197 protein-coding genes, 1 tRNA gene and 3 CRISPR repeat arrays (1 of these 201 running past the window's edge) are annotated in these 230,686 nt (G+C 58.0%); of the genes, 133 read left to right on the plus strand and 65 right to left on the minus strand.

Annotation, left to right across the window (positions count from 1 at the left end; all coding sequences use genetic code 11):
- Positions 1-242 precede the first annotated feature (242 nt).
- A CRISPR array of direct repeats spans positions 243-1,530; the repeat unit is 28 nt; unit sequence CTTCACTGCCGTATAGGCAGCTCAGAAA.
- A 119-nt stretch (positions 1,531-1,649) separates the two neighbouring features.
- From cas6f to cas1f, 6 genes are all read right to left on the minus strand, one after another.
- Positions 1,650-2,213, minus strand: coding sequence for a type I-F CRISPR-associated endoribonuclease Cas6/Csy4 (cas6f, locus tag KQP88_RS05285; protein WP_216705030.1), 564 nt, complete (start codon positions 2,211-2,213; stop codon positions 1,650-1,652).
- A 3-nt stretch (positions 2,214-2,216) separates the two neighbouring features.
- The gene (csy3, locus tag KQP88_RS05290) at positions 2,217-3,239 is read right to left on the minus strand and encodes a type I-F CRISPR-associated protein Csy3 (protein WP_200995124.1); all 1,023 of its coding nucleotides are present in this window, start codon (positions 3,237-3,239) and stop codon (positions 2,217-2,219) included.
- A 32-nt stretch (positions 3,240-3,271) separates the two neighbouring features.
- Positions 3,272-4,252 carry a type I-F CRISPR-associated protein Csy2 gene (csy2, locus tag KQP88_RS05295; RefSeq protein WP_216705031.1) on the minus strand — a complete coding sequence of 327 codons (981 nt, stop codon included), beginning with the start codon at positions 4,250-4,252 and terminating at the stop codon, positions 3,272-3,274.
- A complete protein-coding gene (gene csy1, locus KQP88_RS05300) occupies positions 4,245-5,591 on the minus strand; it encodes a type I-F CRISPR-associated protein Csy1 (RefSeq protein WP_216705032.1) in 1,347 nt (448 codons plus the stop codon). The genes csy2 and csy1 overlap by 8 nt, the downstream gene beginning before the upstream one ends.
- 103 nt (positions 5,592-5,694) lie before the next feature.
- Positions 5,695-9,057, minus strand: a complete 3,363-nt coding sequence (gene cas3f / locus KQP88_RS05305; protein WP_216705033.1) for a type I-F CRISPR-associated helicase Cas3f — start codon at positions 9,055-9,057, stop codon at positions 5,695-5,697.
- Positions 9,054-10,031, minus strand: a complete 978-nt coding sequence (gene cas1f / locus KQP88_RS05310; RefSeq protein WP_095067105.1) for a type I-F CRISPR-associated endonuclease Cas1f — start codon at positions 10,029-10,031, stop codon at positions 9,054-9,056. The genes cas3f and cas1f overlap by 4 nt, the downstream gene beginning before the upstream one ends.
- Before the next feature lie 297 nt (positions 10,032-10,328).
- A CRISPR array of direct repeats spans positions 10,329-11,257; the repeat unit is 28 nt; unit sequence ATTCTGAGCTGCCTACACGGCAGTGAAG.
- 1,115 nt (positions 11,258-12,372) lie between these two features.
- Between cas1f and KQP88_RS05315 the strand changes: the two genes are divergently transcribed.
- Together KQP88_RS05315 and KQP88_RS05320 are read left to right on the plus strand one after the other, a co-directional pair.
- Positions 12,373-13,215, plus strand: coding sequence for an AraC family transcriptional regulator (locus KQP88_RS05315; RefSeq protein ID WP_095067103.1), 843 nt, complete (start codon positions 12,373-12,375; stop codon positions 13,213-13,215).
- A gap of 50 nt (positions 13,216-13,265) precedes the next feature.
- The gene (locus tag KQP88_RS05320; RefSeq protein WP_216705034.1) at positions 13,266-13,832 is read left to right on the plus strand and encodes a LysE family translocator; all 567 of its coding nucleotides are present in this window, start codon (positions 13,266-13,268) and stop codon (positions 13,830-13,832) included.
- Positions 13,833-13,834: 2 nt separating this feature from the next.
- On the opposite strand, the gene KQP88_RS05325 is transcribed toward KQP88_RS05320, so the two are convergent.
- Positions 13,835-14,230 carry a RidA family protein gene (locus KQP88_RS05325; protein WP_216705035.1) on the minus strand — a complete coding sequence of 132 codons (396 nt, stop codon included), beginning with the start codon at positions 14,228-14,230 and terminating at the stop codon, positions 13,835-13,837.
- Entirely contained in the window at positions 14,220-15,353 is a 1,134-nt protein-coding gene (locus KQP88_RS05330) for a DSD1 family PLP-dependent enzyme (protein ID WP_216705036.1), read from the minus strand. Before KQP88_RS05330 ends, KQP88_RS05325 begins: the two co-directional genes overlap by 11 nt.
- A 96-nt stretch (positions 15,354-15,449) precedes the next feature.
- Between KQP88_RS05330 and KQP88_RS05335 the strand changes: the two genes are divergently transcribed.
- Positions 15,450-16,331, plus strand: a complete 882-nt coding sequence (locus KQP88_RS05335) for a LysR family transcriptional regulator (protein ID WP_216705037.1) — start codon at positions 15,450-15,452, stop codon at positions 16,329-16,331.
- A gap of 109 nt (positions 16,332-16,440) precedes the next feature.
- Entirely contained in the window at positions 16,441-17,196 is a 756-nt protein-coding gene (locus KQP88_RS05340; protein WP_216705038.1) for a hypothetical protein, read from the plus strand.
- 64 nt (positions 17,197-17,260) lie between these two features.
- Here KQP88_RS05340 and KQP88_RS05345 read toward each other — a convergent pair whose 3' ends face one another.
- Complete coding sequence (locus KQP88_RS05345; RefSeq protein WP_025258813.1) at positions 17,261-17,491, minus strand: hypothetical protein; 231 nt, start codon at positions 17,489-17,491, stop codon at positions 17,261-17,263.
- A 174-nt stretch (positions 17,492-17,665) separates the two neighbouring features.
- Here KQP88_RS05345 and KQP88_RS05350 point away from each other — a divergent pair, with 174 nt between their 5' ends.
- Positions 17,666-21,196 (plus strand): AAA domain-containing protein, encoded by a 3,531-nt coding sequence (locus tag KQP88_RS05350; RefSeq protein WP_216705039.1) that lies wholly within the window; start codon positions 17,666-17,668, stop codon positions 21,194-21,196.
- 51 nt (positions 21,197-21,247) lie between these two features.
- Here KQP88_RS05350 and KQP88_RS05355 read toward each other — a convergent pair whose 3' ends face one another.
- The 4 genes from KQP88_RS05355 to KQP88_RS05370 all read right to left on the minus strand — a co-directional run bounded on the left by KQP88_RS05355 (position 21,248) and on the right by KQP88_RS05370 (position 26,237).
- The gene (locus KQP88_RS05355; RefSeq protein WP_253950551.1) at positions 21,248-22,099 is read right to left on the minus strand and encodes an alpha/beta hydrolase; all 852 of its coding nucleotides are present in this window, start codon (positions 22,097-22,099) and stop codon (positions 21,248-21,250) included.
- Positions 22,100-22,143: 44 nt separating this feature from the next.
- Positions 22,144-22,935: a TSUP family transporter gene (locus KQP88_RS05360; RefSeq protein WP_200995116.1), complete on the minus strand. Its 792-nt coding sequence runs from the start codon at positions 22,933-22,935 to the stop codon at positions 22,144-22,146.
- Between the two features lie 82 nt (positions 22,936-23,017).
- Positions 23,018-24,097, minus strand: coding sequence for a hypothetical protein (locus tag KQP88_RS05365; protein WP_216705041.1), 1,080 nt, complete (start codon positions 24,095-24,097; stop codon positions 23,018-23,020).
- 538 nt (positions 24,098-24,635) lie between these two features.
- Positions 24,636-26,237 carry a hybrid sensor histidine kinase/response regulator gene (locus KQP88_RS05370; protein ID WP_216705042.1) on the minus strand — a complete coding sequence of 534 codons (1,602 nt, stop codon included), beginning with the start codon at positions 26,235-26,237 and terminating at the stop codon, positions 24,636-24,638.
- Between the two features lie 338 nt (positions 26,238-26,575).
- Between KQP88_RS05370 and KQP88_RS05375 the strand changes: the two genes are divergently transcribed.
- The 5 genes from KQP88_RS05375 to KQP88_RS05390 are packed head-to-tail and all read left to right on the plus strand — an operon-like array spanning position 26,576 to position 32,511.
- Positions 26,576-28,867 (plus strand): type VI secretion system Vgr family protein, encoded by a 2,292-nt coding sequence (locus tag KQP88_RS05375; protein ID WP_216705043.1) that lies wholly within the window; start codon positions 26,576-26,578, stop codon positions 28,865-28,867.
- Positions 28,864-30,468, plus strand: a complete 1,605-nt coding sequence (locus KQP88_RS05380; RefSeq protein WP_216705044.1) for a hypothetical protein — start codon at positions 28,864-28,866, stop codon at positions 30,466-30,468. Before KQP88_RS05375 ends, KQP88_RS05380 begins: the two co-directional genes overlap by 4 nt.
- Entirely contained in the window at positions 30,465-31,418 is a 954-nt protein-coding gene (locus tag KQP88_RS05385; RefSeq protein WP_216705045.1) for a PoNe immunity protein domain-containing protein, read from the plus strand. The genes KQP88_RS05380 and KQP88_RS05385 overlap by 4 nt, the downstream gene beginning before the upstream one ends.
- Positions 31,419-31,426: 8 nt before the next feature.
- Positions 31,427-31,558: a hypothetical protein gene (locus tag KQP88_RS25375; RefSeq protein WP_260406495.1), complete on the plus strand. Its 132-nt coding sequence runs from the start codon at positions 31,427-31,429 to the stop codon at positions 31,556-31,558.
- Positions 31,559-31,569: 11 nt separating this feature from the next.
- Positions 31,570-32,511, plus strand: coding sequence for a PoNe immunity protein domain-containing protein (locus KQP88_RS05390; protein ID WP_216705046.1), 942 nt, complete (start codon positions 31,570-31,572; stop codon positions 32,509-32,511).
- 67 nt (positions 32,512-32,578) lie between these two features.
- Here KQP88_RS05390 and KQP88_RS05395 read toward each other — a convergent pair whose 3' ends face one another.
- From KQP88_RS05395 to KQP88_RS05420, 6 genes are all read right to left on the minus strand, one after another.
- Positions 32,579-33,841 (minus strand): DUF1835 domain-containing protein, encoded by a 1,263-nt coding sequence (locus KQP88_RS05395; RefSeq protein ID WP_216705047.1) that lies wholly within the window; start codon positions 33,839-33,841, stop codon positions 32,579-32,581.
- Between the two features lie 255 nt (positions 33,842-34,096).
- Positions 34,097-35,449 (minus strand): MFS transporter, encoded by a 1,353-nt coding sequence (locus tag KQP88_RS05400; protein ID WP_253950552.1) that lies wholly within the window; start codon positions 35,447-35,449, stop codon positions 34,097-34,099.
- Between the two features lie 8 nt (positions 35,450-35,457).
- Positions 35,458-35,874, minus strand: a complete 417-nt coding sequence (locus KQP88_RS05405; protein WP_095067095.1) for a carboxymuconolactone decarboxylase family protein — start codon at positions 35,872-35,874, stop codon at positions 35,458-35,460.
- A 284-nt stretch (positions 35,875-36,158) separates the two neighbouring features.
- Positions 36,159-36,680 (minus strand): BRO-N domain-containing protein, encoded by a 522-nt coding sequence (locus KQP88_RS05410; RefSeq protein WP_216705048.1) that lies wholly within the window; start codon positions 36,678-36,680, stop codon positions 36,159-36,161.
- A gap of 473 nt (positions 36,681-37,153) precedes the next feature.
- Positions 37,154-37,675, minus strand: coding sequence for a BRO-N domain-containing protein (locus KQP88_RS05415; RefSeq protein WP_216705049.1), 522 nt, complete (start codon positions 37,673-37,675; stop codon positions 37,154-37,156).
- Positions 37,676-38,091: 416 nt separating this feature from the next.
- Positions 38,092-38,960: a CRISPR direct-repeat array (repeat unit 28 nt; unit sequence TTTCTAAGCTGCCTACACGGCAGTGAAG).
- 358 nt (positions 38,961-39,318) lie between these two features.
- Positions 39,319-39,403, minus strand: a tRNA-Leu gene (locus KQP88_RS05420).
- Positions 39,404-39,520: 117 nt separating this feature from the next.
- Between KQP88_RS05420 and queA the strand changes: the two genes are divergently transcribed.
- From queA to KQP88_RS05450, 6 genes are all read left to right on the plus strand, one after another.
- Complete coding sequence (gene queA / locus KQP88_RS05425; protein ID WP_216705050.1) at positions 39,521-40,585, plus strand: tRNA preQ1(34) S-adenosylmethionine ribosyltransferase-isomerase QueA; 1,065 nt, start codon at positions 39,521-39,523, stop codon at positions 40,583-40,585.
- A gap of 14 nt (positions 40,586-40,599) precedes the next feature.
- A complete protein-coding gene (tgt, locus tag KQP88_RS05430; RefSeq protein WP_198726944.1) occupies positions 40,600-41,715 on the plus strand; it encodes a tRNA guanosine(34) transglycosylase Tgt in 1,116 nt (371 codons plus the stop codon).
- A 53-nt stretch (positions 41,716-41,768) separates the two neighbouring features.
- A complete protein-coding gene (yajC, locus tag KQP88_RS05435; RefSeq protein ID WP_025258825.1) occupies positions 41,769-42,104 on the plus strand; it encodes a preprotein translocase subunit YajC in 336 nt (111 codons plus the stop codon).
- A 62-nt stretch (positions 42,105-42,166) separates the two neighbouring features.
- Positions 42,167-44,035 carry a protein translocase subunit SecD gene (gene secD, locus KQP88_RS05440; protein ID WP_122320922.1) on the plus strand — a complete coding sequence of 623 codons (1,869 nt, stop codon included), beginning with the start codon at positions 42,167-42,169 and terminating at the stop codon, positions 44,033-44,035.
- A 9-nt stretch (positions 44,036-44,044) separates the two neighbouring features.
- Positions 44,045-44,956 carry a protein translocase subunit SecF gene (gene secF / locus KQP88_RS05445; protein WP_025258827.1) on the plus strand — a complete coding sequence of 304 codons (912 nt, stop codon included), beginning with the start codon at positions 44,045-44,047 and terminating at the stop codon, positions 44,954-44,956.
- Between the two features lie 165 nt (positions 44,957-45,121).
- A complete protein-coding gene (locus tag KQP88_RS05450; RefSeq protein WP_117164476.1) occupies positions 45,122-45,664 on the plus strand; it encodes a glycine zipper 2TM domain-containing protein in 543 nt (180 codons plus the stop codon).
- 122 nt (positions 45,665-45,786) lie between these two features.
- On the opposite strand, the gene suhB is transcribed toward KQP88_RS05450, so the two are convergent.
- Complete coding sequence (suhB, locus tag KQP88_RS05455) at positions 45,787-46,602, minus strand: type III secretion system regulator SuhB (protein ID WP_198726893.1); 816 nt, start codon at positions 46,600-46,602, stop codon at positions 45,787-45,789.
- A 192-nt stretch (positions 46,603-46,794) separates the two neighbouring features.
- Between suhB and trmJ the strand changes: the two genes are divergently transcribed.
- From trmJ to KQP88_RS05565, 22 genes are all read left to right on the plus strand, one after another.
- On the plus strand, positions 46,795-47,556 hold the full coding sequence (gene trmJ / locus KQP88_RS05460; protein WP_200993396.1) for a tRNA (cytosine(32)/uridine(32)-2'-O)-methyltransferase TrmJ: 762 nt from the start codon (positions 46,795-46,797) through the stop codon (positions 47,554-47,556).
- Positions 47,556-48,332 carry a serine O-acetyltransferase gene (cysE, locus tag KQP88_RS05465; protein ID WP_198726897.1) on the plus strand — a complete coding sequence of 259 codons (777 nt, stop codon included), beginning with the start codon at positions 47,556-47,558 and terminating at the stop codon, positions 48,330-48,332. Before trmJ ends, cysE begins: the two co-directional genes overlap by 1 nt.
- Positions 48,333-48,490: 158 nt before the next feature.
- Positions 48,491-48,982, plus strand: coding sequence for a Fe-S cluster assembly transcriptional regulator IscR (iscR, locus tag KQP88_RS05470; protein WP_025258832.1), 492 nt, complete (start codon positions 48,491-48,493; stop codon positions 48,980-48,982).
- Positions 48,983-49,026: 44 nt separating this feature from the next.
- A complete protein-coding gene (locus KQP88_RS05475; RefSeq protein ID WP_095067084.1) occupies positions 49,027-50,241 on the plus strand; it encodes an IscS subfamily cysteine desulfurase in 1,215 nt (404 codons plus the stop codon).
- Positions 50,242-50,324: 83 nt separating this feature from the next.
- The gene (iscU, locus tag KQP88_RS05480; RefSeq protein WP_002552476.1) at positions 50,325-50,711 is read left to right on the plus strand and encodes a Fe-S cluster assembly scaffold IscU; all 387 of its coding nucleotides are present in this window, start codon (positions 50,325-50,327) and stop codon (positions 50,709-50,711) included.
- Positions 50,712-50,756: 45 nt separating this feature from the next.
- A complete protein-coding gene (gene iscA, locus KQP88_RS05485; RefSeq protein WP_200993397.1) occupies positions 50,757-51,080 on the plus strand; it encodes an iron-sulfur cluster assembly protein IscA in 324 nt (107 codons plus the stop codon).
- Between the two features lie 11 nt (positions 51,081-51,091).
- The gene (hscB, locus tag KQP88_RS05490; RefSeq protein ID WP_025258835.1) at positions 51,092-51,613 is read left to right on the plus strand and encodes a co-chaperone HscB; all 522 of its coding nucleotides are present in this window, start codon (positions 51,092-51,094) and stop codon (positions 51,611-51,613) included.
- A gap of 44 nt (positions 51,614-51,657) precedes the next feature.
- Positions 51,658-53,520 carry a Fe-S protein assembly chaperone HscA gene (gene hscA / locus KQP88_RS05495; RefSeq protein ID WP_216705051.1) on the plus strand — a complete coding sequence of 621 codons (1,863 nt, stop codon included), beginning with the start codon at positions 51,658-51,660 and terminating at the stop codon, positions 53,518-53,520.
- A gap of 3 nt (positions 53,521-53,523) precedes the next feature.
- Positions 53,524-53,865 carry an ISC system 2Fe-2S type ferredoxin gene (gene fdx, locus KQP88_RS05500; protein ID WP_025258837.1) on the plus strand — a complete coding sequence of 114 codons (342 nt, stop codon included), beginning with the start codon at positions 53,524-53,526 and terminating at the stop codon, positions 53,863-53,865.
- A 14-nt stretch (positions 53,866-53,879) separates the two neighbouring features.
- Positions 53,880-54,080 carry a Fe-S cluster assembly protein IscX gene (gene iscX, locus KQP88_RS05505; RefSeq protein ID WP_216705052.1) on the plus strand — a complete coding sequence of 67 codons (201 nt, stop codon included), beginning with the start codon at positions 53,880-53,882 and terminating at the stop codon, positions 54,078-54,080.
- Between the two features lie 93 nt (positions 54,081-54,173).
- Complete coding sequence (ndk, locus tag KQP88_RS05510; protein WP_025258839.1) at positions 54,174-54,599, plus strand: nucleoside-diphosphate kinase; 426 nt, start codon at positions 54,174-54,176, stop codon at positions 54,597-54,599.
- A gap of 32 nt (positions 54,600-54,631) precedes the next feature.
- Positions 54,632-55,780 (plus strand): 23S rRNA (adenine(2503)-C(2))-methyltransferase RlmN, encoded by a 1,149-nt coding sequence (gene rlmN, locus KQP88_RS05515; protein WP_198726909.1) that lies wholly within the window; start codon positions 54,632-54,634, stop codon positions 55,778-55,780.
- A 14-nt stretch (positions 55,781-55,794) separates the two neighbouring features.
- Positions 55,795-56,553: a type IV pilus biogenesis/stability protein PilW gene (pilW, locus tag KQP88_RS05520; protein WP_198726910.1), complete on the plus strand. Its 759-nt coding sequence runs from the start codon at positions 55,795-55,797 to the stop codon at positions 56,551-56,553.
- The gene (locus KQP88_RS05525; RefSeq protein WP_216705053.1) at positions 56,553-57,572 is read left to right on the plus strand and encodes a RodZ domain-containing protein; all 1,020 of its coding nucleotides are present in this window, start codon (positions 56,553-56,555) and stop codon (positions 57,570-57,572) included. The genes pilW and KQP88_RS05525 overlap by 1 nt, the downstream gene beginning before the upstream one ends.
- Before the next feature lie 3 nt (positions 57,573-57,575).
- Positions 57,576-58,685, plus strand: coding sequence for a flavodoxin-dependent (E)-4-hydroxy-3-methylbut-2-enyl-diphosphate synthase (ispG, locus tag KQP88_RS05530; protein ID WP_025258843.1), 1,110 nt, complete (start codon positions 57,576-57,578; stop codon positions 58,683-58,685).
- A gap of 22 nt (positions 58,686-58,707) precedes the next feature.
- A complete protein-coding gene (gene hisS / locus KQP88_RS05535) occupies positions 58,708-59,997 on the plus strand; it encodes a histidine--tRNA ligase (RefSeq protein WP_117164489.1) in 1,290 nt (429 codons plus the stop codon).
- A 39-nt stretch (positions 59,998-60,036) separates the two neighbouring features.
- The gene (locus KQP88_RS05540) at positions 60,037-60,678 is read left to right on the plus strand and encodes a YfgM family protein (RefSeq protein ID WP_200993402.1); all 642 of its coding nucleotides are present in this window, start codon (positions 60,037-60,039) and stop codon (positions 60,676-60,678) included.
- A complete protein-coding gene (bamB, locus tag KQP88_RS05545) occupies positions 60,671-61,822 on the plus strand; it encodes an outer membrane protein assembly factor BamB (RefSeq protein WP_025258846.1) in 1,152 nt (383 codons plus the stop codon). Before KQP88_RS05540 ends, bamB begins: the two co-directional genes overlap by 8 nt.
- A 139-nt stretch (positions 61,823-61,961) precedes the next feature.
- Complete coding sequence (gene der / locus KQP88_RS05550; protein ID WP_122320918.1) at positions 61,962-63,431, plus strand: ribosome biogenesis GTPase Der; 1,470 nt, start codon at positions 61,962-61,964, stop codon at positions 63,429-63,431.
- Positions 63,432-63,552: 121 nt separating this feature from the next.
- Complete coding sequence (locus tag KQP88_RS05555; RefSeq protein WP_216705054.1) at positions 63,553-64,701, plus strand: pyridoxal phosphate-dependent aminotransferase; 1,149 nt, start codon at positions 63,553-63,555, stop codon at positions 64,699-64,701.
- Positions 64,689-65,480, plus strand: a complete 792-nt coding sequence (locus KQP88_RS05560) for an amidohydrolase (RefSeq protein ID WP_200993405.1) — start codon at positions 64,689-64,691, stop codon at positions 65,478-65,480. The genes KQP88_RS05555 and KQP88_RS05560 overlap by 13 nt, the downstream gene beginning before the upstream one ends.
- 58 nt (positions 65,481-65,538) lie before the next feature.
- Positions 65,539-65,976, plus strand: coding sequence for a hypothetical protein (locus KQP88_RS05565; protein ID WP_216705055.1), 438 nt, complete (start codon positions 65,539-65,541; stop codon positions 65,974-65,976).
- 230 nt (positions 65,977-66,206) lie between these two features.
- On the opposite strand, the gene KQP88_RS05570 is transcribed toward KQP88_RS05565, so the two are convergent.
- From KQP88_RS05570 to xseA, 4 genes are all read right to left on the minus strand, one after another.
- Positions 66,207-67,076 (minus strand): isocitrate lyase/PEP mutase family protein, encoded by an 870-nt coding sequence (locus KQP88_RS05570; RefSeq protein WP_200993407.1) that lies wholly within the window; start codon positions 67,074-67,076, stop codon positions 66,207-66,209.
- A 360-nt stretch (positions 67,077-67,436) separates the two neighbouring features.
- On the minus strand, positions 67,437-69,107 hold the full coding sequence (gene leuA / locus KQP88_RS05575; RefSeq protein ID WP_200993408.1) for a 2-isopropylmalate synthase: 1,671 nt from the start codon (positions 69,105-69,107) through the stop codon (positions 67,437-67,439).
- A 357-nt stretch (positions 69,108-69,464) separates the two neighbouring features.
- Complete coding sequence (locus KQP88_RS05580) at positions 69,465-70,289, minus strand: M23 family metallopeptidase (protein ID WP_025258853.1); 825 nt, start codon at positions 70,287-70,289, stop codon at positions 69,465-69,467.
- Positions 70,290-70,296: 7 nt separating this feature from the next.
- Complete coding sequence (xseA, locus tag KQP88_RS05585; RefSeq protein ID WP_200993409.1) at positions 70,297-71,676, minus strand: exodeoxyribonuclease VII large subunit; 1,380 nt, start codon at positions 71,674-71,676, stop codon at positions 70,297-70,299.
- Positions 71,677-71,773: 97 nt separating this feature from the next.
- Between xseA and KQP88_RS05590 the strand changes: the two genes are divergently transcribed.
- The 9 genes from KQP88_RS05590 to KQP88_RS05630 all read left to right on the plus strand — a co-directional run bounded on the left by KQP88_RS05590 (position 71,774) and on the right by KQP88_RS05630 (position 83,113).
- On the plus strand, positions 71,774-72,541 hold the full coding sequence (locus KQP88_RS05590) for a sulfite exporter TauE/SafE family protein (protein WP_216705056.1): 768 nt from the start codon (positions 71,774-71,776) through the stop codon (positions 72,539-72,541).
- Positions 72,542-72,618: 77 nt separating this feature from the next.
- Positions 72,619-73,167, plus strand: a complete 549-nt coding sequence (locus KQP88_RS05595; RefSeq protein ID WP_198726933.1) for a sugar ABC transporter ATPase — start codon at positions 72,619-72,621, stop codon at positions 73,165-73,167.
- 95 nt (positions 73,168-73,262) lie between these two features.
- The gene (guaB, locus tag KQP88_RS05600; RefSeq protein ID WP_216705057.1) at positions 73,263-74,732 is read left to right on the plus strand and encodes an IMP dehydrogenase; all 1,470 of its coding nucleotides are present in this window, start codon (positions 73,263-73,265) and stop codon (positions 74,730-74,732) included.
- A 120-nt stretch (positions 74,733-74,852) separates the two neighbouring features.
- Positions 74,853-76,430 (plus strand): glutamine-hydrolyzing GMP synthase, encoded by a 1,578-nt coding sequence (gene guaA, locus KQP88_RS05605; RefSeq protein ID WP_216705058.1) that lies wholly within the window; start codon positions 74,853-74,855, stop codon positions 76,428-76,430.
- 378 nt (positions 76,431-76,808) lie between these two features.
- Complete coding sequence (locus KQP88_RS05610; protein WP_253950553.1) at positions 76,809-78,887, plus strand: ATP-dependent nuclease; 2,079 nt, start codon at positions 76,809-76,811, stop codon at positions 78,885-78,887.
- Entirely contained in the window at positions 78,880-80,634 is a 1,755-nt protein-coding gene (locus tag KQP88_RS05615; protein ID WP_216705060.1) for a UvrD-helicase domain-containing protein, read from the plus strand. Before KQP88_RS05610 ends, KQP88_RS05615 begins: the two co-directional genes overlap by 8 nt.
- A gap of 345 nt (positions 80,635-80,979) precedes the next feature.
- Complete coding sequence (locus tag KQP88_RS05620) at positions 80,980-81,156, plus strand: hypothetical protein (RefSeq protein ID WP_216705061.1); 177 nt, start codon at positions 80,980-80,982, stop codon at positions 81,154-81,156.
- A gap of 113 nt (positions 81,157-81,269) precedes the next feature.
- Positions 81,270-81,599 carry a hypothetical protein gene (locus tag KQP88_RS05625; protein WP_122576269.1) on the plus strand — a complete coding sequence of 110 codons (330 nt, stop codon included), beginning with the start codon at positions 81,270-81,272 and terminating at the stop codon, positions 81,597-81,599.
- Entirely contained in the window at positions 81,599-83,113 is a 1,515-nt protein-coding gene (locus KQP88_RS05630; RefSeq protein ID WP_216705062.1) for a hypothetical protein, read from the plus strand. The genes KQP88_RS05625 and KQP88_RS05630 overlap by 1 nt, the downstream gene beginning before the upstream one ends.
- Positions 83,114-83,598: 485 nt before the next feature.
- Here KQP88_RS05630 and KQP88_RS05635 read toward each other — a convergent pair whose 3' ends face one another.
- Both KQP88_RS05635 and KQP88_RS05640 read right to left on the minus strand, forming a co-directional pair.
- Positions 83,599-85,545: a putative bifunctional diguanylate cyclase/phosphodiesterase gene (locus KQP88_RS05635; RefSeq protein ID WP_216705063.1), complete on the minus strand. Its 1,947-nt coding sequence runs from the start codon at positions 85,543-85,545 to the stop codon at positions 83,599-83,601.
- Between the two features lie 352 nt (positions 85,546-85,897).
- A complete protein-coding gene (locus KQP88_RS05640; RefSeq protein WP_216705064.1) occupies positions 85,898-86,275 on the minus strand; it encodes a winged helix-turn-helix transcriptional regulator in 378 nt (125 codons plus the stop codon).
- A 101-nt stretch (positions 86,276-86,376) separates the two neighbouring features.
- On the opposite strand from KQP88_RS05640, the gene KQP88_RS05645 reads away from it, so the two are divergent.
- Positions 86,377-87,501, plus strand: coding sequence for an NADH:flavin oxidoreductase (locus KQP88_RS05645; RefSeq protein WP_216705065.1), 1,125 nt, complete (start codon positions 86,377-86,379; stop codon positions 87,499-87,501).
- Between the two features lie 122 nt (positions 87,502-87,623).
- On the opposite strand, the gene KQP88_RS05650 is transcribed toward KQP88_RS05645, so the two are convergent.
- The 4 genes from KQP88_RS05650 to KQP88_RS05665 form a co-directional block, all read right to left on the minus strand.
- Positions 87,624-89,870 carry a TonB-dependent siderophore receptor gene (locus KQP88_RS05650; RefSeq protein WP_260413759.1) on the minus strand — a complete coding sequence of 749 codons (2,247 nt, stop codon included), beginning with the start codon at positions 89,868-89,870 and terminating at the stop codon, positions 87,624-87,626.
- A 285-nt stretch (positions 89,871-90,155) separates the two neighbouring features.
- On the minus strand, positions 90,156-91,121 hold the full coding sequence (locus KQP88_RS05655) for a FecR family protein (protein WP_216705066.1): 966 nt from the start codon (positions 91,119-91,121) through the stop codon (positions 90,156-90,158).
- A gap of 47 nt (positions 91,122-91,168) precedes the next feature.
- A complete protein-coding gene (locus tag KQP88_RS05660) occupies positions 91,169-91,666 on the minus strand; it encodes an RNA polymerase sigma factor (RefSeq protein ID WP_216705067.1) in 498 nt (165 codons plus the stop codon).
- 200 nt (positions 91,667-91,866) lie between these two features.
- Complete coding sequence (locus KQP88_RS05665) at positions 91,867-94,758, minus strand: membrane-targeted effector domain-containing toxin (protein WP_216705068.1); 2,892 nt, start codon at positions 94,756-94,758, stop codon at positions 91,867-91,869.
- Positions 94,759-94,935: 177 nt separating this feature from the next.
- Between KQP88_RS05665 and KQP88_RS05670 the strand changes: the two genes are divergently transcribed.
- Together KQP88_RS05670 and tadA are read left to right on the plus strand one after the other, a co-directional pair.
- Positions 94,936-96,309, plus strand: a complete 1,374-nt coding sequence (locus tag KQP88_RS05670) for a multicopper oxidase family protein (RefSeq protein WP_025258868.1) — start codon at positions 94,936-94,938, stop codon at positions 96,307-96,309.
- Positions 96,309-96,797 carry a tRNA adenosine(34) deaminase TadA gene (tadA, locus tag KQP88_RS05675; RefSeq protein ID WP_216705069.1) on the plus strand — a complete coding sequence of 163 codons (489 nt, stop codon included), beginning with the start codon at positions 96,309-96,311 and terminating at the stop codon, positions 96,795-96,797. The genes KQP88_RS05670 and tadA overlap by 1 nt, the downstream gene beginning before the upstream one ends.
- A gap of 6 nt (positions 96,798-96,803) precedes the next feature.
- Here tadA and mltF read toward each other — a convergent pair whose 3' ends face one another.
- Positions 96,804-98,288: a membrane-bound lytic murein transglycosylase MltF gene (gene mltF, locus KQP88_RS05680; RefSeq protein WP_074569039.1), complete on the minus strand. Its 1,485-nt coding sequence runs from the start codon at positions 98,286-98,288 to the stop codon at positions 96,804-96,806.
- Positions 98,289-98,501: 213 nt separating this feature from the next.
- Between mltF and purL the strand changes: the two genes are divergently transcribed.
- On the plus strand, positions 98,502-102,398 hold the full coding sequence (purL, locus tag KQP88_RS05685; RefSeq protein ID WP_216705070.1) for a phosphoribosylformylglycinamidine synthase: 3,897 nt from the start codon (positions 98,502-98,504) through the stop codon (positions 102,396-102,398).
- A gap of 6 nt (positions 102,399-102,404) precedes the next feature.
- Positions 102,405-102,716: a Nif3-like dinuclear metal center hexameric protein gene (locus tag KQP88_RS05690; RefSeq protein WP_216705071.1), complete on the plus strand. Its 312-nt coding sequence runs from the start codon at positions 102,405-102,407 to the stop codon at positions 102,714-102,716.
- A gap of 116 nt (positions 102,717-102,832) precedes the next feature.
- Here KQP88_RS05690 and KQP88_RS05695 read toward each other — a convergent pair whose 3' ends face one another.
- A complete protein-coding gene (locus KQP88_RS05695; protein WP_025258873.1) occupies positions 102,833-103,396 on the minus strand; it encodes a L,D-transpeptidase family protein in 564 nt (187 codons plus the stop codon).
- Between the two features lie 36 nt (positions 103,397-103,432).
- The gene (locus tag KQP88_RS05700) at positions 103,433-103,984 is read right to left on the minus strand and encodes an NUDIX hydrolase (protein ID WP_025258874.1); all 552 of its coding nucleotides are present in this window, start codon (positions 103,982-103,984) and stop codon (positions 103,433-103,435) included.
- A gap of 150 nt (positions 103,985-104,134) precedes the next feature.
- On the opposite strand from KQP88_RS05700, the gene KQP88_RS05705 reads away from it, so the two are divergent.
- From KQP88_RS05705 to purT, 5 genes are all read left to right on the plus strand, one after another.
- Positions 104,135-104,731, plus strand: a complete 597-nt coding sequence (locus KQP88_RS05705; protein WP_025258875.1) for a CoA pyrophosphatase — start codon at positions 104,135-104,137, stop codon at positions 104,729-104,731.
- Between the two features lie 57 nt (positions 104,732-104,788).
- Positions 104,789-105,313 carry a gamma carbonic anhydrase family protein gene (locus KQP88_RS05710; RefSeq protein ID WP_200993421.1) on the plus strand — a complete coding sequence of 175 codons (525 nt, stop codon included), beginning with the start codon at positions 104,789-104,791 and terminating at the stop codon, positions 105,311-105,313.
- Entirely contained in the window at positions 105,313-105,522 is a 210-nt protein-coding gene (locus KQP88_RS05715; protein WP_216705072.1) for a DUF1289 domain-containing protein, read from the plus strand. The genes KQP88_RS05710 and KQP88_RS05715 overlap by 1 nt, the downstream gene beginning before the upstream one ends.
- A gap of 161 nt (positions 105,523-105,683) precedes the next feature.
- Positions 105,684-106,151 carry a VUT family protein gene (locus KQP88_RS05720; RefSeq protein ID WP_216705073.1) on the plus strand — a complete coding sequence of 156 codons (468 nt, stop codon included), beginning with the start codon at positions 105,684-105,686 and terminating at the stop codon, positions 106,149-106,151.
- A 102-nt stretch (positions 106,152-106,253) separates the two neighbouring features.
- Complete coding sequence (gene purT, locus KQP88_RS05725; protein ID WP_216705074.1) at positions 106,254-107,435, plus strand: formate-dependent phosphoribosylglycinamide formyltransferase; 1,182 nt, start codon at positions 106,254-106,256, stop codon at positions 107,433-107,435.
- A 69-nt stretch (positions 107,436-107,504) separates the two neighbouring features.
- On the opposite strand, the gene KQP88_RS05730 is transcribed toward purT, so the two are convergent.
- The 3 genes from KQP88_RS05730 to KQP88_RS05740 form a co-directional block, all read right to left on the minus strand.
- Positions 107,505-108,815, minus strand: coding sequence for an MFS transporter (locus tag KQP88_RS05730; RefSeq protein WP_216705075.1), 1,311 nt, complete (start codon positions 108,813-108,815; stop codon positions 107,505-107,507).
- 286 nt (positions 108,816-109,101) lie between these two features.
- The gene (locus KQP88_RS05735) at positions 109,102-110,346 is read right to left on the minus strand and encodes a transporter associated domain-containing protein (protein ID WP_216705076.1); all 1,245 of its coding nucleotides are present in this window, start codon (positions 110,344-110,346) and stop codon (positions 109,102-109,104) included.
- Between the two features lie 12 nt (positions 110,347-110,358).
- Positions 110,359-111,171 (minus strand): cytochrome C assembly family protein, encoded by an 813-nt coding sequence (locus KQP88_RS05740; protein ID WP_216705077.1) that lies wholly within the window; start codon positions 111,169-111,171, stop codon positions 110,359-110,361.
- 209 nt (positions 111,172-111,380) lie between these two features.
- On the opposite strand from KQP88_RS05740, the gene ffh reads away from it, so the two are divergent.
- The 11 genes from ffh to KQP88_RS05795 all read left to right on the plus strand — a co-directional run bounded on the left by ffh (position 111,381) and on the right by KQP88_RS05795 (position 124,891).
- Positions 111,381-112,757 carry a signal recognition particle protein gene (gene ffh, locus KQP88_RS05745; protein ID WP_200993426.1) on the plus strand — a complete coding sequence of 459 codons (1,377 nt, stop codon included), beginning with the start codon at positions 111,381-111,383 and terminating at the stop codon, positions 112,755-112,757.
- Positions 112,758-113,005: 248 nt separating this feature from the next.
- Complete coding sequence (gene rpsP / locus KQP88_RS05750) at positions 113,006-113,263, plus strand: 30S ribosomal protein S16 (protein WP_025258884.1); 258 nt, start codon at positions 113,006-113,008, stop codon at positions 113,261-113,263.
- Between the two features lie 5 nt (positions 113,264-113,268).
- The gene (rimM, locus tag KQP88_RS05755; RefSeq protein WP_025258885.1) at positions 113,269-113,808 is read left to right on the plus strand and encodes a ribosome maturation factor RimM; all 540 of its coding nucleotides are present in this window, start codon (positions 113,269-113,271) and stop codon (positions 113,806-113,808) included.
- 5 nt (positions 113,809-113,813) lie between these two features.
- Complete coding sequence (trmD, locus tag KQP88_RS05760) at positions 113,814-114,566, plus strand: tRNA (guanosine(37)-N1)-methyltransferase TrmD (RefSeq protein ID WP_198729008.1); 753 nt, start codon at positions 113,814-113,816, stop codon at positions 114,564-114,566.
- A 44-nt stretch (positions 114,567-114,610) separates the two neighbouring features.
- The gene (gene rplS / locus KQP88_RS05765) at positions 114,611-114,961 is read left to right on the plus strand and encodes a 50S ribosomal protein L19 (RefSeq protein WP_025258887.1); all 351 of its coding nucleotides are present in this window, start codon (positions 114,611-114,613) and stop codon (positions 114,959-114,961) included.
- A 103-nt stretch (positions 114,962-115,064) separates the two neighbouring features.
- Entirely contained in the window at positions 115,065-115,961 is an 897-nt protein-coding gene (gene xerD, locus KQP88_RS05770; RefSeq protein ID WP_216705078.1) for a site-specific tyrosine recombinase XerD, read from the plus strand.
- Between the two features lie 132 nt (positions 115,962-116,093).
- Positions 116,094-116,834, plus strand: coding sequence for a bifunctional protein-disulfide isomerase/oxidoreductase DsbC (gene dsbC / locus KQP88_RS05775; protein WP_200993428.1), 741 nt, complete (start codon positions 116,094-116,096; stop codon positions 116,832-116,834).
- 138 nt (positions 116,835-116,972) lie between these two features.
- The gene (locus KQP88_RS05780; protein ID WP_025258890.1) at positions 116,973-118,277 is read left to right on the plus strand and encodes a homoserine dehydrogenase; all 1,305 of its coding nucleotides are present in this window, start codon (positions 116,973-116,975) and stop codon (positions 118,275-118,277) included.
- A gap of 106 nt (positions 118,278-118,383) precedes the next feature.
- Positions 118,384-119,793: a threonine synthase gene (gene thrC, locus KQP88_RS05785; protein WP_200993429.1), complete on the plus strand. Its 1,410-nt coding sequence runs from the start codon at positions 118,384-118,386 to the stop codon at positions 119,791-119,793.
- A 210-nt stretch (positions 119,794-120,003) separates the two neighbouring features.
- Positions 120,004-123,528, plus strand: coding sequence for an ATP-binding protein (locus KQP88_RS05790; RefSeq protein ID WP_253950594.1), 3,525 nt, complete (start codon positions 120,004-120,006; stop codon positions 123,526-123,528).
- 85 nt (positions 123,529-123,613) lie between these two features.
- Entirely contained in the window at positions 123,614-124,891 is a 1,278-nt protein-coding gene (locus KQP88_RS05795; RefSeq protein ID WP_216705079.1) for an EAL domain-containing response regulator, read from the plus strand.
- Here KQP88_RS05795 and KQP88_RS05800 read toward each other — a convergent pair.
- Positions 124,864-125,526, minus strand: coding sequence for a response regulator (locus tag KQP88_RS05800; protein WP_200993431.1), 663 nt, complete (start codon positions 125,524-125,526; stop codon positions 124,864-124,866). The genes KQP88_RS05795 and KQP88_RS05800 overlap by 28 nt on opposite strands.
- A gap of 283 nt (positions 125,527-125,809) precedes the next feature.
- Between KQP88_RS05800 and KQP88_RS05805 the strand changes: the two genes are divergently transcribed.
- On the plus strand, positions 125,810-126,088 hold the full coding sequence (locus KQP88_RS05805; protein ID WP_200993432.1) for a DUF3509 domain-containing protein: 279 nt from the start codon (positions 125,810-125,812) through the stop codon (positions 126,086-126,088).
- A 186-nt stretch (positions 126,089-126,274) separates the two neighbouring features.
- On the opposite strand, the gene KQP88_RS05810 is transcribed toward KQP88_RS05805, so the two are convergent.
- Positions 126,275-127,111 (minus strand): TIGR02285 family protein, encoded by an 837-nt coding sequence (locus tag KQP88_RS05810; RefSeq protein ID WP_374011487.1) that lies wholly within the window; start codon positions 127,109-127,111, stop codon positions 126,275-126,277.
- A 296-nt stretch (positions 127,112-127,407) separates the two neighbouring features.
- On the opposite strand from KQP88_RS05810, the gene KQP88_RS05815 reads away from it, so the two are divergent.
- The 3 genes from KQP88_RS05815 (at position 127,408) to KQP88_RS05825 (ending at position 130,924) form a co-directional block, all read left to right on the plus strand.
- Complete coding sequence (locus KQP88_RS05815) at positions 127,408-127,950, plus strand: YaeQ family protein (RefSeq protein WP_025258897.1); 543 nt, start codon at positions 127,408-127,410, stop codon at positions 127,948-127,950.
- Between the two features lie 60 nt (positions 127,951-128,010).
- Positions 128,011-129,726 carry a single-stranded-DNA-specific exonuclease RecJ gene (gene recJ / locus KQP88_RS05820; RefSeq protein WP_200993434.1) on the plus strand — a complete coding sequence of 572 codons (1,716 nt, stop codon included), beginning with the start codon at positions 128,011-128,013 and terminating at the stop codon, positions 129,724-129,726.
- Positions 129,727-129,817: 91 nt separating this feature from the next.
- On the plus strand, positions 129,818-130,924 hold the full coding sequence (locus KQP88_RS05825; RefSeq protein ID WP_216705081.1) for an NADH:flavin oxidoreductase/NADH oxidase: 1,107 nt from the start codon (positions 129,818-129,820) through the stop codon (positions 130,922-130,924).
- An 18-nt stretch (positions 130,925-130,942) separates the two neighbouring features.
- Here the strand turns inward: KQP88_RS05825 and KQP88_RS05830 are convergent, their stop codons facing one another.
- Positions 130,943-133,042 (minus strand): hybrid sensor histidine kinase/response regulator, encoded by a 2,100-nt coding sequence (locus tag KQP88_RS05830; protein WP_216705082.1) that lies wholly within the window; start codon positions 133,040-133,042, stop codon positions 130,943-130,945.
- Positions 133,043-133,325: 283 nt separating this feature from the next.
- Between KQP88_RS05830 and KQP88_RS05835 the strand changes: the two genes are divergently transcribed.
- From KQP88_RS05835 to KQP88_RS05905, 15 genes are all read left to right on the plus strand, one after another.
- Complete coding sequence (locus tag KQP88_RS05835; RefSeq protein ID WP_216705083.1) at positions 133,326-134,066, plus strand: tellurite resistance TerB family protein; 741 nt, start codon at positions 133,326-133,328, stop codon at positions 134,064-134,066.
- Between the two features lie 260 nt (positions 134,067-134,326).
- A complete protein-coding gene (locus KQP88_RS05840) occupies positions 134,327-135,949 on the plus strand; it encodes a methyl-accepting chemotaxis protein (protein WP_095067053.1) in 1,623 nt (540 codons plus the stop codon).
- Between the two features lie 9 nt (positions 135,950-135,958).
- Positions 135,959-136,495: a chemotaxis protein CheW gene (locus tag KQP88_RS05845; protein WP_216705084.1), complete on the plus strand. Its 537-nt coding sequence runs from the start codon at positions 135,959-135,961 to the stop codon at positions 136,493-136,495.
- Positions 136,492-137,778 (plus strand): CheR family methyltransferase, encoded by a 1,287-nt coding sequence (locus KQP88_RS05850; RefSeq protein ID WP_216705085.1) that lies wholly within the window; start codon positions 136,492-136,494, stop codon positions 137,776-137,778. Before KQP88_RS05845 ends, KQP88_RS05850 begins: the two co-directional genes overlap by 4 nt.
- Entirely contained in the window at positions 137,775-138,464 is a 690-nt protein-coding gene (locus KQP88_RS05855; RefSeq protein ID WP_216705086.1) for a chemotaxis protein CheW, read from the plus strand. The genes KQP88_RS05850 and KQP88_RS05855 overlap by 4 nt, the downstream gene beginning before the upstream one ends.
- Positions 138,461-140,869 carry a hybrid sensor histidine kinase/response regulator gene (locus tag KQP88_RS05860; RefSeq protein WP_216705087.1) on the plus strand — a complete coding sequence of 803 codons (2,409 nt, stop codon included), beginning with the start codon at positions 138,461-138,463 and terminating at the stop codon, positions 140,867-140,869. The genes KQP88_RS05855 and KQP88_RS05860 overlap by 4 nt, the downstream gene beginning before the upstream one ends.
- Positions 140,866-141,876: a chemotaxis response regulator protein-glutamate methylesterase gene (gene cheB, locus KQP88_RS05865; RefSeq protein WP_200993439.1), complete on the plus strand. Its 1,011-nt coding sequence runs from the start codon at positions 140,866-140,868 to the stop codon at positions 141,874-141,876. Before KQP88_RS05860 ends, cheB begins: the two co-directional genes overlap by 4 nt.
- A 45-nt stretch (positions 141,877-141,921) precedes the next feature.
- Positions 141,922-142,929 (plus strand): response regulator, encoded by a 1,008-nt coding sequence (locus KQP88_RS05870; RefSeq protein WP_200993440.1) that lies wholly within the window; start codon positions 141,922-141,924, stop codon positions 142,927-142,929.
- A gap of 112 nt (positions 142,930-143,041) precedes the next feature.
- A protein-coding gene (gene prfB / locus KQP88_RS05875) for a peptide chain release factor 2 (protein WP_200993441.1) occupies positions 143,042-144,137 on the plus strand; the annotation gives its coding sequence in 2 pieces (ribosomal slippage) (positions 143,042-143,113 and positions 143,115-144,137; 1,095 coding nt in all).
- A gap of 94 nt (positions 144,138-144,231) precedes the next feature.
- Positions 144,232-145,734 (plus strand): lysine--tRNA ligase, encoded by a 1,503-nt coding sequence (gene lysS / locus KQP88_RS05880; RefSeq protein ID WP_200993442.1) that lies wholly within the window; start codon positions 144,232-144,234, stop codon positions 145,732-145,734.
- 286 nt (positions 145,735-146,020) lie between these two features.
- The gene (locus KQP88_RS05885; protein WP_200993443.1) at positions 146,021-146,746 is read left to right on the plus strand and encodes a TetR/AcrR family transcriptional regulator; all 726 of its coding nucleotides are present in this window, start codon (positions 146,021-146,023) and stop codon (positions 146,744-146,746) included.
- Between the two features lie 25 nt (positions 146,747-146,771).
- The gene (locus tag KQP88_RS05890; RefSeq protein ID WP_216705088.1) at positions 146,772-147,317 is read left to right on the plus strand and encodes a hypothetical protein; all 546 of its coding nucleotides are present in this window, start codon (positions 146,772-146,774) and stop codon (positions 147,315-147,317) included.
- A 33-nt stretch (positions 147,318-147,350) separates the two neighbouring features.
- Positions 147,351-148,628 carry a flavohemoglobin expression-modulating QEGLA motif protein gene (locus KQP88_RS05895; protein WP_198724871.1) on the plus strand — a complete coding sequence of 426 codons (1,278 nt, stop codon included), beginning with the start codon at positions 147,351-147,353 and terminating at the stop codon, positions 148,626-148,628.
- 135 nt (positions 148,629-148,763) lie between these two features.
- Positions 148,764-149,672 carry an alpha/beta hydrolase gene (locus KQP88_RS05900; RefSeq protein ID WP_216705089.1) on the plus strand — a complete coding sequence of 303 codons (909 nt, stop codon included), beginning with the start codon at positions 148,764-148,766 and terminating at the stop codon, positions 149,670-149,672.
- Positions 149,669-149,998, plus strand: coding sequence for a hypothetical protein (locus KQP88_RS05905; protein WP_198724874.1), 330 nt, complete (start codon positions 149,669-149,671; stop codon positions 149,996-149,998). The genes KQP88_RS05900 and KQP88_RS05905 overlap by 4 nt, the downstream gene beginning before the upstream one ends.
- Positions 149,999-150,052: 54 nt before the next feature.
- Here the strand turns inward: KQP88_RS05905 and KQP88_RS05910 are convergent, their stop codons facing one another.
- Complete coding sequence (locus tag KQP88_RS05910; RefSeq protein ID WP_200993446.1) at positions 150,053-150,835, minus strand: OmpA family protein; 783 nt, start codon at positions 150,833-150,835, stop codon at positions 150,053-150,055.
- Between the two features lie 59 nt (positions 150,836-150,894).
- Positions 150,895-151,308, minus strand: a complete 414-nt coding sequence (locus tag KQP88_RS05915) for a DUF4398 domain-containing protein (RefSeq protein WP_095067045.1) — start codon at positions 151,306-151,308, stop codon at positions 150,895-150,897.
- A gap of 413 nt (positions 151,309-151,721) precedes the next feature.
- Here KQP88_RS05915 and ppc point away from each other — a divergent pair, with 413 nt between their 5' ends.
- The 6 genes from ppc (at position 151,722) to KQP88_RS05945 (ending at position 158,275) form a co-directional block, all read left to right on the plus strand.
- Positions 151,722-154,358, plus strand: coding sequence for a phosphoenolpyruvate carboxylase (gene ppc / locus KQP88_RS05920; RefSeq protein ID WP_200993447.1), 2,637 nt, complete (start codon positions 151,722-151,724; stop codon positions 154,356-154,358).
- A gap of 258 nt (positions 154,359-154,616) precedes the next feature.
- Positions 154,617-155,264, plus strand: coding sequence for an adenylate kinase (adk, locus tag KQP88_RS05925; protein ID WP_200993448.1), 648 nt, complete (start codon positions 154,617-154,619; stop codon positions 155,262-155,264).
- A gap of 90 nt (positions 155,265-155,354) precedes the next feature.
- Positions 155,355-156,038: a tRNA (adenosine(37)-N6)-threonylcarbamoyltransferase complex dimerization subunit type 1 TsaB gene (tsaB, locus tag KQP88_RS05930; RefSeq protein ID WP_216705090.1), complete on the plus strand. Its 684-nt coding sequence runs from the start codon at positions 155,355-155,357 to the stop codon at positions 156,036-156,038.
- Positions 156,039-156,245: 207 nt separating this feature from the next.
- Positions 156,246-156,569 (plus strand): hypothetical protein, encoded by a 324-nt coding sequence (locus KQP88_RS05935; RefSeq protein ID WP_200993450.1) that lies wholly within the window; start codon positions 156,246-156,248, stop codon positions 156,567-156,569.
- Between the two features lie 2 nt (positions 156,570-156,571).
- Positions 156,572-157,435 carry a DUF72 domain-containing protein gene (locus KQP88_RS05940; RefSeq protein ID WP_216705091.1) on the plus strand — a complete coding sequence of 288 codons (864 nt, stop codon included), beginning with the start codon at positions 156,572-156,574 and terminating at the stop codon, positions 157,433-157,435.
- Between the two features lie 150 nt (positions 157,436-157,585).
- Positions 157,586-158,275 carry an extensin-like domain-containing protein gene (locus tag KQP88_RS05945; protein ID WP_200993452.1) on the plus strand — a complete coding sequence of 230 codons (690 nt, stop codon included), beginning with the start codon at positions 157,586-157,588 and terminating at the stop codon, positions 158,273-158,275.
- Here KQP88_RS05945 and KQP88_RS05950 read toward each other — a convergent pair.
- Positions 158,272-158,895, minus strand: a complete 624-nt coding sequence (locus tag KQP88_RS05950; protein WP_200993453.1) for an energy transducer TonB — start codon at positions 158,893-158,895, stop codon at positions 158,272-158,274. The genes KQP88_RS05945 and KQP88_RS05950 overlap by 4 nt on opposite strands.
- A gap of 96 nt (positions 158,896-158,991) precedes the next feature.
- On the opposite strand from KQP88_RS05950, the gene KQP88_RS05955 reads away from it, so the two are divergent.
- Complete coding sequence (locus KQP88_RS05955; protein WP_216705092.1) at positions 158,992-159,774, plus strand: class I SAM-dependent methyltransferase; 783 nt, start codon at positions 158,992-158,994, stop codon at positions 159,772-159,774.
- Here KQP88_RS05955 and KQP88_RS05960 read toward each other — a convergent pair.
- Positions 159,771-160,403, minus strand: coding sequence for a TetR/AcrR family transcriptional regulator (locus KQP88_RS05960; protein WP_216705093.1), 633 nt, complete (start codon positions 160,401-160,403; stop codon positions 159,771-159,773). The genes KQP88_RS05955 and KQP88_RS05960 overlap by 4 nt on opposite strands.
- A 91-nt stretch (positions 160,404-160,494) precedes the next feature.
- Between KQP88_RS05960 and KQP88_RS05965 the strand changes: the two genes are divergently transcribed.
- On the plus strand, positions 160,495-161,595 hold the full coding sequence (locus KQP88_RS05965) for an efflux RND transporter periplasmic adaptor subunit (RefSeq protein WP_200993456.1): 1,101 nt from the start codon (positions 160,495-160,497) through the stop codon (positions 161,593-161,595).
- 6 nt (positions 161,596-161,601) lie between these two features.
- Complete coding sequence (locus tag KQP88_RS05970) at positions 161,602-164,676, plus strand: efflux RND transporter permease subunit (RefSeq protein ID WP_216705094.1); 3,075 nt, start codon at positions 161,602-161,604, stop codon at positions 164,674-164,676.
- Positions 164,677-164,840: 164 nt separating this feature from the next.
- Here the strand turns inward: KQP88_RS05970 and KQP88_RS05975 are convergent, their stop codons facing one another.
- The 6 genes from KQP88_RS05975 to KQP88_RS06000 form a co-directional block, all read right to left on the minus strand.
- Positions 164,841-165,530: a DUF4197 domain-containing protein gene (locus KQP88_RS05975; protein ID WP_117164743.1), complete on the minus strand. Its 690-nt coding sequence runs from the start codon at positions 165,528-165,530 to the stop codon at positions 164,841-164,843.
- 97 nt (positions 165,531-165,627) lie between these two features.
- Complete coding sequence (gene plsB / locus KQP88_RS05980) at positions 165,628-168,114, minus strand: glycerol-3-phosphate 1-O-acyltransferase PlsB (protein WP_216705095.1); 2,487 nt, start codon at positions 168,112-168,114, stop codon at positions 165,628-165,630.
- Between the two features lie 125 nt (positions 168,115-168,239).
- Positions 168,240-168,617 (minus strand): hypothetical protein, encoded by a 378-nt coding sequence (locus KQP88_RS05985; protein ID WP_025258931.1) that lies wholly within the window; start codon positions 168,615-168,617, stop codon positions 168,240-168,242.
- A gap of 18 nt (positions 168,618-168,635) precedes the next feature.
- On the minus strand, positions 168,636-169,445 hold the full coding sequence (locus KQP88_RS05990; RefSeq protein WP_216705096.1) for a putative RNA methyltransferase: 810 nt from the start codon (positions 169,443-169,445) through the stop codon (positions 168,636-168,638).
- Positions 169,445-170,596 (minus strand): succinyl-diaminopimelate desuccinylase, encoded by a 1,152-nt coding sequence (gene dapE / locus KQP88_RS05995; protein ID WP_216705097.1) that lies wholly within the window; start codon positions 170,594-170,596, stop codon positions 169,445-169,447. The genes KQP88_RS05990 and dapE overlap by 1 nt, the downstream gene beginning before the upstream one ends.
- A gap of 114 nt (positions 170,597-170,710) precedes the next feature.
- Complete coding sequence (locus tag KQP88_RS06000) at positions 170,711-172,174, minus strand: DHA2 family efflux MFS transporter permease subunit (RefSeq protein WP_253950554.1); 1,464 nt, start codon at positions 172,172-172,174, stop codon at positions 170,711-170,713.
- Between the two features lie 262 nt (positions 172,175-172,436).
- Between KQP88_RS06000 and tcdA the strand changes: the two genes are divergently transcribed.
- On the plus strand, positions 172,437-173,267 hold the full coding sequence (gene tcdA, locus KQP88_RS06005) for a tRNA cyclic N6-threonylcarbamoyladenosine(37) synthase TcdA (RefSeq protein ID WP_216705098.1): 831 nt from the start codon (positions 172,437-172,439) through the stop codon (positions 173,265-173,267).
- Here tcdA and KQP88_RS06010 read toward each other — a convergent pair.
- From KQP88_RS06010 to KQP88_RS06045, 8 genes are all read right to left on the minus strand, one after another.
- Positions 173,258-173,665 carry a SufE family protein gene (locus KQP88_RS06010; protein WP_216705099.1) on the minus strand — a complete coding sequence of 136 codons (408 nt, stop codon included), beginning with the start codon at positions 173,663-173,665 and terminating at the stop codon, positions 173,258-173,260. The two genes, tcdA and KQP88_RS06010, sit on opposite strands and share 10 nt — an antisense overlap.
- Positions 173,662-174,867 carry an aminotransferase class V-fold PLP-dependent enzyme gene (locus KQP88_RS06015; protein ID WP_216705100.1) on the minus strand — a complete coding sequence of 402 codons (1,206 nt, stop codon included), beginning with the start codon at positions 174,865-174,867 and terminating at the stop codon, positions 173,662-173,664. Before KQP88_RS06015 ends, KQP88_RS06010 begins: the two co-directional genes overlap by 4 nt.
- 59 nt (positions 174,868-174,926) lie before the next feature.
- Positions 174,927-175,961, minus strand: a complete 1,035-nt coding sequence (gene dapD / locus KQP88_RS06020) for a 2,3,4,5-tetrahydropyridine-2,6-dicarboxylate N-succinyltransferase (protein WP_216705101.1) — start codon at positions 175,959-175,961, stop codon at positions 174,927-174,929.
- 35 nt (positions 175,962-175,996) lie between these two features.
- Positions 175,997-176,344, minus strand: coding sequence for an ArsC family reductase (locus KQP88_RS06025; protein ID WP_216705102.1), 348 nt, complete (start codon positions 176,342-176,344; stop codon positions 175,997-175,999).
- Positions 176,341-176,664 carry a hypothetical protein gene (locus tag KQP88_RS25230; RefSeq protein WP_253950555.1) on the minus strand — a complete coding sequence of 108 codons (324 nt, stop codon included), beginning with the start codon at positions 176,662-176,664 and terminating at the stop codon, positions 176,341-176,343. Before KQP88_RS25230 ends, KQP88_RS06025 begins: the two co-directional genes overlap by 4 nt.
- A gap of 472 nt (positions 176,665-177,136) precedes the next feature.
- Positions 177,137-179,668 carry a DEAD/DEAH box helicase gene (locus KQP88_RS06035; RefSeq protein WP_216705103.1) on the minus strand — a complete coding sequence of 844 codons (2,532 nt, stop codon included), beginning with the start codon at positions 179,666-179,668 and terminating at the stop codon, positions 177,137-177,139.
- A gap of 1 nt (position 179,669) precedes the next feature.
- Positions 179,670-180,560 (minus strand): HamA C-terminal domain-containing protein, encoded by an 891-nt coding sequence (locus KQP88_RS06040; protein ID WP_216705104.1) that lies wholly within the window; start codon positions 180,558-180,560, stop codon positions 179,670-179,672.
- Positions 180,561-181,175: 615 nt separating this feature from the next.
- The gene (locus tag KQP88_RS06045) at positions 181,176-181,547 is read right to left on the minus strand and encodes a histone-like nucleoid-structuring protein, MvaT/MvaU family (RefSeq protein WP_216705105.1); all 372 of its coding nucleotides are present in this window, start codon (positions 181,545-181,547) and stop codon (positions 181,176-181,178) included.
- Positions 181,548-182,293: 746 nt separating this feature from the next.
- Between KQP88_RS06045 and KQP88_RS06050 the strand changes: the two genes are divergently transcribed.
- Positions 182,294-182,566, plus strand: coding sequence for a hypothetical protein (locus KQP88_RS06050; RefSeq protein ID WP_216705106.1), 273 nt, complete (start codon positions 182,294-182,296; stop codon positions 182,564-182,566).
- Positions 182,567-183,033: 467 nt separating this feature from the next.
- Here KQP88_RS06050 and KQP88_RS06055 read toward each other — a convergent pair whose 3' ends face one another.
- From KQP88_RS06055 to map, 4 genes are all read right to left on the minus strand, one after another.
- Positions 183,034-183,903, minus strand: a complete 870-nt coding sequence (locus KQP88_RS06055) for a hypothetical protein (protein WP_216705107.1) — start codon at positions 183,901-183,903, stop codon at positions 183,034-183,036.
- A 110-nt stretch (positions 183,904-184,013) separates the two neighbouring features.
- Positions 184,014-185,207 (minus strand): succinyldiaminopimelate transaminase, encoded by a 1,194-nt coding sequence (gene dapC / locus KQP88_RS06060; protein WP_025258941.1) that lies wholly within the window; start codon positions 185,205-185,207, stop codon positions 184,014-184,016.
- 39 nt (positions 185,208-185,246) lie between these two features.
- A complete protein-coding gene (locus KQP88_RS06065; protein WP_200993469.1) occupies positions 185,247-187,946 on the minus strand; it encodes a [protein-PII] uridylyltransferase in 2,700 nt (899 codons plus the stop codon).
- A gap of 64 nt (positions 187,947-188,010) precedes the next feature.
- A complete protein-coding gene (gene map, locus KQP88_RS06070; RefSeq protein ID WP_200993470.1) occupies positions 188,011-188,793 on the minus strand; it encodes a type I methionyl aminopeptidase in 783 nt (260 codons plus the stop codon).
- A gap of 321 nt (positions 188,794-189,114) precedes the next feature.
- Here map and rpsB point away from each other — a divergent pair, with 321 nt between their 5' ends.
- The 23 genes from rpsB (at position 189,115) to ispD (ending at position 215,490) form a co-directional block, all read left to right on the plus strand.
- A complete protein-coding gene (rpsB, locus tag KQP88_RS06075; RefSeq protein ID WP_025258944.1) occupies positions 189,115-189,858 on the plus strand; it encodes a 30S ribosomal protein S2 in 744 nt (247 codons plus the stop codon).
- A 190-nt stretch (positions 189,859-190,048) separates the two neighbouring features.
- Positions 190,049-190,918, plus strand: a complete 870-nt coding sequence (gene tsf / locus KQP88_RS06080) for a translation elongation factor Ts (RefSeq protein ID WP_025258945.1) — start codon at positions 190,049-190,051, stop codon at positions 190,916-190,918.
- Between the two features lie 203 nt (positions 190,919-191,121).
- Positions 191,122-191,865 (plus strand): UMP kinase, encoded by a 744-nt coding sequence (gene pyrH, locus KQP88_RS06085; protein WP_025258946.1) that lies wholly within the window; start codon positions 191,122-191,124, stop codon positions 191,863-191,865.
- Positions 191,862-192,419: a ribosome recycling factor gene (frr, locus tag KQP88_RS06090; protein WP_025258947.1), complete on the plus strand. Its 558-nt coding sequence runs from the start codon at positions 191,862-191,864 to the stop codon at positions 192,417-192,419. The genes pyrH and frr overlap by 4 nt, the downstream gene beginning before the upstream one ends.
- 16 nt (positions 192,420-192,435) lie before the next feature.
- A complete protein-coding gene (uppS, locus tag KQP88_RS06095) occupies positions 192,436-193,191 on the plus strand; it encodes a polyprenyl diphosphate synthase (RefSeq protein ID WP_198724924.1) in 756 nt (251 codons plus the stop codon).
- Positions 193,191-194,006: a phosphatidate cytidylyltransferase gene (locus tag KQP88_RS06100; protein WP_216705108.1), complete on the plus strand. Its 816-nt coding sequence runs from the start codon at positions 193,191-193,193 to the stop codon at positions 194,004-194,006. The genes uppS and KQP88_RS06100 overlap by 1 nt, the downstream gene beginning before the upstream one ends.
- On the plus strand, positions 194,003-195,190 hold the full coding sequence (gene ispC, locus KQP88_RS06105; RefSeq protein ID WP_216705109.1) for a 1-deoxy-D-xylulose-5-phosphate reductoisomerase: 1,188 nt from the start codon (positions 194,003-194,005) through the stop codon (positions 195,188-195,190). The genes KQP88_RS06100 and ispC overlap by 4 nt, the downstream gene beginning before the upstream one ends.
- Positions 195,191-195,291: 101 nt before the next feature.
- Entirely contained in the window at positions 195,292-196,644 is a 1,353-nt protein-coding gene (gene rseP, locus KQP88_RS06110) for a sigma E protease regulator RseP (protein WP_216705110.1), read from the plus strand.
- A gap of 75 nt (positions 196,645-196,719) precedes the next feature.
- Positions 196,720-199,092 (plus strand): outer membrane protein assembly factor BamA, encoded by a 2,373-nt coding sequence (gene bamA, locus KQP88_RS06115; RefSeq protein ID WP_200993474.1) that lies wholly within the window; start codon positions 196,720-196,722, stop codon positions 199,090-199,092.
- Between the two features lie 44 nt (positions 199,093-199,136).
- A complete protein-coding gene (locus tag KQP88_RS06120) occupies positions 199,137-199,640 on the plus strand; it encodes an OmpH family outer membrane protein (protein ID WP_025258953.1) in 504 nt (167 codons plus the stop codon).
- 3 nt (positions 199,641-199,643) lie between these two features.
- On the plus strand, positions 199,644-200,699 hold the full coding sequence (lpxD, locus tag KQP88_RS06125; RefSeq protein WP_198724932.1) for a UDP-3-O-(3-hydroxymyristoyl)glucosamine N-acyltransferase: 1,056 nt from the start codon (positions 199,644-199,646) through the stop codon (positions 200,697-200,699).
- Positions 200,700-200,809: 110 nt separating this feature from the next.
- Positions 200,810-201,250: a 3-hydroxyacyl-ACP dehydratase FabZ gene (gene fabZ, locus KQP88_RS06130; protein ID WP_025258955.1), complete on the plus strand. Its 441-nt coding sequence runs from the start codon at positions 200,810-200,812 to the stop codon at positions 201,248-201,250.
- Positions 201,247-202,023: an acyl-ACP--UDP-N-acetylglucosamine O-acyltransferase gene (lpxA, locus tag KQP88_RS06135; RefSeq protein WP_200993475.1), complete on the plus strand. Its 777-nt coding sequence runs from the start codon at positions 201,247-201,249 to the stop codon at positions 202,021-202,023. The genes fabZ and lpxA overlap by 4 nt, the downstream gene beginning before the upstream one ends.
- A 2-nt stretch (positions 202,024-202,025) precedes the next feature.
- Complete coding sequence (gene lpxB, locus KQP88_RS06140; RefSeq protein ID WP_216705111.1) at positions 202,026-203,165, plus strand: lipid-A-disaccharide synthase; 1,140 nt, start codon at positions 202,026-202,028, stop codon at positions 203,163-203,165.
- An 11-nt stretch (positions 203,166-203,176) separates the two neighbouring features.
- Entirely contained in the window at positions 203,177-203,827 is a 651-nt protein-coding gene (rnhB, locus tag KQP88_RS06145; protein WP_216705112.1) for a ribonuclease HII, read from the plus strand.
- A 66-nt stretch (positions 203,828-203,893) separates the two neighbouring features.
- Entirely contained in the window at positions 203,894-207,415 is a 3,522-nt protein-coding gene (dnaE, locus tag KQP88_RS06150) for a DNA polymerase III subunit alpha (protein ID WP_216705113.1), read from the plus strand.
- Between the two features lie 115 nt (positions 207,416-207,530).
- On the plus strand, positions 207,531-208,478 hold the full coding sequence (locus KQP88_RS06155) for an acetyl-CoA carboxylase carboxyltransferase subunit alpha (protein ID WP_200993479.1): 948 nt from the start codon (positions 207,531-207,533) through the stop codon (positions 208,476-208,478).
- A 324-nt stretch (positions 208,479-208,802) separates the two neighbouring features.
- Positions 208,803-210,134 (plus strand): tRNA lysidine(34) synthetase TilS, encoded by a 1,332-nt coding sequence (tilS, locus tag KQP88_RS06160; protein WP_216705114.1) that lies wholly within the window; start codon positions 208,803-208,805, stop codon positions 210,132-210,134.
- Between the two features lie 263 nt (positions 210,135-210,397).
- The gene (locus KQP88_RS06165; RefSeq protein WP_216705115.1) at positions 210,398-212,029 is read left to right on the plus strand and encodes a CTP synthase; all 1,632 of its coding nucleotides are present in this window, start codon (positions 210,398-210,400) and stop codon (positions 212,027-212,029) included.
- A 15-nt stretch (positions 212,030-212,044) separates the two neighbouring features.
- Entirely contained in the window at positions 212,045-212,890 is an 846-nt protein-coding gene (kdsA, locus tag KQP88_RS06170; RefSeq protein WP_025258962.1) for a 3-deoxy-8-phosphooctulonate synthase, read from the plus strand.
- A gap of 142 nt (positions 212,891-213,032) precedes the next feature.
- Positions 213,033-214,322 carry a phosphopyruvate hydratase gene (gene eno / locus KQP88_RS06175; RefSeq protein WP_216705116.1) on the plus strand — a complete coding sequence of 430 codons (1,290 nt, stop codon included), beginning with the start codon at positions 213,033-213,035 and terminating at the stop codon, positions 214,320-214,322.
- A gap of 185 nt (positions 214,323-214,507) precedes the next feature.
- Positions 214,508-214,786 (plus strand): cell division protein FtsB, encoded by a 279-nt coding sequence (gene ftsB / locus KQP88_RS06180; RefSeq protein ID WP_025258964.1) that lies wholly within the window; start codon positions 214,508-214,510, stop codon positions 214,784-214,786.
- Complete coding sequence (gene ispD / locus KQP88_RS06185) at positions 214,783-215,490, plus strand: 2-C-methyl-D-erythritol 4-phosphate cytidylyltransferase (RefSeq protein ID WP_025258965.1); 708 nt, start codon at positions 214,783-214,785, stop codon at positions 215,488-215,490. The genes ftsB and ispD overlap by 4 nt, the downstream gene beginning before the upstream one ends.
- On the opposite strand, the gene KQP88_RS06190 is transcribed toward ispD, so the two are convergent.
- The gene (locus tag KQP88_RS06190; protein ID WP_198724949.1) at positions 215,487-216,383 is read right to left on the minus strand and encodes a LysR substrate-binding domain-containing protein; all 897 of its coding nucleotides are present in this window, start codon (positions 216,381-216,383) and stop codon (positions 215,487-215,489) included. The two genes, ispD and KQP88_RS06190, sit on opposite strands and share 4 nt — an antisense overlap.
- Positions 216,384-216,488: 105 nt before the next feature.
- Between KQP88_RS06190 and KQP88_RS06195 the strand changes: the two genes are divergently transcribed.
- The 8 genes from KQP88_RS06195 (at position 216,489) to rpoS (ending at position 223,745) form a co-directional block, all read left to right on the plus strand.
- A complete protein-coding gene (locus KQP88_RS06195) occupies positions 216,489-217,601 on the plus strand; it encodes an S-(hydroxymethyl)glutathione dehydrogenase/class III alcohol dehydrogenase (protein ID WP_117164619.1) in 1,113 nt (370 codons plus the stop codon).
- A 98-nt stretch (positions 217,602-217,699) separates the two neighbouring features.
- Positions 217,700-218,545 (plus strand): S-formylglutathione hydrolase, encoded by an 846-nt coding sequence (gene fghA, locus KQP88_RS06200; RefSeq protein ID WP_122321353.1) that lies wholly within the window; start codon positions 217,700-217,702, stop codon positions 218,543-218,545.
- 73 nt (positions 218,546-218,618) lie between these two features.
- On the plus strand, positions 218,619-219,092 hold the full coding sequence (gene ispF, locus KQP88_RS06205) for a 2-C-methyl-D-erythritol 2,4-cyclodiphosphate synthase (protein WP_025258969.1): 474 nt from the start codon (positions 218,619-218,621) through the stop codon (positions 219,090-219,092).
- Positions 219,089-220,147, plus strand: coding sequence for a tRNA pseudouridine(13) synthase TruD (gene truD / locus KQP88_RS06210; protein WP_216705117.1), 1,059 nt, complete (start codon positions 219,089-219,091; stop codon positions 220,145-220,147). Before ispF ends, truD begins: the two co-directional genes overlap by 4 nt.
- Positions 220,135-220,884, plus strand: a complete 750-nt coding sequence (gene surE, locus KQP88_RS06215; protein ID WP_025258971.1) for a 5'/3'-nucleotidase SurE — start codon at positions 220,135-220,137, stop codon at positions 220,882-220,884. The genes truD and surE overlap by 13 nt, the downstream gene beginning before the upstream one ends.
- A gap of 41 nt (positions 220,885-220,925) precedes the next feature.
- A complete protein-coding gene (locus KQP88_RS06220) occupies positions 220,926-221,561 on the plus strand; it encodes a protein-L-isoaspartate(D-aspartate) O-methyltransferase (RefSeq protein WP_176767549.1) in 636 nt (211 codons plus the stop codon).
- A 192-nt stretch (positions 221,562-221,753) separates the two neighbouring features.
- Complete coding sequence (locus tag KQP88_RS06225; RefSeq protein WP_200993482.1) at positions 221,754-222,632, plus strand: peptidoglycan DD-metalloendopeptidase family protein; 879 nt, start codon at positions 221,754-221,756, stop codon at positions 222,630-222,632.
- Positions 222,633-222,734: 102 nt separating this feature from the next.
- Positions 222,735-223,745 carry an RNA polymerase sigma factor RpoS gene (gene rpoS, locus KQP88_RS06230; protein ID WP_025258973.1) on the plus strand — a complete coding sequence of 337 codons (1,011 nt, stop codon included), beginning with the start codon at positions 222,735-222,737 and terminating at the stop codon, positions 223,743-223,745.
- Between the two features lie 557 nt (positions 223,746-224,302).
- Here rpoS and fdxA read toward each other — a convergent pair.
- Complete coding sequence (gene fdxA, locus KQP88_RS06235) at positions 224,303-224,626, minus strand: ferredoxin FdxA (RefSeq protein WP_152957243.1); 324 nt, start codon at positions 224,624-224,626, stop codon at positions 224,303-224,305.
- A gap of 238 nt (positions 224,627-224,864) precedes the next feature.
- Positions 224,865-227,432 carry a DNA mismatch repair protein MutS gene (gene mutS, locus KQP88_RS06240; RefSeq protein WP_216705900.1) on the minus strand — a complete coding sequence of 856 codons (2,568 nt, stop codon included), beginning with the start codon at positions 227,430-227,432 and terminating at the stop codon, positions 224,865-224,867.
- Between the two features lie 64 nt (positions 227,433-227,496).
- Between mutS and KQP88_RS06245 the strand changes: the two genes are divergently transcribed.
- From KQP88_RS06245 to recX, 4 genes are all read left to right on the plus strand, one after another.
- Positions 227,497-227,832 carry a competence protein CinA gene (locus KQP88_RS06245; RefSeq protein WP_216706047.1) on the plus strand — a complete coding sequence of 112 codons (336 nt, stop codon included), beginning with the start codon at positions 227,497-227,499 and terminating at the stop codon, positions 227,830-227,832.
- A 72-nt stretch (positions 227,833-227,904) separates the two neighbouring features.
- Entirely contained in the window at positions 227,905-228,405 is a 501-nt protein-coding gene (locus KQP88_RS06250; RefSeq protein WP_216705901.1) for a CinA family protein, read from the plus strand.
- Positions 228,406-228,499: 94 nt separating this feature from the next.
- The gene (gene recA, locus KQP88_RS06255) at positions 228,500-229,564 is read left to right on the plus strand and encodes a recombinase RecA (RefSeq protein ID WP_200993484.1); all 1,065 of its coding nucleotides are present in this window, start codon (positions 228,500-228,502) and stop codon (positions 229,562-229,564) included.
- A gap of 8 nt (positions 229,565-229,572) precedes the next feature.
- Positions 229,573-230,040, plus strand: a complete 468-nt coding sequence (recX, locus tag KQP88_RS06260) for a recombination regulator RecX (protein WP_216705118.1) — start codon at positions 229,573-229,575, stop codon at positions 230,038-230,040.
- Positions 230,041-230,060: 20 nt separating this feature from the next.
- Here recX and KQP88_RS06265 read toward each other — a convergent pair whose 3' ends face one another.
- On the minus strand, positions 230,061-230,686 hold the 3' portion of the coding sequence (locus tag KQP88_RS06265; protein WP_216705119.1) for an LOG family protein. 451 nt of this gene lie beyond the right edge of the window; the window shows 626 of its 1,077 coding nt (coding positions 452-1,077); its start codon lies beyond the right edge, outside the window — the gene reads right to left on this strand; the stop codon is at positions 230,061-230,063.

Raw genomic sequence — 230,686 nt, forward strand, 5'->3', positions numbered from 1 at the left:
CTAGCGACATGTTATGAGGTCATGTCGCTGGCGACGACATATCAAAAAGTACGGCGCTGTCTTGCTGCGGGTGAGCACCTGTATACGGCGGACAGGAATGAACCCTTTCTTGACCCTCTTTTTTCGCCTCAGATTCGTCCTTTAAAAATCAATGACTTACAAAGCTCGATAAAAAAAGGGTTAAAACGGCTGTTGGCGCATATTTTTCTTTGAAAACGGAGGGTTATCGAGCAGAGTGTCTACTTCACTGCCGTATAGGCAGCTCAGAAAACCACCCCACGTGATGTCTCAAAAGCCTTTGCCTTCACTGCCGTATAGGCAGCTCAGAAATGCGACAACCCCTGCCCCGAGCAATGTCGTTTCTTCACTGCCGTATAGGCAGCTCAGAAAGAACAGGTCCACGTTCACGAGCTGAAGTATCTCTTCACTGCCGTATAGGCAGCTCAGAAAAGATTGTCTACGCTCTGCGCCTGAACTTCTGTCTTCACTGCCGTATAGGCAGCTCAGAAAAAATCCAATTGGTCGATTCCACGATATGCAGGCTTCACTGCCGTATAGGCAGCTCAGAAAGATCGATCGGCAAAGCCCCGCGATGATGAGCACTTCACTGCCGTATAGGCAGCTCAGAAATAGCGTGTATGCGTTATGCCCGCTCACAGAGCCTTCACTGCCGTATAGGCAGCTCAGAAACAGGTAAGCACAATGCATCAGTTAGCAAGACGCTTCACTGCCGTATAGGCAGCTCAGAAACCTATGAACCCGACGAATTGCGCATTAGGATCCTTCACTGCCGTATAGGCAGCTCAGAAACCTATGAACCCGACGAATTGCGCATTAGGATCCTTCACTGCCGTATAGGCAGCTCAGAAATAAGTGATGCGCAATTATTACCGCTCGGTAAACTTCACTGCCGTATAGGCAGCTCAGAAAAGCATCCATTCGGTGCGGGAAGTGGCCCAGTCCTTCACTGCCGTATAGGCAGCTCAGAAAAGGACGTACGCTTTTCCTCGCCTACCATGTACCTTCACTGCCGTATAGGCAGCTCAGAAATGAAACGCCGCCGTTCGCGCCAGCAAATTCTGCTTCACTGCCGTATAGGCAGCTCAGAAAAAGAACATCATCCGGGGCTTAGTCGAGTAGGCCTTCACTGCCGTATAGGCAGCTCAGAAAACCGCGAGCCATGGGCAACACCAGATCAGGTACTTCACTGCCGTATAGGCAGCTCAGAAAGATCTGAATGCGCTTGCCCAGGGCAACATCCACCTTCACTGCCGTATAGGCAGCTCAGAAAATTGCCCGCGAACGAGAATTTCGCCGCATCCACTTCACTGCCGTATAGGCAGCTCAGAAATCGGGCCGCTGGCCGCGCCGGTCGTAGAGCCGCTTCACTGCCGTATAGGCAGCTCAGAAACTTGCGAGGACAGGTTTTTGCGCTCCTGATGCCTTCACTGCCGTGTAGGCAGCTCAGAAACTACGGGCGTTAAGACCCGGATAAATCGCACCTTCACTGCCGCACAGGCAGCCCAGACAAGATCACTTGAGCATTGAGCAAAGCACTGAGCCTTCACTGTCGTAATAAGCAGCTCAAAAAAACAAAGCCCTTGTAGCTAGCTCACCTACAAGGGCTTCAATCCATTGCCAAAAGAACATCAAAACCAGGGAACAGTAGCCGTAGCACTCAACCCATAGCTATTGAAGGTCCCATCCTGGGCGCTGCTCTGTATCGGCTCATGCCGGATGAACAGCAGGAACGTCTGACCATTGGTACGGCTGCGCATCTGGACGAAGGGCAGGTTGCAGCGTTTTGCGGCGCTGTCGGGGATACGTTCGCGGGCTTGTTCTTCCGTGAGGCCGTGGCGTTTGATCAGGCGTCGTCTTGTGCGCTCCGGGTTGCTGTCCACCTGCACGCGGCTGACGCGCCGATGCTGTGCGTCAGTGGGGATCGGGCTCAGTTCGCCTACTCGCACATGGTCACGCATGCCCGTCAGCCAGCTCTGGGCCATCAGGGCATCCAGCGCTTGCGCACTGCCGTGCAAGCGCAGGCGGTCGCCCAGGCCGGTAGCCCTGCCGCTGATAGCGGGGAAGCTGATGCCGATGTCATCGCGACGCAGGTCATGCAAGCCGCGATGCAACTTGGACATCAGTGCGCTCATCAGTTGCGTGGCTGCAAACTCCGGATCGGGCAGTAATTGCAGGTCGAGGTAATGATCCATGGCTTAGCCCGCCTCACCGAATACGCCGCCACGAATCAGAGTCGCGATGACGAAATGCTGCTGATCCAGCTCCGGCACCTTGTCCTTGAGCACCCAGCTATCGAGCAGGGTGTAGAAGTCATCCTTGGTGCTGCGTGGCTGACGATACGCTTTGCCTTGAGTGGTGACCGAACCATAGGGTTCCACGGCAATCGGGCCATTGATATCGGCTTCCTGATACCAGGTGTCGATGCTGCGAATGGCGTTGCCGATCTTTTGCGAGTGGATGCCCGCGACATCGCCGACCTTGTAGAGCGTCTTGCTTTTGCTGCCGCTGGCGCGTTCCAGAATCAGTTCTTGTGAGGGGAAGACTTCCTGCCCCGCACCCATTCGTACATAAGCTTTCACCTCCAGCAGCACATGCTGTTGACCTGCCAGACCACTGGCGATCAATTGCGTCAGCTCGCCCAGTGCCTTGGCATTTTCAGGGCTGGTATTGAACTCCCGCAGAGACAGCGCCAGAGAATCGAAAGCCCATTTCGACGCAGCCTTGCCATCCACCAGATGGGCGACTTCCACTTCCACCTGTTCGGCACCGATACGATTGCGCCACAGAAAGCGGCCGTTGGCCAGGTTGTGGGCATAGCGGCGTGCCAGCTCATCGAAGCCATTGCCATCTACATAGCTTTTTACAGTGGCGAGCAGCTTGTTCCGGTACTCAGTGTCGTTACAGGCCGATGGCTGGCCGGTGCCGCCCAGGATGCGCAGGGTAAAGCTGACCCGCAGGGTGTCGGCATCATGGGGCAGGGCGGCGACATCTACGGTTTGCAGGTTGGGCTTCTCGATCTGGGCATCCAGCTTGGCCGGGTCCAGGTCCTTGGTTTTCAATCGGTTGGAAATAGTGCCGCGCACCGATTTCTCACGAACTTCCAGCGGTGTCCATTTATCGCGAGACTGCCAGTCGCCGGAATGAAACAGCGCATCGGAAGGATCAAGCTTGCGCTCGAAAGCCAGAACGGAAGCGGTCTTGAGGGTGTCGTTAGCCATGTTCAAATACCTTTTAGGAAGATGGTCAGCAGTCAGTCGAAGTCGTGCAGAACAGCAGGGCGATAGTCGTTGGCGCAGCGATAGAGGCCGTCATCGGGTTGCGAGTCGGCGTACCAGAGCAGGTGTTCGGGAGTGTGCAGGCGATGTGGGCTGATCCACTCACCGATGCCATACAGGCTTTCGACGAAACGGAAATCGGTTTGCCCGTCACGGGCATTAGCTACCGAGCCTGCAGGCAGCACGTCACTCAGCGCGCCATAGCCCACAGGAATGGGCACTATCCAGCCGCTGTCTTTTTTGTCGTTGACCCACTTGGGCTTTTTGGTCGGGTCTTCGTTGGCAACGCTGTGCCAGTTGAGCCTCGACAACGACAGCCAGGCGTCGAGCCGTGAGGCATCGGGGTTCTGCTCTTTTAAGGCGTCGTGCCGTTGCTCAAGCAGGTCCTGACGATCAACCAGCGCAAAGCCCGGCAGCAGGCGCAAACGGATTTTGGTGAAGAGCTCTTGCCTGTCGTTTTCTTCAGGCATGAATACCATGAAAGGCTGTCGCTTGTAGGGCGGCGCACTGGACGGAACCACGCTGCCGCCAGCAATACGCATTTGCGAAAGCTGATCTCGTACCTGCCGGGCGATCAACTGCGTGGCTTCGCTATCGGTCGGCAACGTATCGCCTTGCACCCCGAACACAAGGCTGATCTCCATATGCATCCGGCCTTCTTCAACAATCGCGGCAGTACTGCCGTCCTTGTTGATGGGGTTGCGAGTCAGGCGCAAGGTGCTCACGTACTTGCTGTCGGTGATTTGCTCTTCGTGATGGTGCACAACGACGCCGACAGCCTTGAACTTCAGGTCCAGCCCAGCCTCGTGGGTTTTGCGCCCCAGTGCCCACATCAGGCCCAGGAATGCCGTCATCGACGGGAAGCCATGAGTCAGCGGGCTGGAAATGGAGTTGGCGTTCTGTACGCGAATGCGTGGAATGACCAGCAGATGAGTGAACGAAGGGCAGTCAGCCATTGGAGATCTCCCGGCCAGTGATTGGCATGAAAGAGTCGGCTTCGATGATTGCCTGTCTGGTCCAGTGTCTCAGCTCCACATCGCCGACGGGCAAGCCTATATTGCGAAGGATTGCATTCAGCCATTGCCCAAAGCGCTTGGCGACTTCATCGGGCCAGTCATTGCGTTCAAAGGCCGCGATAAATGCCTGGTCTTCATCGAGATAATCATCGCGCAAAGGCAGGCCGATACGGCCCGGGTCGAGCCAGAGTTGTTCACATAATGGCAGGTCGCAGTCAGGGTGACGGCTCCAGCCTGGTTCGAGCTGCTCGCGGTTGGTGAGGCCAAACGTGACCAGTGACAGGCCCAACGCTTTTTCGATGCTTTTTCGTGCATCACGAGTAGGCAGAGTTCTGGGCGGGTCTTTTTTCAGCAGCGTACACAAGGCTTCGATCTGCTCGGGCACACCTTCAAAATATCGAAAGCGATCAAACGCCGTTTCGATATTGAGAAAGCCAGGTTGCCTGTACCGCTTCCAGGTCGGCGGTATCGAAGCCAGCAGATAATTCACCCCACCGCGCTCGCTGTTGAGCTGGCTGATGTTCTGCGGCTTGGTACCACCCAGCTTGCGGGTGACCAGATTGCGATAATCGCGGTATTGCCCGTCGTAAAGCTTTTCCTCTCGTCTGGCCTGTCGGGCTTCTTTGCTGGCTTCTCCGAAGCGGGCATCGTTGATGTGCTGATGCACCGCATGGGCAAGGCTGCTGGCGACCAGGGGCTGCAAGAGATGAAAGCCCGAGTTGTCAGTCGGCTCACCGGAAACACTCCAGTACACCTGCTTGGCCATGGTGTGAGAGGCCAGGGTAGAGACAGGCCGTATCAGTCCCTTGAAGGCCGATGCCCATTCATGGGCAGTGGCTTCGTCATCGCTCAATGCACTCAACAAGTCAGCATCATTGGCCTGCAACCAGTCCAGCAAACGACGGCCTTCGACTTCTACCTTGAGAAATTTGTACACGTCGAGAGCAGCGGCATTACCCACGATATCGTCGGCATAAACCTCGCCCAATACGTGAGTGCCTACTTCGGCATGCTGATGCAGTGATTGCGGTACGACATGCAGGCTGCTGCCCCGAGCATCGGGATGCGTGGCCTTGAGCACATGAGTCACCGCCTGAATCTGCGCTACCCGACGCGCAGCATCGGCCAGCCAGGTGGCGTAATCATATTTGCCAGCGGCCTGACCACCGTCGCCCTCGTCATTGCCCTTGAGCTTGGCTTCTTTACGCTCATTGATAAAGGCAGTGATGGCAGTACGGAAAATGGTGGAGCGGGGCGTAGGCCTAGATCCTTCATCCATGTTCGGAACCTTTAATAATCGACTGAGCGGATGCCAGTCCCATTAGTGCTTTGGGGTAATTCACTCTCTGCATATGCCTTCCTTGTATTGATGTTGATTCATTTCAGGCTTTCCCAAATCCCAAAACCGGGTGATACCTCCACCCAAACCAGCTCTCATGCACGCTGACCGACGTGAATCTCTCGGCGCATTTCCTCAGTGACAGGTCCTGTGCCTCCGCCTGTTCAACAAGCAGCTCCATCAAATCGTGTCGACCCCAAGGTGTTATCCGTGGGCCAAGCAGGCTGTCGAGGTCGATCTCGGTGAGTTGGTCTTGTGCGAGGGTATAAATCTCGGGCTTGCCGCGTTTGGCCTCTTCATGAATGCGATGCAGCACAAGCTGTTCTTCGTCTTCGTCAGGCAGAAACACCAGTTCGGTTTGCGGCGTGGTCTGTTCGCGGAAGGGCTGATGTTGCGGCAGGATCCAGGTCAGCGAAGCCTGTGAATATTGCCAGGCGCAGGCCGCATCCAGGTTGAATGTCGATTTCGATGCCGGGTTGTGATCCTTGGGCAGCATCTGTGCGGCAAGCCGTTTATGTTCGAGGTCCACCAGACTTTTCTTGGCTTGCCACTCCTGAGCCGGGCGCGGCTGGATACGTGGGCGGGCTGTCAGGGTCTTGTATTCATCCTCTTTCAGCAGCTTGCCGAGCCGATGGGTCATCAGCCTGAACGGATCATCAAGCGTGCCATTTTTGTTCTCGAAACCCGGTTGCACAAAAGCGGCTGCCTGCGGCTTCTCGAAGTGCCGCAAATTGGCATCGAAAATAAGCACATTGGGCGTCTTGCACGGTTCGTTGCGATGCCGCTGTATGCGCCCGGCCAGTTGAATGAGCGAGCGCATGGACGAAGGCTCGACGATGGCCCAGTCATAATCGTGATCGCGACCGACTTCAGTCACGGGTGAACCCAGCACCACAAACAGATGGTTCTGCTCGGGAGACTGATCGATGGCTTGCCGAATTCCTGGTAGCGCATAAACCGCTTCACGCTTGCGCCGGTTCAGGCAGGTGTCCAGTTGCGCTTCGATGGCTGAGCGCAGCACTTGCGGAAAACGCGAGTGGTAGACGCATAAATGAATGCGGTAATCCTCAGGCGCGCCAGCCTCAAATAACGCCAGCGCCACATCGAACAAGGGTTCGATATTGGCCATGCGCACCAGACCGAAGCTAACCCGCTTGCCGCTGTGGGGGCAGGTTTCGGCGTGTCGGGCATGGGCTTCAAGCATGGCGCTGCGCACATGGCTGGCGAACTCGACACGAATGGCGTCCGGTTTTTTGGCTTTGATCGTCAGTGGTATCAGCTCACCGCATCTTCGCGGTTCGGCTTTGCCCAGTTCTTCAACGCGACGTTGTACGAACGCTTCATGCTCGGTAATAAAGCGTTGGGGATCACTGCAGGTCATGCCGTGGGCGCTGAATTCATCCACCCACAGGCAAGCCACCTCGGATGGCGGATAAGCCTGCTGGTCATGGGCGCCGCGGTTGCGTCGGTAATGCATACGGCCTGCACGATAGGCCTGGAACATTCCGTCAACCAGGGCGGGTGGCAACGTTGCCGAAGAGAGTAAAACTCTCGTTCCGAGCATGCCGGCCCAATGCATCAGACGGGTCAGGGCGGGCAAATCAGGCAAGTCGAAGTCGTCCAGCTCATCAAGCACCAGATCGCTGCTCATCATGCGCAGCATCGGCGCAATCTGACGTCCCGAGCGCTGAGCCTCGGTGGCGGGCATCAGGTGATCGATGGTGCAGACCAGCATGGGGGCGCTGAGCAGCGAACGTATGTCCTGATTAGCCATGGCTTTGGATAAGAGGCCGTGATTGCTCGACTGTCCCTCGTACAAGACGTGGCTGTCTTCTTCGAGCAACGCCTGCACCGAGCCCGAGCCGGTTTGCTCCGCCAGCTTCTGGTGAAACTTGAACAAGGCTTTGCTGGCCGAGCCGCCGACATGCACGGCCAGTTCGTCTTCCTTGAGGTGCAGATCCTGACGATAACTGGCTCCGGTCTGCAGCGTCAGCGTGCGCAGCCCCAGGGCGAAGGTGCAGCGAAACCCCAGTTGCGGATCGGCCAGGGCATTCATGATACGAACGTTGGCCAGGGTCTTGCCGCAACCAGTCGAAGCCATATTGACGATGAACGCCCCATGCTCGAATGACTTGTCCCGCAGGCTGGTGGCGGCATCGCTGGCTTTGTCCTGCCACTCGAAGCGACCCGAGCCACTGCGTTTGCGCAGCCCTTTGTGCTTGGCAAGGCGCGGCAGATAACGTTCGAAACCCGGCAGCCCATGAACGATGGTGCCCGCCAGACGCGCCACGCCCAGCAAGTGCTCATCCAGTTTCTGTTTGGGTTTGCCGTCTTCGGTATTGGCGTAGAGCAGGCATTGCGCATCGCCTTTGACGCGCTGTTCTGATTTGACCGTTAGCCCGGAGTAATGGTGGTCAGCCAGCATCAGACTCAGGCGTGCCACATGCATGACATAAGGGTTATTCAGCCAGTCGCCTTTGCCTGCCTTGGCTTGTAGCGTCAGCAGCCGGTTTGCAACTTTTGCTGCCTGGGTGCGCCATTTGGGCAGTGTGACCGGTAAACCATGCTCGAATTGCCAATAAGGCTTTATCTCAACCGGTTCGGCAGGGCTTTTCAGCTCGTTCCACTCATGGGTGACGCCCTCCAGCACATTGGCCAGAGAGGTCGGGGACACATAACGCGAAGGCTTGCCGAACCAGAGTTTTTCGTCGCCCAAGTCCCCCTTGAAAGGCTTTGTCGGCAAGCGATGGTGAGTCACGACCAGCCAGGCAATCGCTGCCGCCAAAGGAGGCAAGTCGAGAAAAGGAGGTGGTGTGTCGGGGTCAAGGCCATCGCGTAGATAACGGCCTTCAGCCAGCCAGCTTTCGTCGTCCAGTGAGTCGGGTTCGGCCAGACGTTTAAGCCAGGTTTCGTCGGAGTCGCGCCCGACGAATGCCAGAAAAAGCCGCAGCGAAACCCACTCGTGGCGATAAAGGTTTTTCTCACGGCTCTGTTTTTGCAGGCGTTGCTGAAACGCGATGCTGGATTTGCCAAGGTCATGCAGCAACGCCGCCATCTGCGCCAGCAAGGTGATGTCTTCGGCGGTGTGCCAATCGTTTTCATCTTCCTTGCGCAGCACATTGCGTCGCGTAATGTTGGTCGGTACAGCGCCCTGTTCATTGAAGCGACTGGCATCGCCAACGATCCACAGCAACTCGCTATGGTCCAGCCCTCTGATCCAGTGACAGGCCACCGCCGTGTTGCGGCGTGCGCTTTTCCTCAGCAGGCGACGCAAGGTGTCGAGGCCGTCTTGAGTGATCGGCGTTTGCCAGGTCCGCTCGCCGCGACGTTCGGCGAACTGATCCAGAATACGCCGGGTTTCCACCAGCGCTCGCTTGTCGCACTGGCAGATAAGCAGGATATTCACGCGGCGCTGCCTCCAAGTTGCTCGGCAACGTCCTTGAGACTATCGATCATGAAGTCCAGTGCTTCACTGCGGGTCAGGTTCTCGATGCAGGCCTGACGAAACGCCTGTTCATCGTCGCCGCGCATGGCTGAGATAAAAGCCTGCGGCAGAATCAGCCCGTCCTTGACCAGGTCTGCGGCATCGAACACCAGCCCGCCACGTCGGGTCTTGCCGTGCAGCACTGCCAGACCATGGGGCAGGCCCAGCACCCAGGTGGCGGTTGCAGCCAGGCCATAAGCGAGGTAATTGCCATGATCGAGAAAACGGTTGGCCGGATCACCGCCTGAGCCACGTTTGGCGCGCACGAAGTCGCCATACTTCATGGCTGTGGCAGCCAGCTTGAAAAGGCGCTTGGTCAGCCTTGCTTCTTCGGTCAGCAGAAAGGTGTGGTCCGGGGCGTTATTGAGGGCTGTAAGAGATTGCGCCAAAGCGTTGTCGAGTTCGACCGGATCGACCTTGAACCCGGCCTTGGCAAAGGCCTTGTGCTCGATCCACTGGAGTCGGATATGTTCCAGCCGCAAGCGCTGAAAAGCCTTCGCGGCTTCCAGACGCAGATCGTCCCTGAACCAGAACGTCACCCAGCGTTGCAGGTATTCAGTAGGCCGATATTCGCTTTGCGGCGAGAACCAGGCGACCTCGATATCGATCTCGTTGGCACTGAACAACGGCGTACCGCCACCGCCGCAAAAGCCCACCAGCACACCCGCCTTGGCCAACTCACGCATCGCCGCCTGAGTGACCGAAGTCCCCGTGCCCAGCAGCACGGTCGTGGTATTGGCGATGGGGATATTCCAGTACAGCGACTGCTTGCCCGCATCGGTCACATACTCGACCCGACCGCCATTCACCAATACCCGGCAATGCTGCAGATAATAAATATTCGCGCGTTTTGAATGCAGGATCGTCTTGAGATCCGAAGAACTGATGTCATCCATGATCGAACCAGTAATGGCACTTGGCCGGGGAGAGGGAATGTATATAGCCGAAAGCGTAAGGCGGTGCTTTAGGTTTTTTGAGGTTGGGGATGGTCGTGAGTCAGAAAGATGAGTCTGCGGTTCTTGTAGGGAGTGGATTACAGAAGGGTTGTTGTGGGCAGGCGTGCTTCTGCAGGTTTGGATTTAAATTTATGTAGATCAGTTGGTTATGGGTTTTTTGGGTGGTTGATTTGAGTGTTTGTGAGCTGCCTGTTCGGCAGTTAATGAGAGCAGATGACCATTAATGACCGGGTCGTATTTCTGAGCTGCTTATGCGGCAGTGAAGGTGGATTTCTATTACTGGGAAGATGGCGATATTTTCTAAGCTGCCTAGACGGCAGTGAAGAGCATACAGGCAATGCCCGGCTGGATCGCCACTTTTCTAAGCTGCCTACACGGCAGTGAAGGGCGGCGTATCTCGGCCAGCCAAGTTTTGTAATTTCTGAGCTGCCTACACGGCAGTGAAGTATGAACGCAGCCACCGCTTGGATCTGCCAGCATTTCTGAGCTGCCTACACGGCAGTGAAGTCTGCTGTGCTCATGTGCTGCTCCAGTTTTTATTTCTGAGCTGCCTACACGGCAGTGAAGAAGGAGGTGATGCAGACAGTGGTACGGGAAATTTTCTGAGCTGCCTACACGGCAGTGAAGTCTTCGACGAAAGGGCTTGAGCAAGCGTTGCATTCTGAGCTGCCTACACGGCAGTGAAGTGAGTACCCTACAGGCTTGAAGCCCCCGCTCAATTCTGAGCTGCCTACACGGCAGTGAAGGAAAGCAGTCGGCCTCATGCCTAGTGACACTGATTCTGAGCTGCCTACACGGCAGTGAAGGCCGGTGGCGGCGGTTATGCCTTCAAGTTTGTATTCTGAGCTGCCTACACGGCAGTGAAGCGTTCGGCATATGGCATTGGCGGGCGAATGGAATTCTGAGCTGCCTACACGGCAGTGAAGGGGCTCAAGCACTAGGTTCAGATCGGTATGCTATTCTGAGCTGCCTACACGGCAGTGAAGCGTATTCGTCTGCTTGTTCCAAAGCCATCATCATTCTGAGCTGCCTACACGGCAGTGAAGCTGCCAAGCGTCCTCGAAAGCGAAGAGCTGAAATTCTGAGCTGCCTACACGGCAGTGAAGCAGCGACTCAAGGAGAAGTGGTCATCGTTCATATTCTGAGCTGCCTACACGGCAGTGAAGTAGACACTCTCCTCGATAACCCTCCGTTTTCAAAGAAAAATATGCACCAGCAGCCGTTTTACCCCTTTTTTTCATCAGATATGTAAGTGATTGATTTTAAAGGGGCGCATATTGGGTGAAAAAATAGGGTCAGAATCAGCATTCCGGAAAATGTTTTTGTGCGTCTATTGCTCGCTGTAGATACGGGCACGCATCGGTAGATATTGTCCCTTGCATTGTCGCGGGCAAGCCCCCTCCCACTGGTGGTACATCCGAGTCGGTTGAGCACCGTCTTCGTTACTGAAGTCGCTACGGAGTAATGCCGATCAGTTAAGGCATACACAACACTTGTGGGAGGCAGCTTGCTGGCGAAAAATCTGAAAAGCGGCAGATATTCTGCGGCTGTATATTGAAGTCGCCAGCAAGCTGCCCTGCACAAAGTGATTTATCAAAAAATACGGCGCTGTCGCACTCCCCGGGAATATCTGTCTACGGTGGCCAAGAATGAACCCTTTCTTGACCCTCTTTTTTTCACTATCGGTTCGTCTTTTAAAAATCAATGATTTACAGATATCGATAAAAAAAGGGGTAAACGGCTGCTGGTGCATATTTTTCTTTGAGAACGGAGGGTTATCGAGGAGAGTGTCTACTTCACTGCCGTGTAGGCAGCTCAGAGACGCCCAAGCCCAGCATCGCGCTGGGCCGAGGCCTTCACTGCCGTGTAGGCAGCTCAGAGAATCATGCCCAATCGAGCGAACTCGATGCCCCGCTTCACTGCCGTGTAGGCAGCTCAGAGACATGAGTGGCGAGATCACAGCCCAGTACTCACCTTCACTGCCGTGTAGGCAGCTCAGAGATACGGCCGAGATCGTTCGCACCGTCATGGGCACTTCACTGCCGTGTAGGCAGCTCAGAGAAGCTTCACCGCCATAGTCGCGGGCAAGCCCCCTCCCACGGGAGTACATCCGATAGAGTTACATCGCTTGAAGCACTGCTTTCGCGACTGAAGTCGCTCCCACACAAGCCAACTCATTCGCGAAAGGCCTTGAAGGCATCCTGCACAAACCTTCTAGACTTCCCATCCCCCATGCGCGATAACACGCTTCTCTATCCCCTTGTTTGCCCATAAGCCTGCCATGACTCAGAGCAACTGGATCAATCTTGCTCAGGACCGCGATACCGGTATCGAGACGCTGCATGCGCATTTCGAGGGGAATGCTCATGCCTATGATCCTCACTGGCATGACAGTTATCTGGTGGGTGTGACGGAGCAGGGGGTTCAGCAGTTTCATTGTCGGCAGCAACGTTATGCCAGCACGCCGGGTCAGGTGTTCATGCTGGAGCCGGGTGAGATTCATGATGGGGATGCGCCCAGCGCCGAGGGTTTCACGTATCGGACGCTGTACCTCGACCCGCACTGGATCGCCCGCGAACTGCCCTCGCTGTTTGAAGAGGCGCCGGATGGCTATCAACTGGGGTTCTCCGATACGTTGGCAAGCGACCCTCGACTGACCAATGCCACCCTCTTTGCATTTGCCGCGTTGCACGGGCAGGAAACGCGGTTGTTCCGGCAAAGTGCCCTCGATGGATTGCTGGAGCGGCTGACCAGCAATCTGCGCTGGCGGCTTCGGCAGAATCAGGACCCGCGTCTGCCTCAGGTGGCCTTGCGCGCCCGTGACTACCTGCATGCCCACTTTCGACGCGACCTGGGGCTGGATGAACTGGCCAAGGTCTGTGGCGTGGATCGCTTTCGTCTGAGTCGTGCCTTCAAGTCGGCGTTTGGCCTGCCGCCCCATGCTTATCTGGTGCAACTGCGTCTGGCTCAGGCCAGAAGAATGCTGGCCGCAGGCGCATTACCCGTTCAGGTCGCCAGCGACCTGGGTTTTGCTGACCAGAGTCACCTGGGCCGCTGGTTTCTGCGGGCCAACGGCATGACCCCTTCGGCCTACCGAAACCGCTGCACGGATCTTCCAGACTAAAGCCCTTTGCCGGGCGAGCATGAGTGCATCCCGCTTCTGGAGTTGTGCGCATGCTGTCCTTCATGTTGTTTGCCTTTGTTGCCTCGATTACGCCTGGCCCGACCAATATTCTGGTGCTGAGCAACAGTGCCCGTTATGGCTTTCGCGCCAGCCTGCCGATCATTTTCGGGGGCTGCATGGGGGCCGCTGTTCTGGTGTGGCTGGTGGGAACAGGAGTGGGGCGTTCTCTGATGCAGATACCGGGAGCGCATCAGGTGATGGCCACCGTCGGCGTGCTCTGGCTGACCTGGCTGGCGTGGAAGATTTTCAACAGCGCCAGCACCATCGAACAGGACGACAAGCAGAACCGGCTCGGTTTTATCGGCGCGGCAGGTCTGCAAGTGGTCAATCCCAAGACATGGATGATGGCGCTGGCGGTGGTCAGTGTGTTCAGCAAGGGGACGGTGGTCGATCTGGCGCTGGTGTTCTTTCTGGTATCGGTACCGTGCTTGGTGTGCTGGGCATTGCTGGGCCGGGGATCGGCACGACTGCTCAAATCGGAGCAGGCCATGCAGCGGTTGAACCGTGGCATGGCGCTGCTATTGCTGGTGTCGGCGTGGGCAGGCTTCTTGCGTTGAAGTCAGCTTTCACACCTCGCAACCGCCTCGATTTCGATCAGATACCCATGATGCAGAACCGGCACGGGGACCACGGCACGGGCCGGGCGATGCTGACCCAGGCAGCGGGCGTAGAGCTGATCGAACGCGGGCCAGTGTTCGATGCCGACGATATAGACGGTCACCTTCAACAGATCATCAGCACCGCTGCCCGCCTGTTCAAGAATCGCCATCAGGTTATTCAGGGCAATGGTGGCCTGCACCTCGAACGGCTCGTCGACACTTTGGCTGCCATCGGCGCGCACCGGTAACTGGCCGGACACCCACAACAGACCTTGGTGGCGCACGGCTTGTGAATAATGCCCGCCCGGTGCGGCGGCGTTTGGGGTATGGATCAGGTCTATCGGTTTACCAGCCATGCAGGCGACTCCAGGTTTGTGCTTCGCCATCGGCATCAAGGGCGTGGTAATGGGGGAATTGCGCACCTGTTGCGCAGGCATGGTTCGGCAGGATGCGCAGGCGGCTGCCAATCGGGAAGAGGGCGGTCAGGTCGTCTGCCGGTGTTTGCAAGGTGACGATGCCGTGTTCCTGATTGGCGCTTTGCAATAGAGCGCCGTCGACCCATTGGCCGTCTTCAGTGCATACCTGGCCATAGGCGAAATCCTGTTGCTGGCGTTGGGTGCCGCGGTCGCGGCTCATGGCCATCCAGCCCGAGTCGGTAATGATCCAGCCCTTGTCCAGTTGATGGCCGATGACTGTGGTCAACACGCTCAAGGCCAGCTCATCGGCCTGGCACACACCCACGTTATGCATCACCAGATCAAAGAACACATACACCCCGGCGCGCACTTCGGTGACGCCTTGCAGATCGTCAGCCGACAACGCCGTGGGCGTCGAGCCGATACTCACTTGAGGGCACCGCAGGCCAGCCGCCCGAATCCGCTCGGCAGCGCCGACGCACTGATCGCGTTCCTGTTCGGCCAGCCGCTGCAGGGCTTCGGCGGTGTTCAGTTCATAACTGGAGCCTGCATGGGTCATGACCCCGACGAGGCGCATCCCGCCCTCATGCAGCACCTGCGCGACTTCGATCAGCACCTCATCGTCGTACTTGATGCCCGAGCGATGGCCATCACAGTCGACCTCGATCCAGACGTCCAGCACTTCACCTTGCTCCTGAGCAAAAGTGACGATGGCCCGGGCACCGGCAACGCTGTCGGTGATGATGCTCAGTGCGCAGCCCTGACGTTTGAGCGCCAGCGCCTGAGGTAACTTGCCGGGCACCATGGCGACGGCGTAGAGAATGTCGCTGATGCCAGCCGCAAAGCAGTGCCCGGCTTCTTTCAGGGTCGACACCGTGACGCCTCTTGCACCCGCAGCTATCTGCGCCTCGATCACCGGCAGGCACTTGCTGGTTTTGACATGCGGGCGCAGGCGAACACCCAGGCCGTCCATGCGTTGCTGCATGCGCTGGATATTGCGCTGCATTCTGGCCACATCAATGATCGCGGCAGGTGTTTCCAGGTTGGAGAGGACGTTGGGCATGATCGATTCTTGAAGGAAGGCTGACGGTTCTCACTCTACTGATTGATCGTGAATCCATGGTTAAATCAGGCGTCACTTATGATTAAGTAAAATTGAATGATCACCATCGAAGACCTGCGCCTTGCCGTGACTCTGGCCCGCTCCGAATCCCTGAGCGCAGCCGCCAGAACCCTCAATGTTTCTCCGCCTGCGCTGTCCATGCGTTTGCGCAAGCTGGAGGCTTTGCTGGGTTCCAGCCTGGCCAGTCGGGATGCCCGGCGCCTGAGCCTGACGGCAGAAGGTGAACGTTTTGCCAGAGAAAGCGCGATATTGCTGGAGCGTCTGGAAGCGCTGCCCGAGTCTTTCAAACAGCCTGACGATCAACTGACCGGCACCCTGCGGCTCGCCGCGCCCTTCGGCTACGGTCGCCAACGCATCGCGCCCCTGCTGGCCCGTTTTGCGAAGCTCCATCCGGGATTGCGTCTGCACCTGGACCTGCGCGAAACACCCTGGCCGGATCGTCATGACAGCGATGCCGTGATCCATATCGGCAGTATCAATGACAGCTCATGGGTGGCCCGTACCCTGGTGCAAAACGAACGTTGGCTGTGTGCCAGCCCGCAATACCTGAAAACCCATGGCGTGCCCCAGAGCCCGGCCGAACTGGCGAACCATCGCTGCATCTGCATCCGTGAGAATGAAGAAGACGTCACGCTCTGGCACCTGCGCAAACAGACCGCCCGGCATACCGTGCGCATCGAGCCCGCCATGCTCTGCAACGACGGCAGCGTTGCCCGGCGCTGGGCCGAGCAGGATCAAGGGCTTGTTCTGCGTTCCGAGTGGGACGTGAGCGACGCCGTCCAGACCGGCGCTCTGGTCAGGGTACTGGCCGACTGGTCCTTCGAGAGCGCCCCCATTCTGCTGCTGGTGCCGTCACGCAAACACCGCAGTGCGCGGATGCAGGCGCTGATGGGATTTCTTGAGGCGTCGTTGAAGTGAGCGATTGCTCTTAAAGATGACTGATGTCACGCCGATATCGCTGTAACCTCAGTCACCGCTCAGCCAACTTCCGCAGGATGCGCAGAGCTTCCATCATGGACGAACATCAATGAATCAAAGTGGATACCTGTGCCTGGCCTTCATGATCATCGTGGGCTGCCTGAGCTTTTTTCTGCAACCCGAGGCCGCTGGCGTTTCATTTGCCCTGATTGGCCTGTTTTCCTGCAGCTACTTTGTCTATTTCCTGATCAAGAACAACCTGCACCACGGCATCATTCGTGGCCTGCTGCTCTCGGTGCTGGTCATGGCGCTGGCGGTCATCCCGGTTCTGGGCTGGATCGTGGTCATCGGTTTTGTGATCTACAACATATCCAAAGCTGTGGATGGTCTTAAAAGCCTTATCCCTGACGTGCTCACCAGCGTGGTCATTTATGGCCTGCTGTTTTCCCGGCTGGCTTTCGATATTCGCGACCCGGTGGCGATTGCCGCTCTGGCAGCCGCTTACCTGATCGCTTCGATTGTTTACTGCCGAAGCCTCAGCGAGCTGCCCACCCCAAGCGCTCTGTTCAAGATGAGCATCATGTGGCTGTCGATCCCTTTTGCGGCGCTGACGGTAATCTCCATCGTTTCGGCTCTGGGCAACCTGTTCCGCACCATCAGTTCTACCATCACTTACACGGTCATGCGGCCGCAAGTGGTTTCAGCCCACATGCGCGGCGGCATGCCGATTGATTCCTATACCCGCAACATCAGCACCACCGTCAACGCAACCGTGACGCGAGTCGTGCCGGGTGTGGGGGGCGTGGTGACGACGTCCATGGCCGGCGAAGTGGCGCAGAAGGTCAAAGAGGAAAAGCCAGAGTAATTCGGGGGGAATGGTTCTGGTCGCAGGTTTTGCTGACGACCAGACTCCGGATATTCGTTCCAGGCTAGAGGTCTTTCTTCACTTCCTTGTCCACATGCTTGTCGGCCTTGTGGCGTTCTTCATCATCGTGCTTGAGGCCTTTTTCGGCTTCCTTGGCGTCATGCTCGACACCCTTGTCCACTTCACGATTGTCGTGCCTTACGCCTTTCTCCAGCTCGCTTTCAGCAAGGGCCGGACTTGCGAAGCTGCCCAACAACAGCGTTGCAGCGAATGTCGCCATCACTAGCTTCTTCATAGACTTCTCCATTTCCTGAACGGCCGTCCCTTCATGGGGCGATCAGGTTCAACGATAGACGAGTCAGGAACAGGCATGGGGTTTTGTACCTGGATGCTGGTTAAAGGCTATATGGCATCATTTGCTTGTCTGTTAAGGTTCTGCCCCACCAATGGATCAATATGAATCAGGACGATGAACGAAGACGCTCTCAAATTCGCCAAATACTGGCGCAACTCTCTGGTCGATGCCGAAAATGGTAGCGGTGGTCTCAAACCTGATGGTCTGACCGATCATATTCGCCTTCCGTTCGAGGCTTTGCAGTCAGGGTATCTAGGGAGCGAAACCGTCGAATCCCTGTTCAAGGATGAGCCTGAGCGATCCCAGAGTATTGAGGTCACTATTCGGCCCTGGGTTTTCAGGGCGCGACTTGAGCACGGCAAAGTCCGCAGCGGCATGCATGCGATAGTGACGCCACTGATCGGGCATGTGCGGGTCAATCGCCACGGGCAACTTTTCCCGACCGCCAACACCGTCATACCGCGTGACATTCTCGACCCATTGGAGTCGGGCAGTTTCTCGCTGGGTGATGTCGCCGATGTGGATACCTTTCTGGCAGTCAATACGCTACCGGCCTTTGAGCCGCCGGAAGACGGCCAGGTGGCAGATGCCGATGAGTATGCCCGGCAATGGGCTGCCTACCTGCAGTTCTGTGAACACTTTCTAGAGGAGGTCAGCCCTGGCTGGCTGCAAGGCGACAACGGTTATGAGCGCTCGAATGAGTGGTGTCTGTTCAAGGAGGAAAAGATATCCGGGGCCAGCCAGCATATTGTTCGTCTGTACGATCACATACGTGATACGAAACCCGGCAGTGCGCTCTTTGAACGTTATGCCAGTCAAGTCACTCTTGCTCCCGAACCCTGTCTGCTGAAAAGCGCAGGTTTTGCAGCGCGTCTTGGGCATGCCAGCGATCAATACGCTCTGGCCGATGAGCAACGCGATGCGCTGGCGCATTTTCTGGCATCCCGCCACGGCGATATTCTGGGTGTGAACGGGCCGCCCGGCACCGGCAAGACAACGCTGCTGTTATCCGTGGTTGCATCTCTGTGGGCCGAGGCGGCGCTTGCTCAGGCCGAGCCTCCGGTGATTGTGGCCAGCTCCACCAATAACCAGGCCGTGACCAATATTCTCGATGCCTTCGGTTCGGATTTCGCCAAGGGTGATGGCCCTTTTGCCGGACGCTGGTTGCCGGATATCGACAGTTTCGGGGCCTATTTTGCAAGCGCATCTGCCAACCCTGAAACAGTACGCAAGTATCAGAGCCAGAGTTTCTTTGCCAAGACCGAATCCTCGGCCTATCTGACGCGTGCACAAGGCGAATGGTTGAGCAACGCGGCGTTGGCCTTTGCGGGCACTGCGCCGCTCACGGTCGATGTAGCCGTCAAACAGTTGCATCAGGCACTTGAGGCCCGCGCCAACGAGCTGAGGGTGATCGAGCAGTCATGGGATGCGCTTGTCAAGGCTCGTGAGGCACTTCGAGCCGAATGGGGCGATGACCCCGATGCCGGTATCGAACGTGCGCGGACGGCGGTACAGACGCTCAAGGCCCAGAGCGCTCGATTCAAAGCCCTTGAAACCTCATTGCGTCAGTATCTGGCCGATGAACCTCTGTGGTACGTGCTGTTTGCCTGGATCGCGCCCGTACAGCAAAAACGTCGGCTGCGGGCTTGCCTGCATATCGAGCGCAGCCACCTCGATCCGCAGACTTCAGAGCCTCTGCTCAGTGAAGAGCAACTGGAGCAGTTGTCATCGCTGAACAAGGTGTCGGCAATCAGTGATGCCCTGGTGGCCTGGCATAAGGCTGTTAAAGAGCAGGTCGTCACGCAGGAAGCCAGAATCGTCAGTGCTCAAGCCCTGCTGCAGGCACGGCAGCAATGCCTGACAAACTGGCAGAGAGCATTGCTGCCTCTGGAACTGCCTGCCGATGCGGTCACCGACGACATGACGCTCAGCGAGTGCGATGCACTGGCCGACACCCGCATACGCTTCCCGATTTTCCTGTTGAGTACCCATTATTGGGAAGGGCGATGGCTGCTTGAGCTTGAGCAGACCTTGCCGGATATCCTGAAAAACCCCAAAGCCAATGGCCGCAAAGCTCTGGAGAAACGCTGGCATCGCTGGATGAAGCTGACCCCCTGTGTGGTGTCGACCTTCTTCATGTTGCCCAGCTATCTGAAAGGCAGCAAATATAACGGCAGTGGCTACGACGATGACTACATGTACGAGCTGATCGACCTGTTGATCGTCGACGAGGCCGGTCAGGTCCTGCCGGAAGTGGCGGGGGCCTCCTTCGCCCTGGCCAAAAAAGCGCTGGTCATTGGCGATACGCTGCAAATCGAGCCTATCTGGTCGATTCCCGATTCGGTGGATATCGGCAACCTGATGAGCGCCGGGCTGTTGCCACGGGTTGGCGTGGACCAGGCTTATGAAACACTCTGCGCCACCGGTGTCAGTGCGGCCTCGGGCAGCGTGATGCGCATTGCCCAGAATGCCAGTCGCTATCATTACGACCTCGACATGGACCGCGGGATGTTCCTCTACGAACATCGTCGTTGCTACAACTCGATCGTCGATTACTGCAATGCCCTCTGCTATCAGGGCAAGCTGGTGCCCAGACGTGGTGAAAAACCTCAAGGCGGATTACCGGCACTGGGTTATCTGCATGTGGATGGTATTTGCCAGCAGCAGAACGGCCGGAGCCGGATGAACCGTCTGGAGGCAGAAACCATCGCGCAATGGCTTGTCGCCCATCGCTCGCAGCTTGAGGAACGTTATGGCCAAAAAGAGCTGTGGGAGATCGTCGGGATCATCACCCCCTTTGGCGCTCAGTCCCAGGCTATCGCCGAGGCATGCGATGCCAGCGGTATCAAGACCGGCAAGGGCGATGGCGAGCTGACCGTGGGCACCGTGCATTCCTTCCAGGGCGCGGCGCGCCCCGTGGTGATCTTTTCGGCGGTGTATTCCAAGCACGCCAATGGCGGTTTCATCGACCGCCGCTCAAGCATGCTGAACGTCGCAGTCTCCCGCGCCAAAGACAGTTTTCTGGTCTTCGGCGACATGGACCTGTTCGGCATGGTGCCTGAAACCAAGCCGCGAGGCCTGCTGGCTGAATACCTGCTGCGCGACCCTGCCAGCGAACTGGTATTTCAATACCAGCCGCGCAAGGACCTGCAGACTTCTCGCTCAACCTTTAGCCATCTGACCAATGCACCGGCCCACGATCAGTTCCTGCTCAAGACCCTGGCGACTGCAACACGCGAAGTGCACATCGTTTCACCGTGGATCATTTTGCAGCGCATCCATGACATCGGTGCCTGGCAAGCCATGACTGACGCCGTGGCACGTGGCATCAAGGTGAAGGTTTATACGGATCGGGATTTCAATCTTCGTGCAGGCTGGGAAAAGAATCCGAGTGAGGCGCTCAGGCAGGCCCTGCAATCATTGCGAGGTCAGCAGATCGAATCCCATGTCGTGCGCAAGGTGCATAGCAAAATCGTCATGGCCGATGATCAGTTACTGTGCATGGGGTCATTCAACTGGTTCAGCGCAAATCGCGGCAGCGGGGCCAATTATGAAACCTCCATGGTGTATCAAGGACCTGATGTGGCGAGCGAGATAGGCACCCATCGGCAGAGTCTCGCTGCACGTATCGACCCTGTGCATTGAGGCCCGTGCTTGCGGCTGTCCGGAATCCGCTTTCTGGCTGCCGCCGTCCGGTTAGTGGGGCGGGTGTCGAACGCACCGGTTATTCAGAAAACCTGAAATCTCCTGCGCCAGTTCCCGCGCATGTTCCGGGTTACTACGAAACCAGGCCGAAACAGCATGATCGCATCCGGGCAGCACATGCTTTTTGAAAGCGTGAGGGCGCAGGTGTTTCTCGATAGCCTCGATCACTTCATAAGGAATCGGGCTATTGATAATGCGCTCGTGCGGTGTGCCCTGATCTATTGTCACTGTTCCGGCCGATGTACCCGCCACGTTGCCGAAGGCCGTGGATTCAAGGCCATCAAACTCTCCGATCACCAGCATCAGTTCTCCCTCGAACTCATTCAGGAATTCAAGGGACGATGAATCAAGAAAGCTATACGGAACTGAAATGACGCTTTTGAACGGCTCGCCAAATGGCTGTTGATAAGCGGCATCCGAATACAGAGCCGGGCAGAAAAGGATGATTTTCCTGACACTGGCCTTGTGGGCTTCAGCCACTTTCAGGGCCAGTGCTCCGCCCAGACTGTGGCCGATCACCGTGTCGAAACCTGTGCCCAGGCAACTGGCAAACCGCAGGGCTTCTTGCAGGTTATTGCCCAGTGAAGTGTCTGGCAGCTGGATATCGGTTGTCGTGTTATGCCCAGAAAGATTGAAACTCAGACTGGCAACGCCCGACGCCTGCAAAGGATAAAGAATGCCATTCAGTTTGCTGTAGTCCGAGCGGGCACCATGAATGGCCAGCACCTTTGGCAGTGCATCTGGCGATGCGGCATTTGCGAGGATTCGGCCTTCAAGTTCATAACCCTCGAAGGCCTGTGAAAAATAACGGGCAGGGCCTGTCGGCGTTTCATCGAACTGCAACCGGGATCGAATTCGAGAGCGGTGAGATAACGCCGACAGATTGATCATAACGAAGCCAGTGTGTGAATGAAGGCAACTCGCAACGGGTTGGTTTCCACGCTCAAGAGTTTAATGGCCAGCGCGCAGCACACCACCACCAACATGGGCTTGATCAACCGTGGCCCGACCCGCACTGCGGCCCGCGCACCCAGTTGTGCGCCAGCAAAAGCCGCCAATGCCATGGCAATCGCTATCGGCCAGACAATCACGCCTTTGGTGATAAAGACCGACAAGGAACCCAGGTTGCAGGACGCATTCGCCAGTTTGGTAAAACTCATGGCCCGCATCATGCCCAGGCCGCAGAGCAACACGAAACCGACAATAAAGAACGAACCGACACCTGGGCCAAATATACCGTCGTAAAAACCCAGGGCAGGTGCCACGGTAAAAGAGAACAGCAGAATGCCGATTCGTTTACGGCGATCTTCATTGCCGATCTTTGGCGAGAACGCAAAATAAAGCGCAACCAGAATCAGCATTACCGGCACGCAGACTTCCAGATAGCGTTTGTCGATAGAACTGACCAGCAAGGCACCACTGGCCCCGCCGATAAATCCACAGAGCACCAGAAAGCGACCTTCCCGCCATTCGATCATGCCTTTACGGGCAAAAGTGATCGTTGCCGAAACGGTGGCCGAAGCAGCCTGAAACTTGTTCGTGGCAATTGCACTGATAGGGTCGACGCCCGCCAGAAACAGCGCCGGCAAAGTGATCAGCCCGCCACCTCCGGCAATTGCATCAAAAAAACCGGCGCAAAAAGCCACAAGCGCCAACATGCCAATCAAATCCCAGGCCATTACATTTCCTCATTACCCATACAGGCCAGCCATCTGCATGGCTGGCCGTTCAAGACACCCGACAAGACCGGGTGCAACGCAATCAACCACGCAACAACAGCGGGTCCTCTGAAATAATCAGAGGGGCAGAGAATTTGGACAGGCCAAATATGCGCACCAATACTCGCCGGTTGTCCTTGATGACATCCCGACAATGCAAAGCCCGAATGTTATTGATGACCATTGCCGATTCCTGGGTCAGTACATATTCACAAGGCGTGGCTTCTTTAATGCCTTCGCAAAGCGCGGAGTAAGCCTTTTTCACAAAGGGCGAAGCGTTTTCATTGACTGAAAAACGATACGAGTTGAAGCGGGCTGCGAAGCCGACTTTATTGTCGAACTCCAGAATCGACACCCCGCGACCGTCTTCGCCTTTGCCGCTGACAAAAGAGTCACTGCGGGTGAACTGGAAACTGCCGGTGGTCAGCGCCAGGCAGTTCGTGACGCCGATCTTGTCCAGCACAGGCGGGAGTGGAATGACGGTGGTCGGCTCCAGACTCGGGTTCCACAGGGCCGAAAGGATCAGCGAAGACGGCGAGGGTGAATGTCCGTCCCGGGCGTTCACGGCACACCAGTAAGGGGCTTCGGTATGAGGCCCGAGCGCCAGGCCCGAATGGGAACTCAGCTCCTTGACCTCTGGCTCGTCGGTGATTCTGGTCAAGCCTCCGCCTTTGAAGTTGGCGACCAGACGAACCAGTTTCCCTTCGTTGTCCATGTCATAGGCAAAGGAGCTGTTATCCACCAGCTTCAGCAGGATCTGGTTGCGGGCGGCCATGCACAGCACGTCGTGCCGATCTTCCAGCGCTGCCAGCTCCGGCAACTCATCGGGTGGGCTGTCACTGCTGATCCTTTGCAGGCCTTCGAATATCAGCAGCGAGATAAGACCATCGGAGTAGGCAAGCAGAAGTTCTGATTGCTCTTTCGACATCGAGAACTTCAACTCAGTGGCCGCGACAGACGCCTTGGCCCTGGCACCCGCTGCCTGCGGCCCTCCAATGGCCGCCAACTCTTCGCAGAACGTATGCAGCAGTGTTGACTGCTGAACATCAAAGCTGAACGTTCTGACTTCCTGATGGGCGAGAGAGATAACGGATTCGGTACTTTGTTTTATAGCGGTGGTCATGTGTGACATCCCTGTGGTGCTTTGCACCTTTTTTATTGTTTATAGGCACTGCTTGAACAACAACGCACAAGGCCCTGCATATCAAACGATGCATGGCTTCAGGTTGATGCAAATCCATGAAGTTTTTAAAGGCACAGATATGCCGCTGACACGTTCAAAAGCGAAGTGCCTATCAATGCCTGTGTTACGCGCAATACGTAACGTGCATGGATTTTTTCTAGCGTAATCGGAGTGCTCGCAGGGAATGGCAGAGCAAGAGTGACGGGTGCGGCAGTGCTGTGTGTGCTTGAGGGCGCATATAGGAAAACCTGGCAGATTGTTTTTATTTTGATTTTCTGTAGCGAGTCTTTCAAAGTGGGTCGGGAATATTGAAACTTCCCGGGGCAGTTAATGACCCACTGAAAAACGCGCCGAGATTAACATCAAAATAATGGCCAGCAAATTATTTTGATAAGGCTGTCCTTTTGGCCGTGACAGGCGAACGTCATGGAAGGGATATTCGGTGCCTGTTGCACACAGCCGCAACAGGCACTGTCACTCAGGCTACGCCGTTGGGACCGTCGAGCACCTGACGTACTTTTCTGGCGAGATCGTGAGGCATGCAGGGCTTGGACACCACTTCAAACTCGGTCCCGCCCAGGTCCGTCCGCTCGATAGAGCTTTCGGCATAACCTGTGGTCAGCAGCACCTTGATTTTCGGGTAGCGCCGTTTCACCTCCCTGGCCAGCATCACCCCGTTCATGCCGCCCGGCATGATCAGGTCGGTGAAGAGCAGGTCATACGTCTCGCCGCTTTCAAAACGCTTCAGCGCTTCCCGGGCATTGAGCACCATGTCGGTGACGTAGCCGTAATCTTCCAGCACCATCTTGGCCAGTTCCGCGACGTCGGGGCGATCCTCGACGATCAGAATGCGCTCGCTGCCGGATTTGCTGGTAATCGGCTTGGCGTGGTCATGAACACTGATGCTGGCATCATCCACAGGGAAGTAGAGACGCAGGGTGGTCCCGACATCCTCCTCGGAGTAGATTCGCGCGGCTCCGCCCGATTGCTTGGCGAAGCCATAGACCATCGACAGCCCAAGACCGGTGCCCTGGCCTTCTTCCTTGGTCGTGAAGAACGGGTCCATGACCCGGTCGCGAATGTTGGGAGGCATGCCGATGCCATTGTCGGTGATCGAAATGCTCACGTAGCTGCCCGGCAACAGGCCGTCATAAGAGACGCTGGCCAGATCCTTCACGATGATATTGCGCGTTTCGATGAACACCCGACGGTCCTGCCTGCCAATCAGCGCATCCCGTGCGTTGATCAGGATGTTCAGCAGAGCAACTTCGGCCTGGCTCGGGTCGAGGCGGCAGTTGAAAAGGGCGGGCTCAAGGCTGTACTCAACCGGCACTTCTGCGCCGAAAGTACGCTCGATCAAAGCCTCCATGCCCGTGACCACCTGATTGAGGTTCAGCACCCGGCCTTGCAGCTTCTGCTTGCGGGCAAAGGCCAGGAGTTGCTTGGTCAGGGTGCTGGCACGGTCAACGGCCGACTTGGCGTGCTCGACGCTTCGCTTGATGCGAGGGACATCGATGTTGGACTTGTCGGTGGCTGAGTCGATCAGGCCGATATAACCCCCCATGACCTGCAACAGGTTATTGAAGTCATGGGCAATCCCGCCGGTGAGTTGACCCAGGGCTTCCATTTTCTGCGCCTGACGCAAGGCATCCTCAGCGTCACGGCGACGGCTGACATCCAGTTGGGAGGCGAAAAAGTAAACAAGATCACCGTTGTCATTGAAGACTGGCGACATGAACAGGGCGTTCCAGAACGACGAGCCGTCTTTCTTGTAGTTCAGGATTTCCGTCGCGATGTCTTGCTTGTCTGCAATGGCCTGGCGCAAGGCGGCGACAACTTCGCGATCCGTTTCCGGTCCCTGCAGAAAGCGACAGTTACGGCCTACGATCTCTTCGGCTGAATAGCCCGTCATCTCGAGAAAAGCCTGATTGGCAAAGATGATCGGATTGTCCGGGCGATGAGGGTCGGTAAATATCATCGGCATCCGGGTGGTTTCGACGGCTGCAAAAAAGATATCTTTTTGTGGATGAGAGATATCACCCGTTACCAGGTTATTCACCCGGACTTTACTATCGCTCACACACCCACCCTCAACGCTCGGCCACACCAGTGAATCATAAGAGCGTTATCTTACCTGTTCGGTTCCGGAGGGTTATATACGGTAGGGCAAAAGAGTGGGGTAAGTGATCAGTCAAGGTCAATAAATCACTTTGTGGGAGGCAGCTTGCTGGCGACTTCAGCGTACGACGCAGAATATCTGCCAGTTTCAGGACTTTTTCGCCAGCAAGCTGCCTCCCACAAGTTTTGTTTGATGAGTGCGCGCAGGGGCATGGCAGGCAAGTGGTGGCCCTCTTGAAGGCTTGGCAGTCTTCCTGCACCATCCTGCACTCTGTTATTTCACTGGATGAAATTCACGGCATGCTGGACGCAAACGCTACCCATATATCCTTGGCGCTCGAAGGCGTTTCCACCGATCTGCAAGTCCTCAGCTTCATCGGTCGCGAAGCCCTGAATCAGCCCTACCGTTTCGATATCGAACTGGTCAGCAGCCGTCCTGATCTGAAGCTCGAAGAACTGCTGCACAAGCGCGGCAGCCTGACCTTCGGTGCCACGGGAAAAGGCCTCATTCATGGTCTGGTCTACCGCATCGAACAAGGCGACTCCGGCAAGAAGCTGACCCGCTACAGCATCAGCCTTGTCCCGCAACTCGCCTACCTGCAGCACAACCATGATCAGCAGATCTTCCAGCACCTGACGGTGCCAGAGATCATCGCTCAGGTTCTGGAGGCGCGAGGCATTCTGGCCGATGCCTACCGCTTTCAACTCGGTGCGACCTATCCCGAGCGCGATTACTGTGTTCAGTACGACGAGTCCGACCTGCATTTCATCCAGCGTCTGTGCGAAGAAGAGGGCATTCACTTCCACTTCCAGCACTCCGCCAGCGGCCACACGCTGGTGTTTGGCGACGACCAGACGGTGTTCCGCAAACTCGCCCCCGTGAGCTATCAGCAGGATTCCGGCATGGCGGCCGAAAAACCGGTCATCAAGCGCTTCAACCTGCGCCTGGAAACCCGCACCACCCGCGTCAGCCGTCGCGACTACGACTTTGAGAAACCGAGCCTCCTGCCCGAAAGCAGCGCCAAGAGCGGCTTTTCACCCGACCTTGAAGACTACGACTATCCCGGCCGCTTCACCGACCGTGCCCGTGGCAAGCAACTGGCGACCCGCGCCCTGGAGCGCCATCGCAGCGACTACCAGCTCGCCGAGGGCAAAGGCGACGAGCCGACGCTGGTCACGGGCCACTTTCTGGCCTTGAGTGAACACCCGCGAACCGAGTGGAACGACCTCTGGCTGCTGCAGGAAGTCATCCACGAAGGCAAGCAGCCGCAAGTGCTGGGCGAAAACATCACCAGCGACGTCACCGACAACAAGGACGACTTCCACCAGGGCTACCGCAACCGCTTTCTGGTCAGCCCGTGGGACGCCCATTACCGACCGCCACTGGCCCATCCCAAACCCCTGACCATCGGCAGCCAGAGCGCCATCGTCACCGGACCAAAAGGCGAAGAGATTCACTGCGACCCGTACGGTCGGGTCAAGGTGCAGTTCCATTGGGATCGTGAAGGGCAGGCCGACGACAAGACCAGTTGCTGGCTGCGGGTCGCCACCGGCTGGGCTGGCAGCGCCTATGGCGGCATCGCCATCCCGCGAGTCGGCATGGAAGTGCTGGTCACCTTCCTTGAAAACGACCCCGACCAACCGCTGATCACCGGCTGCCTATTCCACAAGGAAAACGTCGTCCCCTACGACCTGCCAGCCCACAAGACCCGCAGCACCTTCAAGACCCTCAGCTCACCGGGCGGCAAGGGCTACAACGAGTTTCGCATCGAAGACAAGAAAGGCGCGGAACAGATCTACCTGCACGCCCAGCGCGACTGGGATGAAAACATCGAACACGACCAGAAGATCCGCATCGGCAACGAGCGCCACGACACGGTCGAAGCCAACACCTTCAGCGAATTCAAGGCCGAAGAGCACCGCATCACCCATCTGGACCGCAAGACCGAAGCCCGTGCCGACGACCACCTGACCGTGGGCGCCACCCAGCACGTGAAAGTGGGCACGGGGCAGTTCGTCGAAGCCGGGACGGAGATTCACTACTACGCGGGCGACAAGGTGGTGCTGGAAGGCGGCATGGAATTCACGGCCAAGGCAGGCGGGAGTTTCATCAAGATTGATGCCGGTGGTGTGACTATCAGTGGGGCGCAGGTGAAGACCAATTCGGGTGGGGCGCCGGGGGCCGGAGCCGGGCTTGGAATTCTGGCTCCGCTGATTCCGGGCCTCGCCGCTGCCGACAGAGCCGGGCAATTGATGAAAGCCGCCAAGGCCAACCCGACCTGGCTGGAGCTGAACCTGCATTACGACAACCTTGAGCCGGTGCCCGGCGCCTCCTATCGTGTTGAGTTTGCCGATGGCTCGACCCGAGAAGGCGTACTGGACGACGACGGATTTGCCCGCCTGGAAGACGTCCCCAAAGGCCCGGCCAAGGTGTATTACGGCGAAGACCCAAGGCCGTTCAACCGCGAAAGCGTAGCGGTTGTTCAGAGCTCGGACGAAAAGGTGAATGAAGATTTACGCAAACTCGGCCTGGACCCGGATCAGGTTGATTTACAGGCATTGGTGGAAAAAGCTGCAGGGAGGCTGTCATGAGTCAGAAAGGAGCCGCGGGCGCACACAAAGGTGATGACGACCGTAGCGCGGCCTATCAGGAAGCCGCTGTTGAGCTGGCCAAAGGTATCGCGCTGGGTGCCGTACCGTTTCTGGGGCAGGCCATCGATGCCTACGACACCATCGAATCCTCTATCGTTCTCTACAACGCAGAAACGACCGATGGCAAGGAAGATGCGCAATTCGATCTGTTGATGGCCGTCATCGGCTGGATCCCGGGGCCGGGTGACGGCCTGAAGAAAAGCCTGCGAATCGTCAACAAAGACCCCCAGCGCTACGCCCCGGTGCTGTTCGACCTGCTGCGCTTCGTACTGCAGGAATGCGGCATCAAAACCAGCCCCGAAGAACTGCTCAAACAGGTCTTCGATGCCGGAAAACTGCGCACCGAACTCGACGACATCATCACCGGCGTCAAGGGCTCGTCGACCTTTCAGAGCCTGCCCAACTGGGCTAAAACCTCAGTCGTCACAGTCCTCGCGGCATCTCGGGACAACATGCCAGCTATGGTGGGGATTGTTGAGAAGCGGCTGGTGAAGTGGAAGGGGATGCAGCGTAATAGCTCGGCGGCTTCTTCTGGATCAAGTCTTCCGAAAAGGGCAGAAAAGCCAGCGAGTAAAGACCCGACCGTTGCGACGCAGGGTATGGATGATCCCAGCGCAGGCCATTCAAATAAACCTGCGAATGCCCAATTAGGCATAAAAACTTCCGAGATTCTAAATGAAGGACTTGGAGTCTGTGGCGAACATATTGCAGACTATATTTGTGCGGATACTTTTGGGTGGGGAAAACAATGGGATGGACACGATAAAGGGGGCGATGGGAAGTGGTTAGGTAAAGAACCAAGTAGCACCATACTTGGGAAGCTTTCAAAAGGCGGCAGTCCCAAAAAAAGACATGCACTTTATAAATTAACTGATGGTGCTAATGGTGTAGGGATTGATTCAATTTGGCGAGCAGATCCGGAAAATAATAATGGCAAAAATTTTGCTATTGTCGAAGCCAAGGCTAGCAAGAGAGAAGATGCTCCGAAATTCTTGCAGGTTGCAGACTCTAAACCAAAGATTGCCTCAAAGCTAGGGCTCTCAGGAATAGTAGATCCTGTCGAATTACTTGAGCCCATCCTTGATGCTGAAGGCAGTTCAGTTGAGTCACCAAGTAGAAAGTCTGGCGGAAAGACGGGAGGGAAAATGGGCGGAAAATCAACCCAAGTCGAACCCAAGAAAAAGCCTGCTGAAAACGGCACCAAGTCTGGATCCAAGAAAAAATATTTTGTGCAAATGAGTCGAGTCTGGATTGAAGAAAAACTATCACTTGCAATAAGCGATATACTTTTAAAAGAGGAGGTTATGAAATCATATAGCCGCCATCTTTTCTTTACCCCTCTTTATCATCCAAGCAAAAGTCCCAAAGACCATGCAGAAGCACAATTGGCAAACTCTGCCGAAACTGCTCATCGTGAGCATGCAGCCTTTCACTACGACGAAGAGGAAGTGCGCGTAGCCGTCAACAAACGGCTGGCTTCGCTCAGAAATAAATTTGGCAACTTGGTTATTCTGCAAGAAGAGGGTAAGCAAACAGCATGAATAGACGACAAAAATTCATTTTTGATTCTTACTATCAAAAATCCATAAAGCTTTACGATGAAACAGAAGCACGCTGGATAGGTGAAACGATGCAGGCTGACTCTCCTGCTCAAGAGAAATCACTGCGCACCAAGTATTTTAAAGGGGCGGCATTTAATGCTTTATTGATAAGCTACACTGCTGGCGAGTCAATAAGTAGCCTTGTTCCTCGCCTTGAAAAACTCATAAAGAATTATGAGATCTTTCAACAAGCACTTGCTGATGAAGAGGGTGAGCCTGATATTTCTCCATTGGCTATCGATGACTGGCCCGGACAGTATGAAGAGTGTCTGCAAGTTATTAGTCTTTGCGTATTGTTGCACCGTACAGATTTATTGAATCGCTTTGTCGTATTGCTGGATCGTGCAGGGTATGCACATGAAGATACTCTTTATGAAGATTTGCTTCGTAAGCATTTGCCTGACCGTGCGGATCTGGACGAGTGGTATCACGAACTCTATACACCGCTTATCAAAGCTATTTATGCAGAAGACCCAGAAGAGGCTAGCGACTTACTAAAACAATATTGCAAAGAATGGTATCCGGCCTTCAAGAATTTGCAAACTAACTGGCATGATAGTCATTTGGATATTGAAGACGACAATGGAAACTATGTCGGCTATTGGGCTTTTGAGGCTGCCGCTGTTGCCTTCTTGTACGGCATAGACGATAGCAAAATAGACCATATGGTTTATCCGAAGGACTTGGTCGAATACGCAAGAAATTATCAACCTGCCAATGAAACTCAAGTTACCCGCATAGATGCCGGCCAACCCTGCAGCAAAACCGGCTACTGGTTCACCCCAGCCCAAGCCAACTCAAGACGCCATTTCCAGCAAGGCGAAATCATGCCGCGCATCAGCGACTCGACGTGGGGGGATACGATTTGGTACTGGTCGGGTGAGAAGTGACTCTCTTTATGACTGCTGTTCGAGGGTGTCACCAATTGCTCAAACAGGTCTTCGATGCCGGAAAACTGCGCGCCGAACTCGACAACATCATCACCGGCGTCAGCCAGAAAGTACGACGAACCAGTGTGCTTGAAGGTTGAGGTGTGACGATATGGAAAAAAGACAAAATTTTTTCAGTCAGGAACACTACAGTAATTTTTTGAGAGAGCATGATGAAGTAATAGAGTTTTTTAAAAAGAATATCTTTCAGTCTGACTCTCCTGAAGAGGAGGCAGCTCTTCGCTCAAGGTACTTTCAAAGTCTTGCATTGGACAGGCTTCTGGCCGCTTATACCGCAGGAGAGAAAATAGTTTCTTTACTGCCCCTCCTTGAGGAGCTGATTGAGAAATACGAAACTCGTCAAAAGGCGTTGGCTGAGTATCAGGGGTTACCAAAAATATCTCCATTGGCAATAGATGATTGGCCGAATCAATACGAAGAAGCAGTTCAGGTCATCAGTTTGTGCATACTTTTGCATCGTACTGATTTATTACCTCGCTTTGTGAAACTCATAGACGAGGCGGGTTATGCAGGGGATGACACTCTCTATGAGGCCTTGTTGAGTAAGGTGATGCCTGATCGATATGATGTGGATCAATGGTATCACGATGTTTACACGCCTCTTATTCAAGCGATCTATGTCGATAGTAAAGAGGAGGCATCAAAACTCTTGAAGAAATATTGCCAACAATGGTATCCGGCCTTTAAACAAGCTCCTTGGCACGATACCCATCTCCAGGGAGAGGACGGAACATACGTGGGATACTGGGCTTTTGAGGCAGGAGCCATTGCATTTTTATACGGCATAGACGACAGCAAAATAGACCATATGGTTTATCCAAAAGACTTGGTCGAATACGCAAGAAATTATCAACCTGCCAATGAGTCTCAAGTTGCCCGCATAGATGCTGGTCAACCCTGCAGCAAAACCGGCTACTGGTTCACCCCCGCCCAAGCCAACTCAAGACGCCATTTCCAGCAAGGCGAAATCATGCCTGACATCAGCGGTTCAAGCTGGGGCGATACGATTTGGTACTGGTCGGGTGAGAGTTAATACGCAGCATTTTCAATGGGCGCGCAACCTCGATTCTCTTCTGAAGGCTGCGCGCCCATCCACTTTGCTACATGCCCGCAAGTGACTCACGCCAGACCGGCCGCACCTGCTCATCAATCCCCCAATGAGGCTGACCGGGACGAACGCAGACGCCACCGACCCAACGCTCATGAGTCGCATGTTCCGGCCAATACGCCGCGCCACTCAACACCTGTTTGCCCAGCTCCGTAATCGTCAACAAGCGGCGAGGCCATTCCAGGTGAGTCTCCGACTCGATCAGCAAGGGACGCGGAGTATCGATCAGTGGCCGCATCATTGCGTGAAACATCATGTCTCCCAGAAACGGCAGCGGTTCGCGCTTGGCCATCAGCTCGGCGAAAACCCTGCCACAGGTTACCGGGCCAGCTTCGTCCACATACTGCAACGTCAGGCGCTCAGTGAGTGACAAACCATCCTGAATCCCCGGTAACTCCTGCAATTGCCGCAGCAGCGCTGGCGCGAGAAAGGGCAGGGCGGCATGGGTGTCATGCGCCAGTTTCGCAAGCTCCACAGGAGATGAATCGCAATACGCCAGCCATGCCCGACGCGCCAACAGCAGCGCGTCTTCATCCACCAGCTTGCGCTGTGGCCAAAGCCAGGCAAGCACATCCGGCGCCAGTTGGCCGATACCGATGAAGCGCTGGACGCCGGGCACCCGGTCCACCTCGATCAGCTCAAGCTTGCGCGGCAAACGCTCAAGGCCTGCCAACGCCCTGATCAGGAAAAGCTGATCATAAGCATCCGCTTCGCACCACAGCACGCTATGGGCGGCGTCGCTCAACTGCATGAGGTTGGAATATTCATCATCGAACCGTCGAGCGGCATCGGCCACCTCAATCCCGAAAGCCTCGTTGATGAACTGGCTGCGCAGCGCCTTGTACGCCTCGGCAGGCAGATCCTGGACCGGCCCCATGCACAGCGGGTCCGTCAGCATCCGGAACGAACCCTTGAACCCCGCCAGTTGCAGGCTGTGCGCAATGTCGTTGCCGCACCGCCAATGCACGGTTCGCGCTTCATCACTGGCCTCGAAGTCCGGGTGCCGCGCCGCAAAATCCACCGCATCCACATGGGCCTTGAGCTTGGGCCAACTGCTGAAACCCAACTCCCGAGCGATCAGCCACTGGGCGTCGGACAAGGTCACAGACGCGGAGGAATGAGTACGTGAAATCAGCGAAAGCTCATCAGGCGCAGCGCCAGTTTTCATGCGCTGCAAAAGCTCCTTGGCACGCTTGCGCTGCTGCTCAAGGTTGATACGGCCGTCATTGGGCAATGACGCAGAACGAGTAGACATACGATCTCCTTGCACAAACCTTGTCCGCTTGAAGGTCGGGAGTCGTAATGACAAATGGGGTGACGCATGATCCTGGGCGCAGCCCTTTCCGCGGAGGGTGGCGTGGATAGCGCCGAGCGGGAATATAGGCAACGGACACGATGAATGCAATGTTCACCGTGCTATCTCTGCATGGCTAAAAGGCCTCCCACAGGGTTATTCAATAACCTCAACTGTTCGACTTGATCCGTGGGACCGGATTTATCCGGGAAGGCGTTACCGAGCCACCATCCGCAAACTGCTGGCCACACAACCCGCCGCCGCAAAACCTGCACCCACCGCCAATGCCAGGCTTGGCCCACTGTCGCCGACCAGCCCGAAACACAGGGCAACCAGCGCTGCGCCGGTCGCCTGCCCAATCAGACGGGAACTGGCCACGGTCCCGCTGGCACCACTGGCTCGTTCCTTCGGGGCGGTGGTCATGATCGCCTTGAGGTTGGGCGCCTGAACAAAGCCGAACCCGATCCCGCAATAAATCATGCGAGCCACGATTTCGCTGGTCGAAGGATGGTCAGGCATCCACAGCAGCGACAGCATGCCAGTACTCAAGATGGCCAGCCCGATGCTGCACAGCACCCCCGGCGGATAACGATCCGACAGCCGCCCGGCAAAGGGGCCGATGGCCGCCACCACAACCGACCACGGCGTCATCAGAAAACCGGTCTGGATCGGATCAAGGCCCAGCGTGCGTTCAAAAAAGAACGGCAAAGACACAAACGCCAGCCCCTGAGTCGTGAACACACAAAACGCAGTGAGGGCCGACAAGGCAAACATCGGACGCTTGAGCAGATCCAGCGGAAACATCGGCGCCGGATGATTGCGCTCGCGACGCAACATCAACGCCCCGGCGATCAGAAATACACCCAGCCCGAACAGCACACTGAACATGGATTCCAGTTGTGCGGCCTGACCTAATGCAAAGATGAGTGCGCCGAACGTGATCGTGTTCAACAGCGCCGTCTTGTAATCAAAAGGCTGCTCGGCGCGGGTATGAGCCGTGGGCAAGGAGTTCCAGGCGAAGGCTACGGCAAACAGCCCGATAGGCAGATTGATCGCAAACAGCCAGGGCCAACTGGCGACTGACAGCACCAGCGAGGCCACGGTCGGGCCGATTGAAAAAGCGGTGCCCACCACCAGAGCATTCAGGCCCACCCCGCGCCCCAGATGCTCCCGCGAAAATATCTGGCCGATCAGTGCGGTATTCACGCTCATGATCGCACTGGCACCCAGGCCTTGCAGCACCCGTGCAGCGATCAGCGTGCTCAACGAATCCGCCAGACTGCACAGCCCGGAAGCCACGACAAACAAGATGAGGCCGCCCAGGTAAATCTTGCGCGGCCCGATGACACCGCCCAGCGCTGCCAACGGAAGCAGGGTCGCCACCGCTGCCAGTTGATAGGCATTGATGATCCACACTGCCGCGGCAGGTGGCGTGTTCAGATCTGCCGCAATCGCGGGCAGGGCGGTATTGGCAATGGCGATATCCAGCGTTGCCAGCGCGATGGACACCAGAATCGCCGCCATCGCCCGCCATTGTCGTGCGGTGAGTTGAGGTCCAGTGGAAGACATCGTTCAGGTCACGCCTGATCGGCGGCTTGATCAGCCTGAAACTTCTTCACCACTTCATTGGCAATCTTGAAACTGTCGAGCGCTGCCGGCACGCCGCAGTAGATACAGGCCTGCAGAAGAATTTCCTGAATCTCGGCGGGCGTCACGCCATTGTTCAAGGCACCCAGCACATGCAGACGCACCTCGTTGGGCCGGTTGAGAGCTGTGAGCATGGCCAGATTGAGCATGCTGCGCGTCTTGCGCTCCAGCCCCGGACGAGTCCAGACCTCACCCCAGCACCATTCGGTGGTGATCTTCTGCATCGGAATCATGAAGTCCTCGACCTCATCGACCGACTTGTCCACATAAGCCGCGCCCAACACCTCGCGACGCACCTCCAGGCCTTTCTTGAATTGCGGGTTATCGAACTCTTCTTTCAACGGCATGGCAGGCTCCGATATTCATTTTTATTGAGTCGCGACTGAAACGCCCAAGGTGTGGCCCCGGGGCGTGTATCGCCACTATAGCCATTTGCCGGAATAACAAAAATTCACAATTTTCATGATGTGCATTCCAGCGTGGAATGGTTTCGCGCTCCCGGCACGACACCTATCTGTACAGGCTGTGTGGGACCGGATTTATCCGGGAAAGCGCCACTTCTGCCAGCGATGTCTACCCGGTGCAGCAAGGCCGCATAAGCCACACGGCCTTACTCAATCACTCTGTTATCTCAGCGCCCCATCACCTTCCGCCAGAACCCACGCTCAGGCGAAGGTAAAGCCTCGGGCGCAACATTCGGCATATCCCGCAACCGAATCCAGGGCTCATCACGCCACTGCATCACACTCAACGACGTACCCGGCCACTGCAAATGGCTCAGCCTCGGATTATCCAGCGTCACGTTCTGCGCCCCATGCAGCACCGGCAACACCTCATGCGTCAGCCACTGCCGCAACGCCCGGTTCTCAGGCACGTAATGATGAACCAACAAGGCAAACGCCCCCGACTCGCTGACCATCAGCTGCTTTTGCCACTTGCCGTTAGCCTGCAACCAGACAACCCGACGCTGATCGGCATCCAGCTTGAGCGCCGACCGCTCACCCAGGGTTTGGCCCATCAGGCGAGCAAGGTCTGAGAGACAGAACCAGGCTTGGGATTCGGTGAAAATGGCGCGGAGCATGCGGCTGTGGCGCAGGAAGAGGGTGGCTTCAAAGTGGGAGGTACAAGGAATATCGCTGTTGAAATTTTGCATGGTTTTCATTCATCGGAAATGGCTGATGGAACTGCCCGAATTGTCGCCAAACAATGGGTGGCAGTTGTGTGTGGGTTGGCGAACCGGTAGCCATCTCCAAGCCCGGCAGGCCCGAAGGCCTCCCGCACACAACCGCCATAACGCGATGAGCCGACAGGATAAAGCGCCGGCATCACGATGGGGAGAGATTTAGCTTTGTCGGGTCGCCAAACCCGGTCGCTGAATTGGTAGCGAACGTCGGAAGAGTAGCTTGGGGGCTGGGTGCGGGAAATGAGGGGATTCAGTTTGGGTTGGTTGATGGGGAGTAGGTGGTTGTAGGGCGGGTGTGAGTGTGGCGTAGGATTGGCCTTAACTGATCGGTATGAATTTGTAGGACCGGATTTATCCGGGAAGGCGTCAGTTCTGCCACCGATGTCTATCCGGTGTAGCAAGGCCGTATAAGCCACACGGCCTTACTCAATCACTCTGTTATCTCAGCGCCCCATCACCTTCCGCCAGAATCCACGCTCAGGCAAAGGTAAAACCTCCGGCGCGACACTCGGCATATCCCGCAACCGAATCCACTGCTCATCACGCCACTGCATCACACTCAACGACGTACCCGGCCAGTGCAAATGGCTCAGCCTCGGATTATCCAGCGTCACGTTCTGCGCCCCATGCAGCACCGGCAACACCTCATGCGTCAGCCACTGCCGCAACGCCCGGTTCTCAGGCACGTAATGATGAACCAACAACGCAAACGCCCCTGACTCGCTGACCATCAACTGCTTTTGCCACTTGCCATTGGCCTGCAACCACACAACCCGACGCTGATCCGCATCCAGCTTGAGCGCCGACCGCTCACCCAGGGTTTGGCCCATCAGGCGGGCAAGGTCTGAGAGACAGAACCAAGCTTGGGATTCGGTGAATATGGCGCGGAGCATGCGGCTGTGTCGCAGGAAGAGGGTGGCTTGGAAGGAGGATGTACACGGGGAGTCGGATAGAAGCTTTTGCATAGAGGCACACTTTTTATGGTCGCTGAAAAAAGCTGCCACGGATTGTCGCCAAACAAATGGAGGCAGCTGTGTGAGGGTTGGCGAACCGGTAAAAAGATAAACCCGGCAGACCCGAAGGCCTCCCGCACACAACCGCCATAACGCAGTGCGCAGAAGAATAAATCGACTGCTTCGCGATGGGGGAATTTATCTTTAGATCGGGTCGCCAAACCCGGTCGCTGCTGGGGCAGCGAATGACGGGAAGGGTAGCTTGGGGGCTGGGTTGGTAAAATGAGGGGATTCAGTTTGGGTGAGGGGATGGGGAGTAGGTGGTTGTGGGGCGTGTGTAAGTGTGGTGTAGGATTTGACTGGCATGAGGGTTGGGCCGCCTGTGCGGCAGTGAATCCAACAACGCACTCTTCCTGCACTTCGAGGATTTTCTAAGCTGCCTATACGGCAGTGAAGCTGCCCGCCGAGTTCTACGACATGAATACATGTTTCTGAGCTGCCTACACGGCAGTGAAGTCGACGCCTCGGTGACAGAAGCCAACACGTTATTTCTAAGCTGCCTACACGGCAGTGAAGGCTGATCCCGAAGAGCTCGCTGCTCGCTGTCATTTCTAAGCTACCTACACGGCAGTGAAGCCTGAAACGGGAAAAAATGTGTACGTGGGGTCTTTCTAAGCTACCTACACGGCAGTGAAGGCATCACCTGGTTTATGACTGCCTCGTTCAACGTTTCTAAGCTACCTACACGGCAGTGAAGAATCACCTGCCGAGCCCGCCAGTTCTGGCGGTTTTCTAAGCTGCCTACACGGCAGTGAAGGTAAAGACATCAGCGGTAAGCCTGGAAGCGCCTTTCTAAGCTGCCTACACGGCAGTGAAGGTGATTACCGGTCTGCCGCTTGTGTCCTGGAGTTTCTAAGCTGCCTACACGGCAGTGAAGAATTGGCTTTTGCAGTCGTCGCCCGGTCACTGTTTCTAAGCTGCCTACACGGCAGTGAAGGCCCATGGTGGGTGTTCTCTTTGGTGGGTAAATTTCTAAGCTGCCTACACGGCAGTGAAGGCAGGTGTGATGTGCAAACGTCCATTCGCTGTTTTCTAAGCTGCCTACACGGCAGTGAAGTGCGGCAGTCTGTAGAAGACAGCGTGACCATCTTTCTAAGCTGCCTACACGGCAGTGAAGATTTGCCAGCGCTGTGAATGCGGACGTCGTATTTTCTAAGCTGCCTACACGGCAGTGAAGGCGTTGCACGATCTTCGATTGCGGCTCACCTGTTTCTAAGCTGCCTACACGGCAGTGAAGTAGACACCTTGCCTAATAACTCTCCGTTTTTAAAGAGAAACCACCTGCCTGAAGCTGTTTTACCCTCTTTTTTGTGGCTCTCGTAAGTTATTGATTTTAAAGGGGGCGACGGAGTCTGAAAAAAGAGGGTCAAAAAGAGGGTGCGTTAAGTCGTGGTTTGGCGCCGGACTTGTAGGAGCGACTTCAGTCGCGATAGGCCGGTACATTAAAAGGACATGTATTGCCTGGAATGCTGATTCGCGAATGAATTCGCTCCTACAGCCCCTGCAATCACCAAAACCCAGGCACAAAAAAACCGGCTCAACTGGCCGGTTTCTTTTAAACCCAAGCTCTGCAACCGCTTGGGTGTCTTGCTGTTTGGTGCCCCGAGGGAGACTCGAACTCCCACTCCTTTCGAAAACGGATTTTGAATCCGCCGCGTCTACCAATTCCGCCATCAGGGCTCAATGGCGGCGAAGTATAGGGATGCGCATATCATTGGTCAACAAGGTTTTTTGCAGGTTTTTTACTAATCCGTCCAAACCGGATAAACTCCCCGGCCCTGCTTATCGAACACCATCATGCGCGTTGCTGACTTTACCTTCGATCTTCCTGATTCCCTGATTGCTCGCCATCCGCTGGCCGAGCGGCGCAGTAGTCGTCTGTTGACCCTGGACGGGGTGAGCGGCGAGCTGGCGCATCGTCAATTCACTGATTTGCTTGAGTATTTGCGCTCTGGCGATCTGATGATCTTCAACAACACCCGTGTGATTCCCGCACGTCTGTTCGGGCAGAAGGCGTCCGGCGGCAAGCTGGAGATTCTGGTCGAGCGGGTGCTGGACAGTCATCGGGTGCTGGCGCATGTGCGGTCGAGCAAGTCGCCCAAGCCGGGTTCGTCGATTCTGATCGATGGCGGTGGCGAGGCCGAGATGGTGGCGCGTCATGACACGCTCTTCGAGCTGCGTTTCGCCGAGGAAGTGCTGCCGCTGCTGGACCGCGTCGGGCATATGCCGTTGCCTCCTTATATAGATCGCCCGGACGAAGGCGCTGACCGCGAGCGTTATCAGACGGTCTATGCCGAGCGTGCCGGTGCGGTGGCTGCGCCGACGGCAGGTCTGCATTTCGACGAGCCGCTGCTGGAGGCGATTGCCGCCAAGGGCGTCGAGACGGCTTTCGTGACGCTGCACGTGGGCGCTGGCACCTTTCAGCCGGTGCGCGTGGACCGCATCGAAGATCACCACATGCACAACGAATGGCTGGAAGTCAGCCAGGAAGTCGTCGATGCCGTGGCCGCGTGCCGGGCGCGGGGCGGGCGGGTGATTGCGGTCGGGACCACCAGCGTGCGTTCGCTGGAGAGCGCGGCGCGTGATGGCGTGCTGAAACCCTTCAGTGGCGACACCGATATCTTCATCTACCCAGGTCGGCCGTTTCATGTGGTCGATGCGCTGGTGACCAATTTCCATTTGCCTGAATCCACGCTGTTGATGCTGGTTTCGGCGTTCGCCGGTTATCCCGAAACCATGGCGGCCTACAAGGCGGCCATCGAGCATGGGTACCGCTTCTTCAGTTACGGTGATGCGATGTTCATCACCCGCAATCCCGCGCCGACTGCTCCGCAGGAATCGGCCCCAGAGGATCAAGCATGAGTCGCACCTGTCGTATGTCTTTCGAGCTGCTGGCCACTGACGGCAAGGCTCGTCGCGGTCGCCTGACTTTCCCTCGTGGCGTGGTGGAAACCCCGGCGTTCATGCCGGTGGGCACCTATGGCACGGTCAAGGGCATGCTGCCTCGGGATATCGAGGCGACCGGCGCGCAGATCATTCTGGGCAACACCTTCCACCTGTGGCTGCGTCCGGGCACCGAGGTCATCAAGGGCCACGGCGACCTGCACGATTTCATGCAGTGGAAAGGGCCGATCCTGACCGACTCCGGCGGTTTCCAGGTGTTCAGCCTGGGTGCCATGCGCAAGATCAAGGAGGAGGGCGTGACCTTCGCTTCTCCTGTCGATGGCGCCAAGGTGTTCATGGGGCCGGAAGAGTCGATGCAGGTCCAGCGTGACCTGGGCTCGGACATCGTGATGATTTTCGACGAATGCACGCCGTACCCGGCTGATGAAGACGTCGCTCGGGTTTCCATGGAGCTGTCGCTGCGTTGGGCCAAGCGCTCGAAAGTCGCTCATGGCGAGAGCACGGCGGCGCTGTTCGGCATCGTGCAGGGCGGCATGCATGAAAACCTGCGCATGCGCTCGCTCGAAGGGCTGGACCAGATCGGTTTCGATGGCCTGGCCATTGGCGGTTTGTCGGTAGGCGAGCCCAAGCACGAGATGATCAAGGTGCTGGATTATCTGCCAGGCCAGATGCCAGCAGACAAACCTCGTTACCTTATGGGGGTAGGCAAGCCTGAGGATCTGGTTGAGGGTGTGCGCCGCGGAGTCGACATGTTCGACTGCGTGATGCCGACCCGCAATGCCCGCAACGGCCATCTGTTCATCGATACCGGTGTTCTGAAGATCCGTAATGCGTTCCATCGCCATGATGATTCGCCGCTGGATCCGACCTGTGACTGCTACACCTGCCAGAACTTCTCCCGCGCTTATCTGCATCACCTGGACAAGTGCGGCGAAATGTTGGGGAGCATGCTCAATACGATCCACAATTTGCGGCATTACCAGCTGCTTATGGCTGGTTTGCGCGAGGCTATTCAACAAGGTACATTGGCCGCCTTCGTCGATGCCTTCTACGCCAAACGCGGCCTTCCAACGCCGCCGCTTGGCTGAAACAGAACCGATTTTTCGTGTTTCTTATACTAATTATGCAATTGGAGCGCTAAATGAGCTTTTTCATCTCTCCCGCTTTCGCGGATGCTGCTGCACCGGCTGCCGGTCCTGCAGGCACCGGCTTTGAGTGGATCTTCCTGGTCGGCTTCCTGGTCATCTTCTATCTGATGATCTGGCGTCCACAGGCCAAGCGCGCCAAAGAGCAGAAAAACCTGCTCAGCAACCTGCAGAAGGGCGACGAAGTCGTTACCACTGGTGGTATCGCTGGCAAGATCAACAAGGTGACCGACGATTTCGTGGTGATCGAGGTTTCCGACACTGTCGAGCTGAAAATCCAGAAGGGCGCTATCGCTGCCACTCTGCCAAAGGGCACCCTGAAAGCGATCTGAGTACCATCTTTTACCAATCGACGGGGCGCGCAAGGCGCCCCGCGTTCTAAGCGGGCGGCGTGATGCTGAACAAATACCCTCTGTGGAAATACGTACTGATCCTGGCGGTGCTGGCGATCGGTTTCATTTATTCCGCACCCAATCTCTACCCTGACGACTCGGCTATCCAGATCAGCGGCGCGAGTACTGCGTTGCAGGTCAGTCAGGCGGATCTGGACCGTGCAGGCAAGGCTCTTGCCGATGCCGGTATCGCGGTCAAGGCCTCTTCTCTGGCTGAGAATGGCAAGGGCGGTTTGTTGCGTCTGAGCAAGCAGGAAGATCAGTTGCCAGCCAAGGATGTGGTGCGCAAGGCTTTGGGTGATGACTATGTCGTCGCACTCAACCTGGCCCGTACTACCCCGACATGGTTGCGTAACCTGGGCGCAAGCCCGATGAAGCTGGGTCTGGACCTTTCCGGTGGTGTGCACTTCCTGCTGGAAGTGGACATGGACAAGGCCATCGATGCTCGCCTGAAAGTCTATGAAGGCGAAGTCAAAACCCTGTTGCGCAAGGAAAAGGTGCGTTATCGCAGCCTTCCACAGGTCAACAACGTCATTCAGTTGGGGTTCACCGACGATGCCGAGCGTGAACAGGCCCGTGCCCTGGTCCGCAAGACCTTCACCGATTTCGATATCACGCCTGCCGAGTTGAACGGTATTCCCGTTCTGCGTCTGGCGCTGACAGCCGTCAAGCTGGCTGAAATTCGCGATTACTCCATCAAGCAGAACTTGACCACCGTACGTAACCGGGTCAACGAGCTGGGTGTTGCCGAACCTCTGGTTCAGCGCCAGGGCGCCAACCGTATCGTGGTTGAGTTGCCGGGCGTGCAGGACACTGCCGAAGCCAAGCGTATTCTCGGCAAGACAGCCAACCTGGAGTTCCGTCTGGGCGCAGGTCCTGATGATTCCAAAGGCACGACCGAGATGTTCGAGTTCCGCGAAGGCGGACGTCCTGCAGCAGCGGTCGAGCGTGGTCTGATCATTACCGGCGACCAGGTGACTGACGCCAAGGCGAGCTTTGACGAGCACGGCCGTCCACAGGTGAACATCAACCTCGATGGTCACGGTGGCGAGCTGATGAGTCGCGCAACCCGCAGTAATGTGGGTCGCAGCATGGCGGTGATCTTCATCGAGCAGCGTCCGGTCACGACCTATGTGAAGCAGATGGTCGATGGCGTCGAGAAAGACGTGCCGGTGCAGACCTTCAAGGAAGACAAGAAGATCATCAGTCTGGCGACCATCCAGTCGCCACTGGGCAGCCAGTTCCGGATTACCGGTCTGAACGGCCAGGGTGAGTCCTCCGAGCTGGCGCTGTTGCTGCGCGCCGGTGGTCTGGCGGCACCGATGTACTTCGCTGAAGAGCGCACCATCGGCCCGAGCCTGGGTGCCGACAACATCACCAAGGGTATCGATGCTTCCCTGTGGGGCATGTTGTTCGTTTCGCTGTTCATCATGGCGATCTACCGTTTCTTCGGTCTGATCGCGACGGTCGCCCTGGCCTTCAACATGGTCATGCTGCTGGCGCTGATGTCTCTGCTGGGTGCGACACTGACCCTGCCGGGTATTGCCGGTATCGTTCTGACCATGGGTATGGCGGTCGACGCCAACGTGCTGATCTTCTCGCGGATTCGTGAGGAAATCGCCAATGGCATGAGTGTGCAGCGTGCAATCAACGAAGGTTTCGATCGTGCCTACACGGCGATCCTCGACGCCAACCTGACGACGCTGCTGGTCGGCGGCATTCTCTTTGCGATGGGCACAGGCCCCGTCAAAGGGTTTGCGGTGACCATGTCGCTCGGGATCTTTACCTCGATGTTCACGGCCATCATGGTGACCCGCGCAATGGTCAACCTGATCTACGGCGGTCGTGACTTCAAGAAGTTGTGGATTTAAGGGGCTGCCATGTTACGTACCATCAACTTCATGGGCGTTCGCAATGTCGCGTTCGCCGTTACCATGCTCCTTACTGCACTGGCGCTGTTCAGCTGGTTCCATAAAGGGCTTAACTTCGGTCTGGATTTCACCGGCGGTACGCTGATCGAGCTGACCTACGAGCGTCCTGCTGATCTGGGCAAGGTCCGTGAGGAGCTGGCTTCGGCCGGTTTCCACGAGGCTGTGGTGCAGAGCTTCGGCGCGACCACCGACTTGCTGGTGCGCATGCCGGGTGAAGACCCGCAACTGGGTACTCAGGTAGCCGACGCGCTGCGCAAGGCGGGTGCCGATAACCCGGCCACCGTCAAGCGTGTCGAGTTCGTCGGCCCGCAGGTCGGTGAAGAGCTGCGTGACCAGGGTGGTATCGGCATGTTGCTGGCCCTGGGTGGCGTTCTGATCTATCTGGCTTTCCGCTTCCAGTGGAAGTTTGCGGTCGGTGCGATCATTTCCCTGATTCACGACGTAGTCGTGACCATGGGTATCCTGTCGTTCTTCCAGATCACGTTCGACCTGACGGTTCTGGCGGCGGTGCTGGCGATCATCGGTTACTCGCTCAACGACACCATTGTCGTGTTCGACCGGGTCCGTGAAAACTTCCGCCTGCTGCGCAAGGCTTCGCTGATCGAGAACATCAACATCTCCACCACCCAGACATTGCTGCGCACCATCGCGACTTCGGTCTCGACGCTGCTGGCAATCATTGCGTTGTGGGCGTTCGGTGGTGACAGCCTGGAAGGCTTCTCCATCGCGTTGTTCATCGGTGTTCTGGCGGGTACTTACTCGTCGATCTACATCGCCAACGTGATGCTGATCTGGCTGAACCTGACCACCGAGGATCTGATTCCTCCGGTTGTCACCGAGAAGGCGGATGATTTGCCTTGATGGCCAGCTGTGGTGGGAGCCAATCCATTCGCGAATGAATTCGCTCCTACTGGAAATGAAGAAATGAAAAGGCGCGAGTTTTCGGAACTCGCGCCTTTTTTTATGCTCCAAGGCTTGGCAGTGCGTAGGAAAGAATCTACGCGTCCGTAGGTCAGGAGGTTCAAAGTGAACAAGTCTCTGCTTGTTGGTGCTGTGTTGGGTGCTGCTGTCGTTACCGCTGGTGGCGCTGTTGCCACCTACAGCCTGGTAAAGGGCGGCCCAGAGTATGCAGATGTGTTGGCCGTCGAGCCGATCAAGGAACAAATCAAGACCCCTCGTGAGGTCTGCAAGGATGTCGCCGTTACCCACCGTGCTCCGGTCAAGGACGAGCATCAGATCGTGGGTAGCGTGATCGGTGCTGTGGCGGGTGGCTTGCTCGGTAACCAGATCGGTGGCGGTAACGGCAAGAAGATTGCCACGGTCGCCGGTGCGGTAGGCGGTGGTTATGCGGGTAACAAGGTTCAGGAAGGCATGCAGAACCGCGATACCTACACCACGACTGAAACGCGTTGCAATACCGTCAACGATATCAGCGACAAGGTCGTGGGCTACAACGTGAAGTACAAGTTGAACGAGAAGGTTGGACAGGTCCGTATGGCCAATGATCCGGGGAGTCAGATCCCTGTGGACAAGAATGGTCAGCTGATTCTGAGCCAGGCTGCTCAATAAGCCAGTCTGTGGGGGCAATCGGGCGGTGATCCGCTTATTCGCGAATAAATTCGCTCCTACGGGTAGTAGGCAACAGGCATAAAAAAAACCGGCGAAAGCCGGTTTTTTTACATCTGCCCGTCTTAGCGTTTCAGCGAAGGCGGCAGGTGTGGAGCGATGGCAGTCAGGACTGCCTTGAAGCATTTGGTGTTGCCGGCAACGATGTGGCCTTTCTCCAGGAATTCGTGACCGCCTGTGAAGTCGCTGACCAGACCGCCTGCTTCTTGAATCAGCAGCGCGCCTGCTGCCATGTCCCACTCGGACAGGCCCGATTCCCAGAATGCGTCGAAGCGACCGGCTGCTACATAGGCCAGGTCCAGGCTGGCAGCGCCTGCGCGGCGGATGCCGGCGGTCTGGCCGACCAGGCTGCGGAACATGCCCAGGTAGTTTTCCAGGCCGTCCATTTGTGTGTCGCGGAACGGGAAGCCGGTACCCAGCAGGGCGCCTTCAAGGCTCTTGCGCTGGCTGACGCGCAGGCGACGACCGTTCAGGGCAGCGCCACGGCCACGGCTGGCGGTGAATTCTTCCTGGCGAACCGGGTCGAGAACAACAGCGTGCTCAAGGCGGCCGCGGTATTTGCAGGCGATGCTGACGGCGAAGTGCGGGATGCCACGAACGAAGTTGGTGGTGCCGTCCAGCGGGTCGATGATCCATAGGTAATCGGCGCCTTCGCCGCTGCCGGCGTGCAGGCCGCTTTCTTCGCCGAGGATGCCGTGGGTAGGGTAAGCCTTGCGCAGGGCAGTGATGATGCTCTGCTCGGCAGCACGGTCGATTTCCGTGACGTAGTCTTTGGCTTCTTTTTCGTCAACCTTGATGGTATCCAAGCGCTCGATGGAGCGGAAAATCAATTCGCTGGCGCTGCGGGCGGCGCGCAGCGCGATATTCAGCATGGGCTGCATGGACAATTCACCTAAGGTTGTTAAAGAGAGCCGGGTATTCTATGGGTTAAGTCGAATTATTTCCAGCCCCGGCATTGTCGTCCCGATCAGGTTTTACGATTTTCCGCGGTTGCGCCTCTGTAAGGTTCGTGGCGTTAATGAGGCAGGTTCTGTAAGATTTGCACCCCTTAATTTTGTCGGTGAGCGCTCGCTTTGCTGCAGAACATTCGTATCGTCCTGGTCGGCACTACCCATCCCGGAAATATCGGTGGGGCTGCGCGTGCCATGAAAAACATGGGGCTTTCGCGCCTGGTACTGGTCGAGCCGCGTGTGTTCCCGTCCCCTGAGGCCGATGCGCGAGCGTCGGGTGCTGGCGATATTCTTGAAGGCGCGCAGGTCGTTGCGAGCCTTGAAGAAGCGCTGGTGGGTTGCAGTCTGGTGCTGGGCACCAGTGCCCGTGATCGCAGTCTGCCCTGGCCAATGCTTGACCCGCGTGAGTCGGGCGTGAAGGTCGTCGAGCAGGCCGGGCAGGGCGCCGAGGTTGCGCTGGTCTTCGGTCGCGAGCATGCCGGCCTGACCAATGAAGAGCTGCAGCGTTGTCATTACCACGTCCATATCCCGTCGGACCCTGCATTCAGTTCGCTCAATCTGGCGGCTGCGGTTCAGGTGCTGGCCTACGAAGTGCGCATGTCCTGGCTGGCTGCGCAGGAGTTGACGGCAGCGCCAGTCGCAACGGCGCGCAATGCCGAGCTGGCGACCATGGATGAGATGGAAGGCTTTTATGGCCATCTGGAAGCGGCGCTGGTGGACATCGCCTTTCTTGATCCCGAGAAGCCCCGTCATCTGATGGCGCGGTTGCGTCGCCTGTATGGTCGCAGCGAGGTGGAGCGCTCCGAACTGAGTATTCTGCGTGGCATCCTCACCGAGACCCAGAAAGTGGCTCGCGGTGAACCTTATAAGCGGAAGGATCAATGATGTTCGAACGTCTGCGCGAAGATATCCAAAGTGTTTTTCATCGTGATCCGGCTGCGCGTAACGCTTTTGATGTGCTGACCTGCTACCCGGGCATGCATGCCATCTGGCTGCACCGGCTGGCGCACATTCTGTGGCGCCACGGCTGGAAGTGGCTGGCGCGGATGGTGTCCAACTTCGGGCGCTGGATGACCGGTATCGAAATACATCCTGGTGCGCGCATCGGTCGTCGTTTCTTCATCGATCACGGCATGGGTATCGTGATCGGCGAAACGGCCGAGATCGGCAACGATGTCACGCTCTATCAGGGTGTGACGCTGGGCGGCACCAGCTGGAATGCAGGCAAGCGTCACCCGACTCTGGAAGATGGTGTCGTGGTGGGCGCGGGCGCCAAGGTGCTCGGGCCGTTCACGGTGGGTGCGGGTGCCAAGATCGGCTCCAATGCCGTGGTCACCAAGGCCGTGCCTGCGGGTGCGACTGCGGTGGGGATTCCCGGTCGCATCATCGTGAAATCCGATGACGAAACGGAAGCCCGGCGCAAGGCGATGGCCGAGAAGCTGGGTTTCGATGCCTACGGCGTCAGTGCCGACATGCCGGACCCGGTTGCGCGGGCCATTGGCCAGTTGCTCGATCACTTGCAAGCTGTGGATGCCCGCCTGGAAGACATGGGCGGCGCTCTGGGGCGTCTTGGCAGTGATTACTGCGCCAAGGAGCTGCCCAAGCTGCATGACGAGGTTTTCGATTGCGTGAAGGACAAGAGTGAAGAGAAGGTCGGCTAAGGTTTGCTGAATATGGAGGCGTGTCAATACGACGCGCCTTTGCTATGATACTGCCCGCTATTTTGGCTAATCCCGACTATTTCACTAGGTCTAATAGTTGACTTAAATACTCGGGAATAGCATACTCGCTCCTATTCCGAACCTCCGCGGTACACGCCATGCGACTGACTACAAAAGGCCGATACGCTGTAACAGCAATGCTTGACCTGGCATTGCATGCGCAGCACGGGCCAGTGTCTCTGGCCGATATCTCTGAGCGGCAAGGCATTTCCCTGTCTTACCTTGAGCAATTGTTCGCCAAGCTGCGCCGCAGCAATCTGGTCTCGAGCGTGCGTGGTCCTGGTGGTGGCTATCAGTTGTCCCGCGACATGCAGGGCATTCAGGTTGCTCAGGTTGTCGATGCGGTCAATGAGTCCGTCGATGCCACTCGTTGCCAGGGCCTGGGTGATTGCCATGCCGGTGATACCTGCCTGACCCACCACCTGTGGTGCGACCTCAGCCAGCAGATTCATGAATTTTTAAGCGGTATCAGCTTGGCGGACCTTGTCACTCGCCGTGAGGTGCAGGAAGTCGCCCAGCGCCAGGACATGCGCCGCAGTAATAACAATGCGTCGCAGCTGGGAAAGATTGAAACGTCCGCCGTCGAATGAACGCAGATGAATGAGCGGTGCGCCTGCCTGATAGGAGAGATTCAATGAAGTTGCCGATTTACCTCGATTACTCTGCGACCACGCCGGTCGATCCGCGCGTAGCGCAGAAAATGATGGATTGCCTGCTGGTTGACGGAAACTTCGGTAACCCGGCTTCCCGCTCCCACGTATTTGGCTGGAAAGCCGAAGAGGCCGTTGAAAACGCCCGCCGTCAGGTCGCGGATCTGGTCAACGCCGATCCACGCGAAATCGTCTGGACCTCCGGTGCCACCGAGTCCGACAACCTGGCCATCAAGGGTGTAGCGCATTTCTACGCCACCAAGGGCAAGCACATCATCACCTCCAAGGTCGAGCACAAAGCCGTTCTCGACACCACGCGCCAACTGGAGCGTGAAGGTTTTGAAGTGACCTACATCGAGCCGGGCGAAGACGGCCTGATCACACCTGCAATGATCGAAGCTGCCCTGCGCGACGACACCATCCTGGTTTCGATCATGCATGTGAACAACGAGATCGGCACCATCAACGACATCGCTGCCATCGGTGAACTGACCCGTTCGCGTGGGGTGTTGTTCCATGTCGATGGCGCTCAGTCCACCGGCAAGGTTGAAATCGATCTGGCCAGCCTCAAGGTTGACCTTATGTCGTTCTCGGCCCACAAGACCTACGGTCCAAAGGGTATCGGCGCGCTGTACGTGAGCCGCAAGCCGCGTGTTCGCCTCGAAGCGACCATGCACGGTGGCGGTCACGAGCGTGGCATGCGTTCCGGCACGTTGGCGACTCACCAGATCGTCGGCATGGGCGAAGCTTTCCGTATCGCCAAGGAAGAGATGGCGAGCGAGAACGTTCGCATCAAGGCCCTGAGCGACCGCTTCTTCAAGCAGGTCGAAGATCTGGAAGAGCTGTACGTCAATGGCAGCCTGACTGCTCGCGTACCGCACAACCTGAACCTGAGCTTCAACTATGTCGAAGGCGAGTCGCTGATCATGGCGCTCAAGGATCTGGCGGTTTCGTCCGGTTCGGCCTGTACGTCGGCATCGCTTGAACCTTCGTACGTGCTACGCGCCCTTGGTCGTAATGACGAACTGGCACATAGCTCGATACGCTTCACTTTTGGTCGCTTCACGACTGAAGAAGAGATTGACTACGCCGCGCAGAAAGTCTGCGAGGCTGTTACCAAGCTGCGCGCTCTTTCGCCGCTGTGGGACATGTTCAAAGATGGCGTCGATATCTCCAAGATCGAGTGGGCGGCGCACTAATTTAAAGTCGCCGCCACACAGGCCGGGAGCAACCCCGTTGACCGGCCTGTAGAGCGACTCCCTGATGTGAGAGGAACATAATCATGGCTTACAGCGAAAAGGTCATCGACCACTACGAGAACCCGCGCAACGTTGGCAAGATGAACGCGGAAGATCCTGATGTTGGCACCGGCATGGTCGGCGCTCCTGCGTGCGGCGACGTGATGCGTCTGCAGATCAAGGTCAACGAGCAGGGTGTCATCGAAGACGCCAAGTTCAAGACTTATGGCTGCGGCTCCGCCATCGCTTCCAGCTCCCTGGCGACCGAGTGGATGAAGGGCAAGACTCTGGATGAAGCAGAGACCATCAAGAACACTCAGCTGGCTGAAGAGCTTGCTCTGCCTCCGGTGAAGATTCACTGCTCGGTACTCGCGGAAGACGCCATCAAGGCGGCCGTTCGTGACTACAAGCAGAAGAAAGGCTTGCTGTAAGAAGCGGTCTTTTCAGAGAAAGCTGGCGACAAGAAAGGAGTTCCGATGGCTATCAGCATGACAGAAGCTGCCGCTAACCACGTACGTCGTTCCCTCGACGGGCGCGGCAAAGGTGATGGCATTCGTCTTGGGGTTCGCACCACAGGCTGTTCAGGTCTTGCCTATGTGCTCGAGTTCGTCGACGAGGCGGGCGCCGAGGACAGCGTGTTCGAACTGCATGGCGTCAAGGTGATTATCGACCCGAAAAGCCTGGTCTATCTCGACGGCACCGAACTCGATTTCGTCCGTGAAGGTTTGAACGAAGGCTTCAAGTTCAATAACCCCAATTCGCGCGGTGAGTGCGGCTGCGGCGAAAGCTTCAACGTCTGAGGCTTTTATCCGTGGGTACTCCTTGTCACTTCGCCCTGTTCGACCTCAAGCCCGATTTTCGTCTTGATCTCGACCAGTTGGCGACGCGCTATCGTGAGCTGGCGCGCAGCGTACATCCAGACCGTTTTGCTGACGCCGACGAGCGTGAGCAGCGTCTGGCGCTTGAGCATTCCGCCCGCCTCAACGAGGCCTATCAGACCCTCAAGAGCGCCCCGAAACGAGCGCGCTACCTGTTGGTCATGAAAGGCGATGAGGTGCCGCTGGAAGTCACTGTCCACGATCCCGATTTTCTTCTGCAGCAGATGCAATGGCGCGAAGAGCTGGAGGATCTGCAGGATGAGGCTGATCTGGCGGGTGTCGCGGTCTTCAAGCGCCGCCTCAAAAGCGCTCAGGATGAACTGAACGAAAGCTTCGCCGCCTGTTGGGACGATGCTGCACAGCGCGAGCACGCCGAACGGCTGATGCGGCGTATGCAGTTCCTCGACAAGCTTTCCTACGAAGTGCGCCAGCTGGAAGAGCGCCTCGACGATTAACCCCGTGCCGCCCCGGCCGCACGCCTGTGATTATTCAGAAAAGCATGGCCTTATTGCAGATCGCTGAACCCGGGCAAAGTCCTAAACCGCACCAGCGTCGTCTGGCTGTCGGTATTGACCTGGGCACTACCAATTCGCTGGTGGCTGCATTGCGCAGCGGCCTTTCCGAGCCCCTGGCCGATGCCGACGGGCAGATCATTCTGCCGTCTGCGGTGCGCTATCACGCCGATCGCGTCGAGGTCGGGCTGTCGGCCAAGGCGGCTGCCTCTGTCGATCCGTTCAATACCGTGCTGTCGGTCAAGCGCCTCATGGGGCGCGGCCTCAGTGACGTGAAGCAGCTGGGCGAGCAATTGCCCTATCGCTTTGTCGAGGGCGAGTCGCACATGCCGTTCATCGACACCGTCCAGGGGCCGAAAAGCCCGGTGGAAGTGTCGGCGGATATTCTCAAGGTGCTGCGTCAGCGTGCCGAAGCTACGTTGGGTGGCGATCTGGTGGGTGCGGTCATTACCGTGCCGGCCTATTTCGACGATGCTCAGCGCCAGGCCACCAAGGACGCCGCCAGACTGGCCGGCCTCAATGTGCTGCGCCTGCTCAACGAGCCGACGGCTGCTGCGGTTGCCTACGGTCTGGACCAGAAAGCCGAAGGCGTGGTCGCCATTTACGACCTGGGCGGCGGTACGTTCGATATTTCCATTCTGCGCCTGACTGGCGGTGTTTTCGAAGTGCTGGCCACTGGCGGCGATACTGCATTGGGTGGCGATGATTTCGATCACGCGATTGCCAGCTGGATTGTGGCTGATGCCGGTCTGTCGGCCAGTCTCGATCCTTCCGAGCAGCGCAGCCTGTTGCAGACTGCCTGCGCGGCGAAAGAAGCCCTGACCGATACTGATTCGGTAGAAGTCGCCTATGGCGACTGGCGTGGTGTTCTGACACGCGAGGCCTTCAACGCCCTGATCGAGCCGATGGTTGCTCGCAGCCTCAAGGCTTGCCGTCGTGCGGTGCGCGACTCGAATATCGAGATTGAAGAAGTCGAAGCCGTGGTCATGGTTGGTGGTTCGACACGTGTGCCGCGTGTTCGTGAGGCAGTAGCCGAGCTGTTCGGTCGCCAGCCGCTGACCGAGATCGACCCCGATCAGGTGGTCGCCATTGGCGCTGCGGTCCAGGCCGATACCCTGGCGGGCAACAAGACAGATGGCGAAGCCCTGTTGTTGCTGGACGTGATTCCGCTTTCCCTTGGGCTTGAAACCATGGGCGGCCTGATGGAGAAGGTGATTCCGCGCAACACCACCATTCCCGTGGCCCGCGCTCAGGATTTCACCACGTACAAGGATGGCCAGTCGGCCATGATGATTCATGTCCTGCAGGGCGAGCGTGAGCTGATCAGCGACTGCCGTTCCCTGGCGCGCTTCGAGCTGCGCGGCATTCCGCCGATGGTGGCCGGTGCTGCGAAAATTCGTGTCACCTTTCAGGTGGATGCGGATGGCCTGCTCAGCGTGTCTGCCCGTGAACTGGGCTCGGGGATCGAGTCGAGCATTCAGGTCAAGCCGTCCTATGGCCTGACCGACGGCGAGATTGCTCGCATGCTCAAGGATTCGTTCGAGTACGCCGGTGACGACAAGGTCGCCCGGGTGCTGCGTGAACAGCAGGTCGATGCCCAGCGCCTTGTCGAGGCGGTCGAGGCAGCGCTTGAAGTCGATGGCGATCGTCTGCTCGATGCCGAAGAGCGGATGGTGATCGACCTGCAACTGACAGAATTGCGTGAATTGATGCAAGGCACCGATGGCCCTGCCATCGAGCAGCAGACCCGGCGTCTGTCGCAGGTGACCGATGCATTTGCTGCCCGACGCATGAATTCGACGGTGAAAGCCGCACTCGCGGGGCGCAACCTGAATGATATTGAGGAATAACTGATGCCGCAGGTGATTTTTCTGCCCCATGCCGAGCATTGCCCGGATGGGTTGGTTGTAGAGGTGGAGCCCGGTACATCTATTCTTGAAATCGCTCACGATAACCATATCGAGATCGAGAGTGCGTGCGGCGGTGTCTGTGCCTGCACGACGTGCCACTGCATCATTCGCGAGGGTTTCAACTCGCTGAACGAGGCGGATGAGCTGGAAGAAGATATGCTGGACAAGGCCTGGGGGCTGGAGGTGCATTCGCGCCTGTCCTGTCAGGCAATCGTCGGAAATGAAGACCTCACCGTTGAAATTCCGAAGTATTCGCTCAACCATGCTGCCGAAGCGCCGCATTGATTCAAGGAACGCTCATGAGTCTCAAATGGGTCGATGTGCTGGAAATCGCGATTCAGTTGTCTGAAACCAGGCCTGATGTCGATCCGCGCTATGTGAATTTCGTCGATCTTCGCAACTGGGTAGCCGAGCTGCCGGAGTTCGACGACGAGCTCAATCGTGGCGGGGAAAAGGTCCTGGAAGCCATTCAGGCGGCCTGGATCGAAGAAGCTGACTGAACCTGTAACGCAAGCAGTTAGGCAATACACCAGAACCCGCGTATAATTCGCGGGTTTAATTTTTCGCTTTAATCATTGTTTCTGGAGTTTCACATGGCTGTTCAACGTACTTTCTCCATCATCAAGCCTGACGCCGTTGCTAAAAACGTAATCGGCGAGATCACCACTCGTTTCGAAAAAGCCGGTCTGCGCGTTGTTGCTTCCAAGCTGAAGCAACTGTCCAAGGCTGAAGCTGAAGGTTTCTACGCTGAGCACAGCGCTCGTGGTTTCTTCGGCGACCTGGTTGCTTTCATGATCTCCGGTCCTGTCGTTGTTCAGGTTCTGGAAGGCGAGAACGCTATCGCTCTGAACCGTGAGCTGATGGGCGCTACCAACCCTAAAGAAGCTGCTCCAGGCACCATCCGCGCTGACTTCGCTGACTCCATCGACGCCAACGCTGTTCACGGCTCGGACTCCGAAGCTGCTGCCGCTCGCGAAATCTCGTACTTCTTCGCCGCTACAGAAGTAACCGCTCGCTAAGTCCTGCCGACTGACGAGTGAAGGGTGAATTCATGATTGCAACGACTGGTAAAACCAACCTCCTGGGCCTGACTCAGCAGGAAATGGAGAAATTCTTCGACTCTATCGGGGAGAAGCGCTTCCGTGCCGGTCAGGTCATGAAGTGGATTCACCACTTTGGCGTCGATGATTTCGACGCCATGACCAACGTCAGCAAGGCATTGCGCGAAAAGCTCAAGGCCTGTTCCGAAATACGCGGTCCTGAAGTCGTCAGCGAGGACATCTCCAGCGATGGCACCCGTAAATGGGTGGTGCGCGTAGAGTCCGGCAGCTGCGTCGAAACCGTTTACATCCCCCAGGGCAAGCGCGGCACCTTGTGTGTTTCGTCCCAGGCGGGCTGTGCCCTGGATTGCAGTTTCTGCTCCACCGGCAAACAAGGCTTCAACAGCAACCTGACCGCCGCCGAAGTGATCGGCCAGGTCTGGATTGCCAACAAATCCTTTGGCAGTGTCCCGGCAACCGTCGACCGTGCCATCACCAACGTGGTGATGATGGGCATGGGTGAGCCACTGCTGAACTTCGACAATGTCATTGCCGCCATGCATCTGATGATGGATGACCTGGGGTATGGCATTTCCAAGCGCCGCGTGACGTTGTCCACGTCCGGCGTGGTACCGATGATCGACGAGCTGTCCAAGCACATCGACGTCTCGCTGGCCCTGTCGCTGCACGCGCCCAACGACGCGCTGCGCAACCAGTTGGTGCCGCTGAACAAGAAGTATCCCCTGAGCGTCCTGCTCGACTCCTGCCGTCGCTACATGTCCAGCCTGGGCGAGAAGCGCGTTCTGACCGTCGAGTACACCCTGCTCAAGGACGTCAACGACAAGGTCGAGCACGCCATCGAGATGATCGAGCTGCTCAAGGACACCCCTTGCAAGATCAACCTGATTCCGTTCAACCCGTTCCCGCATTCCGGTTACGAGCGTCCGAGCAACAATGCGATCCGTCGTTTCCAGGATCTCTTGCATCAGGCCGGTTATAACGTCACTGTGCGCACCACCCGTGGCGAAGACATCGATGCTGCCTGCGGCCAACTGGTCGGGCAGGTCATGGACCGCACGCGCCGCAGTGAACGCTATATTGCAGTGCGTGAGCTCAATGCCGAGGCCGATGCGGCTCCAAACGCTGGCGCTCGAAACTGACCGAGAGGGACTCCATGTCTGTGCGTGCCTTGCTGTTGTCATGCTTTGTTATGTTGCTGGTAGGGTGCGTTTCGACAGGGCATGTCGATCCACTCAAGACGCCGCAAGGGCGTGACGAAGCTCGCAAGGCATACGTGCAGCTGGGATTGGGTTATTTCCAGCAGGGCCAGACCGAACGCGCCAAGGTGCCACTGAAAAAGGCACTGGAACTCGACAGTTCCGATCCTGACGCCAATGCCGCGCTGGCGCTGGTGTTCCAGGTCGAGATGGAGCCTGAGCTGGCTGACCAGCACTTTCGCAAGGCGCTGTCTTCAAGCAACAACGATGCTCGCATCGTCAACAACTACGGCAGTTTTCTTTACGAGCAGAAGCGCTATCAGGAAGCTTACGAACGTTTCCAGCAGGCTGCCGCAGACAACCTGTATCCTGAGCGGTCACGGGTCTTTGAAAGCCTGGGCATGACCGCCCTGAAGCTGAACAAGCGCGAGGAAGCTCGCGAGCATTTCACCAAGGCACTGCGTCTTGACCGTCAACAGCCACGTTCCTTGCTGGAAATGGCTGAGTTGTCTTACGAAGACGGGCATTATGTGCCGTCGCGTGACTACTACGACCGTTTCAGCCAACTCAGCGAGCAGAATGCGCGTAGTCTGCTGCTCGGCATTCGATTGGCCAAGGTCTATGACGACCGTAACAAGGCGGCCAGTTTTGGCCTGCAACTCAAAAGACTCTATCCCGGTACGCCGGAATATCAGCAATACCTGTCGGAGCAATGATGAAAGCGGCGCATCCCGAAGTTGTAGCAACCACTCGCTCTAACCCTGGTGAGACCTTGCGTCAGGCCCGCGAGAGCAAAAACTGGTCGCTGCCAGATGTGGCTTTGAGGCTGAACCTCACCGTGTCTTCCCTGACTCATCTCGAAAACGGGAATTTTGACAAGCTGCCCGGGCATACCTTCGCTCGTGGGTACGTGCGTGCCTACGCCAAACTGCTGGAGCTGGATCAGGCCGCGCTGGTCGATCAGTTCGATCAGTACACCGGCACCGATGGCAAGGGCAGTTCTGTCCATGCGCTGGGCCGTATCGAAGAGCCAGTGCGTCTTTCTCACAATATCCTGCGTATCGTCAGCCTGTTATTGCTGATGGTTCTTGTGGGTGGCGGCTTTCTCTGGTGGCAGGATCAGACGTCCATGCGCGGCAAGGATCAGACCGGCCTGAGCATGGAGCACGTCGAGGTCGAAAGTGCTGATGGCACCACCCAGATTCATCCACTGGACGAGTCCGAGGAGCAGGCCGCTGCCGAAAGCAGCAAGACTGGCAATGAGTCGCCACTGCCTCTGACCCCGAGCGCTCCGACTGAAGCGCCTGCCACTGCACCTGTGGCACCCGCTCCGGTTGTGACTGCGCCGGCTGCTGCACCGACCGCTCCGGCAGCCGCTCCAGCGCCTTCGGCACCTGCCGTTGCCGCGACGCACACTCCGTCTGTCGCGCCGGTTGCGCCTGCCGTGCCTTCGACTCCTGCCGAGCCCGTCGAATCTGCACCGATCCCTGCAGGTTCTGGCCAGATCAAGCTGCAATTTACCGCCGATTGCTGGACTCAGGTCACCGACGGCAATGGCAAGGTTTTGATGAGCGGCCTCAAGCGCAAGGGTGATAGTCTGGACGTCACTGGCAAGCCGCCTCTGACCCTGCGTCTTGGTTACGCTCGTGGTGCGCAGGTCAGTTATAACGGTGAGCCTGTAGACGTAGCTCCCTTTACCAGCGGCGAAACTGCTCGCCTGAAACTAGGGCAATAAGTCATGCACGGCGAATCTCCAATCAAGCGTCGCGAATCCCGCAAGATATGGGTCGGCTCCGTTCCGGTCGGCGGTGATGCGCCGATCGCTGTCCAGAGCATGACCAACAGCGACACCAACGATGTCGCGGCCACTGTTGCCCAGATCAACCGCCTTGAAGCGGCTGGCGTCGATATCGTGCGGGTTTCGGTTCCCGATATGGATGCGGCCGAGGCGTTTGGCCGGATCAAGCAACTGGTCAAGGTGCCACTGGTCGCCGATATCCATTTCGACTACCGGATCGCGCTGCGCGTAGCCGAACTGGGCGTCGACTGCCTGCGCATCAACCCCGGCAACATCGGTCGCGAAGACCGTGTGCGTGCGGTGGTCGATGCTGCCCGTGATCGTGGTATCCCGATCCGGATCGGCGTCAACGCCGGTTCCCTGGAAAAAGACCTGCAGAAGAAATACGGCGAGCCGACCCCTGAAGCGCTGGTCGAGTCGGCCCTGCGCCATGTGGAACATCTGGATCGTCTGGATTTCCATGACTTCAAGGTCAGCGTCAAGGCTTCGGACGTGTTCATGGCCGTCGCAGCCTATCGCCTGTTGGCCAAACAGATTGTCCAGCCGTTGCACCTGGGTATCACCGAAGCGGGCGGATTGCGCTCAGGCACGGTGAAATCCGCTGTCGGCCTCGGTATGCTGCTCGCCGAAGGGATTGGCGATACTATCCGCATCTCGTTGGCCGCTGACCCGGTCGAAGAGGTGAAAGTCGGCTACGACATTCTCAAGTCCTTGCGTCTTCGTTCCCGTGGCATCAACTTCATCGCCTGCCCGAGCTGTTCGCGGCAGAACTTCGATGTGGTCAAGACCATGAACGAACTGGAAGGGCGTCTCGAAGATTTGCTGGTGCCGCTGGACGTTGCGGTCATCGGGTGTGTGGTCAACGGTCCTGGTGAAGCCAAGGAGGCCCATATCGGTCTCACGGGCGGTACGCCGAACCTGATCTACATCGACGGCAAGCCTGCGCAGAAACTGACCAACGACAATCTTGTGAACGAGCTTGAACGCTTGATTCGCGAGAAAGCGGCCGAAAAAGCTGAAGCCGACGCATCCGTCATCGTGCGTGGCTAATCAAGATTGCTAAGGATTTTTTGTGAGTAAGTCTCTGCAAGCCATTCGTGGCATGAACGACATCCTGCCCGAGCAGACCCCGCTGTGGCGTCACTTTGAAGGCACTGTGGCGCGTTTGCTGGATAACTACGGTTATCGGCAGATCCGCATGCCTATCGTTGAGTTCACGGACCTGTTCAAGCGTTCCATTGGTGAAGTCACCGATATCGTCGAGAAAGAGATGTACACCTTTGCCGACCGCAACGGTGACTCCCTGACCCTGCGCCCGGAAGGCACTGCCGCCTGTGTGCGTGCGGTACTCGAACACGGGATCACCGGTGGCGGTCAGGTGCAGAAACTGTGGTACATCGGCCCGATGTTCCGCCACGAGCGTCCTCAGAAAGGCCGCTATCGCCAGTTTCACCAGATCGGTGTCGAAGTCTTCAACCTCGACGGTCCCGATATCGATGCCGAGCTGATTGTCCTGACCTGGCGCCTGTGGGGCCTGCTGGGCATCCGCAATGCCGTCAAGCTCGAACTCAACAGCCTGGGCACCAGCGAAGCCCGTGCGCGTTATCGCGATGCGCTGGTGGAGTTCCTGTCGGCGCGTCTGGAGCAACTGGACGAAGACAGCCAGCGTCGCCTCAAGACCAACCCGCTGCGGGTTCTGGACACCAAGCATCCTGACACCCAGGCCGTGCTGGTCGATGCGCCGAAGCTGGCGGATTACCTGGACGAAGAGTCGCGTATCCACTTCGAAGGCCTCAAGGCACGTCTGGATGCTGCTGGCATTCCCTACGTCATCAACCCCAAGCTGGTGCGTGGCCTGGATTACTACAGCAAGACCGTGTTCGAGTGGGTCACCGATCAACTGGGTGCCCAGGGAACCGTCTGCGCCGGTGGCCGTTACGACGGTCTGGTCGAGCAGATGGGCGGCAAGCCTACGGCGGGCGTCGGTTTCGCCATGGGCATCGAGCGTCTGGTGCTGCTGCTGGAGACCCTTGAAAAGGTCCCGGAAGAAATCTCGCGTCAGGTGGATGTCTACCTGTGCGCCTTCGGCGAAGCAGCCGAGCTGGCTGCACTGGCCCTCACCGAGCGTGTGCGTGACCAGTTGCCGAATCTGCGCTTGCAGGTCAACGCCGGTGCTGGCAGCTTCAAGAGCCAGTTCAAGAAGGCCGACAAGAGCGGTGCCCTGTATGCGCTGATCCTTGGCGATGAAGAGCTTGCCCGCCAGGAGATAGGCGTCAAGCCTCTGCGCGGTCAGGGCGAACAACAAAATATTGCCTGGGATGCTCTGTCCGAGCACTTGGCCTCCTGCGTCGTGCAGGGTTGAAGCTGATTAACAGCCGATTTAGCGAATAGGAGTATTGGGGTGTCGCGTACCGAAGATGAAGAGCTGGCGGTAATGAAGGACTGGTGGCAGCGCAACGGCAAACCCCTGGTAACTGGCGGTCTGCTGGCGTTGGTTGTGGTCTTTGGCTGGTACACATGGCAGAACTACAACAGCAAGCAGTCGCAAGGCGCCTCGATGCTTTATCAGCAACTGCTGGAAACTTCGCTGACGCCAAGCGGCCAGGCCGATACCGCCCGCGTTGCGGAAATCGCCGGCAAGCTCAAGAGCGAATTTGGTGGCACTGCCTATGCCCAGTTCGGTAGCCTGTTCGTCGCCAAGGTTGCAGTCGATGCCGGCAAGCTCGACGATGCCGCGGCAGAACTGAAAACCGTAGCCGACAAGCCGGCCAGCGCGACCCTGGGTGAAATCGCCCGTCAGCGTCTTGCTCGTGTACTGGCTGCGCAGAACAAGGCTGATGATGCACTGAAACTGCTTGCTGGCGATGCCGACAAGGCGTTCCTGGCCAGCCGTGAAGAACTCAAGGGTGACCTGCTGGTGCAACTGGGTCGTACCGACGAGGCGCATGCTGCATACCAAAAGGCCAAGTCCGCTCTGTCTGAAGACGCTGCGGTGGGTGGCCTGCAAATGAAGCTCGACGATCTGGCGAAAGGGGATGCGTGACGTGATTCGTTGGAAACATGCAGCATTGCTGGCTCTGGCCATTCTGGCCGCGGGTTGCAGCAGCAACAGTAAAAAGGAATTGCCTCCTGCCGAGCTGACCGACTTCAAAGAAGAAGTGGTCCTGCAAAAGCAGTGGAGCCGCTCGATCGGTGACGGTCAGGGCAAAACCTACAACATGCTGGTTCCGGCTATCGATGGCGACCGCATCTACGCTTCGGACGTGACCGGGGTCATCATGTCCCTGGATCGCATGAACGGTGACGTGATCTGGAAGAAAGATCTCGAGCTGCCTGTTTCCGGTGCTGTCGGTGTGGCCTATGGCCTTGTCACCATCGGTACTGAAAAAGGCGAGATCGTTGCTCTTGACGCTTCTAGCGGTGAAGAGAAATGGCGTGCCCGTGTCACCAGCGAAGTGTTGGCGCCACCTGCGAACAACGGCGACGTCGTCGTCGTTCAGACCCAGGATGACCGTGTGATCGGTCTGGACGCTGTCACAGGTTCCCAGCGCTGGATCTACGAAAGCACTCCTGCGGTACTGACACTGCGTGGTACTGGCGCACCGCTGGTCACCAACCGACTGGCTGTTGCCGGTCTGTCCACAGGCAAGGTCGTGGCGCTGGATATCAGCAACGGCGTACCGGTCTGGGAACAGCGTGTTGCCATTCCGCAAGGCCGTTCAGAACTGGATCGTGTTGTCGACATCGACGGTGGCCTGCTGCTGTCGGGTGGTACTCTGTACGTTGCCAGTTATCAGGGCCGGGTTGCCGGTCTGGATCTGGAAAGCGGTCGTGTGCTCTGGCAGCGTGATGCTTCCAGCTACTCGGGCGTAGCCCAGGGCTTTGGTAGCGTTTACGCGACCCTGGCCTCTGGCACCGTCGAAGGTATCGACGAGCGTTCTTCCACTGCACTGTGGAGCAACGAATCGCTGGCTCGCCGTCAACTGGGCGCGCCAGAAGTGTTTTCCAGCTATGTAGCGGTTGGCGACCTGGAAGGTTATCTGCACCTGTTGAGCCAGGTAGATGGCCGTTTCGTAGGGCGTGAGCGTATTGACAGCGATGGTCTTCGTGCGCGTCCGCTGGTAGTTGGTGACATGATTTATGTGTTTGGTAACAGCGGCAAGCTGGAAGCCCTGACCATCAAGTGATGATTGTCCAAGCTCGGGGCCAAGGCCCCGGGCGACCTTGCTTCGGCAAGGCTGTGGTGCCTGCGGGCACTGCTCCGAACTCCGGCCGCTGCCCTGCAGCGGCTTTTGTATTTTCTGAAATAACGAAGTGGAGAGCCGCATGGTTCCCGTAATTGCCCTGGTGGGTCGACCGAACGTCGGCAAATCCACCATGTTCAACCGCCTGACCAGGACCCGCGACGCCATTGTCGGCGATCTGTCCGGTCTGACCCGTGATCGCCAATACGGAGAGGCGAAGTGGCAGGGGCGCTCTTATATCCTGATCGACACCGGTGGTATTTCCGGCGACGAGCATGGCATGGACGAAAAGATGGCCGAGCAATCGCTGCTGGCTATCGAAGAAGCTGATGTCGTGTTGTTCCTGGTGGATGCCAAAGCGGGTTACACCGCGGCTGACCAGATGATCGGCGAGCACCTGCGCAAGCGCAACAAGCGTTCTTACGTGGTTGCCAACAAGATCGACAACATCGATGAAAACCTGGCGCGTGCCGAGTTCAGCCCGATGGGCCTGGGCGATGCGATCCCGGTTGCCGGTGCTCATGGTCGCGGCATTTCCCAGATGCTGGAAATCGCCCTGAAGGATTTCCCCAAGGACGATGACGAAATCGAAGAAGGCGAGGCCGAGGACGTCGCAGAAGGCGAGGAAGCCAAGCGCATTCCTGGCCCGAGCGAAAAAGACGGCATCAAGATCGCTATCATCGGTCGTCCCAACGTCGGCAAGTCGACCCTGGTCAACCGCATGCTCGGTGAAGACCGGGTTATCGTCTATGACCAGCCGGGCACCACGCGCGACAGTATCTACATTCCGTTCGAGCGTAACGACGAGAAGTACACGCTGATCGACACCGCAGGTGTGCGCAAGCGCGGCAAGATCCACGAGGAAGTCGAGAAGTTCTCCGTGGTCAAGACGTTGCAGGCCATCAAGGACGCCAACGTGGTGATCTTCGTGATGGATGCCCGCGAAGGCGTGGTCGATCACGACCTCAACCTGCTGGGCTTCGCACTCGAGGCCGGTCGCGCACTGGTCATCGCACTGAACAAGTGGGATGGCATGACGCCGGGCGAGCGTGACTACGTGAAGACCGAGCTGGAGCGCCGGCTGTTCTTCGTCGACTTTGCCGATATCCACTTCATCTCTGCCTTGCACGGCACCGGTGTGGGTAACCTGTATCAGTCGGTACAGAACTCCTTCAAGTCTGCCGTCACCCGCTGGCCAACCAGCCGCCTGACCCAGATTCTGGAAGATGCCGTCAGCGAGCACGCGCCGCCAATGGTCGGCAGTCGCCGTATCAAGCTGCGTTATGCCCACCTGGGTGGTGCCAACCCGCCACTGATCGTGATTCACGGTAACCAGGTCGAGAAAGTACCGAAGTCCTATGTCCGTTACCTGGAAAACACGTATCGCCGTGTTCTGAAACTGGTCGGTACGCCGATCCGTATCGAATTCAAGGGCGGCGAGAACCCGTACGAAGGCAACAAGAACACGCTGACCGACCGCCAGGTCAACAAGAAGCGTCGTTTGATGTCGCACCACAAGAAGGCAGACAAGAAGCGCCGCGACAAGCGCTGAGTCTTTCTCCTGAAAAGGCACCCTGCAGTCCGCACGGTGCCTTTTTTTATGCGCGCCCGATGGGCTATCCTGCCTGACCCGTGCCACCGTGATGCCGGGGGTATTGCAGGGAAGGGCCCTAATGATCGACAGCAAGTTGCCTAATGTTGGCACCACCATCTTCACCGTCATGTCTCAGCTCGCCGCCGAAACCGGTGCGATCAATCTGTCCCAGGGCTTTCCCGATTTCGACGGGCCGCAAGCGCTGCGTGACGCCTTGAGCCTGCATGTTGCTCAAGGCCACAACCAATATTCACCCATGACTGGCCTGCCAGCCCTGCGCCAGCAGGTTGCAGCCAAGATTGCCCGCAGTTACGGGCGCGAGGTCAACCCGGACAGCGAAGTCACCATCACGCCGGGCGCGACCCAGGCGATTTTCTGCGCCGTTCAGGCGGTCATTCGTCCTGGCGATGAAGTGATTGTTTTCGACCCTTGCTATGACAGCTATGAGCCTGCCGTGGAACTGGCCGGTGGCCGTTGCGTGCATGTGCAGCTTGGGCTGGACGACTTCTCCATCGACTGGCAGAAGCTGGGCGATGCCTTGAGCCCGCGCACGCGCATGATCATCCTCAACAGCCCGCACAACCCCAGCGGAGCCTTGATCAGTCGTGCCGAGCTGGACCAGCTGGCTGCTCTTATCGCCAATCGCGACATTTATCTGGTCAGCGATGAGGTGTACGAGCATCTGGTGTTCGATGGCGTCCAGCATGTCAGCGTACTGGCCCATGAAGAGCTGTATCAGCGCGCCTTTGTGGTCAGCTCGTTCGGCAAGACCTACCACGTGACCGGCTGGAAGACCGGCTATGTGGTGGCGCCACCGGCCTTGTCCGCTGAGCTGCGCAAGGTCCATCAGTACGTGAGTTTCTGTGGCGTCACGCCATTGCAGTGGGCGCTGGCTGATTTCATGGCGGCGCATCCCGAGCATGTAGAAGAACTGCCGGCGTTCTATCAGGCCAAGCGTGATTTTTTCTGCGACCAGCTGGCGTCCTCGCGTTTCAGCTTCGAGCGGGTGGGCGGCACGTATTTCCAGTTGGTGGATTACTCGCAGATCCGTCCGGACCTCAACGATGTCGACATGTCGTTGTGGATGACCCGAGAGCACGGTGTGGCCAGCATTCCGGTGTCGGTCTTCTACCAGAAGCCGCCTGAAGGCCAGCGCCTTATACGTCTGTGCTTTGCCAAGCGAGAGGAGACGTTGCTTCAGGCAGCGGAAAAACTATGCGCGATTTGAGTCAGTTGTCCGACCTGAAACTGGCATTGATCCAGACCACTCTGGTCTGGCACGACCGGCAGGCCAACCTCGATCACTTCAGCGCATTGCTGGAGCAGGTGAAAGACGTCGATCTGGTGGTCCTGCCGGAAATGTTCACCACCGGCTTCTCCATGGATTCCGAAACCCTGGCAGAACCTGAAGGCGGCCCGACATCCGACTGGCTGCTGGAACAGGCCAGGCGTCTTCAGGCGGTGATTACCGGCAGCGTGATCATTCGTGATGCAGAAGGCAATCATCGCAACCGGCTGCTGTGGGCGCGTCCCGATGGCGAGTTGCTGTATTACGACAAGCGCCACCTGTTCCGCATGGCCGGTGAGCACGAGCACTACAGCCCTGGCGAACGTCAGGTGATGTTCGAGCTGAACGGCTGGCGTATTCGTCCGCTGATTTGCTATGACCTGCGCTTCCCGGTCTGGAGCCGTGATGCCCGGGACACCGACCTGCTGCTCTATACCGCGAACTGGCCCGGCGCACGTCGTCTGCACTGGAATCGCCTGTTACCGGCCAGGGCCATCGAAAACCTGTGTTATGTCGCGGCGGTGAACCGTGTCGGCAGCGATGGGAAAGGCTTTGCGTACACCGGTGACAGCCAGGTGCTGGACTTCGAGGGTGAAAGCCTTGTCGATATCGGGGACAGGGATGGCGTCTTTCAGGCAACCCTGAGCGCTGAGGCCCTGCGCAGCTACCGCACGCGCTTCCCGGCCAATCTGGACGCCGACACATTCGAAATACAATAATTTATTAAAGTTGTATGCAGATGTGTCGATAACTACCCAATATAGCCAGGAGTTCGTCATGACTACCATCAATACCTCGTCGCTGAGTGCTTATTCCACTGCCTTGAAGCTGACGGTCAAGGACAAGGACGCAGACGCAGACGCGGCGACAACCGACAGCACGCAGAAGACAGATGGTGTGAGCGTTTCGCTTGAGGGTGCCAAGGTGGGTAAAGGTGCTGCTCCGGCGGGTGGTGCAGGTGGTTCTTCCACCGCTAACGCCATTGAAGAATCCATCGAAAAGATCAAAGAACAGATCAAACAGGCTCAGCAGCAACTGGTCCAGCAGCAGGCTCAACTGGCTGCGGCTCAGAGCAGCAAAGGCTCGGCTGAGGAAAAGGCTGCACGTGTCCTGGCCATCCAGGGACAGATCTCTCAGACTTCTGCAACGATACAAACCTTGCAGGGTTCATTGATGCAGTTGACAAACAGCGTTGGTATCAAAACCACTGCCTGACTGCACACAAACAAAAAAGCCTCCGCTTGCGGAGGCTTTTTTATTGCACGTGTCAGTACGAGCAATGCCGATCAGTCAAGGTACACGCAAACTTGTGGGAGGCAGCTTGCTGGCGAAAAAGGCTTCAAAACCCGCAGATATTCTGCGCCTGACGCTGAAGTCGCCAGCAAGCTGCCTCCCACACGGTCATGTATGGCCTTCACTGACTGGCATCAGTCAATAAGGCGTACTTACTCGTTCACATTCATGAATTTCCGGGCCCACTCAACGTAGTCTTCTGGTTGGGTGTAAGTGTGGGTCAGTTCGGTTGCGTTCATGTCGCTGGTGCTGCTCAGAATCTGGCGCTGTTCTCTCAGGCAGTCATAGGTCGCCTTGATCGATGCGAAATAGGCCGCATGGCCGTGTACGCAGATTCTGACGCCCATCTCTGCAAGGCGCTTGTTGTCGTGCAGCGCAGGGTTTCCGTAGGTGACCAGCATCAGGGGAATGGTCACGCCTTCCGTGATCTGTTCCAAGTGCTCGAAGTCGCGCACGCCCACGATGGTGATGCCGTCGGCGCCTGCACTCTGATACTGCTGAATCCGGCTGATGGCTTCCTGCACGGGAATGATCGCGGCATTGGTGCGCGCAAAGATCGACAGTTCAGGATCGACACGGGCTTCCAGCGCTGCGCGGATCTTGCCGACGCCTTCTGCGGTGGAGATCAGGTCGGTGGACTTGCGGCCAAACTGGGCGGGCAGCAGGGTGTCTTCGATGGTCAGCGCCGCAACGCCTGCACGCTCGAGTTCGATGACGGTGCGCATGACATTGAGTGCGTTGCCATAACCGTGGTCGGCATCGGCGATGAACGGAAGCTCTGCGACGCGGCCGATGCGAGTGGCCTGCTCGACGAATTCGCTCAGGGTGATCAGTGCGAAGTCGGGCGCTGCCAGGACTTGCAGGGATGCAACCGAGCCGCCGAGGATACCCACTTCAAAGCCCAGGTCGGCTGCGATGCGCGCAGACATTGGATCGAAGACCGAGGCTGTGTGATAGCAGGAATCTGAAGAGGTGAGTGCGCGAAAGTTGCGGCGCAGATCTTGATGGGAAGCCTTAGGCATAATCGCTCCAAATGTGATTGGATCAGCTCAGCGTTACCGAGGCCGATGGTTTTTTCAATGCACGGTTGGTCTGCCCGTGCATTCTTTTCGTCCGAAAATCAATGCAATAGTCATCGTGGCTTTTGGGAAAGGGTGCAGCTTCAAACAGGCAAGTTGAACCTGGCGCCGTTAGCTGAAAAAGGTGCTATCAGCAGGCCAAATCCATTAAAGGCAGCATGCTACCACAGCATAAATGAAAAGATTATGCCGAATATGCGCATGGTCATGCGGATTCTGAAACGAGGGTTTTAGATCAAAAAGCCCGTGTTAGAGCCTGTTGGAGGATGACGAACGGGCGTCCGTCATCCTCGTCATTCATACTCAGGCAGCCTTGGCTTGTGCCTGGCTCAGGGAGCGGTTCAGAGCACTGAACAGTGCACGGAAGCTGGCAGTGGTGATGTTCTCGTCGATACCCACGCCATGCACGGCACGGTCACCGTTGACGCGCAGTTCGATGTACGCAGCGGCCTTGGCCGTGGTGCCGGAACCGATGGCGTGCTCGTTGTAGTCCATGATTTCCACGTTGACCGGCAGGCCGGCAACCAGTGCTTCCAGGGCGCCCTTGCCCTTGCCGCGCCAGTGCTGGGTTTCGCCGTCGACATGCACTTCTGCATCCACCGAGCTGTTGCCGTTTTCTTCCTGCAGCTTGTGGCTGATCAGGGCGTAAGGCGTGTTGGCCTGCAGGTATTCGCGGCGCAGCAGCGAGTGGATCTGCTCGGCGGTCATTTCCAGGCCCAGACGGTCGGTCTCGCCCTGAACCACCTGGCTGAACTCGATCTGCATGCGACGTGGCAGGGAGATGCCGTATTCCTGTTCCAGCAGGTAAGTGATACCGCCTTTGCCAGACTGGCTGTTGACGCGAATCACCGCCTCGTAGCTGCGACCGATATCGGCCGGGTCGATTGGCAGGTAAGGCACTTCCCACAGCGCGTCTTCTTTCTGCTGGGCGAAGCCCTTGCGGATAGCGTCCTGGTGCGAGCCGGAGAACGCGGTGTGAACCAGGTCGCCGACATAGGGAGCGCGTGGGTGAACCGGAATCTGGTTGCACTCTTCAACGACCTTGCGCACGCCGTCGATATCCGAGAAGTCCAGGCCCGGGTTGATGCCCTGGGTGTAGAGGTTCAAGGCGACGGTGACCAGGTCCACGTTACCGGTACGCTCGCCGTTGCCGAACAGGCAGCCTTCGACGCGATCGGCGCCGGCCATCAGGCCCAGCTCGGTGGCAGCAACGCCAGTGCCACGGTCGTTGTGGGTGTGCAGGCTGATGAGGACGCTGTCACGACGGGTGATGTTGCGACCGAACCACTCGATCTGGTCGGCGTAGACGTTCGGGGTGGCGACTTCAACGGTGGCTGGCAGGTTGAGGATCACCTTGTTCTCAGGCGTCGGGTTCCAGACCTCGATCACGGCATCGCAGACTTCCTTGGCGAATTCGAGTTCGGTGGCGCTGAACGTCTCTGGCGAGTACTCGAAAGTCCACTGGGTTTCCGGCTGCTGGGCGGCGTATTTGACGAACAGCTTGGCAGCGTTGACCGCGATTTCTTTCACGCCGGCCTTGTCCTGGTTGAAGACGATGCGACGGAAGGAAGGGCTGGTGGCGTTGTACAGGTGAACGATGGCCTTTTTCGCGCCGCGCAGGGATTCGAAGGTGCGGGCGATCAGATCTTCACGGGCCTGGGTCAGCACCTGAATGGTGGTGTCATCCGGGATGTGGCCGTCTTCGATCAGGGTACGCACGAAGTCGAAGTCGGTTTGCGAGGCTGCCGGGAACGACGCTTCGATTTCCTTGACGCCTACCTGAACCAGCGTCTTCCAGAAACGCAGTTTCTTGACCGAATCCATTGGCTCGATCAGCGATTGGTTACCGTCGCGCAAGTCGGAGCTGCACCAGATTGGCGTCGTAGTGATGGCTTTGGAAGGCCAGGTACGATCAGGCAGGTCGATGGTCGGAAACGCGCGGTACTTCTTCGATGGATCTTTGAGCATGGTCATTTGATGAGTCCTTTGTACTGAGTAGGCCGAAAAGAGGCGGCCAGCCATTGACGCGCAAGACAGGGGCGAGGCACCGCAATCTAGCCTGGCAGTCGTGAACTGACCAGGCGAAGACACCGATGTTGGCGCAATAGAATGAGGGTTTGAGAGGTATTCATGAAGCCAACCGTAACGATTGAGGTGAAAGTTGGCAAGCACCTCGAAAAAATTGAGATAAGTTCTCGATTTTCTGTATATGACGAGCTTTTATCGCTGGTTTAGGGGATTTATTGCCGGGTTATTGTTTGGGGGCTTTCGCGAATGAATTCGCTCCTACACCCACACAGCCCGTGGGAGCGAATTTATTCGCGAAAAAGATCAGGGCTGAAACGCCCCGATGAATATCGCCGGGTCTACCCGCGCATCGTTCAGGCTGACATTCCAGTGCAGGTGCGGGCCGGTGGCGCGGCCTGTGGAGCCGACTTTGCCGAGCAAGCCGCCACGTGGTACCTGATCGCCGGTCTTCACGTCGATCTTCGACAAATGGCAGAACATGCTGATAAAGCCCTGGCCATGGTCGACATACACGGTATTGCCATTGAAAAAGAAGTTGCCGGTCAGGATGACCTTGCCGGCCGCGGGGGATTTGATCGGCGTACCTGTCGGGACCGCGAAATCCAGACCCGAATGGGGATTGCGCTCTTCACCATTGAAGAACCGGCGCACGCCGAACTTGCTCGACAGCGGGCCGTTGACCGGCTTGTCGAGGATCAGGTTGCTCGGCGTGCCCGGGCTGAACACCGCATAACCGCCCAGCAGTTTTGGCGTTTCGCTGTTGATGCGTTTGGTGTCCTCGGGGTTGGGGTTGACCTGACGCTTGTTCTGCAGGGTGATGTGCTGTTCCGGGTACTTCTTGCTGCCCACCGTGAAACTCAGGTTGCGACCGCCTGAGGCCAGTTGTTGCGTGCCGGGCTTGATCGTCAGCGGCAGGCCGACAATGGCCAGCCAGCGAGTACCTTGCTCCTTGACCACCAGCACCGGTTTGCCCTGGAAGGTGGCTTTGGGCGGCTGGTTGCTGGTGCCCAGATCAATCACCGCGACACCGCCGGGCACCGGCTTGTTGAGGGCGCGAGTGATGTAGCTGTCGGCATGGGCGGGAAGGCACAGGAGGAGGGCGAGCAGCGGTGCGATAAAACGTAGCATCGATCGGTCAGTCCAGAAGAGAGAGGGTCACGGGCGTCAGGTGGTTATCCTCGACGCGCACTTGCAATTCGCCTTCGCCCAGTCTGGCCGTGAGGCGCTGGCCGGGTCGGGTTTGCGCGGCGTTGCGGATGGCATTGCCGCGTTCGTCGAGCAGGATACTGTAGCCACGGCCCAGTGTTGCCAGCGGACTTACGACATGAAGTGTCTGAATCTGGCTTTGCAGTTGTAGTTTGCGGGTCTTGATCTGCTCACGCATGGCACGTGGCAGGCGCTCGGCCAGAACATCCAGCCGCTGGCGCAGGAAGGCCAGGGTGCGTCCCGGATGCTGGGCGGCGAGTCGGCTTTCCATGTGCGCCAGACGCACCTTCTGCTGATGCATGCCTTGTTCGAAGGCGCGGCGCAGGCGCATGTCCAGATCATCCAGGCGCTGGGCTTGCTGGCGCAGGCGTTCGCCGGGATGGCGCAGGCGGCGGGAAATACCGTCCAGACGCAAGCGCTCGCGCATCAGTCGATCGCGCATGCGGCTGATCAGGCGGCGATTGAGGTTTTCTACCCGGCGATGCAGGTCGCTGGAGTCCGGTGCCAGCAATTCCGCAGCGGCAGAGGGCGTAGGCGCCCGCACATCGGCCACGAAGTCACTGATGGAAACATCGGTTTCATGTCCGACCGCACTGACAATCGGCGTCACACAGGCATCGATGGCCCGGGCCACGGCTTCTTCGTTGAAGCACCACAAGTCTTCCAGCGAACCGCCGCCCCGGGCGAGGATCAAGGCATCGAAGCCTCTGGCGTCCGCCAACTTGAGTGCCCGGACAATCTGCGCAATCGCTTCGCGGCCCTGAACAGCGGTGGGAATCAGGGTCAGTTCCACTTGCGGAGCGCGACGGCGGAACACGCTGATGATGTCGCGTATCACCGCGCCTGTAGGCGAGCTGATAATGCCGATGCGTTGCGGATGCAGTGGCAGCGCGACCTTGCGTTCGGCACTGAACAGGCCTTCGTCGCTGAGCTTGGCTTTCAGGGCATCGAAAGCCAGTCGCAATGCGCCATCGCCCGCAGGCTCGACAGTATCAAGAATCAGCTGATAGTCGCCGCGGCCCTCGAACAGCGAGACTTTGCCGCGCACCTTGACCTGCAAGCCATCCTTGAGCGCCTGCCGCACACGCGCCGCGCTCTGGCGGAACAGAGCGCAACGCACCTGGGCGCCGGAGTCCTTGAGCGTGAAGTACACATGGCCGGAGGCCGGGCGCGACAGGTTGGATATCTCGCCCTCGACCCAGATGCTGCTGAACACATCTTCCAGCAACACCCGTGCACGGCCGTTGAGCTGGCTGACAGTGAGGACTTCCCGGTCCAGGCCGAGTCTTGCAAAGGGATCTTTAATCATGGCGGCATCATAAAGGGATTTGCCCGGCCACCACCACTGGCGGTTTTCGGGGGGCGCAGCTATATAAGCAGCGCGTGGTCAATTCAGGGAGAGTCGTGTGGCGGTCGAATGGTTCAACCAGTTGGGCTTTGCACCGCTGGATCTGCTGTGGATCGAACTGGCCGTGGTGGCTGCCTATATAGTGTTTGGCGTCGCCGGTTTCGGTACGGCGCTGGTGGCCGGGCCTGTTCTGATTCACTTCATGCCGCTGTCGCGGATCATTCCCTTGCTGGTGATGCTGGATTTCCTTGCGGCTTTCGGCAACCTGCTGCCTTCCCGGCAATCGGTGGTCCGCTCGGAGTTGCTTCGCCTGCTGCCCTGCATGGCGGTGGGCTGCACCTTGGGTGTGCTGTTTCTGCTTAATCTGAAATCCGATGTGCTGCTCCTGTTGATGGGGCTGTTCGTGACGGCGTATGCGCTTTACAGCCTGGCAGTCAAAGTGCGACCGACGCAACTGGCGGCGGGTTGGGCGATCCCCATGGGTACGATCGGTGGCCTGTTCGGTGCCTTGTTTGGCAGTGGCGGTTTTCTCTACGCGATCTATCTCAACAGTCGCCTGACCTCCAAGGAACAGGCGCGGGCCACGCAAAGCGCCCTGATCAGTTGCAGCACCATCGTGCGCCTCGGGTTGTTCTTGCTGGCCGGGGTCTATGCCGAAATCCCCTTGCTGCTTCTGGCGGTCTGCCTGTTGCCTGCGATGTTGCTGGGTTCATGGATCGGCCGATCACTGGTGACGAAACTGTCCCGTGAAGCCTTTGTGCGGCTGGTGACCTGGCTGGTGTTGGTCAGCGGTCTGGCGCTGATCGGTCGTTACATCGCCGGTTGATTGCCGGTTGATGGGGCGGCGTTCCGGGCTGACCTGTTAAACTGCCGCCCTTGATCAGCCTTCAGCGACACATTGCCATGAACACCCAGAGCATCATCGTCCCGCAAATCTCCAGTTTTCCCGGGCATGAGGCACGGGCGCGCCTGATCCTTCGCTGGCTGGTGAAACTCAATGTGGTCGAGCCGGAACTGAGTACCTGCGGGCGAACCTACAACAAGATGGCCTATGCCATTGCGCCGGGCGCGAGAAGGGTGGTGCAGAACCCCGACGCCTTGCCGTTCGGGCAGGCCGTCAATGGGCTTGAGGTCGTTACCAGGCGCTGCATCTTCACGCCGCTGAACAACTTTGCCGAAGAGGCCGGTTGCCCTGAGTGTCGCCGGGAAATCGGTGAGGCGCTGTTCGACAGCCTGGAAGACTGGATGCCCGGCCATACCGATAATTTCATCTGCCCGGAATGCCGGCATGAAGACGACATCAACGGCTTCCTGTTCCTGGACGCCTGCGGTTTTTCCAACCTGGGTTTCATCTTCAATAACTGGCTCGATGCATCCTTCACACAGAGCTTCCTCGATGACTTCGCCGAACGCCTGGATCGCCCGGTTTCCTTCGTCAAAGTCCGACTATAAGTTCGTTTGATATTAGGCTGAGGTTTGCATTGAGCCTGCGCAGGTGTGTAGGTATAATGGCGCGCTTCCAATTTTCCCGCCCGGGAGCCCCCGCGATGCTGCGTATCAGTCAAGAAGCCCTAACATTCGACGACATTCTCCTTGTGCCCGGTTATTCCGAGGTACTGCCTAACGAAGTCAGTCTGAAAACCCGTTTGACCCGTGGCATTGAACTGAATATCCCTTTGGTTTCCGCTGCAATGGATACCGTCACTGAAGCCCGTCTGGCCATCGCCATGGCTCAGGAAGGTGGTATCGGTATCATCCACAAGAACATGACCATCGAACAACAGGCTGCTGAAGTTCGCAAGGTCAAGAAGTTCGAAGCCGGTGTCGTCAAGGACCCGATCACCATCGAGGCTGACGCCACGGTACGTGACCTGTTCGAACTGACCCGCATGCACAACATCTCTGGCGTACCTGTCCTGCATGATGGCGACCTGGTCGGCATCGTGACTTCCCGTGACGTACGTTTTGAAAACCGTCTGGATATCCCTGTTCGCGAAGTGATGACGCCTAAAGAGCGTCTGGTCACCGTACGCGAAGGCGCCGACAAGAACGAAGTGCGCGAGCTGCTGCACAAGCACCGTCTCGAGAAGGTCCTGATCGTCGACGCCAGGTTCTCGCTCAAGGGCATGATGACCGTCAAGGACATCGAAAAGGCCAAGGCCTACCCGCTGGCGAGCAAGGACGACCAGGGTCGTCTGCGTGTCGGCGCGGCTGTCGGTACTGGCAAGGACACTGGCGATCGCGTTTCGGCGCTGGTCGCTGCCGGTGTTGACGTGGTGGTGGTCGATACCGCTCACGGTCACTCCAAAGGCGTGATCGACCGCGTTCGCTGGGTCAAGGAAAACTTCCCTGACGTGCAGGTCATCGGCGGCAACATCGCCACTGGCGAAGCAGCCAAGGCTCTGGCGGCTGCCGGCGCCGACGCGGTCAAGGTCGGTATCGGCCCTGGCTCGATCTGCACCACCCGTATCGTTGCAGGCGTGGGCGTACCGCAAATCAGCGCTATCGCCAACGTTGCCGCTGCCCTTGAAGGCACTGGCGTTCCCCTGATCGCCGACGGCGGCATCCGTTTCTCGGGTGACCTGTCCAAGGCCATCGTTGCTGGCGCAAGCTGCGTGATGATGGGTTCGATGTTTGCCGGTACTGAAGAAGCGCCGGGCGAAATCGAACTGTTCCAGGGCCGCTCCTACAAGGCTTATCGCGGCATGGGCTCGCTGGGCGCCATGTCCCAGGCCCAGGGTTCTTCGGACCGCTACTTCCAGGATTCGTCCGCAGGTGCCGAGAAGCTGGTACCGGAAGGCATCGAAGGCCGTGTGGCCTATAAGGGTTCGCTGTCGGCCATCATCCATCAACTGATGGGTGGCCTGCGTTCTTCCATGGGCTACACCGGTAGCGCCGATATCGAAGAAATGCGCACCAAGCCCGAGTTCGTTCGCATCACCGGCGCTGGCATGGCTGAATCCCACGTCCATGACGTGCAGATCACCAAGGAAGCACCTAACTATCGTGTCGGCTAAGGCCGACGATAGCTTCAAGCTTTAAGCTACAAGCGGTGGTTGCGGTGACGCAACTACCGCGACTCCGACAACTTGCAGCTTGCAGCTTAAAGCTCGCAACTGCTCATCAGAGCTCCTTCCATGGCCCTCGATATTCACGCCCACCGTATCCTGATCCTCGATTTCGGCTCCCAGTACACCCAGCTGATTGCCCGCCGCGTGCGTGAAATCGGCGTGTACTGCGAACTGCATCCGTTCGACATGGACGATGAAGCGATTCGCGAATTCGCCCCGCGCGGGATCATCCTCGCCGGCGGCCCCGAGTCCGTGCACGAAGCCAACAGCCCACGTGCTCCGCAAGCCGTATTCGACCTCAACGTGCCGATCTTCGGCATCTGCTATGGCATGCAGACCATGGCCGAGCAGTTGGGTGGCCGCGTTGAAGGTTCCGACCTGCGCGAATTCGGCTACGCCCGTGTCGATGTCGTCGGCAAGAGCCGCGTACTCGACGGCATCGAAGACCACGTGGATGCCGATGGCGTCCTGGGCCTCGATGTCTGGATGAGCCATGGCGACAAGGTCACCGAGATTCCGGACGGTTTCCACGTTCTGGCCAGCACCCCGAGCTGCCCTATCGCCGGCATGGCTGACGACACCCGTGGCTACTACGGCGTGCAGTTCCACCCTGAAGTGACCCACACCAAGCAGGGCGGTCGCATCCTGTCGCGTTTCATCCTCGATATCTGTGGTTGTGAAGCGCTGTGGACCCCGTCGCACATTGCTGACGACGCCATTGCCAGCATCCGTGCCCAGGTCGGTACCGACAACGTTCTGCTGGGCCTGTCCGGCGGCGTCGATTCTTCAGTGGTTGCCGCTCTGTTGCACAAGGCCATTGGCGATCAACTGACCTGCGTATTCGTCGACAACGGCTTGCTGCGCCTGCACGAAGGCGAGCAGGTCATGGCCATGTTCGCCGAGAACATGGGCGTCAAGGTCATCCGCGCCAACGCCGAAGATCAGTTCCTGAACAATCTGGCTGGCGAAAGCGACCCGGAGAAAAAGCGCAAGATCATCGGCCGCACCTTCATCGACGTGTTCGATGCCGAATCCTGCAAGCTCGACAACATCAAGTACCTGGCCCAAGGCACCATCTACCCGGACGTCATCGAGTCGGCTGGCGCGAAAAGCGGCAAGGCTCACGTCATCAAGTCGCACCACAACGTGGGCGGCCTGCCGGAAGAAATGAACCTCAAGCTGGTTGAACCCCTGCGCGAGCTGTTCAAGGACGAAGTCCGCCGCCTCGGCCTGGAACTCGGCCTGCCCTACGACATGGTCTACCGCCACCCATTCCCGGGCCCGGGCCTGGGCGTGCGCATCCTCGGTGAAGTGAAAAAGGAATACGCCGACCTGCTGCGTCGCGCCGACCACATCTTCATCGAAGAACTGCGCAAGGCCGACTGGTACCACAAAGTCAGCCAGGCATTCGTCGTCTTCCAGCCAGTCAAATCGGTTGGCGTCGTAGGCGACGGCCGCCGCTACGCCTGGGTCGTCGCCCTGCGCGCCGTAGAAACCATCGACTTCATGACCGCACGTTGGGCACACCTGCCTTACGAACTGCTGGAAACTGTCAGCGGGCGGATCATCAATGAAATCGACGGGATTTCTCGGGTGACTTACGATGTTTCGAGTAAGCCGCCGGCTACGATTGAGTGGGAGTAAGATTTTTTCTTAATGTTTTGATTTTTAAAGATAAAATCTGATTCTAGGCTGATGTGCTCTGTATTGTTAATGATCTTTCGCATGGCTCGAAAAGGCTAAGTCATAAGATCTATCTCGGTACCATGCTTGGTGGAGCGTTCTAGGCATGGTATCGGAGCCAGCTAAGTTCCAGGCAGGAGTTTGTGCCGGGGTTAGTGGCTGACTACTGCCTTTGGTATCCGGCAGCTAACGGCCAATTCCTGCCATTCGTGAAGGGCCGCTCACCATCCAAACCTGCCGGTCGCATACAGCGGGTGCTTTTAGGGGAATTGTCCCTGTATTGACTACTTCAATTCAGCATCTACAGTGATGGCTATACGATTTCACGGTAGGGACATCATGCGGATCGAGCGCGTTGAGATTCAAAATTTCAGACTGCTTCAGAACGTCAGTCTTGGCCTAGAAGACGGCACAACACTGATCGTCGGGCGCAACAATTGCGGCAAAACCTCCATAGCTGAGGTGTTCCGCCGGCTCCTTTCAGACCGGACTCCCTCTTTCAGGCTTGAGGATTTCTCTCTGGGGAGTCACGAAGAGTTTTGGACGGCATTCAATGCGTTTCACGGCGGAATAGCTCGCTCCGACGTTGCTGCCATGCTTCCCGTTGTCAGGGTCACATTGGACATCTCCTATGACGTGGATGCCCCAGACCTGGGGCAGCTCAGCGAATGCATAGTAGACCTAGATCCAGATTGCTCTTGTGCGCGCATCGTCTTGACGTATGGACCGCGGGCGACAGGCCTTGAGTCGCTTTTCGCAGAAACGAATGCCCCCGACACTGTGCAGGAGGATCAACGTCCTAGCTTCTTCAGCCTGATAAAGAAGCGTTTGGCGGGGGCCTACGAGCCCCGTTTGGAAGCGGTTGACCCCAATGATCCTACGAACCGCAAGGGCCTCGACCTAAAATCACTCACCACGTTGATCCGCGGCGGATTCATCAATGCGCAACGGGGCTTGGATGACGATACACACCGAGAGCGCGATGTCCTTGGGAAGGTGGTGGAGGTGCTGTTCCAATCGGCATTGACTGACCCCACAGATCCCGAGAAACGAACTACGGCGGAGCAGCTCCATGGAGCGGTGGAGAAAATTCAAAAGGAGCTGCATGACGGTTTCAACGCTGGACTGACTTCGCTGCTCCCTACGTTTGAGCTTTTCGGCTACCCAGGGCTAGAAGACCCAGGCCTCACCACTGTGACGACCTTCGATGTCGAGCGCCTGCTTAAAGACCACACGCAGGTCAGATACAGGGGGGTAAACGGCCTGACACTCCCGGAAAGCTACAACGGACTCGGCGTCCGTAACCTGGTGTACATCCTTCTGCAATTACTGAAATTCTTCAGAGAGTTTCAAGCTACGCCGGCAGCCGCAAGCGTACACCTCATCTTCATTGAAGAGCCTGAAGCCCACTTGCATCCGCAAATGCAGGAGGTCTTCATCCGACAATTGCACATGATCAAGGGCGCGTTCGAGCAGCAGCTGAATGGCAGCCGTCCGTGGCCAGTGCAGTTTGTAATTTCCACCCACTCTCCACACATGGCCAACGAAGCGCGCTTCGAAACCATGCGTTACTTTCTCTCTGTGAGCGGTGAAAACGGGATTCGGCAGTCCAAGATCAAAGACCTGAGGCAGGGCATGGGCCAGGCTCCTGCACCGGACAGAGATTTTCTCTATCAGTACCTGACGCTCACTCGATGCGACCTGTTCTTTGCAGATAAAGCCATCTTGATCGAGGGGACTTCAGAGCGATTGCTGCTACCAACCATGATCGCCAAAACTGACGCGGCTGCGGTGGGTGAACCTCAGTTGGCTAGTCAGTACTTGACGGTTATGGAGGTTGGCGGCGCGTATGCACACCGGTTTCATGATCTACTCACCTTCTTGGAACTGCGCACGCTGATCGTTACCGACATCGACTCCGTCAAACCGAATGCAGAAAGAAAGCGGAAAGCTTGTCTCGTTTCAGAGGGTCTGTTTACGAGCAATGCGTGCCTCAAAGACTGGTTTGAGGCCGAAGTCACTCCTGCCCAACTGCTGGCGAAAACGCCAGCAGAGAAGACCATAGGGTTGAGGCGCATCGCTTACCAAATTCCGGAGGGGAACGAACCCGGGCCTTCAGGCAGAAGCTTTGAGGACGCGTTCATCCTGGCGAACCTTGATCGATTTCAGCTGGGGCAGGGCGATGTCGCATCCCAAGCTTACGAGCATGCGGCGGACCAGAAAAAATCAGCTTTTGCGTTGAAGTACGCGATTGATGATACGAACTGGAACGTGCCTAGATACATTGCTGAAGGATTGCGTTGGCTAGCAGTTGGGGCGCCGGTCGTTGATGCCCAAATGGCTGCTCGGGCCATGGCCGCAGTTGTAGAGGTTGTTGGTGAGGCAGTGGCTGCTGAAGGAGAGCAAGGCGATGCCTGACAATCACGAAAGTCCCGCGGACAGAGCAGGGCGAGAAGCGCTGGAACGCATGTTCGCTTGTTTGGATGAAGGTCTAAGCTTTCGCCTGGAAGCAGGTGCTGGGGCTGGTAAGACCTATTCGCTAGAGAAGGCGCTCAGTCGATTGATTGAACACCGAGGTCCTGCGTTGATCCGGGAGCGTCAGCAAGTCGCTTGTATCACTTACACCAATGTGGCGAAAGACGAGATCATCTCTCGCTTCCAAGCGCATCCTGCAATCCGAGCCGAGACCGTCCATGGCTTTTGCTGGTCGTTGCTCAGAGATTTTCAAACATCACTGAGAGGATTTCTTGGCGCTGAAGCTTTTTGGCGAGAGCGTTTTGAGCCGGTGGGTGGCGTAGGTAACAGGCGCATCCATTACGAAATGGGTATTCCACGCGTATCGGAGGACGAGGTCTCGATTCGGCACGAAGATGTCCTGACATTGATGGTTCAGGCGCTTCCGTCTCCGAAGTTCAGGGCCGTATTGACTTCCCGATACCCGATCCTGTTTGTCGACGAATATCAGGACACGGATGAACATTTTGTCGGTGCACTGAAGTCGTGGTTTCTAGATCGCGGTGAGGGACCGATGATTGGCCTATTTGGTGACCATTGGCAAAAAATCTACGACGGGGGCTGCGGCCTAGTCGTGCATGACGCCCTTCAGCCGATCGAAAAAAATGCGAATTTCCGCTCAGCATCGCGGATTGTCGATGTGCTGAATGAGATGCGGCCAGGCCTGCACCAGGAAGTGAGCGATCCTGACTTGATCGGTGAAGCCCGAGTGTTCCACACCAACCTCTGGCCTGGAGAGCGACGGACAGGAAGCGGGGGAGGACACTGGACTGGCGACACCAGTCCTGAGGCTGCTAGTGCCTACTTCGAATACTTGAAAGCTCAGCTCAGCGTGGAAGGATGGGATTTCTCTCCGAAAACGACCAAAATCCTCATCCTGAATCACAAAGGCATTGCTCGTGAGCAGGGGTACTCCTCGATCCGTGAAATTTATGGGCAGTACAATGATCCGTGGCTGAAGAAGGAAGATCCTCACATCAAGTATTTGGCAGATCAGCTTGAGCCAGCGTGTGTCGCATACCAAAAGCGCCGATACGGTGCGATGTTCGGGCACCTGGCAAGCGATCGGCCAACGATTCGAAGGCACAGCGATAAAGTCGCTTGGGCTGAGGCAATGGATGCACTCCTCGAACTGAGGTTGACCGGTACCATCGGCGAGGTGATTGACTACATCATAGCCGTGCCGCAGATGCAGCTCCCCAATGCTGTGCTACGGAATGAGCAAGGGTTACAGGCCGCCGGTGTTGAACCAGGTGAGGACGAGCCACGCAGGATTACCCAGCTTCGAAAGCTCAGGGCAGTATCTTACACAGAGCTGATCGCGCTAGACCAATTCATTGATGGGCATACGCCGTTTGCCACAAAACACGGGGTCAAGGGAGCCGAATTCGAAAACGTGATCGTTGTGTTGGGGCGCGGCTGGAACCAATATAATTTCGCTGAAATGCTCGAGTGGTTTCAGCCGGGGCCACCGGCGAACAGGCGTGAAAAATTCGAAAGCAATCGGAATCTCTTCTACGTTGCGTGCTCTCGACCCAAGGTCCGTTTGGCTCTGCTTTTCACTCAACTGCTGAGCCAGGCAGCGCTTGCTCAGATCACCGCGTGGTTCGGCGCTGAGCATGTATTCGAGTTGCCTGCTAACCCTGGTTGAGAATTCTCGTGCAGCGCTCATTGTGTAGGTTAGTCGGCGCATGTCACATCCGACTAGCTGACTAGACAGGTGGATAAACCGCGATGGTTACTATCCGCCTGGAGAGGCCTGCACTCTGATGCCTCATTCCCGACCAACCTCACAAGCGTAATTCCAAGCACCGAAGCTGCCGACACGCGCAGTAAGATTATTAGCTCGCTGCCGCCATGAAGCCTGCGGCTATCAACACCATGGCTCCCGTAGTGCCATCGATCTGCCTGCGGCGATTGCTGCTCAACCCGCCTTCGCCGACTTGGCCAAGTGCGATTGAAATTGACGCGTAAACGATGGTGTAAAGGACGATGAATGCTGCGGATACCCTATCGACTGGAGAGAACACCTGGCGTTCGCAAGCTTGTAGGGTACGTTCAGGCCGCTACTGATATCATGGAAATCGCAGTGCGCCGGGGCGGCGACTGGGACCAGGACGGCAAGTCGAAAGATGAGCGATTCCTCGATCTGGTCCACTTTGAGCTTTGCTGACGTAACCTGACTTGCTATTCCTCGGATTTGCCCGGATTTTATGAGGCAGCCGTTGCCAGGTGGCACTTTGATGTCTAGATTCCTCTAGCTGGAATTCGAATTGAGGGAGCATTATGTCAAAGGTCGTTCAAGTCATCGGAGGCGTCGTAATCGCGGGACTCTCGATGGCAGCAGGATGGGTCGCCAAGAGCTGGGCTGACAGGCCTGTAAAACAGAAAATGAAGGATGATGTCGAGAAGGCCAATGCCGACTTCATGGCTCTGCTAAAGACCTTCGAGATGACGACCGAAAAAATGGAGTTCATCGTGGCTAGGGCCTCAGATGAAAGCATAACCAACGCTGAAGAGCTTCGCGAATTCCTCAAGGCATACGGCCTGAACGACATACAGGCAAACAGAGTGGTGCAGCTACGCTTTCCCGGCGAACAGCAAAGGGCAGCCTGATGGACGCCGAGATCAAAAAGCGTCTGGCAACATTGGGTGGTGATGACCTGATCAACACCTACGAAAGCGTGAAGTCATCGCAGCAGGTCATGCGACTGCCATCCTCCGAAACTGACAGCCTGAGCATCGGGTATGCCGTTATCATTGGCACTTTTGCTGCCATCGTTGATGTCATCATGGACAGCATGTTCCGCGAGGAAATGGAGAAGAAACACCGCGAGCGAACGCCTGAGGAGCAGGCTGTTCTTGAGGCTGAAGCCAAAAAAGCCATGGAGGAGGCCGGTGTAGAACCTGGGGGAGAGGGCGGCGATCCCGACTCAGCCATGGATTGGTACAGAACCCTCAATGAAGAGATGGAACTGAGACAAGGCCACAAGCTCAGGCCCAAAAACCACCGCATCCTTAATCATATGAATGAAGAGGCCGTCATTCAGATGCTGATGAAGGGCGAGGTTGGATTCGGCAAATTCAAAATCAAGCTCTATCCAGAAATGAGCTATGAAGCGGCCAAGAAAATCTACGACGCCCACATCAGGGCAGACCGGGGCACCAAGCAAAGCCTTCCCCTTGAAATAATGTCATGGCTTTGGGAGCAGGGCGTAAAAGCAGGCAATCCCGAGAAATTCGGTGAGGCCAATCCGCTCTATAAACTGCTCCATGCATATATGCCAAACATTGATTGGGCCAAGCTGCTCAACAAGGTTTTCCACAAGGAAGGGGTGAAAAACCCAATTCCAGAGGGCTCATCGCTTGGCGAAGCTATGCTCAAGCTTTACGAGACCGGCACTCTGAATGAACGCGTTTTCTGGACAAGCGATTTCGGGGCGGCTTTCGGCGGCGCTAAACGACGGATCTTCATCACCGCGCTCCTTGAAGTTGGCGTTGAGATCTATGCCTTCGCCGAAGGCATATCCCTAGGATTCATCAACCTCAAAGACGGGATTGGCTCATTGGTCACAAAGGCCAAAGAGTGGAGAGCACAGCCGAAATACATGGACATGCGCATAGCAGCGCAGTGCGTATTTTGCGCTGGCAGCTCGTTCAAGGCTCTTGTCAAAGGCGACCCATGGAACCTCAACTACTTTGCCTTTGCCGCTGCTATGAGGCATCTCTGGGTTTACCCAAGGGTCCAAAGAGAGCATTACGACAGGCTCATCAACCTTTCTCAAACCTACAGATCCAGAAACTTAGCTGAATTTACTGCACGCACAGGAATCAGAATCAGACCCACGCTGACCGTTATTGAAGGAGGCAAACTCATGCCAAAATCACTTGATGATCGCCTGCACAACGCAGGGTGCCAGTCCACACGCGTTCGAGTTCTGGCGTCGAGATACCCCGATAAGCTTGAGCCCCTCATCAATATCTATGAAGAGCTTGCCCTAAGGGCTGAAGAGGATGAGGACTTCATGCCCAAGTTCGACGCACTCTGCGAAGCTTGGTACCTGGGCAAGGTCGAAGATGACTACGAGGCTATCAAAAAGCTTGAGAAAGACCTCAAGGCTATTCGCTGAACGAAGCTGTAGACCAGCTTCGCTAAATGTCGCCAGGGGGTTGATGGTTGTTAGCACCCTGTAAGCCAAATCTCCTCTGGCCCATTTCTGCAACGTAGGTTGGACTACCCCCACTCCGGTAGACATTTCCCGGCCTCATAACGAGGCGCGTTCAAACGCCTCAGGACTAACACTGAATCGCCCTTGGTCTCCTAGACATTTTCCAAGCGGGACAGGCTCACAAAGGTGATTTTGATCCTCTATGGTATTTCTCATGGTTTTAAAGTTTTTCGTGCCTTGTCGACTTTGGATTTACTGGTCTATGCGGGGTTATTGATAATTGAGTGGGAGTGATGGGACGTCAGGCATTGCCCGGCACTATCTAGCAAAAAACACCCTGAAGCCCGCGTAACAGCGGGCTTTTGGCTTTTTGGGTCTGGAAAACTCAGATAGCAGAGCTTGCTACCGTAACACGAGCGCGAGTCGCGCCTCGTCCGATCAGCGAATTAAACCGCCTGCACCCTGGCCAGTTGCTCGCCTTCAAGCCAGGCGCTGATGTCGCTGGCGCGCATGGGTTTGGAGAACAGGTAGCCCTGGGCCCAGGCGCAGCCGAGGTTTTTCAGGGCGTCGAGCTCTGCGGCGGTTTCCACGCCTTCGACGATGCATTCCAGCTGCATGTCCTGGCACAGGGCAACCAGCGACTTGACGATCTTGAAGCTGGCCGGGTCGAGGTGGATGTTGGTGACGAAGGTGCGGTCCACCTTCAGTTTGGTCAGTGACAGCGCGTGGATCTGGCTCAGGCTGGAATAGCCGGTGCCGAAGTCGTCGAGGGAAATGCCGCAGCCCAGTTCGCGAAACCGGCTGATTGCTCGCTGGGTCTGCGGCAGGTCCTGGATGACCGCGGTTTCGGTGATTTCCAGATCGAGGCAGGCCGGGTCGAAATGGCTGCTTTTGATCAGCTCGACGATCTGCTGGGCGGCGTCCTCCGAACCGCAGTCGTGGGCGGACAGGTTGAATGACAGGCGGATACCCGCAGGCCAGCTCGCGGCCGTGTCCAGCGCCTTGCTCAGCAACGGCACCGTGAGGCGATTGACCATGCCGACGCGCTCGGCAATCGGGATGAACTCACTGGGCGGCACGTTACCCAACTCCGGGCTTTCCCAGCGTGCCAGGGCCTCGAACGCGACGGTTTGCTCACTGTGAATATCCACGATGGGCTGGAACACCACGTGAAACTCAGAATCCAGATCGGCCCTGCGCAGGGCCTGTTCGGTCAGCCCTTCGCGATTGAGCTGCTGGCGATGGGCTGCGCTGAACAGGCAGACCGTGCCGGGGCGGTGGCGCTTGCTCTGATACAGGGCGTAGTCGGAGTATTCATACACTTGCGTGGCGTCGGATGCCTGATCCGGGAAGGTCGCGATGCCCAGTGATGCACTGATCTGAATAGGGATGTCCACCAGCAGAAACGGCTCGCGCATGCTGGCGCAGATTCTGTCGCCAAACTCCCGCAACTGGTCGTCGCTCATGGCCTGAGTGATGATCAGGCCAAACTCGTCGCCTCCCAGCCGGGCCAGGTGTACATCTTCGTCGAGCAGCCCGGTCAGGCGCTGGCCAACCTGGCAAAGCAGCTTGTCACCAATGCTATGGCCATACAGATCGTTGACCGGCTTGAAGCCATCCAGGTCGATCAGCCCCACGGCAAGGCGAATCTCCTGCTCGCGGGCGCGGGACAGCAGCGTATCGAGGCGGGAAAAGAACTGCCGCCGATTGGCCAGTCCGGTCAGGCTGTCCTGATTGGCCAGGTGAAGGTTTTCCTCGCTGAGTTTTGCCGTCTGCGCCTGCATGTTCACCAGCCGGGTGAAGTCGGCGTACTGTGCCTTGAGAATGATCAGCATGGCGATGGACACCAGCAGGACGTCAATCGCAGTGGCAACAAAGGTCATGATATTGGTGGACGCGAAGAACACCACGAACGCTGTGTTGACCACTGCGGTGGTGGCCAGGGCTGCTGGCAGCAGGTGCATCATGCAAAAAATGCAGCCGATGACGGTGATCGCCATATAAAAGGCGACATGCGCCTGGGCATAGCTGTCGCCATAGGGAAACAGCGCCAGCGACCAGGCGGTGAACGCCACGGCGACAAACGGCGCGAGCATATTGGTGCGCTTCAGCGCCGCCAGCATCTGCTCAGGGGTGCGCGTCCGTCCGCGCGTGCGCATCCATTCCGCAGCACGAATCACGCCGAACAACGTCATGATCAACGGGCAATACACCACCAGCCAGCGCGGCGCGACCGCAAAGTGGGTGCCCGCCAGCATCAGGGTGTTGATCAGCAGGATGAAATACATCATGGGCAATTGGCGAGACAGCGCGATGTATTGCGCCTTGACCAGACCAGGATTGTCCTTGGGCACAGACATCAACGCTCGTACGCCGAGCAGTGTTTTCTTCATCAGACGACGCTCTGAAAATACAACCAGATAAATAACCGAACGGATTATCCTTTCCAGACCGGATCGAGCAGGGTTAGAAACTGCTCTCATGGGATCGTGTCGGCCAATCCTCTGGTTTCTACAATCTTTACGACTAATGGCACTTTGATTTCGTTCCGCCGACCGGTCGTAATAGTTGTAAGCGAGTCAAGCGCCGTCGAACGGCACCGATAATTAACGGCCAATGGGCTGTCATCTGCGACGATTGGCGCTTTTCCGGAGGTGAGACGGTTTTAATTTTTGTCTTAAGACTGTGCTGGTGGGGGGGTTAGTTTGGAGGTCAGGAACTTCAATCTCAACAATACATGGCCCCCTAAACCCCCCTCCCAGCCGCACTATCAAACTGCAACCTCGCCTCTTCAACCTCTGGCAATTTCAGCAGTGTCCATTTGTGCAGCTCACGAAATGGCTGTTGCAGGCTTTGGCCCAGCGGAGTGATTTCGTATTGCACTGCCACAGGCGACAGCGAGATGACCTGTCGGGAAACCAGTCCATTGCGTTCCAGTCGTCTCAGGCATTGTGTCAGTGCCTTTTGGGTCACGCCTTCCAGTCGGCGTTTGATGGCATTGAAGCGGCGTGGCTCTTCATCCAGAACAGCCAGAACCATCATGGACCACTTGTCTGCGATCTGATCAAAGAGTGCGCGGCTGGGGCAGTCCGACGAAAAACATTGTGGCTGTATTTCGAGCATCAGGTTTCCTCAGGTATACCTAGGCGATTCAAGGTGCCTAATTGACATTAAGTTTACAAAGTATACTTATATGCCTTCCGAAATCAATGGATTCAACTTCGATGTCAAACCTTGATACCAGCGTTTTATTCCGTCCTTTTTCCATCGGCTCTCTGGAATTGAAAAACAGGATTGTCATGGCTCCGATGACGCGCCTCTTCGCTCCGGAGGGCATACCGGGTGAGGCGAGTGCTGCCTATTATCGCCGCCGAGTGGAGGGTGGCGTTGGGTTGGTTCTGTCGGAAGGCACGGTCATTGATCGCCCGGCGTCGCGTAATGAGGCCAGCATTCCTTTTTTCCACGGTGACGCGGCGCTGGCCGGGTGGAAGAGCGTGATCGATTCAGTTAAAAACTCGGGTGGACGCATGGGGCCGCAACTCTGGCACACCGGTGCAGTACGTAGCGACAGAGGCTGGGAACCCGATGCGCCCGTTGAAAGCCCGTCTGGCCTCAATACGCCAAGTGACCCGCGCGGTGTGGCGATGAGCGAAGAGGATATTGCCGATACGGTGGCTGCATATGCCAAGGCCGCTGCAAATGCCAAACACCTGGGCTTCGACACCGTCGAGATTCATGGGGCTCATGGTTACCTGATCGATCAGTTCTTCTGGGCGGGCACCAATCAGCGCACCGACCGTTATGGCGGCCCGACCATCAAAGAGCGTTCACGCTTTGCCAGCGAGATCGTTGCTGCCGTTCGTGATGCGGTCGGCCCCGAATTCCCGATCATCATGCGTGTCAGCCAGTGGAAGCAGCAGGATTTTGGCGTGCGTGTCGCCGAGACTCCAGCGTTGATGGAAGACTGGCTGCTTCCGCTGGTCGAGGCCGGTGTCGACGTTCTGCACTGTTCGCAACGCCGCTTCTGGGAGCCTGAGTTCCCCGAGATTGATGGCGAAAACGGATTGAATTGCGCGGGCTGGGCCAAGAAGGTGACCGGGGCCGCGAGCATCAGTGTGGGTTCGGTTGGTCTGGACAACGATGTAACCAATGCCTTTGCCGGCAAGGGTTCGGCCCCTGCGCTTGCGAGTCTGGACCGGCTTGTCGAGCGCATGGAGCGCGACGAATTTGACCTGATAGCTGTAGGTCGCGTGCTGCTGAGTGACCCGGATTGGGCATCGAAGGTTGAAACTGGAGAACTTGAAAAGCTGGGCGGATTTAACCCCGCCTCTTTAGCCGAGTTGGTTTAAGCGTCTCGTGATGCAGCTCCCGTGTTACGGGAGTTGCTGCGGGCCGAACCACTACCGAGCGACTATAAGAGAAAGCCCCTGAACCCAGGGGCTTTCTCGCATCCACCCAACCCCCCTCTAAATCAATACTTCCAAGTCACCGAAGCCGTCAGGTTCCGTGGCGCACCATAGTTGGTGGACCCTGCCGATTGGTACAGCGACAGCAAGTATTTGCGGTCGGTGACGTTGTTCATGTTGAGCGATGTGCTCCAGTGTTCGTCGATGTCGTAGCTGGCCATCAGGTCCACCAGGGCGTAGGCCTCCTGGCTGACATTGCTGTTGGTGTCCAGCTCGGTTGCGCTTTGCCACTGAAAGCGGGTGCCGACTTTGGCCTTGGGCAGGCTGGGCAGGCGATAGGTCAGGTTGCCGCGCAAGGTATGAGTGGGGATGTACTTGCGAGCCTCTTCGCCATCGTCGTCTTCGATCTGTACAAAGGTATAGCCGCCCGCCAGTTCAAGGCCTGTCAACACTTCGCCGGAAGCGCCCAGTTCGATGCCGCGGCTTTTGACGTTGGTTCCGCGATACACGTATTGACCCCCCACGATTTCCCCGGTGAGTTCGGCGACGTTTTGCTGGTCTGTCTTGAATACCGCAGCGGTCACGGTCAGTCGTTCATCAAGCAGACGACCTTTCACACCGGCTTCCATGCTTTTGCCTTCCAGTGGCAGGATGACTCCGCCACTGGTGCTGCGTACATATTGGGGTTTGAAGATTTCTGTCCAGCTGGTGTAAAGGCTCCATTGCGGGGTGAGGTCATAAACCAGGCCGGTGTAGGGTGTGACCTTGCCGTGTACCCGGGTGTTGTGCGGCGAGCCATAGCCAGCACCTTCGCCGTCGGCGCTGAGCATGCGTGCCCCGGCGATCCAGTGCAGGTCGTCTGCAAGGCTGAAACGCGCCCCGGCGAACAGGCTTTTCTGGCGATCGGTGAACCGTTGGGTATTGAGGTCGTCGGTGTAGTTCAGTGCCGGTTGCACCACGTTGCCGGCCAGTGCATCGGAGAGGCTGACAAGCTGGTTGCCCGATGCGTCTCTGTAGTGCCCGCGCTCGTCATGATGGGTACGCCCGTAGTTGGCACCCACGGTCAATTCATGCTCCCGTCCCAGGAGTTTGAACGGGCCTGACAGCCGCGCTTCACCCGTCACCTGATGTTCCGTGCTGGTGGTGCGGTTGATATAGGCGTAGGCATCGGTGGCGGTTGCCGGGATGGCGTACAGCATTTTGGTATCGGAGTCCTGGCTCATCCCGGCCAGAGTCAGGGTGCTTTCCCAGCCGTTGTCGAAGGCGTGGGTCAGTTCGACGAAGGCACGTTGGGTATGGACGTCCCAGTAGGTCCAGGGTTGACCGACGCTGGAGCTGCGGCTGCTGTAGTGAATACGGTTGCCCGCGTAATCGGCGATCGGCAAGGCTCCCCAGGTGCTGCCATTGGAGTAGCTGTTCTGTTGGGTAAAGCCTACGGTCAGGGTGTCGGCGTCGGACAGGTCAAAGGCCAGCAAGCCCGCTGCCACGTTGACTTCGTGGCTGTACTGGTCGAGGTAGGAGTTGCCTTTGTCGTGGGAGGTGATGAAGCGTCCGCGAACCTTGCCGCTGTCGGTCAAAGGGCCGGACAGATCCACACCCAGCCGACGGTTATCCCATGAGCCGATGCTGCTGTCGACTCTGGCCTGGAAGGTGTCGGTAGGTCGTTTGCGCACGAGGTTGACCGTGGCCGACGGATCGCCCGTGCCGCTCATGAGGCCGTTGGCGCCATGCAGCACGTCAACCTGCTCGAACTCGGTCATGTCCTGATCGCCCACCAGCACGCCGCCCGAAAAGGGCAGGCTCATGCCATCGTATTCAAAGTTTTCGATCTTGAAGCCACGGGAGGTAAAGGCCGTGCGATCGGTTTCAAACTGTTCGACGGTGACTGACGGCGCATTGCGCAGTGCCTCTTTCACGCTGTTGAGTTTGAAGACGTCCATTTGCTCGCGGGTGACCACGGTGATCGCCTGTGGCGTGTCCTTGTCACTCAGGCCCAGGCGCGTGGTGCTGGAAACCGGCCTGCCTTGGTAGCCCTGGCTCAGGCCACCGTCTTGCATGGCTTGATACTGAATCCGGGTCGGGCCAAGAATGACTTCGTTGCCAGCGCTGTTTCGGTCTGTCGGGACAAGGTAAACGGTGACCGCGTCAGTGCGAGAGAAACTGTAGCCACTGCCTTGCAGTAATTTCACCAAGGCTTCTTCGGCTGAGTAGCTGCCGATGACTGCAACGCTGCGCAGGCTGGCATCCAGGTCGCCATCGAGTAGCACGTTTTGCCCGGACTGTCGGCTGAAGCTCAGCAGGGCCTGACGCAATTGTTGTGCAGGAATATTGAGCGACAGTTTTTCTACCGTGCTTGCAGCGGCCTGACCTGAAGCTCCATGAGCCTGAACGGTTCCGACGAGTAAGGTGCAGGCGAGCGCTGCACTCAGGCATTACGCTGCCAGCGGGTATCGTTTTTCAGGCTCGGGGTGGATTTTTTGGCCATTCAGGTCGCTTCCTGTGAAGTGTGCGCGGATATGCGAGTAGCAATCAGTCCCGTTAAGACGGATGAGCAATTGCGATTCCTGACGGTGTCTTGAATTATTTATGCACAAGTTTCAGGCGGGGTAGATCAGCGTGACCAGATCGGTATAGCGAGCCGTGCGCACGGACAGGGCTTTGGACAGGACATCCAGCATCTGCTCGGGCCTGTCGAGGTTGAGGATCAGGCTGACTCGCCGTGCTGCGAGTTGCTTGTCCATGATGAAGATTTTCCCTTCTCGCCAGCGCTGCAGTTCATCGACAACCGTCAGCAGCGGCGTGTCGAAAAAGGCCAGGCGGCCATTGCGCCAGGCGAGAATCTGCTCCAGCTCCGCGTGCTGAATGGCACCGGTCTGGTTGGCGCTGAAGCGCAGGGACAGGCCTTCTTCGAGGTCCGTCTGCTGAGTGGTAGTGACGACCCGCACGGTCTTGCGACTGACAGCCACACGTGCGGTTGTCTGATCGCATGTCAGGCAGAACTCGCTGTCATTGGCGATCACCATGCCTTCTTCAGTACTTACCCGGAACTCGCCGGCAGCGGCGGGCACCACGTTGAAAAACGCTTCGCCTTGAAGCAGCGTCACTGACCGTCGCGTCGCGGAGAAGTCCAGGTTCAAGGCGGTGTTGCCGGCAAGGTCGACCGTCGACCCATCCGGCAGGCTCACCTTGCGCCGTTCGCCCACGGCAGTGCGCACGTCGGCAAACGGTGATCCTGAACCCTTGAGCCAGAAAGACGTTGCGCCCGCCGTGACCGCCACGGCGCTGGCGGCGATCCCGAGCCCGACAAAGCGGCGCCGCGATAATTGAGGGCGAGCAGCGGGGCGCGCAGGTTGCAGCAGGAATGCCGAGGCGTCCCACAGACTTTCCAGTTCGGCATAGGCCTGTGCATGCCGAGGGTCAGCCGCGATCCACCTGGCCAGTTCCTCGCGCTCAGCCTCGGTCGGCGATCCTCCCTGGACCAAGGCAAACCAGGCGCTGGCCTGATGACTGATGTCATCATCCTGATGTGCAGGCGAGTTGTGGATGGGCGGTTCGGGATTCATGGGGTAAGCGATTCGACTGGAATGAGTACTGGCGGGCGATTGTACATTCACCGGGACATGCCGAGCTTCAATAAATCCAGAGCCCTGACCATGCGGCTGTAGGCTGTCTTCGGGGAGATGCCGAGGCGTTCGCCAATCTCGGCATAGGTCATGCCTTCGACCCGCACCATCAGGAACACCTCGCGGCAAGGCTCGGGCATGTTCTGGATCACCTCGTTCAAGGTGGCCAGTTGCTGGCTGGCAATGGCCGCCTGTTCGAGCGTCGGGGTTCTTTGCCCCAGGCTGATCATCTCCTGCTGTTCCAGCGGCTCGCCTTTGCGGTGTTCCTGGCGACGGGTGTGATCGATGAACAGGTTGCGGGCGCTGGAGAACAGATAGGCGCGGAAGTTTTCTATGCGCGTGCGGCCCATCTGTTCGGAGAGGCGAATGAAGGTGTCTTGGGTCAGGTCCGCAGCGGTCTCTTTGCAGCGCAAGCGACGATCCAGGTATTCCTGGATTTCTGCGCGATGGGCGAGATAGAGCGCCTTGAGATCGGAACCGGACATGAAGCTACCCTGGATGGCATGCAAGCGAGCGCGGGAAAATATCACAAACGAGAATCGTTTGTATTGGTGGTGAGTGTCAAAGTGAGTTTTCAACCGCTAGCGAGTGGGGATGGCCCAGAGCTGAGCTACGGCTATCCCCAAAATTGCGGATACAACCCCACAGGTTCTATCCGCAGCGTGTGCATGCACCTCAGCACCTGTTAAGTGACATTTTTCATCCCTATCACCGCCAGCGTATCGGCCAGTTGCTCCAGATTGTCAAAACGGCGGTTATTGAGGATTTGCCATCTGGGGCGCTCTATAAAGAACTTGCCTTGCCTGGTTTTGATAGTCGTTCGTACGATAGAGCCGTCTGTGGAACGGTGGATCAATATCGGACTGCTGGTATTTCTATCAATGACGAACATGCCCGGAGTGATCAGGCGGCTTTCTATCGTGGGTTGCAGATACGCTCTATCAATAATGGGCATCTGCATTCTGAAGTCGCTTTTGACGAGAGTGGGGCGCCTGCCAATCTCGCCATTCATCACTCGGCCGGGGTCAATCGAAAAGTTTTGAGGCTGATCCAGACTGACATCCTCGGCTCTTATGCCGATGGCACCTTCCAGTTCGCTGATGCCGTGAACACCTTCATAGGTATTGGCGTGGGCATTGCCGACCAGCGCCAGCCATTTGCCCTTGGAGCCCAGGCTCGGTGCGTCGGCCTGGATGATGGTGTGGGCGAGATAGTTCATCACTTTGATACGTAGCAGCCCGGAGGGGTCAGGCATGCCGACCACTCGATAACTGGCCATGCAATCGATGGGTTGAATGCGGATGTGATGGTCATTGGCGGCTTTCACCAGTTCCAGAAAGGTGTACTGGCCCGTGGGGTCGGTACGGTGCCCGGCGTCGAGGCGCTCCAGGTAGGTTTTCAGATCACGGGGCATACGGCCTGATCTGGCAAAGGTTTTCAGGTCCTGCACATGGAAATCGGTAAGCAGATGCTCCATATACAGCGTTCTGACATTGAGTTTTCTCAACAGGCGCATGTTGTCGATCAGGAGTTTCTTGCTGCCTGATTCGAAGTGGCTCTCCCCGACAACCAGGCCGCGAGCATGGGCAAAGACCTTCTGCAGCATGGATTTGCAGGTGTCGGTGGCTTCAAGGGACGGCATCACAGGCCGGGGCGGCAATTCAAGCTGCTTGAAGAAGTCGAATGCATCGGTACGTAATCGCTCTCTGAGCACCCTGAAATCAACATAGGGATCTATCGAGGAATTGGTCCAGACCCAGTCTCCCTTCAGTACCTTGCGATCGTCACCATTAGCCGCCTGAAGGAGACCTGGCTTCGTGCTTTCCGGGACGTCATAGGCGCTGGTTCTGAGCGGATGATCGACTCGCCAAGGGCTCGGGCGTGATGCTGCTGGTCCGCCCCCTCTGAGGCCATTGGCCCTGAACGTTTCCCACTGGCCGGCCGCATTGATGCGTATCGGGGCATTGCGGTAGAACGAGAAAGGATTGGCCGGGTCGACGATGACCCAACCGTTCATCTCATTGATGAAGCGAACCCGGTAAGCCTCGCCCTTGATCGAAACGTAGGTACTGCCATCAGCCAGTTGATAGATGCCCTGCATGCGGCCACTTTGCGCTATTGGGGGGCCTTTGAGCGAAATGGTGCTCTTGAAGTCGTCAGGCAGCTCCGATGTCTCTGGTGCTTCTGCGGTGTCGGCGATTGCAGGAATCAGGTTTGACTCATCAATGTCTGTAACAGGCAGCGTTGTTTCCTGATCGATAACCGGGTGCTCTGTCTCCGCAAAACCGCCGATGAGGAACAGGCTGTTGAACAGCACATCCACACCGCTGGTGATTGCCCCGATGACGCCTGCCTTGCGTTCGGCGGTGGTATGGCCGTTGACCGCCTGATCGATATTCAGTCCCATGTCTGCCAGTCCGGCACCCACCACGGCCAGTGCAATGGGCCAGTCAATGGCCGCCAGAGGGCCTATGACATGGGAGAACGCATTGAGATAGCCGATCCACATCTGCTTTCGCAGGTCAGAATTGGAGCGCATGGACAGGTTGGCATCGGCATTCATGCGTTTGCGTGCGCTGTCCCGAAGCCAGGTGAAGGCATCCATGCCCAGGTCGCGATCATTCTGATTGATCAATGACTCACTGGCGGAGGGCAGCAGGTCCATCAGATGATTGAGGCCGACGTCATTGCCGATTTCAGTGCGCATGGAAAGCGCGAAGTGCGAGAGAAATCGCGCCCGGTCACCGGCTTTCGCCGTTTCGCTGACGACCCAGGCTTTCAGTTGCGCCTGTGTGTCGAAAACGTGGATAGGGGTGATTTCCCCGGGTATGTAGATAATCTGCCCGCCACGGGGCGTCACGATGCGCAGAATATCGCTGGCTTCATGACCACCGATATCAAAGGCCGTGACGCGCACTCCCGCAGGTACAGTGGTGGTAGCCGTCAGCATCGACAGCCGGATCGGTGTGTGGATATTGTTCGCCACCGCCTGAATGATCGACTGGGCCTCCCTGGCGGATAAATGACCGTTGTATTGATCTTCCAGGACCTTGGACAGGAAGTTGGCTTTGCTCAGGGTACGGAAGTCCTCGGCGCAGTGCTCCCAGAAGCTGGCCAGTTTTGCTTTGTATTGCGTGCTGAAATCGATGGCCCACAAATCGTTCATGACATCTGAAACGAGCATTTTCACTTCAGTGTGCTCATCGTAGGCACCGGCCTGCGGCCCGGCTGTATAAAAGCCGCCCATGGTTTGCAGTTCGTCTGCATAGTCCTGATCCTGGGCGTTGAATCGATGCAGGATCAGTTGCGGCAGGGTCATTGATTCGATGGGCGAGCCATGATGCTGCCAGCCACTGAAGGTGACATGACTGCTTACCGCTGTGGTGAAACGGTGCCAGTAGACGGTGTCTGGCGAGATCGTCAGGCCCGTGTGTTTTCTGAGGATATCCGCCGCTGTTTCCAGGGCTTGCTGGCGCATGTCGGGGCAGCTGTCGGCCAGGCGCCGGGCGATGCTTTTCAGCGTCATCTGGTCCTGGGAAAAGGGTGGTGCGTTTGAGGTGTTAGTGTTCTGGTTCACAGGGTGTGTCTCGTGTGTGGAATCCCCCAAGCGTGTCGTTAATCCTCAGAGCGCAAGCACTAAATAGTTAGTGCGATCTTGCCGCCCTTATCTTTCCCCAAATGCAGGTGTATCGTATTCGCCCCTCGCATCTGCTCTCAGGTGCATCCCGCAGTCGTTCTTGAGGTGTTTGCCCTTATGTCCTTTACCCGTCGACAAATTCTCGGAGGTCTGGCCGGTCTTGCCGTAGTGGGTCTGGGCGCGGGTGGTGCATCGCGTTACTGGCTGGGACGCAGCGGGCCGGGCGAAGGGCATGACTTCGAGCTGATTGCTGCGCCGCTGGATGTCGAGCTGGTGCCAGGTTACAAGACGCCAGCCTGGGCGTTCGGTGGCTCTGCGCCGGGCACCGAGTTGCGGGTGCGGCAGGGCGAGTGGCTGCGGTTGCGCTTCATCAATCAGTTGCCGGTGGAAACCACCATTCACTGGCATGGCATCCGTTTGCCGCTGGAAATGGACGGCGTGCCTTACGTTTCGCAACTGCCGGTCAAGCCGGGCGAGTATTTCGACTACAAGTTCCGGGTCACCGACGCGGGCAGTTTCTGGTATCACCCCCACGTGAGCAGCAGTGAAGAGCTGGGACGCGGGCTGGTGGGGCCGCTGATTGTCGAAGAACGTGAGCCGACGGGGTTTCTGCACGAGCGTACGGTCAGCCTGAAAAGCTGGCATGTGGACGAGCAGGGCGCATTCACTGACTTCAGCGTGACCCGCGAGGCGGCCCGTGAAGGGACGGCCGGGCGGTTGCAGACCATCAATGGCGTTCCCTTGGGCGTGATCGATTTGCCTGCCGGGCAGATCACGCGGGTACGTTTGCTCAATCTGGACAACACCTGGACGTACCGCCTCAACCTGCCCGATGCCGAGGCGATGATCTATGCCCTGGATGGCAACCCGATAGAGCCGCGCCCGATGGGCGAGGATTACTGGCTCGGGCCGGGGATGCGGATCTGTCTGGCGATCAAGGCGCCGCCTGCCGGTGAGGAAATCTCGCTGCGCAATGGGCCGGTGCGTCTGGGTACTTTCCGCTCGGTGGCCAATAACGACGCGCCGGGCCAATGGCCAGCCGCCTTGCCGCCCAATCCGATTCCCGAGCCGGATCTGGAGAATGCCGAAAAGATCAATTTCAACTTCGAGTGGGTCGGCTCCATGTCGGTCAACACCGACAATGGCAAGCCGCCAAGCCTCTGGCAGATCAATGGCGAGGCCTGGGATATCACCGACAAGACCTGCGCAGATCGGCCCATCGCCAAATTGCAGTTGGGCAAGAGTTACATCTTCGAGCTGAAGAACATGACTCAGTACCAGCACCCGATCCATTTGCATGGCATGAGTTTCAAGGTGATCGGCTCCAATCGGCGCAAAATTATCCCTTATTTCACCGATACCTTTCTGCTGGGCCGAAATGAGCGGGCGCGTGTGGCGCTGGTCGCGGATAATCCCGGCGTGTGGATGTTCCACTGCCATGTGATCGATCACATGGAAACCGGGCTCATGGCAGCAATAGAGGTTTCTTGATGCGTCAGCCGCAAATCATCGATCGCAGTCGCGATCAGGACTTCATGCGCGAAGCGCTGGCACTGGCCGCACAGGGCGCGCTACTGGGCGAAGTGCCGGTGGGCGCTGTGCTGGTGCAGGATGGCCAGATCATCGGGCGCGGTTACAACTGCCCGATCAGTGGCAGCGATCCCAGTGCCCATGCCGAAATGGTCGCCATTCGCGATGCGGCCAGGGCGGTGAGCAACTATCGTCTGCCGGGCAGTACGCTGTACGTGACGCTGGAGCCTTGCAGCATGTGCGCGGGCCTGATCGTGCATTCTCGTGTGGCGCGCGTGGTTTACGGCGCGCTGGAGCCCAAGGCCGGGATTGTGCAGAGCCAGGGACAGTTTTTCACTCAGGGGTTTCTCAACCATCGCGTGCTGTTCGAGGGGGGAGTGCTGGGGGAGGAGTGCGGGACGATGTTGAGCGAGTTTTTCAGGATGCGTCGGGCTGCCAGCAAGGCTTGAGCCTGTTCAGAGTGCCGGGTTTTCCTGGGGGGCATCCGGTTGTGGCGTTGAGGCGGGTTTGGTCTTGTCTACGGCAGGGACGTGCAGATTGCCTTCAGCCACCTGATTGCCTTCCAACTGTGGTTGCGTCACCCACGTCAGAATGTCGTAATAACGACGAATGTTGGCGACGAAATGCACCGGCTCACCGCCTCGGGCATAGCCATAGCGGGTCTTGCTGTACCACTTCTTCTGGGAGAGGCGGGGCAGCATCTTTTTGACGTCCAGCCACTTGTTGGGGTCCAGCCCCTCGTTTTCGGCCAGTTTGCGGGCATCTTCCAGATGGCCGCTGCCAACGTTGTAGGATGCCAGCGCCAGCCAGGTCCGATCCGGCTCTTGTATCTTCTCGTCCAGTTGATCCTTTACGTAAGCAAAGTACTTGGCTCCGCCCTGAATGCTTTGCTTGGCATCGAGCCGGTTGGTAACGCCCATGGCTTGCGCGGTGTTCTGGGTCAGCATCATCAGGCCACGAACCCCGGTCTTGGAGGTGACGGTGGGCTGCCACAGGGATTCCTGATAACCAATGGCGGCCAGCAGCCTCCAGTCGACCTGTTCCTTCTTGGCCGAGGCCTGGAAGTGTTTTTCGTATTTGGGCAGGCGTTCCTGCAGGTGCTGGGCAAAGGTGTAGGCACCCACATAGCCCAATACATCGACGTGGCCGTAGTAGCGGTCCTTGAGTCGTTGCAGGGTGCCGTTCTTTTCAACCTTGTCCAGGTAGGCGTTGATTTCGTTCAGCAGGCTGTTGTCTTCACCCGGCGCCACGGCCCAGCGCTGTTCCCGGGCTTCGCCCAGATCAAAGGCTACGCGCACGTTGGGGAAGTAGACCTGGTTCATGGCCAGTTCGTTGGAGTCCACCAGCGTCAGGTCGATCTGGCCTTCATCGACCATGCGAAGCAGGTCGACCACTTCCACAGCATCCGATTCTTCATATTCAAGGCCGGGGTTCTGGGCCTTGAGGGCTGCCAGTTGTTCGGCATGGCTGCTGCCCTTGAGCACCATGATGCGCTTGCCCGTCAGATCGCCGGCGTCGGTCGGTCGTGACTGGCCGTTGCGGTAGACCACCTGGGGTGTGACTTCAAGGTACGGATGAGAGAAGCGCGCCTGCTGCTTGCGCTCCTGGGTGTCGATCAGGCCGGCAGCCGCCAGAACCGGGCCGCCTGGCTTGTTGATCTGCTCGAACAGATCGTCGAGGTTATCGGCCGTTTCGATCTTGAGTTCTACCCCCAGATCCTCGGCAAAACGCTTGACCAGCTCGTACTCGAAGCCGGTTTCACCGTTACGATCCTGGAAATAAGTGGCGGGGCTGTTACGGGTTACAACGCGCAGGACGCCATCCTCCTTGACTCGCTCCAGTGTGCTGGGTTTATCCACACAGGCGCTGAGCATCAGGAAGAGTCCGGTTGCGACGAGCCATTTGGCGCAACGAGGGCGGAAATCTGCTAGGGAGAACATCGGTGCAGTATACGCAAAGCACCGGTGCCGCCATATCTCGACAGCAAGGCTCGCGTCTGATAGGCGATGGCTTTTTGGCAAAAAAGAAGGTGTTTTCTGCAAAGAAACGACATTCGGGCGTATTCCTTGTCGCCGTTTTGGGTGCTCAAAGGGTCGGTTTAGGCTAGAATGCGTGGCCTCAAAGCACACCCCCTTCCCGAGGCTGTCCCGAAGATGTTGATCCTGCGCGGTGCTCCTGCCCTTTCTGCCTTCCGCCACAGCAAATTACTAGAACAACTGAAACAAAAAGTTTCAGCTGTCAGTGGCTTGTACGCTGAATTCGCTCACTTCGCTGAAATCACTGGCGCTCTGTCCAGTGAAGAGCAGCAGGTTCTCGACCGCCTTCTGAAATACGGCCCGAGTGTGCCGGTTCAAGAGCCGAACGGTCGTCTGTTCCTGGTGCTGCCACGTTTCGGCACGATTTCGCCGTGGTCGAGCAAGGCCAGCGATATTGCCCGTAACTGTGGCCTGGCAAAGATCCAGCGCCTGGAGCGCGGTATCGCCTTCTATGTAGAAGGCCAGTTCAGCGATATCGAGGCTCAGGCCATTGCCGACAGCCTGCATGACCGCATGACCCAACTGGTTCTGGGCAACCACGAGCAGGCCGCCGGTCTGTTCAGCCATGCCGAACCCAAGCCGCTGACTGCCGTGGATATCCTCGGTGGCGGTCGCGCAGCACTGGAAAAAGCCAACGTCGACCTGGGCCTGGCCCTGGCTGAAGACGAAATCGATTATCTGGTCACCAGCTTCAACGGTCTGGGGCGCAACCCTCACGACATCGAACTGATGATGTTCGCCCAGGCCAACTCCGAGCACTGCCGTCACAAGATCTTCAACGCCAGTTGGGATATCGACGGCGAAAGCCAGGAAAAAAGCCTGTTCGGCATGATCAAGAACACCTACCAGATGCACAGCGAAGGCGTTCTGTCCGCTTACAAGGACAACGCTTCGGTGATCGTCGGTAATGTTGCCGGTCGTTTCTTCCCGGACCCTGAAACCCGCCAGTACGGCGCGGTGCAGGAGCCTGTTCACATCCTGATGAAGGTCGAGACTCACAACCACCCGACTGCGATTGCTCCGTTCCCCGGCGCATCCACCGGTTCCGGCGGCGAGATTCGCGATGAAGGTGCAACTGGCCGTGGTGCCAAGCCAAAGGCCGGCCTGACCGGTTTCACCGTATCGAACCTGCAGATCCCCGGTTTCGTGCAGCCATGGGAAGTGCCTTACGGCAAGCCCGAGCGCATCGTGACTGCGCTGGACATCATGATCGAAGGCCCGCTGGGTGGCGCGGCGTTCAACAATGAATTCGGTCGTCCGGCCCTGACCGGTTATTTCCGTACCTTCGAGCAATCGATCACCACGCCTCACGGTGACGAAGTTCGCGGTTACCACAAGCCGATCATGCTGGCTGGCGGTATGGGCAACATCCGCGAAGATCACGTCCAGAAGGGCGAGATTACTGTCGGTGCCAAGCTGATCGTGTTGGGTGGCCCGGCCATGCTGATCGGTCTGGGCGGTGGCGCTGCTTCCTCCATGGCCACCGGCACCAGCTCCGCCGATCTGGATTTCGCTTCCGTTCAGCGTGAAAACCCTGAAATGGAGCGTCGTTGCCAGGAAGTCATCGACCGTTGCTGGCAACTGGGTGACAAGAACCCGATCAGCTTCATCCACGACGTGGGTGCGGGTGGTCTGTCCAACGCCTTCCCTGAACTGGTCAATGATGGCGGCCGTGGTGGTCGTTTCGAGCTGCGTAACGTGCCTAACGACGAGCCGGGCATGGCCCCGCTGGAAATCTGGAGCAACGAGTCTCAGGAACGTTACGTTCTGGCCGTTTCCGCTGAAGATTTCGAGCGTTTCAAGGCCATCTGTGAGCGTGAGCGTTGCCCGTTCGCAGTCGTTGGCGAAGCCACTGCCGAGCCTCAACTGACCGTTACCGACAGCCACTTCGGCAACAACCCGGTGGACATGCCGCTGGAAGTGCTGCTGGGCAAGGCCCCGCGTATGCACCGTTCAGTAGCGCGTGAAGCTGAACTGGGCGACGATTTCGATCCGGGCACGCTGAGCATCGACGAGAGCGTGGAGCGCGTTCTGCGTCACCCGGCGGTAGCCAGCAAGAACTTCCTGATCACCATTGGCGACCGCAGCATCACCGGTCTGGTCGCTCGCGATCAGATGGTCGGTCCATGGCAAGTGCCAGTGGCTGACTGCGCCGTGACGGCCACCAGCTTCGACGTCAACACCGGCGAAGCCATGGCAATGGGCGAGCGTACTCCGCTGGCGCTGCTGGACGCCCCGGCTTCTGGTCGCATGGCCATTGGTGAAACCCTCACCAACATCGCCGCTTCGCGTATTGAAAAGCTGTCCGACATCAAACTGTCGGCCAACTGGATGTCGGCTGCCGGCCACCCGGGTGAAGACGCGCGTCTGTACGACACCGTCAAGGCTGTGGGCATGGAACTGTGCCCTGAGCTGGGTCTGACCATTCCGGTGGGCAAGGACTCCATGTCCATGAAAACCCGCTGGAGCGATGAGGGCACCGAGAAGAGCGTGACCTCGCCGCTGTCGCTGATCGTGACCGGCTTCGCGCCTGTCAGCGATATCCGCAAGACCCTGACTCCAGAGCTGCGCATGGACAAGGGCGAAACCGACCTGATCCTCATCGATCTGGGTCGTGGCCAGAACCGCATGGGCGCTTCGATTCTTGCCCAGGTTCACGGCAAGCTCGGTCGCTCGGCACCGGACGTCGATGACGCTGAAGACCTCAAGGCCTTCTTTGCCGTCATCCAGGGCCTGAATGCCGACGGTCACCTGCTGGCTTACCACGACCGTTCCGACGGTGGTCTGCTGGTCAGCGTGCTGGAAATGGCGTTCGCCGGTCATTGCGGTCTGAACCTGTACCTCGACAGCCTGGCTGAAACCTCCGCCGAGCTGGCTTCGATCCTGTTCAACGAAGAGCTGGGTGCTGTCATCCAGGTTCGTCAGGATGCAACCCCGCTGGTGCTGGCCCAGTTCAGCGCTGCCGGCCTTGAAGACTGCGTTTCGGTCATCGGCAAGCCGGTGAACAACGATGAAGTGGTCATCAGCTTCGCGGGTGAGTCGGTATTCACCGGCCAGCGCCGTCTGCTGCAGCGTCAGTGGGCTGAAACCAGCTACCAGATCCAGCGTCTGCGTGATAACGCCGAATGCGCCGATCAGGAATTCGATGCGCTGCTGGAAGAAGACAATCCTGGCCTGACCGTCAAGCTGGGCTTCGACGTCAACGATGACATCGCAGCGCCTTACATCAAGAAAGGTGTCCGTCCTCAGGTTGCGGTTCTGCGCGAGCAGGGCGTCAACGGTCAGGTCGAGATGGCGGCTGCGTTCGATCGCGCCGGTTTCAATGCCATCGACGTGCACATGAGCGACATCCTGGCCGGTCGTGTCGACCTGAACGACTTCAAGGGCATGGTTGCGTGCGGCGGCTTCTCCTACGGCGACGTACTGGGTGCCGGTGAAGGCTGGGCCAAGTCGGCGCTGTTCAACAGCCGTGCCCGCGATGCGTTCCAGGGCTTCTTCGAGCGTACCGACAGCTTCACCCTGGGCGTGTGCAACGGTTGCCAGATGTTGTCCAACCTGCACGAGCTGATTCCGGGCAGCGAGTTCTGGCCGCACTTCGTGCGTAACCGTTCCGAGCAGTTCGAAGCGCGTGTCGCGATGGTCCAGATCCAGGAGTCGCCATCGATCTTCCTGCAAGGCATGGCCGGTTCGCGTATGCCGATCGCCATCGCTCACGGTGAAGGGCATGCCGAGTTCGCCCACGACGACGCCCTGCTCGAAGCCGATATCTCCGGCACCGTAGCGCTGCGTTATGTGGACAACCATGGCAAGGTGACCGAAACCTATCCGGCCAACCCGAACGGCTCGCCGCGCGGTATTGGCGGCATGACCACCCGCGACGGTCGCGTCACCATCATGATGCCGCACCCTGAGCGTGTATTCCGTGCCGTGCAGAACTCCTGGCGTCCGGAAGAGTGGAACGAAGACGGCGCCTGGATGCGCATGTTCCGCAACGCTCGCGTCTGGGTTAACTAAACCCCGATGTACAAGCTTGCCTTCTTCGTGCCCGCAAGCCATGTGGAGCAGGTCAAGAACGCCGTATTCGCCGCTGGTGCAGGGCGAATCGGTGCTTACGATCACTGCTCATGGCAAGTGCTCGGCCAGGGCCAGTTCCGCCCGCTGGATAGCAGTCAGCCATTTATCGGGCAGGGTGGCGTGGTCGAGACGGTCGAGGAATGGAAAGTCGAGATGGTCGTGGCCGATGAGTTCATTCATCAGGCAGTGATGGCTCTCAAGCAGAGCCATCCGTACGAAACGCCAGCTTATGAAGTCTGGCGGCTGGAAGCGTTTTAAAATGCTGTCGCGGGCAAGCCCCCTCCCACGGGATTGAGTGTTTCAGGAAGTCGGACGTTAATCCAATTCTTGAGGCCGTCCATAACCAAGTGGGAGGGGGCTTGCCCGCGACGCGTTTACGGCCGGATCTCGATCATCGTGCCGTCCTTCACCAGATCCCAGACCTCGCGCATATCGTTGTTCTTCAGCGCGATGCAGCCATTGGTCCAGTCCAGGGTATGGAAATACCACTCCGGATATTCTTCGTCCACGGGCGTGCCATGCAACATGATCATGCTGCCGGGCTTGACGCCTTCACGGCGTGCGCGTGCCGCATCTGAAATGTTCGGGTAGGAAATGTGCATCGACAGGTTGTAATTGTTGCTGGGCTTGCGCCAGTCGATCCAGTAGAAACCTTCCGGTGTGCGCTGGTCGCCTTCCTGCAGCTTGGTGCCCTTGGGGTTTCTGCCCAGGGAAATGCGATAGGTCTTGAGCGCTTCGCCGCCGCTGATCAATTGCAACTGACGTGCGGATTTGAGCACCAGCACCTTGTCGATTTTCTTGTCGGCAAGGCTCTGGGTATTGATGACCTTGTGATCGATGATTTTCTGTTCGCTGCCCTTGGGCACGATGGTCTGGGTAAAGGCCGCTTGCGACAGCGGAACGAACGACATGCAGAAGAAAGCGAACAGCCAACGCATTGCGGTATCCCTGAAGGCACCTGAGTGCCGGATTGTTTATGTGTCCTGGATCGGGCGCGAAGCTGGCAGGGCGCTGGTGTGTACCGGGTAAACCTGCTGGCGTCTGTCCGCGAAGAAGTATTCTAGGGTACGCCTGACTGTCATGAAAGCCAGGTCCTGCCATGGAATGTCGGCTTCGTCGAATAATTGCACCTCAAGGCTTTCGACCCCGGCGGCGAATTCTGGAGTCGCCAGTTCGGCGCGGTAGAACACATGCACCTGATTGATGTGCGGCACGTCGATCAGTGCATACAGATGCAGATCGGTCAGCGTGGCGCAGGCCTCCTCGATGGTTTCACGTCGCGCTGCCTGCTCGATGGTTTCGCCGTTCTCCATGAAGCCGGCCGGCAAGGTCCAGAAACCCAGGCGCGGTTCGATGGCGCGGCGGCACAGCAGGACCTTTTCACCTTGTGTCACAAGGCAGCCGGCTACGATATTCGGGTTCTGATAATGGATGGTGTGGCAATGCTCGCATACATGGCGCAGGCGGCTATCGCCTTCGGGAATGCGCAAGATGACCGGGTTACCGCACTGGCTGCAGAATTTCATGGGTTCGTTCGATCCGTTAAAGCAGACGCTATCCTGGCTTGCGGCAGGGCGGATCTGCAAGTCTCGCGATTGTATGACCGTCCTGCAAGGGGTTGGGCAGTTCGTCGCTTTGGTGCATGATGCCAAGAGTGCAACAGATCGAGATTTCCCATGCTGGATGAGCTACTTCTGCGTGTCAGCAGTCATACGCCAGATATTCTTGAGTCGGATCGACGTTTCCCCGAGGCGGCGGTGTTGGTGCCGGTCACGCGCAGTGACGAGCCCGAGTTGATCCTGACCTTGCGTGCCAGCGGGCTTTCCACCCACAGCGGGGAGGTGGCGTTTCCGGGCGGGCGACGCGATCCGGAAGATCCCGATCTGGTATTCACGGCCCTGCGCGAGGCGGAGGAAGAAATCGGCCTGCCGCCCGGTCTTGTCGAGATTGTCGGCCCTCTGAGCCCGCTGATCTCCAAACATGGCATCAAGGTCACGCCTTATGTCGGCGTGATTCCCGATTTTGTCGAATACCGCCCCAACGATGCCGAAATCGCGGCGGTGTTCAGCGTGCCTCTGGAGTTCTTCCGCCAGGACACCCGTGAGCACACGCACCGGATCGATTATGACGGTCGCAGTTGGTACGTACCCAGCTATCGTTATGGCGGATACAAGATCTGGGGGCTGACGGCGATCATGATCGTCGAACTGGTGAATGTGTTGTATGACGCGAAAATCAGCCTGCACCATCCGCCCGAGCGATCCACCACCTGAGCCGTCATTCATAACGAACTGCACCCGTGAGTGCGGTCATCAGCCAGAGGAAACACCATGAAATATCGCTTGGGAGACTCCCGTGTCCAGACCGATCCACAAAGCTGGGTCGCGCCCAATGCGGTCCTGATCGGCAAGGTCAGGCTGGAGGCCGGCTCGAGCGTCTGGTTCAACGCGGTGCTGCGGGGCGATAACGAGCTGATTCATATCGGCGAGAACAGCAACGTGCAGGATGGTACGGTGATGCACACCGATATGGGGTCGCCGCTGAACATCGGCAAAGGCGTCACTATTGGCCATAACGTCATGCTGCACGGTTGCAGCGTCGACGATTACAGCCTGATCGGTATCAACTCGGTGATTCTCAACGGCGCAAAGATCGGCAAATACTGCATCATCGGCGCCAATTCGCTGATCGGCGAAGGCAAGGTCATCCCCGATGGCTCTCTGGTGATGGGCTCGCCGGGCAAGGTGGTGCGCGAACTCACCGATGTGCAGAAGAAAATGCTTGAAGCCAGCGCCGCGCATTATGTCCACAATGCCCAGCGTTACGCCCGCGACCTGGCCGTGCAGGAAGATTGATGAGCACTGAATCCACTCCGGAAAAACCCGTCCGTTCGCCCTGCGTGAGCATTTGCGCCCTGGACGAAGACGATATCTGCACCGGCTGCCAGCGAACTGTAGGCGAGATTACTGGCTGGAGCCGCATGAGCAATGACGAGCGGCGTGCGGTGCTGGGGTTGTGCCATGAACGGGCCAAGGCGAGCGGGGTGGTCTGGACGTTGGGATAGGGCGTACATGCGATGAAGTGGGAGGGGCCTTGGCCGCGACGACTTGCTTACAAACAACACATTTTTCAGCGCCTTCAAACTGGCTGTCGCGGCCAAGGCCCCTCCCACAGGGCTGATGTCTGCTACCATTGCCGCCCGTTTTTTCCCAAGACATCTTTTCCATGATTTACCTGATCGCGTACATCGGCAGTGTCGTGCTGATCAATTTCGCCTTTTCCACCGCGCCACATCTGGACATCATCTGGTCGGCGTGGGGCGGGCTGGTGTTTGTGCTGCGCGATATGGTGCAGACCCGGTTCGGCCATGGCGCGATTCTCGCCATGCTGGTGGCATTGCTGCTGTCCTACGTCACCAGCGAGCCGGCCATCGCGCTGGCCAGCGCCACGGCGTTCGCGGTGTCCGAATGCATCGACTGGCTGGTGTTCAGCATCACCAAGCGCCCGCTGCATGATCGCCTGTGGATCAGTTCGGCCCTGAGTATTCCGCTGGACACCTTTATCTTTTTCGGCCTGATCGATGCCCTGACGGCACCGGTGATCCTGACAGCCCTGGGTTCCAAGTTCGCGGGCGTTACTGCCGTCTGGCTGATCATGGCCTGGCGTATCCGCAAGAACGCTTGTCCGGGTTGAGCCCCTATTTGCAGGGCTTCGTGGTAAATTGCGCGCCTTTCTTCAAAGCGGTCGCTCGCATACGGCGGGTTGCCATCGATATCTGCTTCACGAGGACCTGAGATGACTCAAATCGGAACTCCACTGTCGCCTACCGCGACTCGCGTATTGTTCTGCGGCAGTGGCGAGCTGGGCAAGGAAGTAGTGATCGAGCTGCAACGCCTGGGCGTCGAAGTGATCGCTGTTGACCGTTATGCCGATGCGCCTGCCATGCAGGTCGCTCATCGCAGCCACGTGATCAATATGCTGGACGGCGCTGCGCTGCGTGCAGTGGTCGAGGCCGAGAAGCCGCACTTCATCGTTCCGGAAATCGAAGCCATCGCCACGTCCACGCTGGTCGAGCTTGAGTCCGAAGGTTTCACTGTCATCCCGACGGCCCGTGCTGCGCAACTGACCATGAACCGTGAAGGCATTCGTCGCCTTGCTGCCGAAGAGCTCAAGCTGCCGACGTCGCCGTATCACTTTGCCGATACCTTCGAGGACTACAGCAAAGCGGTCCTGGATCTGGGTTTCCCATGTGTGGTCAAGCCGGTCATGAGTTCGTCGGGCAAGGGCCAGAGCCTGCTCAAGAGCGCCGATGATATCCAGAAGGCCTGGGATTACGCGCAGGAAGGCGGTCGTGCCGGCAAGGGCCGCGTGATCGTTGAAGGCTTTATCGATTTCGATTACGAAATCACCCTGCTGACCGTACGCCATGTAGGCGGCACCACGTTCTGTGCGCCGGTTGGTCATCGCCAGGAGAAGGGCGACTATCAGGAGTCCTGGCAGCCACAGGCCATGAGCCCGGTTGCTCTGGCCGAGTCCGAGCGCGTTGCCAAGGCAGTGACCGAGGCTTTGGGTGGTCGCGGTATCTTTGGTGTCGAGCTGTTCATCAAGGGCGATCAGGTATGGTTCAGCGAAGTGTCGCCGCGCCCCCATGACACCGGTCTGGTAACCCTGATTTCTCAGGACCTGTCCCAGTTCGCACTGCATGCCCGCGCCATTCTGGGCCTGCCTGTACCGTTGATCCGTCAGTTCGGGCCATCGGCTTCGTCGGTGATTCTGGTTGAAGGCCAGTCCACGAAGACTGCTTTTGCCAACCTGGGTGCTGCACTGGCCGAACCGGATACGGCTTTGCGTCTGTTCGGCAAGCCTGAAGTGAACGGCCAGCGCCGCATGGGCGTAGCCCTGGCTCGTGACGAGTCCATCGAAGCCGCACGCGCCAAGGCGACCCGTGCTTCGGCGGCGGTCAACGTCATCCTGTAACTGCTCTGTGTGGGAGCGAATCGGGCGGCGCTCCGCTCATTCGCGAATGAATTCGCTCCCACTGGGTCTTCAGAGCTCTCTGTCCCGCGTCTCTTTCAGGCACAGCACAGCCAGCAGGCTGATCAGCGCTGCGGCCGACACATACCCGCCTACCCAGCTCAAACCGCCCATGGCCACCAGTTTCTGTGCAAAGAACGGTGCGACTGAAGCGCCGACAATGCCGCCCAGGTTATAGGCTGCCGATGCGCCGGTGTAACGCACCTGGGTCGGGAACAGCTCCGGCAGCAGTGCGCCCATGGGGGCGAAGGTCACGCCCATCAGGAACAGCTCGATACACAGGAACAGCGCAACGCCCCAGGTCGTGCCGTGGGTGAGCAGCGGTTCCATGAGAAAACCCGAGAGAATCGCCAGTACACCGCCGACAATCAGCACCGGCTTGCGTCCGAAGCGATCGCTTGCCCAGGCCGACAGAGGCGTGGCCGCCGCCATGAACAGCACCGCAAAGCACAGCAGCCCCAGAAAGGTTTCCCGGCTGTAGCCCAGTGTCGATACCCCATAACTCAGGGAAAAGACCGTCGAGATATAAAACAGCGCGTAGCACACCACCATCGAGGCGGCACCCAGCAGCATCGGTTTCCAGTGCTGGCTGAAGGTTTCCACAATCGGCATCCTGACCCTTTCATGGCGCGCGATGGCTTTGGCGAAGACCGGTGTTTCTTCCAGTTTCAGGCGTACATACAGGCCGACCATGACCAGTGCGGCGCTGAGCAGGAAGGGAATCCGCCAGCCCCACGAGCGGAATTGCTCGTCGTCCAGAGTCAGCGCCAATGCCAGAAACAGGCCGTTGGCTGCCAGAAAACCAATGGATGGCCCCAGTTGCGGGAACATGCCGAACCAGGCTCGTTTGCCTTTGGGCGCATTTTCAGTCGCCAGCAGCGCGGCGCCACCCCATTCGCCGCCAAGCCCCAGGCCCTGGCCGAAACGCAGCAGGCAGAGAATGATCGGCGCCCAGGCTCCGATGGTCGCGTAGCCGGGCAGCACGCCAATCAAGGTGGTGCAGACCCCCATCAGCAGTAATGAGGCGACCAGCGTCGACTTGCGTCCGATACGGTCGCCGAAATGGCCGAACAGTGCCGACCCTAGCGGACGAGCGAGGAAGGCGATGCCGAAGGTCAGAAAGGACGACAGCATCTGTGCGGTGCCGGAGGTCTGTGGAAAGAACACCGGCCCGATCACCAGGGCCGCAGCCGTGGCGTAGACGTAGAAGTCGTAGAACTCGATGGCGGTGCCAATGAAACTGGCAGTGGCAACGCGGGTTGGCGAGTTGGTGGGCGGTGTTTGGGTATCGTCGTTTTCGCTGAGAGTAGCAGTGCTGGTCATGCGGATATCCCTGACAGTCATCTTGCCTGCTGCGTGTGGCATGCAGCGGCAAATGTTCATTCTTGTGATTGTGGGCACAGCGCTGATCAGAGTGGCCCGGTTGGGCTGGAGGGCAATGGCAGCGCTCGTGGATGGGAGCGTGTCATGAAAGGTGCGAGTCGTTCAGGCTGAATGACTGGCCGTCTGCGCTGGGTGCGGGTAGCACGCGCTACGGCTGGCTGGGTAAGCGAAGGGATTATAGGAAGGGCTTCGCTTGCGAAACAAGTGGCAACATCTCGCGGGATGTCTACTTGAAAACCAGGCTCGGAGCGTTCTGCCACATCAGGACCCGCTTCACGCGATTGTCCTCGGTTTCCAGGATTTCCAGCCGGTAAGGGCCGATTTTCAGGCAGACCGGACCTTCGGGGATGGTTTCCAGGGCTTCGGTGACCAGGCCATTCAGGGTCTTGGGGCCGTCGGAAGGCAGGTGCCAGCCCAGGCTCTTGTTCAGGTCGCGAATCGAGGCCGCGCCTTCCACTTCAAGGCGCCCGTCCGCCTGACGGGTGACGTGAGGATTGTTGAGGCTCTGCTCGTTCTCGAATTCGCCGACGATCTCTTCAAGAATGTCTTCCAGGCTGACGATGCCGAGCACTTCGCCATATTCGTCCACCACCACGCCCAGCCGACGCTGCTGCTTGTGGAAGTTCAGCAGTTGCAACTGCAGTGGCGTGCTTTCGGGCACGAAGTAAGGCTCGTAGCAGACAGCCAGCAATTGTTCCTTGGTCAGCTCGGCCTTGGGCAGCAGATGGCTGATTTGACGGGTATTGAGGATGCCCTGCACCTGATTGATATCGTTGTGATAGACCGGCAGGCGAGTGTGTCGGGAAATGATCAGGCGTTCGATGATCTGTTCGATGGGGTCGTCGAGGTTGACGCCGTCCACTTCGTTGCGTGGTATCAGAATGTCATTGACCGTGATGCTGTCCAGGGCGTGGATGCCCGACAGCACATTGGCCCGTGGATGATGTTCCTGTACGCCGTCATGGCCGGATTTCTGGAGCGTATCATCCAGATCATGATCCAGGCCTGTCACTTTGCGAACGCCGAAAAGGCGCAGCAGGTATTTGGCAATCGCGCTGAAAACGCAGGCCAGCGGCCAGACGATCTTCATCGGGATGCGCAGTGTGCCGTTGCCCAGCAATAGCGTGGCGACAGGGTAGCGGGCTGCAAGGCGGCGCGGGATCAGTTCGGCAAAGACCAGCATGGCTGCAGCGGTGATGAGCCACGCGACAGTCGGGCCGTTATATAGCCAGCTATTGACGGCAACCAGTGTGGCGATGACGGTGATCAGGGTCTTGATCAGCGTATTGCTCAGGATCAGGCTGTTGAGCTCGAAAGCCAGTTCGGGAAAGGCCGCGGCTTCGTTGGGGCGTTTGCCGACACGCAAGGTCTTGAGCAGATGATGGGCGGTCTCGACTGCGGTCAGCAGACCGGACCAGAGCATCAGCAGGGTCAGCACACCCAGAAGTGGGCCGAGGGGCAGATTATCCATGATCGACGCCCGTCAGATATGCAGAATGAATTCACGTACCAGCTTGCTGCCGAAGTAGGCCAGCATCAGCAGGCAGAAGCCGCCCAGCGTCCAGCGAATGGCTTTGTGCCCACGCCAGCCGAGACGGTTGCGACCCCACAGCAGAACACTGAACACGACCCAGGCCAGACAGGCGAGCAGGGTCTTGTGTACCAGGTGCTGGGCAAACAGGTTCTCGACGAACACCCAGCCGGAAATCAGCGACAGCGACAGCAGGGTCCAGCCGGCCCAGAGGAAGCCGAACAGCAGGCTTTCCATGGTTTGCAGGGGCGGGAAGTTCTTGATCAGCCCCGAAGGATGCTTGTTCTTGAGCTGATGATCCTGCAATAGCAACAGCAGCGCCTGGAACACCGCGATGGTGAACATGCCGTACGCCAGGATGGAAAGCAGGATGTGGCTGAGAATGCCCGGTTCTTCAATGATCGGCTGCACGGTGCCGCTTGGGGCGTACTGGGCCAGCAGGGTGGTGATCATGCCCAGCGGGAACAGCAGCACCAGCAGGTTTTCCACGGGAATTCGCGTGGTGGCGATCAGGGTCAGGGCGATGACTGACACGGCGATCAGACTGGCGGAGTTGAAAAAGTCCAGACCCAGGCCTGCCGGGCGCATCAGTTGGGAATAAAGGCCGATGGCATGGGCAATGACGGCCAGGGTGCCGAGCAGTACAAGCAGCCGCTTGTCGGGTTTGGCGGTCTGATTCAGGCGTACGCCCTGATAGACGGTCGCAGCGGCATAGAGGCTTGCGGCGGCGAGGCTTGAAAGCAGACTGGGTGTTAGAGGGAACATAGATCCTGAAGGACGAGCCCGAAAGACGCTGAGTTTGGCATAGAACCGACATTTCACGAAAGACTACATAAGCAGTCAGCGTGGTGTCAGTTCAGCGGAGTCTTCGCTATAATCCGCGACCAGCTCAAGCCGAAGGCTCGCCGAGCGCCATTTTATTGCGGGCCGGGCCGCATCAACCGGGGTTCGACCAGAGCCTGAAAGGATCGCGCATGTTTGAAAACCTTACCGACCGCCTCTCGCAGACGCTGCGCCACGTAACTGGCAAGGCCAAGCTGACCGAGGACAACATCAAAGATACCCTGCGCGAAGTGCGCATGGCTTTGCTCGAAGCCGATGTCGCCCTGCCGGTGGTCAAGGACTTCGTCAATAGCGTCAAGGAACGTGCCGTCGGCACCGAGGTGTCGCGCAGCCTGACACCGGGTCAGGCGTTCGTGAAGATCGTTCAGGCCGAACTCGAAAGCCTGATGGGCGCGGCCAACGAAGACCTGGTGCTCAACGTCACGCCTCCGGCGGTCGTGTTGATGGCCGGTCTGCAGGGTGCGGGTAAAACCACCACTGCTGGCAAACTTGCTCGCTTCCTTAAAGAGCGCAAGAAGAAAACCGTGATGGTCGTGTCGGTGGACGTCTATCGTCCCGCGGCCATCAAGCAGCTTGAAACCCTGGCCAACGATATCGGCGTGACGTTCTTCGCTTCCGATATCAGCCAGAAGCCTGTGGACATTGCCCAGGCTGCCATTCGCGAAGCCAGGCTCAAGTTCATCGATGTCGTGATCGTCGACACCGCAGGTCGCCTGCACGTCGATGCCGAGATGATGACCGAGATCCAGGCGTTGCATGCCGAGGTGAAACCGGCTGAAACCCTGTTCGTGGTCGATGCCATGACCGGTCAGGATGCGGCCAATACCGCCAAGGCGTTCGGCGATGCGCTGCCGCTGACCGGTGTGGTGCTCACCAAGGTCGATGGCGATGCTCGCGGCGGTGCTGCGTTGTCGGTGCGTGCGATTACCGGCAAGCCGATCAAGTTCATCGGTATGGGCGAGAAGAGCGAAGCTCTGGAGCCGTTCCACCCCGATCGTATCGCGTCGCGAATTCTCGGCATGGGCGACGTCCTCAGCCTGATCGAGCAGGCCGAGCAGACTCTGGATAAAGAGAAAGCCGACAAGCTGGCCAAGAAGCTCAAGAAGGGCAAGGGCTTCGACCTCGAAGATTTCCGCGATCAGCTGCAACAGATGAAGAACATGGGCGGCCTTGGCGGCCTTATGGACAAACTGCCCAGCATCGGTGGCATGAACCTCTCGCAGATGGGCAATGCCCAGGGCGTGGCCGAGAAGCAGTTCAAGCAGATGGAAGCCATCATCAATTCGATGACGCCGGCCGAGCGTCGCGACCCGGATCTGATCAGCGGTTCGCGCAAGCGCCGTATCGCCATCGGTTCGGGCACCCAGGTTCAGGACATCGGGCGTCTGATCAAGCAGCACAAGCAGATGCAGAAGATGATGAAGAAATTCTCCGCCAAGGGCGGTATGGCAAAAATGATGCGCGGCATGGGTGGAATGTTCCCTGGCGGCGGCATGCCAAAAATGTGATTGCGTCGCGCGCAAGAGGCTTTGCGCGCATTCAATTCTGGAGGCCTGGCCTCCAGCAATCCCGCGTCATGCGGGACTCAACCTGCTGTCTCACGACAGTTTCATTGCAAATCTGGATGGCACGCCGGCCTGCGCCGGAAAAAGTCATTTGCAAAAGTCGGGATATTCCTTAGAATATGCGGCCTTTCGGGCACCCATGCCCGCTGTGCATCTTAGATTTGCAGCACCGACTACAGGAACGATGTTCAATGCTAACCATCCGTCTTGCCCTTGGCGGCTCCAAAAAGCGCCCGTTTTACCACCTGACCGTAACCGACAGCCGCAACGCTCGTGACGGTTCCCACAAAGAACAAATCGGTTTCTTCAACCCGATTGCTCGTGGTCAGGAAGTTCGTCTGTCCGTCAACGAAGAACGCCTGAACTACTGGCTGGGCGTTGGCGCTCAGACTTCCGAGCGCGTTGCCCAGTTGATCAAAGAGCACAACAAGGCCAAGGCCGCGGCCTGAAACCTATGAATGCGACGCCTGCATCTGCCGACGATCTGATCGTCATAGGCAAGATTTTCTCGGTTCATGGCGTTCGCGGCGAAGTGAAGGTTTATTCCTTTACGGATCCGATTGATAACCTGCTGGACTACACGACCTGGACGCTGCGGCGCGAAGGGCGGGTGGAAAAACAGGTAGAGCTGGTCAGCGGACGCTTGCAAGGCAAGTTTCTGGTCGCAAAGCTCAAGGGTCTCGATGATCGCGACGAAGCTCGTCTTCTGTCCGGTTGCGAAATCTGCGTGCAGCGTAGCCTGTTCCCTGATCTGGACGATGGCGAGTACTACTGGTACCAGCTTGAAGGCCTGAAGGTCATCGACACGCTCGGGCAATTGCTCGGCAAGATCGATCACCTGCTTGAAACCGGCTCGAACGATGTAATGGTGGTCAAGCCCTGCGCGGGCAGTCTGGATGATCGCGAGCGTCTGTTGCCCTATACGGAGCAATGCGTGCTGGCAATCGACCTTGACGCCGGCGAGATGAAGGTGGATTGGGATGCGGACTTCTGAATGCCATGGCTAGCCTACGCATAGAAGTCATCAGTTTGTTCCCGGAGATGTTTTCCGCCATCAGCGAATACGGCATTACCAGCCGTGCGGTGAAACAGGGGCTCTTGCAGCTCACTTGTTGGAATCCGCGGGACTACACCACTGATCGTCATCACACTGTGGATGATCGCCCATTTGGCGGTGGTCCGGGCATGGTGATGAAGATCAAGCCTCTTGAGGATGCTCTGGTTCAGGCCAGGCAGGCTGCAGGGGATGCGGCGAAGGTAATTTACCTGTCGCCACAAGGCCGCAAGCTGAATCAGTCTGCGGTGCGCGAACTGGCGCAGGAGGAAGCGATTATCCTCATCGCCGGTCGTTATGAAGGCATTGACGAGCGTTTTATTGAGGCTCATGTCGATGAAGAGTGGTCGATTGGCGACTATGTATTGTCCGGTGGCGAGCTACCGGCGATGGTGCTGATCGACGCGGTTACGCGACTGCTGCCTGGAGCTTTAGGGCATGTGGACTCCGCGGAGGAAGATTCCTTCACGGACGGTCTGCTGGATTGCCCGCACTACACCCGACCTGAGGTGTATGCGGATCAGCGTGTTCCCGACGTGTTGCTAAGTGGCAATCACGCGCACATCCGGCGTTGGCGTTTACAGCAGTCCCTTGGGCGGACCTATGAACGACGCGCCGATCTTCTGGAAAGCCGCTCGCTTTCTGGAGAAGAGAAGAAGCTGCTGGCGGAATACATCCGCGAGCGGGACGATAGTTAACGTATCGATGGTCGATCCAGACGGATTACCTTAGGAGCACCAGCATGACTAACAAAATCATTCTTGCCCTCGAAGCAGAGCAGATGACCAAAGAAATCCCTACCTTTGCCCCAGGCGATACCATCGTCGTTCAGGTGAAAGTAAAGGAAGGCGATCGCGCGCGTCTGCAAGCGTTCGAAGGCGTTGTAATTGCCAAGCGTAACCGTGGCGTGAACAGTGCTTTCACTGTTCGTAAAATCTCCAACGGTGTTGGCGTTGAGCGTACTTTCCAGACCTACAGCCCGCAAATCGACAGCCTGGCTGTGAAACGTCGCGGCGACGTTCGCAAGGCCAAACTGTACTACCTGCGTGACCTGTCCGGTAAAGCAGCTCGCATCAAAGAAAAACTGTCCTGATACAGTCTTTCGATGCATAAAAAAAGCAGCCTTCGGGCTGCTTTTTTGTTGTCTGTCGTTTCATCATGCAACTCATCTGTCGCCACACTGCTTACGAGTGAAAATGTCTGCTATCGACCACCCACTGATCGACCGTTTTCTGGATGCGCTCTGGCTGGAAAAAGGTTTGTCCGATAACACCCGTGATTCTTATCGCAGTGACCTGGCCCTGTTCAATGGCTGGCTGCAGGAGTGCAACGTTGATCTGATCGAAGCCGGGCGTGATGTGATTCTCGATCACCTGTCCTGGCGAATGGATCAGGGCTACAAGCCCCGTTCGACGGCCCGTTTTCTGTCCGGAGCCCGTGGTTTCTATCGCTACCTGCTGCGCGAGCGGCTGATTGCTGTCGATCCGACGTTACTGATCGATATGCCGCAACTGGGCAAGCCACTGCCTAAATCCCTGTCCGAAGCCGATGTGGAAGCCCTGCTGGCAGCACCTGATCTGAGCGAGCCGATCGGTGAGCGTGACCGGGCGATGCTGGAGGTGCTTTATGCCTGTGGCCTGCGGGTCACTGAACTCATCAGCCTGACTCTGGAGCAGGTCAATCTGCGTCAGGGTGTCCTGAGAATCATGGGCAAGGGCAGTAAGGAAAGGTTGGTGCCCATGGGAGAAGAGGCTATTGTCTGGGTCGAGCGGTACATGCGCAGTGCTCGGGACGAGCTGCTGGGTGGACGTCCCAGTGATGTTCTGTTTCCCAGCCTGCGTGGTGAGCAAATGACGCGGCAGACCTTCTGGCATCGCATCAAGCATCAGGCAGCGGTCGCGGGTATCAGCAAGTCACTGTCGCCTCATACCTTGCGTCATGCCTTTGCCACTCATTTGCTCAATCATGGTGCCGACTTGCGGGTCGTCCAGATGTTGCTGGGCCACAGTGATCTGTCCACGACACAGATTTACACCCATGTTGCCCGTGCTCGCTTGCAAGAGATGCATGCCAGGCACCATCCGCGGGGCTGATCCTGATTTAAGTTACGTTTGTCCGGGTCGGTGTTACAGGCCTTATGTGATAGGCTTTGGCGGTTTCACAGACTGAAGTCGGCGTCAGTGGTTTTCAGCGCCGCCGGTCTGTCCGCCGCTATAGGAGTTTTCATGCGCTTGCCTCATATTTTTGCTGCCGCCATTGTTGCTCTGGCCGGCTCTTTCAGTGCCTTTGCCGTGGCCGATGCAGTACCCGATCAAGCCATTCGCAAGACGCTTGAATCGCTTCAACTGGAGCTGCCTGTAGAAAGCATTGCAGCCAGCCCGCTCAATGGCCTCTATGAAGTCAAACTCAAGGGCGGCCGCGTTCTTTATGCCAGTGCCGACGGTCAGTTCGTGGTGCAGGGTTACCTGTTCCAGATCCAGGACGGCAAGCCGGTCAACCTGACCGAGAAGACCGAGCGTCAGGCGATCTCGAAGACCATCAATGGCGTTCCAGCCGCCGAGATGGTGGTTTATCCGGCCATTGGCGAAACCAAGTCGCACATCACCGTTTTCACCGACACCACCTGCCCGTATTGCCACAAGCTGCATGAGGAAGTGGGTCAGTTGAACAAGATGGGTATCGAAGTTCGCTACCTGGCTTTCCCGCGTCAGGGTCTGGGCTCGCCGGGCGACCAGCAACTCCAAGCGGTCTGGTGCTCCAAGGATCGCAAGGACGCCATGGACCGCATGGTCGATGGCAAGGACATCAAGGCGCCGAAGTGCGAGAACCCGGTGACCAAACAGTTTGCAATGGGCCAGTCGATTGGCGTGAACGGTACGCCGGCCATTGTTCTGGCTGATGGCCAGCTGATTCCTGGTTATCAGCCGGCTGCCCAGATTGCCAAGCTGGCGCTGGGTGCCAAATAAATCCTGCATCGTCAGGACGCCTCATGGGCATGGGGTGACGCCTTGCCGTCATCCCGCTAAAAAATTGGAGTCGCATGGTGACATGCGGCTGTTTTCCACGGCCGACTTCGGGGCGGCCGTTTTTCGGGGAGTTCATCAGTGAAACCGGTCAAAGTAGGCATCTGTGGGCTGGGTACTGTCGGTGGCGGTACCTTTAACGTACTTCAGCGTAACGCCGAGGAGATTGCCCGCCGTGCCGGGCGTGGAATCGAAGTTGCGCAAATTGCGGTTCGTACACCAAACCCCAACTGCCAGATTACCGGTACACCCACCACCAGCGACGTATTCGCCGTGGCGGAAAATCCTGAAATCGATATCGTCGTCGAGCTGATCGGTGGCTACACCGTCGCCCGTGAGCTGGTGCTCAAGGCCATCGAAAACGGCAAGCACGTGGTGACCGCCAACAAGGCGCTGATCGCGGTACATGGCAATGAAATCTTCGCCAAGGCCCGTGAGAAGGGCGTGATCGTGGCGTTCGAAGCCGCTGTTGCGGGCGGTATCCCGGTCATCAAGGCCATCCGTGAAGGCCTGTCGGCCAACCGTATCAACTGGGTGGCCGGGATCATCAACGGCACCGGTAACTTCATCCTCACCGAAATGCGCGAGAAAGGCCGTACTTTCCCGGACGTCCTGGCAGAAGCCCAGGCCCTGGGTTACGCCGAAGCCGATCCGACCTTCGACGTAGAAGGCATCGACGCCGCCCACAAGCTGACGATTCTGGCTTCCATTGCATTCGGTATCCCGTTGCAGTTCGACAAGGCCTACACCGAAGGCATCACCAAGCTGACCACTGCCGACGTGAACTACGCCGAAGCCCTTGGCTATCGCATCAAGCACCTGGGTGTTGCCCGCAGCACGGAGCAGGGTATCGAGTTGCGTGTACACCCGACGCTGATCCCGGCCGATCGCCTGATCGCCAACGTCAATGGCGTGATGAACGCGGTCATGGTCAATGGCGATGCTTCGGGTTCGACCCTGTTCTACGGTGCTGGCGCCGGCATGGAGCCAACGGCTTCTTCCGTGGTGGCGGATCTGGTGGACGTCGTGCGTGCCATGACTTCCGACCCCGAGAATCGCGTACCTCACCTGGCGTTCCAGCCGGATTCGCTGTCCGCTCACCCGATCCTGCCGATCGAGGCGTGCGAAAGTGCCTATTACCTGCGCATCCAGGCCAAGGATCATCCGGGCGTGCTGGCGCAGGTTGCAAGCATCCTGTCCGAACGCGGCATCAATATTGAATCGATCATGCAGAAGGAAGTCGAAGAACAGGACGGCCTGGTTCCGATGATTCTGCTGACGCACCGCGTACGCGAGCAGCGCATGAACGATGCGATTACGGCGCTTGAAGCCTTGCAGGATGTGGTGGGTCCTGTTGTGCGGATTCGTGTTGAACATCTGAATTAATTGATAGCGGCAAGTAACAAGCTGCAAGCTGCAAGTCAGAAGCCCGTGTGCTCTTGCTTGTAGCTTGTCGCTTGAAGCTTGCAGCTCAAACCAAAGGTTTGAAAAAATGCGCTACATCAGTACCCGCGGCCAAGCGCCTGCGTTGAATTTTGAAGATGTGTTGCTTGCAGGCCTCGCCAGCGATGGCGGCCTGTACGTGCCGGAAAACCTGCCACGTTTCACTCAGGAAGAAATCGCTTCCTGGGCGGGCCTTCCGTATCACGAACTGGCTTTCCGGGTGATGCGTCCCTTCGTGGATGGCAGCATCCCGGATGCAGACTTCAAGAAGATCCTCGAAGAAACCTACGGCGTATTCGCCCACAGTTCGGTTGCGCCGCTGCGTCAGCTGGACGGCAACGAGTGGGTACTTGAGCTGTTTCACGGCCCGACCCTGGCGTTCAAGGACTTCGCCCTGCAATTGCTCGGTCGTCTGCTGGATTACGTGCTGGCCAAGCGTGGCGAGCGTGTGGTCATCATCGGTGCCACTTCCGGTGATACCGGCTCTGCGGCGATTGAAGGCTGCCGTCGTTGCGACAACGTCGATATCTTCATCCTGCACCCCAACAAGCGTGTTTCGGACGTTCAGCGCCGCCAGATGACCACCATCTTCGGCGACAACATCCACAACATCGCCATCGAAGGCAACTTCGACGACTGCCAGGAAATGGTCAAGGCCAGCTTCGCCGACCAGGGCTTCCTCAAGGGCACCCGTCTGGTAGCGGTCAACTCGATCAACTGGGCGCGGATCATGGCCCAGATCGTCTACTACTTCCACGCGGCCCTGCAGTTGGGCGGCCCGGCACGTTCGGTATCGTTCTCCGTGCCTACCGGCAACTTCGGCGACATCTTCGCCGGTTACCTGGCACGCAACATGGGCCTGCCGGTCAATCAACTGATCGTCGCCACCAACCGCAACGACATCCTGCACCGCTTCATGAGCGGCAATCAGTACGTCAAGGAAACCCTGCACGCCACACTGTCGCCTTCGATGGACATCATGGTGTCGTCGAACTTCGAGCGTCTGCTGTTCGATATGCATGGTCGCAGTGGTGCAGCCATTGCCGGTCTGATGGACACCTTCAAGCAGGGTGGCGGTTTCAGCGTCGATGAAGATCGCTGGACCGAAACACGCAAGCTGTTCGACTCGCTGGCGGTCAGCGACGAGCAGACCTGCGAAACCATCGCCGAAGTGTTCGCGCGCACCGGTGAAGTGCTGGATCCGCACACCGCAATCGGCGTCAAGGCCGCTCGCGAGTGCCGTCGTAGCCTCGACACGCCAATGGTGATCCTGGGCACCGCCCATCCGGTCAAATTCCCTGAGGCAGTGGAGAAGGCAGGCGTAGGAAAAGCGCTTGAGCTACCTGCACATTTGTCTGATTTGTTCGAGCGCGACGAGCGCTGCACTGTTTTGCCAAATGACCTCAAAGCCATGCAGGCCTTTGTCAGCCAGCACGGTAACCGCGGAAAACCGTTATAACCGAATCGTTGTGTAACAACTTAGGGCCCGCCACTTGGCGGGCCTTCTCGTTTTCCCGTGCCAAACTTTGGAGGTTTTCGAGTTTCTACGGATGAGTCAGTTGTTGTGAAACGGGCAAGTATGCAAGGTCTGGTCAGGGTGACCGGCAACCTGATCATTGAACGTGCAGGGCGCACGATTTTATTCCTGCTGTTGCTGTGTCTCGGCCAGATGGCGGGTGCAGCACAGAGTCTGCCTTTTACGCTGAGCGCACCTTTTGTGGTGCTGGAGGATCTGCGTCTGGAGGATGCGGATCGCCAGTGGCTGGACCAGCGCAAGGTCTTGCGGGTCGGCATCGCCATTGCCGACTACGAGCCTGTGGATATCACCAGCGACCGTAATCGCTATCAGGGCATCAGCGCCGATTACCTGAGTCTGATCGGGGACAAGCTGAACATGCCGATCCAGGTGACCGGTTTTGCCGAGCGCGAGCATGCCATTGCCGCACTGCGCAGCGGCGCCATCGATATTGTTACCAGCGCCAACGGTTTCGAGCGCGGGGTGAAGGGCCTGGAATTCTCCAGCGTCTACATGCCCGATCATTCGGTAGTGGTCACACGAGGCAGTGATCCGGTCCCGTCGCGCAGGCTGGAAGGTAAAAAAGTCGTATTGCTCGACGGATATGCCGACTCGAAAACCGTTCATGCCACCTATCCCGACAGCGAAATCATTATCGCTCCCAACCTCTACAGCGCCCTTGAGGCCTTGAGCCAGGGTGAGGTCGACGCCTTTATCGGCAATGAAGTGATCGTGCGTTCCTACAATGCCTTGCGGCCTTACCTGGGCTTGCAGGTCAAGTTCGAAAGCGCATTGCCGTCAGTAGGTTTTGCGTTTGCCGTGCGCCAGGACGAACAGCGGTTGTTGAGTCTGATAAACCGGGCATTGAGCAGTCTCGACCCCTCCGTGGGGCGTGAAGTATTGGGGCGATGGACCCAGGGGCTGGGAGCCGATGTGGTCGGGCAACGTATCACGCTCTCTGGCGCGGAAAGACGCTGGGTTGCCAAGCACCCCAGCGTAACGGTCTCGACCACCCAGCATCCGCCCTATATCTACAAGGACAACAACGGCAATTGGGTCGGCCTCAATATCGATGTGCTGGCGCGCATCTCGCGCATGACCGGCCTGCAGTTCGTTCACAAGGAAGTGCCCTCAACCCAGGAAAGCATTGAGGTGTTGAAGGCCGCAGAGGCCGAGATGAATACAACCCTGGCCGAAAATGCCGAGCGCAGGCAGTTTCTGGATTTCACCTATTCGTTCGGTGGCAATAGCTGGGTCTTTGTGGTGCGCTCCGACAGCTCTTCGCAAGTGTCCCTCAGCAGCCTGTCCGGGCGAGTACTGGCATTGCCAGCCAGGCATGCGCTGGAGGAGGAGATCCAGCGCAATTTCCCGAACATCCAGCTTCGACGGGTCCCCACTTATGCCGATGCACGCAAGCTGGTGGAAACCGGGCAGGCCGATGCCACGATCCAGAACGAAGCGGGTGCCTATCTCTTTCCGCCCGGCAGTTTGAAAGTGGCGCGCGGTGTCGACGGCAAATGGTCTCCCGATCAGTTTTCGGTGATCAAGTCGCAACCCGAATTGCTCAGCATCCTGAACAAGGCACTGGAGGCGTTTCCGGTAGCCGAGATGCGCTCCATCCGCATGAAGTGGCTGGGCTCTGTCCTGCCTCAGCCGTCGATCTGGAGCCGGATTCCACAATGGGTGTTCTGGTGGGTGATGCTTGCCCTGTTGCTCGGTGTGGTATCTCTGGCATGGAGCAGCCGCCTCAAGGTACAGATTCGCCAGCGTCTCAAGGCCGAGCGACAGCTCAACGACCAGTTGGCCTTCAAGCATGCGCTGTTCGATGGCATCCCCAATCCTATTTATGTCCGCGACCTCAAGGGGCGGCTTATCTCCTGCAACCGCAGCTATGAAGAAAGCTTCGGGATCAGCTTCGAGCAAATGAACGGTCGCCGCCTGATCGATATCGACCTGATTCCACGTTCGGTGTCCGAGCAGATGCATGCCGACTATCTCAGGCTTCTGGAAACCAGGTGCCCGATATTCGCCGACAGGACCATGGAGCTGTCTGGCAGGCAGGTCGATGCATGGCACTGGACCGTTCCTTTCTTTGGTGCCGATGGTCAGTTGCAGGGACTGCTGGGTGGCTGGGTCGATATCACTGAGCGCAAACGGCTGGAGGCGAGGCTTGAGGAAGCGCTTCGCCATGCGGATCAGGCCAGTGAAGCCAAGAGTGCTTTTCTGGCCAGCATGAGTCACGAGATTCGTACGCCCATGGGCGCCATCATCGGTCTGCTGGAGCTGGAGTGTGAACAGGCATTGCGCCGTGGCGAGACGCCTTCTCAAGGTGTGCAGGTGGCGTGTCGGTCGGCCAGGGAGCTTGTCGCCCTGATTGGCGACAGCCTTGATCTGGCGAGGATCGAGGCGGGCGGTATGCAACTGTCGCTGTCCGTGACCGGGCTTCACTCGTTTTTCGAAGGCATTGTTCAACTGTTCTCGGCCCAGGCCGCGCAGAAAGGCATAGCGCTGAAACTGGAGTTTGCAGAACAGGCCCATGGCGACTACTGGCTCGACCCGTTACGTCTGCGCCAGGTGATGCACAACGTGCTGGGCAATGCCCTGAAATTCACACAGCAGGGTTCGGTGGTGATTACCGTCGGCGTGCTTGAAGAACACGGCGAGTCGTCGCGAATCCACATCAGCGTCCAGGACAGCGGGACAGGTATCGATCCCCATCGCCAGGAGCAGATCTTCCAGCCCTTCATTCAGGCCAGTGACGATATTGCAGCCCGCTACGGCGGCACCGGGCTGGGGTTGAGCATCTGCCGACAGCTTGTGGAACTGATGAATGGCGACATCAGCCTGCACAGTGAACCGGGGCAGGGCACCCGAGTGACCGTCAATGTGCCCCTTGCCAGAGTGAAACGCCTGACGAGTGTGCAGAGTGAGCCCCGCCAGCAAGGCCGCAGTGTGGGGGAGCGGAGTCTGCATCTGCTGGTGGTAGACGATATGTCAGCCAATCGTCTGGTGCTGACCCAGCAACTGGAGTTTCTCGGCCATCAGGTCGTACCCGCCGAAGGCGGTGCCCAGGCTCTGACTCTGTGGCGCGAGGGCGCATTCGATGCGGTCATCACGGACTGCAACATGCCGGGCATTACCGGCTACGCACTGACTGAAGCTATCCGCACTATCGAAGGGCAGGAAAAGCGTGCACGTTGTCCGGTCATTGGCTGTACGGCCAATGCGATGACGGACGAAGGTGAGCGCTGCAGGCGCATCGGCATGGATGGGTTGCTGGTCAAGCCGCTGTCTCTGGAGCGATTGTCGATGAAGCTGGCAGAGGTTGTCCGCGAGCAGACATTCGATATCCATACCTTGCGGCGCATGACCCAGGCCAATGATGAGCAGATACAGCGCCTGCTGGGAGAGTTATGGAAAAACCTGCGTCATGAGCGTGAGGTCATGCAGCCTGCGGTCGGTGCCCATGACTGGAAGACCCTGAGTGCTTCGCTTCATCGCCTGAAGGGCGCCGCCTGTCTTGTGGATGCCGTACCGCTGGCCAAGGCCTGCGCCTCGCTCGACGCCAGTGTGAAGAGTGAGTCCGGTTCGACCTTGAGCGAACACTGGCCGGTGCTGGATGCATCCATCGAAAACCTGCGAGCGGATATTGAATTGCAGTTGGTGCAGGTGCCCTGATTTTTAGGACTTGTCTTATGGGGCACGTGCGATCGGCCCTCTAGAGTAAGGTCACTTTCACCTCGATGTGATCTGGAAAATGACCATGCGCGCTCTCAAAGTTCTGATCCTTGAAGACAACCCTTTTCAATTGATGGCTCTGCATCAGATGCTCAATGCCAATCAGGTGTTCCAGGTGTTGGCCGCAGACAGCGTCGAAGCGGCCCGGCAGTCGTTGCTCAATCGGGGAGGGGTCGATATCGCCATCTGTGATCTGCAGATGGATGGTGCGGATGGCCTGGATTTGATCGCTCATCTGGCTCGAAGTGGCCAGGCCCGTGCGCTGATCATTCTCAGCAGTGCTTCGAAGTCGGTGCTCGATGGCGTGGTTCAATTGGCCCGCAGCCAGGGGCTTGAGGTATTGGGAGGCTTGCAGAAGCCGGCTTCGGCAGCCCGGTTGTACGATTTGCTCCAGGCATATGGGCACTTGCCCCACACTCCGGCTCAAGGTGCATCGAAGCCTCAACATGTTTTCTGTGCCGGGCAATTGCTTGGTCCGCAAGCCGGCGATGGCAACCTGGATACGCTGTCACTGGCCGAGCAGTGGTTCGCCTACTTTCAACCCAAGGTCAGTCTCGATGGTGATGTGCTGGGCGTCGAGGCGCTTGTCCGCTGGCAGCATCCCGTGCATGGCCTGTTGGCACCCGGCAGTTTCATGTCGGTGATTGAAAGCGAAGGACTGGTCGTGTCGTTGACCTGGCGAGTGCTTGAACTGGCTTTGCAATTGTCTGCCGATGTCAGGTTCCGGGAGGGTGAGGCGTTGCCAGTGGCCGTGAATATTGCACCGCAGGTACTCGAGCAGACGGACTTTGCTACGCGAATCACAGGGCTTCTGGCCCTGTATGAGCTACCGGCAAGCATCCTGACCCTGGAAGTGCTCGAGCATGACGCCATGGAACCTCAGGACTGGCAACTTGAGGCGCTGCTGCGTTTGCGCATGCTGGGCTGCAAGTTGTCCATCGATGACTTCGGGATGGGAGCATCGAACATCCAGCGTCTGTTACAGCTCCCGTTCTGTGAGCTGAAAATCCCGACCGAGTTTGTGCGAGGCATGGCGGACGACGCTCGCAAGTCGGCTGTCGTCGCCGGGGCGATGTTCATGGCTCGCCGACTGTCGATGGACGTTGTGGTGGAAGGTGTGGAAACCATCGATGACTTTCACAGCCTGATGGTGCTGGAAACCCCTGCCATTCAGGGCTATTTCATTTCTCGGCCGTTGAGTGCGGCAGACCTGCTGAGCTGGCTTGCCGAGCGCAAGAGGAACAAGCCGCAGGCGGTAGTCCGCAAGACGGCGGGTCAGGACAGTCCATGTTCCTGCAGATAAATGAACAGTGCTGCCTCGTTGCCCAGACCCAGCTTGCGCATGGCGCTGACTTTCTGGGCACTGACGGTCTGCTTGCTGCGGTTCAGTTGCGTGGCAATTTCACCGACGGTGTTTCCGGCTGCAAGCAGGCGAACGACTTCCAGCTCCCTGGGTGACAATTGTTCGAGCGGCTTCAGTCTGTCAGTTCCATGATCCCCGGCCTCCAGCAAAACCCGGTGTACCGAGTCGGCCATGAACACTTCCTGTCGGCGGATACTCCTGATGGCGGCAGGCAACTCGCTCGCCACGCTGGCCTTGCTCAGTAACCCTTTTACATTGAGCGCCAGCATCGCCTGGAACAGTCCCGGATTGCTCAATGTTGTCACCACGATAACCGGCAGTTGCGGGAAGTCGCGATGAATGCGCTGCAGCAGGCGCAGGCCATCGTTCTGCCGTTCGGCAGGCATCATGAAGTCCGTGATCAGCACATCGCATTCATGGTTCTTGAGCATCAGCAGCAGTTCGTTCGGGGTACAGGCCTGTGCCACGACATGGGCGGTGTTTTCCTGCTCGATCACCACACGCAGACCGATCAGAAAGATCGGATGGTCATCGGCCAGGATGATGCGCAGGGGATGATCAGCGGAAGCGTTCAAGGTATTGCTCCATCGGATGGCGGCCAGGGTCATTGCATACGATGTTGCTGCCTGGGTATCGCCTTGATCTACAGGCGTTCTGTAGGATTCTTGAGGTAAGTGGTAGTGAATTTTCCTATAGCTATTGAGCCGATCTGAACTCCGGTTTTTTCCCTGTCATATTCCACAGGCATGCTCGGTCATCTGAGCCATCCAATGAACCTCGCAGGCGAAAGAACTTTCCGCGCTTGCCGATGGTCAGTGATAAGCACCTTTGCATTCAAACTGTTGAGTGGTGATCCAGATGGAAAATATCAGCTTACTGCTAAGCGAAGCGCTGGCTCCCTACCAGGTCAGCCTCAGCCCGGAAGGACTGGTAACACTGAGGGATGCGGCAGGTGCCATTGTGATCGAGCGCCGTTTCAGCGCCGATCAACTGGGCGATAAACGCCAGCTCACAGATGTCGTGGATGGACTGCACCGGGATTTGATGGTTGCCGAAGGCCGTATCGAACCTTGCATGATCGCCGCGATGCGCCACGCCGAATCGAGTCGCGGGTTCACCGCGCCGGCTTTTGCCTGAACGAGCCAGGAACCTTCTTCCTTGCGAGCGTTCACATAAATTGTGGCAGGTTCGATCATTGTGCTCCGGTGATCGAAAACCTCCCAGGTGTTTGCCCCGGGCAGTTCTCCCCTCTGTCCGGGGTTTCTTTTGTCTGAAATATATCTGCACATCGGTTTACTGCGCTGAATACATTTCGTACAGCACCTAATTCGTCTCGAAGAAGGCCTTGGCATCCTTTATGTACTGCTCACGCAGCTCGGGGTCCAGCCAGTTTGCATAGAAATTCAACAGGCTGGTTTCGCGCAGCGTGCGCATTTCCCGGTTGATGATTTCCATGGCTTGCCTGCCTTGCGGGGTGTCGGAGCAGCCAATATGGGTGAATTGGTATTTTGGGGTGTCCTTGACCGGCAGGAAGGCCAGTTCTTCCGGTCTTATCCCCTGGACCATGGCCAGGGCGCGGGCTTCTGGCCAATAGCTGATCAGGGCTTGCAGACGTCCCAGTCGCTCCATTTGCAGCAGGCTGCCGACGGCATCGTTGCCATAGTGCTCGTTCAATTCCTGTCTTGGGGTATGGCTGAGAACTTCGTCTATCACGCTCCCGTAACTGCGCTCGGCAACGACACCCAGCTTGATGCTCTTGCTGTCCAGCAGCGCCCGCAGGTCGACATGGCCGTCGGCGATGAACGGCGAGAACAGGTGCATATCATCCTTGCGCACCACCAGCCCGTTGCTGAACACGATATAAGTCGGAATCGAAAACACGATGGTCCTGGCCCGTGCTTCGGTCCACAGCAAGGTGGGATCGCAGGTCAGGTTCGGGTCGTTGAGCATCTGTGTGCCCCGGGCCCGGTTGACCCGCATCAGCACATGTTCGTACTCGGGCATGCGGGCTGTGAGGACCGGCATGAACAGATCGATGGCGCCCTGGCCCTGATAAGGGCCGGAAAACATCGTCACGGGGGGCATGTCCCGCATCAGCCAGATCAATGTCTCTTTGGCCTGGCTGATGGAGGGTAATCCGGATACCACCAGGATCAGCAGCAATCTGGTCAGACGCGATCCTGCAGACGGCGAGGCGAGAAAAGACATTCTCTGGTTTCATCCCGAAAAATAATATTCAAGTGAACGGACCGTGATTGGATCGTTATCGTCACGGTTGCGTCACAAGTGCTTTGAATCCTGACATCAATGTCAACAGAGCCGCTTTTGCTGAAGGCTTAAGTTGCATCAATGTGCGCCATCAGGCCAGTGTATTTTGCGTGCCGGGGCAATGAGGTCGTTCCACGGGCCGGTATCGGTTAGACTTGCGCCTTTTCCCCGACTCTAGAAGCCCGTTCATGGCCCAGCCGTCCACGACCTACAAATTCGAACTGAACCTCACCGATCTTGATCGTGGGGTCTATGAAAGCGTCAAGCAGACAATCGCCCGTCATCCGTCCGAGACTGAAGAACGCATGACCGTGCGTCTGCTTGCCTATGCCTTCTGGTACAACGAGCAATTATCTTTCGGTCGTGGCCTTTCTGAAGTCGACGAACCGGCGCTCTGGGAAAAAAGTCTCGATGACCGTGTCCTGCACTGGATCGAGGTCGGCCAGCCTGACGCCGATCGCCTGACCTGGTGTTCGCGTCGTACCGAGCGCACCAGCCTGCTGGCCTATGGCAGCCTGCGTGTCTGGGAAGGCAAGGTGGTTCCGGCGGTCAAGAACCTGAAGAACGTCAACATCGCGGCTGTGCCGCAGGAAGTCCTGGAGCAACTGGCCAAGGATATGCCACGGGTCATCAAGTGGGATGTGATGATCAGCGAAGGCACTGTGTTCGTGACCGACGATCGCGGCCAGCACGAAGTGCAGTTGCAGTGGCTGGCGGGTGAGCGCGGCTGACAGCCCGGCCTTTAACGTCCCGACCCGATTGTTGAATACACAGAGAATCAGCTGAACCGCATGCGCATCGAACCCCGTCTGTTGCCCGATACACTGCCTTTTCTTGGCGACCTGCCGCCCTTGCTCACCCGGCTGTACGCCGCACGGGGCGTGATGTCCGAGGCTGAACTGGACAAAGGGCTGGCACGCTTGATCCCGTATCAGCAACTCAAGGGCATCGATGCGGCAGTAGAGTTGCTGGTGACAGCGTTGCAGGAGCGCCAGCGTATTCTGATCGTCGGGGATTTCGATGCCGACGGTGCGACGGCCAGTACGGTCGGAGTGCTGGGGCTGCGCCTGTTTGGCGCTGCGCATGTGGATTATCTGGTTCCCAACCGTTTCGAGTACGGCTATGGCCTGACCCCGGAAATCGTCGAAGTAGCCTTGCAACGCGATCCTCAATTGCTGGTCACTGTGGATAACGGCATTTCCAGCGTCGAAGGCGTGGCGGCGGCCAAGGCGGCGGGGCTGAGTGTGCTGGTGACCGATCACCACTTGCCGGGCCATGAACTGCCGCAAGCTGACGCCATCGTCAACCCGAACCAGCCCGGCTGTACGTTCCCCAGCAAGTCACTGGCAGGTGTCGGGGTCATCTTCTACGTGCTGATGGCCCTTCGAGCACGTTTGCGGGCCATCGACTGGTTCAACAGCCAGCAACGTGCCGAGCCCAATCTGGGCGATCTGCTTGATCTTGTGGCTTTGGGCAGCGTGGCCGACGTTGTACCGCTGGACGCCAATAACCGCATTCTGGTGCATCAGGGCCTGATGCGGATTCGCGCCGGTCGTGCCCGGCCGGGGTTGCGGGCCATCCTTGAAGTGGCGCGTCGTGAACCTTCGCGCATCACCTCCACCGATCTGGGCTTCATCCTTGGCCCACGGCTGAATGCGGCGGGTCGTCTGGATGACATGAGCCTGGGGATCGAATGCCTGCTGTGCGATGACCCGGTCCTGGCCCGGGAAATGGCGGTGCAACTGGATGAGCTGAATCAGGATCGCAAATCCATCGAGCAAGGCATGCAGCGCGAGGCACTGGCCCAGCTCAAGGACTTGCCGGTGGAGTCCATGCCGTTCGGGTTATGCCTGTTCGAGCCCGATTGGCACCAGGGCGTCATCGGCATTCTTGCCTCGCGCCTGAAAGAGCGTTACCACCGCCCGACCATTGCCTTCGCCAGTGCAGGGGAGGGCGTGTTGAAAGGCTCGGCTCGCTCGGTACAAGGCTTTCATATTCGCGATGCGCTGGACGCCGTTGCCGCTCGTCACCCGCAACTGATCAGCAAGTTCGGTGGGCACGCCATGGCCGCAGGCCTGTCCCTGCCGGAAGAGAACTTTCCGATGTTTGCCGAAGCCTTCGACCTGGAGGTGCGTCGTCAGCTCAGCGAAGAAGACCTTACCGGGCGGTTGCTCTCGGACGGTACGCTGGCAGTCGAAGAGTTTCATCTGGAGCTGGCGCGGGCACTGCGCAACGCCGGGCCATGGGGTCAGCATTTCCCCGAGCCGCTGTTTCATGGCGTCTTCCAGCTGGTCGAGCAGCGTGTGGTCGGTGAGCGGCACTTGAAAATGGTGCTCAGGACCGAGTGTGGCTCGGTAAAGCTGGATGGCATCGCTTTCGGCGTTGATCGCGACATCTGGCCCAATCCCAACATCCGCTGGGTCGAACTGGCTTACAAACTGGACCTCAACGAGTTTCGCGGCAATGAAACGGTGCAGTTGATGGTGACCCACATAGCACCCCGCTGATCAGCCGGAACCCGGCCACCTTTCACGTTGTCGACTAGTCTCTGTAGACACAAAACAGTCCAGCGCCTGATTTTCAACCTGAGAGGTCGCCATGAGCCTGCTGCTTGAGCCCTACACCCTTCGCCAGCTGAAACTCCCCAACCGCATCGCTGTTTCCCCCATGTGCCAGTATTCCAGTGTCGATGGCCTGGCCAACGACTGGCATCTGGTCCACCTGGGCAGTCGTGCCGTGGGCGGTGCGGGGCTGGTGTTCAGTGAAGCCGTTGCCGTGACCGAAGATGGCCGCATCACGGCACAGGATCTTGGCCTGTGGAACGATGAGCAGATCGAGCCCCTGCAACGCATCACCCGTTTCATCGAGTCCCAGGGCTCGGTGGCAGGTATTCAACTGGCCCACGCCGGACGCAAGGCCAGCACCTGGCGTCCCTGGCTGGGCAAGCATGGCAGCGTGCCCGAGAGTGAAGGTGGCTGGAAACCCCGGGGGCCATCGGCCATTGCCTTTGATCCGCAACACACGGCCCCGGTACAACTGAGCGAAAGCCAGATCCAGGGCTTGATCCAGTCTTTTGTCGACGCCGCCCGTCGTTCCCTGGTCGCGGGTTTCAAGGTGGTCGAGATTCACGCCGCCCACGGCTATCTCCTGCATCAATTCCTTTCGCCACTGAGCAACCAGCGCACCGACCAGTACGGCGGTTCGTTTGAAAACCGTATTCGCCTGACGCTGCAAGTGACCGAAGCCGTGAGGGATGTCTGGCCGCAAGAGTTACCGTTGTTTGTCCGTGTATCGGCCACCGACTGGGTGGAAGACGGCTGGAACCCTGACGAAACGGTGGAGCTGGCGCGTCGCCTGAAGGCACTGGGTGTCGATCTGATCGACGTTTCATCGGGCGGCACGTCGGCCAATGCGGAAATCCCGGTCGGCCCCGGTTACCAGACGCGCTTTGCCGAGCGGGTGCGCAAGGAATCGGAGATTGCCACCGGCACGGTGGGCCTGATCACCGAACCCGCACAGGCCGAGCATATCCTGCGCACCGGTCAGGCCGACATCATCCTGCTGGCGCGTGAGTTGCTGCGCGACCCGTACTGGCCGTTGCATGCCGATGACGATCTGGGCGGACGCAAGGCGGTCTGGCCTGCGCAGTATCAGCGTGCGACCCACCGTGACCAGCCGATCCACGAGTCCGATCTGCGGGACTGATCACTCAGGCACAGGGGCTCAGTCAGGTTCCTGTGCCGCTCCATCCAGCAGTTCAGTGATGCGGTTGCTCAGTGTGGTGATTGCAAACGGCTTGGTCAGCACATGCATTCCCGGTTCAAGCGTGTCCTGCTCCAGGGCGGCGTTCTCGGCGTAACCGGTCACGAACAGCACTTTCAGATCCGGACGCACCGTCCTGGCCGCATCCGCCACCTGGCGGCCATTCATGCCGCCGGGCAAGCCGACATCGGTGATCAGCAAATCAATGGTTACCCTGGATTGCAGAATCACCAGGGCCGCAGCTCCATGCTCGGCTTCCAGGACGTTGTAGCCCTGTTCTTCGAGCACTTCGCTCATCAGCGCGCGCACGGCCGGTTCGTCGTCCACCACCAGGATGGTTTCGCCGCCTGCGCTCGGAGCGAGTGGAATATCGAGGCTGCTGTCATGTTCGACCGGCTCGCTGTCGCCAAGGAACTGCGGCAGAAGAATGCAGATCTTCGAGCCTTTCCCGGGCCGGGAATCAATGCTGACGCCGCCGCCGGATTGCCGGGCAAAACCATAGATCATCGACAGGCCAAGACCCGTGCCCATGCCGATGGGCTTGGTTGTAAAGAACGGATCGAATGCCCTGGCGACCACTTCTTCAGTCATCCCGGTACCGTTATCGCTGACACAGAGCGCCACGTAATGCCCCGCGACCATCTCGTACCTGGCTGCTGTCGGATCATCCAGATAGCGATTGGCAGTTTCGATCTTCAGCGTGCCGCCGTCCGGCATGGCATCCCTGGCATTGATGCACAGGTTGAGCAGCGAGTTTTCCAGTTGATGGGGGTCAACCATGGTCGACCACAGGTCGTGGGTGCGCAGGACCTGCATGTCGATGGCCGGTCCGACGGTGCGGTTGATCAGTTCTTCCATGCCCGCGACCAGTTGATCGACATGGGTGGCTTTCGGCGCCAGGGTCTGGCGCCGTGAGAATGCCAGCAGCCGATGGGTGAGGGCAGCAGCACGTCTCGAACCTTCAAGGGCGCTGGAGATATAGCGGCCCAGGTCTGTGCGGCCCTGATTCACCCGTGACTGGAGCAGTTCGATATTGCCGGTGATGCCCATCAACAGGTTATTGAAGTCATGGGCCAGGCCGCCGGTAAGTTGCCCGACAGCCTCCATTTTCTGTGACTGGCGCAGGGCCTCTTCGGCAATGCGCAGGGCTTCGGAGTGCAGTTTCTCATGGGTAATGTGCTTGCCCAGTGCGAAAACCAGACCGCCGCCCGGCGCAGAGGTCCAGCCGATCCAGCGATAACTGCCGTCCTTGTGCATGTAACGGTTTTCAAACAATGGCAGCACATTGCCGATGGCGTGTCGCAGGGCATCCTGGGTTCTGGCTATATCGTCAGGATGAACCAGATCCAGAATCGAGTGCCCGATCAACTCTCGGGGCTCTCGACCCAGCACTGCGCACCACGCTGGATTTACCCGCAGGAAATGCCCCTTGAAGTCGACCATCGCCAGCAGGTCCGGGGAGATATCCCAGAAGGTATTCAGCTCGGCAGTCCGCTGTTCGAGCTTGGCGGTCTGCTGCTTTTCCAGTTCGATCAGGTCGTCGATCAGTTGCTGTCGTTTCTGCTCGCTGGATTCCAGTGCCTGTTTGTCCAGGACATAGCGGGTGGTTTCCTTGGTGATGCAGAACATTCCGACGGTCACGCCGTGCTCATCGATCAGCGGAGAAAAGGAAAACGACCACCAGGTCTGTTCGGTCTCGCCATAGCGAGCCATGGTCAGCGGCATGTCCTTGTACTGGCAGGTCTTGCCGGCAAGAGCGTCTTGCACCATGGGTGCGACCTGGTCCCAGACATCGGCCCACAGTTTCGTGGCGTGCGCGCCGATGGCATTGTCCTTGCGCGGCCCGAGAATCGGCGTGTAGGTGTCGTTATGGAAAAAGATCAGCTCCGGTCCCCAGAGCAGATACATCGACTCCGGTGAGTTCAGGATCAGATTCAGCGCGGTTTTCAGTGAGGCAGGCCACTGTTCTACCGGCCCCAGAGACGTCTGGCTCCAGTCCTTGTTTCTTATCGTCCGGGCCGTTTCGCTCATGCCCGCTGGAAAACCAATGCTTGACGTCACTTCAGGCAAGCTCCGGTAAAGCAGCACGGATGGGATGGCGTATTCATGAGGTGTCTGGAATCTATTATCGATGCGCCCGGATGGGCGCGTGATATCTCTGGGGGAATTGACCTTGGAAACGGGTCAGGGTTGCACAGGTTGCGGGTTAACTTTTCAGTAATGAAGCGATTGCCCGGGCCGCATCATCTGCAACATTCAGATGCACACCTTGAATCACCCTTGTGAGACTTCCCATTAACCTGCGTGTCAATGAATTATCTGACTAGACCTGTGGAGGTTTCTCATGAATACGCGTGGTTTGCTTGACCAGTTGCTCAAGTCTGGACAAAACATGTTGCAAGACAAGGTAAGCGGCAAATCCGGCAAGCGTTCATCCGGCAGCGACGCACTGGTAAACGGACTGGGCAGCCTGCTTTCGGGCTCCAAGTCCGGAGGCAAGAGCGGCGGGCTGGGGAGTTTGCTGTCCGGTGCGGGCGGCGGTGCGCTGGCGGCCGGTGCCATGAGCCTGCTCAAGGGCAAGCGCTCCGGGATGGGCGGCAAAGTATTGACCTATGGCGGTCTGGCCGCGCTGGGCGTATTGGCCTACAAGGCTTACAGCAACTGGCAGGCCAGTCAGGGCGTGACTGCCCAGCGGGAGCCCCAGACCATCGACCGCTTGCCCGAGTCTCAGGCCGAAGAACACAGCCAGGCCATCCTGCGGGCTCTGGTGGCGGCAGCCAAGGCTGACGGCCATGTCGACGAGCGTGAGCGCGAACTCATCGAAGGCGAGTTCAGCAAGCTGAGCAACGACCACGAATTGCAACACTGGCTGCACGCCGAACTGCACAAGCCGCTTGATCCTTCGGAAGTGGCACGAGCGGCAAAAACACCGGAAATGGCGGCCGAGATGTATATCGCCAGCGTGATTCTGGTGGATCAGGAACACTTCATGGAAAGGGCCTACCTTGACGAACTGGCACGTCAGTTGAAGCTGGCTCCGGGCCTCAAGTCCGAGCTGGAAGAGCAGGTGCGTCAGGCTCAGTAAAAATGGCTGAACAGAGGCGAGGGCTATGTCACTGTCGATAGCCCTCCGGATGACAACGCTTACTTGATACCCGTAATAAACGCACCTCTCCCGTCCGCAGGTTTTCTGAACTAACCCGCCAATATCGCCACTTTCAATTTCCTTTCCTTGCAACACGCTAATACACAAAAGCCTGGGCTATACTCAGGCCGCTTGGACCGTCTGTCGGTCCGCTTCTTGAACACGGCCAGATGCCGTTGTTGAACTCTTGAGGACTGACTGTGAAGAACTGGACTCTGCGCCAAAGGATTTTGGCGAGTTTTGCCGTCATCATCGCGATCATGCTGTTGATGGTGGTTGTGTCTTACTCGCGCTTGTTGTCGATTGAGTCCAGCGAGGAACAGGTCCGCCTCGATGCGCTTCCAGGCGTCTATTACAGCACCCTGGTGCGCAGTTCCTGGGGCGAAAGCTACATTCGTACTCTGGAGCTGATCGGTGAAGGCAAGGCTCGACCTCTGACCAAGCAGGAACAGGCCCAGTTCGAAGGGTTTGAAGATAATCTTCAGGTTCAGATCGACGGTTACAAGAAATCCATTTTCGACGACGCCGAGAGGGCCAACTTTGCCCTGTTCGAAAAGCGGCGCGAAATCTATAGCCGCATGCTCAAGGAAGTTCATGCTTCCTATGGAATGGGCGACTATGCCAAGGCGCGTGCCGAGTTCTACGAGCAGGTGAATCCGGTCTGGAGCGATGGCCGCAAACAGCTCAACGATATCATCGTCGCCAACAAGCTATTGGCCGACAAGGCGACCGAGAACATTGTCACTGCCGTTCTGGGTGCCAAGATCAGCATGGTCTTTTCCCTGCTGATCGCGCTCATTGCAGCGGCTTCGTGCGGTCTGCTGCTGATGCGCTCTATCACCGCGCCCATGCAGCTCATCGTGAAAATCCTCGACGTCATGCGTACCGGTGACTTGAGTTCGCGTCTGAATCTGGCGCGCAAGGATGAGTTCAACGCGGTGGAAACCGGCTTCAACGACATGATGACCGAACTGACCGCACTGGTTGCCCAGGCGCAGCGTTCCTCGGTTCAGGTCACCACTTCCGTGACCGAAATTGCTGCCACTTCCCGCCAGCAACAGGCTACCGCCACTGAAACCGCAGCCACGACCACTGAAATCGGCGCCACCTCCCGTGAAATCGCCGCCACTTCCCGTGATCTGGTGCGCACCATGACGGAAGTGACCTCTGCCGCCGATCAGGCTTCGGTCCTGGCAGGCTCCGGCCAGCAAGGGCTGGCGCGCATGGAAGACACCATGCATCAGGTGATGGGCGCGGCCAATCTGGTCAACTCCAAGCTGGCGATCCTCAACGAGAAGGCCGGCAACATCAACCAGGTGGTGGTGACCATCGTCAAGGTCGCCGACCAGACCAACCTGTTGTCGCTCAATGCCGCCATCGAGGCCGAGAAGGCCGGTGAATACGGTCGCGGTTTCGCGGTGGTTGCCACTGAAGTGCGCCGTCTGGCCGACCAGACGGCCGTTGCGACCTACGACATCGAGCAGATGGTTCGCGAAATCCAGTCAGCGGTTTCCGCGGGCGTGATGGGTATGGACAAGTTCTCCGAAGAAGTGCGCCGCGGCATGTTCGAAGTCACTCAGGTGGGCGAGCAGCTTTCGCAGATCATTCATCAGGTCCAGGCCCTGGCACCGCGTGTGCTGATGGTCAACGAGGGGATGCAGGCCCAGGCCACGGGCGCGGAGCAGATCAATCAGGCCCTGGTGCAACTGGCCGATGCCAGCAGCCAGACTGTCGACTCATTGCGTCAAGCCAGCTTTGCCATCGACGAGTTGAGTCAGGTCGCGGTAGGGCTGCGCAGTGGCGTCTCGCGTTTCAAAGTCTGAGTCCGGGTCATGATGGATCTCTCACCCAAACGCCAGGGCCCTGCGCCGGTCGCGAACAAGCTGTTTCTGTTGTTCCGCATCGGCGAGGAGCGTTACGCGCTGGAGGCCATCGAGATCTCCGAAATCCTGCCGCGCGTGAAACTGAAGGCTATCGCTCACGTGCCCCATTGGGTGGCGGGGATCTTCGCCCACCGTGGCGAAATCGTGCCGGTCATCGACATCAGCGCCCTGAGTTCCGGGCAGGCGGCACCTGCACGCACCAGTACCCGCATGGTGCTGGTGCATTATCGTCATGACGATGCGCACCCGGCACAGTTGCTCGGGCTTATCCTGGAGCAGGCGACCGAGACCTTGCGTTGCCCGGCTTCGGAGTTCAAGGAGTACGGCCTGGAAAACCGTCTGGCACCTTATCTGGGGCCGGTTCGGGAGGACGAGCAGGGACTGTTGCAATGGATTCACGTTCAGGAGCTGTTGACCGAGCCCGTGCGTGAACTGCTGTACCCCATACCTCCGCTTGATCTGGAGCTTCTTGAGGATGCGCCATGAGTGATGACTCGCGCTTTTTCAGTTTTCTCAAGGATCGCATTGGTCTGGATGTCACCTCTGTGGGCGAGGCTATCATTGTGCGAGCGCTGCGCCAGCGCTCTCAGAACACCACTGCTGCAGACGATGAAGCCTATTGGCAGTTACTGCTGAGTTCGCCTGACGAGCAGCAGGCCCTGATCGAAGCGGTCATCGTCCCGGAAACCTGGTTCTTCCGTTACCCCGAGTCCTTCCTGACCCTGGGCAAGCTGTCATCGGAGCGCCTGATGACGCTCAAGAACTCAAGGCCACTGCGTATTCTCAGTTTGCCGTGCTCGACCGGCGAGGAGCCTTACTCCATTGCCATGGCGCTGTTCGATGCCAACATCGGCGCGCAGCATTTCAAGATCGACGCCATCGATATCAGCCCCCTGTCGATTCAAAAGGCCGTTCGCGGCATCTATGGCAAGAACTCGTTCCGTGGCACTGATCTGGGCTTTCGCGACCGGCATTTCAAGCCAGTGGAAGAGGGTTATCAGGTTGAGGACCGGGTACGTGCGCAGGTTAACTTCAAGGCCGGCAATCTGCTGGACCCGGCTCTGGCGACTCAGGAACCCTACGATTTTGTGTTCTGTCGCAATCTGGTGATCTATTTCGATCAGGCCACGCAACGTCATGTATTCAAGGTGCTCAAGCGTCTGACCCGTGAAGACGGCGTGTTATTCATAGGTCCCGCCGAGGGTAATCTGCTGAGCCGGGTCGGCATGCGCTCTGCCGGTATCGCGCAATCGTTCGCCTTCAGGCATGCGCCCGGCCAGGACGCCAGTGCGCCAGTACTGGCCGAGCCTGTTCCGATTGCCCGTAGCGTCGCGCCACCGGTTCGCGAGCCTGCCCGGCCCGCGCCACGGCCTTTCGCACCTGCGCCTGCACCAGCCAGTCCGCCCGTTCCTTCCCGGCCAGCGCCCGCTGCCACCGGTGGCGACGATGCCGCGACCCAACTGGCGACCATTGCCAGTCTGGCCAACGAGGGCAAAAGCGTGGAAGCGCGTGCGGCCTGCGAGCGTTATCTGCAGCGGCACGAGCCGGTGGCGCAGGTGTTCTACTGGCTGGGGCTGCTCAGCGAAGTGGAGGGCAGTGTGGCGCAGGCTCAGGGTTTCTATCGCAAGGCGCTGTATTTGCAGCCGCAGCATCCTGAGTCCCTGGCACAACTGGCTGCCTTGCTGGCCTCGCAAGGGGACAGTGCCGGTGCCCGCCGCCTGCAGGAACGTGCCACCCGTGGCGCCAATAAACAAGGAAGCAATCGATGACGGGGCTGTCCACTCTTGCGAGTCTGACTCACGACGACGCCCAGGCCATCGATGACTGCTGGAACCGCATCGGTGTTCATGGTGACCGTTCCTGTCCGGTATTGCCGGAGCACATTCATTGCCGCAACTGTGCGGTGTACTCCGCTGCCGCCACTCGCCTGCTCGATCGCTATTCCCTGCTTCAGGAGCATCGCGACCAGTTTCAGGGCAGCCAGCTGCAGCGTGATGTCCAGACTCGCTCGATCCTGGTCTTTCGCCTGGGTGATGAGTGGCTCGGGCTGGCGACCCGCAGTCTGGCGGAAGTCGCGCCCGATCAGGCCATCCATTCGTTGCCCCATCAGCGTTCCCGTGCGCTGCTGGGGGTGGCCAATGTGCGTGGCGCCCTGGTGGCATGCATTTCTCTGGTCGAACTGCTGGGGCTCGACAGCGGTTCGGTGCTGGCCACCAGCGGGCGTGTTGTACCGCGCATGCTGATCATCGCCGCACAAGGCGGCCCGGTGGTGGTGCCGGTGGATGAAGTCGATGGCATTCACGCCATGGAAGAGCGCCATCTGAATGCGGCGTCGGCTTCCGGCACGCATGCCAATGCACGATTTACTCGTGGTGTCCTGCAATGGAAGGGTCGCAGTCTGCGTTTGCTCGATGAAGATGAGTTGTTGGCGGCGATCAACCGGAGCCTGACATGACCCCCGATCAAATGCGCGACGCCTCACTGTTCGAGCTGTTCACCCTGGAAGCCGAAGCCCAGACCCAGGTGCTGAGTGCCGGCCTTCTGGAGCTGGAGCGCAATCCGACCCTGGCCGACCAACTGGAAGCCTGCATGCGCGCCGCCCACTCCCTCAAGGGCGCGGCGCGGATCGTCGGGGTCAATTACGGCGTCAGCGTGGCCCATGTCATGGAGGATTGTCTGGTCAGCGCCCAGGAAGGGCGGCTGCTGCTCCAGGCCGAACACATCGACGCCTTGCTCTCGGGCACCGACCTGTTGATGCGCATTGCCACGCCGACTGACAGCAGCATCGGGCAGAGCGATATCGACAGCTATGTCGAACGAGTGAATGCACTGCTGGCTTCCGGAGCCGGAGCGCCGCGCCAGGTCAACGTTACCTTGCCTGACCTGCTGCCTGATGCATTGCCAGAGCCGTTAGCCGATCCATTGAAAGACAGCGATATGCCGCTGATCGAGCCGCTGCTGGTGCCGACACCGGGCAGCAATCCGTCATCCCTCGATGCGCTGGCTGCCGCTCTGCGTCTCGAACCGCCGCCGCCCCCCGAGCCTGTGGCGGTCGAGCCTGAGCCCACGCCAGCGCCTGCCGCGACACGCGAGCGCCGGGTGTCCGATGGCGGCGAGCGGGTCTTGCGGGTCACCGCCGAACGGCTCAATGGCCTGCTGGATCTGTCGAGCAAGGCGCTGGTGGAAACCCAGCGCATGAAACCCTTGCAGGCCGGCATGCAGCGCCTCAAGCGCCTGCAGGTCAGCAGCGACAGGGCCCTGGAAGTGCTTGGGGCATGTTTTGGCGATGCGGGTCTGGAACCTGACGCACAGAAAGCTCTGGATGATGCCCGCGATTTTCTGTCCCAGGCTCAACAGATGCTGATCCAGCAGGCCGCCGAACTGGATGAGTTCGGCTGGCAGTCGGGGCAGCGAGCGCAGTTGCTGTATGACACTGCTCTGGCCTGCCGGATGCGCCCGTTTGCCGATGTGCTCACTGGTCAGGCGCGCATGGTTCGCGATCTGGGGCGTGAGCTGGGCAAGCAGGTTCGTCTGAAAATCGAGGGCGAAAAGACTCAGGTCGACCGTGATGTGCTTGAAAAGCTGGAAGCGCCCCTGACCCATCTGCTGCGTAATGCCGTGGACCACGGCATCGAATCTCCCGAGCGACGCAAGGAGCTGGGCAAAGACCCGGAAGGGCAGATTCTTCTGCGCGCCTCTCATGAGGCAGGCCTGCTGGTTGTGCAGCTCAGCGACGATGGCAATGGCGTGGATCTCGAACGTCTGCGCAGCAATATCATCGAGCGCAAACTGTCGCCAGCCGAAACCGCGGCGCAGTTGAGCGAAGAGGAACTGCTGAGCTTCCTGTTCCTGCCGGGCTTCAGCATGCGGGACAAGGTCACGCAAATTTCCGGTCGTGGCGTAGGCCTGGACGCCGTGCAGCACATGGTTCGCCAGATGCACGGCAGTGTCGAGTTGCGGCAATGGGCCGGTGAAGGCAGTTGCTTCCGCATCGAAATGCCACTGACGCTTTCGGTCGTGCGCAGTCTGGTGGTGGAGGTGGGCGGCGAAGCCTATGCCTTCCCGCTGGCGCATATCGAACGCATGCGTGATCTGCAGCCCGAAGATATCGTGCAACTGGAAGGGCGCCAGCATTTCTGGCATGAAGACCGCCATGTCGGCCTGGTTTCTGCCAGCCAGTTATTGAACCGTCCTCAGTCACAGCGCAGCGATGAGGCGCTCAAGGTGGTGGTGATTCGCGAGCGTGATGCCGTCTACGGCGTTGCGGTGGAGCGGTTCATTGGCGAGCGCACGCTGGTGGTCATGCCCCTTGATGCCCGCCTGGGCAAGGTTCAGGATGTGTCCGCTGGCGCTTTGCTCGACGATGGCTCGGTGGTGCTGATCATCGATGTCGAAGATTTGCTGCGCTCGGTAGAGAAACTGCTCAATACCGGGCGCCTGGAGCGCATAGACCGGCGTAACCGTCAGGTCGACCATGTGGCGCGCAAGCGTGTACTGGTGGTCGATGACTCGTTGACGGTCCGTGAGCTGGAGCGCAAGTTGCTGGTCGGCCGCGGTTATGAAGTGGCGGTTGCCGTTGATGGCATGGATGGCTGGAATGCCTTGCGTGCCGAGGACTTTGATCTGCTGATCACCGACATCGACATGCCGCGCATGGACGGCATCGAACTGGTGACCCTGGTGCGTCGGGATACTCGGTTGCAATCTCTGCCAGTGATGGTGGTTTCCTACAAGGATCGTGAAGAAGACCGGCGCCGTGGCCTGGATGCGGGCGCCGACTATTATCTGGCCAAGGCCAGCTTCCACGACGATGCCTTGCTTGATGCCGTCGCTGAATTGATAGGGGATGCTCAAGAATGAAGATCGCCATCGTCAATGACATGCCCATGGCCGTAGAAGCCTTGCGCCGGGCAGTGGCATTCGAGCCTGAACATCAGATCGCCTGGGTGGCCGGCAATGGTGCCGAAGCGGTTCGGCTTTGCGCCGAGCAGACGCCGGATCTGATCCTGATGGACCTGATCATGCCGGTCATGGACGGGGTCGAGGCCACGCGCCAGATCATGGCCGAAACACCCTGCGCTATCGTTCTTGTGACTGTTGACCGTGAGCAGAACGTCCACCGTGTGTTCGAGGCCATGGGCCATGGCGCACTGGATGTGGTGGATACCCCTGCTATCGGTGCAGGTAACCCGCGGGAAGCCGCCGCGCCACTGCTGCGCAAGATATTGAATATCGGCTGGCTGATCGGCCAGCGCGCACCTCGTGAGCGAACGGCGCCACCGTCGTTGCGCCAGACCGCCATGCGTCAGGGGCTGGTTGCCATCGGCTCGTCGGCCGGAGGCCCGGCGGCGCTGGAAATTCTATTGAAAGGGCTGCCGGCGAGTTTTCCGGCGGCTATCGTCCTGGTGCAGCATGTGGACCAGGTATTTGCTGCGGGTATGGCCGACTGGCTGTGTACAGCGTCGGGGTTGCCGGTGCGTCTGGCCCGGGAGGGAGAGCCGCCGCAACGCGGTCAGGTGCTTCTGGCAGGGACCAACCACCATATCCGCTTGTTGAAGGATGGTACGCTGGCTTATACGGCTGAACCTGTAAACGAAATCTACAGGCCTTCTATCGATGTTTTCTTCGAGAGTGTGGCCCGCTACTGGAATGGTGATGCAGTGGGTGTTTTATTGACCGGCATGGGTCGAGATGGAGCTCAAGGGCTTAAATTGATGCGCGAGCAGGGCTTTCTGACCATCGCTCAGGATCAGGCCAGTTCTGCTGTCTACGGCATGCCAAAGGCTGCCGCTGCAATTGATGCTGCCGTCGAAATCCGGCCATTGCAGACTATCGCGCCTCGCCTGACCGAGGTATTCGCCCAATGACTTTCCAGGTGAATTCACCCGCCACCGGTGACCAGGAGACGCATCATGCATGACGTGCAGCCCGAAGAATTGAAGACTGCCGATGAAAACTCGGCGATGGTGCTGCTGGTGGACGATCAGGCGATGATCGGTGAAGCCGTGCGCCGTGGTCTGGCCAATGAAGAGTCCATCGACTTCCACTTCTGTGCCGATCCCCATCAGGCCATTGCCCAGGCCATGCAGATCAAGCCGACGGTCATCCTGCAGGATCTGGTCATGCCGGGGCTGGACGGGCTGACACTGGTGCGCGAATACCGCAACAACCCCATGACCCGTGACATCCCGATCATCGTGCTTTCCACCAAGGAAGACCCGTTGATCAAGAGTGCGGCGTTTGCCGCGGGAGCCAACGACTATCTGGTCAAGCTGCCCGACACCATCGAACTGGTGGCGCGCATCCGTTACCACTCCCGCTCCTACATGACCCTGTTGCAGCGCGATGAGGCCTACCGCGCCTTGCGGGTCAGCCAGCAGCAACTGCTCGACACCAATCTGGTGCTGCAACGCCTGATGAACTCCGATGGCCTGACCGGCCTCTCCAATCGTCGTCATTTCGATGAATACCTGGAGCTGGAGTGGCGCCGGGCGACCCGTGAGCAGAGTCAGCTGTCGCTGATGATGATCGATGTGGACTACTTCAAGGCCTACAACGACAACTTCGGTCACCTCGAAGGCGACGAAGCCTTGCGTCAGGTGGCCAAGGCGATTCGCGCCAGTTGCAGCCGTCCGTCCGATTTGCCGGCCCGTTATGGCGGCGAAGAGTTCGCCATGGTCCTGCCCAATACCACGCCCGGTGGCGCTCGGCTGCTGGCCGAAAAGCTGCGCCAGAGCGTGATGGGCATGAATATCCCGCACATTGCTCCGGCACCGGGTTCGACGTTGACAGTCAGTATTGGCGTGGCGACCGTGATACCGCAGAACGGCCTCAGCAGCCGACAACTGATCCTCGATGCCGACAAGGGCCTGTATCTGGCCAAACACAGTGGTCGTAATCAGGTGGCGGTAGGCGGCTGATCTTCCTGTACGCAGTCCGATGCCATAACTCCTGTAGAACGGGCTGCTTTCAGGACTCTCCCTGGGGTATACTCGTCGGCTTTGAAAATTTCGCCTGCGAGTGCTGCCCACCATGGAAATCAACCCGATCCTAAACAGCATCAAGGACCTGTCCGAGCGCTCCGAAACCATTCGGGGGTATCTTTGACTACGATCACAAGCATGATCGTCTGACCGAAGTAAACCGCGAGCTCGAAGATCCCGCTGTCTGGAACAACCCCGAGTACGCTCAGAACCTGGGCCGCGAGCGTTCGATGCTGGCGCAGATCGTCGAAACCCTCGACGACATGAAGTCCGGGCTGGCCGATGCCAAGGACCTGCTGCTGATGTCCGCCGAGGAAGAAGACCAGGCTGCCGTCGACGATGTGGCCGCTGAAGTCGAGCGCCTGCGCGAGCTGCTGGAGAAGCTGGAATTCCGCCGCATGTTCAGCGGCGACATGGACCCGAACAACGCCTACCTGGACATCCAGGCCGGTTCCGGTGGCACCGAAGCCCAGGACTGGGCCAACATCCTGCTGCGCATGTACCTGCGCTGGGCCGACAAGCGCGGCTTCGACGCCACCATCATGGAGCTGTCCGCCGGTGAAGTCGCCGGGATCAAGGGCGCGACCGTGCACATCAAGGGCGAATACGCTTTTGGCTGGCTGCGTACCGAAATCGGCGTTCACCGTCTGGTGCGCAAGAGCCCGTTCGACTCCGGCGCACGCCGCCATACGTCGTTCTCGGCGGTGTTCGTGTCACCGGAAATCGACGATAACATCGAGATCGAGATCAACCCGGCCGACCTGCGGATCGACACCTACCGCTCCTCCGGTGCCGGTGGTCAGCACGTTAACACCACTGACTCGGCGGTACGTATCACCCACGTTCCGACCAACACCGTGGTCAGTTGCCAGAACGAACGTTCCCAGCATGCGAACAAGGACACCGCCATGAAAATGCTGCGGGCCCGTTTGTATGAGCAGGAAGTGCAGAAGCGCAACGCTGCGTCCCAGGCGCTTGAAGACACCAAGTCCGACATCGGCTGGGGTCATCAGATTCGCTCCTACGTTCTGGATGCCTCGCGCATCAAGGACCTGCGGACCAACATCGAGCGTAGCGACTGTGACAAGGTGCTCGACGGCGACCTCGACGAGTACCTGATCGCAAGCCTCAAGCAAGGCCTGTAATAACGCGCAGCCACCTCGATCCGTGAGAGTGGCTTGCCCGCGATCCCCTGCCGAGGGCGGGGGACAACGAACCTGTGATGGAAAATCTAAAGACATGAGCGACCAACAACTCGACCCGCAAGCCCTGCAACAGGAAGAAAACACCCTGATCGCTCAGCGCAAGGAAAAGCTTGCTGCCGAGCGCGCCAAGGGACAGGCCTTCCCCAACGACTTCCGCCGCGACAGCTACTGCAACGATCTGCAGAAAAAGTATGCTGACAAGACCAAGGAAGAGCTGGCCGATGCAGCGATTCCGGTCAAGGTTGCCGGTCGCATCATGCTTAACCGTGGCTCGTTCATGGTGATCCAGGACATGACCGGTCGCATCCAGGTCTACGTCAACCGCAAGACCCTGCCGGAAGAAACCCTGGCGGCGGTCAAGACCTGGGACCTGGGCGATATCATCGCCACCGAAGGTACTCTGGCCCGTTCCGGCAAGGGCGACCTGTACGTCGAAATGACCAGCGTGCGCCTGCTGACCAAGTCCCTGCGTCCGCTGCCGGACAAGCACCACGGCCTGACCGACACCGAGCAGCGCTACCGTCAGCGCTACGTCGACCTGATCGTCAACGAAGAAGTGCGCGATACCTTCCGTGTCCGCTCGCAAGTCATTGCCCACATCCGCAGCTTCCTGATGAAGCGCGACTTCCTTGAAGTCGAAACGCCGATGCTGCAGACCATTCCCGGCGGCGCTGCTGCCAAGCCGTTCGAGACGCACCACAATGCCCTCGACATGGAAATGTTCCTGCGCATCGCGCCTGAGCTGTACCTCAAGCGCCTGGTGGTCGGCGGCTTCGAGAAAGTGTTCGAGATCAACCGTAACTTCCGTAACGAAGGCGTTTCGACTCGTCACAACCCTGAGTTCACCATGCTGGAGTTCTACCAGGCTTACGCCGACTATGAAGACAACATGGACCTGACCGAAGAACTGTTCCGCGAACTGGCGCAACTGGTTCTGGGCACCACTGACGTGCCTTATGGCGACAAGGTGTTCCACTTCGGCGAGCCGTTCGTTCGTCTGTCGGTGTTCGACTCGATCCTCAAGTACAACCCGGAGCTGACCGCTGACGACCTGAACGACATCGACAAGGCCCGCGCCATCGCCAAGAAAGCTGGCGCCAAGGTGCTGGGCTTCGAAGGTCTGGGCAAACTGCAGGTGATGATTTTCGAAGAGCTGGTCGAGCACAAGCTGGAGCAGCCGCACTTCATCACCCAGTACCCGTTCGAAGTCTCGCCGCTGGCACGCCGCAACAATGACAACCCGAACGTCACCGACCGTTTCGAGCTGTTCATCGGTGGCCGTGAAATTGCCAACGCCTACTCCGAGCTGAACGACGCTGAAGACCAGGCCGAGCGCTTCCAGGCCCAGGTGGCCGACAAGGATGCCGGTGACGACGAAGCCATGCATTACGACGCCGACTTCGTACGTGCGCTGGAATACGGCATGCCGCCAACGGCCGGTGAAGGTATCGGCATCGACCGTCTGGTGATGCTGCTCACCAACTCCCCGTCGATCCGCGACGTGATCCTGTTCCCGCACATGCGGCCACAAGCGTAATCAGCTACAAGACAAGCCGCCTGAACAGGGCGGCTTTTTTATATCTCTCGATTTTTCGCGAATGAGTGCTGTTGGGGGAATGCCGATCAGTCAAGGTCAATGAATCACTTTGTGGGAGGCAGCTTGCTGGCGACTTTGGCGTACAGACGCAGAATATCTGCCGGGTTTCAGGCCTTTTTCGCCAGCAAGCTGCCTCCCACAAGTTTTGTTTGTGCCTTGACTGATCGGCATTACCCCGTAAGCGAATTCATTCGCGAATGCACAGACCAGAAAGGAATCCCCCGTCGTGACAATCGCTCAAGAAGGCGCCGCCGACGTTGCCAGCGCCGTGGCCAGGAGTGTCAGGTATCAGGGCCGCAAGGCCAGTCGGGAGGGGAGTGAGCAGCGCCGGCAGAAGATTCTCGATGCAACCATGCGCATCGTGGTCCGCGATGGTGTGCGGGCGGTGCGGCACCGGGCCGTTGCCACTGAAGCGGATGTGCCGCTGTCGGCCACCACTTACTACTTCAAGGACATCGATGACCTGCTGACCGATGCCTTCGCTCAGTATGTCGAGCGCAGCGCAGCCTATCAGGCCAAGCTGTGGCAGAACACCGAAGTCGTGTTGCGGGAAATGCTGACCCGCGGCACCGCCAACCCGGCTGACCGCTTGCGTCTGGCCGATGATATTGCGCGCATGACCATGGAATACATCCGCCACCAGTTGCAGACTCGCCGCGAGTATCTGATTGCCGAGCACGCCTTTCACCATGAGGCATTGATCAATCCTCGGCTGGCGCCGCTGGTGGTTGCCCATCAGGAGATCCTGCTGCAAGGCACCTATCAGTTTCTGCAGGTTATCGGCTCGTCGCAGCCCGTTCAGGATGCACAGGTGTTGACGGGGATTATCCGCCGGATGGAATATCAGGGTCTGCTTCATGGCCCGCACTATCAGGCGGACGAAGAAATACTCGGTATTCTCACTCGCCAGACGCGTCTGGTCCTTGGGATCGACTCATCGGTCTGCCCATGAGATACCCTTTTTTCAGGAGAGCACCATGAAAGCCTGGCGCGCATTGATTGCGCTGTCGTTCCTGCTCTTGAGCGGTTGTCTGGTGACTTTCGAGGACACCATTCCTGCAGGCAGCGCCGCTCCGGCCCATTTGCTTGGGCCCTGGACCAGCAAGAATGCCTGGGGCGAGCCCCTTGAACTCGAGCTTTCCCGCATCAGCGGCAACCTTTACAAGGCAGTCAGCTATCGTAAAGGTGATCGCAAGCATCGCGATGAGTATCGCTTCACGGTGACCGAACATGGCAGCCGCTGGTATCTGTCGGCGCAATTGCCTGAAAAATATGGCGCTCACTATGTAATGGCCGGATTCGAGGTGACCGATGCCCATGAACTGGTTGTCTACAACCTGGATCTGGATCGATTCAGACAATGGGTGGATCAGCAGAACCTCACTGGCCAGCCAGTGGAGAGCGGGATCGGGCAGGGCATTCTGATCACCAGTCCTCTGGACCAGGTGTTCGCTTATCTGGACGATCCGGCCAATTCCGATGTTTTCCTGGAGGTCGCACGCTACCAGCGTGTACCCAAGTAGTAGGGCAGCAGCCCGCCAGCCAAGGAGTACCGGGTGGACGAGTACCAGCAAACCATTCGTGCGTTATCGGATCGAATAGTCGTGGCCCAGACGCCGATTCGTGTTCTGGATGCGGTGAAGTGGGATGAAAAAGTACGCAAGGATTTTCTCGCCGCCAAAGGCAAGGCATTGCCTGCCGTGGACCGTGCCTACTATGAGAATCGCCCTCTGGGGTTCGACTCCGGGGCCTTGAAGCTCGAATTCCAGAACATCGAGCGCGATATCACCCGCCAGTTGGGCCAGTTCAACCCGGTCGGGCAGATCATGCGGCGCATGTGCAAGGAATACCGCATGGTGATCCGCATGCTCGAAGCCCGTGGCACGCCGGACTTCGGGCTGATCTCCCAGGAACTGTACGGCGCGGCCTCCGATGCATTTCATGCCGGCGACCCGACCCTGGCCGATCTGGGGCTGATGCTTTCGGACTACCTGAACAATATTGCCGGTCGCGGCGACCTGAAGGACGAACCCAAGATACTCACCGCCAAGGATGCCGTTTCCCTGCTGCAGAGCCGCCTGAACAGGGTATTTGGCGAAGCCGAGGAAACCATCCGGGTGTTCGAGTCCGACGGTATCGTCGCCGATGCGGCGGCTGGCGCCGACTACATCAAGATCCGCACCGATGCGATGTTCAACGAGCGGGATGTCCGCGCGCTTGAGGTCCATGAAGGGCTGGTGCATGTCGGGACTACGCTCAATGGTCAGAACCAGCCGATCTGCACCTTCCTGTCCAAGGGGCCGCCTTCATCTACCGTGACTCAGGAAGGGTTGGCGATCCTCATGGAAGTCATCGCGTTCGCGTCCTACCCAAGCCGCCTGCGCAAACTGACCAACCGCACCCGCGCCATTCATATGGCCGAGGAGGGCGCCGATTTCCTGCAGGTGTTCGAGTTCTATCGCGAGCAGGGCTTTGGCATGCCGGAAAGCTATGGCAATGCCAGCCGTGTCTTCCGTGGATCGACGCCCAACGGGCTGCCATTCACCAAAGACTTGTCCTACCTCAAGGGTTTCATCATGGTTTACAACTATATTCAGTTGGCCGTGCGCAAGGGCAAGCTCGAACAGGTCCCGTTGCTGTTCTGTGGCAAGACCACCCTGGAAGATATGCGCACCTTGCGTCAACTGGTGGATGAAGGGCTGGTGGTCGCACCCAAATACCTGCCCGACCAGTTCCGCGACATGAACGCCCTGTCGGCCTGGATGTGCTTCTCCAACTTCCTCAACCACCTGAGCCTGGATCGTATCGAGGCCGATTACTCGAATATTTTGTAGCTGGCCCTCTTTGTTCGCGAATGAATTCGCTCCCACAACATAAAATCCCACGGTGTGAGGGTGTGGAGTGGGAGCAATCGGGCGGCGCTCCGCTCATTCGCGAAAGCCATCACCCCAACCAAAAGGACCTTCAACTTGAAGCTGATCAGCATCCTCGTGTTGATCTTCAGCCTCACAGGCTGCAGTTCGATGCTGTTCTACCCGGAACCCGGTCTGCCATTCACGCCTGAAAAGGCCCGTCTTCAATACCGTGACATTACCCTGACTGCCGCCGATGGCACTCGTCTGCATGCCTGGTGGCTACCCGCCAAGGAAGGCGTGCCGGTCAAAGGCACGGTGCTGCACCTGCATGGCAATGGCGGCAACCTGTCGTGGCATCTGGGCGGAAGCTGGTGGTTGCCCGAGCAGGGCTATCAGGTCTTGATGCTGGATTATCGCGGTTATGGGCTGTCCCAAGGCTCACCGAGCATGCCGGCCATCTATCAGGACATTCAGGCTGCATTCGACTGGCTGGATGCCGAACCCCAGGTACAAGGCAAACCTCTGGTGGTCCTGGGGCAGAGCATTGGTGGTGCGCTGGGTGTGCATTATCTGTCGCAGCATCCCGAGCAGCGTAGCAAACTCAAGGCGCTGATTCTTGATGGCGTGCCCGCCAGCTATCGCGATGTCGCCCGTTACACCCTTGGCACTTCCTGGCTCACCTGGCCGCTGAAAACGCCGCTGTCCTGGCTGATCCCCGACGCGGATAGCGCCATCAACGGCCTGCCGCAACTCAAGGGCACGCCAATGATGCTCTTCCAGAGCATGGACGACACCCTGGTGCCGCTTTCCAATGGCATCAGCCTCTACAAGGCCGCGCCTCTGCCTCGAGTGCTGCAACTGACCCGTGGCGGGCACGTACAGACCTTCTCCGACCCGCTCTGGCGTCAGGTGATGCTGCGCTATCTCGAGGACCCACAGCACTTCAACGGCCTGCGCCGTCTGGGCGAAGTCCCCAACTATCCATCCGATACTCAAACCGAACCCGCAGAGAGCCCCAAATGAGCGAAGAGCGTAACCTCATTCCACTGATCCTGACCGGCATCGGCACCATCATCGGTACGGTCGGGTGTCTGTGGTTCTACGGCTACCTGCATTTCGCCAAACCTGAAGATGCCCTGTTGCTCAGTGACTTCACCATGCTCAAGACCGTGCCTGGCGAGGACTACAAGATCGCGGCCACGCCTGCTGCCGAAGTGGCGCAATGCATCGATGGCGTACTGGTGCTGTTCGATACGTCCCAGAAAGGCCTGACAGGCGTCTTGGTCAACAACAAGAAACAGGCCGTGCGCTGCATGGGGCAAGAGACACCACAGCAATTGAAACCATGAAAAAGCCCCGCCTGCTTGAAGCAGGCGGGGCTTTGGGTCAACCGACGTCAGTGATTAACGCAGCGAAGAGCGCGGTGCCACTGGCTGGTTGTCGTTGGAAATGGTCACTTCCACACGGCGGTTCATGGCGCGGCCCGAGTTGCTGGTGTTATCAGCGACCGGGTATTCCTTGCCATAACCGGTTGCCACGATACGGGCCGGGTCTACACCCACGCGGACCAGAGCAGCACGTACCGAGTTGGCACGGCTTTCGGACAGCGACTGGTTGTAGGACGCGGAACCGGTGCTGTCGGTATAGCCTTCGACGATCACTTTGCGATCAGGGTTTTCCTGCAGGAACTGCGCAAGTTTGGCGATGTTGCCCTGTGCGCCCGGCTTCAGGTCGGCACGGTTCAGGTCGAACAGCACGTCACCGAAGGTCACCAGGGTGCCGCGTTCGGTCTGCTTGGCGTTCAGGCTGTTCTTGAGCTGGGCGATCTGTGCATCGCGGGCATCCAGGCGAGCCTTGGCGCGTTCTGCCGAGGCGTTCTGCAGGGCGGCTTCGGAAGTGCGCAGGTTGATGGTCTCTTTGGCCAGTTCAACGCGCTGGTTGGTCAGGTAAGCCAACTGGTCGACTTTTTTCTCGTCTTCCTTGTCGCGGAAGGCTTTGTCAGCCTTGTCCAGCCAGTCGCTGGCGTCCTTGGTTTCAAGGGCGGCGACCTTGGTGGCCTGCGGGTTGCTCTGCAGGGCCGAAAAGTTGGTCCGCGCCTGTTCCAGATTCGGGTTCGGTTTAGTGGCACAGGCCGCCAGGGCTACGCTCATGGCCAGCAGGGCAGGGATCATCAATTGTTTGCGCATAATAGGATCGTCCTTTAATCAATTACCAATGCATGAAAACGCGGGGGTGCGGTCAGTGCTTATTGCACCTGACGCAGGCCTTCTTCACGTAGTTCTTCGACGCCCTGACGAGCATCCTGCACGGCTTTCTCGGCCTTGGCGGCCTGCGATTTACGCTCTGCTACACGAGCATCCCATTCGGCTTGCTCGGCCAGACGGCGGGCTTCGTCGTATTTATGTTCCTGCATCGCCAGATCGGCTTGCTTGAGCTTGTCCTGAGCAGCCTTGGTTTCTACCGCGGCGTACTCGGTCCCGCCAGCGCTGACGGCACTGTTGACGGCTGACTGAGTCACTGCGTACTGCTCGGTTGGTGGATTTCCCGCGCAACCAGCCAGAATGAAGGTGCTACCCAGGGCCAGCGCAGCCAGTTTCAACCCGCGCAGGCTTTTGAACTTGGATTTGGCAGTAAGGGTGTTCATGGTGATCAACTCCATTGTCAGACTCCGAACGTGGTTATCCATGACAGTCAGTTTTCCTGGCCGGAAGGCTTCAGGGTATGTTCCCGCTGCCTTGTGGCTTTCTGTAATGGTCAAAGGCTCCGACCTGTGGGTTTTTTGAATAGTTCAGTGAAATTTCTTCAACATGGTCAGGATTTTTCACCGGATGCTTTGCGTAATGGCATTCGGTGATGTCAGGAAAATATAGTCAGCCTGGAGGAAATATCAGGCTCGGCCGGGCTTGCGAGGCGATTGGAGAGTGCTCGCCAGAAGACAGACCGACTGTTGCCTGGATGCAAGAATTTGTCGCGGCACAGGTTTTTGGTGCACTGTTGGGCACAGTTCATTGAAAGCTACCCGTACACGTCACCCATACAAGCCAGTCATACAAGAACAGGGGAGAGAGAACGATGGCCGATATCGATGCGCGTTTGCGCGAAGACGTTCACTTGCTGGGCGAGCTTTTGGGAAACACGATTCGCGATCAGCGCGGGGCCGCCTTTCTCGACAAGATCGAGCGTATTCGTAAAGGGGCGAAGGCCGGCAGGCGAGGCTCTGCGGCGGGTGCCGAGCAGTTGAGCTCCAGTGTCGACAGCCTGGACGATGACGAACTGTTACCCGTGGCGCGAGCGTTCAACCAGTTCCTGAACCTGGCCAATATCGCCGAGCAGTATCAATTGATGCGCCGTCGCGATGACTCCCAGCCTCAGCCTTTCGAGGCGCGGGTCCTGCCTGAACTGCTTGATCGCCTCAAGGCTGAAGGCCACTCTCCCGACGCGCTGGCCCGTCAGTTGGGCAAGCTTGAAATCGAACTGGTACTCACGGCGCACCCCACCGAGGTGGCGCGCCGCACGCTGATCCAGAAATACGATGCCATTGCGGCGCAACTGGCGGCGCTGGACCATCGGGATCTCAACAGCATCGAGCGCGAGCAGATCACTTCCAGGCTGCAACGCCTGATCGCCGAAGCCTGGCACACCGAAGAAATCCGCCGTATCCGTCCTACGCCTGTCGATGAAGCCAAATGGGGCTTTGCGGTCATCGAGCACTCGCTCTGGCACGCGATTCCAAGCTATCTGCGCAAGGCCGATCAGGCGCTGCAAGCGGCTACCGGCCTGCATTTGCCACTGGAAGCGGCGCCGATCCGCTTTGCTTCGTGGATGGGCGGCGACCGGGATGGCAACCCCAATGTCACGGCCAGCGTTACCCGTGAAGTCCTGCTGCTGGCCCGCTGGATGGCGGCTGATCTGTTCCTGCGGGATGTGGATCAACTGGCTGCCGACCTTTCGATGCAGCAGGCCAGCGATGCCTTGCGCGCCAGCGTCGGTGACAGCGCCGAACCCTACCGCGCCGAACTCAAGCGCTTGCGTGAGCGCCTCAGGGCCACCCGGAGCTGGGCCAACGCTTCCCTGACAACGTCACAGCCTGCACCGGATGCCGTCCTGCACGACAACCGTGAGCTGCTTGAGCCATTGATGTTGTGTTTCCAGTCGCTGCATGAATGTGGAATGGGCGTGATCGCCGACGGTCCGTTGCTCGATTGCCTGCGTCGGGCAGTGACCTTCGGGCTGTTTCTGGTGCGTCTGGACGTGCGCCAGGATTCCAGCCGTCACTGCGCGGCCATGACCGAAATCACCGATTATCTGGGCCTGGGCCGTTACGAGGACTGGGATGAGCCGACGCGCATCGACTTCCTGCTGCGTGAGCTGAATAACCGTCGCCCCTTGCTTCCCGCTCATTTCAAACCGGCTGCCGACACCGCCGAAGTGCTGGCAACGTGTCGGGTCGTGGCGGCTGCGCCGGCGGCTTCGCTGGGCTCCTACGTGATCTCCATGGCGGGCGCCGCCTCGGATGTGCTCGCGGTGCAGTTGCTGCTCAAAGAGGCTGGCCTGCAAAGGCCGATGCGCGTGGTGCCGCTGTTCGAGACCCTGGCTGACCTGGATAACGCCGGACCGGTGATCGAGCGGCTTCTGGGGTTGCCGGGCTATCGTTCGCGGCTGCACGGTCCTCAGGAAGTGATGATCGGCTATTCGGACTCCGCCAAGGATGCAGGCACCACCGCAGCGGCCTGGGCGCAGTATCGGGCGCAGGAGAAACTGGTGGAAATCTGCCGCGAGCAGCAAGTCGAACTGCTGTTGTTTCATGGCCGCGGCGGCACCGTCGGGCGCGGTGGTGGTCCGGCCCATGCGGCGATTCTGTCGCAACCGCCGGGTTCGGTTGCGGGGCGTTTCCGCACCACCGAACAGGGTGAAATGATTCGTTTCAAATTCGGCCTGCCGGACATTGCCGAGCAGAACCTCAACCTTTATCTGGCTGCCGTCCTGGAAGCGACCCTGCTGCCACCTCCTTTGCCTGAGCCGTCCTGGCGGAAAATGATGGATCAGATGGCCACCGACGGGGTGAATGCCTACCGGGCCGTAGTGCGGGAAAACCCCGAGTTCGTCGAGTATTTCAGTCAGGCCACGCCTGAGCAGGAACTGGGCCGCCTGCCGCTGGGCAGCCGCCCGGCCAAACGTCGTGCAGGCGGTGTCGAAAGCCTGCGGGCCATCCCGTGGATCTTCGCCTGGACCCAGACGCGTCTGATGCTGCCTGCCTGGCTCGGTTGGGAAGCCGCCCTGAGCAAGGCTCTGGAGCGTGGCGAAGGGGATGTGCTGGCGCAGATGCGCGAACAATGGCCATTCTTCCGTACCCGCATCGATATGCTGGAAATGGTGCTGGCCAAGGCCGACTCGGACATCGCCCAGCTCTACGATGACCGTCTGGTGAGCGCTGAACTGCAACATTTAGGTGCGCATCTGCGCGGCCTATTGTCGCAGGCGTGCAAGGTTGTCCTGGGCCTCACCGGGCAACAGCAACTGCTGGCCCATAGCCCGGAAACCCTGGAATTCATCAGTCTGCGCAACACGTATCTGGACCCGCTGCATCTGTTGCAGGCCGAACTCCTGGCGCGTTCCCGGCATCGTGAGTCCAGCCTGGACAGTCCTCTGGAACTGGCTTTACTGGTGTCTGTTGCAGGCATTGCAGCCGGATTGCGCAATACCGGCTGACAGGCCTGAGTCCGGTTGCCTGAAGGCCATTGTCGGGACAGATGTGTATTGCGTGAAAGCGGGTTGAGCAGGCGCGGGTTTGCGCAGGTGGGCGCAACTGCCGTCATGCCTTGGGTTGCTGCGACTTTTGGCGTCTTGTGCGGCCTGTGTCTGCTGTGTATCTTGGTCAGCCTTTTGGCCTTTGGCCGACGTTTATTTTTCAGATTGGCCCAAGAGGCGAATCCGACGATTGACTATAAAAATTTGAGGAGCATGACGATGCGCGTGATTCTGCTGGGAGCTCCTGGAGCCGGTAAAGGTACTCAGGCAAAATTCATCACTGAAAAATTCGGCATCCCGCAGGTTTCGACTGGCGACATGCTGCGCGCAGCGGTCAAGGCCGGCACTGAACTGGGCCTGAAGGCCAAAAGTGTCATGGATTCGGGCGGTCTGGTTTCCGATGACCTGATCATCGGCCTGATCAAGGATCGCCTGGAGCAGCCTGACTGCAAGAATGGCGTACTGTTCGATGGTTTCCCGCGCACCATTCCTCAGGCTGAAGCCCTGTTGAAGGCGGGTCTGGACATCGACCATGTGCTGGAAATCGCCGTTGATGACGAAGAGATTGTCCAGCGCATGTCGGGCCGTCGCGTCCATGAAGGCTCTGGCCGTATCTACCATGTGCAGCACAATCCGCCGAAGGTTGAAGGTGTTGACGACGTCACTGGCGAGCCTCTGGTTCAGCGCAAGGACGATGTCGAAGAAACCGTGCGCCATCGCCTGTCGGTCTATCACGCACAGACCAAGCCGCTGGTTGCGTTCTACAGCGAACTGAGCAAGAAGAATGGCAAGCCAAAGTGCAGCCATATCGAAGGTGTCGGTTCCGTGGATGCGATCACCACCAAGGTGCTTGCTGCACTGACCTGAGCCTGAAAGGCCTGAGTTCAACAATGGCCCGTTTGCGGGCCATTTGTCATTTATACTGCGTCACTTTTTCCAACGAAGACGGATACACCGATGACCACCTTGCTGGCCCTGGACACCGCCACTGAAGCCTGCTCGGTCGCTTTGCTGCATGACGGCAAGGTACTGAGCCACTATGAGGTGATCCCGCGTCTGCATGCCCAGCGCCTGCTGCCCATGATCAAGGATCTGCTGGCCGAGGCGGGCATTGCCATGTCGGCGCTGGATGCCATTGCCTTCGGACGTGGTCCGGGCGCCTTCACGGGCGTGCGTATCGCTATCGGTGTGGTCCAGGGGCTGGCTTTCGCGCTGGAGCGCCCGGTGTTGCCGGTCTCGAACCTGGCAGTGCTGGCGCAACGTGCCTGCCGCGAGTACGGTGCCTTGCAGGTCGCCTCGGCTATCGACGCCCGGATGGATGAAGTCTACTGGGGTTGCTATCGCGAAACCGAAGGCGAAATGCGTCTGGTGGGTCACGAAGCGGTCCTGCCACCCGAACAGGTTGCGCTGCCCGTGGATGCCAGCGGCCAATGGTTCGGTTCCGGCACCGGCTGGGGCTATGCCGAGCGCATGCCGGTTTCGCTGGTCGGTCAGGACGCCAGCATGCTGCCCCATGCCCTGGATCTGCTGACCCTGGCTACTTTTGCCTGGAACCGTGGCGAGTCGATTCCGGCGGACGATGCCCAGCCTGTCTATCTGCGCGACAAGGTGGCAACTCCCAAAGGACCTCAGGTTCGCTGAGATGCAGGGGTAATTTCTGCGTTCACGAAGCAAGCAAAAAAGCTATCGAAATATCAATTAGCCATCTACCACTTGTCGACTAATCAGTTGGTTATGCCCGGCGGTGCAAACAATCTGCAATATGTGTGGTCTAGTTATCGTTCACGTATTTGCCAAGTTCCGGCCTGTGACGTTAAATTGCCACTACAAGACGCCGAGTAGATATCGATGCGCATAGACGGACCCTCATCACGTTCATACCCCATAAAGCGAAAGCCGAAGAAGGCTCCTTCGACCGTAGAAGGCACCTTTGAAGAAATCGATGGCGATGTAGAAGTCGAATCGCCTGCGCGGCCTGCCCAGGCTTCGCGCCGCGAGTCTTCGGGTGACGCTCAGATTGGCTCCACTGCCAACGTGCCTGCCCGCCCGCAGGACATCATCTTCCCTCGCTCCATGAGCACTCGTGTCGCCAACGCTTTGGCCAGCTATCTGACCACTGCCAGTTTTGTGGATTGGGATCTGGAAGTGTCGGGGCTCGATCTCCACGTCTGACTGTGTCCAGCCTGCCTTACTACCTGGGATGTCCGTCATGGAGCGAAAGCGCCTGGCGTGAGTCGTTCTACCCCGAAGATGCCCGTCCTGCCGACTTCCTGCGCCTCTACGCCCAAGTCTTCAATGTCGTTGAAGGCAATACCACGTTCTATGCGCGTCCCGCACTCGCCACTGTCCAGCGCTGGGCTGAAGTCCTGCCACAGGATTTTCGTTTCACCGCCAAATTTCCCCGGGACATCAGCCATGACGGTGACCTGCGCCTGCAACTGGATGCCGCTGAAGCCTTTGTGAAGCTGCTTGCGCCTCTTGGCGAACGTGTTTCGCCATTCTGGCTGCAACTGCCGGCCAGTTTCTCGCCCCAGCGTCTGGCGGAGCTGGCGGGTTTTCTCGATGAGCTCAAGGTGCCTCTGGCGGTTGAAGTGCGGCACATGGCCTTTTTCGAGAAGGGCGACGAAGAACGCATGCTCAACCGAATGCTGCTGGACCGTGGCGTAGAGCGAATCTGCCTGGATTCCCGGGCGCTGTTCAGTTGTGTTTCCTCGGATCCGGCGGTGCTGCATGCCCAGTCCAAGAAACCCAAGGTGCCCACGCGCCCGGCGGCCTTGACCCATTCGCCGCAGGTTCGCTTCATCGGTCGCCCGGTGCTGGAGGACAATGACCCGTTCCTGACTCAATGGGTCGAAAAGGTCGCCGTCTGGATTGAGGAAGGGCGCACTCCCTATGTGTTTCTGCACACCCCGGACAACCTGAAGGCGCCTGACCTGGCTCAGCGTTTTCATCGATTCCTGATGGAGCGCCTGCCTGGGCTGCCGCCATTGCCCGAACTGGATCGTGGTCCGCAAGTGGAGCAACTGGGCTTGCTCTGAGGTCGATAGCTGTGGGTTCAATAGGCACCCACCTCACGATGACCTGGAAACGCTCATGGATTCTCGACAACTGCACCGGGCACACACCTTCAGCTACGCCGAGCAGGCATTGCCGTTCGATCGGCTCAATGCCCTGTTCAAAAGCTGAGGATGCGGATTTTTCTGCTGGTCCTGTTGCTGTGTGCGGCAGCCGTGATGGCGGTCTGGCGAGGCTGGGTCGATGTTCCGCCGCAGTGGAATCCATGGGCGCCTCTGGATGTTCAACTTGAGCCCAACCTGCTGACGCCCTTCAAGCTGGCGCGGTTGCAGGATGATCCGGCGCTGTGCGATCTGGCGCTGGAATCATCGAGCCTGCGTTACAGTCGTCAGGCCGACAGCGACCCGTCTGCCCGATGTCCCTTGCAGAACACCTTGCGCATACAGGGCGGCGATATCGCCCTGAGCAGCAGTTTCCTGGCCAGTTGCCCGCTGGCCGTTGCCTATGCCCTGTTCGACATCCACACCTTGCAGCCTGCCGCCCAGGCGGTTTTTGGCCAGCGCGTCGCACGGATCGATCACCTGGGCAGTTTCGCCTGTCGCAACATCTATAACCGCGCCAATAGCCGCCTCAGTCAGCACGCCACCGCCAATGCTCTGGACATCGCCGGTTTTCGCCTGGCGGACGGGCAGAGAATCAATCTGCTCAAGGACTGGAGCGACGAAGGCGACAAGGGGCGTTTTCTGAGGCTGGTGCGCGACGGCGCCTGCAAGAATTTCAGCACGGTGCTGGGGCCGGAATACAACGCGGCGCATCGTGATCATTTTCATCTGGATATGGGGTTGTGGCAGGTGTGTCGTTAGGCAGCCATGCGCAGGTTTTGCAGGATCAGCGGACGAGCCCAGCCATTTTCATAGTCGAACTGGCGCTGTTGAGCCTGGATGGTTTCTTCGTCAAGCGGCAGGGCAGGCTTGTCGGCCAGCTCCCACTCGAGCTCGGCAATCGGCAGGTGCAGAGGACGCGGTTGTGGACCTGGGCCAGGATTGCCGTTGTAGTTGTAAGGGTTGACCACGGTCGGGCGGACCCAGTTGCTGTCGAATTCCAGGTGGCGTTGCTGTTCGATGATTTCGCTGATGCTGAATGGCTCGGCAGCCGGTGGCAGCAGGTCGAGTTCAAATTCGGCAATCGGCAGGAACAGCGGCTCTGGCGGTTTGACCTGGGTGTCGGTGACCGGGCAGGCGCGTTGTTCGATGATTTTGCTCAGTGTCCGTGCGCCGGTGAGCGGTTCGCCGGTTTCAGTATCGACTTCGATCTTGATCGGCGGCTCGGAAGGCTGTGTACCATCACCGACATGTTCAGCCATCACCCGGGCAAATGTGTCCGACCACAGCTGCGTCACACCGGTCAGGGTGCGGCTGTTGCTGAGGCTGTAGTCGCCTGCGTGCGACAAGTAGCCGATGGATGATTGAACAATCTCTGACATAGCGATCAGTACTGGCCTTGGGTCTGGCAGAATGCCGGATACTTGGTTATCGGCCGATTTTGCCGATCATTAACATTTTTTGAGTGTGTGCAGCGAATGAGTGAGCAGCAAGCGGGCAGTCGTATACGGGTCGAAGCCCTGACGGTGAGCGGACAGGATCAGGCATCGCAATGGGCTCAGCGTCTGGGTCTGCCTTTACAGGACGAACAGGCCGATTTTGCCCTGCAAGTGACCGACGATGGCCTGCAATTGCAGCAACTGGGCGATGATGTTCCAGGCCCTGTGCGCGTGGACTTTGTCGAGGGCGCTGTGGCCCATCGTCGTCTGTTCGGCGGTGGCAGCGGGCAGATGATCGCCAAGGCCGTCGGTATTCAGCCGGGCGTGCGGCCAAGGGTGCTGGATGCCACGGCAGGCCTGGGCAAGGATGCGTTCGTGCTGGCCAGCCTGGGCTGTGAAATGAGCCTGATCGAGCGTCAGCCGATCATTGCCGCCTTGCTGGAAGATGGTTTGCTGCGCGGGCGTCATGATGCCGATGTGGGGGGCATCATTGCGCAGATGCGTCTGCTGACCGGCAACTCCATCGAGCTGATCCGCGCCTGGGAAGGCGAGCCGCCGCAGGTGATCTACCTCGACCCCATGTTTCCCCATCGCGAAAAGACCGCGCTGGTGAAAAAGGAAATGCGCCTGTTCCGTCCCCTGGTGGGCGATGACATGGACGCACCGGCCCTGCTGGAAGCCGCCCTGGCTCTGGCGACCCACCGCGTAGTAGTCAAGCGCCCGCGCAAGGCACCTTGCATCGCAGGCCCGAAACCGGGGTATGCGCTGGATGGCAAATCCAGCCGTTATGACATCTACCCGAAGAAGGCGCTCAAGAGTTAAACCCTGTAAGCCCGCATGAACAGCCTCACCACTTCCTGGACATGCTGCTCGGCCTCTTCTGTGTCGGGCATCTCTCCACAGCCCACCAGAAGACGGAAGTGGAAGAGTCCTTTGACCATGGTCAGGAAGTGCTCGGCGGCGGTTTTCGGGGATTCGATACGCAACTCACCTGCCTTGTCGATCTGGATCAGCAGACGTTCCATCTCGTTGAGAATGCGTTGCGGGCCCGCCTCGAAAAAGATCATCGACAGTTTCGGGTCCTGGGTGCCCAGGTTGACCATCAGTCGATTCAGCTCCAGGGATTCGGGGCTGTTGATCAGCGTGTGGAAGGCGCGAGCGACATTCAACAGCACGGTTTCCACCGGCAAATCACTGCTCAGGTGCACGAACAGGGCAGGCATCTGCTCTTCGCAACGGGCGACTACCGCGGCAGAGAACAGCGTCTCCTTGTCGGTGAAATGGCTGTAGACCGTGAGTTTGGAGACGCCTGCTTCGGCGGCGATGCTGTCCATGCTGGTATTGCCATAGCCGTGACGCACGAAAAGGTCTTTCGCGGCTTCGAGAATGGCTTTGCGCTTTTCCGGATCCTTTGGGCGGCCCGGACCGGAGGTCAACGAAGTGTTTGGCATATGTTGAAATAATGAACTGGAGAGTTTGAAAAATTTTAATATACTCGCCAGTACAATTATTCCAAGCCCTATTCGTGCAAAGGTCCACATCATGTTCCGCGATGCTTTGTCTCTCGTCGTGCCGGTTTGTCTGCTGTCATTGCTCACAGCCTGCAGTCAGGAAGTGGCTGCGCCTGTCGTGGTGCGTCCGGCCATGGTGGTCCAGCCACTGCTTTCCGCTCAGTCAGTGGACAGTTATCCCGGCGAAGTGCGGGCTCGTTTCGAGCCTGAGCTGGCGTTCCGCATCGGTGGCAAGGTCAGCAAGCGTCTGGTGGAAGTCGGGCAACGGGTGAAGGCCGATCAGCCGCTGGCTGAACTGGATGCCGAGGACGTGCGCCTGCAACTGGAAGCGACGCGCGCCCAGGTCGCGGCCGCAGAAGCCAACCTGAACCTGGTGCGTTCCGAGCGTGATCGCTACAAGACCCTGCTGGATCGCCAGATGGTCAGCCGCTCGCAATATGACAACGCGGAAAACCTCTATCGCTCCGGCGAAGCCCGGCTCAAGCAGATCAAGGCCGAGTTGACCGTCGCCGACAACCAGACGCGCTACACCGTTTTGCGCGCCTCCCAGGATGGCGTCATCGCCGGGCGTTCGGTGGAAGTCGGGCAAGTGGTTGCGGCCGGCCAGACGGTTTTTACCCTGGCGGCAGATGGCGAGCGTGAAGTGTTGATCAGCCTGCCGGAGCAGAACTTTGCCCGCTTCAAGGTGGGCCAGCCGGTGTCCGTCGAACTGTGGACCGTGCGCGATCAGCGTTTTGCCGGTCGTATCCGTGAGCTGTCACCGGCTGCCGACCCGCGTTCTCGTACCTTCGCTGCGCGCATTGCCTTTGCCACCGGGCAGGTTCCGGTCGAACTGGGGCAGAGCGCCCGGGTGTTTATCGCGGCAGAGCATGCGGTTCCGCTGTCCGTGCCACTCTCGGCGGTCAGCTCGGAAAATGGCGCCAGCTACGTCTGGCGGGTCAGCCCTGACGGCATTCTCAAGCGTGCTCCCGTGCAGCTTGGGGCATACGGGCAGGAATCGGTGCCGGTACTCGAAGGCCTGAAAGAAACCGACTGGATCGTCGCCGCTGGCGTGCATGTATTGCGCGAAGGCGAACGGATCCGCCCCGTGGACCGCAGCAATCGTGCGGTAAAAATGGCGGCCGGGGAGTAGACGCAGATGCATTTCAATCTTTCCGAATGGGCGCTGCGTCATCGCCAGGTCGTCCTGTACCTGATGATTGTGCTGGCGGTTGTGGGCGCGCTTTCCTACACCAAGCTTGGGCAAAGCGAAGATCCTCCTTTCACTTTCAAGGCCATGGTCATTCGTACCCTGTGGCCGGGCGCCAGTGCCGAGGAAGTGGCGCGGCAGGTGACCGACAAGATCGAAAAGAAACTGATGGAGACCGGCGAGTACGAGCGGATTTCCTCGTTCTCGCGTCCCGGTGAATCGACCGTGACGTTCATTGCCCGCGACTCGATCTTTTCGGCGGCGGTGCCCGAGCTCTGGTATCAGTTGCGCAAGAAGATCGGCGATATCCGCCAGACCTTGCCACAAGGCGTGCAGGGTCCGTTTTTCAACGATGAGTTCGGCACCACGTTCGGCAATATCTATGCACTGAGCGGCGAAGGGTTCGACTATGCCGTGCTCAAGGACTATGCCGAGCGCATCCAGATACGTTTGCAGCGGGTCAAGGACGTCGGCAAGGTCGAACTGATCGGCCTGCAGGACGAGAAGATCTGGATCGAACTGTCGAACGTCAAGCTGGCCACCCTCGGCCTGCCCATGGAGGCCGTGCAGCAGGCCCTTGAGGCGCAGAACGCGGTGTCGTCTGCCAGTTTCTTTGAAACCCCGGCCGAGCGTATCCAGTTGCGGGTCAGCGGGCGCTTTCAATCGGTGGACGAGATTCGCAACTTCCCGATCCGGGTCGGTGATCGCACATTGCGCATCAGCGATCTGGCCGAAGTGCATCGCGGCTTCAACGATCCACCGGCACCGCGCATGCGCTTCATGGATGAGGATGCCATCGGTCTGGCGGTGGCCATGAAGGACGGTGGCGACATTCTGGTGCTGGGCCGTGCTCTTGAGGGCGAGTTTGCCCGCCTGCAGAACAACCTGCCGGCCGGCATGCAATTGCGCAAGGTTTCCGATCAGCCAGCGGCGGTGAAAACCGGTGTGGGCGAGTTCGTTCAGGTACTGGCCGAGGCGCTGATCATCGTCTTGCTGGTGAGTTTCTTCTCGTTGGGCGTGCGCACCGGGATGGTGGTTGCCCTGGCGATTCCCCTGGTGTTGGCCATGACCTTCGCCACCATGTATTACCTGGGGATCGGCCTGCACAAGATTTCCCTCGGCGCGTTGGTGCTGGCGTTGGGCTTGCTGGTGGATGACGCGATCATTGCCGTGGAAATGATGGCCATCAAGATGGAGCAGGGCTACGACCGGCTCAAGGCGGCCAGCTTCGCCTGGACCAGCACGGCCTTCCCGATGCTGACCGGTACCTTGATTACCGCAGCCGGGTTCCTGCCGATTGCCACTGCGCTGTCGAGTACCGGCGAATACACCCGCTCGATCTTTCAGGTCGTGACCATTGCCCTGATCGCTTCCTGGATTGTGGCGGTGATGTTTGTGCCTTATCTGGGCGACCGCCTGTTGCCGGATCTGGCGAAGATTCATGCGGCCAAACATGGCTCTGACGCTCCCGATCCTTACGCGACCCCCATGTACAAGCGTGTGCGTGCGCTGGTGGGCTGGTGCGTGGAGCGGCGCAAGACCGTGATTGTCGCCACCGTCGCGCTTTTTGTGTTGTCGGTGGTGATGTTCCGTTTTGTTCCGCAGCAGTTCTTCCCGGCATCGGGGCGACTGGAGCTGATGGTCGATCTGAAACTGGCAGAAGGCGCGTCCCTGCAAAACACTACCGAGCAGGTCACCCGGCTTGAGCAGATGCTCAAGGATCATCCGGGGATCGATAACTACGTGGCTTATGTGGGCACCGGTTCGCCGCGTTTCTATCTGCCGCTGGATCAGCAACTGCCCGCACCAAGCTTTGCCCAGATCGTGGTGCTGACCAAGACCATCGAAGACCGCGAAGCCCTGCGCAGTTGGCTGATCACCAGCCTCAACGAGCAATTTCCTACCTTGCGCTCACGGGTGACACGCCTGGAAAACGGCCCGCCCGTGGGGTATCCGGTGCAATTCCGGGTGACGGGTGAGCATATTGAAGTGGTTCGGGATCTGGCCCGTCAGGTCCGGGAGAAGGTGAGGGAAAACCCGCACGTCTCCAATGTCCATCTGGACTGGGAAGAGCCCAGCAAGGTCGTGCATTTGAATATCGATCAGGACCGGGCGAGGGCGCTGGGCGTCACCACGGCGGATCTTTCGGCCTTCCTGCGAAATTCCCTTACCGGTTCCAGCGTCAGCCAGTTCCGTGAGGACGATGAACTGATCGAAATCCTGCTGCGCGGTACCCGCAACGAGCGCGAGCAACTGGGTTCCCTGTCGAGTCTGGCGGTGCCCACGCAAAGCGGCGCCAGCGTTGCACTGTCGCAGGTTGCGACCCTGGAGTATGGTTTTGAAGAGGGTGTCATCTGGCATCGCAATCGCCTGCCCAGCGTGACGGTGCGTGCCGATATCTATGGCAAGGAGCAACCTGCGACCCTGGTCCGGCAGATCCTGCCGACACTCGACCCGATCCGTGCCGAACTGCCTGACGGCTATCTGCTGGAAGTGGGCGGTACGGTGGAGGATTCGGCTCGCGGGCAGAACTCGGTGAACGCCGGTGTGCCGCTGTTCATCCTGGTCGTGCTGACCTTGCTGATGATCCAGCTGCGCAGTTTTTCACGCATGTTCATGGTGTTCGTGACGGCGCCTCTGGGGCTGATCGGTGTGACGCTGTTCCTGCTGATCTTCAACCAGCCGTTCGGCTTCGTCGCCATGCTGGGGACCATCGCCCTGTCCGGGATGATCATGCGCAATTCGGTGATTCTGGTGGACCAGATCGAGCAGGACATCGCCAGCGGGCAGGATCAGTGGCATGCCATCATCGAAGCCACGGTGCGCCGTTTCCGTCCGATCGTGCTGACGGCACTGGCCGCTGTCCTGGCCATGATCCCGCTGTCGCGCAGCCTGTTCTTCGGCCCGATGGCAGTGGCGATCATGGGCGGACTGATTGTCGCCACGGCGCTGACCTTGCTGTTCCTGCCAGCGCTTTATGCGGCGTGGTTCAGAGTGAAGCGGGCCGATCAGTTAAGGTCATAAATCACTTTGTGGGAGGCAGCTTGCTGGCGACTTCAACAGACGCAGAATATCTGTCGGTTTCAAGGCCTTTTCGCCAGCAAGCTGCCTCCCACAAGTTTTGTTTGTACCTTACCTGATCGACACAGCAAATCGGGCGGCGCTCCGCTTATTCGCGAAAGGTAGTCTTACAAAGCCCCGAACACCTTCTTCGCCAATCCGGTCGCTGCGGCAGCCGGGTTGGCGCGGATGCTTTCTTCCTGTTTGGCAATCATTTCGAACAGGCCATTGAGCGCCTGCTCGGTGACATAGCCTTCGATATTGGCGCTTTTCGTGTCCAGAACGCCCAGGGTGGCGGCTTGCCCGGCAAAGGCGTTGTATTTCTGGGCCAGGCCTACCTTGTCGGTGGCCTGCTTGACGATGGGCAGGAATTTGGCGCGAATCTGCTCACGGCTGCTGCTGTTCAGGTATTGGGTGGCGGAGTCCTTGCCGCCGCTGAGGATCGACTTGGCATCGGCCACGCTCATTTTCTTGACCGCATCCACCAGCAAGGCCTGAGCCTGGGGCACGGCAGCCTCGGCGGCCTGGTTCATGCTGGCTTCCAGTTGATCGACCTGGGCGCCCATGCCGAACTGCTTCATTTTTTTCGCGACCTTGCCCAGATTCCCCGGCAATTCGATACGCACTTCCTGGTTGTTGCTGAAACCGCCGGGCACGCCCAGTTGCTTGACCGCGACTTGAGCGCCCTGGGTCAGTGCATCCTTGAGCCCGCCAGTAGCGTCCGATTGCGACAGGTCACCCAGAGACAGGGCAAATACGTTGGCCGACAACAGCAGGCCTGCGCACAGGCCGGCAAAGGTAAACGATGGGCGAAGCATGGCAGCATCCTTATTGTGTGGAGTCTTGAAAGTCGCGCTGACATGAGCGTCAGCGCGACCCTGCATTGAGGTTATCAGGGAACCTGAAAAGCGTGGCTCAATCTGCGGCAGGCGTTTCTTCGATCTCGTTATGCAGCGTTACCTGCCGGATCGAAAGGCGGATATCGCCCGGCAGTACACGCTTGGCCGCGCCTTCCGCCAGTTCCCCGAGCAACGGGTGATGGCTCAGCTTGCCAGCGCCGTCCTTGCGCAGCACACCGAGGTCTAGCAAGGTCTGGATGAAATGCCGGAACAGGCTCTTGTCGAAGAACTCCGGAGCATTGAGGCCATGCAGGATCGACAGCCGCTGGGCCATGACCGTACACAGGTCTTCCAGCTCCTCTGCGCTCAGGGTGTTCTGGCCACTGTTGAGCAGCAACGAGATGGCCATGTAGAAACGCTGCAAGGTCTGGGCGATGGCCTTGGACAGCAGCGTCAGTTGCACATACTCCCTGGAGCTTGGTTCCGGGCGGACGTAGGCATCGTTCTTGAAGCGCAGCAGGCCTTGCTCGACAAGCGCGGCCAGCCATTGGTCGACGACTTCGTCCAGCTCTTCCAGAGGCCAGCGAATGAACAGCTCCGATTGCAGGTACGGATACAGCGCACGGGTGTAGCGCAGGATCTGCTCGCGGTTCATGCGAGACGAACTCTGGAAGAAGCTTGCCAGCAGCGAAGGCAGGGCGAAGATATGCAGCACGTTGTTGCGGTAGTAGGTCATCAGGACTGCATTCTGCTCGTTCAGATACAGAATTCTGCCCAATGCATCCTTTTGCTCGGCCAGAAGATCCATGCCTTTGACATGCTCGATCAGTGCCCGGCCATCGCCTTCGGGCAGTGTCGTGTGGGGTGAGTACGGCACTTTGCGCAGCAGCGCCAGATAGAGGTCCAGCACCCGCTCCATGGCCTGATCGTCCAGCGCCAGCCGTGGTGTGGAGAGCAGCGCGATGGCAACCAGATTCATCGGGTTGACGGCTGCGGCTTCGTTCAGATGCCGGGCTACACGTTCGCCCAGGCGGTTGGTGGTCTCATTGAGCCACGTCGGACGGAATTGCGGCCCCAGTTCCTGTTCGCGCCAGTCTGGCTGCTCGTTATCAAGGAACTGCGCCAGCTTGATCGGCTCGCCAAAGTTCACCGACACCTGGCCGAAGCGCTGCTTGAGGGCACCGATGACCTTGAAGATGTCGAAGATCGATTCTTTCTTCTTGCTGGCCCCGCGCAGTTCGCCCAGGTAAGTACGGCCTTCGAGTACCCGCTCATAGCCGATATACACCGGCACGAACACGATGGGCATGCGCGAGTTACGCAGGAAGCTGCGCAGGGTAATGGCGAGCATGCCGGTCTTGGGTTGCAGCATGCGCCCGGTACGCGAGCGGCCACCTTCGACGAAGTATTCGACCGGAAAGCCCTTGGTGAACAGGGTGTGCAGGTATTCGTTGAACACGGCGGTGTACAGCGGATTGCCCTTGAAGGTCCGGCGCATGAAAAACGCGCCGCCCCGACGCAACAGGCCACCGATCACCGGCATGTTCAGGTTGATGCCCGCTGCAATGTGCGGTGGCGTCAGGCCGTTGCGGAACAGCAGATAGGACAGCAGCAGGTAATCGATATGGCTGCGGTGGCAGGGCACATAAATCACTTCATGGCCCGGCGCGACATCCTGCACGCCTTCGATATGGTTGACCTTGATCCCGTCGTAGATCTTGTTCCAGAACCAGCTCAGCACCACTTCCAGAAAGCGGATGGCCGAATAGGTGTAGTCCGACGCGATCTCGTTACCGTAACGCAGGGCCTGTTCACGAGCCTTCTCGTGAGTGATTTTCTCGCGCTCGGCTTCTTCGACAATCGCTTGCTGGACCATGGGTTCGTCCAGCAGGCCTTTGACCAGATTGCGGCGGTGGGAAACGTCGGGGCCGATGACGGCTGTTTTCAGGTTGCGAAAGCGCACCCGCAACAGGCGCTGGCTCATGCGCAGTGTCAGTTCCGGGCTTTTGTTCTCGTTGACCAGATCGCGCAGATGGATGGGGTTGGAGAACTGCACGCGGGTCTTGCGGCCCAGAATCAGAATGGTGACAAGGCGGCGCAGGCGCCCGGTTACCGCCCAACTGTCGGCGAACAGCAGTTTCCAGGCGCTGGATTCGCGGTCCGGCGATTGTCCCCAGAACACGCTGACCGGAATGACCTGCGCATCTTCAGTCGGGTTCTGGCTGACCGTCTCAAGCAGCCGCTCAAGCGTCGGTGGCGCACCGCGCTTGTCATGACGGCCCAGCCAGTCAGGCTCGGGAGTCAGGTAAAAGAACGCGGCAGGCTCCATCAGGCTACCTACCGACACCGGCAGGATCGGGCGCGGCAGGCCGGCCTTGCGGCACTCGGCATCAATGACCGCCAGATCGCTCAGGGAAGGCGACTGCAGCACATAGAACACCGGACGACTGCGATCCAGATTGAGCGTGAAAGACGACTGGTTGATGGTTTCCGAGCGAACCCAGAGATACAGCAACCGGCGCAGAGTGCCGAATACAAGACGACGGAACGGGGAACGGGTCATACGGCTTCTGCTGAGTGGGATGTAGGGGCGAGCGCCCGATGTGCATCAGTGTGCCGTATCTGTCCAGGATGGGCAAAGTGGCCGATCCGCTCCCACGCAGGAGCGAACGCAGGCGCGAAAAAGGCTTACGAGGTCCGCCAGGTAATCTCTTCTTCGCCATCGGCGCTGATGCGAATCCAGCGATCGGCAGCATCATCGCTTTCTTCTTCCACCCAGGTCCCCGGCGCGCAGCGCACTTCGACATCAAGGGCGGCGAAAGCGGCGCGGGCGCAGGCGATGTCGTCTTCCCATGGTGTCTTGTCGCTTTCCAGATACAGGCTGTTCCATTTGCCCACGGCCTTTGGCAGCCAGGTCACGGGAACATTGCCGGCCTTGCACTTCCAGGTCTGGCCTTTCTGGGTCCAGTCGCTGCAAGGGCCGAGCGCGGTGCCGAGCCATTGGGCAATGGCCTTGTGATCGACGTCTTCGTCTTTGAGGTAAATCTCGATATCGGGTTGGCGCATGGGGGCCTCACTTGAATGCTACAGCAGCACGAAATAATCGTAGCGCATGGAAACGGTGACCTTGAACGGTCCGGGATGCTCGATGACAGCCTTGCGGCGCTCGGCGCTGGCACGCCATCCATGGGGCGTCATGGCCAGCAGGTCGGCGCGGGACTGCCCGTCGATCAGCTTCAGGGTGTAGCGCAGGGTTTCGCTGTGTTGTAACTGCATGCCTTCCGGCACAAGAGCCAGGTGCTTGTCGTCGGCATAATCGCGAACTTCATCGTAGAGCCGCTGGCGCAGTTCCATCAGGTGGTCGTTGGTGGGGCCGACGCGCATCAGTCCGCCGCCTGGAGTCAGCAAACGCTTGGCTTCTTTCCAGTCCAGAGGGCTGAAAACGCTGGCCAGGAATTGGCAACTGGCGTCCGGCAGTGGCACGCGGGCCATGCTGGCGACCATCCAGGTCAGCTTCGGGTTACGGCGGCAGGCGCGCTTGACCGCTTCGCGGGAAATATCCAGCGCATAACCATCGGCATCAGGCAGGGCTTCGGCGATCTGCGCCGTGTAGTAACCCTCGCCACAGCCGATATCCAGCCAGCGAGCCGGGGCACGTTCGGCAGCCAGTTCCGCCAGACGCTGAGCCACCGGCGCGTAATGCCCGGCATTCAGGAAGTCGCGTCGGGCCTCGACCATGGCCTGATTGTCGCCAGGGTCACGGCTGTTCTTGTGCTGCACCGGCAACAGGTTCAGATAGCCCTGACGTGCACGGTCGAAGCGGTGATTGGCTGGGCAGACCACGCCATTGTCGGCGGCGCCCAGAGGCGCCGAACAGATTGGGCAGGTCAGCATCAGGCGAGCAACTTGACCATGGTCTGGTAGTAGATCTCGGTCAGGACATCGAGATCGCTGGCCAGGATGCGCTCGTTGACCTGGTGGATGGTCGCGTTGACCGGCCCCAGTTCAACCACTTGAGTGCCCAGGGTTGCAATGAAACGGCCATCCGACGTGCCGCCACTGGTGGACGCCTTGGTTTCACGGCCGGTGACTTTCCTGATGCTGTCTGAAACCGCATCCAGCAGGGCGCCGGGTTCGGTCAGGAACGGCAGGCCCGATAGCGCCCAGTCCACGTGCCAGTCCAGATCGTGCTTGTCGAGGATCGCGGCGACACGCTGTTGCAGGCCTTCGACGGTGGATTCGGTCGAGAAGCGGAAGTTGAACACCGCCACCAGATCACCGGGGATCACGTTGGTCGCGCCAGTGCCCGAATTGAGGTTGGATATCTGGAAGCTGGTCGGCGGGAAAAAGGCATTGCCATCGTCCCAGTGCTCGGCGGCCAGTTCGGCCAGCGCCGGAGCAGCCAGATGAATCGGGTTCTTCGCCAGATGCGGATAGGCCACATGGCCCTGAATGCCACGCACGGTGAGTTTGGCGCCCAGGGAGCCGCGACGTCCGTTTTTCACCACATCGCCTACCAGTGTGGTGCTCGACGGTTCGCCGACGATGCACCAGTCCAGACGCTCCTTGCGCGCCGCCAGACGTTCAACCACGGCCTTGGTGCCATGGTGTGCCGGACCTTCTTCGTCGCTGGTGATCAGGAAAGCCACCGAACCCTTGTGGTCAGGGTAATCGCTGACGAAACGCTCGCACGCCACCACCATCGCCGCCAGACTGCCTTTCATGTCCGCTGCGCCACGACCGCAGAGCATGCCGTGCTCATCGATCAGGGCATCGAACGGGTCGGTCTGCCAGGCCTTGACCGGGCCGGTCGGCACCACATCGGTGTGACCGGCGAAGCACAGTACCGGACCTTCGCTGCTGCCGTGGGTTGCCCAGAAGTTGTCGACATCTTCGATGCGCATTGGCTCCAGTTTGAAACCGGCATCGCCCAGGCGCTGCATCATCACGGTCTGGCAATCGGCATCGACCGGCGTGACCGAAGGACGGCGAATCAGGTCGCAGGCAAGTTGAAGCGTGGGCGAAAGGTCGGCTGGGGCTGTCATGAACAGAACTCCGGGAACAAGGCTGTGGGCGCGAAAAGGCGCATATCTTAAAGCAAAACGAAGTTAAACGCCGTTCATGACCGCTGTTCGATACCCGGACTTTCAATCACGCTGTCATTTGCGCAGGAATATTGCCCCGCTCAGTGATGCCACAAGCGCCAGCAGGCCGCCGAGCAGGAACGCCGCGCCATAACCGCCGCTCAAGGCTTCAAGTGCGGTGTGGCCTGCTTCTGTGAGTCGTTCGCTGTAATGCGAAGCCATGCTGCTGATAATCGCCAGACCCAGCGCGCCTCCCATCATGAACGAGGTATTGACGATGCCCGAAGCGATACCTTCTTCGCCGGTTTTTGCATCGCTCATGGCGGCCACCAGTATCGGGTTGAAGCCCATGCCGGCACCCACGCCGATCAGCAGCATCCCAGGCAGGATATCCAGCAGGAAATTGCCATCGACGGGTGCCCTGGCCAGCAGGAAAAGACCTGCGGCGGCGAGCCCCAGCCCAAGAACCAGCGGCAGTCTGACGCCGTAGCGAATGATGAGCCTCGAAGACAGGAGCAATGAACACAGGGCCATCACCAGATTGGCCGGAAGAAACGCCAGGCCGACTTCAAGTGGTGAGTAGCCCAGTACTTGTTGAAGATAAAGGGCACAAAGAAAAAACCAGGCGAACATTGAAGTTGCCCAAAGCATTCCGATGAAGTTTGCCGTTGTCAGATTTCTTGAGCGGAAAAGGCGTACAGGGATCAAAGGAACTTTCGTACGAAGTTCTATCCCGATAAATGCAATGAGCAATAGAGTTGCCAAGGCCAGTTGGCTTACTGTTGTTATAGAGGTCCAGCCGATATGATTGCCATTCATGATTGCATAAACAGCCAGTATCAACGCTGCAATGATCGTAATGGCACCTGCTATGTCCAGAGCGCCTTTTTCTGTTATTCCGGCAGGTGGCAGCAAGCGCCGACTCAGCGCGAGAACAAGAACGCCTATCGGCAGATTGATCAGGAAAATCGCATACCACTCATAGAGGTCGGTCAGGATGCCACCGAGCAGTACACCGATGCTGCCACCACCCGTGCACACGAAGCTGTAGGCCCCAATGGCTTTTGCACGCTCTGTCGGGGCCGTGAACAGGCGAATGATGAGCGACAGCGCCGTCGAGGTCAGCAGTGCACCGCCAAAGCCTTGAAGTGCGCGGGCTGCGATAAGCGTCTCTTGAGTCGTTGCGATACCGCAAGCCAGTGATGCAAGGGTAAACAGGCTCGCGCCCCAGACGAAAATCACCCGCTGCCCGTACAGGTCTCCAAGGCGTCCGCCCAGCAGCAGGAACCCGCCAAAGGTCAGCAGATACACATTGATAACCCAGGCCAGCGAGACGTCATCAAAGCCCAGATCAAGCTTGATAGAGGGAAGTGCAACATTCACGATCGTTGTATCCAGCACGATCATCAGGGTTGCCAGACAGATAACGGCTAACGCTTGCCAGCGCTTTTCCTGAAAGGCAACTTGCTCCAAGGGAGGTGGGTTGAGGCGGGTAGAACTCATGAACATACATCCGTTTTGTAGTTTTTCTGATTGCACATGTCTGAAACTTTCTGGAGGGGGCAGGATATAGAACTCATGTTGTCAGGGTGTCGCGGTAGTGATCCTGATTTATAAACAAAATAATTCAGTGAGAAGGTTTTCTATATAGGGCCGAGGTAAGTTGTTCATGCCTGTAAAGGGAGTCTATGCATATTTGGCCGTTACTCTGCTGGCGCTGATTGCAAGCCGGGCGATGATAAGGGTGCCGCGCCTCTGACAAACCTCTTATAATGCGCGCCGGTTTTTCGGGGTAATTGACATGAGCACAGAAGATCCACGGTTCGCAGGCATCGCCCGTTTGTACGGCATCGAGGGGCTGGAGCGCTTGCGTGCAGCTCATGTGGCCGTGGTCGGTATCGGCGGCGTGGGTTCGTGGGCGGCCGAGGCCATGGCGCGCTGCGGTGTGGGCGAGATTTCCCTGTTCGATATGGATGACGTCTGCGTCAGCAACAGCAATCGCCAGTTGCATGCGCTGGACAGCACGGTAGGGCGGCCCAAGGTCGAGGTCATGGCCGAGCGCATAAAGGCCATCAACCCGGCGTGTACGGTGCATCCGGTCAGCGACTTCGTGACCCGCGACACCATGGCGGATTACATCACCCCGGACCTGGACTTCGTGATCGACTGCATCGACAGCGTCAATGCCAAGGCAGCGCTGATTTCATGGTGCAAGCGACGCAAGATCCAGATCGTGACCACCGGCGGCGCGGGTGGTCAGATCGATCCGACCCAGATTCAGATCGGCGACCTCAACCGCACCTTCAACGATCCTTTGGCTTCCAAAGTGCGTTCGACCCTGCGCCGCGAATACGGTTTTTCCCGTACGCCCAACCGTCATTACAGCGTGCCCTGTGTGTTTTCCAGCGAGCAGTTGCGCTATCCCAAGCCCGATGGCGGCATTTGTCTGCAGAAGCGTTTCGTGGGTGATGGCGTCAAGCTCGACTGCGCTGGCGGTTTCGGTGCGGTGATGATGGTGACGGCAACGTTCGGCATGGTCGCGGCCACCCGGGCCATCGACAAGCTGGTGGCGGGTACACGACGCCCGTCAGAACGAGCCAGACCGGTCGAGGCCCCGTCGACTCAGGCGTGAGCCAATTGACGCATCCTTTGCAGCACGGCATTGAGTCCGTTGCTGCGTGACGGTGACAGTTGGCGACTCAGGCCCAGTTGGTTGAACCAGTCGGGCAGGTCCACCTCCAGCAACTCCTGCTCCGACAGGCCATTGACCCGCTCCAGCAGCAGCGCCACCAGACCGCGAATCAGGCGGGCATCGCTGGCAGCACGAAACTGCCAGCGTCCATCCTTCACTGTGCCCAGTAGCCAGACCTTGCTTTCACAGCCGTGCACACGATGCTCTTCGGATTTTTCGTCGTCGCTCAGTGCCGGTAGCCGGTCGCCCCATTGCATCAGCAGGCGAGCGCGTTGCTCCCAGCCCTTAAGCTGGATGAAGGTGTCCAGTGCGGTTTGTGCGTCAGTGGTCAGCGTCATCGCAACAACTCCAGAGCCTGATCCAGAGCGCTGAAAAAGCGCAGCAAGTCATCCGAATCGTTATACAGGCCAAGTGATACCCGGATTGCTCCTTGCAGCCCCAGACTCTTGAGCAGCGGCATCGCGCAATGATGGCCGGCACGTACGGCAATCCCCTGTTCGGTCAGCAGATGAGCCAGGTCGGCGTTATGCACGCCATCGACCACGAAACTGACCAGCGCCAGCTCGGGCGAGCCCAGCACGCGAATGCCTTCACGTTGTTGCAGACCCTCCAGCAGACGCTGGTGCAGCCGGGCTTCGTGCTCGGCCACGGCCTGCTGATCCAGGCTGTCGAGATAATCCAGGGTCGCGCCCAGGCCGATCACGCTGGCAATCGGCGGCGTACCGGCCTCGAAGCCCAGGGGCGCGGGGCGGAAACTGGCCTGCTGATAATCAGCGTCGAGCACCATTTCGCCGCCGTATTGCCAGTGCTTCAGGCGCGGCAGGGCGGTGTTGCTGGCATACAGCACGCCGAGCCCGTCCGGGCCGTAGAGCTTATGGCTGGAAAACACATAGAAATCACAGCCCAGTGCCTGCACGCCATGTCGGCCATGGACCACGCCCTGGGCGCCATCCACCACTGTCAGTGCGCCTTGCGCCCTGGCCAGTTCGAACAGGCGAGGCAAGGGCTGCCAGGTGCCGAGTACGTTGGAAAGCTGACTGACTGCCAGCAGGCGAGTGCGCGGACCGATCAGTGCAGTGGCTGCATTCAGATCGATCAGGCCATGGCTGTCGAGAGGCAGGACCACCAGTTTCAGGTCGCGACGCTGGGCCAGTTGTTGCCAGGGCAACAGGTTCGCGTGGTGCTCAAGCGCGCTGATGACGATCTCGTCGCCGGGAGCGAATTCCTGCTCCAGACCATAGGCCAGCAGATTGAGTGCCGAGGTCGCGCCGTGGGTAAAAATGATCTGGCCGGATTCATGGGCATTCAGCCAGTGAGCGACCTTGTTGCGGCTGTCCTCGAATGCCTGGGTGGCATGGGCGCCGGGTAAATGCTGCGCACGATGCACATTGGCGGCACCGTTTGCGTAGTAATGGGTCAGGGCATCGATCAATGCCTGAGGTTTTTGCGTGGTTGCGGCGCTGTCCAGATAGGTCTGGCCTTGGCGCTGAAGGGCGTCGATGGCAGGAAAGTCAGCGCGCCATGGAGAAGTGAGGGGCATTGTTCATCCTGCTCGATGGAGCGTGGCCGGGGTATGAAACCCCGGCCCCGGACACGGCATCAGTTATGAGCGTGCAGTGCTTCGTTCAGCTCAATGGCCGACTTGTGGGTCTTGCATTCCACGGCGCCGGTCTGCGAGTTGCGACGGAACAGCAGGTCGGTCTGGCCTGCCAGATCGCGAGCCTTGACGACTTTGACCAGCTCGTTGTTTTCATCGAGCAGGGCGACTTTAGTGCCAGCAGTGATGTACAGGCCTGCTTCGACGGTGTTGCGGTCGCCCAACGGAATGCCGATACCGGCGTTGGCGCCGATCAGGCAGCCTTCGCCGACCTTGATGACGATGTTGCCGCCACCGGACAGGGTGCCCATGGTCGAGCAGCCGCCGCCCAGGTCCGAGCCCTTGCCGACGAAAACGCCAGCCGAGACACGGCCTTCGATCATGCCCGGGCCTTCGGTGCCGCCGTTGAAGTTGACGAAACCTTCGTGCATGACGGTAGTGCCTTCGCCAATGTAGGCACCCAGGCGAACACGGGCACTGTCAGCGATACGCACGCCGCTCGGCACCACGTAGTCGGTCATTTTCGGGAACTTGTCTACCGAGAAGACTTCCAGCAGCTCGCCCTTGAGGCGCGCTTCGAGTTGACGCTCGGCCAGTTCGGCCAGATCCACGGCACCCTGGCTGGTCCACGCCACGTTTGGCAGCAGAGGGAAGATGCCGCCCAGGTTCAGGCCGTGCGGCTTGGCCAGACGATGTGACAGCAGATGCAGCTTGAGGTAGGCCTCTGGTGTAGAAGTCAGGGGCGCGTCTTCTGCCAGCAGGGTGGCGACCAGCGGCTTGTGGCTCTCTGCCAGACGGGTCAGCAGGGCAGCCTGAGTGGCATCGACGTTTTTGACCGCATCGGCCAGTTTCGAGGCCTGGTCGGTGTTGAACGTAATGGCCTGGTTGCCAGCGGTGTAGCCCAGAATCGGAGCCACAGCGGCAATCAGTTCGGCAGACGGGTTGATCAGCGGCTGTGCGTAAAAGACTTCCAGCCAGGCGCCTTGACGGTTTTGAGTGCCGACACCGAAGGCCAGGCTGAACAGGGTAGTAGACATGCAAATTCCTCTTGCCAATTAAAGGGCCATCTCAATCAGGCGATGGCCGTTGCATACAGGTCGGGTTTGAAACCAATCAGGGTTTTATCGCCAAGATCCAGCACCGGGCGCTTGATCATCGACGGCTGCGCGAGCATCAGTTCGATTGCCTTGGCCTGATCGAGATCGGCCTTCTGTCCGTCATCGAGCTTGCGAAAGGTCGTCCCCGCGCGGTTCAGCACCACTTGCCAGCCATGTTCATCGCACCACTGCGTCAGGTGCTCACGGTCAATGCCAAGTGCCTTGTAATCATGAAACTCGTAGCTCACAGCATGTTCATCGAGCCAGGTACGAGCTTTTTTCATCGTGTCGCAGGCTTTGATGCCGTATAGAGTGTAAGTCATTGTTTTACCTCAGGGTCGCCGGGTTTCCCCAAATGGCCCACTATCTGCGCGCAATTCAGCCCGCGATTATGCCACGTCGGTCCGCTCAGTGCTTCGGCTGTCGCGTACATATCCGTCATCTTGGCAGAGCGCTGGCACAGCAGCATTTGTGGATATCTGCCTTCGGCTGCATGCAGCCTGGCAACAAGCGAACGCATTTCATGGAACTGCGACTTTGATGTCCAGCTCGACCAGCGCAGCCGGGCCATCAATGGATTTTCGGAAGTCGACGGGTTGGGGGAAAGGTAGACTTTTTCGACTTTGGCATCGGGTCGCATCATGAGGTGCTGGCTCCGGAAAGGATCGGGGAGAACAGCATCGGTCTTCAATGGGCGGCTTTGAATGTGGAGGTTATGGAGCGGTTACCACCGGGCGGGTGGTGTGCTCTGGCGGCTTAGAAAGCTAAGCACTGGAAGACTGCGAGAAACAGTTTTCTCATGCCCCTACGTGCGAAGCTAGTGTGCAGTCTCAAAATAAACGTATCTTATAACCTGTCGTATCCTTTTGATTTTCATGAAAAAATCACAAATCTAAACGAGATTTTGTTCTGAGACTGCACACTAGCCATTACGGGTTCAGGCATCCGTGAATTGTATTGCACGACATCTTTGACGAGGTACAGTGTTGCCACTTAAGACGTGGGTGCGTTTGAGCGAGCCATAACGAGGCTCACTCTTGAAACCCTCGCTTCTGTAAATCCTCACTTGGCAAGCCAGGAGTTCCGGACCATTGATTTTACGCAAAGCAAAAAAATCATCCTAACGCCATAGAGCGAATATCGGTGTAGTAGATGCTTGACCGGGAGATTTTTTCAAGTAGCGCATGAAAATTTACACCGCGTATTTTTCCTCCGGAAACAGACAGGCCAGAACCATAACGCCTTTTTAGAAAAACGGCGGTATGCCTTGCAAGCCCCATGACTTGCATGGCAGCAATGTCTTTGTCATTTGTTCCAAATTCTATGAACTGAGCCCAGTTTGCACCCGCGTCATCCCCGTATATCTCTTGCAAACACTGATAGTAGTGACCGAGATAGTTTTCAAAGACGAACCTGAGATCGTGCTCTATATTAGCTATGAGGTTGTTTACGACAGCGCTGATGTGTTCTGGATTCTTCGTGTCAAGTGAAACTTTCTCTCGCCTATACCAAACTGTCTTTTGGGTGGCAAGAGTGTTAGAAATCAGAGAGCTTAGTGAATCTCCCATTATCCAGCGGTGAATCAGTCGCCTAAAGTACACGATGCTGCCGCGTTTGAGTTTTTTTTCATTCTCTTCGAAATTATATATGTCGAAGATAAAGTGCAGCTTTTGATCTATTTCATCCATTGTCGGCCATTGAGAGAGCTTCAGCGACCCACTGGATGCTTTGAGTATTTTAAAAGCAGAGTTCTGGGTGTCGAGGTCAATATATTGATTGCTTCTCGCAATGCTGATCGGTATTGTTATATTAGCGACAGATTCGGCTGCTAGTTTAGCTGATCGGCCATCGGTTTCATCCTTGTAGATATTATACAAGTAAGAGTCGTAACCTAGGTTGCTTCGAATACTATCGACTCTAAGTATGTCGGAAATCTTGGATGATAAAGAGGGGCTGGGAGCGCTACTGTCAAAAGTAGCAAGAACATTCTCAATTTCTTTTCTGTTTTTTGGCAGTACGGTTGGTGTAAGCGTGATTTCTCTGCTTTTTTCGGTAAGTATGTTTAGATTATTCCATTGGTCATTCTCGTCTTTTATGCAGACGATATTTCCCGAAAACTCCTTAGCCAATCGCCCGGCTCGCCCTGCGAGGTTCCAAAAATCAATAGGTTCCAAATTCGGAGTGCCTTTTTTGCTAGACATAACAAATATTGTTTTAGCAGGTAAGTTTACACCTTCCAGTAATGTCGGTGTGCAAAATAAGTAACGGATCTCTCCATCTCTGAAAAGTGATTCGATAAGGGTTCTGATCGCTTGCGGTAATCCCCCAAAGTGGAACGCAATTCCCATCTCAAGCATACTTGCTAATTCATAATCCGGATGGATGTATTCTCTGACTTGCTGGCTAGCCTCTCTGATTACTTGAGAAACAGGTGTGGCCTTACCTTTAGAAAGGTATTTTTTAAAGGATCTTGCGCGAGTCAGTGTCTTTTCTACGGAACCACCGTAGATGATTTTTGGCGACTGCCCGCCTACTCGGAAAAACAAATCATGAGCAGTTTGGTATTGGTTAAGTAAATGACTAGGAAGAGAAGAACTTACACCTTGGTGGTATTGAAAGATACTTCGATCTAGCAAGTTTACAAAATATAGATGCTGGCTGGTAGCACCTTCTTTTGATTTAAATGTGTTTTTCTTGTTTCGCCCGAATAACTCCAAAAAGCTTTCTGGATTGGATACATTTGGGGATGAGAAGTATATATGTAGTCCTTTGTTTCTTTCAATTGCCTGCTCTATCGCTTGATAAGTAATAATACTTCTATGGTCTTTTTGGGATGAAAGCTTTTGTGCTTCATCAACGAAGAGATATCCGAAAGCATAGGTTTGCGAGCTATTGATCAGACTTAATAGGCGCTCTGGTGTAAGTATAAAAACAAAATTTGAATCGGGATCGCTATTGAGTTCTGATAGTGCATAAGAGCTGGTTGCAACCTGGAAGTCGTTTCTCTCTAGATCCGCGCCAAGTTTTTCCTTTATATCGCTAAAGACCTGAGCGATGAGCGCACGTGTGGGCACTAGAACCACAATGTCTGATTTTGGAGTGTTTGCAATCATTTTTCTTATCATTTCTAGAATGACAAAAGATTTCCCCATTGAAGTTGGGGCTGCAAAGCTGAAGTTTTTACTTTCAGTCAATTTTTTGAACAGTTCAAACTGCTTGTCGGTAAAAAAAGCCTCTGTCCCCGGAACCTTTTGAGCTGATTTTTTTACGTGGGACTCGATCCGTCTATCCAATGGGAGCGCGCTATCAAGTTCTTTTTGCTTTCTTAAAAGACCTAAGCTTGGCCATAATCCAAGCTTGTTGACTATTGCGTTTGCATAGGTCTTGCTGCGAGCGCCCCGAGTATTCACCTCGTGAACGTTGCCAACGATCCTATAGGCTAAATTTCGATCGAACTCACTCTTAGATGATGAGAGTATGTCGGCGAAACGTAGCAAGTGGGTAAGCTCCTTTGCTGTCAGCAGTGTCGCGTCTTGGTCAAAGGTAAATGTGTCTTTCGCGAGCTGAGCTTTGTTAAAAAGCCTCTGGAAATAACTGCTTTCATGCACATCAACCACAAGTCTATCTATTAGAGGTTTTGCTTCCATTCTAGGCCTCGACTATCCGCTTGAGCAGTAGCTTTCTGGTTTCGTCTATTTCAGTGAAGGGCACTATATAAATGTAAAAATTATAGCCGTGCAATTCATGCCGATCGATTGCATTGAGTACATTTTCAAATGCATCTAGAGCTTGCTGTTTTACCCGCTCATACAGCAGGTCCCTGTACTCTCGATTAGGTAGCTTTTTTTCCTCGTTGCTAACAGCCACTTCATACCCAATGAATGCACCAAATGAGTAGTCGGTATTCATGTCATCATTCCCCTCAGTTGGGAGGAGAATCTTTTTGAGAGCTAAATATTCGTCCTGAGTGACGGAGGTCTTGATTAGCTGAGAGTCTATGAGAGTTGTTTCAAAGGCAAGCTTGCCTTCTGCAAATTTTTTGATCGACCGGAACGCGTCGGATATCCCATCGAGAAGTTGCTTGCGCATCTTGGATTCGCCGAAAACGATTTTATGATCGTTGTCGGATAGGCTGAGGAGGTGTACTCCATCGGCACCTTTCACGTAATCGTTAGCTGAGGTTTTGATCTCCAACTTCGACAGGAGTTTTGGTGCCTGTAAATGAGACTCTAGAAAGGAATAAAGTAGAATTTCCCCTAGTTCACCGTCATTTTGTACATAATCACGCAGCTTGCTTCTTGCCTCGACGAACGCTTTGCCACCATAGCTCCCCTCGTATTCGCTAAGTCGTGAGTTTGATAGTGCATAGGTGATAATTATGTCATAGAGTTCGTTCACCAAATTCTCATAGATAAATCTATTGCTTCTGATATCTAAGATGAATACGTCTAGGACACTGATGCCTTGGCTGCATTGTTTTTTTCCCAAATGACTAAACATTTTGAGAAATTTTGGACTCACTTTTACGCCCAAAGTCATGCTAAATCCTTTTTACACCCTGCCGCGATGTGATTGAGGAGGGGAATGACACATCTGCATTCTCAAGGTTTTCTAGCGCGTCCTGGGAGGCAAAACGGGCAGGCGACCAAGGAGCGGCAAGAATTCCTTTTAGACCTCCTAGCCTGTCCGGTGAGGGTACATGAACAGTGTTATTTTGCCACTATTTAACTTAAGGCACCTGTTGTCGGTTCTGACAGACTGCAATGTCTGGAGTTGCTCCGTGATAACAGCCACCATCGAGCAGTCGCTTCCACATCAGTAGCCTCAAAGGCCGCGTTGATTGAGCAAGGTTAGCGTATCGACCCACAGCTCCTGAAGCATGCGTTGGAGTTGTCGGCACGATCTTGGCTCGATCATGCCTGTGTCTTGGAGTGCCTGCACGTAACCGCAACAGAATTGGTGGCGCTCTTTCCCCGCTGTGCTAGAGGGACTATCTTTTACTTCGCGCAAAGCGCTCAGCTAGGTTGCGTAGTATGGAGCCAGCCCAGGGGAAGACCTTGGAAGCCTAGGGCGTCGTCATGGTTTTCAGTGAACGAAATGGTGGTCCCGCAGGTCATTTGGCCGAAGGTGAAGTATGCGATCTTCAGATGAGCCTTAACGGTTTACCCAAGACTCGACTTCATCACTACTGTACTGGCTTTTCCATTCTTTCAGCGTCTTATGATTCCTGCCTTTGGTCTCAACGATTTCGCCGCTGTGTGGATTCTTATAGACCTTCACCGAACGCATCTTGCGAGTGATTTTCGCATCCGCAACCACGGTGGTGCCTTTGCGGCTACTGGCCTGTGGATCAAGGATGCTGATGACGTCCCTTAAGCTGAAGTTGTACTTAGGCAGCAAATCTCGTAGCTTGGTTTCAAATTCGATTTCTTTCTCCAGACCACTATCGTTTTTCAGCGTTTCCAGTTCGGAAAGCTGTACTGCCAGTTGTTGCTCAAGCTTGCGAAACTCTGCGAGACAGGACATGTGAAGCTCCTGATTTTAAATGGCCAACTGATGTTAGTAGATTCCAGATGGTTCATGCAGCAACTCGTTCTATTTCTCGGCTACTCATAAAGCCGACGAAATCCGCTGTCGCGATCTGCTCAATGAGCTGTGCTCTCTGATTCCGGACATTGTCAGACCATTCCGCATAAGCGCAGCTAGCATGCAAAACCCCAATTTGGCCTGTTTCGTCATCACCTCAATTACGAGCGGGAAAGATTCAGGCGTCAGAGCAAACGTTCACCGCTCATCGCGGTTTTTCGCTATCAGCTAGGCACCACCATTTTCCATGTAGAGCCCGCCATCGCGTAGAACCTGCTGGGCGTACTGGACGGCCATGTTTTCATAGTTGCCCTGGGCTGAGTGAAACCAAGTCTTATCAAGCCATTCAAGCACCTGTTCGCTTTCTGGCCCATGGTCTACCTGATAGCCAACTGAGAACAGTCGTCGGTGGCGGAGGTGAGCGCCACGGCATCCAGTGCGATCTGCAGCTTTGTGAAGTACCCGTGGATAGTGGCGCATTAGGTTAATGAGGTCGCATCTTTTGTTTGTCAATTGGATCTTTGGTTAGTAGAACCAAACATCCTTCCTTGGTGATGCTGTGGTGGCATATCAATAGCGAGTGGTTGGTCGTACTGAAGATGGAGGTCTAGCTTTCGTTAAGCTCCAGCTAAAGGATCCAGTTATTGGTAAATTTTCGCAAATATCAATCAAATAAGGAGCTGAAAATGGGAAGACCTTTCAATTTTCCTACCCCGCAGGGTGTAACTATTGGTAATCCGACTATGTTCGTGACTGCCGAATTAGCCGTTAACTTGTACAACCAAGACTCTGATCATCAAGAGGCTAAAAATTTCAGCCAGTCGGTGAAAAGTTGGTTTATCCAAGAAGCCTATGCGGTCGGGTGGAGCAATGCTGCTGTGACAGGTGATAATAGCGGTATTCTGCTCGGAGCAACCGTTCAGATAGTCCCGCATCCAAGCTACCCTCAGTTGACTTAAGGTGAAAAAGAGGGGGATGGTCGTACAAGCATCTTGATACGTACCGACTGTGCCTGCATCGCTTAGGGTGTCGAGATGGTCTGTGCATTCCAGCAGTTTCTACCGCCTTTAGCACGTAGGCGGCTTCAGGTCTGATACTCCTCAAAACCCAACCACAATCCCCTGATTTTGCGGGGTGTCGAACGCACAAAAAAGGCCGCCTGAAAAACGGCCTTTTTGATTTTAAATTAGGTTTTTGTTAAATACTGCCGTGTCGCAGGCTTTGATGCCGTATAGACAAATGCCTTTGCTGCCATCGGCGGAATTTCCCATTGCCCAAATGCCTCATGTATCCCGAAAAAACAGCCAGCGATTATGCCACGCCCAAACGCACTCTGCCCGGGCTGTCGCGATATCTGTCGGACAATCCGGGCGCAATGAGAGCGTAGCGCAGCGTCTATACCTCGGTGATGATGACAAACTGACTGTCAGGAGGTTGTGCCTGATGTCGGTGCCGGGCTCGAAGGGGTGACTGGTGCCTGGGAGCTCGCCGTACTGGCTCCAGGCAGAGGCTTCTCTTCTTCCTCTTCTCTGACTTGTCCTGAATTCATTTCGGCGATCATTTCAAACAGGGTCTGAGGGGGCTTGGTTTTATCTTCTTTCTTGAGGGCGGCGATGCCTTCTTCGAGGTTCATGTGTTGCAGCAGCCACTCGGCCGAGCCTTTTTCTTCCGGGCTGACGTTGTTGAGGAAGGTCAGGCCTGCTTCATAGTGTTTGGCAGGGTTGGCGGTGAAGGCGTTGGCGGCATTGCTGTCGTACAGGCCCATGGCAATGCCTTGCTGGCGACTCATGGCGCTGGTGGCGGCCTGTTGTTCTTCTTTGGTAAAGAGTCCGTCTTTATTGCTGCTGACGGCATAAAGCGAACGCCGGTCGAGGTCGCCCAGCAGGGAGTTGGTGTCGCGCCCTTCATAGCTGTTGCGGTCGTAGGGTGTGCCGCTGGCTTCCATTTGCGCGTATTTGTCATTCATGCGTGCGCGGGCGTCAGTGGCGACCTCGGCAAAGGTCAGGCCTTTGGAGCTGGTGGCCAGCCCCGGATTGGCGGGTGCCATGATCAGGGCAGAGGTGCTCATGCCGGGACGAGCCGGAAACAGTGAGCTGGCAGAAGAGGTCGTCTGGCTGAGTTGCAGGGCAACATTGGAGAAGGTGGCTTGATCCGCCCCCTTAGGCTGCTTGGTTGCTGCTGAGGTTGTTGCGACTGAAGTTGTAAGCGCGGCGGTTTTGCTGGCAGCAGTATTTGCAGTTTCAAGGTTGCTGTAGGTGGAAATGGCCGTGTTCGACAGCGTCGATACGAGGTTCATATGCTCTTCCATGAAGTGAGTATGTGAACTGTATCGTCTTTGTAACCTGTTTCTGTAATGCGGGAACTGGCTTATTCCATGGCACATTGCGTGCCATGGAATCGCAGCACTCAGCGAGTGATAAAGGCGCGAATCCGCTCGGCGGCTTCGATGCATTCGGCCAGCGGTGCAACCAGTGCCAGACGTACGCGGCCTGCGCCAGGGTTGACGCCATTGGCTTCGCGGGACAGGTAGGAGCCCGGCACAACCGTTACATGCTGGTCGGCGAACAGGTCGCGGCAGAATTCGGCGTCGTCCTTGCCCACGTTTGGCCACAGGTAGAAACCACCATCCGGGCGTTGGACATCCAGCACGGGGGCGAGGATTTCCAGGACTGCGTCGAACTTCTCGCGATACAGGTCGCGGTTGGCGCGTACGTGTTCTTCGTCATTCCAGGCTGCGATACTGGCCAGTTGGGTTTGAACCGGCATGGCGCAGCCGTGGTAGGTGCGGTACAGCAGGAAAGCCTTGAGGATGTCGGCGTCGCCGGCCACGAAGCCCGAACGCAGGCCAGGCAGGTTGGAGCGCTTGGACAGGCTGTGGAAGACCACGCAACGCTTGAAGTCCTGGCGGCCCAGTTCGGCGCAGGCGGTGAGCAGGCCGGGCGGAGGAGTCTGCTCGTCGAAGTACAGCTCGCTGTAGCACTCGTCCGCCGCGATCACGAAATCGTATTCGTCGGCCAGGGCAATCAGCTTTTTCAGGGTCGGCAGCGGGATCAGCGCGCCGGTCGGGTTGCCGGGCGAGCACAGGAACAGGATCTGGCAGCGCTTCCAGATATCAGGTGTGACAGCATCGAAGTCGGGATTGAAACCGTTTTCGCTCAGGCAAGGCAGGTAGTGCGGCTGAGCGCCGGCCAGGAATGCCGCGCCTTCGTAGATCTGATAGAACGGGTTGGGGCTGACCACCAGGCCATCGTCGCTGCGGTTGACCACGGTCTGAGTGAAGGCAAACAGCGCTTCGCGGGTGCCGTTGACCGGCAGTACGTTGCGCGCCGGGTCGATCCAGCCTTCTGGCACATTGAAACGACGGTTGCACCAGCCGGCAATGGCTTCGCGCAGTGCCGGGATACCCAGTGTCGTCGGATAGACCGCCATTTGATCGAGGTTGTCGGCCAGGGCCTTGGCGACGAACTCGGGTGAACGATGCTTCGGCTCGCCGATGGACAAGGCCACGGGGCGCTTGTCCGGGTTGGGCGTCACGCTGCCGAGCAGGGCGCGAAGCTTCTCGAACGGGTAAGGCTGAAGCTGTTGCATGGCGTTGTTCATGATGCTGGGTCCTCAATGGCTGAGCGCCGAGTCGATTCTTTAAATACTGATCCGCAAACTGCTGTCCGGCTCTGAATTGACACTCAATTGCTTGGCGATGGCTTCTTGCAGGCGGCTGCATAACTGAGGATCGGACAGGGGTTGATTGTTGGCGTCGGTGATGAAAAACACGTCTTCCACTCGCTCACCCAGGGTCGCGATCTTGGCGTTTTGCAGGGACAGGTCGAACTCCAGAAAAATCTTGCCGATGCGTGCCAGCAGTCCCGGACGGTCGGGGGCCAGCAGTTCCAGCACGGTCACCGGGCGTTGCGCATCGTTGTGGATGGTCACCTGGGGCGCGAAGGCGAAATGCTTGAGCTGGCGCGGTACACGACGCTTGATGATGGTCGGGTAGTTGTCCGGGGTGCGCAGCGCTTCGGTCAGGCCGTCACGGATTTGCCGGGTTCGTTCGGGATTGTCGCCGATCGAGCCGCCATCGTTGTCCAGCACGATATAGGTGTCGAGGGTGAACTGGCTGCTGGACGTAATGATGCGGGCGTCATGGATGTTCAGATTCAACTGGTCCATCGCGGCCACGGTCACAGCGAAGAAATCATGCTGGTCCGGTGCATAGATGAAAATCTGGGTGCCGCCCTCGAACTCGCGCTGGGTGGTTTCCTTGATCAATACCAGCGGGCCGCCATCGGCAGGCTGCTGCAGGATGGCATCGCTGTGCCAGGCCACATCGCCAGCGGTATGGCGCAGGAAGTAATCGTCACCCAGGGCTGACCAGAGCTGTTCCACATCGTCCGGGTCGATGCCGTTGCGCACCAGAATGTCCAGGGCGGCAATCTGCGTGCGACGAATCTGTTCTTCGCGGTCGACCGGGTTTTCCAGTCCGCGGCGCAATGCCCGCTTGGTTTCGGTATACAGCTGGCGCAACAGGCTGGCGCGCCAGGAGTTCCAGAGCGTCGGGTTGGTTGCGTTGATGTCGGCGACCGTCAGCACATAGAGGTAATCCAGATGCACCTCGTCGCCGACGAACTGCGCGAAGTCATGGATGACCTGAGGGTCGGAAAGATCCTTGCGCTGCGCAGTGGTAGACATCACCAGATGGTTGCTGACCAGCCAGACAATCAGACGCGTGTCCCATGCGGGCAGATGGTGGCGTATGCCGAAGGCCTCGGCATCCACGGCACCCAGTTCGGAGTGGTCGCCACCGCGTCCCTTGCCGATGTCGTGGTACAGGCCGGCCAGATAGGCGAGTTCCGGTTTGGGCAGGCGCGCCATGAGCTTGCTGGCCAGCGGGAATTTCTCGGCCACATCGGCGTATTGCAGCCGACGCATGTGCTTGATCAGGTTCAGCGTGTGCGCATCCACCGTATAGATGTGGAACAGGTCATGCTGCATCTGCCCCACGATATGGCCGAATTCGGGCAGGTACAGGCCCAGGATTCCATAGCGGTTCATCCGGCGCAGGTTGCGGTGGATGCCTTGCTCGCACTTGAACAGCTCAATGAACAGGCTGGTGTTGCGGATATCGTTGCGGAAATCGTCGTTGATCAGGTGGCGGTGTTCGCGCAGCAGGCGAATCGTGTCGGCTCGCACGCCCTTGATCTCCGGGCGTTGAGCCATCAGCACGAAGATTTCGATCATGGCGAACGGCGTGCGCTTGAAGACGTTCGGCTTCGTGGCTTCGATATAACCGTCATGCAACTGGAAGCGTGAATTGATCGGCTGCGTGCTGCTGCCGTCATCCTCCACCAGAATGACTTCTTCAAAGTGCTGGATGATCAGGTCGCTCAGCTCGGCGATGCTCATGACCACGCGGTAGTACTTCTGCATGAAGCGTTCGATGGCCAGCTTCGCATCGCTGTCCTGATAGCCCAGCAGGCCGGCGATGCTGCTCTGGTAATCGAACAGCAGCCGGTCTTCGGAACGCCCGGCCAGCATGTGCAGGGCGTAGCGCACTTTCCAGAGGAATTCCTGGGAAGAGGCGAGCAGGTTGTTCTCGCTTTCCAGCAGGAAACCTTCTCCCGCCAGTGCGCGCAGGTTCAGGGTGCCGTATTGGCGCCGGGCGACCCAGAGGATGGTCTGGATGTCCCGCAGGCCGCCGGGGGAGCCTTTGACGTTGGGCTCCAGGTTGTATTCGGTATCGTTGTACTTGTGGTGCCGGGTCTTCTGTTCGGCGCGCTTGGCCAGGAAGAAGTCCTTGCTCGGCCACATATGTTGCGTGCTGGTGACTTCCAGCATCCGCTGGCGAAGATGCTCGGGGCCGGCGATGGTGCGGCTTTCCATCAGGTTGGTGATGACGGTCAGGTCGGCTCGGCCTTCCTGGGCGCACTCATCCACAGAGCGCACGCTTTGCCCGACTTCAAGGCCGATGTCCCACAGCAGGGTCAGGAAACGCTCGATGGATTCGCGAAAGACTTCGTGATCGGCGCTGTCCAGCAGGATCAGCAGGTCGATGTCCGAATAAGGATGCAGTTCACCACGACCGTAGCCGCCCACCGCCAGCAGGGCGATGTCGGCATCTTCGCTCCAGTCGAACTGATCCCAGGCCTGTTGCAGGATGTTATCCACGAACCAGGCCCTATCCTCGATCAGGCGGCGTATATTCCGGCCTTCACGAAAGCGCTCGTCGAGCACGTCACGCGCTTTGCGGATGGCTTTCTTGAAAGCGGCGATGGGGCTTGCCTTCAGGGCCAGTTCGGCCTGGAACTGGCCGCGGTCGAACAAATCGGGATCCACCTGCGGCATGGAACGGCTTTCCTTTATATCTATATCTGGCTGTGCGGGCTTGGTGTCGGCCGAACAGGTCGTGTCAGGCTGATGTCCGCGCGATGGTATCGTCGCTGCGCAGGGTGAAAATCTCATAGCCGTCGGCGGTCACCAGAATCGTGTGCTCCCATTGTGCCGAGAGTTTGCGGTCCTTGGTGATGGCGGTCCAGCCGTCGCCTAGAATCTTGGTGTCGGCGCGACCCTGGTTGATCATCGGCTCGATGGTGAAGGTCATGCCTTCAAGCAGCTCGAGGCCTTTGCCTGCTTCGCCATAATGCAGTACCTGCGGCTCTTCGTGAAAGACCTTGCCGATGCCGTGGCCGCAGAATTCACGAACGACGGAAAAGCCGTTCTTTTCGGCGTGCTTCTGGATCACCGAACCGATATCCCCCAGGCGCGTGCCCGGACGGACGATCTCGATGGCTTTGTACAGGCATTCCTGGGTGATCTTCGACAGGCGCTCGGCCCACTCTGGCACCTTGCCGACGTGGAACATCTTGCTGGTGTCGCCGTGATAGCCGTCCTTGATGACGGTGACGTCGATATTCAGGGTGTCGCCGTTCTTGAGCTGCTTTTCGCCGGGAATGCCGTGGCAGACCACATGGTTGATCGAGGTGCAGATCGACTTGGGGAAGCCTTTGTAGTTGAGCGGCGCGGGAATGGCCTGTTGCTCGTTGACGATGTAATCGTGGCAGATGCGGTCGAGCTCTTCGGTGGTGACACCGGGCTTGACGTGGGGGGTGATCATTTCCAGCACTTCGGCGGCCAGTCGACCGGCAATGCGCATCTTTTCGATGTCTTCTGGAGTCTTGAGGGTCACGGTCATGCGAATTTCTCTCTGCGTGGTTGCACGCGGTCAATGCGAAAAGTGGCGATTCTATCAGACCCGGGCCCATGACTAGCGCTTCCTTCTATAAAGGAAACACTGGGGAATCTGTCTGTTTTCAAAAGGATGGAGAAACAAGCGTGTGATTCGGGTTTCGCTGGCTTTCCTTTTGTGATATAAAATGCGCCGCTTTCCAAGGTCCGTCCTGGAAGCTTAAACCCACACACGTGTCGACACGATGACCTGGGTGCCTTTGGCGGCTCGCCACTGGTTGGTCATTGGGATACGTGGAGGCCTAACCCGACTTATCAAGGAACTATCATGTCCCAAGTCAATATGCGCGATATGCTGAAGGCCGGTGTGCACTTCGGTCACCAAACCCGTTACTGGAATCCGAAAATGGGTAAGTACATTTTCGGCGCGCGTAACAAGATTCACATCATCAACCTTGAAAAAACCCTGCCAATGTTCAACGAAGCTCTGACTTTCGTTGAGCGCCTGGCTCAGGGCAAAAACAAGATTCTGTTCGTCGGCACCAAGCGTTCCGCTGGCAAGATCGTTGCTGAAGAAGCAGCACGTTGCGGTTCGCCGTACGTCGATCACCGCTGGTTGGGCGGCATGCTGACCAACTTCAAGACCATCCGTCAGTCGATCAAACGTCTGCGCGAGCTGGAAGTACAGGCTGAAGACGGTACTTTCGCCAAGCTGACCAAGAAAGAAGCCCTGATGCGCACCCGTGATCTGGAAAAACTGGATCGCAGCCTGGGTGGTATCAAGGACATGGGCGGTCTGCCTGACGCACTGTTCGTTATCGACGTTGATCACGAGCGCATTGCTATCACCGAAGCCAACAAGCTGGGCATCCCGGTCATCGGCGTAGTCGATACCAACAGCAGCCCGGAAGGCGTTGACTACATCATCCCAGGCAACGATGACGCAATCCGCGCTATCCAGCTGTACATGGGTTCGATGGCTGACGCTGTTATCCGTGGTCGCAACAATGTCGCTGGCGGCACCGACGTATACGTCGAAGAAGCTCCAGCTGCAGCAGCTGTAGAAGGCTGAGTAACAAACGCTTAGCGTTTACTCAGTACGCGAAAAGGGGGCTTGGCCCCCTTTTTGCCCCCTCGAAAATGATTTGTTGGCGTGACCGTGGGCTGCTTGTCATGTGTTGCTGTCACCCTGATTTTTCAAGAATTTGAACGCCCGTTTACCCGGGTGGAATGGTTGAAAACCTATCCAAGAGGATTTTGAAATGGCAGAGATTACTGCAGCGTTGGTCAAAGAACTGCGCGAGCGTACCGGCGAAGGCATGATGGATTGCAAAAAGGCCTTGACCAAGGCTGGCGGCGACATCGAAAAAGCCATCGACGACATGCGTGCTTCCGGCGCCATCAAGGCTGCCAAGAAAGCAGGCAACGTTGCTGCTGAAGGCGCTATCGGCGTTAAAGTCGGTGCAGACGGCAAAGCTGCTGTCATCATCGAAGTCAACTCCCAGACCGACTTCCTGGCTCTGCAGGACGACTTCAAGAACTTCGTGAACAGCAGCATCGAAAAAGCTTTCGCTGACAAGCTGACCGACGCAGCTCCGCTGATCGAAGCTCAGGAAGCCGAGCGTACCGCTCTGGTTGCCAAAGTTGGTGAAAACGTCAACATCCGTCGCCTGGCTCGCATCGAAGGTGACGTGGTCAATGCTTACCTGCACGGCAACAAGATCGGTGTAGTCGTGGCTCTGAAAGGCGGTGACGCCGAGCTGGCCAAAGACATCGCCATGCACGCTGCTGCAAGCAACCCTGAGTTCCTGCTGCCTTCGGAAGTTTCGGCTGAAGCGATCGAGCGCGAGAAGGGCGTCTTCCTGCAACTGAACGAAGACAAGATCAAAGGCAAGCCTGCTGAAATCGTCGAGAAAATGGTGAGCGGTCGTATCACCAAGTTCCTGGCCGAAGCCAGCCTGGTTGAGCAAGCATTCGTCAAGAACCCGGAAATCACCGTCGGTGCTCTGGCGAAGAAAGCTGGCGCTGAAATCGTTTCTTTCACCTACTTCAAAGTGGGCGAAGGCATCGAGAAGCCAGTCGACAACTTCGCTGAAGAAGTTGCTGCTCAAGTAGCTGCAAGCCAGAAGTAAGACGGTTTTAAACTGTCGCCCCAAAGAGGCTGCCCGCTAACGCGCGCGGCCTCTTTGTCAAAAAAGAAAGGGAATTTCCCTTTGAGAATTGGCCGCTAAGGCTGCATTCTCCAGACGCTCTTGCAGCGTCAAGCTAGAGTAAGCGCAGGCCTGAAACGGCCCGCACAGATTTTTTTCAGAAAACGCCGCAGGAGAGATTCGCAATGGCTCAGCAGGGCAGTGGTTATCAGGCTCGCTATAAACGCATTCTACTCAAGCTTAGCGGCGAGGCCCTGATGGGGTCGGAAGATTTCGGTATCGACCCCAAGGTACTGGATCGCATGGCGCTGGAAGTCGGCCAGCTGGTGGGTATCGGCGTTCAGGTCGGGCTGGTTATCGGCGGTGGCAATCTGTTCCGTGGCGCAGCCCTGAGTGCTGCCGGTATGGATCGGGTAACGGGCGATCACATGGGCATGCTGGCCACTGTGATGAATGCCCTGGCAATGCGTGACGCGCTGGAGCGTGCCAACATCTCGGCTATCGTGATGTCCGCTATCTCGATGATGGGCGTGACCGATCATTACGATCGTCGCAAGGCCATGCGTCATCTCAACTCCAAGGAAGTCGTCATCTTTGCTGCCGGAACCGGCAATCCGTTTTTCACCACGGATTCGGCTGCCTGCCTGCGAGCGATCGAAATCGATGCCGATGTCGTCCTCAAGGCGACCAAGGTTGATGGCGTCTACACCGCAGACCCGTTCAAGGACCCGAATGCCGAGAAGTTCGATCATCTGTCTTACGATGAAGTGCTGGATCGCAAGCTGGGTGTAATGGATCTGACAGCTATCTGCCTGTGTCGCGATCACAAGATGCCGTTGCGCGTCTTCAATATGAACAAACCCGGCGCCCTGCTGAATATCGTACATGGCGGCGCTGAAGGAACCCTGATCGAGGAAGTTCAACAATGATCAACGAAATCAAGAAAGACGCTCAGACTCGCATGCAGAAGAGCCTCGAGTCGCTGGCGCACGCATTCAGCCGCATTCGTACTGGCAAGGCACACCCGGATATCCTCGAAGGTGTCATGGTGCCTTACTACGGCTCCGATACCCCGATCAAGCAAGTGGCCAACATCACCGTCAAGGACTCCCGGACCCTTCAGGTCGTGGCGTTCGAGCGCAACATGCTGGGCGCGGTCGACAAGGCAATCCAGAGCTCCGGTCTGGGCTTCAACCCGACCAACCTGGGCGAACTGCTGCTGATCAGCATGCCGGCCCTGACCGAAGAAACCCGCAAGGGCTTCACCAAGCAGGCGCGTGACGCTGCCGAAGACGCACGTGTTGCCGTACGCAACATCCGTCGTGACGCGCTGAGCCAGTACAAGGATCTGGTCAAGGAAAAGGAAATCAGCGAAGACGAAGAGCGTCGTGCTGCTGATGACATCCAGAAACTGACCGACAAGTTCGTTGCCGACATCGAAGTGGCGGTGAAGCAGAAAGAAGCAGACCTGATGGCCGTATAAGGTTCGGGGCGCTTTCATGGAAAAGACAAAACCGGCCGCATCGTCTTCGGTGCCGCGTCATGTCGCGATTATCATGGATGGTAATAATCGCTGGGCCAAGAAGCGTCTGCTGCCAGGTGTTGCTGGTCACAAGGCAGGCGTTGATGCCGTGCGTGCGGTCATTGAGGTGTGTGCCGAGGCCAAGGTCGAGGTGCTGACGCTGTTCGCGTTCTCCAGCGAAAACTGGCAGCGTCCGGCCGAGGAGGTCGGGGCCTTGATGGAGTTGTTCTTCACGGCCCTGCGGCGCGAAACCCGTCGTCTGAACGAGAATGGCATCAGCCTGCGCATCATCGGTGATCGCTCGCGTTTCCATCCCGAACTTCAGGCGGCCATGCGTGAGGCGGAGCAGCAGACGGCTGGCAACAACAGTTTCGTCCTGCAGATCGCGGCCAATTACGGTGGGCAGTGGGATATTGCCCAGGCTGCCCAGCGTCTGTCCCGCGAGGTTCAGGCCGGGCATCTGCAGCCTGAAGACATCACCCCCGAACTCTTGCAGACCTGTCTGGCAACCGGCGATCTGCCGTTGCCGGACCTGTGCATCCGTACGGGTGGCGAGCACCGCATCAGTAACTTCCTGCTCTGGCAGTTGGCTTATGCCGAGCTGTATTTTTCCGACCTGTTCTGGCCGGACTTCAAACACGATGCCATGCGCGCTGCGCTGGCCGATTTCGCTTCGCGCCAACGTCGCTTCGGTAAAACCAGCGAACAGGTCGAAGCTGGAGCCCGGGTTTAATGCTGAAACAACGGATCATCACTGCGCTCATCCTGCTGCCGGTCGCTCTTTGCGGGTTCTTCCTGCTCAAAGGTGCCGACTTCGCCCTGTTCATCGGTCTGGTCGTGGTGCTGGGTGCGTGGGAATGGGCAAGGCTGGCAGGGCTTGTCGCTCAAGGCATGCGTCTGGCTTATGCCGCTGCGGTCGCCTTGTTGCTGTTTCTCATGTACCTGGTGCCGGGGCTTGCGCCCTGGATTCTCGTCGCGGCGGTTATCTGGTGGTGTGCGGCAACCTTTCTGGTTCTGACATTCCCCGACTCCAGTGATTACTGGGCGAGCGCTGCCTGCAAACTGGTCATTGGTCTGTTGATCCTGCTGCCTGCCTGGCAAGGACTTATCCTTATCAAGCAATGGCCTCTGGGCAATGGATTGATTCTGGCGGTCATGGTGCTGGTATGGGCGGCGGATATCGGCGCCTATTTCTCCGGCAAGGCATTTGGCAAGCGCAAGCTGGCACCCAGGGTCAGTCCGGGTAAAAGCTGGGAAGGTGTTTATGGTGGTCTGGTGGTCAGTCTGCTCATTACTGCTGGCGTAGGTATTTCCCGCGGCTGGTCGGTTTCGCAGTTGATCGTCGCTCTTCTGGGCGCGGCTGCCATCGTCCTGATTTCCGTGGTCGGCGACCTGACCGAAAGCATGTTCAAGCGTCAGGCCGGCGTCAAGGACAGCAGCAACCTGCTGCCCGGTCATGGCGGCGTGCTGGATCGTATCGACAGCCTGACTGCTGCCATTCCGGTTTTTGCCGTGTTGCTCTGGGCTGCTGACTGGGGTGTGCTGTGAAGCCGCAACAGATTACCGTCCTGGGTGCTACCGGTTCGATTGGTCTCAGCACGCTGGATGTCATCGCTCGTCATCCGGGCCGGTATCAGGTTTTCGCCCTGACCGGCTTCACCCGCCTGAAAGAATTGCTGGCGTTGTGCATCACGCACACGCCGCGTTTTGCCGTGGTGCCTACCCAGGATGTCGCCCGCAAGTTGCAGGATGATCTTGCTGCTGCCGGGCTCGATACCCGGGTGCTGGTGGGGGAGGGCGGTCTGTGTGAAGTGTCCGCGCATCCTCAGGTCGATGCTGTCATGGCGGCCATTGTCGGTGCGGCTGGTCTGCGGCCGACACTGGCGGCCGTCGAGGCGGGCAAGAAAGTCCTGCTGGCCAACAAGGAAGCGCTGGTCATGTCCGGCGCCCTGTTCATGCAGGCCGTCCGGCAAAGCGGTGCGGTGCTGTTGCCTATCGACAGTGAGCACAATGCGATCTTTCAATGCCTGCCGGTGGACTTTTCCCGGGGGCTGAGTGCCGTGGGTGTCAGACGCATTCTCCTGACCGCGTCGGGCGGCCCGTTTCGCAAGACGCCTCTGGCGCAACTGCATGACGTGACGCCCGAGCAGGCCTGCGCGCATCCGGTGTGGTCCATGGGGCGCAAGATCTCCGTGGATTCGGCGACCATGATGAACAAGGGGCTTGAGCTGATCGAGGCCTGCTGGCTGTTCGATGCTCGCCCGGATCAGGTTGAGGTCGTCATTCATCCCCAGAGCGTGATCCACTCGATGGTGGATTACGTGGACGGTTCGGTATTGGCGCAGCTTGGCAATCCGGACATGCGTACCCCGATTGCCAATGCGCTGGCCTGGCCGCAGCGGATGGATTCCGGTGTTTCGCCGCTGGACCTGTTCCGTATCGGTCAGCTGGATTTCGAAGAGCCTGACGAGGAGCGTTTCCCGTGCCTGCGTCTGGCCCGGCAGGCAGCTCAGGCAGGAGGAAGTGCTCCGGCCATGCTCAATGCTGCCAATGAAGTGGCTGTCGCTGCATTTCTCGACAGGCGTATTGGCTATCTGGAAATCGCGGGTATGATCGAGGAAGTGCTGAATCTCGAGCCTGCCGTTGCGGTCGAAGAGCTCGATGCGGTATTTGCGGCCGATGCAAAGGCGCGTGTTCTGGCAGGGCTTTGGCTGGAACGAAACGGACGATAACTGAACATGGATGACAGGGTCGATGTGATGCATCGGGAGCAGGCTTTTGCGGCTGCGATGATAAACACAGTTGCCGGCATCCCGGCACCCGGAGAAGGTTGATGAGCGCGCTATATATGATCATTGGCACCCTGATTGCTCTGGGTGTGCTGGTTACCTTTCACGAATTCGGTCACTTCTGGGTGGCCCGGCGTTGTGGCGTCAAGGTTCTCCGCTTTTCGGTGGGGTTCGGCACGCCACTGGTTCGCTGGCATGACCGCCACGGGACCGAGTTTGTCGTGGCGGCGATTCCTCTGGGCGGCTACGTCAAGATGCTCGATGAGCGCGAAGGCGATGTGCCTGAACATCTGGCTGATCAGTCGTTCAATCGCAAGACTGTGTATCAACGCATTGCCATCGTCATTGCCGGTCCTGCCGCCAACTTTCTGCTGGCCATCGTGTTCTTTTGGGCGCTGGCCATGCTGGGCAGCCAGCAGGTTCGTCCGGTCATTGGTGCAGTGGAGGTGGGCAGTATCGCTCAGCAGGCCGGTCTGAACCCTGGCCAGGAAATCGTTTCGGTAGACGGCAAGGCAACTTCGGGCTGGTCTGCCGTCAATCTTCAGCTGGTCCGTCGCCTTGGCGAGAGCGGCACCATTGCGGTCAAGGTTCGCGATCAGGGCTCGACGGTGGATACCGCACACACCCTGACGCTGGACAACTGGCTCAAGGGTGCCGAAGAGCCTGATCCGATCCGCTCCCTGGGTATTCGCCCATGGCGTCCGGCCCTGGCGCCGGTATTGGCTGAACTCGATCCCAAAGGCCCTGCCCAGGCGGCAGGTCTGAAAACTGGCGATCTGCTGCTGGCAGTCGATGGCAAGCCGCTCAACGAGTGGCAGCAGGTCGTCGACTGGGTCCGCGAGCGCCCGGATGCAAGAATTTCTCTGCGAATCGAACGTGACGGCGCGCAACTCGACGTTCCGCTGACCCTGGCGGCACGTGGCGAGGGCAAGGCTGCGACGGGTTACCTGGGTGCCGGTGTCAAAGGTGTCGACTGGCCGCCAGAGATGTTACGCGAGGTCAGCTATGGTCCTCTGGCCGCTGTGGCCGAGGGTGCCAGCCGCACCTGGAACATGAGCGTGCTGACACTGGATTCGCTCAGGAAAATGTTGTTCGGCGAGCTCTCGGTAAAAAACTTGAGTGGACCGATAACCATTGCTAAAGTGGCGGGCGCTTCAGCCCAGTCGGGCATTGGCGATTTCCTGAACTTCCTCGCTTATCTGAGCATAAGCCTGGGTGTTCTGAATCTATTGCCGATCCCCGTGCTTGATGGCGGGCATTTGCTGTTTTATCTGATCGAGTGGGCACGTGGTCGCCCCCTTTCGGAAAAGGTACAAGGTTGGGGAGTTCAGATCGGTATCAGTCTGGTGGTGGGCGTCATGTTGCTCGCGCTGGTCAACGATCTGGGACGACTGTAAGTCCTTGCTGTGTTGCGAAATCTGCCGCATTTTGCGGCAGTTTGTTTATTGCCAGTTGGAATAAGAAAGGACTTCATGAAACGTCTGCTGCTAACTGCGGTTCTTGCCGTACTGATGATCGCCGAAGTTCACGCCGAGTCCTTCACCATCTCCGATATCCGTGTCAACGGCCTGCAGCGGGTGTCCGCCGGTAGCGTCTTTGGTGCCTTGCCGCTCAACGTGGGCGAGCAGGCGGATGATGGTCGTCTGGTTGACGCTACTCGTGCGTTGTTCAAAACCGGTTTCTTTCAAGATATCCAGCTGGGACGTGATGGCAATGTTCTTGTCATTACCGTCGTCGAGCGTCCTTCCGTTGCGAGCATCGAAATCGAAGGCAACAAGGCGATTTCCACCGAAGACCTGATGAAAGGGCTGAAACAGTCCGGTCTGGCCGAAGGTGAGATCTTCCAGCGTGCGACTCTCGAAGGCGTGCGTAACGAGCTGCAACGTCAATACGTTGCCCAGGGCCGTTACTCCGCAGAAGTTGCTGCCGAGGTCGTTCCTCAGCCGCGCAACCGTGTCGGCCTGAAGATCAACATCAATGAAGGCACCGTTGCTGCCATTCAGCACATCAACGTGGTGGGCAACTCGGTTTTCCCGGATGAAGACCTGATCGACCTGTTCGAACTCAAGACCACCAACTGGCTCTCCTTCTTCAAGAACGACGACAAGTACGCCCGTGAAAAACTTTCCGGCGACCTCGAACGTCTGCGTTCCTACTACCTGGACCGCGGCTATATCAACATGGATATCGCCTCGACCCAGGTTTCGATCACGCCTGACAAGAAGAACGTGTACATCACGGTCAACGTCAACGAAGGCGAAAAATACAGCGTCAAGTCGGTCAAGCTCAGCGGCGACCTGAAAGTGCCTGAAGATCAGGTCAAGTCCCTGCTGCTGGTTCAACCGGGTCAGGTGTTCTCCCGCAAGGTCATGACCACGACTTCCGAGCTGATCACCCGTCGTCTGGGTAACGAAGGCTACACCTTCGCCAACGTCAACGGCGTACCGACTCCGAACGACGAAGACCATACCGTCGACATCACTTTCGTGGTCGATCCGGGCAAGCGTGCCTACGTGAACCGTATCAACTTCCGTGGCAACACCAAGTCTGCGGACGAAGTACTGCGTCGCGAAATGCGTCAGATGGAAGGCGGCTGGGCTTCGACCTACCTGATCGACCAGTCGAAAACCCGTCTGGACCGTCTGGGCTTCTTCAAGGAAGTGAACGTCGAAACGCCTGCCGTGCCTGGCACCGATGATCAGGTGGACGTCAACTACGCGGTTGAAGAGCAGGCTTCCGGTTCGATCACTGCCAGCGTCGGTTTCGCACAGAGCGCCGGTCTGATCCTCGGTGGCTCCATCAGCCAGAACAACTTCCTGGGTACAGGTAACCGTGTCAGCATCGGCCTGACCCGTAGCGAATACCAGAGCCGTTACAACTTCAGCTATGTCGATCCGTACTGGACCGCCGATGGTGTGAGCCTGGGCTACAGCGCCTTCTATCGTACGACCAACTACGACGAACTCGACGTCGACGTGGCGAGCTATGCGGTAGACAGCCTGGGCGCCGGTATCAACCTGGGCTACCCGATCAGCGAGACTTCGCGTCTGACCTACGGCCTGAACGTTCAGCAGGACAAGATCAAGACCGGTACCTACACCGTTGACGAGATCTTCGACTTCATCAACAAGGAAGGCGACAGCTTCCTGAACTTCAAGGGTTCCGTCGGCTGGTCCGAGTCCACACTGAACAAAGGTGTGCTGGCAACTCGTGGTCACTCCCAGAGCCTCGTGTTCGAAACCACTCTGCCGGGCAGCGACCTGTCGTTCTACAAGCTCGACTATCGCGCACAGTATTTCCACCCGATCACCGACAACTACACCCTGCGTCTGCATACCGAGCTGGGTTATGGCGACGGCTACGGTTCGACCTCGGGTCTGCCGTTCTATGAAAACTACTATGCCGGTGGCTTCAACTCGGTTCGTGGCTTCAAGGACAGCACCCTGGGTCCTCGCAGCACGCCAAGTTCCGGTCGCAACCCCGGTACGGCCGCTGACCCGGATCAGGATCCGCTGCCATTCGGTGGTAACGTATTGGTTCAGGGTGGTGTAGAGGTCATGTTCCCTCTGCCGTTCATCAAGGATCAGCGTTCTCTGCGTACTTCCGTGTTCTGGGACGTGGGTAACGTGTTTGACTCCAATTGCGATTCCAACAGGACGCTTAACGGTCAAAGGGTCGAGTGCAACAATATTGACCTTTCCGGCATGGCAAGTTCTGTCGGCGTTGGTGTCACCTGGATCACCGCTCTCGGTCCTCTGAGCTTCGCACTGGCCATGCCGGTCAAGAAGCCGGACAACGAAGCCGAAACTCAGGTTTTCCAATTCTCCCTGGGCCAGACCTTCTAAGCGTCTGACTCCTGATAACGAAACGAATTCTGTAGGAGTGTATTGTGCGTAAGTTGACTCAATTGGTAATGCTGGCAACCGTTCTCGTCGCAGGTCCTGCGTTTGCGGACATGAAAATCGCTGTCCTGAACTATCAGATGGCCCTGCTGGAATCCGATGCTGCCAAGAAATATGCCGTGGATGCCGAGAAGAAATTCGGTCCGCAACTGACCAAGCTCAAGACTCTGGAAAGCAGCGCCAAGGGCATCCAGGATCGTCTGGTAAGTGGTGGCGACAAGATGGCTCAGCCTGAGCGTGAGCGTCTGGAGCTTGAATTCAAGCAAAAGGCTCGTGACTTTCAGTTCCAGTCCAAGGAGCTGAACGAAGCCAAGGCCGTTGCTGACCGTGAAATGCTCAAGCAACTCAAGCCGAAGCTGGATCAGGCTGTGGAAGAAGTCATCAAGAAAGGTGGTTTCGACCTGGTGTTCGAGCGCGGTGCAGTGATTGATGTCAAACCTCAGTATGACGTCACTCGCCAAGTCATCGAGCGTATGAACCAGCTGAAGTAATCCATGAGCACAATCATCAAACTCGGCCAATTGGCCGAGTACCTTGGCGCCACGCTACGTGGCGACCAGGACAAGAACATTACGGGGCTGGCCACTTTACAAGAGGCCGGCCCTGATCAGCTCAGCTTCCTGGCAAATCCACAGTACCGAAAGTTTCTCGTGGATGCCCGGGCTGCTGCGGTGCTGTTGAAGCCGGCAGACGCTGAAGGCTACGCGGGCGATGCACTGCTGGTGCCGGACCCGTATCTGGCCTATGCACGCATCTCCCACCTGTTCGACCCCAAGCCCAAGGCTGCTGCCGGTGTACACGCCACGGCCCTCATCGCTGAGGACGCCCAGGTAGACCCTGCTGCCAGTATCGGTGCCTATGCGGTGATCGAAAGCGGTGCGCGGATCGGCGCGAACGTGACTGTCGGCGCTCATTGCTTCATCGGTGCTCGTTGCGAGATCGGCGAGGGGGGCTGGCTTGCTCCTCGCGTGACGCTTTATCACGATGTTCGCATTGGCAAGCGTGTGGTCATTCAGTCGGGCGCAGTGCTGGGCGGTGAAGGCTTCGGCTTTGCCAACGAGAAAGGCGTCTGGCAGAAGATTGCCCAGATTGGCGGTGTCAGCATCGGTGATGACGTGGAAATCGGCGTCAATACGGCGATTGATCGTGGCGCACTGGCCGATACCCGGATCGGCAACGGCGTGAAGCTCGACAACCAGATCCAGATTGCCCACAACGTCCAGATCGGTGATCACACCGCAATGGCCGCTTGTGTCGGTATTTCGGGAAGTACGAAAATCGGCAAGCACTGCATGCTGGCTGGCGGTGTAGGTCTTGTGGGGCATATCGATATCTGTGATGGCGTATTCATCACCGGTATGACCATGGTTACTCACTCGATTACCGAGCCTGGCTCCTATTCTTCCGGTACGGCGATGCAGCCAGCCGGCGAGTGGCGCAAGAGTGCCGCGCGCATTCGCAAGCTCGACGACATGGCGCGTCGGCTGCAGAAGCTGGAAAAGATCGTCGAGACAGTGACCTGTAACGGTAATGTTTCATCTGATGGCTGATACCTTTTTCATATCAAGTGTGTACAGGCGATAAACTGCCATCCTTGATGCAGAGGAGTGCTGCGTAGTAGCGACGCACTCCCAATCTTTACTACAGGCTTCCCCTCGAAATGATGGACATTAAAGAAATTCGCGAATACCTGCCTCATCGTTACCCGTTTCTGTTGGTAGATCGCGTGACAGAGCTGGATATCGAGAACAAAAGCATTCGCGCCTACAAGAATGTCAGCGTCAACGAGCCCTTTTTCAACGGCCACTTCCCTGATCATCCCATCATGCCTGGGGTCCTGATCATCGAGGCGATGGCTCAGGCTGCCGGTATTCTTGCCTTCAAACTGCTCGACTCCAAACCTGCCGACGGCACGATTTACTACTTCGTGGGTTCGGACAAGTTGCGCTTCCGCCAGCCGGTGCTTCCGGGCGACAAGCTGGTTCTGGAAGCGAAGTTTCTGAGCAGCAAGCGCCAGATCTGGAAATTCGAATGCCAGGCCACTGTCGACGGTAAGCCTGTATGCTCCGCAGAAATCATCTGTGCGGAACGCAAGCTATGAGTTTGATTGACCCTCGCGCAATCATCGATCCGACGGCTGTACTGGCCGACAATGTTGAGGTCGGCCCCTGGTCGATCATCGGAGCCGGTGTGGAAATTGGCGAGGGTACGGTCGTTGGTCCGCATGTCATCCTCAAGGGGCCGACGCGGATCGGCAAATACAACCGCATCTACCAGTTCTCTTCGGTAGGTGAGGACACTCCCGATCTCAAGTACAAGGGCGAAGACACTCGCCTGGTGATTGGCGATCACAACGTGATTCGCGAAGGGGTGACGATTCACCGCGGGACCATTCAGGACCGCGCTGAAACCACTCTGGGTGACCATAACCTGATCATGGCCTACGCCCATATCGGGCATGACAGCGTCATCGGCAATCACTGTATTCTGGTCAACAACACGGCGCTGGCCGGCCACGTGCATGTGGACGACTGGGCGATCCTGTCCGGATTCACCCTGGTCCATCAGTTCTGCCATATCGGTGCTCACAGCTTTTCAGGCATGGGTACTGCGATCGGCAAGGATGTGCCTGCCTTTGTCACTGTGTTCGGCAACCCGGCCGAAGCCCGCAGCATGAACTTCGAGGGCATGCGCCGTCGTGGTTTCTCCGAAGAAGCCATTCATGCACTGCGCAAGGCCTACAAGACTGTCTATCGTCAGGGTCTGACCGTGGATCAGGCGATTGCCGAACTGGCTGAGCCTGCTTCGCTGTTTCCCGAAGTCGCGATCTTCCTCCAGTCAATCCAGACGTCGACCCGCGGTATCACCCGCTGACCATGGCCGGCTCATTGCGCATCGCTCTGGTCGCTGGAGAGGCATCCGGCGATATTCTCGGTTCGGGACTGATGCGTGCCATCAAGGCACGCCATCCCGATGTAGAGTTCATGGGCGTCGGTGGCCCGTTGATGGAAGCTGAAGGCATGGTTTCCAGCTTCCCCATGGAGCGCCTGTCGGTCATGGGGCTGGTGGAAGTGCTGGGCCGCCTGCGAGAGTTGCTGGCGCGACGCAAGTTGCTGGTCCAGACGCTCATCGACGAAAAGCCCGATGTGTTCATCGGTATCGATGCACCTGACTTCACCCTCAATATCGAACTTCAACTGCGGCGTGCCGGGATCAAGACCGTGCATTACGTCAGCCCTTCGGTCTGGGCCTGGCGTCAGAAGCGTGTCCTGAAGATTCGCGAAGGCTGCGATCTGATGTTGACCCTGCTGCCGTTCGAAGCCCGTTTCTACGAAGAGAAGGGCGTGCCTGTACGTTTTGTCGGGCATCCGCTGGCCGATACCATTCCTCTTGAGTCCGACCGCTCTGCGGCGCGCGCCGAGCTTGGCCTGGGTGACGGGCCTGTGGTTGCGCTGATGCCCGGCAGCCGCGGTGGTGAGGTCGGTCGTCTGGGGAGCCTGTTTTTCGATACGGCCGAACGTCTTCTGGCACAGCGTCCCGATCTGCGCTTTGTCCTGCCTTGCGCCAGTCCTCAGCGTCGGGCTCAGGTTGAACAGCTGCTGCAAGGTCGTGATCTGCCGGTCACGCTGCTTGATGGCCGCTCCCATGTTGCGCTGGCCGCCTGCGATACGGTGTTGATCGCTTCCGGTACGGCCACCCTGGAAGCCCTGCTGTACAAGCGGCCCATGGTGGTTGCCTACCGTCTGGCTCCGCTGACTTTCTGGATCCTCAAGCGGCTGGTCAAGAGCCCCTACGTTTCCCTGCCGAACCTGCTGGCCCAGCGCCTGCTGGTGCCTGAACTGCTGCAGGATGACGCAACCCCCGAGGCGCTGGCCCGGACCTTGCTGCCGCTGCTCGATGACGGGCAGGCGCAGACGGCAGGTTTCGACGAGATTCATCGCACCCTGCGCCGTGACGCCTCCAATCAGGCTGCCGATGCGGTACTGAGCCTGCTTGGCCATTCGCCTTCACTGTGAGTTCCCGAGCAATGCAAATAGGTTTGGATTTCAATCTGGTCGAGGATCTGGTCGCGGGCGTCGATGAAGTGGGCCGTGGTCCGCTCTGTGGTGACGTGGTGACCGCAGCGGTGATTCTGGATCCTGCGAGGCCGATACTGGGCCTCAATGACTCCAAGAAACTCACCGAAGCCCGTCGCGAGAAACTGTACGACGAGATCTGCGAGAAGGCCCTGTGCTGGTTCGTTGCCCGCGCCGAAGTCCATGAAATCGACGAACTGAACATTCTGCATGCCACCATGCTGGCCATGAAGCGTGCCGTGGAAGGCCTGAGCATCACGCCAAAACTGGCATTGATCGATGGCAATCGTTGCCCGCAACTGTCGGTGCCCTGCGCTCCGGTGGTGCAGGGTGATGCCAAGGTACCAGCCATTGCCGCGGCATCGATTCTCGCCAAGGTCACCCGTGACCGGGAAATGGCCGCTTTCGAGCTGATGTATCCCGGTTACGGCATGGGCGGGCACAAGGGCTATCCGACCGCCGTGCATCTGGAAGCCCTGTCACGCCTTGGGCCGACGCCTATTCACCGACGTTCCTTCGGCCCGGTACGTGCGGCCTGGGAAGCGCGTGAGTCCATCACGATTGCTTCGTCCTTCAGCTCGAATGGGTTGTTGCAGGACTGACGTATCCGCCAAGGCTCGCTACAATCCTGACCTTCGTTTTTTGTGTTTTCGCGCTATAGGATCACCATGCCGGCTTCTTTCGTTCATCTACGCCTGCACACCGAATACTCACTGGTCGATGGTCTGGTCCGGGTCAAACCACTGATCAAGGCCCTCACCGGCATGAACATGCCTGCTGTGGCGGTGACCGATCAGAACAACATGTGTTCGCTGGTCAAGTTCTACAAGGCGGCCCAGGGCGCAGGCATCAAGCCGATCTGCGGTGCAGACCTGTGGCTGGCAGGCAAGGACGAAGACGCCCCGCTCAGCCGTATCAGCCTGCTGGTGATGAATCCCCAGGGCTATCGCAATCTGACCGAGCTGATTTCCCGAGGCTTTATCGAAGGCCAGCGCAACGGCTTGATCATCGTCGAGCGCGAGTGGATCGCCGAAGCCAATGAAGGACTGATTGCCCTGTCTGCGGCCAAGGAGGGCGAAATCGGCATGGCCCTGCTCGGCGGCAATCCGGGTGAAGCCGATGAACTGTTGCGCGAGTGGATGGCGATTTTCCCTGATCGTTTCTACATCGAATTGCAGCGCACCAACCGGACCAACGATGAAGAGCATCTGCATGCTGCCGTTGCCCTGGCCGATCGTCATGGCGCACCGCTGGTTGCGACCAACGATGTGCGTTTCATCAAGCAGACCGACTTCGAAGCGCACGAAACCCGCGTATGCATCGGTGAGGGGCGGGCGCTGGACGACCCGCGCCGCTCCCACAACTACAGCGATCAGCAGTACCTGAAAAGCCCCGAGGAAATGGCCGAGCTGTTCAGCGATCTGCCCGAGGCGCTGGAAAACACCGTCGAAATTGCCAAGCGCTGCAACATCGACGTCAAGCTGGGCACGCACTTCCTGCCCAACTTCCCGATCCCCGATGGCATGACCATCGATGAATATTTCCGCAAGGTATCGTTCGAGGGGCTGGAGGAACGTCTTGCGGTTCTGCTGCCCAAGGATACGACCGAGGATTACGAGGCCAAGCGTCAGGTCTATGTCGACCGGCTGAATTTCGAGCTGGATATCATTATCCAGATGGGGTTCCCCGGTTACTTCCTGATCGTTATGGACTTTATCCAGTGGGCCAAGAACAACGGCGTGCCGGTCGGCCCGGGTCGTGGGTCGGGTGCGGGGTCCCTGGTGGCCTATGTGCAGAAGATCACGGACCTGGACCCGCTGGAATACGATCTGCTGTTCGAACGCTTCCTCAACCCGGAACGGGTATCGATGCCCGACTTCGACGTCGACTTCTGCATGGATGGTCGCGACCGGGTGATCGATTATGTGGCCGAGAAGTATGGCCGCAATGCGGTAAGCCAGATCATCACGTTCGGTTCCATGGCCGCGAAGGCTGTGGTGCGTGACGTGGCGCGGGTGCAGGGCAAGTCCTACGGGCTGGCCGATCGACTGTCGAAAATGATTCCGTTCGAAGTCGGCATGACCCTGGAAAAAGCCTACGAGCAGGAAGAGATCCTGCGCGATTTCCTCAAGGTCGACGAGGAAGCGGCTGAAATCTGGGAAATGGCCCTCAAGCTTGAAGGGGTTGTGCGTAACGTCGGCAAGCACGCCGGGGGCGTGGTTATTGCGCCGACCAAGCTGACCGACTTCTCGCCGATCTATTGCGACGAGGCGGGCGACGGTCTGGTTACCCAGTTCGACAAGGACGATGTCGAGGCAGCAGGTCTGGTGAAGTTCGACTTCCTGGGTCTGCGGACCCTGACCATCATCGACTGGGCGCTCAAGACCATCAACCGTGACCGCGCCAAGGTCAACGAAGAGCCTCTGGACATCGCTTTCATCCCGCTCGACGACATGCCGACCTACCAGTTGTTGCAGCGGGCAGAAACCACCGCGGTATTCCAGCTTGAATCCCGCGGCATGAAAGAGCTGATCAAGAAGCTCAAGCCCGACTGCCTGGAAGACCTGATCGCACTGGTGGCCCTGTTCCGTCCGGGGCCTCTGCAGTCCGGGATGGTGGACGACTTCATCAACCGTAAGCACGGTCGTGCAGAGCTGTCCTATCCCCACGTCGATTACCAGTACGAAGGCCTCAAGCCGGTACTGGCACCGACCTACGGCATCATCCTGTATCAGGAACAGGTGATGCAGATCGCTCAGGTCATGGCGGGTTATACCCTCGGCGGCGCCGACATGCTGCGCCGTGCGATGGGTAAGAAAAAGCCCGAGGAAATGGCCAAGCAGCGCGGCGGTTTCATCGAAGGCTGCAAGACCAACAATATCGACCCGGACCTGGCGGGTAACATTTTCGACCTGGTGGAGAAATTCGCCGGTTACGGCTTCAACAAGTCCCACTCCGCCGCCTACGGTCTGGTGTCCTACCAGACCGCATGGCTCAAGACCCATTACCCGGCGCCGTTCATGGCGGCCGTGTTGTCTGCGGATATGCACAACACCGACAAGGTCGTGACCTTGATCGAAGAAGTGCGGACCATGAAGCTGCGCCTCGATGCGCCGGACGTGAACATTTCCGAGTTCAAGTTCACGGTCAGCGACGATGGCCGGATTCTTTACGGGCTGGGCGCGATCAAGGGTGTGGGTGAGGGGCCGGTGGAGGCCATTACCGAAGCCCGTGCAGCCGGTCCGTTCAAGGACCTGTTCGATTTCTGTGCCCGCGTCGATCTCAAGCGGGTCAACAAGCGGACCCTGGACGGCCTGATTCGCAGTGGCGCCCTCGATCGTCTCGGTCCTTACTTCGAGCAAGAGCCAAAAGCCTATCAGGCCAATATCGACCGTAACCGTTCGGTGTTGCTGGCGGCGCTCGAAGAGGCGATCCAGGCCGCCGAGCAGACGGCCCGCAGTCGTGACAGCGGTCACTCGGATCTGTTTGGTGGTCTGTTCGTCGAAGAAGATGCCGACGTCTATGCCAACCATCGCAAGACCCGCGAGCTGAGCCTCAAGGATCGGCTGCGCGGCGAGAAGGAAACCCTCGGGTTGTACCTGACCGGGCACCCTATCGATGAGTACGAAGGCGAGATCCGACGTTTCGCCCGCCAGCGAATCATCGACCTCAAGCCCGCACGCGATACCCAGACCATCGCCGGGCTGATCATTGCCCTGCGGGTCATGAAGAACAAGAAGGGCGACAAGATGGGGTTCATTACCCTGGACGACCGCTCGGCACGCATTGAAGCTTCCCTGTTCGCTGAAGCCTTCCATTCGGCGCAATCGCTTTTGCAGACCGATGCTATGGTGGTAGTCGAAGGCGAAATCAGTAATGACGATTTTTCCGGTGGCCTGCGCCTGCGCGCCAAGCGGGTCATGAGTATCGAGGATGCACGTACCAACCTGGCAGAAAGCCTGCGCCTGACCGTGCATTGCGATGCGCTCAAGGGCGACCGGCTGCGCTGGCTGGGCGATCTGTGCAAGCGTCACCGGGGTGCGTGCCCTATCACGCTGGATTACACGGGGCCTGATGCCAAGGCATTATTGCAGTTTGGCGAGGAGTGGCGAATTGATCCGGCAGACAGCTTGATTCAAGCTCTGCGTGACCAGTTCGGACGTGAGAACGTCTTTCTCCAGTATCGCTGAACGACTAGGCTCAGCCTGAACTTTTAATCTCGACCGGAACGCGCTCTTTCCATGGGAAAGGGCGCTGACGGATCAACCGGCCGGCCTCTTGGCCGTCGACCCAAGACGGATGCCTATGAACCCGAATTTTCTTGATTTCGAACAGCCTATCGCTGACTTGCAAGCCAAGATCGAAGAACTGCGTTTGGTCGGTAATGACAACTCGCTGAACATCAGCGATGAAATTGCCCGGCTGCAAGACAAGAGCAATACGCTCACCGAAAGCATCTTCGGCAATCTGACCAGTTGGCAGATCGCGCGCATGGCGCGTCACCCACGTCGCCCTTACACCCTGGACTACATCGAACACATCTTCACCGAGTTCGATGAGTTGCACGGCGACCGCCATTTCTCCGATGACGCGGCCATTGTGGGCGGTATCGCTCGCCTGGAAGACCAGCCTGTCATGGTGATCGGTCACCAGAAAGGCCGTGAAGTCCGTGAAAAGGTTCGCCGCAACTTCGGTATGCCGCGTCCTGAAGGCTATCGCAAGGCCTGCCGTCTGATGGAAATGGCCGAGCGTTTCAAGATGCCGATCCTGACCTTCATCGATACGCCGGGCGCCTATCCGGGCATCGACGCCGAAGAGCGCAACCAGAGCGAAGCCATTGCCTGGAACCTGCGTGTCATGGCTCGCCTGAAGACGCCGATCATCGCTACCGTTATCGGTGAAGGCGGTTCCGGTGGTGCGCTGGCCATTGGCGTCTGCGACCAGTTGAACATGCTGCAGTATTCGACCTATGCGGTTATTTCCCCGGAAGGCTGTGCGTCGATCCTGTGGAAAACGGCCGAGAAGGCTCCGGATGCTGCCGAAGCCATGGGTATCACTGCCGAGCGCCTGAAGGGCCTGGGTATCGTTGATAAAGTGATCAGTGAGCCTCTGGGCGGCGCACACCGTGACCCGGCTGCTGCATCTGCCACCATTCGTGCAGAACTGAGCAGCCAGTTGGCAATGCTCAAGAAGCTGGATAACGATACCCTGCTGGCTCGTCGTTATGAGCGTCTGATGAGCTACGGCCTCTGATATAGCTTTGTTTCTTCGCGAATGAATTCGCTCCTGTTTCCCGTAGGAGCGAATTCATTCGCGAAAAGCGTTGTATCGGTTGATGCCCGGTGTCCTGGCTTTCGCGGATGAATCCGCTCCAGAGTAATGCCGACCAGTTGAGAGGCTGATTTCAAAAACAGGTGGCAGAGTCACCGTCCGTGGGAGGGGCCTTGGCCGCGACAGCCAGTTCAGGCGCTGAAAATGTGTTGGCTGTAAGCAGGTCGTCGCGGCCAAGGCCCCTCCCACAAGTGACAGGTATGCCTTAACTGATCGACATTACTCCTACAGGGCTGCGATCTTTCTGTGTATGAGCATAGCGGTCACGATCTTTCCGCCAGACTGCTTCAGGTCCTGGCTCCCTGGCGTAACGCGCCTGTCTGGCATGTCGGTTTCTCCGGCGGCCTGGATTCCACTGTATTGCTGCACCTCCTGGCTGAGCTTGCTAAGCGCGAGAGCCTGCCGCCTCTGAATGCCATCCATGTTCACCACGGCCTGCAGGCCGCTGCCGATGCCTGGCCGGAGCATTGTCGACAGGTCTGTCTGAAACTCGGCGTTTCCTTCCAGAGTGTGGCGGTTCAGGTGAAGCCTGGCGCAAGCATCGAGCAGGCGGCCCGTGAAGCGCGTTATGCGGCCTTCGTTGAGCGGTTGGGGGAAGGGGATATGTTGCTGACGGCGCAGCACCGTGACGATCAGGCTGAAACCTTGCTGTTTCGTCTGTTGCGAGGTGCCGGTGTTCGGGGGCTTGCTTCCATGCCGCTGCAGCGGGCCATAGGCAAGGGGCACATGCTGCGGCCGCTGTTATCGGTTTCCCGTAGGGAGCTGGAAGACTACGCCCGGCAGCATGGCTTGAGCTGGGTCGAAGATCCCAGCAATCAGGATCAACAACTCTCCCGCAATTTTCTGCGCAGCCAGGTCATGCCTTTGCTGGCATCGCGCTGGCCGCAGGTGTCCGCCAGCATGGCACGTACTGCCGAGCACATGGGCGAGGCCGAGCAATTGCTGGGTGAGCTGGCAGAGCAGGATCTGGCCAATGCCCGACCCACTACCGCCTTTGCCTGGCTGGGTATGCCGGTACTGGCTCTGGAACCGCTGGCCTGTCTGTCCGCCGCCCGACAGCGCAATGCGTTGCGCCACTGGCTGGCACCGCTGACGCGGCTGCCGGATACCGATCACTGGGCGGGCTGGGAAACCTTGTGCAATGCGGCGGAAGGCGCACGGCCCTTGTGGCGGCTGGCCGATGGTGAGCTGCATCGGGCCGATGGGCATGTCTGGTGGCTGTCGGGTAGCTGGTTGCAGTCTTCCGAGGGGCTGTCGCCCTGGCCTGATGCATCCAGTCCGTTGAGTCTGCCGGGTAATGGTCAGGTGTTGATCGAGGGTGACGGGCCTGCCGGTCCCTTGCAGATCCGCTACCGTCAGGGCGGCGAAGTCATGCAGGTAGAAGGGCGTGGTCATCGCGATCTCAAGCGTCTGCTCAATGAGCGTGGCGTGCCGCTGTTCGTGCGCGGCAGATTGCCGCTGCTCTATCGTGACGATGAACTGTTGGCCATCGCCAACCTGCCGGGGCTGGACGGCGCATCCCGTGGAAACTGGCGCTTGCACTGGATTGCACCGACGAGCGACCAAAGTTTGAGCTGAAAGGCCCTTTCAGGTAGACTACGCTCCCTTCTTGATACAGCTTCTGTTGGCTCTTTTGAACCAACGCAAGTTGCCGGTTACCAACCAGTGTTTACTGGGCGATTCTTAAAATGTGGCGCCAATGGACAAGCTTCTGGCATGTCGGTTCAAACGCAGCAGTTTCGGGAGTGCACCGTGAATTTTGTCGGTAATCGGGGGCTTCGGCCTTCCTTCGCTTTCCCCGGCGGCTCTGACCGCTTTAACGCAGACTTCTAGGGTTTTTCATGACGCGCTACATCTTCGTCACGGGCGGTGTTGTTTCTTCATTGGGGAAAGGCATTGCCTCGGCTTCATTGGCGGCCATCCTGGAGGCGAGGGGACTTAAGGTCACCATGCTCAAGCTGGACCCCTACATCAACGTGGATCCGGGGACCATGAGTCCTTTCCAGCACGGTGAAGTGTTCGTCACCCATGACGGCGCAGAAACCGACCTGGACCTTGGCCACTATGAGCGGTTCATCCGCACTACCATGACCCAGAACAACAACTTCACCACTGGCCGTGTGTACGAACACGTCCTGCGCAAGGAGCGCCGTGGTGATTATCTGGGCGCGACCATTCAGGTCATCCCGCACATCACCGACGAGATCAAGCGCCGTATCATCAAGGGCGCCGGTGATGCCGACGTTGCTCTGGTCGAGATCGGCGGCACCGTGGGTGACATCGAGTCGCAACCGTTCCTGGAAGCCATCCGCCAGCTGCGCGTCGAAATCGGTGCCAAGCGCGCCATGCTGATGCACCTGACGCTGGTTCCGTACATCGCCACCGCTGGCGAAACCAAGACCAAGCCTACCCAGCACTCGGTCAAGGAGCTGCGCTCCATCGGCCTGCAGCCTGACGTGCTGATCTGCCGCTCCGACCATCACGTCGATGTGTCCTCGCGCCGCAAGATCGCGCTGTTCACCAACGTTGAAGAACGTGCGGTCATTTCCCTGGAAGACGCCGACACCATCTACAAGATCCCGGGCATGCTGCACGCTCAGGGTCTGGACGATTTCGTCGTCGAGCGTTTCGGCCTGCAATGCGGTGGTGCCGACCTGTCCGAATGGGACAAGGTGGTCGATGCCAAGCTCAACCCCGAGCACGAAGTCACCATCGCGATGGTCGGCAAGTACATGGAACTGCTCGACGCCTACAAGTCGTTGATCGAAGCCATGAGCCACGCCGGTATCACCAACCGCACCAAGGTCAACCTGCGTTACATCGACTCCGAAGACATCGAGAACCAGGGCACCAGCCTGCTCGAAGGTGTGGATGCGATCCTGGTTCCTGGCGGTTTCGGCCTGCGTGGTGTCGAAGGCAAGATCACAGCCGTGCAATTCGCTCGCGAGAACAAGGTGCCTTACCTGGGTATCTGCCTGGGCATGCAAGTGGCCGTTATCGAGTTCGCCCGTAACGTGCTGGGCTGGAAGGATGCCAACTCCACCGAGTTCGACCGTACCAGCGCGCACGCTGTCGTCGGTCTGATCACCGAGTGGGAAGACGCTACCGGTGCCGTTGAAACCCGTACCGAAACGTCCGATCTGGGCGGCACCATGCGCCTGGGCGCGCAGGAATGCCAGCTCGAAGCCGGCTCCCTGGTTCACGATTGCTATGCCAGCGACGTCATTGTCGAGCGCCATCGCCATCGTTATGAAGTGAACAACAAGCTGCTGCCGCAACTGATCGAAGCCGGTCTGAAGATTTCCGGTCGTTCCGGTGACGGCGCGCTGGTCGAAGTGGTCGAAGCTCCGGATCATCCATGGTTCGTCGCTTGCCAGTTCCACCCCGAGTTCACTTCGACGCCTCGCGACGGCCATCCGCTGTTCAGCGGCTTCGTCAAGGCTGCACTGGCTCAACATCAGAAGAACGCCTGACAGGGATATCAGAACATGGCTCAGAAAATCATCCGTGTAGGTTCCATCGAGATTGCCAACGACAAGCCAATGGTCCTGTTTGGCGGCATGAACGTGCTGGAGTCCCGGGACATGGCCATGCAGGTCTGTGAAGAATATGTACGGGTTACCGAAAAGCTCGGTATCCCTTACGTGTTCAAGGCCAGCTTCGACAAGGCCAACCGCTCTTCGGTCACGTCCTACCGTGGGCCGGGTCTGGAAGCGGGCATGCGGATCTTCGAAGAGATCAAGAAGACCTTCAATGTTCCGCTGATCACCGACGTGCATGAGCCTGAGCAGGCTGCAGTGGTTGCCGAAGTCTGCGACATCATCCAGTTGCCGGCCTTCCTGTCACGCCAGACCGATCTGGTTGTGGCGATGGCCAGGACCGGTGCCGTGATCAATATCAAGAAAGCCCAGTTCCTCGCGCCTCAGGAAATGAAACACATCCTGACCAAGTGCGAAGAGGCCGGTAACGATCAATTGATCCTGTGCGAGCGTGGTTCCAGCTTCGGTTACAACAACCTGGTCGTGGACATGCTCGGCTTCGGCATCATGAAGCAGTTCGACTATCCGGTGTTCTTCGACGTGACCCATTCCCTGCAGATGCCGGGTGGTCGCGCCGATTCGGCCGGTGGCCGTCGCGCCCAGGTTCTGGAACTGGCCAAGGCCGGCATCAGTCAGAATCTGGCCGGCCTGTTCCTTGAAGCGCATCCCGATCCTGACAATGCCAAATGCGACGGCCCTTGTGCCTTGCGTCTGGACAAGCTGGAGCCGTTCCTGGCTCAGCTCAAGGCTCTGGATGAACTGGTCAAAAGTTTTCCTGCAGTCGAGACCGCTTGAGTCCGGTTCTCCGGTAAAGTGCCGTTCCCCCGTCCTTGTGTCGGGGGTTGTCTCATTCAGGCCTGCCTCGTTTCTTGCCTGACAGCGATAATCGTTTTTTCCCAGCTGCGTCGTTTTCGTCAATCTTGGAGTGTTTACAACAATGGCAAAAATCGTCGACATCAAAGGTCGTGAAGTTCTCGACTCCCGTGGCAATCCCACCGTGGAAGCAGATGTGCTCCTCGATAACGGCATCATCGGCACCGCATGCGCGCCGTCGGGTGCTTCAACCGGCTCGCGTGAAGCGCTCGAGCTGCGTGATGGCGACAAGAGCCGTTACCTGGGCAAAGGTGTTCTCAAGGCTGTAGCCAACATCAATGGTCCGATCCGCGACCTGCTGCTGGGCAAGGACCCGGTTGACCAGAAGGCGCTGGATCAGGCGATGATCAAGCTGGACGGTACCGAGAACAAGGCAAGCCTGGGCGCCAACGCCATCCTCGCCGTTTCCCTGGCTGCCGCCAAGGCCGCTGCGCAGGATCAGGATCTGCCGCTCTACGCTCACATCGCCAACCTCAACGGCACGCCGGGCGTCTACTCGATGCCGGTTCCGATGATGAACATCATCAACGGTGGCGAGCACGCCGATAACAACATCGATATCCAGGAGTTCATGGTTCAGCCGGTTGGCGCCAAGACCTTCTCCGATGCGCTGCGCATGGGCACCGAGATTTTCCATCACCTCAAGGCTGTTCTGAAGGCTCGTGGCCTGAACACCGCAGTGGGTGACGAAGGTGGTTTCGCACCTAACCTGGCTTCCAACGAAGACGCCCTGGGCGCCATCTCCGAAGCTGTGGCCAATGCCGGTTACAAACTGGGCACCGACGTGACCCTGGCTCTGGACTGCGCTGCGAGCGAGTTCTACGACGGCGGCAAGTACAACCTGTCGGGCGAAGGTCACTCCTTCGACGCCGCCGGTTTTGCCGACTACCTGGCTGGCCTGGCCAACCGTTACCCGATCATCTCCATCGAAGACGGTCTGGACGAGTCCGACTGGGCAGGCTGGAAAGTCCTGACCGACAAGATCGGCGACAAGGTTCAACTGGTCGGTGACGACCTGTTCGTGACCAACACCAAGATCCTGAAAGAAGGCATCGACAAGAAGATCGCCAACTCGATCCTGATCAAGTTCAACCAGATCGGTACCCTGACCGAAACCCTGGAAGCCATCCAGATGGCCAAGGCTGCCGGTTATACGGCCGTGATCTCGCACCGTTCCGGTGAAACCGAAGATTCGACCATTGCCGATCTGGCAGTCGGTACTTCGGCGGGTCAGATCAAGACCGGTTCGCTGTGCCGCTCCGACCGCGTTTCCAAGTACAACCAATTGCTGCGTATCGAAGAGCAACTGGGTAGCAAAGCCGTGTACCGTGGTCGCGCAGAGTTTCGCGGCTGAGTCGTAGATGGTAAAAGACAGGTGCTGCAGAAAAAGCCGGTCATGCCGACATATTTGCAGCCCTGATGCGGACGCTCCGCTGTAATCAGGAGTGATTGAGCCTGGCTTATGTCAGGCTCAATGCCCTCAGTCGATTGTTCATATTGCTGGCTCTGCAGTCTTTTTTACTGGGTACCTGATATTTCATGCGCAGTCCTAACTGGTTGTTCCTCATCCTGATCCTGCTGCTAGGTGGTCTTCAGTATCGCCTGTGGGTAGGTAACGGAAGTCTGGCGCAAGTGGCCAGCCTGACCGAGCAAATTGCAGAACAGCATGCCGAAAACGAAGTTCTGCTCGAACGAAACCGCGTTCTGGATGCTGAAGTCATGGAACTGAAAAAGGGCCTTGAAACCGTTGAAGAACGTGCCCGTCATGAGCTGGGCATGGTCAAGGACGGCGAAACTCTCTATCAGTTGGCGCAATGAAAAACTCTCTTCCTGCCTTCTGGGCAGTGATTCCTGCCGCGGGCGTTGGTGCTCGCATGGCAGCAGACCGTCCCAAGCAGTACCTGCAACTGGGCGGCCTCACTATTCTTGAACACAGCCTGCTTTGCTTTCTCGATCACCCGCGCCTCAAGGGCATGGTGATCAGTCTGGCTGTGGATGATCCTTACTGGCCAACCCTGCCGTGTGCCCTGGATTCGCGTATCCAGCGTGTGGATGGCGGCAAGGAACGTTCGGACTCGGTACTCAATGCCTTGCTGCACCTGCATGCCCAGGGCGCCAGCGATGACGACTGGGTGCTGGTTCACGATGCGGCACGTCCCAATCTTGCCCGAAGCGATCTGGACAACCTGCTGGGCGAACTGGCGGACGATCCGGTAGGCGGCCTGCTGGCGGTACCGGCTCGCGATACCCTCAAGCGTGCCGACGAACATGGCCGTGTGGCGCAGACCGTTGATCGCAGCCTGATCTGGCAAGCCTACACGCCGCAGATGTTTCGTCTCGGCGCCTTGCATCGGGCGCTGGCGGACAGCCAGGTGTCGAATGTCAGCATCACCGATGAAGCTTCGGCCATCGAGTGGGCAGGGCAGTCGCCGCGTCTTATCGAAGGGCGTTCCGACAATATCAAGGTGACCCGTCCCGAAGACCTCGAGTGGCTGCGTCAGCGCAGGTCCATGGGCAACTAGGTTCTGTACTCTTCCCGCATCGCCAGACCTTCCTTGAGGTAATCGACCAGCTTGCGCACCTTGGGCGACAAGTGGCGCTGCTGCGGGTAAAGCGCCCAGACGGCGGTGTTGGGAGGTTGATGCGCTTCGAGCAGGGAAATCAGGTTGCCGTTCTTCAAGTGTTCCTGCACGTAGTAATCCGGGAGCTGGCACAGACCAACACCCTGCAATGCGGCGTCCAGCACCGCCTGGCCGCTGTTGCAGCGCCAGTTGCCCTGGACCCGTTGTGAAAACTCCCTGCCGTTCTGCTGAAGCAGCCAGGTGTCACTGCCACCGATCAGGCAGTTATGACGACTCAGCTCGGAAAGACTGTGCGGCCGACCGTAGCGCTCCAGATAGGAAGGCGATGCGCACAGGTACATGCGTCGCGGCGCCAGCCTTGCGGCGACAAGGCGCGAATCCTGTAGCCGACCCAGGCGAATCGCAAGATCCATCCCTTCGTGAACCAGGTCCAGCGTGTCGTTGCTCAGCTCGATATCGACCCGCAGTTGCGGATACAGATCCATGAAGCGCGTGACCAAGGGCGTGATGAAGCGCTCGCCGTAGGCCACGGCGCAGGTCATGCGCAGCAGGCCTTTCGGTTCGCTGGTCAGGTCGCCAACGGCGCGCAGGGCTTCTTCGCGTCCATCCTGCAAGCGCTGGCAATGATGCAGAAATGTCTGACCGGCCTCGGTCAAGGCTACGCGCCGTGTGCTGCGGTACAGCAAACGGGTTTGCAGGCGCTCTTCAAGACGCACGATCTGGCGACTGATATGGGAGGAAGACACACCCAGGCGCTGGGCGGCCGCAGTGAATTGCCCGCATTCGGCCACCGCAACGAACTCGTCCAGACCTTCCCAGCGATTCGCGTACATCGATTATCCCTATATGGCAATAATGTTTTGCTTTTGTCTGGATTATTAACTGAACGGCACTGTACTACACTCCAGACCTTGTTTTTATCTTGCTGGAGAAGATCGATGATCAAGTCGCGTGCTGCTGTTGCCTTTGAAGCCAAGAAGCCATTGGAAATCGTTGAAATCGATGTCGCCATGCCCAAGGCGGGAGAAGTGCTGCTGCGGGTCGTGGCTTCGGGCGTTTGCCACACTGATGCCTACACGCTCTCCGGTGCTGATCCGGAAGGTATCTTCCCGGCGATTCTGGGTCACGAAGGTGGTGCGATTGTCGAAGCCATCGGCGAAGGCGTGACCTCGGTTGCCGTGGGTGATCATGTTATTCCGCTGTACACCCCGGAATGCCGCCAGTGCAAATTCTGTCTGTCGGGCAAAACCAACCTCTGCCAGTCGATCCGTGCGACCCAAGGCAAAGGCCTGATGCCGGATGGCACTGCACGCTTTTCCTATAAGGGTCAGCCGATTTTCCACTACATGGGCACTTCGACCTTTTCCGAATACACCGTCCTGCCGGAAATCTCGGTCGCCAAAATCCAGAAAGAAGCCCCGCTGGAGAAGGTCTGCCTGCTGGGTTGCGGCGTCACCACCGGTATCGGTGCGGTGCTCAACACTGCCAAGGTAAAACCAGGTGACACCGTGGCCATCTTTGGTCTGGGCGGCATTGGTCTGTCGGCTGTGATTGGTGCGGTCAAGGCCAAGGCGGCGCGCATCATTGCCATCGACATCAACCCGGCCAAGTTCGAAATCGCCAAGCAACTGGGTGCAACCGATTGCGTCAACCCGAAAGACTTTGATCGCCCGATCCAGGAAGTGATCGTGGACATGACCGATGGCGGCGTGGACTTCTCCTTCGAGTGCATCGGCAACGTGCAGCTTATGCGTGCTGCCCTGGAGTGCTGCCACAAGGGTTGGGGCGAGTCGGTGATCATCGGTGTGGCCGGTGCAGGCCAGGAAATCGCCACCCGTCCATTCCAGCTGGTGACCGGTCGCGTCTGGCGCGGTTCGGCATTTGGTGGCGTGCGTGGTCGTACCGAATTGCCAAGCTACGTCGACATGTCGCAAACCGGCGAAATCCCGCTGGATACCTTCATCACCCACACCATGGGTCTTGAAGACATCAACAAGGCATTCGACCTGATGCACGAAGGCAAAAGCATTCGTTCTGTCATTCATTTCTGAAGAGCAGCTATAAGCGGCAAGCGATAAGCTGCAAGAGGAGCACGTCTGACTCTCTTGCAGCTTGAGGCTTGAAACTTGAAGCTCGGGAGCCTGCGACCATGACTCTGGAAAATCTGTCCTGCCAGAAAAGCTTCGGCGGCTGGCTCAAGCGTTACAAGCATCATTCAGCGGTGCTGGGTTGTGACATGGTGTTTGCGGTCTACCTGCCGCCACAAGCAGAGCAGGGCGGCAAGTTGCCTGTGCTGTACTGGCTGTCCGGCCTGACCTGCAACGATGAAAACTTCATGCAGAAAGCCGCTGCCCAGAGGGTGGCTGCGGAACTGGGGTTGATCCTGGTTGCACCCGACACCAGCCCCCGTGGCGCGGATGTACCGGATGATCCGGATGGCGCCTGGGACTTCGGGCTCGGGGCCGGGTTTTACCTGAACGCCACGGCGCAACCCTGGGCCAAGCACTACCGGATGCACGACTACGTGGTCGATGAGCTGCCGGCTCTGGTCGAGGAGCATTTCCCGGCTTCTGCGGCGCGTGGGATCAGTGGTCACTCCATGGGTGGTCACGGGGCTCTGGTCTGTGCCTTGCGCAACCCGGGGCGCTACCAGTCGGTTTCGGCGTTTTCGCCGATCACCAACCCCATGGATTGCCCTTGGGGACAGAAGGCGTTCTCCCGTTATCTGGGCGAAGATCGTTCACGCTGGCGCGAGTGGGATGCCACGGTACTGATTGCCGAAGCCAGTGAAAAACTGCCGATCCTGGTGGATCAGGGCGACCGCGATGACTTCCTGGTCAATCAGCTCAAGCCCGAAGCACTGGTCCAGGCGGCGAAGGCGGCTCAGCACCCGCTGACCCTGCGGATGCAGCCCGGCTATGATCACAGCTACTTTTTCATTGCCAGTTTCATCGAGGACCACCTGCGTCATCATGCACAGGCTCTGAACGGATGACTGTCAGGGACAGGCCCTAACTTGCGCCAAAGCAGGTAGAATCACGCCCTGACTTTTTTCAGGGCGTTTTTCTATGCGTATTGGCCATGGCTATGATGTGCACCGTTTCGCTGAGGGCGATTTCATTACCTTGGGCGGCGTGCGGATTGCACACGGTTTCGGCCTCCTGGCTCATTCCGACGGCGACGTTCTGCTGCATGCGCTGAGCGACGCCTTGCTGGGAGCCGCTGCGCTGGGCGATATCGGCAAGCACTTTCCGGACACTGATCCGCAATTCAAAGGCGCGGACAGCCGTGTACTGCTTCGCCATGTGCTCAAGCAGGTACAGGGCAAAGGCTGGAAAGTCGGCAACGTCGACGCCACCATCGTGGCCCAGGCACCCAAGATGGCTCCGCATATCGATGCGATGCGCGCTTTGATAGCCGCAGACCTCCAGGTTGAGTTGGATCAAGTGAACGTAAAAGCCACGACTACTGAAAAACTCGGCTTCGTCGGCCGTGAAGAAGGCATCGCGGTGCATGCCGTCGCGCTGTTGCTGCGCGCATGACCGAACTGGAACTTCTGGGCCAGCGGGCCTATGGCGAGGCGCTGGGCAGTGCCGTTCTCAAGGCGACGGCTGAAGATTTTCAGGTCGATGAAGTGCTCGATATTCCCTTGTCCGGGGATGGTGAGCATCTCTGGCTGTGGGTCGAGAAGCGCGGCCTCAACACCGAGGACGCAGCCCGTCGTCTGGCCCGTGCCGCAGGCGTGCCGTTGCGCACCGTCAGCTATGCAGGCCTGAAGGACCGTCAGGCGCTCACCCGTCAGTGGTTCAGCCTGCAATTGCCGGGCAAGGCCGACCCCGATCTTTCGGCGGCCCAGGACGAAACCCTGCAGATCCTCAAGAGCAGCCGCCACAAGCGCAAGTTGCAGCGCGGTGCTCATGCGGCCAATGGCTTCACCTTGCGCCTGACACAATTGAATGCCGATCATGACGCGCTGAACCAGCGTCTGGAATCCATTGCCCGCAAGGGTATCCCCAATTATTTCGGTGCCCAGCGTTTTGGCTACCAGGGTGGCAATCTGGGCGAGGCCCGGCATTACGCCGAGCGCAAGGCCTTGCCGGAGCAGCGCAATGTGCGTTCCCGGTTGCTGTCCACGGCCCGCAGCTACCTGTTCAACCGCGTGCTGGATGCCCGGGTAGCCGATGGCACCTGGGAACGTGCCCAGCCCGGCGACCTGCTGGCGTTTACCGACAGCCGCAGCTTTTTCCCGGCCGGTGTTGCCGAGTGCAGCGATCCCCGGCTCGACATTCTGGACCTGCATCCCACTGGTCCGCAGTGGGGTGAAGGGCCTTCCCCGGCGAGCGGCGCAACCGCCGAACTGGAAAACCGCATTGCCGCTGAGCAGGCGGCTCTGTGCGAATGGCTGATAAAGGCTGGAATGGAGCACGAACGTCGCATACTGCGGCTGCCCATTGGCCGTTTGACGTGGCATTATCCCGAGCCTGACATTTTGCAACTGGAATTCGTCCTTCCGCCCGGATGCTTTGCCACTGTATTGGTGCGCGAACTCGTCGATCTGGTGCCGGTTGGGCAGACGGATAGCCCATGCGTATTCTGATTTCAAACGATGATGGGGTAACTGCACCCGGTCTCGCGGCGCTGTACGCGGCGCTGGCGGATTATGCCGACTGTGTGGTTATCGCTCCCGATCAAGACAAAAGCGGCGCCAGCAGCTCGTTGACCCTCGACCGGCCGTTGCACCCGCATACGCTGCCCAATGGTTTCATCGGCCTCAATGGCACGCCGACCGACTGCGTGCATCTGGGGCTCAATGGCCTTCTGGAGCACGAGCCGGACATGGTGGTCTCGGGCATCAACCTGGGCGCCAACCTCGGGGACGATGTCCTGTATTCCGGTACGGTTGCCGCAGCCCTCGAAGGACGCTTTCTGGAGCGTCCTTCGTTTGCCTTTTCGTTTCTGTCGCGCCAGCCGGACAACCTGGCGACTGCGGCGCATTATGCGCGCCTGCTGGTCGAGGCCCATGAACAGCTGGACCTCCCGCCGCGTACGGTACTGAATGTCAATATTCCGAATCTGCCCCTCGACCACATCCGGGGGATTCAACTGACCCGCCTTGGCCATCGTGCCCGCGCTGCCGCTCCGGTGAAAGTCGTCGACCCTCGTGGCCGTGCCGGCTACTGGATCGCTGCGGCCGGCGATGCTGAAGACGGCGGGGCAGGCACCGATTTTCATGCGGTCATGCAGGGTTATGTCTCGATTACCCCGCTGCAACTGGATCGAACCTATCAGAACGGCTTCAGCAGCCTGAACACCTGGCTGGAGGGACTGATCTGATGTCACGCGAGCAAGATGATCTGTTACGTCGCGGGATTGGCATGACCTCGCAGCGTACTCGCGAGCGACTGATCCAGCGCTTGTATGAAGAAGGCTTGTCCAATACCCGTGTGCTGGATGTCATCCGCAAGACGCCCCGGCATCTGTTCGTCGATGAAGCCCTGGCCCACCGTGCGTATGAAGACACGGCCTTGCCGATCGGCCACAACCAGACCATTTCCCAGCCTTATATGGTCGCGCGCATGAGCGAGCTGCTGCTGGCAGCCGGTCCGCTGGACAAGGTGCTGGAAATCGGTACCGGCTCGGGCTATCAGACCGCTGTGCTGGCGCAACTTGTCGAGCGGGTCTTCTCGGTCGAGCGCATCAAGGTGCTGCAGGACCGGGCCAAGGAGCGTCTGGTGGAGTTGAACCTGCGCAACGTGGTCTTTCGCTGGGGCGATGGCTGGGAAGGCTGGCCTGCGCTGGCGCCTTACAATGGCATCATCGTGACCGCCGTGGCGACCGATGTGCCTCAAGCCTTGCTCGATCAACTGGCACCCGGAGGCAGGCTGGTGATTCCGGTCGGTTCCGGTGAGGTCCAACAACTGATGCTGATCGTGCGTGAGGAAAACGGGTTTTCCCGACATGTGCTGGGAGCTGTGCGATTCGTGCCATTGCTCAACGGGCCTCTGGCCTGAAACGTTAATGGAACTTCAAGTGAATTCTGAGCACACTCATCGGTCTACTTACCCTGTATGGCAGCATGGCATCACTTCACCAACATGATTCATGCATGACAAGGGCTTGGCATTGTTAATCACTGGCTGCCCGCCGTTGTTGCGGCACAATAGGCATCTTTCGAATTCAGTCACCAGTAAAGGGAGTGGCGGGTGAGTCACAGAGTCATTCGGCAGCTAAATTGTTCAACAAGTTATCAGCGTCTGGTGATTGGCATTGTGCTCAGTGTCCTCTTGGTCGGCTGCGCCAGTTCTCCGTCGGGCGGTGTTCGTGTCGTTGATCGCAACGGCAACGTGACGTCACAGCGTCCTGCCGTCACGACCGGACAATATGTCGTGCGACGTGGCGACACACTTTTTTCCATTGCATTTCGTTACGGCTGGGACTGGAAAGCACTCGCTGCGCGAAACCAGATCCCCGAGCCCTACACGATTAAACCCGGCCAGACGATTCGCTTTGACGGGCGTTCAAATTCAACATCCGAGTCTGTGGCTTCCGCTCCGGTCGTAGCGCAACCAGGTCCGGTGACCTCGTCCACCTCCACCCGTACCAGCAGTTCCGGCTCGGTCAAGACGACAGTCATCTCCAAACCGGTCGCGGTGACACCCGTGGTTATACCTCCCGCTGGCGATACTCCCGTGGGTATTGCGGGCAAGTCCCCGACAGGTTGGGCATGGCCGGCAAGTGGCACTTTGATAGGAAAATTTTCCTCAAACGGAAGTTTGAATAAAGGAATTGATATCGCAGGTGATTTGGGACAGCCTGTTTTAGCCGCGTCTGATGGATCAGTTGTTTACGCCGGAAGTGGATTGCGGGGCTACGGCGAATTGATAATCATCAAACACAGCGATACCTACGTCAGTGCTTACGGTCACAACCGCAGGCTTTTGGTACGGGAGGGGCAACAGGTCAAGGCGGGACAGACAATTGCCGAGATGGGGTCCACAGGAACTGACCGGGTGAAGCTGCATTTCGAGATTCGCCGCCAAGGAAAGCCTGTAGATCCACTGCAGTTTTTGCCACGTCGTTGATAGTTGTCAGCCTGTTCCTGACGCAGAGGGAATGGGCTCAAGCGTTGCCACGGATATAGGCGGCGCTGAGCTTGAGGTCGAACTCACCAAAGGACTATAACAATGGCTCTTAGCAGCGAAGCGCCGGAGTTTGACATCGATGATGAAGTGCTCCTCATGGAAACCGGCATTGTCCTGGAGGACAACTCGAACGAGAAGCAGCCGTCTACTGCCGCATCGGATCGAACGAAAGCCAAGCACAACTCATCGCTCAAACAACATAAATATATTGATTACACTCGGGCGCTCGATGCTACCCAGTTGTATCTCAATGAAATAGGGTTCTCACCCCTGCTGTCCCCGGAAGAGGAGGTCCACTTTGCGAGATTGTCGCAGCGTGGGGATCCGGCTGGACGCAAGCGCATGATTGAAAGCAATCTGCGTCTGGTAGTCAAAATTGCCAGGCGCTATGTCAATCGTGGGTTGTCATTGCTTGATCTGATCGAAGAGGGCAACCTGGGCCTTATCCGGGCTGTTGAAAAATTCGATCCGGAGCGCGGTTTCCGTTTCTCGACTTACGCGACATGGTGGATTCGTCAGACCATCGAGCGTGCAATCATGAATCAGACCCGGACCATCCGGTTGCCGATTCATGTGGTCAAGGAGCTGAATGTCTATCTGCGTGCCGCTCGTGAACTCACACAGAAGCTCGATCACGAACCGTCTCCCGAGGAGATCGCCAACCTGCTGGAAAAACCCGTCGGCGAGGTCAAGCGCATGCTTGGGCTCAACGAGCGTGTTTCCTCGGTGGATGTCTCTCTGGGTCCGGATTCCGACAAGACGCTGCTCGATACCCTGACGGATGATCGCCCTACGGACCCCTGTGAGCTCCTGCAGGACGATGATCTCTCTCAGAGTATCGATCAATGGCTGTCCGAACTGACCGACAAGCAGCGCGAAGTAGTGATACGTCGTTTCGGCTTGCGCGGGCATGAAAGCAGCACCCTCGAGGATGTCGGTCTCGAGATCGGTCTTACCCGTGAGCGTGTGCGTCAGATTCAGGTCGAAGGCTTGAAGCGTCTGCGTGAAATCCTCGAAAAGAACGGTCTTTCGAGCGAATCCCTCTTCCAATAAACCTCTCCTCTCCCAACCCTCTGCGTCGAAAGGCCGATATGAACATCAAATGTTTGTATCGGCCTTTTACATGATCACCATCCTATAAAGTTGTCTGATCTCTTTGCTGTTCTCTCAAGGGAAGAGTCATGGGGGCTCTACAGGTCTTTGCCAGAGATATGCGCAAGGTGCGTAAGCCTTTGCTTACCCGTGTTGTAAGTTATCAGGGGTTTATTGGGACGGATAAAAGATTTTTCTGAACGTGAGTTCTGCTAGTTCGATGAATTTAAAAGAGTTTTATTTTTTAAACGGCGCGGTAAGAAATATTTTTGCGAGTTTTCGGGTGTTGCCCACGGCCTGAAAATCACTAATATCAGAACTGTGCCAACGGACAGGCACAGGCAGTCAAGGAAGACAGTCAAGGACATCGCAAGAAGCGATTCATCAGGATGATGAAAAGGATTACAGGGATTAGGGAAGAAATGTGGGCGGGTCATACCGCCCCTTTTTTTTGCCTGTAAAATCTGTTTCCCGCCCACGAAAAAGGCCCCGAAGGGCCTTTTTGGCAATACCGGAACTCAGCGTTCCAGATCTGCGATCTTGCCTGTCTTGCCGTCCCATTCTTCTGCGTCGGGCAGGGCATCTTTTCTTTCGGTGATGTTTGGCCATACTTCCGCGAGTTCGGCGTTGAGCTCGATGAAGTTTTCCATGCCGGCGGGAACCTCATCTTCCGAGAAGATGGCTTGCGCAGGGCATTCAGGCTCACAAAGCGCGCAATCGATGCACTCATCCGGGTGAATCACCAGGAAGTTCGGGCCTTCGTAAAAGCAGTCCACCGGACAGACTTCTACGCAGTCGGTGTACTTGCACTTGATGCAGTTGTCGGTGACGACGAAGGTCATTTCTAATTTTCTCCTCAGGCGGCTGCGGCATTGCCCTTCCAGATAGGGGCTGCCAGGTTCGGGGAGTTTCCCGGCCTTGTGAAAAACACGTGCTTGGAGTGAGCGGCCTGACTGCATTGTCTGCCGCTCGACCCTTGGTTCGCTGCGTTTTCACGCGGCTCGACTAGCTGCCCAACCAGGCTAAAAGCTGAGAGCATCCCAAACCGCGCGGGATTCTAACAGCTTGTATCACTTCGCGTCAGATCCGAGTTTGCAATGAGTACAGCAACTCCAGTGCCTGGCGAGGTGTCAGGTCGTCGACTTTCACCTTCGACAGCTCTTCCAGTACCGGGTGAGGCAGGCTTGCAAACAGGTCACTTTGCATCGGCGCCGCCGGTTTACCGGGTTTTGGTCGTGGTTGTTCGTGGGGCAGGCTGGTGGTTTCCAGACGCTGCAAATGCTCCTTGGCGCGAGTGATGACCTTGCCCGGAACGCCCGCCAGTTGTGCCACCGCCAGGCCGTAGCTCTGGCTTGCCGGCCCCGGAAGAACCCGGTGCAGGAACACGATCCGCTCGTTGTGCTCAGTGGCATTCAAATGCACGTTGGTGACCAGCGGTTCGCTCTCGGGCAATACCGTCAGCTCGAAATAGTGCGTGGCGAACAGGGTATAGGCGCGCAACTGGGCGAGACATTCTGCCGCAGCCCAGGCCAGGGAAAGGCCGTCAAAGGTACTGGTGCCACGGCCGACTTCGTCCATCAGCACCAGGCTGCGATCGGTCGCGTTATGCAGAATGTTGGCGGTTTCGCTCATTTCCACCATGAAGGTCGAACGTCCGCCCGCCAGATCATCGCTGGAGCCGATACGGGTGAAGATCCTGTCCACCAGCGACAGCTCGCAACTGGCAGCCGGTACAAAGCTGCCAATGTGGGCCAGCAATACGATCAGTGCGGTCTGGCGCATGTAGGTCGATTTACCGCCCATGTTCGGGCCGGTGATCACCAGCATGCGGGTGCTGTCATCCAGAGACAGGTCGTTGGCCACGAACGGTGTGGACAGCACTTGCTCGACGACCGGATGACGACCCTGATCGATGCGCATGCACGGCTCGCTGACGAAGCGCGGGCAGTTGAGGTCCAGATTCAGGGCCCGCTCGGCCAGGTTGCTCAGGACGTCCAGTTCGGCCAGGGCGGCGGCGGTGTCCTGCAGCGGTGCCAGATGACCGATCAGGTCTTCCAGCAAAGCCTCGTAGAGCATTTTTTCCCGGGCCAGGGCGCGGCTCTTGGCCGACAGTGCCTTGTCCTCGAACTCTTTCAGCTCGGGCGTAATGAAGCGCTCGGCGCCTTTGAGGGTCTGGCGACGGATATAGTCGGCAGGAGCCTGTTCGGCCTGCTTGCTGGGCAGCTCGATGAAGTACCCGTGTACGCGGTTGTAGCCCACTTTCAGGTTGGCCAGGCCGGTACGGGCCTTTTCACGGGCCTCCAGGTCGATCAGAAACTGACCGGCGTTCTCGCTCAGTGACTGCAACTCGTCCAGTTCGGCGTCATAACCGGTCTTCAGCACACCGCCATCGCGGATCACTGCGGGCGGGTTATCGATGATTGCCCGTTGCAACAGGTCTGCCAGTTCCGGGTAGGTGCTGGTGGTTCTGGCCAGTTGTTGCAGGTGCGGCGCTTCCAGGCTGGTCATTGCTTCTTGCAGCGCCGGCAGGGCGCCCAGTGCGTCGCGCAGGCGAGCCAGATCGCGAGGACGGGCGTTGCGCAGGCCGATACGCGCCAGGATGCGCTCGATATCGCCGATTTCCTTGAGCTGCGGTTGCAGGCTCTCGAAGCGGTAGCTTTCCAGGAAGCAGCCGATGGAGGTCTGGCGCGCCTGGAGAACGGTCAGGTCGCGCAGTGGGCGATTCAGCCAGCGGGTCAGCAGGCGTGTGCCCATTGCGGTCTGGCAGCGGTCCATGACCGATTGCAGGGTGTTGTCGCGTCCACCGGCCAGATTGGTGTCCAGTTCGAGGTTGCGGCGGCTGGCGGCGTCCAGCACCACGGTATCGTCCAGACGCTCGTGGCGCAGACTGCGCAAGTGCGGCAAGGCGGTGCGCTGGGTTTCCTTGGCGTAGCTCAGCAGGCAACCTGCTGCACCGATGGCCAGTGTCAGGGTTTCGCAGCCAAAGCCTTTGAGGTCCTGGGTTGCAAACTGCTGGCACAGGCTTTTATGGGCCGAGTCACGCTCGAAATCCCAGGGTGCACGGCGGCGTGAACCACGGCGCTTTTCCGCTGGCAGGCCTTGAGGCCAGTCATCGGGGATCAGCAGTTCGACCGGGTTGATGCGCTCAAGCTCGGCCAGCAGATTTTCCCAGCCCTTGATTTCAAGCACGCTGAAATTGCCGCTGGTGATGTCCAGTACCGCCAGACCAAACAGGCGTTCGTCACCCAGCACGGCGGCGAGCAGGTTGTCCCGGCGCTCGTCCAGGAACGCTTCGTCACTGATGGTGCCCGGCGTGATGATGCGCACGACCTGACGTTCCACCGGCCCCTTGCTGGTTGCCGGATCGCCGACCTGCTCGCAGATCACCACCGATTCGCCCAGCTTTACCAGCTTGGCCAGATAGCCTTCTGCGGCATGGTAGGGAATGCCGCACATGGGGATGCTCTGGCCTGCCGACTGACCGCGTGCAGTCAGGGTGATATCCAGCAGCTTGGCGGCTTTCTTGGCGTCTTCGTAGAAAATTTCATAGAAGTCGCCCATGCGATAGAACATCAGTTGATCAGGATGCTGGTTCTTCAGCTTCCAGTACTGCTGCATCATCGGGGTGTGCGAAGAGAGATCGGAAATTGCTTTATTCATCAGTAGGTTAGGCAAGTTCGTTAGAAGGGTGGGGCAAATTTCAGGGGGCGACATGGAATCCCTCTGGTGCCGAGGGTTGTCTGCCGTGTTTTTGCGATGGGCGCAAGGTTACCACGCACACCTCCACAACGCAGGCGCAGCTGACACTTCCTGTATCGTCACCGAAGGTTTCAGGGCGCCCAAGGATGCTGATGCCCTGTATAGACTTCCAGCGTCGCTGCTCGATAACGGGCGGCATCTTATAAAAAGGGACTTTTATATGAAAAACAAACGAGCACGAGATTCCGGTAACGGGCGCTTCATTACCGTTGATGAAGCCAAGCGTCGGCCCAAAGAAACAACCGTTGAGACGATCCGCAAACCCTCTCCCAGGAAAAAAGAGTCATAGTTGGCTTCTCTGGCAAGCGGTTGCCCAGGCGACCGCTTTGCCCGCTTCGTTCGGTTGGTACAGGAAAAGATCGTGGATGAAATAACCCGGCTTGCCGCTTCTCTCGGCAAGCATCTGCAAGCCGTCAATGCTCAGGTGGCGACCGCCGAGTCCTGCACGGGCGGCGGGATTGCCGAAGCCATTACTCGTATCGGCGGTAGCTCTGCCTGGTTTGAGGCAGGCTATGTCACCTATTCCAATACTCAGAAAACCCGCCAGCTCGATGTGCCTGCCGAACTCTTCGAAACGGTGGGGGCCGTCAGCCAGCCGGTGGTTGAAGCCATGGTTCGCGGCGCACAGGAAAGAAGTGGTGCACGTTTCGCCGTGGCGGTCAGCGGCGTGGCAGGGCCGGGCGGTGGTTCGGTGGAAAAACCGGTCGGTACGGTATGGTTGTGCTGGGGCATGGGCGACATGCTCATTGCCCGGCGTCGACAGTTCGACGGTGATCGCGATGAAGTGCGCCGACAAACGGTCAAGGCCGCGCTAGAGGGGCTGATACAGCTTGCTGTTGGAGAAATGCCAAAACAGGGGTAGGCGAGCGCTCATCGCTGTGGAATAATACTGTCTACTTATACAGGTGTTCTGATCGCTCAGGCCCTAAATTGAATTTGATTACGTGAGGACTTCAATGGACGACAACAAGAAGAAAGCCTTGGCTGCGGCCCTGGGTCAGATCGAGCGTCAATTCGGTAAAGGCGCCGTAATGCGCATGGGTGACCATGACCGTCAGGCTATTCCTTCTATTTCCACCGGTTCGCTGGGTCTGGATATCGCGCTGGGTATCGGCGGTCTGCCTAAAGGCCGGATCGTTGAAATCTACGGTCCGGAATCTTCGGGTAAAACCACGCTGACCCTTTCGGTCATCGCTCAAGCCCAGAAAGCAGGTGCAACCTGTGCGTTCGTCGATGCCGAGCACGCACTGGACCCTGAATACGCTGGCAAGCTGGGCGTCAATGTCGACGACCTGTTGGTTTCGCAGCCGGACACGGGTGAACAGGCACTGGAAATCACCGACATGCTGGTGCGCTCCAATGCCGTTGACGTCATCGTCGTCGACTCCGTGGCTGCACTGGTACCCAAGGCCGAAATCGAAGGCGAAATGGGCGACATGCACGTAGGTCTGCAGGCTCGTCTGATGTCCCAGGCGCTGCGCAAGATCACCGGTAACATCAAGAACGCCAACTGCCTCGTCATCTTCATCAACCAGATCCGTATGAAGATCGGCGTGATGTTCGGCAGCCCGGAAACCACCACCGGTGGTAACGCCCTGAAGTTCTACGCCTCGGTGCGTCTGGACATCCGCCGCACTGGTGCGGTGAAAGAAGGCGACGAAGTGGTGGGTAGCGAAACCCGCGTCAAGATCGTGAAGAACAAGGTCGCTCCGCCGTTCCGTCAGGCAGAGTTCCAGATCCTTTACGGCAAGGGTATCTACCTCAACGGTGAAATCATCGATCTGGCTGTGCTGCATGGCTTTGTCGAGAAGTCCGGCGCCTGGTACAGCTACCAGGGCAGCAAGATCGGTCAGGGTAAAGCCAACTCGGCCAAGTTCCTGGCGGATAACCCGGAAATCGGTTCGGCGCTTGAGAAGCAGATCCGTGACAAGCTGCTGACTGCTGGTGTCGACACCAAGGCTGCGGGTTCCCGTGAGCCCGCTGATGCCGACGATATGGCTGAAATCGACGCCGATATCTGATCAGCCTCATGCCAGTTGTGCTCGATACCACTGTCGCCGTACGACGAACCGCAATGGACCTGCTCGCGAGACGCGAGCATGGTCGAGTCGAGCTGACGCGTAAATTGCGTCAGCGCGGCGCTTCTCCCGAGCATATCGAGTCCGCCCTTGATCGTCTGGTCGAGGAAGGGCTGCTCTCTGAATCCCGCTACCTTGAAAGCTTCGTTTCTTCCAAAGCACGTTCGGGCTATGGGCCTTTGCGTATCCGCGAAGAACTGGGGCAGCGTGGTTTGCAGCGTGGGGATATTGAAGAAGCGCTCAGAGAGTGCGGTGTCGACTGGCAAGCCCGCTTGTACGAAACCTGGCAGCGCAAGTTCGCTGGCAGGTTGCCTGCCGATGCGAAAGAGCGTGCCCAGCAAGGCCGCTTCCTGAGCTATCGCGGGTATCCGCTGGATATGATCGGCCGCCTGTTGAGCGGCCGAGGTGAGGATGATTAGTCGGGTATCCAGTACGGATATCAGGCTTTTCTGGCAAGACTCTCCGGCAGGTTGATGTAGTCGATCAACTCGCGAAGCCGGCCCTGATTACGCCCTGTGAATGCAAAGGCGAGGCGTGTCAGGTCACTGAATTGCGCTTCGTCGTGCTCCTCCCCCTGATAACTGTGCTGATGGAAGTCCTCGCTGCTGCAAATATCGGCAAAGGTTTTCTGGATGTGCGCCATTGCCTGCTCGCTGAGCGGGTGATGCATGCGAATCACGAACTTGTTCTTCAGCCAGCGACTGGAGTGGAAGTTGCTGTAGAACCGGTTGATCTCTTCAACTGCTTCATCGGTGCTGTAAACCAGGCGCATCAGTTTCATGTCGGCTGGCAGAATGTAGTGGTTGTCCTCCAACTGATTCTTGAGGAAGTCCAGCGCGCTCTGCCAGAATTTTCCGCCCGGTGTATCCAGCAAAACCACAGGCACCAGCGGGCTTTTGCCGGTCTGGACCAGTGTCAGCACTTCAAGTGCTTCGTCCAGGGTGCCGAAGCCGCCCGGGCATAGCACCAGCGCATCGGCTTCCTTGACGAAGAACAGCTTGCGGGTAAAGAAGAAGTGGAACGGCAGGAGGTTTTCAGTGCCATCCACCGTCGCGTTGGCATGCT

Origin of the sequence: Pseudomonas lijiangensis (assembly GCF_018968705.1) — a bacterium.
Classification (GTDB): Bacteria; Pseudomonadota; Gammaproteobacteria; order Pseudomonadales; family Pseudomonadaceae; genus Aquipseudomonas; species Aquipseudomonas lijiangensis.

What these genes read in the sequence shown, in the direction of transcription:
- cas6f (WP_216705030.1), bottom strand. Translation starts at nt 2,213, where the DNA reads ATGGATCATTACCTCGACCTGCAATTACTGCCCGATCCGGAGTTTGCA.
- csy3 (WP_200995124.1), bottom strand. Translation starts at nt 3,239, where the DNA reads ATGGCTAACGACACCCTCAAGACCGCTTCCGTTCTGGCTTTCGAGCGC.
- csy2 (WP_216705031.1), bottom strand. Translation starts at nt 4,252, where the DNA reads ATGGCTGACTGCCCTTCGTTCACTCATCTGCTGGTCATTCCACGCATT.
- csy1 (WP_216705032.1), bottom strand. Translation starts at nt 5,591, where the DNA reads ATGGATGAAGGATCTAGGCCTACGCCCCGCTCCACCATTTTCCGTACT.
- cas1f (WP_095067105.1), bottom strand. Translation starts at nt 10,031, where the DNA reads ATGGATGACATCAGTTCTTCGGATCTCAAGACGATCCTGCATTCAAAA.
- KQP88_RS05315 (WP_095067103.1), top strand. Translation starts at nt 12,373, where the DNA reads ATGACTCAGAGCAACTGGATCAATCTTGCTCAGGACCGCGATACCGGT.
- KQP88_RS05320 (WP_216705034.1), top strand. Translation starts at nt 13,266, where the DNA reads ATGCTGTCCTTCATGTTGTTTGCCTTTGTTGCCTCGATTACGCCTGGC.
- KQP88_RS05325 (WP_216705035.1), bottom strand. Translation starts at nt 14,230, where the DNA reads ATGGCTGGTAAACCGATAGACCTGATCCATACCCCAAACGCCGCCGCA.
- KQP88_RS05330 (WP_216705036.1), bottom strand. Translation starts at nt 15,353, where the DNA reads ATGCCCAACGTCCTCTCCAACCTGGAAACACCTGCCGCGATCATTGAT.
- KQP88_RS05335 (WP_216705037.1), top strand. Translation starts at nt 15,450, where the DNA reads ATGATCACCATCGAAGACCTGCGCCTTGCCGTGACTCTGGCCCGCTCC.
- KQP88_RS05340 (WP_216705038.1), top strand. Translation starts at nt 16,441, where the DNA reads ATGAATCAAAGTGGATACCTGTGCCTGGCCTTCATGATCATCGTGGGC.
- KQP88_RS05345 (WP_025258813.1), bottom strand. Translation starts at nt 17,491, where the DNA reads ATGAAGAAGCTAGTGATGGCGACATTCGCTGCAACGCTGTTGTTGGGC.
- KQP88_RS05350 (WP_216705039.1), top strand. Translation starts at nt 17,666, where the DNA reads ATGAACGAAGACGCTCTCAAATTCGCCAAATACTGGCGCAACTCTCTG.
- KQP88_RS05360 (WP_200995116.1), bottom strand. Translation starts at nt 22,935, where the DNA reads ATGGCCTGGGATTTGATTGGCATGTTGGCGCTTGTGGCTTTTTGCGCC.
- KQP88_RS05365 (WP_216705041.1), bottom strand. Translation starts at nt 24,097, where the DNA reads ATGACCACCGCTATAAAACAAAGTACCGAATCCGTTATCTCTCTCGCC.
- KQP88_RS05375 (WP_216705043.1), top strand. Translation starts at nt 26,576, where the DNA reads ATGCTGGACGCAAACGCTACCCATATATCCTTGGCGCTCGAAGGCGTT.
- KQP88_RS05380 (WP_216705044.1), top strand. Translation starts at nt 28,864, where the DNA reads ATGAGTCAGAAAGGAGCCGCGGGCGCACACAAAGGTGATGACGACCGT.
- KQP88_RS05385 (WP_216705045.1), top strand. Translation starts at nt 30,465, where the DNA reads ATGAATAGACGACAAAAATTCATTTTTGATTCTTACTATCAAAAATCC.
- KQP88_RS25375 (WP_260406495.1), top strand. Translation starts at nt 31,427, where the DNA reads ATGACTGCTGTTCGAGGGTGTCACCAATTGCTCAAACAGGTCTTCGAT.
- KQP88_RS05390 (WP_216705046.1), top strand. Translation starts at nt 31,570, where the DNA reads ATGGAAAAAAGACAAAATTTTTTCAGTCAGGAACACTACAGTAATTTT.
- KQP88_RS05395 (WP_216705047.1), bottom strand. Translation starts at nt 33,841, where the DNA reads ATGTCTACTCGTTCTGCGTCATTGCCCAATGACGGCCGTATCAACCTT.
- KQP88_RS05400 (WP_253950552.1), bottom strand. Translation starts at nt 35,449, where the DNA reads ATGTCTTCCACTGGACCTCAACTCACCGCACGACAATGGCGGGCGATG.
- KQP88_RS05405 (WP_095067095.1), bottom strand. Translation starts at nt 35,874, where the DNA reads ATGCCGTTGAAAGAAGAGTTCGATAACCCGCAATTCAAGAAAGGCCTG.
- KQP88_RS05410 (WP_216705048.1), bottom strand. Translation starts at nt 36,680, where the DNA reads ATGCAAAATTTCAACAGCGATATTCCTTGTACCTCCCACTTTGAAGCC.
- KQP88_RS05415 (WP_216705049.1), bottom strand. Translation starts at nt 37,675, where the DNA reads ATGCAAAAGCTTCTATCCGACTCCCCGTGTACATCCTCCTTCCAAGCC.
- queA (WP_216705050.1), top strand. Translation starts at nt 39,521, where the DNA reads ATGCGCGTTGCTGACTTTACCTTCGATCTTCCTGATTCCCTGATTGCT.
- tgt (WP_198726944.1), top strand. Translation starts at nt 40,600, where the DNA reads ATGTCTTTCGAGCTGCTGGCCACTGACGGCAAGGCTCGTCGCGGTCGC.
- yajC (WP_025258825.1), top strand. Translation starts at nt 41,769, where the DNA reads ATGAGCTTTTTCATCTCTCCCGCTTTCGCGGATGCTGCTGCACCGGCT.
- secD (WP_122320922.1), top strand. Translation starts at nt 42,167, where the DNA reads ATGCTGAACAAATACCCTCTGTGGAAATACGTACTGATCCTGGCGGTG.
- secF (WP_025258827.1), top strand. Translation starts at nt 44,045, where the DNA reads ATGTTACGTACCATCAACTTCATGGGCGTTCGCAATGTCGCGTTCGCC.
- suhB (WP_198726893.1), bottom strand. Translation starts at nt 46,602, where the DNA reads ATGCAGCCCATGCTGAATATCGCGCTGCGCGCCGCCCGCAGCGCCAGC.
- cysE (WP_198726897.1), top strand. Translation starts at nt 47,556, where the DNA reads ATGTTCGAACGTCTGCGCGAAGATATCCAAAGTGTTTTTCATCGTGAT.
- iscR (WP_025258832.1), top strand. Translation starts at nt 48,491, where the DNA reads ATGCGACTGACTACAAAAGGCCGATACGCTGTAACAGCAATGCTTGAC.
- KQP88_RS05475 (WP_095067084.1), top strand. Translation starts at nt 49,027, where the DNA reads ATGAAGTTGCCGATTTACCTCGATTACTCTGCGACCACGCCGGTCGAT.
- iscU (WP_002552476.1), top strand. Translation starts at nt 50,325, where the DNA reads ATGGCTTACAGCGAAAAGGTCATCGACCACTACGAGAACCCGCGCAAC.
- iscA (WP_200993397.1), top strand. Translation starts at nt 50,757, where the DNA reads ATGGCTATCAGCATGACAGAAGCTGCCGCTAACCACGTACGTCGTTCC.
- hscA (WP_216705051.1), top strand. Translation starts at nt 51,658, where the DNA reads ATGGCCTTATTGCAGATCGCTGAACCCGGGCAAAGTCCTAAACCGCAC.
- fdx (WP_025258837.1), top strand. Translation starts at nt 53,524, where the DNA reads ATGCCGCAGGTGATTTTTCTGCCCCATGCCGAGCATTGCCCGGATGGG.
- iscX (WP_216705052.1), top strand. Translation starts at nt 53,880, where the DNA reads ATGAGTCTCAAATGGGTCGATGTGCTGGAAATCGCGATTCAGTTGTCT.
- ndk (WP_025258839.1), top strand. Translation starts at nt 54,174, where the DNA reads ATGGCTGTTCAACGTACTTTCTCCATCATCAAGCCTGACGCCGTTGCT.
- rlmN (WP_198726909.1), top strand. Translation starts at nt 54,632, where the DNA reads ATGATTGCAACGACTGGTAAAACCAACCTCCTGGGCCTGACTCAGCAG.
- pilW (WP_198726910.1), top strand. Translation starts at nt 55,795, where the DNA reads ATGTCTGTGCGTGCCTTGCTGTTGTCATGCTTTGTTATGTTGCTGGTA.
- KQP88_RS05525 (WP_216705053.1), top strand. Translation starts at nt 56,553, where the DNA reads ATGAAAGCGGCGCATCCCGAAGTTGTAGCAACCACTCGCTCTAACCCT.
- ispG (WP_025258843.1), top strand. Translation starts at nt 57,576, where the DNA reads ATGCACGGCGAATCTCCAATCAAGCGTCGCGAATCCCGCAAGATATGG.
- bamB (WP_025258846.1), top strand. Translation starts at nt 60,671, where the DNA reads ATGCGTGACGTGATTCGTTGGAAACATGCAGCATTGCTGGCTCTGGCC.
- der (WP_122320918.1), top strand. Translation starts at nt 61,962, where the DNA reads ATGGTTCCCGTAATTGCCCTGGTGGGTCGACCGAACGTCGGCAAATCC.
- KQP88_RS05555 (WP_216705054.1), top strand. Translation starts at nt 63,553, where the DNA reads ATGATCGACAGCAAGTTGCCTAATGTTGGCACCACCATCTTCACCGTC.
- KQP88_RS05560 (WP_200993405.1), top strand. Translation starts at nt 64,689, where the DNA reads ATGCGCGATTTGAGTCAGTTGTCCGACCTGAAACTGGCATTGATCCAG.
- KQP88_RS05565 (WP_216705055.1), top strand. Translation starts at nt 65,539, where the DNA reads ATGACTACCATCAATACCTCGTCGCTGAGTGCTTATTCCACTGCCTTG.
- KQP88_RS05570 (WP_200993407.1), bottom strand. Translation starts at nt 67,076, where the DNA reads ATGCCTAAGGCTTCCCATCAAGATCTGCGCCGCAACTTTCGCGCACTC.
- leuA (WP_200993408.1), bottom strand. Translation starts at nt 69,107, where the DNA reads ATGACCATGCTCAAAGATCCATCGAAGAAGTACCGCGCGTTTCCGACC.
- KQP88_RS05580 (WP_025258853.1), bottom strand. Translation starts at nt 70,289, where the DNA reads ATGCTACGTTTTATCGCACCGCTGCTCGCCCTCCTCCTGTGCCTTCCC.
- xseA (WP_200993409.1), bottom strand. Translation starts at nt 71,676, where the DNA reads ATGATTAAAGATCCCTTTGCAAGACTCGGCCTGGACCGGGAAGTCCTC.
- KQP88_RS05595 (WP_198726933.1), top strand. Translation starts at nt 72,619, where the DNA reads ATGAACACCCAGAGCATCATCGTCCCGCAAATCTCCAGTTTTCCCGGG.
- guaB (WP_216705057.1), top strand. Translation starts at nt 73,263, where the DNA reads ATGCTGCGTATCAGTCAAGAAGCCCTAACATTCGACGACATTCTCCTT.
- guaA (WP_216705058.1), top strand. Translation starts at nt 74,853, where the DNA reads ATGGCCCTCGATATTCACGCCCACCGTATCCTGATCCTCGATTTCGGC.
- KQP88_RS05610 (WP_253950553.1), top strand. Translation starts at nt 76,809, where the DNA reads ATGCGGATCGAGCGCGTTGAGATTCAAAATTTCAGACTGCTTCAGAAC.
- KQP88_RS05615 (WP_216705060.1), top strand. Translation starts at nt 78,880, where the DNA reads ATGCCTGACAATCACGAAAGTCCCGCGGACAGAGCAGGGCGAGAAGCG.
- KQP88_RS05620 (WP_216705061.1), top strand. Translation starts at nt 80,980, where the DNA reads ATGCTGCGGATACCCTATCGACTGGAGAGAACACCTGGCGTTCGCAAG.
- KQP88_RS05625 (WP_122576269.1), top strand. Translation starts at nt 81,270, where the DNA reads ATGTCAAAGGTCGTTCAAGTCATCGGAGGCGTCGTAATCGCGGGACTC.
- KQP88_RS05630 (WP_216705062.1), top strand. Translation starts at nt 81,599, where the DNA reads ATGGACGCCGAGATCAAAAAGCGTCTGGCAACATTGGGTGGTGATGAC.
- KQP88_RS05635 (WP_216705063.1), bottom strand. Translation starts at nt 85,545, where the DNA reads ATGAAGAAAACACTGCTCGGCGTACGAGCGTTGATGTCTGTGCCCAAG.
- KQP88_RS05640 (WP_216705064.1), bottom strand. Translation starts at nt 86,275, where the DNA reads ATGCTCGAAATACAGCCACAATGTTTTTCGTCGGACTGCCCCAGCCGC.
- KQP88_RS05645 (WP_216705065.1), top strand. Translation starts at nt 86,377, where the DNA reads ATGTCAAACCTTGATACCAGCGTTTTATTCCGTCCTTTTTCCATCGGC.
- KQP88_RS05655 (WP_216705066.1), bottom strand. Translation starts at nt 91,121, where the DNA reads ATGAATCCCGAACCGCCCATCCACAACTCGCCTGCACATCAGGATGAT.
- KQP88_RS05660 (WP_216705067.1), bottom strand. Translation starts at nt 91,666, where the DNA reads ATGTCCGGTTCCGATCTCAAGGCGCTCTATCTCGCCCATCGCGCAGAA.
- KQP88_RS05670 (WP_025258868.1), top strand. Translation starts at nt 94,936, where the DNA reads ATGTCCTTTACCCGTCGACAAATTCTCGGAGGTCTGGCCGGTCTTGCC.
- tadA (WP_216705069.1), top strand. Translation starts at nt 96,309, where the DNA reads ATGCGTCAGCCGCAAATCATCGATCGCAGTCGCGATCAGGACTTCATG.
- mltF (WP_074569039.1), bottom strand. Translation starts at nt 98,288, where the DNA reads ATGTTCTCCCTAGCAGATTTCCGCCCTCGTTGCGCCAAATGGCTCGTC.
- purL (WP_216705070.1), top strand. Translation starts at nt 98,502, where the DNA reads ATGTTGATCCTGCGCGGTGCTCCTGCCCTTTCTGCCTTCCGCCACAGC.
- KQP88_RS05690 (WP_216705071.1), top strand. Translation starts at nt 102,405, where the DNA reads ATGTACAAGCTTGCCTTCTTCGTGCCCGCAAGCCATGTGGAGCAGGTC.
- KQP88_RS05695 (WP_025258873.1), bottom strand. Translation starts at nt 103,396, where the DNA reads ATGCGTTGGCTGTTCGCTTTCTTCTGCATGTCGTTCGTTCCGCTGTCG.
- KQP88_RS05700 (WP_025258874.1), bottom strand. Translation starts at nt 103,984, where the DNA reads ATGAAATTCTGCAGCCAGTGCGGTAACCCGGTCATCTTGCGCATTCCC.
- KQP88_RS05705 (WP_025258875.1), top strand. Translation starts at nt 104,135, where the DNA reads ATGCTGGATGAGCTACTTCTGCGTGTCAGCAGTCATACGCCAGATATT.
- KQP88_RS05710 (WP_200993421.1), top strand. Translation starts at nt 104,789, where the DNA reads ATGAAATATCGCTTGGGAGACTCCCGTGTCCAGACCGATCCACAAAGC.
- KQP88_RS05715 (WP_216705072.1), top strand. Translation starts at nt 105,313, where the DNA reads ATGAGCACTGAATCCACTCCGGAAAAACCCGTCCGTTCGCCCTGCGTG.
- KQP88_RS05720 (WP_216705073.1), top strand. Translation starts at nt 105,684, where the DNA reads ATGATTTACCTGATCGCGTACATCGGCAGTGTCGTGCTGATCAATTTC.
- purT (WP_216705074.1), top strand. Translation starts at nt 106,254, where the DNA reads ATGACTCAAATCGGAACTCCACTGTCGCCTACCGCGACTCGCGTATTG.
- KQP88_RS05730 (WP_216705075.1), bottom strand. Translation starts at nt 108,815, where the DNA reads ATGACCAGCACTGCTACTCTCAGCGAAAACGACGATACCCAAACACCG.
- KQP88_RS05735 (WP_216705076.1), bottom strand. Translation starts at nt 110,346, where the DNA reads ATGGATAATCTGCCCCTCGGCCCACTTCTGGGTGTGCTGACCCTGCTG.
- KQP88_RS05740 (WP_216705077.1), bottom strand. Translation starts at nt 111,171, where the DNA reads ATGTTCCCTCTAACACCCAGTCTGCTTTCAAGCCTCGCCGCCGCAAGC.
- ffh (WP_200993426.1), top strand. Translation starts at nt 111,381, where the DNA reads ATGTTTGAAAACCTTACCGACCGCCTCTCGCAGACGCTGCGCCACGTA.
- rpsP (WP_025258884.1), top strand. Translation starts at nt 113,006, where the DNA reads ATGCTAACCATCCGTCTTGCCCTTGGCGGCTCCAAAAAGCGCCCGTTT.
- rimM (WP_025258885.1), top strand. Translation starts at nt 113,269, where the DNA reads ATGAATGCGACGCCTGCATCTGCCGACGATCTGATCGTCATAGGCAAG.
- trmD (WP_198729008.1), top strand. Translation starts at nt 113,814, where the DNA reads ATGGCTAGCCTACGCATAGAAGTCATCAGTTTGTTCCCGGAGATGTTT.
- rplS (WP_025258887.1), top strand. Translation starts at nt 114,611, where the DNA reads ATGACTAACAAAATCATTCTTGCCCTCGAAGCAGAGCAGATGACCAAA.
- xerD (WP_216705078.1), top strand. Translation starts at nt 115,065, where the DNA reads ATGTCTGCTATCGACCACCCACTGATCGACCGTTTTCTGGATGCGCTC.
- dsbC (WP_200993428.1), top strand. Translation starts at nt 116,094, where the DNA reads ATGCGCTTGCCTCATATTTTTGCTGCCGCCATTGTTGCTCTGGCCGGC.
- thrC (WP_200993429.1), top strand. Translation starts at nt 118,384, where the DNA reads ATGCGCTACATCAGTACCCGCGGCCAAGCGCCTGCGTTGAATTTTGAA.
- KQP88_RS05790 (WP_253950594.1), top strand. Translation starts at nt 120,004, where the DNA reads ATGGCGGGTGCAGCACAGAGTCTGCCTTTTACGCTGAGCGCACCTTTT.
- KQP88_RS05795 (WP_216705079.1), top strand. Translation starts at nt 123,614, where the DNA reads ATGCGCGCTCTCAAAGTTCTGATCCTTGAAGACAACCCTTTTCAATTG.
- KQP88_RS05805 (WP_200993432.1), top strand. Translation starts at nt 125,810, where the DNA reads ATGGAAAATATCAGCTTACTGCTAAGCGAAGCGCTGGCTCCCTACCAG.
- KQP88_RS05815 (WP_025258897.1), top strand. Translation starts at nt 127,408, where the DNA reads ATGGCCCAGCCGTCCACGACCTACAAATTCGAACTGAACCTCACCGAT.
- recJ (WP_200993434.1), top strand. Translation starts at nt 128,011, where the DNA reads ATGCGCATCGAACCCCGTCTGTTGCCCGATACACTGCCTTTTCTTGGC.
- KQP88_RS05825 (WP_216705081.1), top strand. Translation starts at nt 129,818, where the DNA reads ATGAGCCTGCTGCTTGAGCCCTACACCCTTCGCCAGCTGAAACTCCCC.
- KQP88_RS05835 (WP_216705083.1), top strand. Translation starts at nt 133,326, where the DNA reads ATGAATACGCGTGGTTTGCTTGACCAGTTGCTCAAGTCTGGACAAAAC.
- KQP88_RS05845 (WP_216705084.1), top strand. Translation starts at nt 135,959, where the DNA reads ATGATGGATCTCTCACCCAAACGCCAGGGCCCTGCGCCGGTCGCGAAC.
- KQP88_RS05850 (WP_216705085.1), top strand. Translation starts at nt 136,492, where the DNA reads ATGAGTGATGACTCGCGCTTTTTCAGTTTTCTCAAGGATCGCATTGGT.
- KQP88_RS05855 (WP_216705086.1), top strand. Translation starts at nt 137,775, where the DNA reads ATGACGGGGCTGTCCACTCTTGCGAGTCTGACTCACGACGACGCCCAG.
- KQP88_RS05860 (WP_216705087.1), top strand. Translation starts at nt 138,461, where the DNA reads ATGACCCCCGATCAAATGCGCGACGCCTCACTGTTCGAGCTGTTCACC.
- cheB (WP_200993439.1), top strand. Translation starts at nt 140,866, where the DNA reads ATGAAGATCGCCATCGTCAATGACATGCCCATGGCCGTAGAAGCCTTG.
- KQP88_RS05870 (WP_200993440.1), top strand. Translation starts at nt 141,922, where the DNA reads ATGCATGACGTGCAGCCCGAAGAATTGAAGACTGCCGATGAAAACTCG.
- lysS (WP_200993442.1), top strand. Translation starts at nt 144,232, where the DNA reads ATGAGCGACCAACAACTCGACCCGCAAGCCCTGCAACAGGAAGAAAAC.
- KQP88_RS05890 (WP_216705088.1), top strand. Translation starts at nt 146,772, where the DNA reads ATGAAAGCCTGGCGCGCATTGATTGCGCTGTCGTTCCTGCTCTTGAGC.
- KQP88_RS05905 (WP_198724874.1), top strand. Translation starts at nt 149,669, where the DNA reads ATGAGCGAAGAGCGTAACCTCATTCCACTGATCCTGACCGGCATCGGC.
- KQP88_RS05910 (WP_200993446.1), bottom strand. Translation starts at nt 150,835, where the DNA reads ATGCGCAAACAATTGATGATCCCTGCCCTGCTGGCCATGAGCGTAGCC.
- KQP88_RS05915 (WP_095067045.1), bottom strand. Translation starts at nt 151,308, where the DNA reads ATGGAGTTGATCACCATGAACACCCTTACTGCCAAATCCAAGTTCAAA.
- ppc (WP_200993447.1), top strand. Translation starts at nt 151,722, where the DNA reads ATGGCCGATATCGATGCGCGTTTGCGCGAAGACGTTCACTTGCTGGGC.
- adk (WP_200993448.1), top strand. Translation starts at nt 154,617, where the DNA reads ATGCGCGTGATTCTGCTGGGAGCTCCTGGAGCCGGTAAAGGTACTCAG.
- tsaB (WP_216705090.1), top strand. Translation starts at nt 155,355, where the DNA reads ATGACCACCTTGCTGGCCCTGGACACCGCCACTGAAGCCTGCTCGGTC.
- KQP88_RS05935 (WP_200993450.1), top strand. Translation starts at nt 156,246, where the DNA reads ATGCGCATAGACGGACCCTCATCACGTTCATACCCCATAAAGCGAAAG.
- KQP88_RS05945 (WP_200993452.1), top strand. Translation starts at nt 157,586, where the DNA reads ATGCGGATTTTTCTGCTGGTCCTGTTGCTGTGTGCGGCAGCCGTGATG.
- KQP88_RS05950 (WP_200993453.1), bottom strand. Translation starts at nt 158,895, where the DNA reads ATGTCAGAGATTGTTCAATCATCCATCGGCTACTTGTCGCACGCAGGC.
- KQP88_RS05955 (WP_216705092.1), top strand. Translation starts at nt 158,992, where the DNA reads ATGAGTGAGCAGCAAGCGGGCAGTCGTATACGGGTCGAAGCCCTGACG.
- KQP88_RS05960 (WP_216705093.1), bottom strand. Translation starts at nt 160,403, where the DNA reads ATGCCAAACACTTCGTTGACCTCCGGTCCGGGCCGCCCAAAGGATCCG.
- KQP88_RS05965 (WP_200993456.1), top strand. Translation starts at nt 160,495, where the DNA reads ATGTTCCGCGATGCTTTGTCTCTCGTCGTGCCGGTTTGTCTGCTGTCA.
- KQP88_RS05970 (WP_216705094.1), top strand. Translation starts at nt 161,602, where the DNA reads ATGCATTTCAATCTTTCCGAATGGGCGCTGCGTCATCGCCAGGTCGTC.
- KQP88_RS05975 (WP_117164743.1), bottom strand. Translation starts at nt 165,530, where the DNA reads ATGCTTCGCCCATCGTTTACCTTTGCCGGCCTGTGCGCAGGCCTGCTG.
- plsB (WP_216705095.1), bottom strand. Translation starts at nt 168,114, where the DNA reads ATGACCCGTTCCCCGTTCCGTCGTCTTGTATTCGGCACTCTGCGCCGG.
- KQP88_RS05985 (WP_025258931.1), bottom strand. Translation starts at nt 168,617, where the DNA reads ATGCGCCAACCCGATATCGAGATTTACCTCAAAGACGAAGACGTCGAT.
- KQP88_RS05990 (WP_216705096.1), bottom strand. Translation starts at nt 169,445, where the DNA reads ATGCTGACCTGCCCAATCTGTTCGGCGCCTCTGGGCGCCGCCGACAAT.
- dapE (WP_216705097.1), bottom strand. Translation starts at nt 170,596, where the DNA reads ATGACAGCCCCAGCCGACCTTTCGCCCACGCTTCAACTTGCCTGCGAC.
- tcdA (WP_216705098.1), top strand. Translation starts at nt 172,437, where the DNA reads ATGAGCACAGAAGATCCACGGTTCGCAGGCATCGCCCGTTTGTACGGC.
- KQP88_RS06010 (WP_216705099.1), bottom strand. Translation starts at nt 173,665, where the DNA reads ATGACGCTGACCACTGACGCACAAACCGCACTGGACACCTTCATCCAG.
- KQP88_RS06015 (WP_216705100.1), bottom strand. Translation starts at nt 174,867, where the DNA reads ATGCCCCTCACTTCTCCATGGCGCGCTGACTTTCCTGCCATCGACGCC.
- dapD (WP_216705101.1), bottom strand. Translation starts at nt 175,961, where the DNA reads ATGTCTACTACCCTGTTCAGCCTGGCCTTCGGTGTCGGCACTCAAAAC.
- KQP88_RS06025 (WP_216705102.1), bottom strand. Translation starts at nt 176,344, where the DNA reads ATGACTTACACTCTATACGGCATCAAAGCCTGCGACACGATGAAAAAA.
- KQP88_RS25230 (WP_253950555.1), bottom strand. Translation starts at nt 176,664, where the DNA reads ATGATGCGACCCGATGCCAAAGTCGAAAAAGTCTACCTTTCCCCCAAC.
- KQP88_RS06035 (WP_216705103.1), bottom strand. Translation starts at nt 179,668, where the DNA reads ATGGAAGCAAAACCTCTAATAGATAGACTTGTGGTTGATGTGCATGAA.
- KQP88_RS06040 (WP_216705104.1), bottom strand. Translation starts at nt 180,560, where the DNA reads ATGACTTTGGGCGTAAAAGTGAGTCCAAAATTTCTCAAAATGTTTAGT.
- KQP88_RS06045 (WP_216705105.1), bottom strand. Translation starts at nt 181,547, where the DNA reads ATGTCCTGTCTCGCAGAGTTTCGCAAGCTTGAGCAACAACTGGCAGTA.
- KQP88_RS06050 (WP_216705106.1), top strand. Translation starts at nt 182,294, where the DNA reads ATGGGAAGACCTTTCAATTTTCCTACCCCGCAGGGTGTAACTATTGGT.
- KQP88_RS06055 (WP_216705107.1), bottom strand. Translation starts at nt 183,903, where the DNA reads ATGAACCTCGTATCGACGCTGTCGAACACGGCCATTTCCACCTACAGC.
- dapC (WP_025258941.1), bottom strand. Translation starts at nt 185,207, where the DNA reads ATGAACAACGCCATGCAACAGCTTCAGCCTTACCCGTTCGAGAAGCTT.
- KQP88_RS06065 (WP_200993469.1), bottom strand. Translation starts at nt 187,946, where the DNA reads ATGCCGCAGGTGGATCCCGATTTGTTCGACCGCGGCCAGTTCCAGGCC.
- map (WP_200993470.1), bottom strand. Translation starts at nt 188,793, where the DNA reads ATGACCGTGACCCTCAAGACTCCAGAAGACATCGAAAAGATGCGCATT.
- rpsB (WP_025258944.1), top strand. Translation starts at nt 189,115, where the DNA reads ATGTCCCAAGTCAATATGCGCGATATGCTGAAGGCCGGTGTGCACTTC.
- tsf (WP_025258945.1), top strand. Translation starts at nt 190,049, where the DNA reads ATGGCAGAGATTACTGCAGCGTTGGTCAAAGAACTGCGCGAGCGTACC.
- pyrH (WP_025258946.1), top strand. Translation starts at nt 191,122, where the DNA reads ATGGCTCAGCAGGGCAGTGGTTATCAGGCTCGCTATAAACGCATTCTA.
- frr (WP_025258947.1), top strand. Translation starts at nt 191,862, where the DNA reads ATGATCAACGAAATCAAGAAAGACGCTCAGACTCGCATGCAGAAGAGC.
- uppS (WP_198724924.1), top strand. Translation starts at nt 192,436, where the DNA reads ATGGAAAAGACAAAACCGGCCGCATCGTCTTCGGTGCCGCGTCATGTC.
- KQP88_RS06100 (WP_216705108.1), top strand. Translation starts at nt 193,191, where the DNA reads ATGCTGAAACAACGGATCATCACTGCGCTCATCCTGCTGCCGGTCGCT.
- rseP (WP_216705110.1), top strand. Translation starts at nt 195,292, where the DNA reads ATGAGCGCGCTATATATGATCATTGGCACCCTGATTGCTCTGGGTGTG.
- bamA (WP_200993474.1), top strand. Translation starts at nt 196,720, where the DNA reads ATGAAACGTCTGCTGCTAACTGCGGTTCTTGCCGTACTGATGATCGCC.
- lpxD (WP_198724932.1), top strand. Translation starts at nt 199,644, where the DNA reads ATGAGCACAATCATCAAACTCGGCCAATTGGCCGAGTACCTTGGCGCC.
- fabZ (WP_025258955.1), top strand. Translation starts at nt 200,810, where the DNA reads ATGATGGACATTAAAGAAATTCGCGAATACCTGCCTCATCGTTACCCG.
- lpxA (WP_200993475.1), top strand. Translation starts at nt 201,247, where the DNA reads ATGAGTTTGATTGACCCTCGCGCAATCATCGATCCGACGGCTGTACTG.
- lpxB (WP_216705111.1), top strand. Translation starts at nt 202,026, where the DNA reads ATGGCCGGCTCATTGCGCATCGCTCTGGTCGCTGGAGAGGCATCCGGC.
- rnhB (WP_216705112.1), top strand. Translation starts at nt 203,177, where the DNA reads ATGCAAATAGGTTTGGATTTCAATCTGGTCGAGGATCTGGTCGCGGGC.
- dnaE (WP_216705113.1), top strand. Translation starts at nt 203,894, where the DNA reads ATGCCGGCTTCTTTCGTTCATCTACGCCTGCACACCGAATACTCACTG.
- KQP88_RS06155 (WP_200993479.1), top strand. Translation starts at nt 207,531, where the DNA reads ATGAACCCGAATTTTCTTGATTTCGAACAGCCTATCGCTGACTTGCAA.
- KQP88_RS06165 (WP_216705115.1), top strand. Translation starts at nt 210,398, where the DNA reads ATGACGCGCTACATCTTCGTCACGGGCGGTGTTGTTTCTTCATTGGGG.
- kdsA (WP_025258962.1), top strand. Translation starts at nt 212,045, where the DNA reads ATGGCTCAGAAAATCATCCGTGTAGGTTCCATCGAGATTGCCAACGAC.
- eno (WP_216705116.1), top strand. Translation starts at nt 213,033, where the DNA reads ATGGCAAAAATCGTCGACATCAAAGGTCGTGAAGTTCTCGACTCCCGT.
- ftsB (WP_025258964.1), top strand. Translation starts at nt 214,508, where the DNA reads ATGCGCAGTCCTAACTGGTTGTTCCTCATCCTGATCCTGCTGCTAGGT.
- ispD (WP_025258965.1), top strand. Translation starts at nt 214,783, where the DNA reads ATGAAAAACTCTCTTCCTGCCTTCTGGGCAGTGATTCCTGCCGCGGGC.
- KQP88_RS06190 (WP_198724949.1), bottom strand. Translation starts at nt 216,383, where the DNA reads ATGTACGCGAATCGCTGGGAAGGTCTGGACGAGTTCGTTGCGGTGGCC.
- KQP88_RS06195 (WP_117164619.1), top strand. Translation starts at nt 216,489, where the DNA reads ATGATCAAGTCGCGTGCTGCTGTTGCCTTTGAAGCCAAGAAGCCATTG.
- fghA (WP_122321353.1), top strand. Translation starts at nt 217,700, where the DNA reads ATGACTCTGGAAAATCTGTCCTGCCAGAAAAGCTTCGGCGGCTGGCTC.
- ispF (WP_025258969.1), top strand. Translation starts at nt 218,619, where the DNA reads ATGCGTATTGGCCATGGCTATGATGTGCACCGTTTCGCTGAGGGCGAT.
- truD (WP_216705117.1), top strand. Translation starts at nt 219,089, where the DNA reads ATGACCGAACTGGAACTTCTGGGCCAGCGGGCCTATGGCGAGGCGCTG.
- surE (WP_025258971.1), top strand. Translation starts at nt 220,135, where the DNA reads ATGCGTATTCTGATTTCAAACGATGATGGGGTAACTGCACCCGGTCTC.
- KQP88_RS06220 (WP_176767549.1), top strand. Translation starts at nt 220,926, where the DNA reads ATGACCTCGCAGCGTACTCGCGAGCGACTGATCCAGCGCTTGTATGAA.
- rpoS (WP_025258973.1), top strand. Translation starts at nt 222,735, where the DNA reads ATGGCTCTTAGCAGCGAAGCGCCGGAGTTTGACATCGATGATGAAGTG.
- fdxA (WP_152957243.1), bottom strand. Translation starts at nt 224,626, where the DNA reads ATGACCTTCGTCGTCACCGACAACTGCATCAAGTGCAAGTACACCGAC.
- KQP88_RS06245 (WP_216706047.1), top strand. Translation starts at nt 227,497, where the DNA reads ATGGAATCCCTCTGGTGCCGAGGGTTGTCTGCCGTGTTTTTGCGATGG.
- recA (WP_200993484.1), top strand. Translation starts at nt 228,500, where the DNA reads ATGGACGACAACAAGAAGAAAGCCTTGGCTGCGGCCCTGGGTCAGATC.
- recX (WP_216705118.1), top strand. Translation starts at nt 229,573, where the DNA reads ATGCCAGTTGTGCTCGATACCACTGTCGCCGTACGACGAACCGCAATG.